Genomic DNA, 227,324 nt, shown 5'->3' on the forward strand with positions numbered 1-227,324 from the left:
CGGCTGGATCTTCGGCTGGAAGAAAAATGGCTGGAAAAACGCCGCCAAGCAGCCGGTAAAAAACGTAGAGCTATGGCAACGCCTCGATGCGGCGAATGCCCGCCATCGCGTCACGTGGAAATGGGTCAAAGGCCATGCAGGCCACCCCCAGAACGAGCGTGCAGATGCGCTTGCCCGTGCAGGCATGGCGCCGTTCAAATCTAAATGAGCTTGATCACATTTCTTGAATACGCGTCCGTAATCGTTTTTGCGATTACCGGTGCACTGGTGGCAAGTCGTGCGCAGCTCGATCTTGTGGGCTTTGCATTCATCGCCTGCCTCACAGCCGTGGGAGGCGGCACGATCCGCGACTTGCTGCTGGACCGCAACCCGATCTTCTGGATCGCAGAGCCGTCCTATCTGGGGGCGGCAGCCACAGCAGCACTCGTTACTTTTTTCACTGCCCACCTGCTTGAGAGCCGCCTGCGCGCTATCATCTGGCTCGACAGCCTCGCACTGGCTGTGGCCGTGGCCGCCGGTGCCGCCGTTGCGATCAGCCTGAATCAAGGTCCAGCAGTCACTATTCTGATGAGTATTGTAACCGGCTGCATGGGTGGTCTGATGCGCGACGTGGTGGTCGGCGATGTGCCCGTCGTTCTAAAACAAGGCGAGCTTTATGTCACCGCCGCGTTTGCCGGTGCCGCGACAACAGTTGCCCTCAATGCCTATGCTCCCGAGATCCCCTACAGCCTGATCATCGGCGCGACCGTTACATGGACGCTCCGTGCGGGCTCCATTCTTTTTGGGTGGAACCTGCCGGTTTACAAGAGCACCCCGCCAAAATCCTGACACCACACATCTAGCGTAGAACTATTTGCGCCAGTGAAAGGGCACAATAATCAGCGCGCCGATGGACGATACGATCGCATTCACTCCCGGTGAGGCGAACCCGAAGCCAAACATCAAGCGCACAAAATAAAATACAAACGCGCCGCCGATACAGATGATGATAGATTGCAAGATTCCGTTATGCGTGAATTCGGTCTTCTCTGCGAGATATCCGACGATCCCTGCGATTACGACGGTACCGATCATGGTTGGAAACATTGCCTGCTATCCTTCACTCAAATCCGTGCCTACAGCAATCTGCATACCGCGCTGAAACACATTAACATCCTGCGCGCCTTTTCCTGCCTTTTGCAAGACGGTGAGCGCCACAGCGCCATCCCCGCAAGCAACATGAAGTGAGGTGTCCAGCACCAAGCCCGCAGCGCCCTCACCCTCAACCAAACGAGAGCCGAGTACCTTTACCCGCGTGCCGTTCACTTCAAACCATGCCCCCGGAAATGGAGACATGCCACGGATCATTCTGTCCACCTCGACCGCAGGCCGCGACCAGTCGATTCTGGCCTCCGCCTTATCGATCTTTGCGGCATAGATGACACCCTCCTCCGGCTGGACCTGTGGTACCAGCTCAGCCAACTGCGCCAAAGCTTCAACGATCAGCTTTGCTCCCATGCCTGCAAGCCTGTCATGCAACTGCGCCGTCGTCTCCTCCGGCCCAATGTCCAACGAACCGCGCAGCAACACAGGACCCGTATCGAGCCCCGCCTCCATTTGCATAATGCATACACCGGTTTGCGGGTCCCCCGCCATAATCGCACGGTGGATCGGCGCAGCACCGCGCCAGCGTGGCAGCAGGCTGGCGTGAATGTTCAGGCAGCCGTGTACGGGGGCGTCAAGAACACCCTGAGGCAGGATCAATCCATAGGCAACCACCACCGCAACCTCCGCACCCAGCGCCTCGAATTCCGCCAGGGCCTCAGTGGATTTCAACGATACGGGCGTGCGAACCTCTAGCTTCAACTCCTTTGCACGTGCATCCACGGGAGAGGGGCGTTCCTTTTTGCCCCGTCCCGCAGGGCGCGGCGGTTGCGAATAGACGGCAGCGATCTCGTGACCCGCATCCACCAGTGCATCCAGTACCTCTACTGAGAAGGCCGGCGTACCCATAAAGACAATGCGCATCCGGTTATCCGTTCAGCTTGCGCGCGCGGCGGATCAGCATGTCACGGCGGGTTTTACTGAGGCGGTCAAAGTACATTTTACCCGCAAGATGGTCGATCTGATGCTGCACGGATGTTGCGTCAAGCCCTACGAAATCACGCTCCACTAACGTACCCGTCTCGTCCATGTACCGCACCTTGACGCCACGGGGGCGCGAAATTTTGGCCGATACGCCTGACAGGCACGGCGATGCTTCCTCGTGCACATTCATGATGGCCGAGGCGTCAATCACCTCCGGATTGGCCAGCCTGATCCGCTTGTTGCGGGCCTCGGATGTATCGACTACGGCCAGCTTGAGCATCACGCCAATCTGTGGCGCCCCCAGTCCCACACCGGGCATGGCGTCCATGGTGGCGATCATATCGTCCCAGATGGCGCGCACGTCATCCGTAATCTCTGTCACCTCTTCGGTCGAACTGCGCAGCCGCTTGTCAGGCCAGGTCAGAATTTTTCGCACAGTCATGCCGCATACTCCGCTTCCAATATGGCCCGCGTGTCCGCGCCCAGATGATCGAATGTCACGATCCCGTCGAGATGATCGATTTCGTGTTGCACACAGGCGGCGTCGAATCCTGCAAAACTCTGGACAAAACGCCCGCCATTCAAACCGGTCCAGACCATCTGCACCTGTGCAGGGCGTGAAATGTCTGCGCTTACTCCCGGAATACTCAAACAGCCTTCGGAGTGACTCGCCCGTTCCTCGCCCACTTCCATCAACATCGGGTTGATACAAACCAACGGGTCAGACTTCCCCTCTTTCCAACCCGTATCCATCACGAAGATCCGCAACATTGCCCCCACCTGAGGGCCCGCCAGACCTCGCCCAGGAGCGGCATACATTGTCTCAAGCATATCCGCTGCCAGCTGCGCAATCTCTGGTGTGATTTCATCGACGGGTACACATGTCTCGGTCAGGCGAATATCCGGCCACAGCACAATAGGCAGTATACTCATCCGCGTGCAAACTCGCGCTTGAATTTAACCATTTTGCGGGTCAGCATCTGTCGGCGCAGCGGCTTGAGATAATCGATAAACAGCTTGCCCTCTAGATGGTCGATCTCGTGTTGCACACAGGTTGCCCACAGACCACGCATCCCTTCGCGCTGCTCTTTGCCATTACGGTCAATCCACGTCACCTCAACCTCTGCCGGACGTGTCACATCTGCAAACTGCTCAGGCAGGCTCAAACACCCTTCTTCATAGGTGCTTAGCTCCTCGGACGCGGCCACAATCTGCGGATTGAACATAACAAGCGGGCGCGGCGTCTCTCCCTGCTCCTTTACGCAATCCAACACGACAAGACGGCTCAACACACCGACCTGCGGTGCTGCAAGCCCCACACCGGGAGCATCATACATTGTCGCCAGCATATCGTCGGCAAGGCTGCGCAGATCATCATTAAGATCATCAACAGCCGCACAGGTTTTCTTGAGGCGCGGATCGGGGTGATAAATAATAGGGCGTTTCATGCCAAACCATGTAGGGCATGCCCCCATCTGCCGCAAGCAGGGCTTGCACATAAGTCTGGCTTGGCTAGGGTTTGGCGCAAATCCAAAGGAGATACCCCATGAGTTTTGATACCACGATCGAACGCCGCGGCACACATTGCGTAAAATGGGACGGCATGGAGAGCATCTATGGCGTGCCCGCAGAGACCGGCATTTCCATGTGGGTGGCAGATATGGATTTTGCAACAGCTCCCGTGGTAAATCAGGCGGTCAAAGCAATGGCAGATCATGGGGTCTACGGCTACTTCGGAGATGAAAGCGAATACCGCGCCGCCATCCAGTGGTGGATGAAAGAACGCCACGACTGGGAAATTGATCCAGCCCATATTTTCACCACCCACGGTTTGGTGAACGGCACTGCCATGTGCGTCGATGCCTTCACTGCACCGGGCGATGGGGTAATCCTGTTCACCCCTGTCTATCACGCCTTTGCCCGCGTGATAAAAGCGGCGGGGCGGACTGTGGTGGAATGTCAAATGGTTCAGGAGAACGGCCGCTACCGTATGGATTTCGACAAATACGATACGCAAATGACCGGCAGCGAAAAAATGATCATGCTTTGCTCTCCGCATAATCCCGGCGGCACCGTCTGGAGCCGTGCCGAGCTTGAGCAGGTCGCAGCCTTCGCAAAGCGTCATGATCTGGTGCTCGTCTCCGACGAGATTCACCACGATCTGGTGATGCCTGACCACAAACACACGGTCATGGCAAACATCGACGGCATCGCGGACCGCCTTGTGATGATGACCGCCACCACAAAGACGTTCAACATCGCAGGCAGCCACTCAGGGAATGTGATCATTGCCGATCCTGTTCTGCGCGAGAAATTTGCCGGGCGCATGGCCGCCTTTGGTCTATCCCCCAACAGCTTTGGCCTTTTCATGGCCACGGCCGCCTATTCCCCCGAAGGTGCCGCATGGGTAGACGGGTTGAACGCCTATCTTGACGGCAACCGCCGCCTGTTTGACGAAGCGGTCAATAAGATTCCTGGCCTGAAATCCATGCCGCTGGAGGCGACATATCTGGCCTGGGTGGATTTTGCGGATACCGGAATGACCCGCGAGGAGTTCACAAAACGCGTAGAGCAGGGCGCAGGGATCGCTGCCAATCACGGCCCTACCTTCGGTACAGGCGGCGACAGCTTTCTGCGCTTCAATATCGCAACGCCGCGCGCGCGCGTAATCGAAGCCTGCGACCGCCTTGCCGAAGCCTTCAAAGACTTGCAGTAGCGCGATTGCCAATGAGCATCGTTAGAACACTGAACTGATCACGAAAGGGCGCTCCACCATGGCGCCCTTTTCATTCCCCTAAAGCTTAGCAATCAGCGCTATAGACCTGTGCGATCATGCGCTACAAACTCCGGCACGGCCGTGTAGTCCAACACCAAACCGCGCTTTATGGTAAATATGATTTCGCCATTCTCTTCGATCGCAGCCATAATCAAACACTGGTGCAGATGCTCTGCCCCGTCATACAGATCGACAACTCCGCTCAGGACCGGAACATCCCCTGCCACCACGGCAAATCCAGTGGCCCAGCGCCGGAGCACCGGATAGTATACGCCGCCCGTTGCAACACACAGGTGCGAGGCCCGTGAAGGCCGGCTTTTCCACGCCCGTGTCAAATCGGGGTCGAATCCTTTGGGCAGAAATACTTCCATTTTCAGTCTCCTGATGCCTAGCCTAAACGTCTCGCATAATGTTTCGTGAAGCAATACATTTTTGTAACTTTATTTCGCAATGTGCGGTGATGCACCCAGCCTGTGCAGGTACCGCAATCGCAATCTGCCACAGGATCATTACAAACGTATTACGCTACCCAAAGGAGACGGACGTGGGATTGTTGATTGAAGGCCAGTGGCACGACAACTGGTATGATACCAAAGACAGCGGCGGCGCGTTCAAACGCCAGGAGGCCGGATTTCGCAACTGGATCACAGCAGATGGCCGTGCCGGCCCCACGGGCTCCGCAGGTTTCATGGCCGAGGCGGGCCGCTATCATCTGTATGTTAGCCTTGCCTGTCCTTGGGCCCACCGCGCACTTATCTTCCGCACACTCAAAAACCTGCAAAACCTCATCGATTTCTCTGTTGTACACCCCGATATGATGGGCGAAGGCTGGACCTTTGACACCCGTTTTGACGGTGCAACGGGTGACCGCCAGTTCGGCCTAACCTATGCGCGTGATCTCTACACACGCGCGGTGCCCGACTTTACCGGCCGCGTGACTGTGCCAATTCTATGGGACAGCGCTCAAAACACTATTGTCTCGAATGAATCTTCCGAAATCATCCGGATGTTAGGCAACGCCTTTGACGGCATAACCGGTAACACTGACGACTACTGGCCCGAAGCCTTGCGCCCCCAGATCGACACGCTGAACGCCCGCATCTACGACACACTCAATAACGGAGTTTATAAATCCGGCTTTGCCACCACTCAGGAGGCCTATGATGCCGCCGTACATCCGCTGTTTGATACACTCGACTGGCTGGAAGAAATCCTAAGCACGAATCGCTACCTCGCGGGCGACCGGATCACCGAGGCCGACTGGCGCCTGTTTACTACGCTGGTGCGGTTCGATCCGGTCTACCACCAGCATTTCAAATGTAACCGCAAGCGGATCGTCGATTATCCGAACCTATGGGACTACACCCGCGAGCTGTACCAGTGGGAAGGCGTGGCAGAAACGGTCGATTTCGAACATATCGTTCGTCACTACCATTACAGCCATGAAACGATAAACCCCAACCGGATCATTCCAATCAATCCGCTGATCGATTGGATCGCGCCGCACAATCGCGGCTAGCCTGCGGCACACTCTGCGCCGTAATGCGCCACCATAGCTGCAAGATCCTCGGGTGGCGTGCTGCTTTGCACAAATGCACGGGCATTTGCCGAATGGGCAAAAATCGAACCGTCCGAGAAAAAGCTGGTGTTAGTCACAAATATCACCCGCGCATTGGGCTGTCGATAATTTGCATAATCCGAAATCGCGAGGGCACTACCCTCTTCGATCACAAGGTCCAGAATAATGATGTCGATGTCATTCTGCGACAGATAGTCAATCGCTGCCTCCTGGCCCGCAACACTGGTCACATGCATCCCTTGTCGAACCAGATGGCTCTGCCACACACTGGCAAGCTCAGGCACGCTTTCTACGATCAGAACAGACGTTTTCCGGGGCAGCACGTCAGTCATATAAAGCCCTCCAAGGCCATCAGCAAAAACAGAATAATAATTAATCACACCACAGCGGTAACTCTCGCCAGCGAAACATAACCCCCTCTTGCTTGTTACATCAAACTCCGCTTTGTCCAACGGAGAAAACAGGCTGGTTTCAGCCACTCACCGAATGTCGAGGACGTAAATTGGGCGAAACACCACGCGATCACGGGGGCGGCATTGACGCCGCAGCAAGTGTTTTCGGCGGCAACCGGAGCCAATGGATTGATTTATCGACAGGAATAAACCCTGTGCCGTATCCATTGGGTCAGATCGACGCCGAGGCCTGGACCGCCCTGCCCGATCATGCTGCCCAAGCAAACCTGACCGCTGCGGCGCGCAAATTCTGGCAGATACCCGAGGGTGCGTCGATCATCGCGACACCGGGCGCGTCGGCCCCTATCGCGATAATTCCCCGCCTGCGCCCCGCCGGACAGGTCAATATCGCCACGCCCACCTACAACGAACATGCCGCTGCCTTCGCCGCCGCAGGCTGGGGCGTGGTCACAGATCCACTGGGAGCGGAAGCACAGGTGGTTGTGCATCCCAACAATCCCGATGGTCGTGTCTTTGGCCCCTCCGACCTCACATCACCCCTCCGCATCATCGACGAAAGCTTCTGCGACGTGATGCCAGAGGCCTCCCTAATCTCTCAATCAACCAATACCGGCACGTTGATTCTCAAAAGCTTTGGGAAGTTCTGGGGGCTGGCGGGTCTGCGTCTGGGCTTTGTCATCGGTGATCCCGCTCTGGTTGCGGACCTCTCAACCATGCTTGGACCGTGGCCGGTTGCGGGCCCGGCACTGCAGATCGGTGCCCGCGCCTTGAATGATCCCGCATGGGCAGATCATACGCGCAAGCGTCTGGCAGAAGATGCCGTCCGGCTGGACGCCGTGCTGTCGTCTGCAGGCGCAACACCCATTGGCGGCACAACCCTGTTCCGCCTTTTCGATGTCGACAGCGCTGCCGCATGGCAGGACCGCCTCGCCAGCAACCACATCTGGAGCCGCGTTTTCCCCTACAATCCGCGCTGGCTCCGCCTTGGCCTGCCTGCTCCCGACCAGTGGTCGCGCCTTGAGGCAGCCCTGTCATGAGTACCGCCCTGATCCTCGCCATCGCACTTCTTCTCGATGCAGCTTTAGGAGAGCCGAAGTGGCTCTGGGACCGAATACCCCATCCTGCTGTCGTGATGGGCCGCGCCGTGGGCTTGCTTGATCGCACCCTCAATACCGGACGGCTTGGCATCCCCGCAGGTCTGTTGACCCTCGCTGTCTTGATGTTTGGAGCTTATGTGATTGGCACCGCCCTCGCCTTTTTGGGGGGCGTTGCACAGGTGATTATCGTCGCCATCCTGCTTGCCCAGCGCTCGCTTGTACAGCATGTAGCCGCAGTGGCTGACGGTCTGCGCGTATCTCTCGGCGATGGTCGCAGCGCTGTCGCTATGATTGTCAGCCGTGATACCGCCGCAATGGACCAATCCGCCATCGCCCGCTCCGCCATCGAAAGTGCGGCCGAGAACCTGTCGGACGGTGTGATCGCCCCGGCCTTCTGGTTTCTTGTGGGTGGCCTGCCCGCGATGATGGTCTACAAAGTTGTCAACACGGCAGACAGCATGATCGCCTACAGAACACCTAAATACGAGAAGTTCGGCAAAGCGGCCGCCTATATGGATGATGCAATGAATCTCATCCCCGCCCGCCTGACCTGTCTGCTCATCGCTATTCCCGCTGGTGTTATAGGGCAGTGGCGTGCGATTGGCCGCGATGCGCGCTTGCACCGCTCGCCTAATGCGGGCTGGCCAGAGGCGGCGATGGCGCGGGCCATTGGTGTGGCCCTGGCAGGCCCCCGCGCATATGATGGCGCTATGCAGGAGTTTCCATGGGTCGGTGCTGCAGGCGCGCGCACCATTGGCTCCGACGAAATTGACGCTGCCTTGGGGCGCCTTTGGCAGGCGTGGGGTATCATGCTGGGGCTGACTACACTGCTCACATTATTCGGATAACGACAGAAGCTATATGTTTTAATGATGTACTCACCATTACTCGCCGCGTTTTTGGCTATTGCCCCCGTTTCCGCCCTCGCCGCGACCTGCGGAGGCACTTTCGACAGTTTCAAGTCAGCGCTCGTCGCAGAGGCTCCCAAAAGCGGCATCAGCACCATTACCGCTGCAAACTTCCTCGCTGACGTGCGTCAGGATCCCGCCGTGTTACGCGCCGATCGCGCCCAAGGGGTATTCCAGCGTCCTTTCATCGACTTCTCCCGCCGCCTGATTTCGAACGATCGCCTCAACCGCGGCCTGAACAACGGCCAGAAATACCGTGCCATCTTTGACCGCATTGAATTGTCATACGGGGTGGACCGTGGCGTCCTTTTGGCATTTTGGGCATTCGAGACTGATTTCGGCTCGATACAGGGTGACTTCAACACCGCCGATGCGCTCGTAACCCTTGCGCATGATTGCCGCCGCCCCGATCTCTTCCGCCCGCAAATCTTTGCTGCGATGAAGCTATTTGCCCGCGGCGATCTGGACCCCGCCACCACCACTGGCGCATGGGCAGGTGAAATCGGAATGGTGCAAATGTTGCCACGTGACATTATCGAAAACGGTACCGACGGGGATGGTGATGGCCGCGTCACACTTAAAACCTCTGTAGCCGACGCGCTGGTATCCGGAGGCGCAATGCTCAAGTCTCTGGGCTGGCGCAGGGATGAACCATGGATCGACGAGGTCACCGTTCCAGATGATTTCGACTGGTCCCAGACCGGCCTCGAGATCACAAAACCCGGCTCAGAATGGGCACAACTTGGCATTCAGGCCCGCGATGGCAGGTTGGAAAACCTTCCCGCATCATTGATCCTGCCCCAAGGGCGAAAGGGTCCTGCCTTTCTCGCCTATCCTAACTTCAACGTCTATTTTGAATGGAACCAGAGTTTTACCTATGTACTGACAGCTGCCTATTTTGCCACCCGCCTTCAGGGCGCACAGGTCTATGACGCCGGGGCACCCGAACAGGGGCTCGGCCCCGATCAAATGAAACGCCTGCAACAGGCTCTGCAAAAGCGTGGATATGATGTGGGCCAGATTGATGGCATACTGGGTGCCAATACCCGAAAAGCCGTACAAAAGGAGCAGATCCGCTTGGAAATACCTGCAGACGCGTGGCCGACGCCAGCTCTCCTCACAAAACTGGAAGGAACCTCAAGATGAGCCTGAAAATCACCGCCGCCCAAATGGTCGAGCGCGCCCGCGCCCGTATCGAAGAAATCGAGACCGCCGACGCCATCGCAATGGTAAACGATCCAGGCGTGCAAATTGTCGATCTGCGCGACCCGCGCGAGCGCGAGCGCACAGGCTTCATTCCCGGCAGCTTCCATTGCCCGCGCGGGATGCTGGAGTTTTGGGTTGACCCCGACAGCCCTTATTTCAAAGAGGTCTTTGCCCAAGACAAAAAGTTCGTATTCCACTGCGCCTCAGGCTGGCGTTCCGCCATCTCCGTCGCAACGCTCCAAGATATGGGTTTTGATGCCGCCCACATCAAAGAAGGCTTTAGCGCATGGGAAAAAGAGGGTGGACCGATAGAGCGCAAAGACCGCTAGCCCAATGTCAGCGCACCAAAGAACAGCGGGCACCCGTTCCAAAATCCAGCTAAACTTCGCACGTCGTGTGATGTGCTGATCTCGGCGAAGCCGCTAGAAGTCATATATCCACGCGTGAGGCTGCCATCAACAGGGTCGCCGATATTATCGATCCTGACCGCATACCGCCTGCTCTACAGCAGCGCCTAACCACCATTCAGTAGCACTGCCAATAGAGACGACACAGGCTTCAGGCGACCATCTGGCTCGCTTTTTTGAGGTCTACCGAAACAAGCTGGCTCACCCCCTGCTCCGCCATGGTCACGCCAAACAGACGGTCCATCCGCGCCATTGTCACGGCATGATGCGTGATGATTAAAAATCGTGTGTCCGTCTGGCGGCACATCTCATCCAGCAGGTCACAAAACCTTGTCACGTTGGCATCGTCCAGCGGCGCGTCGACCTCGTCCAACACACAAATCGGCGCTGGATTGGCCAGAAAAACCGCAAAGATCAGCGCCATTGCCGTCAACGTCTGCTCGCCCCCGCTCAACAGGCTCAGGGTTGACAGTTTCTTACCCGGCGGTTGGCACATAATCTCAAGGCCCGCCTCCAGCGGGTCATCGCTTTCTACCATCACAAGGCTTGCCTCGCCGCCGCCGAACAAATGCGAAAACAGCAAACCGAAGTTTGAGTTCACCTGCTCGAACGCAGTCAGCAAACGCTCGCGGCCTTCTTTGTTCAGGCCTGCAATGCCTGCGCGGAGCGTCTTGATCGCCTCTTCCAGATCGGCCTTTTCCGCCGCCAGCATATCATGCTCGACCTGCACATCCCTCGCATCTTCCTCAGCACGTAAGTTAACCGCGCCAAGTGCCTCGCGCTGTCGCTTTAGGCGGTTCACATCAGCCTCCAGCACATCAGCGCCCGGCATTTCATCCACGTTCACATCCAACTGGACCAGCAGTTGTGCGGGTGTCACTTGCTGATCCTCGGCAATTCGTTCCGCCGCTGCGGCCACCGTTTCACGGGCCGCATCGCTACGTGCCTCGGATCTCGCTCGCGCCTCGCGCGCCTCGGATGCGGCGCGCTCTGCTTCGCGCTCAGACAGCGTCGCCTCCCGCAGGTTAGCCTCCGCCGTGACAAGCTTATCTACCGCATCTGCACACCGCGCTTCAGACTTTGTAATTTCGCGGTTCAAATCGTCGCGCTTGGCTGCGATCTCGGCTGGCGCGGCACCCGCGGCCTTCAGCTCAGTCTCGGATGCATGCTTGCGCTCAACCAACTCCGCACTGCGGGCTTCGGCCGTCTCAAGCCGGTGGCGCCATCCGCTTAGCTCTTTGGTGACTTCCTGTGTCCGCTTCAGTCGGGCATCCCCCTCACGGCGCAGTTCATCATGGCCGGACCGTAGTGCAATCATAGTGATCCGCGCGGCTTCCACTGCCATACGGATATCCTCCACACCGGCGCGCGCCTCGTCCAGATCCCCCAAATCCGCTAATGCCTGCTCAGCCTCAAGCACGCGCGCACGCGCACTCATCGCCTCTTCCTCATGCCGCGTGACGGCCAATCCTAAACTCTCCAACCGACCCGCTGCTAGATTGCGGTCCGCCTCGACCCGGCTAAGCGCACGGCCCGCGTCCGCCACCATCCGGTCTGCATCACGTCGCGCTTCGCGTGCTTGTTTGTCCGCATCCGTCTGCGCTGCCAATTGCGCAGTCAGGCTCTCATGGGCCGCCCTCGCGCCCTCGGCCCGCTGGCTTGCCTGTTCTAACGCCTGTTTAAGAACTTCCAAACGGTTGAGCTGTTGCAACCGCAGCGCCGCAGCCGATGGTGCATCCTCCGCCCAGGCACGGTAGCCGTCCCAGCGCCACAAATCCCCCTCAAGCGAGACAAGACGCTGACCCGGCAGCAATGCTTCCTGCAATCGGGGCCCTTCATCGGCATCGACAAGACCGATCTGACCCATACGGCGGTCGAGGACATCAGGACAGGACACATGATTGGTCAAAGGCGTCACACCCGATGGCAACGCTTGGGCCTGCGCATACGCCGCCAGCGTTGACCATCCTGACGGCCCGTCCGCATCGACCTCGGGTGCGCGCAAATCATCAGCCAGCGCAGCTCCCAACGCTTTTTCGAACCCGTGCTCTACCTGCAAGCGGTCCAAAATCTGGCCGCCTTCCGCCGTATCACGCTGTACCAGTTTAGCCAGCGCGGTCGTCTCCGCGCGCAGCGCGTTCATCTCGCCTTCGGCCTCCGACCGCTCGGCCCGCGCATCCGCCTCACGCGCCAGCGTCGCCGCCCGCGCCTCTTCAGCACTGATCAGAGCCACCTCTGCCTGTTGTGCCGCAGTCTGCGCATCAGCCTCCGCAGTTGTTGCTCCTTCAAACTCGCTCGCGGCGCGTGCCAACACCGCCTGGCTCGCCGCGACGGCCTCGCGCGCGCGGACTGCCTCTGCTTCTGAGCGTTGCTGGATTTTACGATTATCCTCCAACAGCCGCTCGGCAGAGCCGTAGCGTGCCGCAAGCCGTGCTACGTCCTCTGTCTGCTGCCCAAGCTCTCCTTCTCGGGCTTGCAGCACTGCTGCGGCTTCACGGGCGGTCCCCGCAGCTGCCTCCAACGCAGCCCCGTGCCCCTCGCCTGCACGAGCCAACTCGCGCGCCTCCCACTCAAGCCGTCCGATGGTGTCGACCGCATCGCGATTAAGACCACCTTCGCGCTCAATATCTTTTGCAAGCTGCGCAATACGTCCTTGCAAGGTTTCAATGAGGGCTGTCGCGCGCGATTCTTGTTCGCTGAGCGTATCACGCTGCACCACAAGCCGCTGCACCACGGCCGCCGCAATCGCATCTTCCTCCCGAAGGCTCGGAAGCGCTTGTTCAGCGTCCTGACGCGCCTTCGAAGATGTCCGCACCAGAGCTTCAGCCTGCGCGGCTGCCATAACCCGCTGGCGCAATTCATCTTCGGCGCGCGCCCGCCCATCATCCGCCTCACGCCAGCGTCGGTAAAGCAACGTGCCTTCGGTCCGCCGTAACTCATTTCCGATCTCGCGGTACCGCGCTGCCTGTCGTGCCTGTCGCGCCAGTTGCGCCAGTTGTGCCGCCAATTGATCAATGACATCATCAACCCGTGCCAGATTTGCCTCGGCACCATTAAGCTTCAGCTCGGCCTCATGCCGCCGCGCATAAAGCCCTGAAATCCCTGCCGCCTCCTCCAATATGCGCCGCCGGTTCTTGGGTTTAGCGTTAATCAGCTCGCTGATCTGTCCTTGCCGCACCAAAGCGGGCGAATGCGCACCTGTAGAGGCATCCGCGAATAGCATTTGAACATCCCGCGCACGCACGTCCTTACCGGCCGCCTTGTAAGCACTGCCCACATCTCGCGTGATCCGCCGCACAATATCAAGGTTGTCGCTATCATTGAAACCCGCAGGTGCCAGGCGCTCGCTGTTGTCGATCTGTAAGGAAACTTCGGCAAAGTTGCGCGCCGGCCGCGTGGCCGCACCTGCAAAAATTACATCTTCCATTCCGCCGCCACGCATCGCAGTCGGGCGGTTTTCCCCCATCACCCAGCGCAGAGCCTCCAGCAGATTGGATTTTCCACAGCCGTTAGGCCCCACAACACCCGTCAAACCATCCGCGATGATCAGGTCCGTAGGATCAACAAAGCTTTTGAAGCCCGTCAGCCTGAGTTTAGAGAAGCGCATATACCGCCTGCATCGGTGATTCCGGGTCGTGCCGCACTGTGACGACTTTGGTTGCCGCCCGTCAACCGCCTGCCACAAACACCGGCATTAAGAATGCTAGTTACCCACAGGATATCCGGCCTAAAGTGCTGCCGCGCATTCAATCTCCACCGACACACCGCCAAGTTGCTGCAATTCTGTCCCGCGCAGCGGGACACAGTCAAACGCGACCGGAACAACGACCGGGACACGATGCCCCCCTGCCCCGCATCTCAGGATGCCGGTTGCTTGCGCCTGATCCCCGCGAACCTCGCGAACCTCACAGCCGCTCACCAATTCCATTGCGCGTCCCGCCCGCTCCCGGATTGGTCCGAAGCGCGGAGCATATTCCGAATTTGTGCGGATCGCCTCTGCCAGTTCACCGCGAACCCGGACATCAAAGGTAGAGCCATCTACAGTCACTGTCTTGGCCGGTAAACCGCGAAAATGTGGGCCCGCCGTATTGCATGCCGCCAGTAGCGATAAGAGAATTAAAGGATATTTCATAGTACAATAGTGTCGCGGCTATCCTTAACATTTCGTAAATTTGGCGGCGCTTGCCCAATCCTTTTTTGGGCCATATGGTCTGGCCATTCAAAGGATATTTCATGCCATTTCGTCCTGTTACTCCAGAAAAGCTCTCTTCCGCAGTTGTGCGGCAGGTTGAAGAGCTCATCCTGCGCGGCATTTTACAGCCGGGAAAACGCCTTCCCTCGGAACGGGAGCTGGCCGAGCGCCTCGGCGTTTCCCGCCCCTCCTTGCGTGATGCCCTTTCCCAACTGCAAAGCGCAGGCCTTCTGTCGTCTAAACCTGGCGCGGGCGTTTTCGTTGCGGATGTTCTCGGCTCCGCATTTTCGCCAGCATTAATTGCTTTATTTGCTCGCCATGAAGAGGCAACAATGGATTACCTGTCGTTTCGGCGGGATATGGAAGGGCTGGCCGCAGAGCGTGCCGCCCGCTTGGGCTCCGACACTGATCTTGCGGTGGTCAGCGCCATTTTTGCCAAGATGGAAGCGGCGCATACCAGCCGCAGCGCCGAAGATGAGGCCGTTCTGGATGCCCAGTTTCACATGAGTATTATCGAGGCGAGCCATAATGTTGTAATGCTGCACATGATGCGTTCGATGTACGATCTTCTGCGCGGTGGCGTATTCTACAACCGTCAGGTTATGTTCAAACAGCAAACCAAACGTGCGGTCCTGCTTGACCAGCACCGCGCCATTCATGACGCTCTCATACTCCGCGATGCTTCTGCTGCCCGTGCTGCAGTAGATTCTCACCTCGCATATGTTGAACGCGCCCTACTGGACCATCGACGGGCCGAAAGGCACGAGGATGTCGCACGACAGCGACTGGATCACGAGATGAAGGGATAAACCCGTATCATAGGCAGTTAGGGCTTTAAAATCGTTGTTTGAAAAAGGGTGATATCCTCAAAGAAGCCCCACCAATTCTGAAAGTTACACTGAAGTGGCCTTCCGATATATGGTGTAAAATCGGGGCCCCTTGCCTTAGGAACAGTTCATAAAAAAAGCCCCGATCATAAGATCAGGGCTTATTCTTATTCTTCCGAGACGCCGCTCAGTGCAATTTTGCGTCTACCTGCGAAATACCGTCATCGATCAGTTTGTTGGCATCTGCCGCCGTCATCTGCTTGCCAATGATGTCACGAGACGCAGCAATTGCGATCATAACGGCCTGATCACGGACTTCCTTGATTGCAGCCGCTTGGGCAGAGTCAATCTGCTCTTCGGCAGCCGCAAGACGGCGTTCGACTGAACGGGCCAGATCTAAGCGCGCCTGCTCGCCGGCGGCAGCAGCTTCCTGCTTTGCCGCGGCAACAATTCGGTCTGCCTGTTCCTGCACTTCTTTTTGCTTGCGCTCATAGGATGCGAGCAACGTCTGTGCGTCTTCTCGCAGCTTGCGAGCCTCTTCGATCTCGTTCTTGATTCCGTCTGCGCGGCCGTCCAACATACCGGCCATAAGGCTCGGCACTTTGAAATAAATAAGGACCGCGATGAACAACAAAAATGCGAGCAGCACAACAAAGTCTGTATTGCCTAGCGAAAAGAACGCACCTTCTGCAGCGAAGGCAGGTGTAGCGCCCATAGCTATGAGTACGGATGTGAGTGTTAAACGCATGACGTTATCCTTTCATCCGTGCGGTTACTGCTGCGGTCACGGTCTTGGCATCTGCCGTACCGCCCATAGCTGCAACAATTTCTTTGACCGTATCTTTGGCAACCGCTTTTACGTTTTCCAAAGCTCCGGCACGAATTTCCGAAATCGCGACCTCGGATTCAGCTGTCTTTGCGGCAATCTGTTTGTCAGCCTTCGTAATGGCTTGATCCAGATCGTCCTGCATTTCGGCCTTCGCCTGAGCAATAATGCGTTGTGCCTCGGCACGAGCATCAACTAACGCCTGGTCGTATGCCGCTTCGGCATCTGCCGCTTTCGCTTGCAGATCCTCGGCAGCTGCGATGTCATTTGTAATTGTGCCCTGACGCTCGGCCAGAACAGCAGCAATACGTGGCAGGGCCACACGCGACAGGATCATGTAGATCGCGACCAACGCGAGCAAGAGCCAGAAGATCTGGTTGCCCCATGTCGAAGGATCGAGTTGCGGCATACCCGCATTACCAGCGCCAGAATGCGTCGCAACGCCAACTGCATCGGCAAGGCCGTCTCCGTGAGTGGTTTCAGTTGCCATTCCGGCCTCCTGTCAGAATATCGTTATCATGGGACGGACGGAAAACCGTACCGCCCCATGCGTAGTCGTTCTGCGATGGATGCTTAGACAGCGAACATCAACAGCAGTGCAACGAGGAACGAGAAAATGCCCAGAGCTTCGGCGAACGCGATACCGATGAACAGCGTTGCTGTCTGCGATGCAGCAGCGGAGGGGTTGCGCAATGCGCCGCCCAAGAAGCTGCTGGCAACATTACCAACACCAATTGCCGCGATGCCGGTGCCGAGTGCCGCAATACCTGCGCCGATGTGTGCGAGTTGACCTTCCATGAGAAATCTCCTGTAAATTGGAAGTGGATAGAGAGGCGGATTGCCCCGCCGATTGTTCAGTGGTGAGGGTGCAGCGCATCTTTCAGATACACGCATGTCAGGATCGTAAAGACGTAGGCCTGAATAAAGGACACAAGGACCTCGAGGCCGTACATTGCAGTGATGCCAAGAATGGCAACAGGCGAAACCAGTGTCAGCGCGGCGAAGCCGGCGAACACCTTAATCACCGCGTGGCCCGCCATCATGCTGCCCGCAAGACGGACAGAGTGGCTGACTGGGCGCACAAAGTAGGAAATTAGCTCGATGATAGCCAACGCAGGGCGTAGCGCGAGTGGCGCAGAAGAAACCCAGAACATCCCCAGAAACGATGCGCCGTTCTTTACGAACCCCAAGATGGTCACACCCAGAAACACGCTCAGCGCCAGCGGGATAGTCACAGCGAAATGTGAGGTTGGCGTAAAGGCTGTGGGGATCAGGCCAAGGAAGTTAGAAAATACAATAAACATGAACAGAGTCATGACATAGGGAAAGTATTTCACGCCCTCTTTGCCACAAATGTCTTCGACCATCTTATAGATAAAACCATAAGCCAGTTCGGCCACCGACTGCATCCTGCCCGGAATGACCGAACGTTTGGATGTGCCAACAACCAACAGCAGAAACACCGCAGCAACCGAGAGGCTGGTCCAGAGCGCCGCGTTGGTGAAGGTAAACCACTGCACCGGACCATCTCCACCCAAAGGTGATACGATGAACTGGTCCATCGGGTGAAAGACCAGACCGCTTTCTTCTGCGCCGTTAGCTTCTGTTGCCATCTGTCGGCCCCTTAACTCTTTTCGTCCGTAACGGACTGTTTTGCCCTGCCCCGATTGGGGACGTATTCAACACCAGCCTCATCGGCCAGCCGTTTGTCCTGCATTTCCTGCGCGGATCGAAGCATCGTTTTCACTCCGGCCGCGAGACCCAACATAACAAACAGCACCATAAATATGGGCAGCGTTCCAAAGAACAAATCCAGCCCGTACCCGATGCCAAAACCGATCCCAAGACCGGCAACCAGCTCAATCACCATTCGCCACGCCATCTGCGCTTGTGAATAATGCTCGTCCATCCGTGCTTCAGGCTCTTGCAACCCTTTTGCCGCTGCAATCCTCGCCTTGATCGCAGCCATTTCCGCTTTTCGATCTTGGTCGTTCACATGCAGGCTCCCGCTTGGATGTCTTGGCGGATTGGTACTGCGGGCAGCAGTCCGAGTCAACGACAACAGAATATTACATAAGGTATTGTATTACATATATTTTTCTATCGGCGAGCTCTAATGTCACAGGTAAATTTGCGGCATTGCGGCGGAATCCGAGAGCATTTGTTATTCAACCAATTAGTTGATCTTTTGCTTGTGCCGCCTTCCCCGCGCCTGCGAGGCGCGCTATGAACGGCCATGGCTCAAACCCTCGATACAACGTTTGCTGCACTGGCCGATCCTACCCGCCGCACCATTCTCGCAATGTTGTTGGAGGATGATATGGCCGTAACCGATGTGGCAGAGCCGTTTGATATGTCGTTGGCAGCAATCTCAAAACATCTTGTCGTTCTAACTGCTGCAGGCCTTATAACCCAAGAGAAACGCGGACGTGTAAAATGGTGCAAGCTCGAGCCGGACGCGCTGCGTGCCGCATCGGTCTGGATGCAGGGCTTTGGGCAGTTCGAGCCGGTCAACCTCGACGCGTTCGAGCGGTTTCTAGAATCCGAGTTTGGCCAGCACCACCCGCCCGAGTGATTGCCCCCCCCCTAACAGCAAAAAGGGAGCCAGCGGCCCCCTTTTCGTAACATGAAAATAGTTACGTCTTAAAAATTTATAGCTGTATTGTCTTACAAAACGAACTGAACGATCGCCAAAACAATTACAACAAGTCCGACCAAATAGATGATGCCACGCATTTTATATTCCTTAGTTCTTATGATGACGCTAATGCGCCTTTGTGATTAAGCAGACAGGAAACACGAACCAAAACGGAGTTGAGCGTTAAGGAACACTGTGCAGCTTGCCTTCTTTGATGACACAACGTCGCACCGCCCTCTGGGGTTCCCTCAAGCTAAAATTATTATTGCGCTTTGACTTGTACCGGCGGTCCATCCTCGTCCCTCAGCAGGAGCAGAAGCGCCAACACTGTCAGGACAACCCCCGCAACGATGCCAATTGGGGGAAGGCCGTTGCCTAGACCCACCTCCCAGCAGATAACCCATACCGGCACCAGATATGTATAGGCCATCACCTTTGCGGAGGGCAGGCGCATGGTCGCAAATTGCACCAGAACGAAGGTAATGGAGCTGGCACAAATCGCTACGTATAATATGGTTAACCAAACAAGCGGACGTAAATTCAACCAATTTGTCGCGACAATGTCCCGCGCGCCCAGCACCATCAGCAAAATTGCCCCCGCCACTAACGTACCAAAGGCGAATACAAGCGCACTTTCTCCACGGTTCAGGACGCGCACCAGCGGTGTGTATATCGCGTGAGCTATGCAGCCGAAGAAAAATATCACCTCGCCGCGCCCCACGTCGAAAGCCAGCACAGCAGCCAGATCAGCGCGAAAAATGACCCACAGCGCGCCCAGTCCCCCGAAGCACAGCGCCATCGCAATGCGCGGCGTCATCCGCTGGCGCAGCAAAAACCAGCCAAAGATCCCTGCCATTGCAGGCACAAGCGTAAAAACCGCCGCCGAGCTTACCGGCGCCGAAGTCTTGAGCCCCTCGAACATCAGCACAAAATAGATAATGAACAAGCCGCCCAGCACCAGATATCGCCACGGTGCAGCCAAAGCGCTACGCGGAATCCCGGTCGTTACCATCGCAACAATCCCCAGAACAATCGCTGCAATAACAAAACGCACAGCATTAAGCGCCAGCGGCGTAATATCGTTCGCGACCATACCCCCAAGCGAAAAGGAGCCTGCCACGAGGGCAGAGAATAATAACATCGCCAGATGCCCCTGCGCCTGCGGCGTCATTGCTCCGTCACGTGTCAACGTCCCTGATCCGTGATTTCAAAAATCGCACAAGCGCCTGCACTTTTGGTGTACGGTGCAAGTCGACATGCGTCACCAGCCACACCTGCGAAGCCCACTCCGGCCGCGGGGGGGCCATTTCTACCAGATCTTCGCGCTGCGCCGCGTCAGATGGCGTGAGAAACCCGATCCCTGCCCCGGCATAGACAGCCAATTTCAATGCGTTCGGGTCATTGCTGCGGAACACGACATTTTCGCGCGGAACATTATCAGCCAGCCACCTATAATAGGGCGCACCACTATCAACATCCTCATGCGCCACAAAACGGTGGTTATCAAAATCCCCTGTAAGTCCGGGAGTGCCGTGCGCCGCAACATACGACTGAGCTGCATAAAGCCCGATCTGCTGATCCATCAATGGCTGCACTACGTTATCAGGCTGATCCGGCGCACGCCCTGCCCGAATGGCAACATGTGCTTCTCCATATTCAAGCCGAAACAAGCGCTCGCCCGTAAGATAGCGCACGATCACTGCCGGATAAGCCTCCTGAAACGCCACCAGCACCGGCGCCATACGCGGCACCAGCTCGACCAGCGACGTCACGACCAGATCTCCCGATACCCCTGTGCCGCCCCCTTTTATCCTGCTGACCAGCTGGCTGAACTGGTCCTCGGTTGCCTGCGCCACGCGCAGCAGGTCCTCGCCGGCTTCGGTCGGTGTGTATCCCCGTGCGTGGCGCTGGAACAGCTTGATGCCCAGCCGCGCCTCCAGTGCATCAATGTGGCGGATTACGGTCGCATGATGCACACCCAGCTTTTCTGCCGCCCCGCTCACCGTTCCGATGCGCGCCACCTGAAAAGCGGTTTTGATCTCGTCCCAATTGTCCATCGCCCGCCCTGTGCATATACGAACCTTTAACGCCCAACCTTCCTGTCTGTGTTCGAAAATACAAGAGGCAACAGCCTCTTCTACTGTATGGTTGACTCAAGCGCGCCACACACGTAAAGCAGCTGCAATCTCCGGAAGCGAAGCCTTCCGGTCCTGACTGTTGTTCAGGATCGCCTCCAGTCAGCGTATTACGCCCACTGGAGTATTTGTGCATTTTAGCGGGCGTTCCGATATAAGGACCAACCGCAACCGAAAGAAAGGGCTTCCGTCCATGTTCGAGAACCTCAGCGAACGCCTGTCAGGCGTCTTTGACCGCCTCACCAAACAGGGCGCGCTGTCTGACGAGGACGTAAAAACCGCCCTGCGCGAAGTTCGCGTAGCACTGCTGGAGGCGGATGTATCGCTGCCGGTGGCGCGCGATTTCGTAAATGCAGTGCAAGAAAAAGCCACTGGTCAGGCCGTCACCAAATCCATTACCCCGGGCCAGCAAGTCGTAAAGATCGTGCATGACGCGCTTATCGACGTCCTGAAGGGCGAGGGTGAGCCGGGCGCGCTCAAGATCGACAATGCGCCAGCCCCCATCCTGATGGTTGGCCTGCAAGGCTCGGGCAAGACCACCACCACCGCCAAATTGGCAAAACGCCTTAAGGATCGGGACGGCAAGCGCGTTTTGATGGCATCACTTGACGTTAACCGCCCCGCCGCGATGGAGCAACTGGCGATTCTTGGCATGCAGATCGGCGTTGATACCCTGCCAATCGTCAAAGGCGAAACGCCCGTCCAGATCGCCAAGCGCACCAAGACCCAAGCGTCACTTGGTGGTTATGACGTCTACATGCTCGACACTGCCGGTCGTCTGAGTATTGACGAAGAGCTGATGGCACAGGTCGAGCAGGTCCGAGATATCGTCTCACCCCGCGAAACCCTACTGGTCGTCGATGGCCTCACCGGTCAAGACGCCGTGCAGACCGCCGAGAACTTCAATACGCGCATTGGAATTTCCGGCGTGGTCCTAACCCGCATGGACGGTGACGGCCGCGGCGGTGCCGCCCTGTCGATGCGCGCCGTAACAGGCAAGCCTATTAAATTTGTCGGCCTTGGCGAGAAGATGGACGCCCTGGAAACCTTTGAGCCAGAGCGCGTTGCAGGCCGCATCCTTGGCATGGGTGACATCGTCGCCCTTGTTGAAAAGGCACAGGAGACCATCGAAGCCGAACAAGCCGAGCGGATGATGAAGCGCATGGCTAAGGGGATGTTCAACATGAACGACCTCAAAATGCAGCTCGAACAGATGCTCAAGATGGGTGGCATGCAAGGCATGATGGGCATGATGCCAGGCATGGGCAAAATGGCCAAACAGATCAGCGATGCAGGTCTGGACGACAAGATCCTCAAGCAGCAGATCGCACTAATCAATTCCATGACCAAGAAAGAGCGCGCCAACCCCGCGCTTCTTCAGGCGAGCCGGAAAAAGCGGATCGCCAAGGGCGCAGGTATGGAGGTCTCTGACGTGAACAAGCTGATGAAAATGCAGCGCCAGATGTCAGACATGATGAAGAAAATGGGCAAAGGCAAAGGCGGCATGATGAAAGCTGCGATGAAGCAGATGATGGGTGGCAAGGGCGGGATGGACCCCGCCGCAATGGCGCAAGGCATGGACCCGAAAGCATTGGAAGCTGCAGCCAAGCAGATGGGCGGCAAACTACCCGGCATGGGTGGCATGGGCCTGCCTTCAGGCCTTTCCGGTTTCGGAAAAAAGAAATGATCAGCTGCACTGTCCGATATGAAATCGACCCTGACAAACTGGCAGAGTTCGAGATTTACGCGAAGGCCTGGCTTACGCTGGTGCGAAAGCTTGGCGGTACCCATCACGGCTACCACATGCCGCATGAAGGGCCCAATGACATCGCCTATTGCCACTTTTCCTTTGCATCCCTCGCAGAATACGAAGACTACCGGACCCGAATGTGGGACGACCCTGAATGCCTGCGGGCATACGAGCACGCGAAACGCACAAAATGCATCCGCCGGTTCGACCGCTCCTTTACCAAACCCCTGTTCGAGGGTGCTACAGTGGATGAGTTGGGCCTATGATCATGCTACTGAATACCCGGCACGACTGTCTTTGCGGGATCTGCGCTTTTAGGAGGTTCATATGACCGATCCTGTCACACTCGCTGCGCAGGTTCTAAAAGAGCACCGTGCAAGCATTGACCGTCTCGATGCAATCCTCGTCTATACATTGGGCGAGAGGTTTAAGCATACGCAGGCTGTGGGGAAACTCAAAGCCAGCCACGACCTTCCCCCCTCAGATCCCGCGCGTGAAAAGGCGCAGATCGAGCGGCTCGAAGATTTGGCGAAACAGGCCGATCTGGATCCTGAATTCGCCAAGAAGTTTCTCAACTTCATCATCGCTGAAGTCATTCAGCATCACAAATATCACGCAGATAAAACCTAAGGAAAACAATACTATGTCAATGAAAATTCGCCTCGCCCGCGGTGGTTCCAAGAAACGCCCGTTCTACCGTATCGTTGCAGCTGACAGCCGCATGCCACGTGATGGCCGCTATATCGAAAAGCTGGGCACATATGCACCCCTGCTGGCCAAAGACAGCGAAGATCGCGTTGTTATGAACGTCGAGCGCATCGAGCACTGGCTGGGTCAGGGCGCACAGCCAACCGAGCGAGTTCAGCGTATGCTGGAAGCCGCAGGTGTTCGCCCCAAGACAGAGCGCAACAACCCGACAAAAGGCACCCCCGGCAAGAAGGCAACCGCCCGCGTCGAGGAAAAGGCCGCCAAGGCAGCAGCCGCAGCAGAAGCCGCGAACGCACCAGCCGAGGAAACGCCCGCAGAAGAGACAGCTGCAGAGTAAATTAGGGAAATCCGGCATGGACACGTTTTCGGATGAGTTCCGTGCCGGGCTGACCGACCTGATGCGCTGGCGCCGCGATGTGCGGCAGTTTCGCACCGATCCGGTGGACGAGGCACTTGTTCAGGAGTGCCTCGCCACCCTCTCTCTCGCACCCTCTGTAGGTCTTTCCGAGCCGTGGCGCGTAATCCGTGTCCGCTCCGACGTTGCGCGCGCTTCAGCGCTTAAAAACTTCCAGACCGCTAATGCGAAGGCCCTCGAAGGCTATGACGGCGACAAAGCCTCGCTTTATGCTTCGCTAAAATTATCTGGCATGCGTGAAGCTCCTGTACATATTGCTATTTTTTGCGATGACGGAACTGCAAAAGGCTCCGGCCTCGGCGCTTCTTCCATGCCGGAAATGCGCCGCTACTCGGTTGTGGGCGCTGTCACGCTGATGTGGTTGCACGCCCGCACTTTGGGCCTCGGCATCGGCTGGGTCTCTGTGCTAGACCCCGATCTGCTGTGCCGTGATCTTGATACACCACCCGACTGGTCCCTTGTTGCTTACCTTTGCCTTGGCTGGCCACGCGATGTATCCTTGACACCAGAGCTTGAAACAAAAGGCTGGGAGGCCCGCGCCGCCGCCCTGCACATCGAGGACCGCTGATGTTTGGACTACTTAAATTTGTCGCCACCCTGTGCATTGGGGCGGTGCTCGGCTTTCACCTTAACGGGATGTTGATGCGGGCCGAATGCAGTGCAGGAGAAGGCCAGTGGACCGGCACAATTTGCGTCAATTCGGAGTTACTCCAATGAGCGATACCCATATCTGCGTCGGCACGATTTCCGGCTCCTACGGCGTTACAGGCGAGTTGCGGATCAAGAGCTTTTGCGCCGTACCGGAAGATATTGAAAGCTATAGCCCGCTTACCGACGAGCGTGGCGATCGCGAATTCATGCTGGCCATTTTGCGCCCGATCAAGAATGGCTTTGCGGCACGTCTGCCCGAAATTTCGACCAAAGAGGACGCGGACGCTCTACGCGGCACTAAACTCTATGCCCGCCGTGAACAGCTCCCTTCGCTGCCCGACGACGAGTATTATCACGCGGATCTGATCGGGCTGGAAGTGTATGACACGGGCGGCGCACTACTGGGCCGCGTCAAGACCGTTCAGAACCACGGCGCGGACGATTTGCTGGAACTTCAATTAACGGGCACTTCGACCACCACATTCCTTCCCTTTACAAAGTCCGCTGTGCCCACGGTTGATATGGCGACCCGCCGCATGGTTGCGGACCCACCCGAGGGGATTTTGCCCACGCCAAAGCCGGAGACAGCAACCGGACCCCAGGACTAAGGATGCGGCGTATTATATTTCACGCCGGATTTCACAAAACAGGAACGACCAGCCTGCAACAAACCCTGCGCACCAATCGTCAAGCGTTGCGCCCCGAGATCCGGTTGGTCCTGCGCCCTGGGATGAAGGCCCTGTGCGAATGCGCGCGCGCCTACAGCCGGTCGCGCGAGGACTATGATCTGGGGTTGGTTAAATACGAGGCCGCGATACTGGCCGAGGCGCTCGAGGACGAGCAGGCAACGACAATAGTCATCAGTTCTGAGGATCTCAGCGGTCACATGCCAGGGGGCCACGGCCTACATGGCTACGGCGCGGCACCCCACCTGATGCGGGCCTTGTCCGTGGGTTTCAAGGCGGCCAATCCGGACACCGAGTTGACGTTTTTCTTTACCACGCGCAGCGCAGAACCTTGGCTGCGCAGCTGTTATGCACAACATCTGCGCACGGCCCGTATGATTTGGGACGAGGCGGATTACCTCAAGCGGCTAAAGACATCAGCCGAACATGCCAAAATCATTGATCTGATCCGCCGCGAAGTGCCCGAACATGCCGTTCGGGAGGCCGCTTTAGAGGATCATGCCAGCCGCCCGCTTGGCGTAATCGAGGCGCTGCTGGATCATCTGGAGATTACAGCCGAGCGGCGCGCAGGCTTTGCACCTGCCGTCGCGCGCAACGCCGCATTGCCCGCTCATCTGTCGGCCGAGTTGCTGCGCCTTAACCGCTCCGATCTGGAGAACGTCGCCCTGCGCAAAGCCAAGCGAAAGCTGATCGAAGAGGCCACCTGATGCCGCGCAAAATCGTCATTCACGCAGGATTTCATAAAACAGGCACATCCACAGTTCAGGCGTTTCTGCGTGCCAATCGAAAGGCTCTTTTGCCCGTACTGGCCGTGCGCCTTAAAGGGCAAATGCAGGAGCTGATGAGTGCCACACGCGGGTACTCGACCTACGGCACGGATGACGCCCTCGACAAGGTCACGCGTCGTTTCGATGCCTTGCTGGCCGATCTGCCGGGCATGCCACGCCGCGCCCTGCTGCTGAGCGCCGAAGAACTCTCGGGCCATATGCCTGGGCGCGGCGATCTCGCACAATATAACGCGGCACCTGTTCTGGCCTACCAGTATTGGGAGCGGGCTCAGGCGGCATTTCCAAACACGCCGGTAGCTTTTTGCTTTGCCATCCGCGACCCTGATGCGTGGCAACATTCTGCTTGGGCCGAACATGTGAAATCGTCCGGGATGACACTCGATTTTGCACAATATGCGGCGCGCTATACCGTCGCACCTGATCTGGCGGCGATTGTAAGTGAGGTACGCCGCCGCGTGCCAGCCCCGGTCCACAGCTACGCCCTGGAGGACTGCGCAGACCTGCCACTGGGTCCCGCTGACCCGCTGCTTGATCTGTGCGATATTCCGCCGGAGCTGCGCATTAAACTTCTGCCGCAACCGGCCCAGAACATACGTCCCGATGAGAACGTCCTTGCGGCCTTGTTGAACATCAACCGGACGCATAAGGACAAAGGCGCACGCAACGCCGCAAAAGCCGCGCTTTTGGCAAAAGGATCTGACACATGACCCAGCCCAACCGCTCCCACGGGAAACAGCGCGTGATGCAGGCGCTCAAACCACGCGAGCTGATGCAGGACACGCCAGATTATATCGACGTATGGCAGGCCCATATCCTTACCCTGTTCCCGGAGGCATTTCCCGGTGTGTTGGGAGCCAGTCTAACGGGACGAGCGCTGAAAGAAGGCCAATGGCAACTCAAGACGCATGATTTGCGCGAATACGGCCTGACCAAACACCGCAATGTCGATGATACCCCGGCGGGGGGCGGCGCGGGGATGGTCCTGCGCGCAGATGTGGTTGGCCCAGCGATCGAGGCAGTTCAGGAACGTGCACGGGGCCGCTGGCCTATCCTGTACATGTCCCCGCGCGGGCGGCGTTTTGATCAGGCGATGGCGCGTGATCTGGCCACTTGCGCCGGAGTAACGATGCTGTGCGGCAGGTTCGAGGGCGTCGACGAGCGGGTGATCGAACACTACGGCATCACCGAGGTTTCGCTAGGTGATTTTGTAATGACTGGAGGCGAGTTGGCTGCACAGTCCATGATCGACGCCACAGTGCGCCTTTTGCCTGGCGTGCTCGGCAATGCTCAAAGCACCGTGGAGGAAAGCCATTCCGCAGGTCTGCTGGAGCACCCACAATATACCAAACCAGCCGAGTGGAATGGCCGTGAAATCCCTCCCGTTCTGATTTCGGGCAACCACGCGGAAATTGAAAAATGGCGCCGCGAGATGTCTCACAGGCTAACACAGGAGCGGCGGCCAGACCTTTGGGCAGCACACATCGCCTCCAAAAGTGAGTAGCTGGTCCGACCTCGAAGCCGAGCTGTCGTTATGGACCGCAAGTGGCTTGACCCCGCGCCTGTGGTGGCGCGATGATGATGCGCAGGGTGTGACACCAGATCTGGAACAGCTAATACACCTGTCCGACAGCTACGAAGTGCCTGTGCATCTGTCCGTAATCCCTGACGGACTGACCCCCGCGCTGGCCCCGCGATTGCGCGATGCGGACCATACCTATGTTTTGCAACATGGCCTGTCACACATTAATCACGAGCCAAGGGGAACCCCTGCCTCCGAAGTGGGTGACACCCGTGCGCTGCCTTTGCAGGAAGCTGACATCAGGCGTGGTTGGGACATACTTGAGGCCGCGAATATGCCACGGCTTTTGCGAGGATTCGTCCCCCCATGGAACAGGATCGGCGATGCGACACGGCGCCAGTTGCCCGATTGGGGCTACCGTTTTCTTTCCGCCTATGAAGGGCGCGGCGATGATGCGCAGATCGCAGGTTTGACCCAAATCGATGCTCACCTCGATCCCATCCGCTGGAAATACGACCGCGTATTTAGGGGGGAGGACAAGATGCTGGCGATGCTGCTAGAGCATCTACGCGAGCGGCGTTCCGGTGATCCGCTGCGGCCCATCGGCTATGTCACGCACCACTTACAAACCCATGAAGCGATCTGGGATTTCACCGATACACTGTTTGCGCGCACACGCGGGATGTGGTTCACGATGCCACAAATGCAAAAGGAAGCCTGAGATATGGTCGAGGTCACATTTGCAACGCCCGCGCAACGCGACGAGGTTGAGGCGTTCATGCACGCCGCCTTTCCCCGTGCAAAATGGGGCGCAGAGGGCTGGACCCGCCTGCTGGCCAACCGCTGGGGCGGGCCGCAGGGCGAATTTGCCGTAACCGCGAGGGACGGCGATAAATTGGTTGGCGTCATGGGCATGAACGACAGCCTGCGCCACACCCCCCGCGGACCGCAGCGATATCGCAACCTGACCTCGTGGTATGTGCTCAAATCCCATCGCGGGATGGGGCTGGGCGAGACACTGATGCACACCGCGATGGGTGACCCAGCGGTGACCTCGACAAACCTTACGAGCGCCAAGGCTGCACTGCCCCTGGTGGACCGCATAGGATTCAGGGTGCTGGACGCACAGCGCTTTGTCTGGCGACACAGCGGTTTGGATGCCCTGCCACACACATTCGATCCCTTGAAGGACGCAAACCTACGTTCAGTTGATGCACAAGTATTGAAGGATCATACGGGACTCGGGCTTGGGTACGTTACTGTCGAGACACCGGATGGCCTCTGCACACTCGTCCTGTCAGTTAAACAGAAGGTTGATGAGTATATCACTCATGAGGTTGTTTATGTGGGCCAGCCAGACCTTCTGGCCCGCCACGGCGATGCGATTGCCAATACCGTTCTACCGCAGACAGGCGCGGTGTTCAGCGTTGACAGCCGCCTTGCCACAGGCGCCCGTCCGGGCACGGTGGAAACCATCGAAGTCCCCCGCTTTTACAAAGGCAACCGAATGCTGCCGGCCGAGATCGACCACATGTACTCCGAGATCGTTTTGATGGGAATGAAGCTGTACTGAGTGCTTGATCGCAGTGCCAATCACGCCTATAGCACCCAAGTCTGGACCGCAAAGCGATTCCGGACTGCTGTTCTATCCCAGCAACGACCAAGCAAAGACGATGCTACCTCCGGTGGGCTGTGCGCAGACCCGACAGAACAGACCGAAGCTCTGGGATCACTGTAAAAACTTCGTGGCATACCACGAGCATCATAGGAGCATCAGATGAACCTGATCGCACAAATCGAGGCGGAACACATCGCCGAACTCGCCAAGGAGATCCCTGATTTCCGCGCTGGTGATACAATCCGCGTAGGCTTTCGCGTAACCGAAGGCACACGTACCCGCGTACAGAACTATGAAGGTGTTTGCATTTCCCGCAAGCACGGCAAAGGCATCGCCGGCGCATTCACAGTCCGCAAAATCTCATTCGGCGAAGGTGTTGAGCGCGTATTCCCGCTGCACTCCACCAACATCGACAGCATCACCGTGGTTCGCCGTGGTCGCGTGCGTCGCGCCAAGCTGTATTACCTGCGCACACGTCGCGGTAAGTCCGCACGGATCATCGAAAACAGCCACTATAAAGCACCGAAGGGGTAAGCGAGATGAAAGCAGATACACATCCCGAGTATCACATGATCAACGTCAAAATGACCGACGGTACGATCCTGGAAATGAAATCGACATGGGGCAAAGAGGGCGATCAGCTGTCCCTTGATATCGACCCAACCGTTCACCCTGCTTGGACAGGCAGCTCCGGCCGCTTGCTCGACACCGGTGGTCGCGTGTCCAAGTTCAAGAACAAATACGCTGGTCTTGGCTTCTAAGCCATTTCACCGCGGACAGATTGAAAGGCGCATCCCTGCAAGGTGGTGCGCCTTTTGCGTTGAATGGCCGCACATCTCGGGTCAAGCTTGCAGAAAGGGGGTCACACAGAATGATCGCTTATGTAACCGTCGGTGCCGATAACATCGCGAAAGCGAAGCAATTTTATACTGCGTTCCTCCCCGCTCTTGGCTACATGCTTAAAGAGACTTCCGAGGGCTTGAGCTTTGCCCTGCCTATTGAATCGGGCCAGTTGCCTGTGCTGCCGGATTTCCATGTCAAACCAACTTTTGACGGGCGCGCTGCATCAGCCGGAAACGGTGCCATGACCGCATTCGAGGCGGGCAGTCAAAACCAGGTTCGGGTGCTACACGCCGCAGCCCTTGCAGCAGGTGGTTCTGACGAAGGTCGACCCGGATTTCGCCCCTCATATGGATCACACTTTTATGTGGGTTATCTGCGCGACCCGCAGGGCAACAAGATCGCATTATTCTCCAGCAATACGGACGAGCCGGGGCGCGACGGATAACGCATGCCCTACCCCAACAACTTCGCCAAAAGCGGATGCGGAAAATTGCGTGGGGCGGTGATGGCATAAAATGTCTCGGTCAGCTCGAGATCAAAGGGGGCAGTAACAAGCTTGCCTGTTGCGATCTCATCCGCCAGAACAACGTCGGGAGCCAGTGCCACGCCTGCATCTTCGCGCGCAAGAAGGCGCACCATCGCCATATCATCCGCTTCCGCTACGATATTCGGTGTAACGCCAAGGCGGGCAAGAAGGCCGTCGAACAGTGTCCGGATTGCCCCTGTTGGCAGGATCAATGGCTCATGCGTCACAAGCTCTGTGAGGGTCTTGTGCTGCAACCGATGCGCCGCAGCGTGTAGTCCAACACTTTGTGCCGCGATGCGGTGCGTAGTGAAACTTGCTGCTTGCGCGCTTGGCGGTGGTTCGGTCGTCAGAACAACATCAAGGCCCAGCGTGCGCAGAGTGTCGAGCAGTTCCACCCCGCCAGAGCGCAGGATTACCTCGCACCCGCCCCGCGCGAGAACAGGTCGTAGAAACTGCATCTGGAAGTTCCGCGACAGCGTAGAGAGCGCGCCAATGCGGAACGGCGGAAGGTTGGTCGACGTCTGCGCCAGCGTCGCCTCAAGTTCGGCTCCGGTGGCAAAAATGCGGTCGGCGTGGTCCAGCGTGATGCGCCCCACCTCCGTCAAGACCAACTGCCGCCCGACACGGTCAAACAGGTCTTGGCCCAGCCGGGCCTCCAGCGCCTTGATCTGTGTGGACAGCGCCGACTGAGAAAGGTTGAGGCGCTGCGCCGCCCGCGTGAGGTTCCCCTCATGAGCGACCGCCTGAAAATATCGCAGATGATGATAGTTAAGCACATAAGACTCCGTTCGTTCATTTTTATAGAACGTTTACGCCCAAAAGATATATTTTTATTCCTCGATACGCCTCGGCATATCGACCGTGCAGAAACACAAAATAGGGGCTTAACATGGAAATTCTTTTTGACACGGTGGCAGCACTCATTAGCCAGCTACAAAAACCTACGCTGGCTTTCCTTTTGGGGGGCATGTTGCTGGCAGCCCTCGGCAGCAAACTTGAGGTACCACAGCCAGTCTATAAATTTGTCGTAATGCTTTTGCTGCTGAAAGTCGGTCTGGGTGCGGGTATTTCAATCCGTGAGGCCGATCTGGTGGCATTAGCCGTTCCCGCCCTGTTTGCGACCCTTTCAGGCATCGTGATTGTTTTACTCGGAAGCAATACACTTGCGCGGTGGAAGGGTGTCTCGAAGGTGGACGGCTACGCCACAGCGGGGCTCTTCGGTGCAGTCTCGGCCTCGACCCTTGCCGCAGCGATGGCCATGCTCGACACGGCTGGCATCGCCTATGAGGGCTTCATCGGCGCGCTCTATCCCTTTATGGACATCGCGGCACTCGTGACGGCAATCGTTTTAGCAAAAATGTCAGCAGCGCGCATGGAAGGGACGATAGTAACGAACAACGGCGTGGCGACGATGACAATGGACGGCCTTGCGTCCGGCCTGCCCAAACTTGCCCGGCCCAGCGACAAAGCACCCGCCCCCCATGGACTGGTAGGCACGATCCTTACGGACACAGTTCAAAGCGCGGCCATTTCGGCACTACTGCTTGGAATTGCGATTGGCGTACTCGGCCGGCCCGAAAGCGTATACGACAGCTTTTACGAGCCGCTATTCAGGGGTCTGCTGTCAATTCTAATGCTGGTGATGGGGATGGAGGCATGGGCGCGCCTATCAGAACTGCGGAAGGTCGCGCACGCCTACGTTCTTTACGGCCTGACTGCACCGCTGGCTCACGGTTTGATTGGTTTTGGTCTGGGGATGGTGGCACATCAGATTACAGGTTTTTCTGCAGGCGGGGTTGTACTGCTGGCGGTGATGGCAGCCTCCAGCTCTGACATCTCGGGCCCGCCCACCCTTCGCGGTGCATTGCCGGAGGCAAACGCATCTGCCTATGTCGGAACCTCGACCGGCCTTGGGACACCTGTCGCGATCTTCACAATCCCCCTATGGATCTGGTTGGCCGATATATTCATTGGCGTGTGAGTGATCTCTGCGCCCCATTGCATGCGCTGTGGGGCGTTCAACGCTTTCCAAAGAGCAAAACCCTAAATATAGTCGCAAGAGCAATTTCCTGCGCATTTGCAGGCATCGTAAAAAGGGCTCCCAGCATGGCGCACATCATTGTCGTTGGTAACGAAAAAGGCGGCGCAGGCAAATCGACGGTCTCCATGCATGTCGCAACCGCACTTGCACGGATGGGCCACAAGGTGAGTGCGCTTGACCTCGACTTGCGGCAGCGCACGTTCGGGCGCTACTGTGAAAACCGACAGTCCTTTTTGAAGGACTCCGGCCTCGACCTTCCAAGCCCCCATTGCCATGATCTCCCCGAGGTTGATGCAGACGATCTGAAGCCCGGCGAAAACGTATACGACCAAAGACTGTCCGCCGCTGTGGCCGAACTTGAGCCAAGCAACGACTTTATTCTCATCGACTGTCCAGGATCACATACCCGCCTCAGTCAAGTGGCCCATTCGCTTGCCGATACGCTGATCACGCCTCTTAATGACAGTTTTATCGATTTTGATTTGCTGGCCCATACCGACGCCAGCGGTGACAAGATAACCGGCCCCTCCGTTTATTCCGAAATGGTTTGGAACGCGCGGCAGCTCCGCTCAAAGGCAGGCCTGCCCGCGATTGACTGGATCGTGGTGCGCAACCGGATGGGCGCCCAGCGGATGGTCAACAAAGACAAAATGGAGCGCGCTATCCAAAATTTGAGCAAGCGCATCGGTTTTCGGGTGGCACCCGGCTTTAACGAGCGGGTGATTTTTCGCGAGCTTTTTCCGCGTGGCCTGACCCTGCTGGACCTGAAGGATATAGGGATCAAACAGCTTAATATCTCGAATATAGCGGCCCGTCAGGAACTGCGTGATCTGGTAAAATCGCTCAAACTCCCCGGTGTGGATGCTGATTTTTAAGTTATCGTTACGTCAATCAAGGCAAGCAAGAGACCTCTGGCCAGATGCGCGTGTTGCGCCCTGCCAAGATCAGCGTGAGTTCGATGCTGACCAAGATCACCGCAATTTTGCCTGTGCAGAATTACCAACCGATCATGCCCTGCTGCCTCACAGATAGCATTCCCGCTGTAAAAAACCGCACAATGTGAGAGAGCGATTGTGCCACAGGTCAGACGACCCTCGGGGCCCACATCGCCGGTTCAGGGGATTCCTTCAGGAATACAGGGCCGTATCCTATTCCCCCGTTAGGGTTGACGCACGGGTCATATACAATGATCATCCCTCTATCGTGCCAGCCCCGCATCTCTTCGCGGGCGTGTTGGCACCAAAAGCGGGGGAAACCTGCGATCACCAAGCCCGCCAGACCGGGTCATATGCGGCACTGCAATAAACGCTGAAGCCGCTGGTAAAATAGAGAGGAAGAATATGACATTCACCACACGCACTGGCAAACCGCTCCCACAGACCATCCTAGACCATGCCGAATACGCAAAAGCCGATCCCGTAAACCGCCGCGAATTTTTTGCGATGGCGACTGCATTCGGGGCAACTACTGCCACCGCATATGCCATGATCGGAATGCCTGCGCCCGCGATGGCTGATGCGCACAGCGAAAAGAAAGCCGGCGGTACCGTCAGAATGCAGATGGAAGTCCGCGCCCTGAAAGATCCGCGCACGTATGATTGGTCCCAGATCGCCAACTTCTCTCGTGGCTGGCTAGAATATCTCGCCATCTGGGAGAATGACGGCTCATTCACCCCCGCCTTGCTGGAAAGCTGGGAAATCAGTGATGATGCAACCGTGTACACATTGAACGTCCGCAAGGGTGTTAAATGGAACAACGGCGATGATTTCACCGCCGAGGACGTCGTGCGCAACATCGAAGGCTGGTGTGATAAGTCCGTCGAGGGGAACTCGATGGCGGGCCGCTTTGCGACCCTGATTGACGCCGATACCGAGAAGCTTGCCGATGGCATCGTTGAAGTTGTCGACAGCCACACCATCAAGTTGAACCTGCCCGCAGCAGACATCACGCTGATCGCAGGCATGGCCGACTATCCGGCGGCGATTGTGCACAGCACGTTCAATGCCGACGAAATGGTTGAAAACCCCATCGGTACTGGTGCTTACCTTCCCGAATCCCTCGAAGTGGGCGTCAAAGGTGTATTGGTGAAAAACCCCGACCACACGTGGTGGGGCACCGAAGTCTACGGCGGGCCCTACATCGACCGTTTGGAATATATTGATTATGGTACCGACCCTTCTGCGTGGATCGCGGCCGCAGAAGCCGAAGAGGTAGATGCATTCTACTCCATGGAAGGTGATTTCATCGATATTCTGTCCAGCCTTGATGGCTGGAACGAGCATTCGATTGCGACCGCTTCCACGATCGTCATTCGCCCCAACCAGCTGGCAGAGATTGATGGAAAGCGTCCCTATGAAGACGTCCGTGTGCGCAAAGCACTCTCTATGGCTGTAGATAACTCAATCCTGCTCGAGCTTGGCTATGCCGGTAAGGGTGTGACCGCAGAGAACCATCACGTTGGTCCGATGCACCCCGATTATGCAGAATTGCCGCCGCGCGCTGCAGATCCCGCCGGAGCCAAGGCGCTGATGGAAGAAGCAGGAATGATCGATTTCGAACATGAGCTGTTTTCAATCGACGATGCATGGCGCAAAGACACGACTGACGCTGTCGCAGCCCAGTTGCGCGATGCAGGTATCAAGGTGAAGCGGACGATTCTTCCCGGCTCGACGTTCTGGAACGACTGGACGAAGTATTCCTTCTCTTCCACCAACTGGAACCCGCGTCCTCTCGGCGTGCAAATCTGGGCTCTCGCATATCGCTCGAACGAGGCATGGAACGAGTTTGGCTGGTCCAACGCAGAATTTGACGCGATCCTGACCCAAGCATTGGCAACCCCGGACGTCGAAAAGCGCCGGGAACTGATGGCGAAGGGCCAGAAAATGATTCAGGATGAAGGCGTGACAATCCAACCATACTGGCGCTCGCTCTATAACCATACCAAGGACGGCCTGACGGGTGCAGAGCATCACATCAGCTATGAATACCATCCTGCACGGATGGCATGGAGCTGACTTTAAATTCTAACAATAATTAAGAAGGGGCCGCATTGCTACGCGGCCCTTTTTCTTGAGACAAAAACTCGATTGATATGAAAGTACCCTACCTGATGCTTAGCGCACGCCGGAAGCTAGTGTGTCAGAAACTTCATCTGCGTGATAAGTGAAACCAGATCACGGACCGATTTCTGCGCGGATGTCCGAGTGGTATCGAGCTGTGCATGAGCCCGTTCATAAAGTGGGGTACGCATGTCGACCAGTGATTTAATCTTCGCAACTGCCTGCTGCTCATCATCTCCGGCCAGCTGCATCGCGCCTTGCGGCCGCACACGCGCCACATGCTCTGCTGGTGAGGTCTGGAGCCAGATCGTATAGCATCGCGACAGAAGCCGCGCAAATGGCGCCTCTTGCTCGACCAGACCGCCAGATACAGACAAAATGAACGGCCCTGTTCTCTTGATCACCCGCTCCAGCGCTTCTGCCTCCAGACGGCGGAATCCTTCGGGACCATAAAGCGACAACACCTCTGCGAGCGGTATACCAGTGTCGTCCTCGACCATGCTGCTTAGCTCGATGAAGGGCAGGTCAAAAGCTTTGGCCACGTTTCGACCAAGAGTCGTTTTGCCCGCACCGCGTAATCCCATCAGACAAATACGCCCTGCCCGCAGGCTCGCTGATTTATCCACCTGCAGCAAATCCTTGATCGCAGCCCGAATATCGTCCGGCGCTTTTTCAAAGAGTTGGGCGATGCGCTGGGCCTCCGGATCGACGCAAATATTACGCGCAATTAGCACCTCCATCGGCATGCCGAGGGCGCGGGCAACCCTTTCAAGAAGGGCGATCGATATATTCCCCTCCCCCGCCTCAAGCTGCGCCAGATAACGCGGAGAAACCCCCGATAGTTCTGAAACAACACGTCGCGGCATACCCTTTTGTTTGCGGACCTCGCGCACGCGCCGCGCAACACGGCTGATCAGTGCGTGACGGGGATCATCGGTATTTTGTGGCACTTCGGAATTACTCATAATCCCGAATATAGTGCAGAAAATCCGTTCACCAAAATAATTTTGCACCGCAAAAAAATATGTTGCCTACGCTCAATCATCCACATGAAAAGCAGTATTTTCGTTATGATGGGAGGTATAAGTGGTGGCGTTACCTGGACTTGAACCAGGGACCTATCGATTATGAGTCGATCGCTCTAACCAACTGAGCTATAACGCCGTGCGGGTGAACTATGATAGCCACCCGCCAGCGTCAAGCCAGAAACAACATACAGGGCGCGAGTTACACCCACTTCGCTAGGGGCGGCAGGCTCATCAGCACTGCATTGGCATCGTGGCCGGTCTCAAGACCGAATTTTGTACCACGGTCATAGACCAGATTGTACTCGGCATACAGGCCGCGGTGGATCAGTTGCACGTCCTTATCAGCCTCTGACCAGACTTGGGATTTACGCTTTTCCACCAAAGGAACATAAGCTGGCAGGAAAGCACGACCAATGTCCTGTGTCAGGGCAAAGTCAGCCTCCCAATCACCGGTGTTGCGATCATCCATAAATATGCCGCCGACACCCCGCGCACGGTTGCGGTGCGGAATATAGAAATATTCGTCCGCCCATTCTTTGAGTTTTGGATAAATCTCGGTGCCATGTGAATCGAGGTGTGACTGTTGCGTCGCGTGGAAATGCGCCGTGTCATCGGGATATTCAATGCAAGGGTTAAGGTCGGAGCCCCCGCCGAACCACCACGCACCGGGGGTCCAGAACATCCGTGTGTTCATATGAACAGCCGGCGCATGTGGGTTTTGCATATGTGCCACAAGAGAGATCCCAGAGGCCCAGAAGCGTGGATCATGTGCCATACCAGGGACACCCCGCGCCGCCATCGCTTTTTGTGCGCGCTCCCCCAAAGTACCATAAACGGTCGAAATGTTTACACCAACCTTTTCGAACAACCGGCCACCACGCATAACACTCATCAACCCGCCACCCGCATCAGAGCCATCATCGGAGGTGCGGGTTGTCTCGCTCACATCGAAACGGCCTGCGGCCATTTCAGCCATTGGGCCTTCGGCATGGGTGTCTTCAAGATGTTCAAAAGATGAAACAATATCATCGCGCAACGTGCGGAACCACGCCGCAGCGCGGCCTTTTTCGATCTCGAATGGTGCAGTCATAGCATGGCTTTCTGTCAGAATTATCTGACACTCTTACAGCATATTTATTTCAAGCTGAACAGAGCAACATCATGCAGACTAATGCGCAGGCACACTCACTGCATCCAGCAGAGAGCGGCCACCATCAATGACCATGACCTCGCCCGTCATAAAGCTGGAGCTGTCTGCGGCAAGAAATTGAACAGCCTGCACCAGCTCGCTGGGTGAAGCGATCCGACCCAGAGGCGTATGGCTACGAATATCATCGCGCCACTCGCGGTTTTCGGCAACAGATGCCTTCAGGGATGCAGACATCACCGACCCGAAAGCAACTGCATTAACACGGATACGGTGCGGCGCAAGCGACAGTGCCATTGAGCGCGTCATCTGGTCCAGTGCGGCGGAGGCGATGGAGTAGCCCATCAAATCAGGATGCGAGTGATGCGCCGCCGTTGAGCTGAGATTGATAATAGAGCCAACCTGACCCTCTGACTGATTCTCACCCTGTTTCATCATACGCTTTGCTACCTGCTGGGTCAGGCGCAGGGCGGTCATAAGGTTTTGTTCCAGTAGCATATCGACAGAGTTATCTTCGACATCAAGCGCATTGGTCGGCATCACCTGCCGCGATGCATTCACCAGAATGTCCACCTGCTCAAAAGCGTCTATTGTGGCCGACACCAGATTGGCGATCGTCAGGCGCTGGCGTAGATCGCCGGCGAAAAAGCGTATATTGCCCTCGTCGCGTGTCTCGCCCAGTTCTTCTTTCAGCTTCTTCTCGTCCATATCCGCGCACATTACGTTGGCGCCTTTGTCGGCAAAGTCACGGGCAATCGCGAGGCCTATACCATTGGCAGCCCCCGTTACGATCGCCGTTTTGCCGGAGATGGAAAATGACATACTGTGTCCTTAAAATCTGTTAGCGCCGTTTGCGCAGCGGGCGTGACGCATGAAAAAGCTTGAACCGCGCGTCGCTTCCAATTTCATCAACCTGAATGAAGCGCGTTTTCAGCTCTGCCTCATAGGGCAGATGCCGGTTTGCCACCATCCACAGGTGCCCTTGCGGCGTTAACAAGCGCGCCGCCGCTGCAACAAATGCCTGCCCAATCTGTGGCTCCGCGGCGCGACCCACGTGGAAGGGCGGGTTCATAACGATGGTGTCAATCTTGTGCGCGGGCGCCCATGTCGTCCCATCGACCCAGTGAAACTGGGCCCTCGGGTCGGTTACATTGCGGCGCGCGCACTCAAGCGCGGTATGGTTCGCCTCAACCAAATGAACCGCCTCGACACCTTGGCGCTGCAAGACATGCGCGGATAGAAAACCCCAGCCCGCACCCAGATCACAGACGTGTTTACCCATCTTTTCAGGCAGTGCATCGGCAAGCAGGGCAGAAGCCAGATCCACACCGTCAGCAGAAAAGACACCCGGTGCAGTCCAGAAACCACCCTCGGTCAGCTCCGGTCCGGCAGCCCAATCCGCAAAATTGTCCGCAGCCGCGGATTCAATCCAGAACAGCTTTCCATGCGCTTTTGTTACAGGGCCGTGGACGGTCACACGCGCCTTCATTGCCTTGAGAATGCCCTCGACGCCGTCCGTCTTTTGACCGTCGATCACCACGACACCCTCGCTCAGCGCGCAAGCCTGTGCGATCATCGCGCGCGCTTCAACCTTGGCACGGGGTAGGCACACGATTGCCGCCGCGTACCGTTTTCCGGCTGAAACTGAAGACTTGTAGTCCCGCGCGCTCCACGCGGCATAGGCAGGATAGAAATCTTGGATGATCTCGGCACGGTCTTTGGGTATGCCCTCCAGATCAACATCCATGGAGGGGGCAAAAACGGCAATGTCACCATCGGCAGGCCATTCCAGACCGCCACCGTTCAGTGCCAGCGGCAGTCGCGAATCGAGCATCAGTTATTCTTCTTTTTCCATTGTGCATTGCAGCGGATGCTGGTGGCGGCGCGCAAAATCCATGACTTGCGCCACTTTCGTCTCCGCGATCTCGTGACTGAACACACCGACCACGGCCAGCCCCTTCTTGTGGACCGTCAGCATTATTTCGAAGGCCTGCGCATGATTGAGGCCAAAAAACCGTTCCAAAACATGCACTACGAATTCCATGGGCGTGAAGTCATCGTTCAGCAGCATCACCTTATACATCGGTGGCCGCTTGGTCTTTGGCTTCACTTTGGTCAGCAGTTCGGTGTCGTCGCCATCGTCACTGTCAGCCATTGTTATCGGATCTAGGTGCATTGCTGCTCCTGCGGTAGGGAAAGTTTCATCTGGGTTGTGTCCGCTCTATATAACGCGATGTACTCCTTAGAAAAGAGGTATGCAGGAATATGTCCAACACGCTCACGACGATTGGTTTCGATGCCGACGACACACTCTGGCACAACGAGCGGTTCTTTACGCTGACGCAGGACCATTTCGCCGCTTTGCTTGTCGATCATACAGACCGCGAGACGCTGATGGCGCGCCTGCTGGCGGCCGAGCGGCGCAACCTGCCGCATTACGGCTTTGGCATCAAAGGCTTCACCCTGTCGATGATCGAAACCGCAATCGAGGTGACCGACGGCCGCCTTCCCGCCTCTGTCATAACCGAATTGCTTGATGTAGGCCGCGATATGCTCAGCCATACCGTTGAACTATTACCCCATGCCGCCGATACTATCGAGCATTTGCGCCACTCCTATAATCTGGTCATGATTACAAAGGGTGATCTGCTGGATCAGGAACGCAAACTGGCCCAGTCGGGTCTACGGGATTTGTTTGACGGCATAGAAATTGTTTCAGCCAAAACGCCCGACACCTATACCCGCATATTCGAAATCCATGGCACCGGTGCCGATCAGGGCATGATGGTCGGCAATGCAATGGCATCAGACGTGGTCCCGATGATTGCGGCGGGGGGATGGGGCGTGCATGTGCCCCATGGCATCACATGGGCGATTGAACATGCGCCAACCCCGACCCAAGATAGGTTTCGTAAAATTATAGATCTGGCGGCTCTGCCCCCGCTCATCTGTGCCATAACTGAAGGAGAAAACCATGCCCCAAGCTGACCTGAGCTATTCTGCGAAGATCGCGCTGGACCCTGCGAAAATTTTACGGACAGTCGAGGAGGTAGTCAGCGCGCATGACGCAAAAGCGGGCGCGTGCAAAGGGCGTGCCCATCCGCTCGAGATTACCCACCATGATCACGTCCTGCTCCGCCTGCGGATGTTAAACAAACCTCATCGCGATGATGCCTTTATGACTGCCCTTGTGGCGGCGCTTCAGACAGCGCTGCGTGACATGGTTCCGGCGCCCAGCATTCTGGGTATCGAGATCGGATTTCTGGAACAGCACTATGCCTCCCTCACCATACCGTGAATCACCCGCTTGAATTGAGGCAAAGCGCGTCTAAAATCTGCCACATTCTTGACACATTGCAGGGTGTTGTGGTTGGGGCGCTAACAGCACCGATATGTGGCATGCTGCACTGCAGAAAATCGTTCGTAATGCGAGAATAAGAGGGTTATCATAGGCATTTTTCCGTGCTAGTTTTGCCTTAATTAATAATAAGGCCACCCGAAAAATCGGGGGCCAGAGGCAAATTAGGCAGGTTATCATGAAGGCAAGGCGCACGCAGCCGGCCCGTTTTGGGCTATTCATACTAGCGGCTATTTGGTTGCTGGTTCTCGTCCCGATGAGCGCGAAAGCAGCGCCATATGCGGCTTATGTGATCGACGCACGCAGCGGGGAGGTCCTGCATTCCAGTAATGCGGAAACACGCCTGCATCCTGCGTCGCTGACCAAAATGATGACGCTCTACATCGCATTTCAGGCGATCGAGAGAGGTGAATTATCGCTCGATACGCAGGTGAAAATATCCAACAACGCGGCGTCCGAGGAGCCGAGCAAGTTGGGCCTCAAGTCAGGCCAGACCATCGCGCTACGCTATCTGATCCGTGCGGCGGCGGTGAAATCTGCAAACGATGCTGCCACCGCAATCGGCGAAGCGATCTCCGGCTCCGAAGCGAATTTTGCGCGCAGAATGAACCGCACTGCCACCCAACTGGGCATGACGCGAACCTCCTTCAAGAACGCGCATGGCCTGACCGAAGAAGGCCATCTGTCGACAGCACGGGACATGACCGTTCTGGGGCGTCACCTGCTTTACGATTATCCGCAATATTACAACCTTTTCTCCCGGATCACCGCTGATGCGGGGATCCGGCAGGTGAGCCACACAAACCGGCGTTTTCTGAATGAATACAAGGGGGCGGACGGCATTAAAACCGGATACACCCGCGCCGCAGGGTTCAACCTGACCGCCTCAGCCGAGCGCGGAAACGAACGCATTATTGTGACCGTGTTCGGGGGGCAATCAACGGCTTCGCGCAACGCGAAAGTGGCGGAACTGATGGACCTCGGCTTCAAGCGCGCACCGTCCAGCGTCAAGACGAACAAGCCGAATGCGCCTGCCTACATTGCACAGGCAGACGTGGAGGAGCCGAGCCAAGGCGCATCGGCAACAGGTGGAAAAGGTAAAACAATCCGACTGATCCGCGCGGTCTCCAGCTCCTCGCGGCCTAAATTACGGCCCGGTCAGGATGCACCTGTATTAGTGGCTGCCGCAGGGACCCTGGACCCGATCAGCGATGTTTTGACCTCCGCGATCGAGGCGGCAGTGGCTCAGGCGATTGAGCCTACAGGAGCCACCCAGGTTGCGGCCCTCGCACAGGAAACGCCTTCCGCTGCGCAAGTTGTTCCCGGTGTCTCTGAGGGTGAGATCGTCCTCGCATCCGCGGACACCTCCGCCCGTCCGGCACTACGTCCGACTGGTCTGGTCGTCATCGGAGCCAAGCCAGCCCCCCCCGAGCAAACCGCAGAACAAGAGGTCGTTACCCGCGTATCAACCTCCGGCGGCCGTCACTGGGGCGTGAATGTGGGACGTTACCCAAGCCATTATGCAGCGGAGAAAATCCTCATCAAAACTGCACTCGCAGAGATGGCCACGCTTGATGGCACCCTTCGAAAGGTTGTGAGAAAGCCGCAGGGCTTTGATGCGAATTTCCTCGGAATGTCTCGCGAAACAGCCGATCTGGCTTGTCGCAGACTGAAAGCGCGTAATGTCAGCTGCTTCATGATCGGACCAAGCTGAACTTCCCAGCCCGCTCACAACTCATAAACTGTCCACCCTGCGCAATGTGCGCAGGCAGTTCGCAACGATATGCGGGACCTGATTGTTTGACGGACTACCGGACGCAATCGCCCGATCACCCGCTCAGGTTGCCGCCTGTAGCAGGGCACGCGTGTATTCCGTCTGAGGATTGTCATACAGCGCATTTACATCGCCATATTCTACCACATCGCCACGCTTCATAACCATCACGCGATGTGACATGGCGCGGACGACTTTCAAATCGTGGCTGATAAACAGGTAGGCCAGCCCGTATTTGACCTGCAGCTCGCGCAGCAGATCCACAATCTGAACCTGCACAGTCATATCAAGCGCACTGGTCGGTTCGTCCAGAACCAGCAGGCGCGGACGCAGGACCATGGCGCGGGCGATGGCAATACGCTGGCGCTGGCCGCCGGAGAACTCATGCGGGTAACGGTCCATCGTCGCGGGGTCGAGACCCACTTCGATCATGACATCATGTACCAGTTCACGCTTGTCACGGTCAGGGTCAACCTTGTGGATACTCAACCCTTCCGCGATGATCTGCATGCAGGTCATACGCGGACTAAGGCTGCCGAACGGGTCCTGAAATACGATCTGCATGTCTTTGCGGAGATAGCGCAGCTCCTTTGTCGACCATTTACGCACGTCATTGCCCATGAACGTAATCGCGCCTTCCGATGCGATAAGGCGCATAATGGCCAGCGCCAGCGTTGTCTTCCCCGAGCCGCTTTCGCCGACAATGCCGATCGTCTCCCCTGCCCGCACGCTCAGCGATGCATCATTGACCGCCCTTACGTGGCCAACGGTGCGGCGCAGCAGTCCCTGCTGAATCGGAAACCAGATTTTGAGGTTCTCGGTCCGAACAATCACTTCCGCATCTTCAGGCACAGGTGCAGGTGCACCGGTAGGTTCGGCAGCGAGCAACTTTTGTGTATAGGGGTGCTGCGGATTGTCAAAAATATCTTTTGTTGGGCCCTGCTCCACAATTTCGCCATGTTGCATCACACAGACACGGTCGGCGATGCGGCGCACCACCGTGAGGTCGTGGGTGATGAACAGCAGGCCCATGCCCTCGCTATCCTTAAGCTCTTTCAGCAAATCCAGAATTTGCGCCTGTATGGTGACATCCAGAGCGGTCGTAGGCTCGTCCGCGATCAGCACATCTGGCTTGTTCGCCAGCGCCATTGCGATCATTACGCGCTGGCGTTGCCCACCCGACAACTGGTGCGGATAAGAACCGAGGCGGCTCTCCGCATCGTGGATGCCCACCCTCAGAAGCAATTCGAGAATCCGTGATTTAAGTGCGGCACCCGTCAGCCCCTGATGCAACGTCAGGCTTTCAGCCAGTTGCTTATCAATTGTGTGAAGCGGGTTGAGCGACGTCATCGGCTCCTGAAAAATAAAGCTGATGTCGTTGCCCCGCACCTTACGCAAAAGGGCGTCACTGGCACCGATCATCTGCTGCCCGTCATAGGTCACGGAACCCTCGACATGGGCGGTGTCACCCAACAGGCTCACGGTGCTGAGCGCTGACACAGACTTGCCAGAGCCGCTCTCTCCCACAAGGGCCACAGTTTCGCCGCGCTCGACGTGAAAGGAAATTCCTTTGACCGCCGCTGTCAGCTTGCCATCCTGCCAGAAGGATACGCGCAGGTCTTTTACGTCCAGAAGAGGAGACATCAGTTGAACGTCTTTCTGGGATCAAACGCGTCGCGGATGCCCTCAAATATAAACACCAACAGCGACAGCATGATCGCAAAGGTAAAAAAGGCGGTAAAGGCAAGCCATGGCGCTTGGAGGTTTTGCTTTGCTTGCAACGTAAGCTCGCCCAGCGAAGGCGCCGAAGACGGTAGGCCGAAGCCCAGAAAATCCAGCACCGCCAGCGATGAAATTGTCCCCGTAATCAGGAACGGCAACATTGTAAGCGTCGCCACCATAGCATTCGGCAGCATGTGGCGGACCATGATCGTAACGTTGCCCACACCTAGCGCCCGCGCGGCGCGCACGTATTCAAGATTGCGCGCCCGCAGAAATTCCGCGCGCACTACCCCAACCAGCGATGTCCAACTGAAAAGCACGAGCAGAAACACCAACAGCCAGAAACTTCGTCCCAAAATGGCGAACATGATTATGATCACATAGAGTGATGGCGTAGAGGTCCAGACCTCAATAATACGTTGGAATATCAGATCCAGCCATCCGCCAAAGAAGCCCTGCACTGCGCCAGCGGCGATGCCGATGAGCGTGCTGAGCCCCGTCACCACAAGAGTGAATACGATACTCAGGCGAAACCCGTGAATAACCCGAGCGAGTACATCACGCTTGGTTCCGTCGGTGCCCAGCAGGTTCTCGCCATTGGGTGGCAACGGCGCAGCACCCGGACGGTCCACAGCTGTATCAAAGCTGTATGGGATCGGCGGCCAGATCGACCAACCCTGCTGGAACCCCTCGGTTGTGGTGTCAAAGGCTCCTGCATCAATCTGCTGAACTATCCCCTCAGGGTCGTCAAAGCACTCCTCAAGGCCACCACTTGCAATCAAACAGCGCACCTCAGGATCACGGTAGGCTGCCTCGGTTTGAAAATCCCCGCCAAATTCCGTCTCGGCGTAAAAGTTGAAGATCGGCATATAAATCTCGCCGCGGTAGTTCACGATGATCGGTTTGTCATTCGCCAGAAACTCGGCAAACAGGGACAAGGTGAAAACCACTGCAAAAATCCACATGGACCAGTAGGCGCGCCGGTTGCGCGTAAAATTACGCCACCGGCGCTGGTTGAGCGGAGAGAGCGCCATCAGCCTTCCCTCTTCTCGAAATCAATGCGTGGATCAACCAACACGTACATAAGGTCGGATATGATACCGACCACCAGTCCGATCAGGCCAAAAATGAATAGCGTCCCGAAGACGATAGGGTAATCCCGCGCCACTGCAGCCTCAAAGCCCAAGCGGCCTAATCCATCGAGGGAAAATATCGTCTCGATAATGAGAGACGATCCGAAGAACACTCCGATGAAAACCGCCGGAAAACCGGCAATCACAATCAACATGGCATTGCGGAAAACATGACCGTAAAGCACCTTACTTTCTGACAGACCTTTGGCACGTGCGGTCATCACGTAATGCTTCTTGATCTCGTCAAGAAAGCTGTTTTTGGTAAGCAAAGTCAGCGTGGCAAAGGCCGAAATTGTCGAAGCCAACACTGGCAATGTAATGTGCCAGACGTAATCCTTCACCTTACCCCACGCGCTAAGCTGATCAAAATTATCAGAAGTCAGCCCACGCAAGGGGAAGAGCTCATAGCAGGTGGGATTGAAATTCGCACCCCCCGGCCATGCCTCCGCCAGCCCTGGAACCCGGAAGCAGTTGGCAGGCACGAACAGCACCAGCAGCAGAATCGCAAAAAGAAATCCAGGAATTGCATAGGCCGCAATAATCGCGCCAGAGGTCCATGTATCAAATTTTGATCCGTCACGAACCGCTTTTTTGATCCCTAGCGGAATCGATATAAGATAGGCAATCAGCGTCGACCAAAGCCCCAGCGTGATCGACACAGGCAGTTTTTCCTTGATCAGGTCGATGACCGAGATCGAACGAAAATAACTCTCCCCGAAATCGAACATCATATAGTTGCCGATCATCCGGAAAAACCGTTCGACTGGCGGCTTGTCAAAGCCGAATTCGCGCTCGAGCTCGGCAATGAATTCCGGCGGTAACCCCCGCGAGCCTACGTAGTTATCAGACCCACCCAGATCGACAGTACCCGCATCAGAGCCGGAGCTGGCAAACCCGCCAAACACATCACCACCGCCCTGAATGCGCGCAATCGCCTGCTCGACAGGACCGCCAGGCACGAACTGCACTAATGCGAAGTTGACCAGCATAATGCCGAATAATGTAACCGGGATCAGCAAAAGCCGTCTGAGGATATAGGCGCCCATGAATTACCTCAACGCGCCAGCACTGCGCAGTTTTTCCGCTTTCTCCGCGTCGTACCACCAGAAATCAAGATAGCCCAGTGCATAGGCAGGTTGATCTGCCGGATGTCCGTATTGATCGTAATAGGCCGTCCAGTGAACGCCGTTGTACCACGCAGGGATCATAATAAACTCATAGCGCAAAGCACGGTCCAGCGCGGTCATCGCGGCCTGTTCCTGTTCCCGCGTTTGTGCGGCCAAAGAGGCGTCAATGATGGCATCGACCATCGGACTTGCCAGTGCAGCAGGATTGAACAACCCCTCAGTCGCTGCCTCTGATCCATACCGCTGTGCTAGGCCTGTACCTGTGCCAAGGAAAGCGGCGTACTGATCATAAATCAGATCATAATCCATTTCCCGCTTCCGGGAGGTATACTGGGAACTGTCTACCTTTTCGAGCACCGCTTCGATGCCGAAATCCTGAAGATTGGAAATGAAATTTTCCACGACAGCCGACAAGGTGGCAGAGCCGGAGGAATCCAGCAAGAACGACAGGCGGAGAGGTTCATCCGCTTTATTACGCCGCTTTCCGTCAGTTCCCACAGCCCAGCCTGCCTCATCGAGGAGCTTGAAAGCGGCCCGCGCGTTGCGGCGATCCAGCAGACGATCAGCGGCAGAGATGTGCGGCATGCGCACGCCTTCGGTCAACACAGCTGGCGGCACCACATCACCAAGACTTTGCAGGAGTTCAAACTCGGCGCCGGTGGGAGCGTCCATCGCCATCAGGGGCGTACCCTGCGTAAAGGACGCCCGCTGTTTGAACAGGCCATATTGCAACGACTCGTTGGTCCATTCAAAGTTAAATGCGAGCGCGACAGCCTCCCGCACCCGTTTGTCCTGCAACACTTCCCGGCCAAGGTTGAACACGATGCCAGTTGGTGTAGGCGGCGAGCCGTCCGGAATTTCTTCTTTTACTACGAAGCCATCAGCGACCTTGGGAAAGTTGTATGCAGTTGCCCACTGCTTGGAGTTTCCTTCGTTACGGAAGGTATACTCGCCTGATTTAAATGCCTCGAACGCAGAGTTTTCGTCACCGAAATATTCGACACGGATGCGGTCGAAGTTGTTACGCCCTACGTTAAACGGCAGATCGTTACCCCAGTAGTCAGGGTTCCGCTGGTATACGATGCGGCGGTTCACATCCACAGTCTCGACCATGTACGCGCCCGAACCGGGTGAAATGTTCAACCGGCTTTCATCCAGCCGCGCACCTGATTCCTCGTACCACTTCTTCGACCAAGCAGGCACGCCGCCTACCTGCTCGATCAGGCTGCGACGCGAGATACCTTCGGTGAAGTAAAATTTGATCGTATGATCGTCGATCACCTCGACCTTGGGGATTTGCCGGCGCACATAATCAGCGTAGGATTTAAGTCCTTGCTCCAACAAAAGATTATGCGAAAATTCGATATCATAAGCAGTCACCGGATCGCCGTTGGAAAATTTGGCCTCGGGGCGCATGTGGAAGACCACCCAATCCTTGCTCTCGGGGTATTCAAGGCTCTCGCACAGCAGGCAGTAATATTCGGAATAAACATCAGCAGGCGCAGATTCGCCGCCGACACCCTCTCCGAGCAGGCTCTCGTACATGACTGTGCTCAACGCGCCGCCACGCCCCTTGCGGGAATAAGGGTTCATCGAATCAAACGTCCCCAACGTCGAAATGGAAATCTCCCCGCCCTTGGGCGCGTCAGGGTTCACGTAGCTAAAATGCGGATAATCCGCAGGATAGGTCAGATTGCCGTAAAACGAATAACCATGACTGGAGACCATAGTACTCTCGGTCTGTGTGCTCTCGCTTTGCGCACCTACCGCACCTCCCCAGACAGCAGTCCAAGCTGACACAGCCAATGCCGCCAACAATTTCGATGCCGGTCTTCGGCGATTCAGGACATTGGCGGTGAACGTCATGGGCAAGCTCCATCAAAAGAAATCAGGGGTCTATTCTGGTATGTAGGCTAATGGCCGTGAGCGCCAAGTTACAAGTTGCAAGTCTGTGATGTGACGAAAATCTGTTCTGAAATAACAAAAAGGTCGCCCGTAGGCGACCTTTTACAAATCGGGTCGTCAGATCGCAGATTAGTCGTCGAGACTGTCGAGATACGCAATCACGTCTACACGTTCCTGCGAAGAGTTCAGGCCGGCGAAACCCATCGACGTACCTGGCGCCCATGAACTTGGCTTTTCCAGGAAGGCATATAGGTTTTCCGGTGTCCAGACGTCAGCGGACTGCTCTAGTGCGCCGGAATACTGGAACCCTTCTGCCGCATCAATGTCGCGTCCAACAACGCCGTAAAGGTATGGACCGGTTGCATTGGCACCCTGCTCTACCTTGTGGCACGCTGTACACTTGCGGAATACTTTTGAGCCGTCATCCACAGAGGCGGACGCCAACAGCTCCTCAAACGGAACTTCTTCTACCGGTTCGGCAGGCTCGTCGCCCGCGACCTCGATCACATAGGACGCTTCACCGTGAAGGGAGGCGTGATACATTTCATCACCGGCCCATTTGCCAAGCAAAAGCACCAGCCATGCGCCCAGTACACCTGCGGCGATTTTTGTGAATGTCGTTGAATCCATGGGTCCGTCCATCACTTTGAATTGTTCATTTCTTTGGGGGGCTATCTATTGCTTTCCCTCCCCGCAAGCAAGGTGTAGTTACCGCGACCAATCGACCAGATAGCGATGTTTTGACAAAGGAACCGTGGGATGACCGCACAACAGCAGCCGCGCATCGCTTTTCAGGGGGCATTGGGGGCCTACAGCCATGAGGCCTGCCTGCAAGCCCGCCCCGACGGCATACCCGTGCCTTGCACCACATTTGAGGGTGTTCTGCGCGCGGTGCGCGAGGGGCGCGCCGACCTCGCGATGCTTCCGGTCGAGAATACAACATATGGCCGCGTGGCCGACATTCACCGCCTGCTCCCCGAGAGCGGGATGCATATCATCGAAGAAGCATTCGTACGTGTGCGCATTGCTCTGATGGGAAGACCCGGCGTCCCGCTGGATCAGATAAAACACGTGCGCGCCCATCTGGTGCTGCTGCCGCAGGCGCGCAGCTATCTCGAGGCACGCGGGATCACGTCCGAACCAGCCGCAGACAGTGCCGGTGCCGCCGAAGATCTCGCCGCGGGAGGCCCTACACATGAGGGGGTTCTGGCCAGCGCTGTCGCTGCCGAAATTCATGGCCTCGATGTGCTGGCCGACGGCATTGAGGACATGGCGCACAACACCACCCGCTTTCTGCTGATGGCGCCCGACATTGACCTATCGCGGCGCGGCGCCCGGATGATGACGACATTTGTCTTCGAGGTCCGCAACATCCCTGCTGCCCTATACAAGGCGATGGGAGGATTTGCGACCAACAGCATCAACATGACAAAGCTGGAAAGCTACATGGTAGGCGGATCGTTTACCGCGACGCGGTTTTACGCTGATATCGAGGGCCATCCCGATGACGCGCCAGTAAAACGCGCTCTTGAGGAGCTTGGGTATTTCACCAACATGCTGGACATTCTGGGCGTTTATCCCGCCCATCCAGGTCGCTGGGCCATCGAGGCATAACTCCCCATGCCTTCACCCACGCTGGTGACGCTCTTCCAGCGACTTGACGAACTCAGCCGTGCGCAGCTTGAATTTCTTGGTCAGTGATGTTTTCGCCAGCTTAAGCGATTGAACCAGCAACCGCGCGGAAAGGTTCAGCGGTTTGATGTCGAGCGACATCATGATCCTCGTACGGTTCTTGGACAGGGCAACCAGTTCGGTCGAGATCATCGTCACCAGACCCGTTGAACGGCATTCGAAAACCATCTCGTTGGGTTTGTCGAACGTGATCAACTCGATATCGACCTGCCGACGCTTGCCGCGCAGGTTGAATGCACCGCGCCAGCCCATGCCAACTCCGGGTTGGGATTTCGTGTCCGTGCGCTGGACATCTGCCCCGCGCCGCATCGCAGACCTCTCGAACGTCTCGAAATCGCATAACATTTCAAACACATCAGCAATCGGCGCTTCGATATCTTCCTTTGTCGAGAATTTCATTATTACCCCGTTGCTGTTTTTTTCTTGATTGCTGAAATGATGTTAAACTGAGCCCCACAAGGGTCAACTCCCTGTCTGACCAAAATGGTAACAAAAAGGATCAAACACTAGTCCAGCGTATCACTAAGCCAACGATCAATGAGAAAATGCGCTATTGCTCCCTTACGTGCGGGCATAATTTCGGGGTGGTGCCCTTGAGTTATGGTCATCATCTCTTCACGGGTGATCCAGCGCGCATCCTCGATCTCGACCGGATCGATTGTAATATCTTTGCTGGTCGCATGCCCCCAACAGCCAAACATCAATGACGCGGGGAAAGGCCATGGCTGGCTCGCCAGATATCCGACTTCACCCACGCGCACGCCCGCTTCTTCGAAAACCTCACGCCGCACCGCCGCCTCAAGGGTCTCGCCCGGCTCGACAAATCCTGCCAGCAGAGAGTACATCCCCTGCGGCCAACCAGGGGAGCGCCCGACCAGAACCGAGTTTCCGTGTGTGATGAGCATGATCACAACAGGATCCGTGCGGGGGAAATGCGAAGCGCCACATGAAACACATTTCCGCTGCCAGCCGCCATTGGTAGGCTCTGACGCTGCACCGCATTTTGCACAAAACCGGTGCGTATCATGCCAGCTAAATACAGCCTTACCTGCCGCCGCCAACTCCGCGTCACGCGGGCCAAACCATGTCATTACACGCCGCAACTCGGCAAAGACCATCCACTCGGGGAGACCGGGATGCCGCTGTTCGGTAGGATCCATAAAGCCGCCAAGGCTGCTCTCGTCCAGATCGGACGGCGTCCAAGCCGACAAATCCACGGCAAAAACCGGCACGCCATCTTCACGGCCTAACAAAACAGGCGCAACATCCGCATCGGCCAGCACGGCATGATCCAAAGCAAGCCTTATCAGGCCCGCGGGCCGCTCCGCCGAAATCAGCGGCTTGCCCCGCCAGAACACAATCGCCCGCGCAGCAGGATCAGCCGCAGCATCGCGCAACCCTTGCGGATCGGCGCGCAGCTCTCCTGCACGGTCAAGGCCCGAGCCACCAAACGTCACATGCTCTGCATTCTTCATCTTATGATCCTCTTCCCCGCACAGCCTGCAAGTGCTTGTGCAACACACGCTAGTCCCGCAAAATCGACAAAGGGTAAAGCATAATTCCGTTTACCAGCTCAACCTCTAATGGTAATTCGAGATATGAGCGCCGTGGTCGATCCAAACATACAAAACCCACCGCAGACCTGTGCGCAGATCAGGCTATTGGCGACGACGGATTTGCACGGTCATTTGCTCGCCTATGACTACATCAAGGACCAGCCGACACAAGGCGGGGGATTGGCGGGTTTATCTAGTCTGATCTCGGATGCACGATCCGAGGCAACAGCAGCAGGAATTCCTGTCGTCCTCGTCGACAATGGCGATACGTTTCAGGGCACCCCGCTGGCCAGCTATCTGGGAACGCAGGATGTCAGCGCAGATCACCCGATCGTAGCCGCACTCAACTTTCTTGCCTATAACGCGCTTGGCCTTGGAAATCACGATCTCGACCATGGATTACCCTACCTCAGGGCCGTGGCGGGCGCGCTTGACATGCCCATCATAAATTCCAACCTGCGCAATCTTGATATTTCCCCGTTGGAAAGCAGTCTGCTGCTACCCATCGACCTCGGCAGCGACGCCCCAGCCTCGCTCACCCTTGGAATTCTTTCGGTACTTCCCGTGCAAAGCGGGCCGTGGCAACGCCATCATTTGGGACCACAAACCACTCTCGAAGTTCCTGAAACCGCCATCCGGACGGCAGCAGCTGCGGTGCGCGCGGCAGGGGCCGATTTGGTTATTGTACTGGGCCACATGGGCGTAGGGCGGTCGGACGGCAGCAACAGTGATCTAATGGCGTCCCACGCGCTCGCCCGCACCGGCCAGATCGACGCTATGATCCTCGGCCATACGCACCGCCGGTTACCGTCAAACGATTATGCCATCCGCGATGGTGTCGATATCCGCATCAGCACAGTTGGCGATATTCCGACCCTGATGGCCGGACATGCAGGATCCGATCTGGGGGTGATGGATCTATCACTCGCCTATGATGCTGTAACAGGCTGGCGCGTCTGTGGGCACAAATGCACCTTGCGCCCCAACGGCCCAGACGTTCCATCCTGCCCCAACGTCACCGCCTTTGCCCAATCGGCGCATAGCACCGTGCGCCGCCATCTGTCCCAACAAGTTGCTAAAACGTCTATCGACATTCATAGCTATTTTTCCCTTGTCAGCCCCTCACCCACTCAACACATCATCGCACGCGCGCAGCAACTTCAGGTGAGTACCGCCTTGAAGGATACCGCTTTTGCACATCTCCCCGTACTCAGCAGTGCAGCCGCCCATGGCGCTGGCGGTCGCGACGGACCTGAAAATTATATTCACATTCCACGAGGCCCCGTTTTGCAGCGCCATATTGCCGGCCTCGACCCCTTCACCAACCAGACTGTGGGTGTGTTAATCACCGGCACCGATGTGCGCAATTGGCTCGAACACTCCGCGCTCCTTTTTGCACAGCAACACGCCGATACAACGCCGCACATGCTCATCAACGATGACGTTCCCGCATTTCATTTCGATACCATCTTCGGGCTCACTTACCGCATCAACCTGTCAGCCCCTGCGCAGCAGCGGATCTCACACCTCGAATATAACGGCAGGTCTGTAATCCCTGATGAGGAATTCATCCTTGCCACCAGCCAGTTTCGCGCGACAGGCGGCGGGGGTTATACCGCGACACCGCGCGCACGGATTGTCTGCCGTGTCGCGACCTCTCTTGATCAAAGCATTATCCAGATACTCAATACGCCGGACACAATACTATCCGAATACATTCCTTCGCTTTCTGCTGACTGCTGGCGATTCGCACCTTTGGGCGGAAGAGAGGCGACCATTCTGACGCACCCAGACGCACTGGGGTCTATTCAAGACATCGCCCACCTCAAACCAAAACGACTTGGCGACACTGCAGAGGGGTTTATCCTGCTTTCAATAACGCTCTAGCCTTGCAGACAGCTGCTTCTTTGCCTATATTAACTGTCGAGAGGTTGGTGCGGGCAGGTGCCTCGCCAACCTGGTCAGAGCCGGAAGGCAGCAGCCACAACGAGTCCCACTTGGGTCGTTATCAATCTCTCACCTAGTCACCTAATGACTAGCCGCATGTGCTCCCCCTCACACGTATTTGCGCCACTACGATTACGTTGAGGGCATTATGCTGGGAAGAATTAGAAACTGTATTTGCGAAGGGCCGGGGACTTAGGCTCCTACAGCCGTGTCGCCGCAAACGTATCGCACTCCCCTACCTGACCACCATCGAACCCTATACCGAACCAACGTGCGCGCTGATCGGATGTGCCGTGGGTAAATGTGTGAGGCTGTGGAACTCGACCTGCCTGCTTTTGAAGATGGTCGTCACCGATTTTACGCGCAGCATTCAGCGCTTCTTGCAGATCACCGCGCTCCATCAATCCCTGAACATTGCGTGCCCAAACCCCCGACAAACAGTCCGCCATAAGCTCCAGCCGCACAGTAAGTGCATTTGCCTCAACCTCGGTGCCCCGCTGCCGTGCCGCGTTAACCTTGGGCAATATCCCCAGCTCGTTCTGAACATGATGTGCGACTTCATGCGCAATCACATAGGCCGCCGCAAAATCACCGCCTGCACCCATTTGCTGATCCAGTGCACGGAAAAAATCCGTATCAAGATATGCCTTACTGTCTGCAGGGCAGTAAAAAGGACCGGTTGCACCACTGGCGCCGCCGCACGGACTTTGTGTTACACCGCTGAAGATCACCAATTTTGGTGGCACGTACTCACGCCCCAGTTGGTCGCGGAAAACCTGCGTCCAGACAGCTTCGGTGGTCGTGAGAACCTGCTCACTAAAGACAACGGATGGGTCATCACTGCGCACAGCGTTGCCGCTCTCTTGTTGCACACTCCCACCTTGCAACAATGGTGATACATCTATTCCGGTGAAGTACCCGATCGCCAAAACCGCCAGAACACCCGCCACGCCAAGGCTGCTTTTCCCGCCGACACTCCGCTGCCCGCTGCTCCGCCGCTCAACGTTGCTACTGCGCTTGATTCCCTTGAGCCGCATGGCATCCACATCCTTTATTTTTCTTTAACTCTTGTCAGCTTAACACCATTGCGCCAATTAAGCTCAATGTCACATAATAACGATCTTGCCGAAGACCGCACAAACTGGGCCGAAGACAGAACAATTCTGGCGAACGAACGTACCTTTGCAGGCTGGATGCGCACAGGCATGGCATCGCTTGCCGTAGCGATTGGCCTGAAGGCCGTATTTGGCGAGTTTGACCCAACATGGGCCGCGAAATCCGTTGCTACTATATTCGTTATCGCTGCTATCTACATTTTCTGGGCCGCCCATGATACCGCCACCAAAACACTCGAGCGGCTGGAGGACCATCATGCCAACGCCCAGTCTAATGCCCGCATGAAGGTCCTGGCGCTTGTCTTTAGTGGGGCATCATTTGCAGTCGGAGTAATCCTGTGGATGCTATGACAGCGGTTTACGATGGCCAACCGAGAGCCTAGTTTAGGCAAACCCGAATCCGGAATGGACACTTGATGACAGACACTGCCGCCTACCGCGTGCTTGCCCGGAAATACCGTCCGGAAACCTTCGCCGATCTGGTCGGACAGGAGGCGATGGTCCGCACGTTAAAAAACGCGTTTCAGGCGGACCGCATCGCGCAGGCGTTCATCATGACAGGTATTCGCGGGACTGGCAAAACTACAACCGCGCGCATCATTGCAAAAGGCATGAACTGCATCGGGACCGATGGGACAGGCAAACCCACAACCGAACCTTGCGGCGCGTGCGAGCATTGCACTGCAATCATGGAAGGCCGTCATGTCGACGTGATGGAAATGGATGCTGCCTCTAACACGGGCGTTGCAAACATCCGTGAAATCATCGATTCGGTTCACTATCGCGCGGCTTCTGCCCGTTACAAAGTCTATATTATCGACGAAGTGCACATGCTCTCGACCGGAGCGTTCAACGCGCTGCTTAAAACGCTTGAAGAGCCGCCGGAGCACGTCAAATTTATCTTCGCCACGACAGAAATACGCAAAGTTCCCGTTACCGTCCTGTCGCGCTGCCAGCGCTTTGATCTTCGCAGGATTGAGCCCGAAGTAATGATTACCTTGTTGCAAAAGATTGCTGGCGCAGAAGGTGCAGAAATTGCGGATGACGCACTTGCCCTGATCACACGCGCAGCCGAGGGGTCCGCCCGCGATGCAACCTCCCTTCTGGATCAGGCGATCAGCCATGGCGCGGGCGAGACAACAGCCCTTCAGGTGCGTGCCATGCTGGGTCTTGCCGACCGTGCCCGCGTGCTGGACCTGCTGGAAATGATCTTGCGCGGTGATGCAGCAGGTGCGCTGACCGAGATTGGCGCGCAATATGCCGAAGGGGCTGATCCTATGGCCGTCCTGCGCGATCTGGCCGAAATCACCCACTGGATAAGCGTGGTGAAAATTACGCCCGACGCTGCAGAAGATCCGACGATATCGCCCGAAGAGCGTGACCGTGGCCGGCAGATGGCCGATGCCCTTCCTATCCGCGTGCTGACCCGTCTTTGGCAAATGTTACTCAAGGCGCTTGAGGAAGTTGCCAGCGCGCCTAATGCTATGATGGCAGCGGAAATGGCCATCATCCGTCTGACGCATGTGGCCGATCTCCCCTCACCGGAAGAGTTGGTGCGCAGCTTGCAAAACAACCCCGCACCCACCGGCAGCAATCCGCGCCCCACAGCTGCGGCACCACAAGGCGGAGGGACCCAAGCAATTAGCCACAGTCAGACCAGAATGGTTGGCCAACCCAACATCGCTGGCCAAAACACCGCGCTGGCCCGCGCGCCTGACGGTGCTCTTGCGCATTACCCCACATTCGAACATGTTCTCGAACTCATCCGCCACAATCGGGACGTCAAACTGTTGGTCGAGGTCGAAACCTCTTTGCAACTCGCAGCATATCGCCCAGGCAGGATCGAATTTGTCCCCACCGATAACGCCCCCGGCGATCTTGCACAGCGTTTGGGCAACAAACTGCAGCTCTGGACCGGCAGCCGTTGGGCAGTCACATTGGTAAATTCCGGCGGCGCCCCGACGATCGCCTCGCTGCGCGACGCAAAAGATAACGCATTGCGCGCTGATGCGGCGGCCCATCCGATGATGCTGGCAGTGCTTGCGCAGTTTCCGCAGGCAAAAATTACCGCAATCCGTACGCCTCAGGACATCGCCGCAGCCGCCGTGACCGAAGCACTTCCTGAGGTTGAGGATGAATGGGACCCCTTCGAGGATAGCTAGCGCCACCTTGAACCAATACGCGACAAGCAACATATAAAGACCAACCGGAAAACAGGAGAACACGATGTTCAAAGGATTAGGCGGGCTCGGCGATATGGCCGGGATGATGAAAAAAGCTCAGGAAATGCAGGGCAAAATGGCCGAGATGCAGGAAGAAATGCACAATATCATGGTCACCGGCGAATCTGGTGCGGGCCTTGTAAAAGCAGTCTGTACTGCCAAAGGCGAGCTAAAGAGCCTCGACATTGATCCGTCGATCTTCAATGGCGATGACAAGGAAGTCGTCGAGGATCTTATCCTTGCCGCGATCAAGGACGCACAGGGCAAAGCGTCCGAACGTGCTGCCGAGGAGATGGGCAAGCTGACCGAGGGTATGGGCCTTCCCGCTGGTATGAAGCTGCCGTTCTGATCGGGCCGTTCTGTCTTTCCAATTAATTTCAATCCAACAGATACCGCGAGTGTAATTATATGAGTTCCACCCGCGACATCGACGCGCTAATTGAGTTGATGGCAAAACTCCCCGGCTTGGGGCCGCGCTCTGCGCGCCGAGCCGTGCTGCACCTTATTCGCAAGCGCGCGCTGCTGCTCTCGCCGCTTGCGGATGTAATGCAAACCGTCGCTGCGACAGCACGCGAATGCCTGAATTGCGGCAATGTCGGCACAGCCGATATTTGCGATATCTGTGACAATAACAAACGCGCCAACGGTGAGTTATGTGTGGTCGAGGATGTAGCAGACCTTTGGGCGATGGAACGTTCGGGTGTGTTCAAAGGGCGATATCACGTTCTTGGAGGCACTTTATCGGCCCTCGACGCCATTGGTCCGCAGGAGTTGCGCATTCCCCGCCTCATAGACCGCGTGCAAAGCGAGGAAATTTCGGAGGTTATCCTAGCGCTCAATGCCACAATAGACGGACAGACCACCGCCCATTACATCGCGGATCAGCTTGAAGGTAGGGTGCGCCTGACGTCATTGGCACAGGGTGTCCCTATCGGTGGTGAGTTGGACTATCTCGATGATGGTACAATCTCTGCGGCGATGCGCGCACGCAAGGATATCTAGTACGGCTCAGTCTTCCCAATCGGTCCCGATAGGCTCGCGGATACGCTCTTTCTCATCCGCAATCATGTCCTTGGCTTCCATTGTCTCCTCGATATCCTCGGCGGGAAGGGTATCTTCCCCCGCCGGAATACCAGTGAATGCCAATGCGAACAGCATCGGAAAGTGGTCCGAGCCGATTTTCTCCAAACGCTCCACCTTGACCAAGCGGAACTTCGGATCATGAAACAAATGGTCCAGTGGCCAGCGTGCCCACCAGTGAAACGCGTTGAAAGTGTTGTAAAAGCCGCGCCCCACCCGTGGGTCAAGCAGCCCTGACATCCTTTGAAACCGCCGCGTTGTTGTTGACCAGGCGACATCGTTGAGGTCACCAGAAACGATTGCAGGCAAAGGATCATCCGCTGCCTCAAGCCCGATATGCGCAATCTCACTATCACGCCCTACCGTATCGTGGGTCAGGACAGGCGGCTCAGGATGCACAACATAAAGGCGTATCCGCGCACCATTGCGCAATTGAACAGCGGTGCGTATCGACGGCACTCCCTCGGTCACAACTTCGCGCACCTGCGGCTCAGACAATGCAAGCTTCGACATCACACTGATGCCGTATCCCGTATCCTTTGGCACGTTGATCCGATGTCTGTATAAGCCTGACAGCGCGCCCTCCAGCGCCGAAATCCAGTTATCATCAACCTCGATCGCCAAAACGACATCTGGCTGATGCTGCTGAATTAGTCCGATCAATGCACCAAAATCCCGATTAGACTTTTTCACATTCGCAGCCAGCACGCTGATCTGTACACGCTCATCCGCTCGCAGGGCTTCGTCTGCATCAACAGACTGGCGCCACCACAGCGAAGTAAACTTTACAACGTAGAGCATCTGTACCAGCGCGATCGCCAGCAAGAGCGGCGCAAGCCAGTAGTACGAGGTTAAGGGGGCTGCAATAGCAGCGGCAACCGCCCCGACCCAAAACATCTGAAGTCTGAAAAAATCAGGCCCGCGCGTAAACCCGTAGGGGAGTTTGCTTAACGGCAACGCAGTGGCGATCAACAGGATCGCTGCAATGCCGATCAATATTCCATCAATATAGCCAGTCATTTAATCGGTCCTGCACCAAAAAAGGCGCCCGCGACCGGACGCCTCATTGATTCTAACGCGACGCAGTAACGGTAGGTTCCCTGAACTGTGACACATACGACATTATTTTGTATCGTCGTCTTCGTCTTCGTCATCGCTGTCAGGGATGTTGAAAAAGCTCTCTGCGTCCGCAAAGTCGCTGTCTTTTTTCTCGTCCTCTTCGTCATCGTCCGCGCCGCCCGCCAGGGTAAAGGTCTCCAAACCCTCAATGGCAGTTGGCATCTTGGCGTCCGCATCCATGCCGAGGCTCTGCTCGGTGCTCACCAGTTTGCGGCGCTCGTCGTCAGTCATCACACCGCCTTCGGCGGCCTTTTTGGCCGCAGCCTTCTGCACCATAGCGTCCAGTTCGGACTGCTTGCACAGGCCCAGCGCCACAGGGTCGATCGGCTGAATGTTGGAGATGTTCCAATGTGTCCGCTCACGGATCGCCTGGATTGTGGGCTTGGTCGTGCCGACCAGCTTGCTCACCTGTGCATCCGACAACTCGGGATGAAACTTCACGAGCCATAAAATCGAGGCGGGCCGATCTTGGCGCTTTGACAGCGGTGTATACCGCGGGCCACGGCGCTTTTCTTCGCCAGCAGCAGCAGCATTGAACTTTAGCTCCAACTTGTGCATCGGGCTGTTTTGCGCTTTGTCGATCTCTTCCTGCGTCAACTGGTTGTTGGTGATGGGGTCAAACCCTTTTACGCCAGCTGCCACATCACCGTCCGCAATGCCCTGCACTTCCAACTCGTGCATACCCACAAAATCCGCGATCTGCTTGAAGCCGATCGTTGTATTATCCACCAGCCAAACTGCGGTGGCTTTTGCCATAATCGGTTTACCCATGTGTCTCTCCTTTAAACGCACCTTCCCCGTCGCCTGAATTAGGCTGTCCCGGAGGCCGGAACCGTTTCCAATGTGGGGGAACTTGTGGCTTATATAGCCAAGGATTGCCCATAAGGAAAGACCCCAGATGCGCCGCGCTTTACTGACCCTCGTTCTCGCCCTGACCGCCCTGACCGCCCGAGCCGAAGGCGAGCGTGCGGGCGATTTTGACTATTACGTGATGGCACTGAGTTGGTCAGCAAACTGGTGCGCCCTCGAGGGGGATGCCCGCAACTCACCGCAATGCGATGCACAGGAAGATCACGGCTGGATTCTCCATGGCCTATGGCCCCAGTTCCACCGTGGGTTCCCCTCGTATTGCCAGACCGCCAAGCGCCCGCCGTCGCGGGGTATGACAACCGATATGGCAGATATTATGGGCACCGGTGGCCTCGCATGGCACCAGTGGAAAAAGCATGGCACTTGCACAGATCTAAATGCCCAAGACTACTACGCCCTGTCGCGGCGCGCTTATGCAACGATCAACCGCCCAGTCATTTTCCGCAAGCTGGACCGCATGGTAAAACTTCCCGCGTCTGTGGTTGAGGAAGCTTTCCTGAAGGAAAACCCTGCCCTCACTCGTGACGCAATTACAATAACTTGCCGTCAAGGCTACATTCAGGAAGCCCGTATCTGCCTGTCGCGCGACCTCACGCCCGTACCCTGCGGCAGTGATGTAATCAAAGATTGCACGCTAAAGGACGCAATCTTCACTCCGTTACGCTGATCACATTATCCGTTTTTCAACAACGCCCGGATCTTGAAATAGGAAACCGGACGCAGTGTGCTGCGTCCGGCCCAAAACAAAAATCGAATCTGGTGTGACTATGCCAATTCGGCTTAGCCAGCGACCTTCAGTACGATCTTCCCGATATGTTGGCTTGCTTCCATATGCGCATGAGCACTGGATGCATCTTCAAACTCGAACTCGCTATCCATCACCGGAGAAATCCGGCCCGACGCCAACAGTGGCCAAACGGCCTCTCGCAACTCGGTTGCGATGCGGGCCTTCGCCAAATCCGACTGCGGCCGCAGGGTACTGCCCGTGAACGTCAAACGCTTTGCCATCAAAGGCGCAAAGTTGATCTCCGCCTTTGCACCACCCAGAAATGCAATCTGCACAAGACGCCCCTCCATATCAAGCGCATCAATATTGCGCGCGATGTATTCGCCTCCTACCATATCAAGGATGACATCAGCGCCGCCTTCGGCCTTCATCACTGCGACAAAATCCTCCTCGCGGTAATTGATCGCCCTTTCGGCTCCCAACTCGACGCAGGCTGCACATTTCTCGGCGTTGCCCGCCGTTACAAAAACCCGCGCGCCGAACGCGTTGGCCAGCTGGACCGCTGTCGTGCCGATACCGGATGATCCACCGTGGATCAAAATACGTTCTCCTGCCTTCAACCCGCCGCGCATAAACACGTTGGACCAGACAGTGAAAAACGTCTCGGGCAAGCACGCCGCTTCCTTAAGGCCCATACCCTTTGGCACCGGCAAGCAATGTGCCGCAGGCGTGGCCACATATTCGGCATATCCGCCACCGGGCAGCAGCGCACATACCTCGTCCCCAAGGGAGATGCCGGACACACCGGCGCCGATCGCTACAACCTCTCCCGAAGCTTCCAGACCGGGCAAATCACTTGCGGTGGGCGGTGGCGCATAAGCACCTGCACGTTGCAACGCATCGGGACGGTTCACACCGGCATAGGCAACCTTGATCACCACCTGGCCCTGAGCAGGGGTCGGCACAGGCCGCTGGGTGACCTGCAAAACTTCTGGCCCACCGGGCTTTGTAATCTCGACGGCACGCATCATCTGGGTCATTGCTCGCTCCTACAGTAGTTGAATTTCGAGGCCAACATAAGTGAACGCTAGGGGGAGTACAGCCCCATAAGCATGCCATATGGCCAGCACTCCGACGTTTTGCTAGTTTGCGAATTAACGCGTCAAAAGGACTCTTCGATGCCCCCGCCTTCCTTTATCCGGCATCCTGATGCCCGCGCCTTCGCGCAAGCTGGCGTCACCGTCGCACAAAAGAGCGAGCCGCGCGGTCTGATCCCTGCTCATCCAGTTCAAACATCTGTTGCAATGCTGATGGGGGCACTGGAGGGGGGATTCCCGTTTTGTGTCAGCGACAACCCGGTACCTGATTTGCCAGCATTGCCGCATGCTCATTTTGCAACTCTCACGGGCGGCACCTCTGGCCCGCCCAAAGTGATCCTGCGCAGCCAGCATTCGTGGATCAGGAGTTTTCACACCAACGCCGACCTGTTCCGCTACAGCGCGCGCGATGGGATCGCGGTGCTCGGCGCGCTCGGTCACTCCCTCGCGCTTTATGGGGTTCTTGAAGGGCTCCACCTCGGACTGACGGTCCACACACTTTCGGACCTATCTCCCTATGGGCAATGCGGGCGCATGGCCGAGGCAGAATGCACTATACTCTATGCTACTCCCGCCCAACTCCGGCTGTTGCCCCTCCATATGCCGTTGACGGGTATCCGACTGATCCTGTGCGGCGGCGGCGCGCTCACATGTGCAACCCGCGCCCACATCGCTGCCCTATGCCCGAATGCCGCGCTGCACGTATTTTATGGCGCCGCAGAGACCAGTTTTATCACTCTTGGCGGACCAAATACGCCGGAGGGCTCCGTAGGCCGCGCCTATCCGGAGGTCGAGCTAATGGTGCGGACCCCCGATGCAACAGGAACCGGTACAATCTGGATTCGCAGCCCCTATTTGTTCGAACGCTACCTCTCTGGTAGCAGCCCGCACACCTGCCGCGATGGCGACTGGCTCACCGTGGGTGAGTTGGGCCACCTTGATGAACAGGGAAATCTGTTTTTGCAGGGGCGCGCCGGTCGCGTCTTTACGGTCGCGGATCAAACCATCTACCCCGAAGCGCTGGAAGAACAGTTTTGTGCGCTTGATGGCATCCGGCAATGCGCCGTATTGGCCCGCCCAGATCCCCTAAGGGGCCGACATATGGTGGTCATAATCGAAGGTCCCGAAAATTTGCACACCGGCGAGGCATTGCTGACGCATTGTAGAGCGAACGCTCTCACCGTGCCGCGCGCTGTTCTGTTTCTGGATCAATTCCCGCTTTTGCCCTCAGGGAAACCCGACCTCTGTCAGATCGCGACAGCGACCGGATGTATCCTGTGACCGCGCACATAATTGCAGCATGCCGGAGTGCGGTCGTGCCTCGCGGAGGCGCGTTTGCGCCATTGTCGATTCATGCCCTCGGCGCGCCTGTTTTAAAGGCAGCCCTCGCCCAAACTAGGCTGGACGGCGCCCAAGTCGACGAGGTGATCGTCTCAAACTCTCTGGGCGGTGGTGGCAATCCTGCCCGCCTAATTGCCCTTGCTGCCGGTCTCCCCCAGCGTGTCGCGGGTCTGAGTATTGACCGGCAATGCGCTGGCGGTCTTGATGCACTCCTGCTTGCGAAAGCGTTGATAGAAAGCGGTGCCGCCGATGTCATTATAGCAGGCGGTGTTGAAAGCTACTCCAGACGTCCTCAGCGCCTGCACACGTTTGCGGACGGTCGCCCACCCCAAGTCTACGACCAGCCCCCTTTTGCTCCTTGGCCTGCGCAGGATCCTGATATGGCGGCGGCTGCCGATGCACTCTCGACTGCCTATGGTATTTCCCGGGAAGATCAGGACCATTGGGCAATCCAAAGCCACGCAAAAGCCATCACATGGCGCCCTTCACCAGACGAAATCGTCCAGTTGGAGGGCCATAACTTCGATCCCTTCACCCGCAAGATGCTCCCCGCCCTTGCGGCCCGGGCCAAGGTTATAACTGGCAGCATTACCACTGCCAACATGGCCGTTGCCGCAGACGGTGCAGCATTTTGTGTTGTTGTATCAGCACGCGTTTTGAAGCAGATCGGCAGTGAGGGCATCGCCCTTCTTGGCGGCGCCACAAAAGGCGACAGGCCTGATTTGCCTGGTATTGCCCCGCTCGCCGCAATCAAGGCTACGTTTGCAACAACCGGATTGAGACCATGCGACATCACCCATGCCGAGATAATGGAAGCATTTGCGGTTCAGGCAATCGCCTGTGTACAGGGTGCGGATATTGATCCGGCGCGGGTCAACATGGGCGGGGGGGCATTGGCCCGCGGCCATCCCATCGGCGCCTCCGGCACGATCAACGCCGTTCGCCTTTACCATCAGCTGCGCTGCAATGGCGGCACCGGCCTTGCCGCCATTGCAGCAGCAGGCGGTATTGCCACCGCTCTGATGCTAGCTACGTGAAAGTACACTGTTAGGCCGCGCCTTGAACAGCGCCGCAGTGATCAGCCCGGTCAGCACCGCCTTGATCAAATCGCCCGGAATAAAGGCGGTGACCAGCAAGGCGGCCTCGACCACAGGCTTGCCCAGTACAATAGATAGGCCGCCGATCCCGAAGACATAAAGCGCGGCCACGCCCCCAACAACCGCAGCGATACCCGCACCCCAGCCTACAGGCAGACCGCGCAACCGCTCCATCATCAAGCCTGTCACAAATGCCGCGACAGGGAAGCCGATTAGAAAGCCCGCAGTAGGGGCCGTGAACAAGCCCAATCCACCGCGGCCACCCGCGAGCAACGGCAGGCCTAATGCAACCAGTCCGACAAACAGCAGCGCCGCCAGAAAACCACGTTTTGCGCCCAGAACGGTGCCGCACAGCATCACTCCGAGGCTTTGAGCCGTGATAGGCACACCGAAGGCCAGCGTCAGTTGCGGGATCAGACCCAATGCCGCGATCAACGCGGTAAACAAGGCTATCTGCGTAACGTTCCGTTCCATTTTTATCCGTTCCTATCTTCTTCAAATCCACCGCGTGCACGCAATGCTTCGGCAACGTGATCCGCGTCATCCAGTGCCAGCACCATGAACGGGACGATTACCCGCCAACCTGCCCGGCGGTAAGACCGCGCGCGCCATGCCTGCGCCAAAGCACCACCCTTTTGTGCCAGAACGGGGGTAAAGCGGATCACCATGGCCGCCGCAAGCTCTATTGCACGCAAATTAACGCCAAGCCGCTCAAACGGCTGCAAGAGCCGGTGTACCACGCCCATCATATCCGCCAGCGTGGTGGTCATTGTCACCAGATTGGCAAGGGCCACAGCCGTCAGCATCCGAAGCGTAATCAGCGCGCCTTCGCGTGGGATTCCAGCTATCAAATGCCACGCAACGAGCAGCACAACAAACGGCCAAAGTGGCCATACCCGCCGCAGACCATGGCGAAAAAATACTGCTCCAGGCAGGGCATAAAGAACCAGAACCCCAGACGCGGCCGCGGCCAACACCCAAAGTGACTGTGCCGCAAAAAGCGCGACAGACCCGCCGCATAGCGCCAACAGTTTTGCCCCCGCAGGCCAGTTATGGGCACGGGTCCTAACCGGTGAGGTCAGTGAGATCATCCCGTTCTCCCAACTCGATCATTGCCGTTTCAAATGCCTGTGCCACCTGTGCCGCCGGACCCTGCATCGCGATTGCGCCACCCTCAATCCAGAGGGCGTGATCATAAAGCGCAATCACGCGTGGATCATGCGTAATATGCACCAGCGTGCAATTCGCATGTGCCAGAACACGGCTCAGATGCATCGCTGTAGGGATGTCGAGCCCTGCGAAAGGCTCATCAAGAATAATCACCTTGGGGTTCATCGCAAGGACCGCCATAAGACAGACCAGTTGCCGCTGCCCTTGTGAAAGCTGGTGGATCGCCGCTTCTAGCCATGCTAATTTCCCGAACCGCGCGAGGGTCTGGGCAACGTGGTTTCTCACTTCTGATTTGATCATCCCCATCTGGGCAAGTCCGAATGAGATCTCCTCTCCCACGGTGGGGAAAATAATCTGGTGATCAGGGTTCTGGAATAGTATGCCAACCGCGCCCAACGCGCCGCGCCTGTCACGGACTACATCAATTCCGGCGATTCTCACCCGTCCGCCCGTTGGTTTTTGAAGTCCTGCCAAAACCCGCGCCAGCGTTGTCTTACCCGATCCGTTGCGCCCCAGTATTCCCAGCCGACGAGCATCGGTGGCGAGACTGATACCGCGCAAAATATCGCGCCCGTCTACGGACAGATCCACAGCGTCCAATTCAATCAAAAATGCGGGAGAGGGTCCGATGTTCAAAACCTTGCTAAGAGATGTCGTCCGGCACCTACCAGCACACCGCAGCAGCGAAAAGTAAGAAACGTTGTCATCGCGCGCTGACGCGACCATTGAGGCCTCGGCATCCGGCCCCATCAGTCAAATGCGCCTTATTCATGCGCGTCACTTCGCGGCTCAGGTAACCTATGTTACAGTCAGTTGCTGACTGTTTTTCGAGTTCAGGATCGTGTCCACCGTCCCGGCATACCGGATTGCGGCATCCGTTGCGGCGCTTTGACGTGACCAAGGAGCCAGTTCGGCCCAGCCATAAGCTTGCTCAACACAGGGTTACTATTCACCTGCGCCTTCAGCTTTTCAATCTGCATCACATTTTCGATGCGGCGATCCAGAAACGACCATGTATCTGCGTGATCCGCACTGGTATCGCCCAACCAATACAGCACAGTCGCGGAATAAACCCCGCTCAAAGTTGCCCGCTTTGTGTACCAGTTCACATCCTCGGATGTATCGCCAAGCGCGGTCCAGATCGCATCAGCCGTGCCCCATATCAACTTGGCCGCGTCACCCGCATAGATCGGCAGAGCGAACAAGGTCGTGCCGCGTCGCACAATCTCCTTGTCCTCCACTGCTTCAAGGCGGAAACGCACCGCTGCCGCCACACGTGCACTGTATTTCAACGTGCTCAGATCAGCCTCTGCCATCTTTGCCAGCATCGCCTTATCACCCTTTTGATGGTACAAGACCGCAAGATCCACCGCACCCCTTGGGCACAGGCTCTGTGCAACTGTCCGGTCCACGCCCGAATCCGCGATTGCCGCGTCAAATGTGGCCTGCGACCATCCATCAAAGGGCACATGCATTTGGGCCGCCTGCAAAAGATGGTCTTTGGGCGTTAAACGTGTCGTAGGCATTGCGGCACTCCTGCTGGGGTTCAATACACTGGACAATATAGCACGCGTTTGCTAAAGCACCACTTCCTGCAAATCCTTGCAACTTCAAACTAGAAAGGTGGTGAAAACCACATGCAGGTAAGTGTTCGCGATAATAACGTCGATCAAGCGCTGCGCGCCCTGAAGAAAAAACTTCAGCGCGAGGGTGTGTTTCGTGAAATGAAGCTCAAGCAACATTTCGAGAAACCTTCCGAGAAAAAAGCACGCGAGAAAGCCGAAGCGATCCGCCGTTCCAGGAAACTGGCACGGAAAAAGCTCCAGCGCGAAGGTATGATGTAATCCATCCTTTGTTGCTTAGCGTAAGAATAAATCACCCCGTAGCCCCCTGTGGCTGCGGGGTTTTTTTATCAGATCTTCTTCCAGATCTAGAGTGCGCTGCTTCGAATTTCACTTAAAGTCGAGACTTGCACGAGAGAACGGCTCGGGAACCTAGCGATCAACATCGACTGACTTTCATACAGGAAGGGCTGTTGTTTTGCATACTGTTCGGAGCGCAAAGCTCGATTGCATCTGCCCAACACCTGGCAAGCGCGCCAGATACTGGCGGTGGATGCGCGCAAAATCATCCGTGTCCTCCGCCACCACCTTGAGCAGATAATCCGCAGACCCCGCCATCAGATGACATTCAAGCACATCCGGTATCCGTGCCACAGCTTTCTCGAAGGCATCCAGAATCTCATCCGCTTGCCCCTGCAATGTGATCTCGACAAACACTGTTGTCGGAACCCCCATTTTGCGCGCGTCGAGCAGTGCCACATATTCGCGGATGTAACCTTCGGATTCCAGCCGCTGAACCCGCCGATGGCAGGCCGACGGTGACAGATTCACCTGCTCGGACAACTCCGCATTCGACATTCGCCCACGCCGCTGCAAGGCAGCGAGCAGCTTTCGATCAATACTATCGAGCATATACGCAATACCTTTGCGCCAAAATTGCATTTAGCCACAGATTCTTCGAAATACGCTATCATCAGCGCCCTGCATTAACCACCCGTTTGCAGATGAACAGGCGTATCTGTTTTTCAAACACCCTGAGGAGGAAACATTTCATGAAAATTGGCTGCCCAAAAGAGATCAAACCCCAAGAGTTTCGCGTCGGGATGACACCGAATGCCGCCTACGAAGCGGTTCAGGCTGGCCATAGTGTAATCATCGAGACAAACGCAGGTACCGGCGCCGGTTTCGAGGATACAGATTACATCGCCGCTGGTGCCGAAATCATCGCCACGGCCGCTGAAATTTTTGCCGCCGCCGATATGATCGTCAAAGTAAAAGAGCCCCAAGCTGTGGAGCGCAAGATGCTGCGCGAAGGGCAAGTCCTCTTTACCTATCTCCATCTTGCGCCCGATCCGGAACAGACAAAAGACCTCATCGCCTCCGGTGCAACATGTATCGCTTATGAAACAGTAACCGACCGCAACGGTGGTCTTCCCCTTCTGGCCCCGATGTCAGAAGTCGCGGGCAAGCTTGCTCCGCAGGTTGGCGCTTGGACGCTGCAAAAAGCGAATGGCGGCCGCGGCGTCCTGATGGGCGGTGTACCGGGTGTTACACCGGCAAAAGTTGTCGTCATTGGTGGTGGTGTGGTAGGCACACATGCTGCACGCGTTGCTGCGGGCATGGGCGCAGATGTAACCGTGCTCGACCGCTCTTTGGTGCGTATGCGCTACCTCGATGATGCCTTCGCTGGCGTGTTCAAAACCAGTTTTGCCTCCGCCGGCAATACGATTGAACTCGCCCGTCAGGCGGACCTGATCATCGGGGCCGTCCTGATCCCCGGCGCGGCGGCGCCCCAGTTGATCACACGCGCGCAACTATCAGAGCTGAAGCCCGGCACCGCGCTCGTTGACGTGGCGATCGATCAGGGCGGATGTTTCGAAACATCAAAGGCGACAACCCATCAGGACCCGATTTATGAGGTGGACGGCATCATGCATTATTGCGTAGCCAATATGCCCGGCGCTGTCGCCCGCACCTCAACCATCGCATTGGGCAATGCCACGATGCCCTTTATGATGGCGCTGGCGAACAAAGGGTGGAAACAAGCCTGCGCCGACGATGCGCATCTGTTAGCAGGTCTTAACGTGCATGCAGGCCAGATCACTTATGCCGCCGTGGGCGAAGCATTGGGAATGGACTACATCACTGCAGAGCAGGCTATCACCTGAATTAACAAAGGGGGGCTGCATTTCTGCGCCCCCCTCTTCGTTGCCAGATCTCCGGCGTATAGTTACTTCTTCAGCTCAAGCAGGATTTGCGCCAGCAGCTCTTCCTGTGTCGGACCAGCAGGGGCCGCAGGCGCCGCTTCTGGCTCAGGGCCTTTGGCCTTGTTCACAGCCTTCACAAGCATGAATACCACGAATGCAATGATCAAGAAATTGATGATTGCCATGATAAAGTTGCCGTACATGAATTCTGCTTCGCCGAAGGAAACCGACAGCTCGCTGAAATCGATGCCGCCAATAAACAAGCCGATCAACGGGTTGATCATATCTGCAACCAATGAGGCCACAATCGCGGTGAATGCCGCACCGATAATGATACCAACAGCAAGGTCCATGACGTTGCCCTTGGCGATAAAATCTTTGAATTCTCTAATCATTTCTTTGTCCCTAGTAATGTTTTCGGCCGCAGGCTTATCCGCCCTTTACACCGTCGAAAATCACCTAGCACAGGGTAGATTTAGAAACATCTTGTTTCTAAGGGGAAAACGTCCGACTTTTTGGCCGTCGGTAAAGTCACACAGTTCAGATTTGAACCAAAAGAGACAAATCTCTTATCTATGCAAAGACTCAGATATTAAAAACTATGCGCCTTTCGCTGGTCTGGTTGCAGGACAAATCTAATTGCCACCAACCACTTTCTCTTTTGTCGAAGTGTCCGCCAGCTTACGGTAATTTTCCAGTTAGCACATAGCGCAGCACATCGACGACCTGCGCAGGCTCTGATGCCACTGCCAGCGCTGCCGCATCGACTTCTTTGAGTGCATGCCCATGATCCGGCCCGTGCAAAATAACCAATGACTTCCCCAGCGCTGCCGCATAGCCGGCATCGAACGCGGCATTCCATTGCTTGTACTGGTCGCCAAACCGCACAACCACAACGTCGGCGTCGGCAATACCCTTGCGCGTCCTGATCGCGTTGATCTGTGCGCCCTTGCGGTCATGCCAAACTTTGTCATCCTCCGCGCCTAAAATCTCGGCACCGCAATCGTCGCTTGCGGCATGGTCGGTCACCGGTCCAGAGAATATTACGTCCAGACCTGCGGCACCTGCCACGATCTGCTCGCGCCAGTCGGTATGTATCTCGCCCGACAAATACACTTTCAACATCATAAATTCCTCCTGAACAGCCGATACAATCCGCTTCTTCATATATCAAAACAAATTAGGATCCTGCACTCTTGGCAGGTGCAGGATCCGCACTCAGCGGCGCAGCACGCCACCTGTCGCCTTTGTAACCGCACCCACAACGGCTGCACCAACAGCTTCGATATCGGCATCCTTCAGGGTCTGCTCGCGCGGCTGCAATCTTATGGTCAACGCGAGGGATTTCTTCCCCTCACCCAGGCTGCCACCGATGAATTCATCAAACACCCGCGCATCCGTGATGAGCGTCTTATCCGCCCCCATCGCCGCATTCACCAGCGCCAGCGCCTCGACATTCGTATCCACAACAAAAGCAAAATCACGTTCGACCGCTTGCAGATCGCTCACCTTAAGGGCAGGCCGTGTCGCGCCTGTTTTGCGTGGCAGTGGCACTTCGGCGGGCCAAAGCGTGAATGCCATCGCAGGCCCCTTCACATCCATCGCGGCAAGCACCTTGGGGTGTACTTCCCCGAACACGGCCAGCATCTTTTTTGGGCCCAGACAGATCCGGCCATGACGCCCCGGATGCCACCATGTATCACCATCACGCATGATCTGTACCTTCGCGGGCGCGCCGATCGCCGCCAATATGGCCTCGACATCCGCTTTTACGTCAAACACATCGACATCCCGCGCAGCGCCCAGCACATCTTTCGCGCCTGTGCGCCCGACCAGAAGACCGCTCACTTCCATGTGCTGCTCGCCGGGCTCGCCACCGCTAAACGCAGGTCCGACCTCGAACAATGCCATATCGGCAAAACCACGCGCCTGATTGCGCGCAGCGGCCTGCAGCAAACCTGGCAAGAGCGCAGGGCGCATATGGCTCATGTCGTTGCTGATCGGATTCTCCAGACGCGTCGCATCTGTGCCGCCACCAAACAGCGCAGCAGACGGCTGGTCAATAAAGCTGTAGGTCACACACTCGTTATACCCCAGCGCCGCAGCAGTGCGCCGCGCGGCGACTTCGCGCCGTTGGGAGGCGGACATCACGGGGCGCGGCACGCCCGAGGTCAGACGTGGCAACGGACGACCCTCCAGCTTGGTCAGCGACGCGATCCGCGCCACCTCCTCCACCAGATCGGCCTCGCCCTGCACATCGGGGCGCCAGCTCGGTACATGGGCCATATCCCCCTCGAGGCGGAAACCAAGGGCTGTTAGCGTCTGCCGCTGCGTAGCCTCCGGTATCTCCATCCCCACCAAGGATATCACCCGCTTGGCGTTGAGCTTATAGGCGCGTGAAGTATCGGGCACTTTACCTGCACTCACAACTTCCGACGCTTCACCGCCGGCGTGCTCCATAATCATCCGCGTGGCATGCTCCAATCCGTCAGGCGTCCACGCAGGGTCAATCCCCCGCTCGAAACGGTAACGCGCATCGGAATTGATTTTGAGCGCGCGGCCTGTGTACGCCGTGCGCACTGTGTCAAAATATGCGGCTTCAACGAAAACATTCACGGTCTCTTCGGTCACGCCAGTGGCCAGACCGCCCATTACGCCGCCAATGCTCTGCACACCGCTTTCGTCGGAAATCAGCGTCATGCCATCGCTGAATGAATACTCTTTATCATCCAGCCCCATCATTGTCTCGCCACCCCGCGCACGGTGAACACGCAAAGCACCACCCACGATCTTGTCCGCATCAAACACATGCAGCGGGCGGTTGCGGTCATAGGTGTAGAAATTCGTCACATCCACGAGAAAGCTAATCGGCCGAAGGCCAATAGCGCGCAATTTGTCCTGCAGCCACACAGGACTTGGCCCGTTCTTGACCCCCCGAATGACGCGGCCAAAGAACACCGGACACTGGTCCAGCGTGTCATCATCAATGCTTATGCTGACCGGACAGGCAAACGCGCCCTCGACCATACTGACGTCCCGCGCCTTTAGCTTACCCAAACCACGCGCCGCCAGATCCCGCGCAATCCCCCGCACGCCAAGGGCATCGGGACGGTTCGGCGTAATCGCAATCTCGATCACCGGATCAACCTTGCTGGGGTCATTCTCGGCCAGCCAATCGGTGAAGCTGTCACCGACATTGCCCGAAGGCAGCTCGATAATCCCGTCATGCTCCTCGGACAGCTCCAGCTCCCGCTCGGAGGCCATCATGCCAAAGCTTTCGATCCCGCGGATTTTGCCCACACCAATCGTCGTATCAATCCCCGGCACATACACACCCGGCTTGGCGATCACGACGGTGATGCCTTCGCGCGCGTTGGGGGCACCACAGATGATCTGCTGCAGCCCCTCGTCCGTCTCAACCTGACACACACGCAGGCGGTCCGCATCGGGATGCTTCTCGGCGGATTTCACAAAGCCCAAGGTAAACGCGCGCAGCTTTGCGCCACGGTCCTCAACGCCCTCCACTTCCAGACCCAGATCGGTCAGGGCATAGGTGATCTCATCGACCGAAGCCGTGGTGTCGAGGTGCTCTTTGAGCCAAGAGAGAGTGAATTTCATGGTGAGCCTACCGGTTCTGTTTTCTTTTGCTGGTTTAAAAAATTGGCGACCATTGGTCTTACATGCTGAAGGTACGAATAACTTAGCGCAAAGATTGGAATACACCGCTTTTGAGGATGTTTATCAGTCGCTACCTCTACGAATGCAGCCATGAGGTTCTCATCTTGGTTAAACAGTTTGCGCCCATCTGGCGCTCGGGCATTTCCAGTCTGAATTGTATTGCAGTGTCGAACAGTATTTAAACATCTGCGAAAATCTGTTTCCCAAACTAACGAAGGCTCATGTTTAAAGTGCAATGTACCACCCTGCGAAATGTCTAACTGACCATCCTTGATCCCCAATAAATCGCACAGCCGGTAAGCATGAAAACAGAAATTAAACAAATCCTCATTAAAGTCATCGCGGGCTTGCTGGATCCAACCTTCAGCAAAAACGGAAGAGCTAAAAGCGAAGAGTCTGTGGGCGTAACGTTGAGCTGCGCGATGGTGAATAAGTACCACCGCACGTTCGCTAGTTTCTTCACTCACCTACTCAACCCACCATGCAGATTCGGCTGATCCAGGCTCGCGAACCCATAATGCCGCAGCCAACGCAAATCTGAATCAAAGAACGCCCGCAAATCGGGAATCCCGTATTTCAGCATCGCGATCCGGTCGATCCCCATGCCAAAGGCAAAGCCCTGATAGACGTCAGGATCAATCCCGCCCGCCGCCAGCACTTTGGGGTGGACCATGCCAGAGCCGAGGACTTCCATCCATCCGTCGCCCTCACCGATGCGCAGCTGTCCGTCTACCCATGAGCATTGGATATCCACCTCTGCCGAAGGCTCGGTGAAGGGGAAGTGCGACGCACGGAAGCGGGTCTTGATGCCGTCGATCTCGAAGAACGCGGCAAAGAATTCCTCCAGCGTCCATTTCAGGTTCGCCATGGAGATGTCTTTATCAATTGCCAAGCCCTCGACCTGATGGAACATCGGCGTGTGGGTCTGGTCATAGTCGGCACGGTACACGCCACCGGGGCAGATGATGCGCAGCGGCGCGCCTTCGGCCTCCATCGTGCGGATCTGCACGGGGCTGGTATGCGTGCGCAGCACATGCGGCGGGCGGTCGTCGCCTTCTGCACGCGCCATATAGAACGTGTCCATCTCTGCGCGTGCAGGGTGGTGGCCCGGAATGTTGAGCGCGTCGAAGTTGTACCAATCGGTATCAATGCGCGGCCCCTCGGCCACGGAAAACCCCATCTCGGCAAAAATCGCTGTCAACTCTTCGGTCACTTGGGACACAGGGTGCAACGTCCCAGCTGGGCGCACACGCGACGGCAGCGTCACGTCGAGCCATTCACTGCGCAAACGCTCATCCAGCGCGGCATCGCCCAGCGCCATCTTTTTGGCTGCGAGGGCGGAGTTAATCTCGTCCTTGAGCGCGTTGAGCGCGGGGCCAATTGCCTGACGCTCCTCCGCAGTCATTTTGCCCAGTTCGCGCATTTTGAGCGCGACCTCGCCCTTTTTGCCGACAGCGCCCAGCCGGATGTCTTCCAGCGCGGCCTCGTCAGCGGCATTTGCAATCTGGGTAAGGTATTTTTGCTTGAGATCGTCCATAGTGCCTGCGTCCTTGGATATGTCCGAACCTGCTACCAGAACGCCGCGCAAACGCAACCCATTGGCCTTGTACACAGTGGCCCGTCACCCTTTTTGGCGCGATATTCCTGAAGCTGAAGGAAGCCGCAAAGCATACATCGTTAGCAGCTTTTGCGGCGGAAGCACCTGCGCGATACCGGATGCGCCGCCTGACGGGCTCGACGCTATAATCGCGGGCAAGATAGCGCAGCAGTATATTACCTGCGAAAACGAAGAACGCCGCCCCGATACCGGAGCGGCGTTCATAATTTTTCAGTGTAACCGGCGCTTACGCGGCAAGTGACGCCTGTGCCTGCTTTACAATCGCAGCAAACGATTCAGGCTCGTTCACGGCCAGATCGGCCAGAACTTTGCGGTCCACTTCGATACCGGCCAAATTCAGACCGTTGATGAAGCGTGAATACGTCAAATCTGCATCATGCGCGCGCACGGCAGCGTTGATCCGCTGGATCCAAAGCGCGCGGAAATTCCGCTTGCGGACCTTGCGGTCACGGGTTGCGTATTGGTTGGCCTTATCAACAGCCTGACTCGCGACCTTGAAGGTACTCTTGCGACGACCGTAATAGCCTTTTGCCGCTTTGATGATCTTGCGGTGACGGGCGTGGGTAACTGTACCACCTTTTGTACGTGACATTCCGGCTCTCCTTAACGGTCGTAGGGCATAAAGCCCTTGATGATCTTGGCATCGGCAGGACAAAGTGCTGTCGTGCCGCGCGCGTTACGCAGGAACTTGTTGCTCCGCTTGATCATGCCGTGCTGTTTGCCAGCCTGGCTACCGATGACCTTACCGGTCGCCGAGATCTTGAAGCGCTTTTTAGCGCTCGATTTCGTCTTCATCTTGGGCATTTCTGTCTCCTGTAGTTAACAGTTAAAGCGCTGCTCGGCATGCCACTTGAGCCGGCAACGCAGGGATGAAACTGGGCTATAGGATGTGCAGCGATTTAACGCAAGTGCCGATAATGCCCGCGTGCAGTTCGCTTAGGGAACAAAACGCGCGATGACACTCACAAACACATCCGGCAGCTGCTCAAGCCGATAGCCGCCCGGCTTGCCCTGAATGGCAAACAGGATAAGCCCTCCGGCGATCAGAACAGTAATCGCAGAGGCACGCGGTGCACGCCTGTCGGAGAGCGCAGACAAAATAGACGGAATAGACAGCACCGCAATCACGAGACCGATAACCAATGCCAGATCTGAATCCACGAATACTCTCCTACATTAACGTTCCCGCGAACCTACTCTGGATCAGACGCGAAAATCAAACGCTCATCGCAGGGCGCCACGCGCAGAATATTCGTACTGCCGGGCACGTTAAACGGCACGCCCGCTGTAACAACTACGAAATCATCTGCTGTAGCAAAACCTTCTTCACGTGCTGCCCGAACCGCGCTTACCACCGCCTTTTTAAAGCGATCAAGCTCTTCTGTAAGGACACAATTTACCCCCCAGCTGAGCGCGAGCCGTCGGGCCGTGCGCGGCAGCGGGGTCAAGGCAATGATCGGGACGCGTGGCCGCTCACGCGCGGTGAGCAAAGCAGTGGTGCCTGAATGCGTGAAGCAACAGATCGCTTTTACATCCGTCGTCTCGGCAATTTCGCGGGCCGCAGACACCATCGCATCGGCAATGCCTGAGCGCGAAGCGGTTCGGCTTGCCTCGATAATCTGGCGGTAGGTCGGATCACGCTCCACCTCAACGGCGACATTATCCATCGTGGTAACTGCCTCAACGGGGTAGCTGCCTGCTGCTGATTCTGCCGACAGCATGATCGCATCCGCGCCTTCGTAAATCGCCGTTGCCACATCGGATACTTCAGCGCGCGTGGGCATCGGACTCTCGATCATACTTTCCAGCATCTGGGTCGCGACAATCACAGGTTTACCTACAGCGCGACAGCGGCGTACTAGGCGCTTTTGTATCGGCGGCACGGCCGAAACCGGCAACTCAACGCCCAGATCACCCCGCGCCACCATAATTCCGTCACTCACCGCCAGAATATCATCGAACCGCTCCACCGCTGAAGGCTTCTCGATCTTGGACAACAGTGCGGCACGCCCCCGCGCCAATATCCGCGCCTCCTGCACATCTTCGGGCCGCTGCACAAAGCTCAATGCGAGCCAGTCAACGCCAAGCTCGCAGACAAACTCCAGATCGGCGCGATCCTTCTCGCTCAGCGCTGCAAGCGGCAGCACGACATCAGGTACATTCACTCCCTTGCGGTTGGAGATGATTCCACCGGTAACGACCTCGCAGTCCGCAAAATCAGTACCACAGCGCAAAACTTTCAGCCGGATCTTACCGTCATTTACCAGCAGGGATGAACCAGGTTCGAGTGCGGCGAAAATTTCGGGGTGCGGCAGGCAGACACGGCTTGAATCGCCCTCGGCAGGATCGAGATCAAGGCGGAATTCCGCGCCCACAATCAACTCCTCGCTGTCACCCGCGAAAACACCCACGCGCAGCTTGGGTCCCTGCAAATCAGCCAAAATACCTATGGTCGATCCGGTCTCTTCCTCCACCGCACGAATCATGGCGTGCTTGGCGCGGATCTCGTCATGACTGCCGTGGCTCATATTGAGGCGAAACACATCCGCACCCGTCTGGTGCAAAAGTTTTATCATCTCGTGGGTGTCGGATGCTGGCCCAAGGGTCGCGACGATTTTTACGTTGCGTTGGCGTCTCATTCAGGTCGCTCCTAATTTGCCGGTGCTTTCATGCATCAACGGTCGTATCGCAGTTTCCCCTACGACATACCTTGTGCCCTGCCTGACTTGAACCCGAAAACTGTTACAATGCGGTGACACCGCCCACAAGGAAAGGTAGCTTGCCGGAAATTCCACTATCAAACCTACAGGAGCCATTATGCCAGAGCACACCCAGCAGGAAATTGAGTTACAAGCCGCCGCCTTTCGCCGCTTGCAGCAACATCTGATGCAAGATCGCAAAGATGTCCAAAACATCGACATGATGAACCTCGCGGGGTTTTGCCGGAATTGCCTGTCACGGTGGTATCAGGAGGCCGCTGCCGAACGTGGCATCGAGATTGGCAAAATGGAAGCTCGGGAGTTGTTTTACGGGATGAGTATGGAGGAGTGGAAGGCCACCTATCAAACCGATGCCAGCAGCGCGAAGAAGGCAGATTTCGAAACCGCATTTGCCGAGAATGTTACCAAAGAGTGAACGCTGCTGCCCTACAGCAGCCGAGCATTGCTCGATCCGCCCCTATTGCCTTGCGCCAAGCGTCAATGGGGGCGGCAAAGGAAGATTGAGGCCGAAACCGCCCTTAATCTAGCCTTGTTTTCTAAATCCGGCCTGTCCGAGCTGAAGTTTTGCCGAGCATCAGCCCCGCGAGATCCCGAATATCCGGATCAAATTCTTGATCTCGGAACGCGCAAATGCCGCATTAACTGAAATGCAATATTACCAATGTGAGAGGGGAGAAAGCAGGCGGTCTGGCGCGTTACCCGATCAATGTGCGCACTGGGATAGAGGTTTGGGACGATGTTCAGCGACCAAGTGCGCTGACAACGCTTCATGTATCATCGGCTCGTTGAAAGGGCGGGCCAGCGTGCCCCATCCCGCTGCAAGCGCATCGCTTGCCCCGCTTGAATCTGTTGTCAGGATGATACGTGCCCCGCACCTCACGAGAGCAGACATAATACCGCAGGCCAAGACTTCCTCAAAAGAAATTTCCAAGAAAGCAGCTGTTACAGCATCCTCATCGGCCAGCACCGGAGCGATCTGGTCAACATCGGTGACATCAATAACGCGGCAAGGCCCCATCGCCCTCAGCGCGGCGACGATGTCCTCTGAAATAAAACTATCACTCTCCTGCACAAGGAAAACTGGGATCAACGGATCGCTTGATCCGGTTGAAGGTGCTCTGGCCCCATTCGGGGAAATTGGAGTATTCATGCATTCTACATGGAACATAACTCCGCTCCGCGCATTAAACTACGACATAGGATGGAAAAAAATTATATGGCCACCAAATGCGAGAACTGCCCCCTGAGACCGCTTGCCATTTTCAACCCTATGACAGACCGCGAAGTAGGTTTCATGCAAAAATTCAAGGCAGGGGAGCTTGAGGTAGAGGCCGGAACCCCGCTCATGATGGAAGGCTCTAACAGTCCGCAGCTCTACACAGTTCTCGAAGGTATGGGGCTCCGGTACAAGACACTTGAATCCGGTGAACGGACGGTAATAAACTTTGTTTTTCCGGGCGATTTTATCGGGCTTCAGGCCGGTGTCATGAAAGAGATGCAGCATTCCGTCGAGGCGACAACCGCAATGAAGCTTTGTGTTTTTGACCGTAAAATGCTCTGGACTATGTTCAACGAACAGCCCGAACGTTCCTTTGACCTTACGTGGATCGCAGCAGTCGAAGAGCATATTCTGGGCGAAAGCCTGTCGATCATCGGGCAACTGGACGGCGCATCGCGTATTGCACGCGCTTTCGTACGCATAAACGACCGTGCCTCAGCGCTTGGTATGGTAAAAGGAACAGAGACCCCCCTTCCCTACAGGCAGCAGGATCTCGCGGATTCGCTTGGGCTTTCTTTAGTCCATACAAACAAGACGCTTAAAACCCTGCGTGAAAACAACATCGCAACGTGGCGCGACGGGGTTCTCAACATTCTGAATTACGGAGCATTATGCAATGTTGCCCAGCTCGACACCGACCGCGATCCAATGACGCGCCCGTTGATTTAGCAATGAGGCGGGACGGACGATCCGGTCGCCGCCCCGAAATTCGTCAGACAGCGACCTTGCGCATTTCGTCGATATAAATTTCACGTAGCCGCAGGGCCACTTTGCCCGGAACTCCCTCACCAAGGGAAACGCCATCTATCTCGATAACCGGCATCACAAAAGCACTTGCAGAGGTGGTGAAGGCCTCATCCGCGTTTTGTGCTTCCTCAATGGTGAACGACCGCTCCTCGACCTCCATCTGCGCTTCGGCTGCCATGCGCAGGACCGCCTTGCGAGTGATCCCATGCAGGATCTCGGTGCCCAACTGGCGCGTGATGATCTTGTTACCCTTCACGATGTAGGCGTTGTTGGAGGTGCCCTCGGTCACCATCCCGTCCTGCACCATCCACGCATCGTCACATCCGACTTTCTTGGCCATCATTTTGCCCATCGAAGGATAGAGTAACTGCACGGTTTTAATATCCCGCCGCCCCCATCGGATATCCTCGATCGAGATCACTTTTGCACCGCGCTTCGCCGCCGGACTGTCCGCCAGACCAGGTTTGTTCTGGGTGAACATGACAATCGTGGGCTTTGTCGTTTCAGGGTCGGGAAAGACAAAGTCGCGATCACCATCCGAGCCGCGGGTAATCTGGAGATAAATCATCCCCTCGTCGATCTCGTTGATCCGCACTAACTCGCGGTGGACCTCCAGCAGATCTTCCTTGGTGATCGGGTTGAACATATCCAGTTCGCTCAACGAGCGTGCAAGCCGTACCGCATGACCCTCAAAATCGATCAGCTTGCCACCCAGCACAGATGTCACCTCGTAAACCCCGTCAGCCATCAAGAAGCCGCGATCAAAGATCGACACAGTGGCCTCATTCTCGGGCACATACTGCCCGTTCACATAAACTGTCCGCATATCCTTACCCCCACAATGCCGCGCGTGCAGGGTGTACCCCCGCCGCATCAAATTTTAATGGCTCGTCGCGGTCTTCTGCCAACAAAAGCGGACCGTCAAGATCGACATAAGGCATACCCTGCGCCACCAAGACTGCCGGCGCCATGGCCAGCGACGACCCAACCATACACCCCACCATTACATCGTAGCCCTCCGCCAGCGCCGCCGCGCGCAGCGCTAAGGCTTCGGTTAATCCACCTGTTTTATCAAGCTTGATGTTCACCACGTCATATTTGCCCTTCAGGTTCGGCAAGCTGGCGCGGTCATGACAAGATTCGTCAGCACAGACAGGCACCGGCCGCGCCATGCCCCTCAGCGCCTCATCATCACCGGCGGGCAACGGCTGTTCCACCAGCGCCACACCCAGCCGGACCAAATGCGGCGCAAGGTCGGCGTATACTTCTGCCGACCAGCCCTCGTTTGCATCGACGATAATCGTACTTTCGGGCGCACCCGCACGCACTGCCTCCAGACGAGGCATATCGTCCGGCGTGCCCAACTTGATCTTCAGCAACGGGCGGAACGCATGTGCCGCTGCCTGCACCCGCATCGCATCGGGCGTATCGAGCGAGAGCGTATAGGCGGTAATTTCGGGCTTCAAAGGGGCCAGCCCCGCCAACTCCCACACAGCGCGGCCGCTTTGCTTGGCCTCAAGATCCCACAGGGCGCAATCAACTGCATTGCGCGCAGCACCCGCAGGCAACAGATCGTAAAGCGCCGCGCGCGTTATTCGCCCTGACAATCCCTTGATTTGCGCCGTCACCGACTCAAGCGTCTCGCCGTAGCGGGCATAAGGCACACACTCGCCCATGCCAGTTGCGCCTCCGTCTTCTATCCGCACCGTCAACACTTTCGCTTCGGTCCGTGACCCCCGCGAAATTGTAAAAACCTGCGCCAGTCGGAAAACATCCGCCGTCACTTCAATCCGCATGTAACCTCCTCGAAAAAGCAATGCACGACCGTACGCCCGATACACTTTTTCTTCTTTTTCCCGGTAAACTCAAATCCAGCACCTGCAACAGGGGCGCCGGATCAAAGTTTTTCCAACGCCTCCGCGAGCCGTTCCGCCCCGTAGCGGAACGGGTCGACAGTCGGCAATCCCATCTCTACCTCGACACTTGCCAGATAGGTCTTCGCTTCGTCCTCGGACATATGTTGCGTATTTACAGCAATGCCAACCACCTCACAGGCGGAATTGGCCACCCGCGCCAGCGACAAAGACACGTCACGGATCGCCTCAATTGTGGGCACCTTGTAATCGGGCAGTCCACGCATGTGCTTGCGTGTCGGCTCATGGCAGATGATTAGCGCGTCTGGCTGCCCTCCATGGATCAACGCCAGCGTCACACCGGAATAACTAATGTGGTGCAAACTGCCCTGCCCCTCGATCACATCCCAATGATCGGGGTCATTATCGGGCGTCAGATACTCAACCGAGCCTGCCATGAAATCTGCAACAACAGCATCCAGCGGCACGCCGTTGCCTGTGATGAGTATTCCCGTCTGCCCTGTGGCCCGAAAAGTGCTCTTCATCCCGCGCGCCCGCATCGCGCTATCGAGGGCAAGTGCGGTATACATCTTGCCCACCGAACAATCCGTACCAACCGCCAGCACCCGCTTGCCAGTACGCTTCACACCGCTCGCTATCGGATACTCCACCGACGGAATGCGCACATCGTGCAGGATACGTCCTTTTTCGGCCGCCACTTCGACCAGATCTTCCTCTTCACTCAGAAGATTATGCAGACCGGAGGCAAGGTCGTACCCCATTCCCATCGCCTCAATCAGGACGGATTTCCACGCCTGAGAGATATATCCGCCGCGGTTGGCGACCCCGATCACCAGCGTCTTGGCTCCAGCTGCTTTTGCATGGGCAAGTGTCATATCCCGCAGACCGACATCCGCCTTACACCCTTCCATTCGCAACTGGCCGACGGCATTCTCCGGGCGCCAGTCCTTGATCCCCTGCGCTACTTTTGCGGACAACTGGTCCGGTGCATCGCCGAGAAATAGCAGGTAAGGTGTTTGGATCATAGTCGATTCTCCGAAAATATGGGCGTTAGGGCCAGATTGCTGCAAAGCGCCCGCAATTCAATCGCAATAGTGGGGCAAACCCGCAACTGGGCGCACGATCTTAGCGCATCTGGACCTATACGCGCATAATTTTTGCACTGCCGCAATTGCTGCAAGTGCAAAAAGTCCCTTGCGGCATAGCGCGCAATTTTATAACCCCTCAAGGCAATGATACGACATTTTATGTCTCAAAAGGATTACACCCCATGAGCTTTCGCGTTCAACCTACTCCTGTCGCCCGCCCGAACCGCTGCCAGCTTTTCGGCCCCGGCTCGAACACAAAACTCTTCGCCAAAATGGCGGCCTCCGCTGCCGATGTGATCAACCTCGACCTCGAAGATAGCGTGGCGCCTTCGGACAAAGATATGGCCCGCGCCAATGTCATCGAGGCGATCAATACCGTCGACTGGGGCACCAAAACTATATCCGTACGCATTAACAGCCTCGATACCCCATACTGGTACCGCGATGTCGTTGATCTGCTTGAGCAGGCTTCCGAGCGTCTGGACATGATCATGATTCCCAAAGTGGGATGCGCTGCAGACGTCTATGCCGTAGATGCGCTCGTGAGTGCGATTGAGGCTGCAAAGGGTCGCAAAAAACGTATCGCTCTTGAGGTAATCATTGAAAGCGCCGCAGGCATTGCCCACGTCGAGGAAATAGCTGCGTCCTCCCCCCGCCTTGAGGCGATGAGCCTTGGCGCGGCGGATTTTGCGGCCTCTATGGGCATGCAAACAACCGGGATTGGCGGCACTCAGGAAAATTACTACATGCTGCACGATGGAGCAAAGCACTGGTCTGACCCGTGGCACTGGGCGCAGACAGCAATTGTCGCCGCTTGCCGTACCCACGGCGTCCTGCCTGTGGATGGTCCCTTCGGTGACTTCTCCGATGATGAAGGCTGTCGCGCGCAGGCCCGGCGCTCCGCCACGCTCGGCATGGTCGGAAAATGGGCGATCCATCCAAAACAGATCGCCATCTCGAACGAAGTATTCACTCCCTCCGAAGAAGCCGTCACTGAGGCCCGCGAGATCCTTGCCGCGATGGAGGAGGCCAAGGCAAACGGTGAAGGAGCCACAGTTTACAAAGGGCGTCTCGTTGACATCGCTTCAATCAAACAAGCCGAAGTCATCGTGCGCCAGTCCGAGATGATCGCAGGCTAAGAGAAACTTATTCATAAACGAAACGGCCTGTCATCGACGGGCCGTTTTCATTTTACCCACGTGATATTGCCACAAGTCAGACTGCCACAAAAAAGTGGCGTCAGCTCAAACCATACGCATGTGGCACACTGCGCATCTCATTCTCGTATGAAATCTGGACCTTGGCCATATAAAGCGAAATCGCCAACATCGTCCCCAACAGGCCAACGAGTACGAAATTAACAAAAGCCATATTCAGACACCTTTACAACACATTCCTGTCACATTCAGAGCAGCCACTTTTCAACTGTGCAAGAAATTCAGTGTAAACAAACTGTTTCCCCCCCGAGAAGCAGTCAATCAAGAGTCCCATCCCGTCATTATCCGAATGTTCCAACGTATTTGGTCAAAATTTACCAATATCATCCGGCGGCATTTTGGCGCAAAGAGGCGTCATGACACCCGATGCCCTCCTCGCTCTCGTTCTGTTTGCACTGGTAAGCTCCTCCACTCCGGGGCCGAACAACCTCATGTTGATGGCCTCGGGTGCTAACTTTGGCTTTGCCCGCACAATCCCGCACATGCTGGGAATTTCTATCGGCTTTATGGTAATGCTTTTCGCCGTAGGCGCAGGCCTGATCCAGATTTTCGATCGCTTTCCGGTCATCTATACCCTGCTGAAAATAGCCAGCGTGGTATATATGCTATGGCTCGCGTGGAAAATTGCACATGCGGCACCTGTCACCAAAAAGGCTAACGCAGGCGCTCCTATGACGTTTTTTCAGGCAGCGGCGTTCCAATGGGTTAATCCAAAAGCATGGGCAATGGCACTCACCGCGATCACCGTCTACTTAGGCGAAGCCAACACGCTATGGCTTGCGGTTGGCGCGCTGGTATTCGCCGTGACCAACCTGCCATCGGTTTCTCTTTGGACTGTTGCGGGCCAGCAGCTACAGCGCGTGCTGACCAATCCGCACCGCCTGCGCATCTATAACTGGAGCATGGCCGCCCTGCTGGTTCTCTCCCTCTACCCGGTGCTAGGGATTTGAGTGCCGTTGCATCATTTCGCGATCACAGCCATATAAGGCTCACCACCAGTGCGGAGCGCATCAAATGACCCAGTATATGGATTTCGAAAAACCCCTCGCCGAGATCGAGGGAAAAGCGGAAGAGCTGCGCGCAATGGCGCGGCGCGATCCGGGAACAGACATGACCGCTGAGGCAAAGGCGCTTGATGCAAAAGCGGCCAAGATGCTGGACGATCTTTATAAAAACCTCACGCCGTGGCGGAAGTGTCAGGTGGCACGCCACCCCGACCGCCCCCATTGCAAAGACTACATCGAGGCGCTTTTTACGGAATACACCCCTCTGGCCGGTGACCGCAACTTTGCCGACGACCACGCCGTGATGGGCGGTCTTGCGCGCTTCCACGATAAGCCGGTGATGGTAATTGGCCATGAAAAAGGCAACGATACGAAATCGCGTATCGAACGGAACTTTGGCATGGCCCGCCCCGAGGGCTATCGCAAGGCCGTGCGCCTGATGGAAATGGCCCACCGCTTTGGCCTTCCCGTCATCACACTCGTCGATACGCCCGGCGCCTATCCAGGCAAAGGCGCCGAAGAACGCGGCCAATCCGAGGCGATCGCCCGCGCCACACAGAAATGCCTTGAAATCGGTGTCCCGCTAGTGAGCGTGATCATCGGTGAAGGTGGATCGGGCGGCGCTGTCGCGTTCGCCACAGCCAACCGCGTCGCAATGCTCGAACACTCTGTGTACTCCGTCATCTCCCCCGAAGGCTGTGCTTCGATCCTGTGGAAAGATGCCGAGAAAATGCGCGAGGCAGCCGAGGCCCTGCGCCTCACAGCCCAAGACCTCAAGCAGCTCGGCGTGAATGACCGCATCATCCCCGAGCCGAAAGGCGGCGCGCACCGCGACCCTCAAAAGGCCATCGCGGCTGTCTCCGAAGCTATTTCCGAAATGCTGAAATCGCTTGAGGGCAAAAGCCCAAAGGCTCTGATCAAAGACCGCCGCGAGAAATATCTAGACATGGGTGATCGCGGGTTGGCCGCCTGATTACCCTTTTTCCCATCGCGACAAACCTCCCGGGCGCGCTCACGATTGTGACGCGTCCGCAGATGCTACATGACGATATCAAAACTACCAGATCCGCAGGCGTAACCACTCTTATCTCCCTTCTAGAACCCGACGAGGCCAAAAGATGCGGTCTCGAAAAAGAAGCCGAGATCTGCAACAGCTTTGACATTACTTTCCAGAACTATCCAATTCGCGACATGCATCTTCCCGAGCCAGCAGCCTTCGCCGCATTCGCTGAACAGATCGCCATCCGCATCCGTGCCGGCGAAAATGTTGCCTTGCATTGCTACGCCAGCATCGGCCGCTCCGGCATGCTTACCTGTGCAATTCTCGGCCACTTTGGATATATCGGCGCTACAGCAATCGCGCATACCAGCAAGATGCGCGGCCAGCAGATACCTGACACACCCCAACAAGTTGAGTTCATCACACAAATCATGGAAAAACCTTGCCTCTGATGTGACTCAACTTTCTGCAGTTTTCCGGTAAGCTCAAGTTTCGCAGGTGTAGAATGCGGTGCGTTCAACTCGCCAGCATCCGCAACCCCTGCGTCACATCCGAACGCACCGCAAGGCGAAGTCCGGGCTCGTCCCCCGCCCGCAAGGCCGCAATAATCAGCTTGTGGAAGTGCGGCGGATCAGTGCGCCGTAGGCGGCCATAAAGCGCGCGCATTGTCGGTCCCATCTGAAGCCAGACAGTCTCTGCCATTGCCAGCATCGCTGGCGCTTGGGCGCGGAGGTAAAGTGTGCGATGAAATTCCAGATTGGTACGGATATAGCCGACGGCATCACGCTGCACGACCGCCTCGGCCACTTTCGCATTTATGTTCTGCAACCGTTCAATAAGCGCAAGATGCGCACGTGGCAGGGCCCGGCTGGCCAGCTCCACCTCAATCAGCGCACGCAGTGCCGCCAACTCCTCGATTCGCTCGTTGCTCAGCAGGGGTGTAGAAATCCGCCCCGAGTTCGACATGCTCAAAGCTCCTTCAGCCACCAGCCTCCGGACGGATTCCCGTGCAGGTGTCATGGACACGCCGTATTCCTTGCCGAGCCCCCGCAGCGTCAGGGCGTGCCCAGGCGGAATATCTCCGTGCATGATCCGCGACCGCAAGTGGCGGTACACACGGTCATGGGCTAGCGGGGCAGGGTCTACTGGACGGGGGATCAAACTCATATCCGATTTGTGATCACAACGCTGGACAGCGTCAAGAGATCTCTTAAGACACAAAGAGAATTGCCCTTGGCGCGGCCCCCGTAACAGAAGATATTCAGTTTCAAAACAATGCGCTAAAAAGGAAATGAAATGAACCCGTGGATCCTTCTAATCATCGCTGGTCTGCTGGAGGTCGTTTGGGCAAGTGCGCTGAAAGCATCAAACGGCTTTACGATTCTCGGCCCCAGTTTGCTGACAGGCATTGCTGCATTCGTCAGCTTCGGGCTGCTAGGCCTCGCGATGAAGGAATTGCCCCTCGGCACTGCTTACGGTGTCTGGGTCGGCATTGGCGCAATCGGAGCGGCAATCGCGGGGATTGTCATGTTTGGAGACGCAGCAACACCCTTGCGCTTTGCAGGAATCGCCCTCGTCACCGCAGGCATAATCGCGCTAAAACTGGCCTAAAATTTATAGCGGTGCAGGGTGCTGCCATGAAGTCGCAGCCATCCACGCGCAGCGGCGTAATCGCCGTAGATTCGCGTGACTTCATCCCAAAATGCCTGCGAGTGATTCATTTGCGCCAGATGCGCGACCTCGTGCGCCGCCACGTAATCCAGCACTTCTGGCGGCGCCATCACCAGCCGCCATGAATACATCAACCCACCGTCCGAGGTACATGACCCCCAGCGTGAGCGGGTATCGCGCAATGAGAGCCGAGCATAGGACCGACCCAGAATTGCTGCGTAGTCATCGCTCGCACCGGCCAGCCGGTCGCGGGCAATCTCACGCAGATGCGCACCCAACCGCGCACCTACACGCTCCGCCGGGCCGGGCACAAAAATGCCCTCCGGCGTTATCTGGACCCTCCGCCCTTTGCCCGCGCTTATACGGTACATCTTGCCGCTCAAGGGCAACTCCGATCCAAGACCTACAAGCACATCATCCCCTCGTGCCTCAAGATGCTTGCGAATCCATTCCTCCTTGCTGCGGGCAAAATCCAGCGCTTCGCGTTCCGCCAGCCTTTTAGGCATGGTCAGCGTTACCCGCCCGTCCAGCTGGCTGATGCGCAGCGATATGCGCTTTGCCTGCGCAGAGCGCCGCAAGATCAGGGGAATGGGCGGATCACCGGGCAGATGCGGGTCAGACATGCAAGTTACTCAAGAGGGGGCAGAAGGGGGTCAGACGGCTTTGGGCTGGACAGCCTCCCCTGCTTATGGCAATTGCCCATGAAACTAAAGTCACATCATCCGTCACTGGACCAGTATCAAAGGGGAAATCCATGCCCAACGAAGAATGGGGAACCAAGCGCCTGTGCCCCACCACGGGCAAGCGTTTCTACGACCTGAACAAGAATCCGATTATTAGCCCCTATACGGGCGAAGTCGTCGAAGTCGACCAGTCCAAATCGCGCATGATTGCCGCCGACGCGGAAGACGCGGCGACAGCAAAAGCAAAAGCATCCGAGGTCACCACAGACGATGATGATCTGGTAGATGACGAAGACGTTGATGTGGATCTGGACGATGATCTGCTGGACGACGATGAGGATGACGATGATACTGTACCGCTTGATGAAATCGCGGACGTAGCGTCGAACGACGACGACTAAACATTGTGGCGGCGGGATTTGCGTTTTTCGCTTGATCCCGCCGCCGCTTGTGCCTAGTACACGGCGCATCGGCCCACGCTGGGCCACACCAGACACCCCTATAAGGGTGGACCAGACCACGCTTGCGTGACTGGGGCATTAGCTCAGCTGGGAGAGCGCCTGCATGGCATGCAGGAGGTCAGCGGTTCGATCCCGCTATGCTCCACCAAGCGTCTTACAAAGTAAGAGCGCCGGTTCGTTAGGTTATCCTCCACCAAAGTTTCCCTATTACTATTGAGGATACTTCGCTCTGCGGGCTTTATATAACCCGTCTACAAGAATCGCCCTGAAGTCATTCACGTTCGTGCCCGTTGGTCCTGTAACAAACAGTCCGCCCACCGCGTCGAACGCCCCCCATGCATCATGCCGCCTCAGGGCATCTGCCGGATCGACACCTGCCGCTCGCATAGCTGCCGCTGTACCCCCGCTTGCAAATGCCCCCGCGTTTTCTTCTGAGCCGTCGATCCCGTCAGTATCTGCGGCAAGCGCGGTAATCCCTGCAATCCCGTCAATCTCTTGGGCAAAACCCAAGAGGAACGCCGTATTCCGGCCACCCCGCCCTCCCTTATGGCGCAGGGTCACTGTCGTCTCGCCCCCTGACAGAATAACCACGGGTGCCGTAAACGGACGGCCATGTGCAGCAACCTCGCGGGCGATCGCCGCGTGCATTTGGCCGATCACCTCTGCCTCCCCCTCGATTGCATCCGACAGAATCACTGCAGGAATACCTGCAGCCTGTGCCCGTGCTGCCGCAGCCTCCAGCGACAGGCGGGCCGAGGCGATAACCCGGACCTCGTTTCGCGCAAACAACGGATCATCGGGCCGTGGCGCAGCCGACAATGCGGCCAAAACAGCTTCAGGTATGACAATCTCCCGTGCCGCAATCATCGCCTGCGCTTCCGCCAGCGACACGCTGTCTGGCACTGTGGGGCCCGATGCAACTTGTGCGGGATCATCGCCAGGAACGTCTGACACGACCAGACTAATCACTCTTGCAGGATACGCAGCCGCCGCGAGCCTGCCCCCCTTGATTCCGCTGGCATGTTTACGGATCGCATTCATCACACCGATAGGTACGCCGCTGGCCAGCAATGCCTCACTCAGTGCCTGCTCGTCCGCCAGCGTCAGCCCCGTAGGCGGACACGGCAATAGCGCCGATCCCCCGCCACACACCAACGCCACCACCAGATCATCAGGCCCCAGACCCGCCACTGCATCGAATAGCGCGGCAGTTGCCACCATACCTTTTGCATCGGGCACAGGATGCGCCGCCTCCATCACACGGATATGTTTCGTTGGGCAGGCATAGCCATAGCGCGTGACCACAACACCTTCCAACGGCCCGTCCCACAAATCCTCAAAAGCTGCCGCAAGCTGCGCCGCCCCCTTGCCTGCACCGACAACTACCAGCCGCCCCTTGGGGCGCTTTGGCATGTGCGGGCGCAACGCCTCACAAGCATCCGCCGCACTGACCGCAGCCTCGAACAGCCCTGTCAAAAACGCTTTCTTGTCTAGATCAATCATACGCCAAACTCCGCACGCAGAGCGGCCTTTTGTACCTTGCCCATCGTATTGCGCGGAAGCGCCTCCACGATCCGGTATTCGCGCGGCTGCTTGAACCGCGCCAGCGCAGTGCCCACCGCCGTCTTCACCACCTCGAGATCAATCCGTTCACCAGCGCGCGCCACCAGCACGGCCAACGGCACTTCGCCCAGATCGCTGTGCGGCACACCGATCACCGCGCTCTCCAGCACGCCGTTCTGCGCATCCAGCAACTCCTCCAGCTCCTTGGGATAAATATTGTATCCACCAGAAATAATCAGATCCTTACCGCGTCCCACAATTGTGACATAGCCATCGGCGTCCTGAACACCCAGATCCCCTGTGATAAACCAGCCATCTGGGCGCATCTCCTCTTCGGTTTTCTGTGGCATGTTCCAGTATCCCAGAAATACGTTCGGTCCCCGCACCTCCACCACACCCGTCTCGCCGCGTGGCAACTCGTTTCCGTGCGCATCCGCGATCCTCAGGGCCACATCCGGCAGGGGCAGACCCACCGTCCCTGCCCTCCGCTCTCCCTGATAAGGGTTAGAGGTATTCATATTCGTCTCGGTCATGCCGTAACGCTCGAGGATTTTATGCCCTGTCCGCGCCTCGAACGTCAGATGCGTATCGGCCAGAAGCGGCGCGGAGCCGGAGATGAACAGTCGCATGTTTGCAGTCAGATCACCGTCAAGCCGCGCATCGTCAAGCAGTCGGGTATAGAATGTTGGCACCCCCATCATCGCAGTCGCACGCGGCATCCACTCGATCAGCTGCTCTACGTCCAGCTTGGGCAAAAATACCATTGCCCCACCTGACACGAGCATGACGTTCGTCGCGACAAACAGACCGTGCGTGTGGAAAATCGGCAGCGCATGCAGAAGTACATCTTCACGTGTAAACTCCCATAACTCTGCAAGCGTCACCGCATTCGAGATCAGGTTTTTCTGCGTTAGCATCGCCCCTTTGGAGCGTCCTGTGGTTCCGGAGGTATAAAGAAAAGCTGCCAGATTTTCCTCGTGGCGCTCTACCGTATCGAACGACCGCGGCTGTGCGTCCGCCGCTTTGCTCAGACTGCCACCACGATTATCCAGTGTTGCAAAGGCCGCGCCGGATGCTTGCGCCACAACGCGCAATTCAACATCCCGCGCCGGATCTCCCACTAACAGCGCCGCGCCACTGTCTTTCACAAAATAGCTGAGCTCAGCCGCTGTATAGGCCGTATTGAGCGGCAAAAACACCGCTCCCATTTGCGCACAAGCCGCATAAAGAGCCAGCATATCCGGGCATTTCGCGACCTGCACCGCGACACGGTCGCCTGCATGCACCCCCAATCCCCGCAATGCATGCGCAAGCTGCGCAGCACGTGCCAGAAACGCGCCATGCGTAATCACCTCACCGTCAGGCAGATATAAAAAAGGCGTTTCCTTGGCCGCATGTGGCGCAAACAGAGTATCGAAAAGGGGGTTCTTCATGGGGATGCCTTTATGTTGAACACCCTACCTTAGCCCAGCACTTCGGTCGTGCAAATTGGTGAAAAATCTAGACATCAGTGAAAGTCACGCGATTTGGGGATCACACGCACGTCACGCGGATGCTGCCGGCCGCCCGACACCTGCGAGGGCAGCGGGTTCGTCGGATGATCCCCGCGCACAGTGATAGCAGGCACCCGTTCGTTCGCCAGTGTATCAAGGCGCGCAGTGCGGTCCTCCAACCGCTCCGCCACTACATGGATAACGCGTCCGTCCGTCTGCATGCGCCCATGTACCACCAGCAGGCGCGCGGTCATAATCAATGCGCGGTAATGCTCGAACAGCTTGGGCCATATCACAAGGTTTGCAACCCCGTCCTCATCCTCGATTGTGATGAAACACACGCCCTTGGCACTGCCGGGTTTTTGCCGCACCAGCACCAGCCCCGCCAATGACACCCGTGCACCATGCCCCATATGAATGAGGTTATGCGTGCTGCTAAACCCTTGCTTACGGAGCGAGCTCCGAAAAAACCCCATGGGGTGCGCCTTGAGCGATAACCGCAGCGTCTGGTAATCTGCCACCACATGCTCCGCCTGCGCCATGGCGGGTAAAACCGTCTCCGGCTCCGCCCCCTCTCCGGCCGCCTGCGCATGATCAAAAAGCGCCAGACGCGGTGCATCGCGCAGCCCCTGCGCCTGCCAAAGCGCAGCGCGACGGTCGATCCCGCAGGAGCGAAACGCATCTGCCGCCGCCAGTTTGCCGATGATCCCACGGTCCAGCTTTGCCCGCGTTTTTACATCTCCCACGTCAACAAACGGCTCGTTGCGCGCGCCCATCACGCGCAGTGCCGCATCCATCCGCATGCCGTCAACCTGCCGCAACCCCAGTCGCAGCGCAAAGCCAGCAGCACTTGGCTCCAGCGTGCAATCCCAGTCGGAATAATTCACGTCTACCGCCCGCACCTCTACTCCGTGCTCGCGGGCGTCGCGCACAATTTGTGCAGGCGCGTAGAACCCCATTGGCTGCGAATTGAGCAGCCCGCAGGCGAAGGCTGCCGGATAATGGCATTTCATCCAGCTCGATACATAGACAAGTTTGGCAAAGCTCGCAGCGTGACTTTCGGGAAATCCATAATCGCCGAACCCTTTGATCTGGTTGAAACACCGCTGCGCAAACTCTTGGTCGTAGCCGCGCTCGGTCATCCGGCTCACCATCTTTTGCTGGAGCAGTTCGATGGTGCCACGCGACCGGAAAGTGGCCATCGCCTTGCGCAGCTCATTGGCTTCCTTTGGCGTAAAGCGTGCCGCATCAATGGCAATCTTCATCGCCTGCTCCTGAAAAATCGGCACGCCCAAAGTGCGCCCGACGATCTTCATCAACTCGTCCTGCGGATACTCGGGTCCAGGCGCGGGATAGCTGACCCCCTCTAGCCCCTGCCGCCTGCGCAAATAGGGATGCACCATATCGCCCTGAATCGGACCCGGGCGTACAATCGCTACCTCAATCACCAGATCGTAAAACTTGCGCGGCCGCAGCTTGGGCAGCATCGCCATTTGTGCGCGACTTTCCACCTGAAACACACCCAGAGAATCCCCCGCGCACAGCATGTCATAGGTATCCTCATCGTCCGATGGTACAGACGCCAGATCATGCGAGATCCCATAGTGGGCGCGCATAAGATCAAACACACGCGCGATGCACGTCAGCATTCCCAGCGCCAGAATATCCACTTTGAAGATGCCCAGTGCATCAATGTCATCTTTGTCCCATTCGATAAAACTGCGCTCGGGCATTGCGCCATTTCCAATAGGTACCATCTCGGTCAAAGGTCGCTCGGTCAGGATAAATCCGCCCACATGCTGGCTTAGGTGTCGGGGCATTCCGGTCATTTGCCGCGCAATCGCGATAACGCGGCGCAGGTAGGGATCGCTCAGATCCATCCCCGCGTCACGCACACGCTCGTCTGCCATCTGCCCCTCGAAACTCCCCCAGACAGTGCTTGCCAGCTTCGAGGTCACGTCTTCACTGAGCCCCATCGCCTTGCCGACTTCGCGAATGGCAGAGCGCGGACGATAGTGGATTACTGTTGCACACAGCCCCGCCCGTTCCCGCCCGTATTTCGCATACATATACTGGATCACTTCTTCACGTCGCTCGTGCTCGAAATCCACGTCGATATCGGGTGGCTCGTCGCGCTCCTCGCTCAGGAAACGCTCGAACAGCACATCATGCTCCTCAGGGTCCACCGCTGTAATCTCCAAGCAGAAACACACCACCGAATTGGCGGCAGATCCGCGCCCCTGACACAGAATCGGAGGGCAGGCCTCCTCACGCGCGAACCGTACGATGTCGTTGATGGTCAGGAAATACCGCGCAATCTTTTTGGATCGGATGAGGTCGAACTCCTTTTCGATGATCCCCCGCACCCTCTCGGTCACACCGCTCGGATAGCGCCGCGCTGCGCCCTCCCACGTCAGCCGCTCCAGCTCCTCCATCGCTGTGCGCCCCTGCGGCACAATCTCGTGCGGGTACTCATATTTGAGGTCATCAAGTGAAAATTCACATCCGTCTGCCACTTCCCGCGTGGCACGGATTGCATGAGGCCAAGCGGCAAACAGACGGCACATCTCGGCAGGTGGCTTCAAATATCGCTCGGCATTCGCTTCCAGCAAGAACCCCGCGGTATCAATGGTCTTACCATGTCTGATGCAGGTCATCACATCCTGCAAAGGCCGGCGTGCCGGACTGTGATAAAGCACGTCGTTCGTCGCCAGAATGCCCAAGCCATGGGCCCGCGCAATCCTGTCCAGCCTGTTGATCCGCCCCACATCATCGCCACGGTAGAGATATGCCGCGCCCACATGACGCAACGTCGGCAGCGCGTTGCACAACCGCCCAAGCCCTGCCTCGAACACTTCCAGCTGTGCAGGGGGCATCACGACCAACTGTACGCCCTTGCTGTGCGTTGCCACCATTTCCAGAGTCAGATGCGTCACGCCTTTGGCCTGCCACGCCCCTTCCATATCCGCCATCTTCCCCCGCGACAGCAGAGTCGACAACCGCGCATAGGCCTCGCGGTCGCGTGGATAGGCCAGCATCTCCGTCCCGCACAAAAGCACCAAGCGTGCCCCAATCAGCGGCCGCACCTTGGCCGTGCGCGCCTCCATATGCATCCGGACAACACCCGCCAGTGTATTGTGGTCCGCCACGCCAATACTGTGATAGCCCAAAAGATTTGACGTCACTGCCAGATCGACAGCATCAGATGCTGCGCGCAAAAATGAAAAACATGTCGAAAGGCCCAGCTCAACAAAGGGGCCAGGATCATTGGGATGAAACGGGTCGTCGTCCTCGATCGACCGTCGTTTATGTCCTTCTTTCTGTGGCATAGGTGGCAGCCTTTACCTTTTCATCTTCACGGGTGGGTGGGCGGGATGTCGCGGCACGCGCATTCAGTCACCCGAACACCCCCTGCACAAACCAGCGCGGATCCCCTCCCCGCGCGTCCCCCACAACGCCCTCTCGAAACAGCCAGAACCGCCGCCCGTCCATAACCTCGACTTTGTAATAATCTCTCAGTCGGGTGCCGCTGCGATCGCGCCACCACTCGGGCGCAATCCGCTCCGGCCCCTCGAACCGCACCATCAGGAACGTGACCCTGCGCCATGAAAACCGCGCTGGTGGCCCCTCCGGCACCGCATAAAGGACCATCACCTCCTCGGGTGGATCAAATAGGCGCAGGGGTCGCTCGCGCGCCACCTCAATCCCTTCCGCAGGCACACCCGCCAGCACCGGCACCCGCGCCTCCACCCGCTCCGGTTTATGGCTTTGCACCCAGGCATCCCATGTCACCCTCGAAGGCCCCAGCTTGGCCGTGAGCCGGTCCAGCAATGCGGCCACATCCGCCCCAGCATCGCGCCCGCCATCCAAACGATCCTGCCGCAACGACAGCGGTTCGACCCGCAGCGCCTCCAGCGTCATCAGATCAAAACCAAAGCCGGGGTCGATCCCGTCCAGCTTTCCAGCCACAAGTCTCACAAAATGCGCCGCATCCCGGCTCGCCTGGGCCGTGGCCACATCGCGGCTCCGCCATTCCCCGTCCACACGGTAAATCGTCACCCGCAGCCGCCGGGCCCCCTGTTCGCCCGTCGCCAACTGCGCCGCCAGATCCTCCGCCAGCCCCTCCAGCCACGGCACAGGGTCAATCACCGGCTCCGCCATCCTCACCCGCGCCAGCCAGCGCGCGCCCTCCGCAGGCGCATCCAGCGGATCGGCACTGCGCCCCATCGCGCGGTCCAGCAGCAGCAACGGATTGATCGCCTCTGCGACCCCAGCAAACCGCCGCATAAGTCCAACACGCGGCACCTCCGCCAGTGACCCGATGCTGCGCAGTCCCAACCGTTCCAACAGGCGCACAGTATCAGGCGGCAGCCGCAGCGCGGCTACGGGCAGCGGGGCCAACACATTGCCCACATCCTGCGTACCGCAAATCACCCCCTGCGTCCCGAAGCGCGCCAGCATTTGGGCAGCCCCGCGCGTCGGTGCCATCGCCAGCCGTGCGCGCAGCCCTTGGATGGCAAACCGCATGTTCATATCGTGTAACATCTGTGCCTCACCGCCAAACAAATGCGCCGCCCCGCGAACGTCCATCAATATCCCGTCATGCTCTGCCACGGTCCACGGGCACCACCGTCGCGCCCAAATTGCCAGACGCTTGAGCATTGCCTGATCACCTTGAACATCTGCTTGCTCCACATGCAGATCAGGATGGATCGCCTGCACATCGACCACACGCGCACCACAGATGATCCCACGCGCCACGCCAGCCCCACTTACGGCATGCACCACCGGACCATGTGCGCCGGTTGTAACCAGAACCACCGGGACCGCCTCATCCGGCAGCGTGCGCTGCGCGGCTGTGATCCTCCTCCAGCGGTCCATCGCCAGATCGGGAAAGAAAACGGAGACCACTCTCCCGCCCGTCATCGCTGACCGACCAGATCCCCGGTGCACGCCCGCGTGCCCGGAACAGCTCCGCCTCCCATACCGGCGCACCGGGGGCTGCTGTGTTGTAGGGGTGCACTTCCGAGGGCAGCGAACTTATCCGCCATCGTTCGCGTGCCGCCGACAATCCCTCGACAGCGCCCGACCGGATCAGCCACACCGGCAAACCTGTCGCCTCCGCCCGCATTGCCAACCGCTTGGTCGCGGTAAAATCCAGCACCGGCGGTGCGCCATGTACCTCGCCCACCACGGCGGCTAGCCCCGCGCAACTCGCCCCTTCCTCCATCGCCCAGAGCACATCGCGCGCATGCCCCACTTCGACCCGCAGCAGCCGCACACCTTTGAGCGCGGGCCCGTACACCCGCCCGTTCTCCAATCGTGACGCACGGTCCTGTACCCAGAGTACCGGCAGGCGCGAACGTGGCAAACATGCCAACACAAACGCCGTCACCGCCGCATCGAAAGGTCGCGCCGACAGTGCATCTTTGAGCACCGCCTGCGACACATCCATCGCAGACCCCTGCGCCCTTTCGCGCAGCATATCCAGCCGCACAACCGGCCCAAAAGAAGAATCGCTCATCCGTCATCCCTCCATTTTGTTCTTCTTTTGTTCTATATGGAAGCTGCCATTTTGACACCCCCAATTTATTCGTCTGCACATCCCGCCCTGCGCCTCGCGCAATGCTGCATGCGCAAACGCCCCATGTACAAACGCCCCTCAACCCATTAGGGGCAGGAAAACTTATTCTTTATCCGCTCAGGAACACCCCTTGATTCAAACGATCGCAGACGCACTGGCCGCTCAAGGCTATGATACAATGACACCCGTTCAGGACGCCGTAATCGCCCCTGAACTCGATGGCGCCGACCTTCTGGTTTCCGCCCAGACCGGCTCGGGCAAGACCGTAGCCTTCGGTATGGCAATCGCCCCGACATTGCTGGGTGACCAGCTGACATTCGGCCGCGCAGGCGCGCCGCTGGCTCTTGTAATTGCCCCCACGCGTGAGTTGGCGATGCAAGTTAGTCGTGAGCTCACATGGCTTTACAGTAAAGCAGGCGCAATTGTCGCGACATGTGTCGGTGGCATGGACACCCGCACCGAGCGCCGCACACTTGACCGCGGCGCGCACATCGTTGTGGCCACACCGGGCCGCCTGTGTGACCACATCAAACGCAATAACATCGACCTCACCGACATTCGCGCCGTCGTGCTGGACGAGGCGGACGAGATGCTTGATCTGGGCTTCCGCGAAGACCTCGAATTTATCTTGGGCGAATCCCCCGCGACACGCCGCACATTAATGTTCTCGGCCACCGTACCCGCCGCGATTGCCAAACTGGCAAAATCCTACCAGCGTGATGCCCAGCGCGTTTCAGTCGTTTCTGATGGTAAACAGCACTCGGACATCGAATACCGCGCCCTGACAGTAAACCCGCGTGATACAGAAAATGCGATCCTCAACATCTTGCGGTTCTATGAAGCCAAAAACGCGATCGTATTCTGCAATACCCGCGCCGCAGTGGCCCGCCTGACGGCGCGCCTGACAAACCGCAACTTCTCTGTTGTGGCACTGTCCGGCGAGTTGTCCCAGCAAGAGCGTACCAACGCCCTGCAATCCCTGCGCGATGGCCGTGCCCGCGTTTGTGTGGCGACCGACGTTGCTGCACGCGGCATCGACCTTCCGAACCTCGAGCTGGTTATCCACGCCGATCTGCCGACCAACGCCGACACGCTGCTGCACCGCTCTGGCCGCACAGGCCGCGCGGGGCGCAAAGGCGTCTCTGCCTTGATCGTACCGCCAAAAATGCGCTCAAAAGCGACCCGCCTGATGGGCTGGGCCAAACTTGACGCCGAATGGGCCCTGCCCCCCTCCGCCGCCGAAGTGAACGCCGCCGATCAGGAGCGCCTGCTGGGTGACGATGCATGGACTACTCCCGCCCCAGAAGACGCGGTTGAGTTCGTGGCAGAGTTGGTAGAGCGTTATACGCCCACCCAACTTGCCACCGCGTTTGTTAACTTGCACCGCTCGCGCGGCTCCGCGCCGGAAGAATTGTCGAACCCCGGCGATGGAAAAGAAAATGCACCACGTGCAGAATTCGGAAAATCTGTCTGGTTTACCGTATCCACCGGCCGCAATGACGGGGCAGAACCGCGCACGATCCTGCCGATGCTTTGCCGCGTGGGCGACATGACCCGCGACGACATCGGCGCCATCCGCGTCCAGCCGCGCCATTCCTACGTCGAAGTGGCAGAAGGCGCTGTTCCAAAGCTGGTGAATGCCCTTGGCCCCGATATGAAGGCCGAAGACGGCGTGACCCTGACCCGTCTCGACGGTGTGCCTGATTTTGGCCCCAAGCCTGCAGGTCGTGGCGATCGGCCCGATCGTGGCCCCAAGCCGGACCGCCCCGATCGCGGGCCAAAGCCTACGTATGACAAAGGCCCCAAGCCTGCACCACGTGCTGACAAACCGGCCTATGACCCAGATGCGCCGAAGCCTGCCTACAAGGCAAAGCCCCAGCGTGACGAGTCAGCAGCCAACGAATACAAACCGCGTACAGACAAACCACGCGGAGCGGCACCGGCCAAATCAAAGCGCGACGCCACTCGCCCGCCAAAGTCTCACAAGACCGAGCGCACACCGATGAAGGCAGGCGACAAGCCAAAGGCGAAACCTGTTTGGAAAGACAAGCCCGCCGGTGAAAAGCCCGCTGCAAAGTCAGGCGCAAAAGCAGTCTGGAAAAAACCATCTAAAGATGACGCACCAGCCCGTGATGCAAAGCCTGCAGGCGGCTATAACCGCGCCGCAGACGCATCAAAACGCTTCACCCCTCCAGGAAAAAGCAAAAAGCCGGGCGGCCCTAAAAAATAAACTAGACAGCAATGAGGCAAAGGGCGACAAAAAATCCAGATCCCTGCGTGCATCGCCAAACAGATAAAAAGGCCGGAGTATTCGCTCCGGCCTTTTGCGTTTTAATACTTCGGCATCTGTTCCGGAATATCTCTAGCTCTCTTATTCCGCTCGCAAAGGTTTAAATTGCTTTCCAGAGCGTTTTTCGACCACAGGTCGGGTCAGCCTTTGCCTTTCCACGGCACCAACACCCGCTCGGCCCCACGCATCAGCATATCAATGCCAAATCCAATAATCCCGATCAGGATAATCCCCAGAATAACGATGTCAGTATTCTGGAACTTGGACGCAACCATGATCATCATGCCCGCCCCTTTTTCCGCGGCTACCAATTCAGCGGCGACGACAGTTCCCCAACACACACCCATCGCCACACGCGCACCGGTGAATATCTCCGGTAGCGAGTTAGGAATGATCACGTGGCGCATGATCTGCCATTTACTAGCCCCAAGCGAATAAGCGGCATGTACTTTGGCGATGTTCACGCCCGACACGCCCGAACGCGCCGCGATGGCCATGATCCAGAGCGCGGCAAGGAACAGCAGGATGATCTTGCCCGTCTCGCCAATACCCGCCCAGATAATCACCAGCGGAATAAGCGCCAACGGCGGCACAGGGCGCATAAACTCGACAATTGGATCAAACCACCCACGGAACCAATTGCTCAGCCCCATGGCATAGCCCAGCGGAATGCCAACGACGGCCCCACAAACGAAGCCCGCGACAACACGGAACAATGACCAGCCCAGATGCCCCAGCAGCGATGTGCCGCGAAATCCCTCGTCGAGCACTTTGAGTGTCCGGTCGAATACTGCTTCGGGCGAAGGCAGATAAAGCGCCTCCATCTGCAACCCGTTTTCGGGCGAAAAATTCGGCGTGCCCTTGTCAGAAATCGTGACCGATCCGCCTTCAATCTCAACTGTACTGCCGGGCCGGACCTTCTGGCCATTGATTGCGACAATTTTCGCCCCGTCAGTCTTTTTCACGTCATCATTGCGGTCGAAACTCACCAGTTGGCTGCGGTACTGCGCCACCGTGATGCTGTCATTTTTGGCAAAACCGTTTCCGACCTCAACTGCGACAGGATCGGGGTTTTCAGCGCGATTATGTACCAGCACCGTAACCGTCGCAGTATCGGTCTGCCCGTTGGCTTCAACCGTGTAATCAAACGATGTCTGCCCCGCGAATGGTCCAGGCGCATGCAAAAATCCGGGCAGCAACGATGACCCGGTGAACATCCCCCAAAGTAAAAACAGCGTCAGGATCGAAATGATACCCGCAGCACGATTGGGCCGCACTGCGCTTTCGTCGCCGAACGTCACCGTCTTCAGTGAGATATAGTCCTTAAGACCCGCGCCCAAACGGGTAAACACAAACATTGCTGCAACAAAAATGCCAACATAGACACCCAATACAATAAGGCCGGTCATGCGTCTGCCTCCGCTGTGCCCATGATTTCTTCTTCCATGTCCCAAATCATATTCAATATCTCTTCGCGCTTGACCGCAAAATCGGGGTGTTTCTTCACCTCTCGCAGGTCCGCTGCCACGCCGAGTTCGGCAAACGGCAGGCGATACTCCTTATGGATACGTCCGGGTCGCGGCGCCATCACGATCAGACGTTCACCCAACAACAGCGCTTCTTCGACAGAGTGGGTGATCAGGATGATCGTTTTGCCAGTCTCTTTCCAAAGTTTGAGCACAAGGCTTTGCATCTTTTCGCGCGTCAACGCATCCAGTGCGCCCAACGGCTCGTCCATCAAAATTACATCAGGATCGTTTGCCAAACAGCGTGCCAGTGCGACACGCTGCTGCATACCGCCCGACAACTCATAGACCGCCTTTTCTTTAAAATCCTGCAATCCAACAACATCCAGCAGGTGATTCACAATCTCTGCCTTGTCGTTTTTTGGCATACCTTTCATCGAGGGACCGAATCCGACATTATCACGCACGGACATCCACTCGAACAAGGCACCTTGTTGGAATACCATCCCACGATCGGCATCGGGTCCAGTGATCTTCTTGCCGTTCAGGGTCATCTCGCCTTGGGTCGGCGCCAAAAATCCTGCAACGATATTGAGCAATGTCGTCTTGCCACAGCCCGAGGGGCCCAGCACACTCAGCAATTCACCAGCCTTGAGATCCAGCGACACGTTCTTGAGCGCTTGCACCGACCCGCCGTTCGGCAAATCGAACCGCATCGATAACTGATCAATCAGTAGTCCGGACATGTCCCTACTTTCTGGCCGAAACCTACGGCCTCTCTAGGACGGGTTGGCCCCGCCTCGTTGTCGGAAAAAGGTCCGGCGCACCACTGGGCGCGCCGGACGATCATAATTCCCGCAGAAATTACATGCCGTTGGCAGATGCCAGTGGGCCAGTGTTCACAGTACCGGAATAATCTTCCAGCGCCGCATCAATCGAGCCTGCCTCGACGAATACATCAGCAACACCCTTCATAAAGGTCGCTGCATTGCCACCCAGCCATGTCTCGGACAGCTGCGCCTCCACAGTCGGGAACTTCATTGTGGAGATCGACGCGCGTGCCGCATCCAAATCCATGCCCGATTCCTTGGCGATCACTTCAAGCATTTCGTCGGAGGGATCTGCTGCCCATGCCGCGTTGGCATCCGCTGTCACCTTCAGGAACTTGGCAACTGTCTCGCCGTTCTCGGCGACGTATCCGGCAGGACCCGAAGTGACGTCAAACACCAGAATGCCCAATGCTTCTTTTTCATCCCCTGTTAGCAGTACGTTGCCAAACTCTTTCATGCGGCCCAAGCCACCGCCGTAGCCACATGCGAAGTCAACTGCGCCCTGTCCCAGTGCCGCTGCACCTTCCGGTGGCGCCATATCCACAACAGACAAACTTCCAACGTCGATGCCGAAATGGTCCATCTGGCGCAGGAAGCCGTAGTGCGCGGCTGTGCCCAGTGGCACGGCCACCTTCTTGCCCGCCAACTCAGAGGCTGAATCCTTATCGATCTCCAGACCCGCAGCGACAACACAGTTATCATTGTCGGAGTAGGAAACCGCTACGTCGAGCACCTGGATGTCCTGCCCACCCGAGGCTGCGACCACGAAGGGTGGCACGCCCTGAGAAACGGACAGCTGAACATCCCCGGATGCCATCGCAGCGGACATGGCAGTACCTGTCTCGAACGAGACCCAGTTGACCTTCATGCCCAGCGCTTCATCATAAGCGCCAGAGGCTTTTGCCGCCAGCATAGGCATCGGCCATTCGAGGAAGTACCCAACGGTAATTTCACCGTGGCCATCTGCGAAGGCCGAGGTGGATGCAATCGACATCACTGCGCCGGCGACAAACGCGCTTACTGTTTTCTTCATCATGATAAAACTCTCCCAGTTTTGTTTTTGCCCGGCTCCTTTGTCAGAACTCGGGATTGTGTATTTCATGCTATACAATTGACGCTGCATCCTGTGTGAAGCAACAGCCAGTTGCAATACTTTGCACCTGTATCGAGACGACGGGACCCAATATCAGCTTTAGTTTTTCCCGTCCCAGCCCAGTGGTCAATGAAGTTTCCAATCATCCTAACAGGCCCAACGGAAATTCGCACAGCCCGCTCAGGTATTGCGCACCTTGCGTGCAATTTGCCTGAACTTGCATCACTCTGGAGCTTGCACTCCAAAACGAAATCACCAGTTACTTCCCCGCCATGAGTCCAGTTTTCCACATCGTGCGTGCTTCCCCCCAGAGAGGAAAGGTCATAGAAAGGTCCGCCCGGCGTGCGGCTCACAGCACCGTATTTCCATTCTTGTCGCACTGCGCTGCAAGAGCTCCGCTGCTGAAAAATGTAGCGCTTTGTAATTTCCACCATGCTACTTTTGGCTGAATTGCGAGGCTTCCGGCCTCGCGTCGCGCTTCAAATCAACCAATAACAGCAGGTTTTCCGCAAGCCTCCAAAACTGGCCCTATTCTTCCGCTTGCACTGGCCCTATTTCCAGAATGTATTTCCCCGTCTAACATGATTACATTCGGGGAACGCACTGCTGATTTCCCATATTTGCGCTCAATCGAAAGGTCGCCACCATGGACGGTACATTCAACGAAAATGATATTTCCCGCATTGTAGAGGCGGACCGCGCACACGTCTGGCACCATCTGAGCCAGCACAAACCCTATGAAACAACTGATCCGCGCATCATCGTGGAAGGCAAAGGCATGCGTGTCTGGGACCAAAAGGGCAAAGAGCATCTGGATGCCGTCTCGGGCGGTGTCTGGACAGTGAACGTTGGCTACGGTCGCGAATCAATCGCCAACGCCGTGCGCGACCAGCTGGTGAAATTGAACTACTTTGCAGGCTCCGCAGGCTCGATACCCGGCGCCATGTTCTCCGAGATGTTGATCGACAAGATGCCCGGCATGAGCCGCGTCTATTATTGCAACTCGGGATCAGAGGCGAACGAGAAGGGCTTTAAAATGGTTCGCCAGATTGCGGTCAAACGCTTTGGCGGGAAGAAGCACAAGATTCTGTTCCGTGACCGCGATTACCACGGCACCACCATCACCTGCCTGTCTGCCACGGGTCAGGACGAACGTGCCGCACAATACGGGCCCTTTACCCCGGGATTTGTCCGCGTCCCCCACTGCCTCGAATATCGCAGCTTCGAGCAGGACGGCGCGCCTATCGAGGGTTACGGTGTCTGGGCCGCCAACCAGATCGAGAAAGTCATTCTTGAGGAGGGCCCTGAAACTGTTGGCGGCCTGTGCCTCGAGCCTGTGACTGCAGGCGGCGGCGTCATCACCCCGCCTGACGGCTATTGGGAGCGTATCCGCGAGATTTGCGATCAGTACGACATTCTGCTTCACATCGACGAGGTGGTTTGCGGTGTTGGCCGCACCGGCACATGGTTCGGCTACCAGCACTACGGGATCAAGCCCGACATGGTGACAATGGCAAAAGGCGTGGCCTCGGGCTATGCCGCCATCGCCTGCCTTGTAACCACAGAGGCCGTGTTCGATATGTTCAAGGATGACGCTACTGATCCCATGAACTATTTCCGCGACATCTCCACCTTTGGTGGCTGCACTGCCGGCCCAGCCGCCGCGATTGAGAACATGAACATCATCGAGCGTGAAGGCCTGCTGCAAAACACTCTCGATATGGGCGCTTATATGACCGACAGGTTACTGGAACTGAAGGATAAATTCTCAGTCATCGGCGATGTCCGCTCCAAGGGTCTGTTCCTGGGAGCGGAGCTGGTCACTGACCGCGCCACCAAAGAACCAGTTACCGAAAAGCTGGTTCAAAGTGTTGTAGGCGACTGTATGCAGCAAGGTGTCATCATCGGCGCCACAAACCGCTCTCTGCCGGGAAAGAACAACACATTGTGCTTCTCGCCCGCGTTGATCGCGAAAAAGGATGATATAAACCAGATCATTGATGCTGTGGACGGTGCACTTGGCCGCGTATTCGCCTAAGCGGTCTACCGCTGATCGTTAAAACAGGGGCCTATCCTTCGGGATGGGCCTTTTTTATGTTGCCCGACAGCACCCGGCTACAACCGGCCTGTGAATTACCCTCCCCCCGAAGGGAACTTTTCTACTTCCCACGCGTTAATTCGCAAAAAAGGACTGAAATAATGAAAAAATTTGCTCTCGTATTCCCGCTCATCGCAGCACTCGGCGCATGTGCAACGCCTGAAGGTAATCTTGCCGCGACAACGCTCGCTGGTGCAGCTCTGGGTGCCACTGTGTCTGGCAGCGACGATAAGTTCAAAGGCGCGATCATCGGCGGCGGTGCTGGCCTCGCGACTGGTGCCGTACTGAACTCTCAGGGCGGCGGCTGTACGTACCAGCGCCCTGACGGCTCCACCTACAAGGCTGTTTGCCCGTAACATAATGTACCACCTATAGAGAAAGGCCCCGCCACTAGACGGGGCCTTTTTTAGTCTCTCATCAGATAGATTAAACAGCTTTGTGTTTCATGCTACCAGTTGGTCCAAACTAAAGCCTGTCACACCTTCAAGCCTGATTGTGGCCTCAACATGCGGGTTGCCCAAGCCCTCCGCTTCAGCCGTATAGGTCGCCACAACATCCGTGTAGCTACCGTCAGGGGCTTCACGCAGGCCGACAAAGCGCAAATCGTTACCACTCCAGTCCTGCACGACCAGCACATCCTCAGCAGGATCGAAATCCGTAATCCGCAAGAACTCTCCCTGTTGATCCTCGAAGATATTCGACACCGCAAACTCATATCTGTCTGCGCCCGCACCGCCCGTCAGAACCACAGTATCTTCGGAACTCCTGAAATCTACGCGCGCGATATACTGGAAGGTATCATCCCCTTCATCGCCCCCTGCAACAGCTCCAGCATCCAAACCGAAAAAGTCATTGCCCGAGCCCCCGAACCCGCGCGCGCCATCGCCCACAGTCAGCGTATCGTTCCCCGACCCGCCGAACCCGTTTACATCCATGCCCGACAGCGTGAGGATATCATTGCCTGCACCACCATACAAATTGACGGTCAGGTCCTCGGGCGCTTCGTCCTGCTCGAAAAATAGCTCGTTATAACCAAAACCGCCTGCATTGGTCGAACCAGATAAGCTATCACTCCCCGCACCGCCAAAAGCTGTGCCGCCAGCGCCGACAAACAATGTATCGTCACCTGCCCCGCCAAGTACGGTATTCCCGTTGGCAGGTCCGTAAAGTGAATCGTTGCCGTCACCACCTTCAAGCACGCTCCCCTGAATATTGGAGATAAGTACGTCAGTGCCATCCAACCCGTTAACCCGTACAGGGGCTGCATCCTCTGCACCCTCGGCAAGGACAAAGTCCCGTCCATCAGTACCAGTGTAATCATCATCGGTGCGCACAAGTTCAACGCCGATTGAGTAAATGCCCGCCTCTTCGAATGGCGACAGCGTCTCGTCGGCTTCCGACAAGACAAAGAATTCGCCGCCGTCCCCTATGAAAAACGGCACTCTGATTATGTCGATCGGATCGTCCGAAGTGATCGACGGCGGCTCTACCCGCGTGTCTTGCGTACTACCCTCCTGTCCTAACGTTCCCAAATCAAATGACACCAGTTCCGTCAGACCAAGGGAGCTTATCATATCCTCGATGCTATCGTAGGGAAGCTGCACACCAGTAGGATCGATCGGAATTTCGGCCCCCGCAGGCACGAGATAAATCCCCAAACTAAACACCTGATCGAAATTCTCGCCGTTCGAGCGCTGCTCGAATTTAAGCGCGGTCAAGCTGCCGAGCTCGTCCTCGCCCAACTCAATCGCGATACTGCCATCTGCGTTTTCGGTCACAGTTGCCCCGAGATCACGGTCGTCAACCTCTTCGGTGTCCACCGGATCGACAGGGTCCGTCCCGCTCTCCACCTCAGGATCAATTTCCGGCTCACCGTCCGGTCCTTCGGACGCAGGAACTTCTGCGTCGTCCTGAAATAAGACCGAGCCAAGCAAGACCGCCAACCCAAGCACCAAATATTCCATTTTCCTAATCCCCCATAGGATATCTGAATATCAACAGGATAACCCATTTTCAGCAATGTAAATTTTAGCGAATTCTAATGCATATTCATAAGACGGCGACGTAGAAAAGGTCCGGCACTTTTGCGAGATCACCGGTGAGCTTCTTCTTGCTGACATGCGCCCAAAAACCCGGCTGGCAGCTGTTGAAAATCGCGACGCCAAAATAGCAGAAATGCTATAACTTTTGAAACTAAAAGTCTCATTATTGCCTTGATTAAATGCGGTCGTCTGGTACTATATCTCCAATGCCAGTTTTCATTTCATTTTAGCGTAGGTCCAGTTATGCTCTAAAATAAGTCCAAACGTAGGGGGCAAACATGGCACTGCCGGTAGAGACGTTTTTTCTTCAGCAAGACGCTCAAGGAACGCTGCAATCGCAAATCCAGCAAATGATTGCACAGGGGATTCTATCAGGACGATTCCAGCGCGGGGAGAAACTACCCTCCACACGAAAGCTCGCCTTGCATCTCGGCGTCAGCCGCATAACCGTTACAATCGCATACACCGAGCTTTTGGCGAATGATTATCTGAGTTCCCGAGGGCGCTCGGGCTATTATGTATCCGAGAATGCACCCTCTCCGCCCAACTTTACACCCGGTCCCGACATGCAGGATTCTGTCGACTGGACCCGCGCCATCGGTCAACGCTTCAGCGGCGGTGTGACCCCCAGAAAACCGCAAGACTGGTCGCAATACCGGTATCCGTTTGTTTACGGGCAGGCCGACAAATCGCTCTTTGATCACGCAAACTGGCGGCTGTGTGCACTGCAAGCACTTGGCCAGCGCGATTTCGACTCAATGACCAACGATTACTACGATCAGGACGACCCCCAACTGATCGAATTTATCGCCCGTCACACGCTACCGCGCCGCGGGATAACTGCCGCGCCCGAACAAATCCTGATCACCCTCGGCGCGCAAAACGCACTATGGCTTACAGCTCAGGTTTTACTCACGCAGCGCCGCCGCGCCGCTCTCGAGGATCCTTGTTATCACGCGCTACGCGACATTCTGATACAGTCACGCTGTCATGTTACACCTGTGCGCGTTGATCGAGACGGCCTCCCGCCCGAAGCGATCCCACCGGATACAGATGTCATTTTCACTACACCCAGCCACCAATGTCCGACAAACGCCACGATGCCGATGTCCCGCCGCCGCGCCCTGTTGGAGCGTGCCCGCGAGATTGATGCAATCATCGTCGAGGATGACTACGAGTTTGAAACCTCGTTTCTGCGCGCGCCGTCCCCCGCGCTCAAATCTCTCGATACGGACGGGCGGGTTATTTATGTCGGCAGCTTTTCAAAATCACTTTTTCCGGGCCTGCGCCTCGGATATCTTGTCGGCTCAGAGCCTTTTATCCGTGAGGCACGTGCGCTGCGGGCTTCGGTTTTGCGTCATCCCCCCGGCCATATCCAGCGCACCGCTTCCTACTTTTTGTCACTCGGACACTATGATGCGCTTGTGCGCAGAATGGGGAACGCCCTGCATGAACGCCGCGCCAAGATGGAGGAGGCGATTGCCCAAAACGGTCTTCAGATCGCAGGTCAGGGCGCGCATGGCGGCTCCTCGTTCTGGATGCGCGCGCCCGAAGAGATCGACACCAAAATTCTCGCCAGACAGCTGCGCGCGCGCGGGGTTTTGATAGAGCCGGGGCATTCGTTTTTCGGAGGCGAGGATCAGCCTCAGAACTTCTATCGCCTTGGCTACTCTTCCATTCCCGCAACGCGCATCGCAGACGGCCTGCAAGCTCTTGCATCGGAAATCAGCATTATGTCAAAAGCTGGTTATATTCCAGCGTAGTATCTGGCCCTAACGCTTTGCCCGCGCAAACACTAACTTATGTGTAACAAGATTCGCGCTCACCTAATCCAAAGGATCACCTGCAATGAAGATGACTACAGAAGAAGCTTTCGTAAAAACTTTGCAGATGCATGGCATTGATAATGCTTTCGGCATTATCGGCTCTGCCATGATGCCAATTTCCGACATTTTCCCCGATGCTGGTATCAAGTTTTGGGATTGCGCCCATGAAACGTCCGGCGGCATGATGGCCGACGGATTTACCCGCGCAACCGGAAAGATGTCGATGATGATCGCGCAAAACGGTCCGGGGATTACCAATTTTGTAACGGCTGTGAAAACAGCATACTGGAACCACACACCCGTTCTTCTGGTGACCCCGCAGGCCGCGAACAAGACGATCGGACAGGGCGGGTTTCAGGAAATGGAACAGATGAACCTGTTCGCCGATTGCGTAGCATATCAGGAAGAAGTCCGCGACCCCAGCCGCATCGCCGAGACCCTAAACCGTGTAATCATGCAAGCCAAACGCGCATCGGGTCCTGCGCAGATCAACATCCCACGCGATTTCTGGACCCAAGTAATTGATATCGAACTGCCTATGATTGTCGACTTCGAACTTCCACAGGGCGGCGAAGTTGCAGTGCAGAACGCTGCCGACCTGCTGTCGGGTGCGAAATTCCCTGTTATCCTGAACGGCGCTGGCGCGGTGTTGTCAAAAGGCGGGATCGAAGCATCGCGCATTTTGGCTGAAGCGCTGGATGCACCTGTTTGTGTGGGCTATCAACACAACGATGCCTTCCCCGGAAACCACCCGCTTTTCGCAGGTCCGCTAGGATATAACGGCTCAAAGGCTGGCATGGAGCTAATTGCGAAAGCCGACGTTGTTTTATGCCTTGGCACACGCCTCAACCCGTTTTCGACGCTGCCGGGCTACGGTATTGATTACTGGCCAACATCCGCAAAAATCATTCAGGTCGACATCAATCCAGACCGGATTGGTCTGACCAAAAAGGTTACGGTCGGCATTGTTGGCGACGCACAAAAAGTTGCTACGTCAATTACCGCCAAACTGGCCAGCACTGCAGGCGATGCAGGCCGCGAAGAGCGCAAAGCCCTGATCGCCCAGACTAAATCTGCATGGGCACAAGAGTTGACCTCAATGACAGACGAACAAGATGACCCCGGCACAGATTGGAACGTACGTGCACGCAAAGCCAAGCCTGACTGGATGTCACCAAGAATGGCATGGCGGGCCATTCAGGCCGCACTGCCGGTTGAGGCGATAATTTCGTCGGATATCGGCAACAATTGCGCCATCGGCAACGCATATCCTTCCTTTAACGAAAGCCGCAAATATCTGGCGCCGGGCCTGTTTGGTCCCTGCGGATACGGCCTGCCCTCGATCATCGGCGCGAAAATCGGCAAGCGTGATGTCCCGGTTGTCGGCTTCGCAGGGGATGGCGCGTTCGGGATTTCGGTGAACGAACTGACGGCGATCGGGCGCGGCGACTGGCCTGCGATCACCCAGATCGTTTTCCGCAACTACCAGTGGGGCGCGGAAAAGCGGAACTCGACTCTGTGGTTCGACGATAATTTCGTCGGGACAGAACTCGACGAGGGCGTATCCTACGCCGGTATCGCAACCGCATGTGGCCTCAAGGGCGTGGTCGCCCGCACGATGGACGAGCTGACCGCGGCATTGGATCAGGCCATCAAGGACCAGATGGAGAACGGGATCACCACATTGATCGAAGCGATGATTAACCAAGAGCTGGGCGATCCCTTCCGCCGTGATGCGATGAAGAAGCCGGTGCAGGTTGCGGGCATCAATGCGGCTGACATGCGTCCGCAGGTCGTCTAAGACAGGTGCATAACAATCCATCATATCAAACAGGTAGGCCGGCATGAGCGTTCTGCGCGATCTTCAATCCCGCGCAGCCGCCCGGCCTGCCCATATCGTACTGAGCGAAGGCCACGACCAAAGGGTTGTGGCCGGTGCGCTTGCAGCGCTCGACGCGGGCTTGGGGCCGATCACCCTTGTCGGTCCTTACGCTGAAGTTACCGCACATCTGGTAAAGGCCAATGCCGTGGGCAGGGTTGGGCTTCATATCGAAGATCCCGAAACTTCATCGCGCACTGCAGGCTACGCCGCCCTTTATCTTGATCTGCGCAAGCACAAGGGGGTGAGCGAGGACGTAGCAGCCCTTCAGGCCCACGATCCTCTGGTGTTTGCCGCACTCATGGTGCGCAACGGTGATGCTGAGGGCACCGTCGGAGGGGCTGTTGCAACCACATCAGAAACTGTGCGCGCGGCATTGATGATGATCGGCAAAGCCCCCGATGCAGCCCTTGTTTCATCCTTCTTCCTGATGGCCCTGCCTGCGAACCACCCCTCTGGCCGCACCGCCATGATTTTTGGCGATTGCGGGCTGGTCATCGATCCTGATGCGGCCGAACTGGCGGCGATTGCCGCAGCCTGCGCGACGTCATGTGTGCAGCTACTAGGCGACACACCAAAGGTTGCCCTGCTGAGCTTCTCTACCAAGGGATCCGCACGCCATGAGCGCGTGACCAAGGTGACGGATGCACTGGCAATTTTGCAGGCAGATCATCCCAAGTTGTCCGCCGACGGTGAATTACAGTTTGATGCCGCGTTTGTGCCGGATGTGGGTGCGTCCAAAGCACCGGGATCACCCATAGCCGGTCATGCCAATGTTCTGATCTTCCCCAACCTCGACGCAGGCAACATCGGCTATAAGATCGCGCAGCGTATCGGCGGCTGCAATGCTATCGGTCCCATTCTTCAAGGGCTTGCTAAACCCGCGAATGATTTGTCACGCGGCTGTACTGCTACTGATGTGACCAACATGATCGCCGTTACAACATTGCAGGCCGCGAAATGACCCGTCAGGAGAGACAATGACCCACAAGCAGCCAGTGCTGGACCTTAGCCCGCACGTCTCTGACGAAATCCGCAAAACTACCTGTTACATGTGTGCCTGTCGCTGCGGCATTAACGTCCACATGAAGAAGGACCCGCTCGGCGATCTCAAAGTTGCCTATATCGAGGGTAACCGCGACCATCCGGTTAACAAGGGCGTCCTCTGCGCCAAAGGGTCTGCCGGTATTATGCAGCACAACGCGCCGTCGCGCCTCAAATCCCCGATGAAACGGGTGGGGGAGCGCGGATCAGGCGAGTTCGAGGAAATCAGCTGGGACGAAGCCTATGAAATCGCGGCAAGCTGGCTCAAACCGATCCGCGAAACCGATCCCTCAAAGCTGGCGTTCTTTACGGGTCGTGACCAGTCGCAAAGCTTTACCTCGATGTTTGCGCAGTCTTTCGGCACGCCGAACTATGCAGCCCACGGCGGCTTTTGCTCCGTCAACATGGCTGCCGCAGGCATCTACACAATGGGCGGCGCATTTTGGGAGTTTGGGCAGCCCGACTGGGACCATACAAAGCTGTTCATGCTGTTCGGGGTCGCCGAGGATCATGACAGCAACCCAATCAAGATGGGCATCGGCAAGATCAAGGCACGAGGCGCGCGCATCATCGGCGTTAATCCGATCCGGACAGGATATAACGCTGTTGCCGATGACTGGGTTGGCATCACACCTGGCACCGACGGCTTGTTCATTCTGTCGATGATCCATTGCCTGATGAAGGCAGGACGCATCGACCTCCACTATCTTGCGCAATACACAGACGCAGCCGTCCTGATTAACTGTGATGAAAAATCGCCCGAGTTTGGGTTAAAACTGCGCGATGCGAATGGCAAAGAGCTGGTTATTGATCGCACCACCGGCAAACCTGCACCCTACGATCAAAAGGGCGTCCGCCCCGATCTGGCCGCAACGCACCGTGTCGCTGGCGTCACGCATCGCCCCGTATTCCACCAGATGGCCGAGATGTATCTGGACGATCAATACAGCCCGGAAGCCGTCGCCGAACGGTGCGGTATCTCCGCCAAGCGCATCCGCACATTAGCGGCAGAGCTGGCCCGCGTCGCGTTTGACGAAGCGATTGAGCTGGAGCATGAGTGGACCGATTTCCGTGGCGAGCATCACAAGACAATGACAGGCCGCCCTGTGTCTTTTCATGCGATGCGCGGAATTTCGGCGCATGCAAACGGCTTTCAGACTTGTCGCGCGTTGCATACATTGCAAATCATTCTGGGGACTGTCGAAGTGCCTGGGGGTTTCCGGTTCAAGCCGCCCTACCCCAAGCCCGCAACCGCACATCCCAAACCACATTGCAAGGTTACACCGGGCAAGCCGCTCGATGGTCCGCACCTCGGCTTCGTCCACGGTCCTGATGATCTGGCTCTCAAGGAAGACGGCAGCCCCGCGCGCATTGACAAGGCCTTTACGTGGGAAAACCCGATGTCGGCCCATGGCTTGATGCACATGGTGATCTCGAACGCCTATGCCGGTGATCCCTACAAGATCGACACGCTTTTCATGTATATGGCGAACATGTCGTGGAACTCTTCGATGAACACCACGGGCGTCATGCAGATGCTCACGGACAAAGACGAGAATGGCGAATATGTGATCCCGCGGATTATCTATTCCGATGCCTACAGCTCCGAGATGGTCGCCTTTTCCGACCTGATCCTGCCCGATACCACCTACCTCGAGCGGCATGATTGTATCTCGTTGCTCGACCGACCAATTTGTGAGGCAGACGCGATGGCTGACGCCATCCGCTGGCCGGTGGTTGCCCCTGACCGGAATGTAAAAGGGTTTCAATCCGCGCTTTGTGATCTGGGTGCGAAACTGGGCTTGCCCGCGTTCACAAACGAGGACGGCAGCCAGAAATACGCCGATTACGCCGACTATATTGTCAACCACGAGCGCCGCCCCGGTGTAGGGCCGCTGGCCGGTTGGCGGACCGGTGATAATGGCCTGCAACACGGACGCGGCAGCCCGAACGAGAGCCAGCTCGACAACTACATCGCGAATGGCGGCTTCTTCACCTCCCACATCCCCGACGGGGCAAACTACTATAAACCCTGGAACACCGCCTATCAGGATTGGGCGGTCAAGATGGGTCTTTATGACGCGCCCCAGCCCTATCTCTTTACGCTCTATTCCGAACCGATGCGCAAATTCCAGCTCGCGGCAGAAGGTCATGGCAAACGCCAGCCACCAGATCATCTTCGCGCGCGCATCAAAGAGAAAATGTCGCCGTTGCCGATCTGGTACGAGACAGACCAGCAAGGCAATGAAGGCTATACTATTACCGCGCTAACCCAACGCCCGATGGCGATGTACCACTCATGGGGAAGCCAGAATGCATGGCTGCGCCAGCTTCATGGCCGCAACCCGATGTATATGCCAACCAAATTGATGCGCGGCCACGGTCTGCAAGATGGCGACTGGGCCGAAATCACCTCGCCCCATGGCAGCATTACCGTACCCGTGATGGAAATGGCCGCGCTGAACGAAAACACAATCTGGACATGGAACGCTATCGGTAAACGCAAAGGCGCGTGGGCATTGGACGAGGATGCCTCCGAGGCCACCAAGGGCTTTCTTCTCAATCACCTCATTCATGAACTACTCCCTCCGAAAGGGGACGGCATGCGTTGGGCCAACTCCGACCCAATTACCGGACAGGCAGCATGGTTTGACCTCAAAGTGGCTGTTAAGAAGGTCCCGGCGCCTGCCGATGCCCTCTCGCAACCCGTGGTGCCAGCCCAAAAATCACCCGTTGGAAAAGGCCCGTCAGTGCTGAAGTGGAAGGTTGGCCAATGACCTCTGCCTTGCTTGACCAAAGAAGCTCACGCATCCTCACGATGCCGGAACTCCCGGAAGAAATAGAAACGCAGGAGCGGATCCGATGACCCAACTGCCCCCCCATACCGCCAAAAAGCTCGGCCTTGTTATTGATCTCGACACCTGTGTGGGCTGCCACGCATGTGTGATCTCCTGCAAAGGCTGGAATACAGAGAACTATGGCGCACCCCTATCGGATCAAAATCCATACGGCGCCGACCCATCGGGCACCTTCCTCAACCGTGTTCACAGCTACGAAATCCAGCCGCCTAAACTGGGGGATGGGCCGGCGCCCGATGCACAGCTTGTCCATTTTCCGAAATCCTGCTTGCACTGCGAGGATGCACCATGTGTCACCGTCTGCCCCACCGGTGCCAGCTACAAGCGGGTCGAGGACGGCATCGTTCTGGTGAATGAGAGTGATTGCATCGGCTGTGGTCTATGCGCATGGGCCTGCCCCTATGGCGCTCGCGAGCTGGACCAAGCGGAAGGAGTGATGAAAAAATGTACCCTTTGTGTCGATCGCATCTACAATAAAAACCTCCCCGAGGTTGACCGCGAGCCTGCCTGCGTACGCACCTGCCCGTCAAATGCACGCCACTTTGGTGATTTTGCTGATCCTGACTCAAACGTGAGCAAGCTGGTTGCAGAACGCGGTGGCATGGATCTGATGCCGGAGCAGGGCACAAAGCCGGTGAATAAATATCTGCCGCCCCGCCCCAAGGACCAGCTGGCCCGACAGGACGAGCAGATTGATGTGCTTGCTCCTTTTCTCGCGCCCGTGGCAACAGAAACCAAAGGGTTCCTGAGCTGGCTCGACAAGACTTTGGAGAAACTCTGATGCATCCCGCACCTTCAGTCATCTTCTTCTCGACATTCTCCGGCCTCGGATTCGGCCTACTGGTATTTCTTGGCCTTGGCATGCCGGGCGGCACGGGATGGAGCGCTTTTGCCTTTTTCTCCATCGCCTATATCCTCGCCGTAGGCGGGCTGATTTCTTCTACCTTCCACCTTGGTCGCCCCGAGCGCGCACTAAAAGCATTTACCCAATGGCGCACAAGCTGGCTTTCGCGCGAGGCGTGGTGTGCAGTCTTGGCGCTGGTGCTGATGGCAATTTACGGCGCAGGCCTTGTATTCTTTGGGCAGCGCTGGACCATCCTCGGGCTGTTGGGCGCGGCTGCATCACTGGTGACCGTCTTTACCACCTCCATGATTTACGGCCAGCTCAATACCATCCCCCGCTGGCACAGCCCATACACACCTGCAAATTTCATCTCGTTGTGCATTGCCGGCGGGGCTCTTTTGTCCGGTCAGGCGATATGGGCAATTGCTCTGCTGTGCCTTGCTGCGGGCATACAGATCGCCACGTGGCTGCGCGGCGACACCGCATTGGCCGCCAGCGGCACCAATATGCAAACCGCAACCGGCCTTGGACAGATCGGCAGGGTGCGCGCCTTCGAGCCCCCGCATACAGGCACCAATTACCTGCTACGCGAGTTCGTGCATGTGATCGGCCGCAAGCATTCGAACAAGTTGCGGATTATCGCGATTGTTCTGATGGCAGTGCTGCCTGTGTTCTTTTTGCTGGTTCCGTTCAACCATTTCATGGCACTTTTTGCTGTAGTCTCACATATTGGTGGCGTTCTAACCGCCCGCTGGCTATTTTTTGCGGAGGCTGAACATGTAGTCGGCCTCTATTATGGCAAGCGGTGAGCTCCGGCAAAATAATAATAGAAGCGGCTGTACCTTCTGACACGGCGGCCCTGTCGGCGCTTGCCTATCGTGCAAAGCGAGCAAAAGGGTACGACGATGCAACAATGGTACTGCTTGCGGAGGCGTTGCTACTCACCCCCGCGCGACTGTCGAAACATAAGTTCTGGGTTGCACGCGACGGCGCGGAGATTCTCGGCTGCATCGCCCTAGCCGCCATAGAGAAAACTACGGCGGAAATCAGGGCATTTTACGTGGCGCCTGAGCATCAAGGGCGCGGTGTCGGAACACGCTTGTGGCAGAATATGGTATTCACCGCGCAATGTCAGGGCGTGACACTACTGCACGGGCAGGTTGATGAACCTTCACTCGCGTTTTACCGCCGCCTCGGCTTCCGCAGCGAAAAAACCTTGCCGTCGTGCACAGTGCCGAGCCTGACAATTTACTACATGGTCTGCGATATTTAGCCCTCAGATATCAACGCTCCAGCCGCTTCTCCACGATACGCGCCATTACTGATGCACCAATCGGCAGAATAGCAGGATCAAGGGTGAACGACGGGTTATGCAGCGATACCGTCCCTCCATGGCCGACAACACAATAAGCCCCCGGGACCAGTTTGAGCATATCGGCAAAGTCCTCCGACCCCGTCACAGGCTCCGCCCGCTCGATAATATTCTCGGCACCAACAATTTCTGCGGCAGCCTCCATGTAGGCATCCGATAAATCACTGTCATTGACGAGAACATCGAACACGTTACGCAAATCCAATGTCACCGTCACATCATGCGCAATCGCGAATCCCTCGCAAATCGCCTTCATCCGCGACGCAGCAAGTTCGTAGATCTCGTCTTTGAAATAACGGACCGTGCCCGCGAGAGTCGCCACCTCCGGCACCACGTTATAGGCCGAACCGGCATGTAACTGCGTAACCGACAGCACGCATGATTCCATGGGCGAAATGTTGCGGCTCAGGATTGTCTGGAGTTCGGTTGCGATGCTCGCTGCGATAATCAACGCATCCTTGCTGTGGGCAGGCATTGCTGCGTGGCTACCTTTTCCGGTCACCTTGATGTCAAAAAACGCGGCCCCCGCCATGGCCGTCCCCTTACAGATCCCCACCGTACCGATCTGGCCATTGGGCAAATTATGCATGCCGTAAATCTCGTCGCAGGGGAACTGCTCGAACAGACCGTCTGCAATCATCTGTCGCGCGCCGCCAAGCCCTTCTTCGGCGGGCTGGAACACCACGATCGCCGTACCGTCAAAATCGCGTGTCGCCGCAAGGTGCTTGGCCGCACCAAGCAGCATCGTGGTATGACCGTCATGGCCGCAGGCATGCATCACACCGTCATGGGTCGAGGTGTACTCGATGCCGGAAATCTCGTGAATGGGCAACGCGTCCATATCCGCGCGCAGTCCGATACGGCGATTCCCCTGCCCCTTGCCACGGATAAGGCCGACCACACCAGTCTTTCCCAGCCCCGTGTGTACCTCGTCCACGCCGTACTCGCGCAATTTGTCCGCAACGATCGCGCTTGTCCTCACCTCGGTAAAGCCGATCTCAGGATGGGCATGCAGATCACGGAAAATCGCGGTCAGCTCGTCTGTACTATCGGCGATGAGAGGGAGAATATTCATTGTGCAGGCTCCGGACAGGTATGGGTTTCCCCGACCCTAGGACCAAATTTCTGCAATGGGTAGGGTGGGGATACACCCCACCCCGATATCTTACATAAGGCCTGCGTGCTTGAGGCCTTCGTCAACCAATTTGCGGGTCTCATCACTCAATCCAGCAAGGGGCAGCCGCACCTCTTCTGAGCACAGATCGAGGCGGGACATCGCATATTTCACGCCAACAAGCCCAGGTTCGGTAAAGATTGCTTTGTGCAAGGGCATCAGCTTGTCCTGCAACGCCAGCGCTGCGGCGTAATCACCCGCAGCACACGCTGCTTGCAACTGGGCCGACAGTTTCGGCGCCACATTGGCAGTAACAGAGATGCACCCTACGCCACCTTGGGCGTTGAACCCGTGTGCAGTAGCATCTTCGCCGGACAACTGGATGAAATCGGGGCCACAGGTCATCCGCTGATCGCACACGCGCGCCAGATCACCAGTTGCGTCCTTAACACCGACAATCCGGTCGAGCTTGGCCAACTGGCCCATCGTTTCGGGAGTCATGTCCACGACAGAACGGCCCGGGATATTGTAGATGATGATCGGAAGCGCGCAACAATCATGGACGGCGGTGAAATGCGCAATCAAACCACGCTGCGTTGGTTTGTTGTAGTACGGGGTGACCAGCAAAATGCCGTCTGCGCCCACTTTTTCCGCATGCTGCGCAAGGCGGATACTTTCGAGCGTGTTGTTACTGCCCGCGCCGGCCAGAACCGGTATGCGACCCGCTGCTGCCTTCACAACCTCCTCAACAACCATCTCGTGCTCACGGTGCGTAAGTGTCGGCGATTCGCCGGTAGTACCGACGGGGACAAGGCCGTTCGAGCCTTCGCCCACATGCCATTCAACCAGTTTCTTCAGCGTTTCAATATCCAGCTCGCCGTTGCGAAACGGCGTGACGAGGGCAGGCATAGAACCTGAAAACATGTGCACGCTCCTTTATGTGCTGGAGACCAAAAGGCCGTCCGGTGAAGCCGCCAAATCGGCGACAGGAAGAAGACCGCCCGTCTGCAGTTAGGTGAATTGTACCTGCGCACGGATCGTCTATGATCAAAGGCTGTACTGTGGACGAGATAGGAAATGCAAGCCATGACACGTCATCTAACGGCCCTGTTGCTCCTGTGTGCCATGGCATTACCGGCCAGCGCAGAGCGTCCGCGCCCACTTGGATGGGCGATGGATGCCGTGCGAAACGGTGACTTGGCCGCTGCTGAACGGATCGCTGAGCGTGATGGCGCTGTCGCCCGCGATGTGATCCTCTGGCACCGCCTCCGCGCAGCCGAAGGGACCTACGAGCAGGTGACCGATTTCCTCAACAGACGCCCAGACTGGCCCGCCGAGGACTACCTGCGCCGCCGCTCTGAACCCGTGGTGATCGAACAAGGTGATGAGGCGATCCTTGCGTTTTTCGAGAATGCTGGCCCGCAAACGCCCCAAGGTGTGCTTGCCTATGCTGCCTCGCTGAGTGCAAAAGGGCAGACCGGCGCAGCACAGGCAACGCTGGTCAAAACATGGCTAACCATGCCGATGAACGCGAATTCCCAGCGGGATTTTCTGGCTGCACACGCAACACTTCTAGCACCGCACCACGATAGCCGTCTCGATGCAATGGTTTGGCAGCAGGAGTATGACGCGGCGCGCCAGATGTATGGCCTTGCCAGCACTGCCGCAGAGCAGGCAGCAGAGGCGCGTATAGCGTTCTACCGCCGTCTGGACACCGCAGTGAGCGACTACGAAAACCTACCCACGTCTCTTAAGAACTCCGGCGGTGTGAACCACGCGCGGTTCGAATGGCGCATTCGAAGCGGCCGAGAAGATGATGCAAAAGACCTGCTGCTGGCTTCCTCTAAAAGCATCGAGCTTCTGGGCAATCCTGCCGCGTGGGGTAACCGCCGTAGGGCGCTGGCGCGTGACGAGATGCGCAGCGGTGACCCCAAACGCGCCTATACCATGGCAGCACAGCATGGCCTGACCGAAGGATCGGACTTTGCCGATCTGGAGTGGCTGGCAGGATATATCGCCCTGCGCTTTCTCAAGGACCCGCAACTTGCACTCAAACATTTCAACGGTCACGACAGCGCAGTCGAATCCCCAATAAGTCAGGGACGCGCGGGATATTGGCAGGGCCGTGCCCTGGAGGAAGCGGGTGACAATGAGGGCGCTACAGCGGCCTACCGCAAAGGTGCGAATTTCCAGACTTCCTTCTATGGCCTTCTGGCCGCCGAACGCGCGCGCATCCCCTTCCCCGACAAACTGCGCGGCATTCGCCCGACACAAGACTGGCGCACCAGCCCGCTGGCAAAGGCGCCGCTGTTCGAGGCGGGCCTCCTGCTTCAGGCGTCTGGCGAAATGGATCTGGCGGAGCGCTTCTGGACCCACCTCGCCGACCAGCTGCTGGAACCGGATCTGGAATTGCTGGGTCAGGCAGCACTTGACGTGAACCAGCCACACATCGCGGTAATGGTTGGCAAGCGCGCCGCGCAGCGCGGGCTCGAAGTTGCCAACGCATATTATGCTCTGCACCCTGCAGGTGAAGCCGATCTACCCATGGCCTCCGAAATGACGCTCGCGATTGCACGCCGCGAAAGTGAATTCGACCCCGTTGTGCAATCTGCGGTTGGCGCACGCGGCCTGATGCAGCTGATGCCTGCGACTGCCCTCGAAGTCGCACAGGGGCTCGGGATTGCACCACAGCACACCACCGACCGTCTCACTGCCGATCCCGTTTATAACGCGCGTTTGGGCACCCAATATCTGGCCGAGCTTGCAGGCCGGTTTGACGGCAATGTGGTGATGATGTCCGCGGCCTATAACGCGGGCCCCAGCCGCCCGATCCGTTGGATGGAAGAATACGGCGACCCGCGCAACGGCGATATTTATATTGTCGACTGGGTCGAGATGGTCCCCTTCCGCGAAACGCAAAACTATATCATGCGGGTGACTGAATCGCTGCCAGTATACCGCGCGCGTTTGGGGCTTGAGCCGCTGCCGATCCCCTTCTACGAGGAGCTTATCGGCTCAACCCTGCTGTCTTTCGCGCCAAAAGGTGAATAGGCCGGCGGCTACGATAATCACGCAGCCGATTGCGACATTCGTACTTACTGTTTCGCCAAAAACGGCGATGCCGATGGTAGCGGCGAATACAAGCTGGAGATAGGCAAACGGCTGGACAGCGCTGGCTTCGGCCACCTCGTAACAGCGGATCAACAGCCAGTGGCCCGAAACCCCGGTAAGGCAGAGACACCCCATCCAGATCCAATCGCGCGCGACCATCGGTTCCCAGAACCACACCCCGAGCGATGTCATCGCGATGGCGCCCACTGTCCCTGTCCAGAAAAAGCTGGTGGCAGTGCTGTCGCGGCGTCCGGCATAGCGCGTGAGCAGGCCATAAACCGCAAACATCGCGGCCGCCAACAGCGGAATCAGGGCGCGGATGTCAAATACTTCCCTACCCGGTTGCAGAATAATAAGCACACCGATGAACCCCACCCCAATCGCCGCCCAACGCCGCCAGCCGACATGCTCGCCCAGCACAGGGCCGGACAGGGCGGCGACCAGAAGCGGATAGCAGGTGAACACCGCATGGCTCTCTACCAGTCCCAGAATCGTAAAGGCCGCAACCATCACACAAATCTCCAGACACAGTAGCAGACCGCGCGTGATCTGGATCAGCGGTTGGACGGTTTTCGCTGCCGCACGGATCCCCCCTGCGCGCCGTTTTGCAATCGCGATGACGAAAGCGGCGAAAAACCAGTATCGGATCATCACGATCATCAGCACATTATATTCGCCTGCCAGATGGCGCGAGAGCCCGTCCTGCACCGCAAAAACCAATGTCGTGGCAATCATCAGGCCGATGCCCAGCGGGATGTTATTGCTCTGCGTCATGACCGGATTGCCCGCGTCATATGCCGTTTACGGCCATAGCCAGCCACGCGGGTGACATTAAATCCTGCATCCGCCAATCCACGGCGCACAAAACCGGCGGCTGTATAGGTTGCTGCACTTCCACCCTGCACCGTATGCGCGCCCACCTGCGCCATGAGGTCCGGCGACCACAGCTCGGGGTTTTTAGCGGGGGAAAATCCATCAAGAAACCACGCATCCGCGCGCTCCTCCCAAAGAGGTAGCGTCAGCCGTGCATCACCAATTACAACGCGCAAAACAAAATCAACTCCCTCCATTACGTCAGGAAATTCTGAAGCTTGCGCAAGATCTTCGGGCAATCCGTCAAAAGCACGCAAGGCCGCATGAAGATCACTCATCGCCATGGGGAATGCCTCAAAGCTGGTGAACACCAGCCTGCCGCCACAGCCCGATGCGCGAAACGCCTGCAGTGCCACCAGAAAATTAAGGCCTGTGCCAAAGCCGAGCTCGGCAATATGAAAGCCGTCCCTGAACCGCGCCGGCAGATCATTTCCGCCTAAAAAAACATGGTGCGTTTCATCCATGCCGTTCTCAAGACTAAAGTAGGGGTCATCAAACTGTACTGAAACAGGCACCCGTCCATCACGCCATTCAATCTGTGCCGTCTGGTCCTGCACGATGCACCCCTGTAACTGTCTAATCACGCGCAATCTGCGCGCAAAGCAGGAGCAGGGCAATGACCGATATCACCATCCGCGGCGCAGGAGTTTTTGGTCTCTCGATTGCATGGGCTTGCGTCCAGCGTGGTGCCAGCGTGCAAATCATTGACCCCAACGGCCCAGCTGCGGGCAGCAGTGGTGGCATCGTTGGTGCCCTGGCTCCACATGTGCCTGAAAACTGGAATTATAAAAAGGCATTCCAGCTGGAAAGTTTGTTGATGGCAGAAGCGTTCTGGCGTGGCGTGCGCGAAGCAGGTGGCGTTGAGACGGGGTATGCGCGCACAGGGCGTCTACAACCGGTTGCCGATGCTGCTGCACGAACACTCGCGCTGCAGCGCAGTGGCACCGCCCGCGAGTTATGGCAGGGGCATGCGATATGGGAAGTAGTGACACCACCTCCGTCCGATTGGCAGCCGGAAAGTCAGGAGGGTTGTTTTATACACGACACACTAAGCGCCCATTTACATCCGCGCCGCGCCTGCAACGCGCTTGTCGCGGCTCTTGGTGAATCTGGGGTCTCGATGCAGTCAGAGGGGAAGGACAAGGGCGCTGTCGTATGGGCAACAGGTGTTGCAGGATTGGAGGCATTGAGCGCTGAGCATACCCGCAGCATGGGCAACGGGGTGAAAGGTCAGGCCGCGCTGTTGAGATATGATGCTGCGGGCGCGCCGCAGCTTTTTGCCGGTGGGGTCCATATCATCCCCCATCTTGATGGTACCGTCGCCATCGGCTCAACCTCGGAGCGGGAATACGATGACCCCGTCAGCACCGATACACAACTTGAAGACGTGATAGCAGCGGCGCGCAAGGCTGTACCTGTTTTGCGCGATGCGCCTGTGGTTTCCCGATGGGCCGGCGTGCGCCCGCGTGCGCGCTCTCGTGCGCCCATGCTGGGGTCCTATCCCGGACGGACAGACCATTATATTGCAAATGGTGGCTTCAAGATTGGGTTCGGCATGGCGCCCAAACTGGCACAGGTGATGGCCGATTTGGTGTTGGACGGCAACGATCAAATCCCTGATGGGTTTCGCGTCGAGGACAACCTGTGACGCCCCGCCTCACAACACTCGATCATCTTGTTCTTACGGTAGCCGATATTGATGCTTCGATCGCGTTTTATTGCAGCATCCTTGGCATGACCCATGCCCCTTTTGCAGGAGCAGATGGTAGCATGAGGCACGCATTTCACTTTGGCACGATGAAGATAAATCTTCATAAACAAGGTGCGGAATTCGAGCCGAAGGCGCGCCATGTGCAATCAGGTTCCGCCGATCTGTGCTTTTTGACCGATACACCAATAGAGGTCTGGCAGGCTCATCTTTTGAAGGAAAATGTATCTATAGAGACCGGTCCGGTTCCCCGCACTGGAGCCACCGGACCGATTACATCGCTTTACCTACGTGACCCCGACGGAAACCTGATCGAGATCAGCAAGCCGATTTAGGAAGAGATTTCAGCACGCAAGGCTTCCATCAGCTCGGTCAGCTCTTTGACATAAATATCGCCCGTCAGCTGGCCATTGCCGTCGAACGCTTCATGGCTGGCAGCCAAATGAATTTCAGGCCCCTGCAAAATCCGCGGGCGGAACGGTACAAGAAACGCGCGCAAAATCATCTGGGCGCGCTCGCCACCCGCGCGTCCCGCTGCAGCAGACATAACGGCGACCGGCTTACCGCCCCATGGTTTTGTTTCTGACCTGCTGATCCAGTCCAGTGCATTTTTCAGCGCGCCTGACGGTCCTTTGTTATACTCGGGCGATGAGATCAGGATAGCATCCGCATCCGCTAACTGACGCGCCAGCGCATCAACTGCGGCAGGTACGCCATGCGCCTCCTCGTCATCAGCATTGTAGAGCGGCAGATTAATATCCGCTTCTGCGTAGTCTGCGTTACCGAAGAGCCGTGCAGCCTCCGCCAGCAGTAGGGAGTTGTGGCTGCCTTTGCGAAGCGAGCCCGATATGCCGACAAGGTTGATGTTCGCCATGTGAAAATTCCTCGATTTAATTTCTCTTGGAATTACAAATGCGGCATTCTTTCTCAACCTCAAGGGAGCAACCGCGCACAATCAGTGTTCGTGCCTGCGCGCGTCCTTGATCACTCCGCACAAAACAAAAGCCCCGGCGCATATCTGCACCGGGGCTTTATTCATTGTCGCGAGGATGGATCAGCTTGCGTTTGGCAGGATCACGATCTCGACGCGGCGGTTCTGTGCCTTACCCTGAGCGTTCAGGTTGCTCGCCACAGGCTGGCCTTCGCCGCGACCAACGGCCTGAACCCGCGCAGCACCGACACCATTACGCAACAGCACGTTGGCAACAGCATTTGCACGGTTTTCGGAGAGCTGCTGGTTAAACGCGGCTTCGCCGTCGCTGTCGGTGTGACCAATAACCTGAATGGTTGAGTTAGGGTATGCGCGCAGGTTGCCTGCAACGGCACCAAGGTCATCCGTCAGATCGGCACGAACAGCGCTCGAGCCAGTCGCAAACAAAATATCCTGCGGCAGGGTTACGATCAGACGGTCACCGGTATTGGTGATGGTGACGCGGTTATCGCCAAGGCTGGCGCGCAAATCGCGCTCCTGACGGTCAAGGATTGCACCGCCGCCCGCGCCGAGTGCGGCACCAAGTAGCGCGCCCTGAAGTGCGCCTGTGTCGCGGTTGCCGTCCCCTCTGGACAGCGCACCAATAACTGCGCCCGCACCTGCGCCGATCAAGGCGCCGTTTTTGGTGCGCTGGTTCGGGTCCTCGGAAGAGGCAAGGATCGAACCGTTAGGATTGGTACACGCGCCCAAAGCAACAACAGTCGCCATTGCGGCGAAAAGGGGGAATTTCATAAAAGTCATACTATACTGCCTTACTGTTTCGGCTTCGTTCGGGCGAAGCATCATTTCTACAAACTCTTTATAGAGCGGAAAAGTTCACGACTAAATGACAGTTTAGGGGGAATAAGCGACATCCCGCGCAAATTATGACGCGTCTATCCGCGCCGCTTCATAGCCGAGCATTGCGCGTTTCATCGGCAGACCCCAATGATAACCACCCAATGCCCCTGTTTTACGCAGCACGCGGTGGCACGGAATAAGGTATCCTATGGGGTTTCTCCCGACTGCTGTACCCACAGCGCGCACTGCCTTTGGCGTGCCGATCGCAGCGGCTATATCACCGTAGGTTGTGACGTGCCCTTCGGGAAGGCTCAGCAACGCTTCCCAGACCTTGATCTGGAAAGGCGCCCCGATAAGGTAGAGAGGTGCGCGGTCTTGTTCAGGGGCCATCCCGAAAGCAGAGGATACCCAAGGACGCAGGCGCGCCGGATCTTCTGTGAACGTCGCATTGGGCCAGCGCTGCACCATATCGGCCATCGCCGCCTCGGCACCCATTTGCGCCGCCAGCGACAATCCACATACCCCCTTCTCCGTGGCCATGACGACAACCGCACCAAACGGGCTCTCGAACCACCCCCAGAAAATGCTTAGTCCGGCACCACCCGCTGCATATTCGCCAGGGCTCATTGCCTCCCACCGCACAAACAGATCATGCAAGCGGCCAGTTCCTGACAGCCCCGCAGAATGGGCCGCTTCCAATGTGGTCGACCTCTCCCGCAGCAAGGTCTTGGCATGACCCAGCGTTAGATACTGCTGGTAGCGTTTGGGCGAAACACCGGCCCATGCCGAAAAAAGCCTTTGGAAATGCGCCGCACTCATTCCCATTTGCGCTGACAACGCCTCAAGGCTCAGCGGGACATCAGCGCTGTCAATCACAGCGATCGCACGGGCAATCACACCGTAGTGGTAGCGGTCGGCTGTCTCTTCGGGCGGATGGGGCATCTGTGTCATAGCACCACAATATGCGCACCGATGCTTGCACGCGACCCGAAACCTGCGCATATCTGGGCACCATGAGTAAACAGACAAAACAACTCGATTATCACACCATTCGCGCCATTATGGAGCGGTTTCAAGAAGCCGATCCAGAGCCCAAGGGCGAGCTGGAGCATGTGAACGTCTATACGCTTGTGGTAGCTGTAGCTCTCTCGGCGCAATCGACGGACGTGGGCGTAAACAAAGCGACCCGCGCGCTTTTTGCGATTGCGGACACACCACAGAAGATGCTCGACCTCGGCCTTGAAGGCTTGATCGAGCACATCAAAACGATTGGTCTTTTCCGCCAAAAAGCCAAAAATGTTATCAAGCTTAGCCAGATTTTGGTTGATGAATATGGCGGTGTTGTCCCCAACTCCCGCGCTGCGTTGCAGGGTTTGCCGGGTGTGGGGCGAAAAACAGCCAATGTCGTGCTGAACATGTGGTGGCACCAACCCGCACAAGCCGTCGATACCCATATTTTCCGTGTCGGCAACCGGACCGGAATAGCACCCGGAAAATCGGTCGAGGCGGTAGAGCGGGCAGTAGAGGATAATATCCCTGCAGATTTTCAGCTCCATGCGCATCACTGGCTGATCCTGCACGGACGCTATCACTGTAAGGCGCGAAAACCTCAGTGCCGTACCTGCATCATTAAAGACCTTTGCCAATACAAGGATAAAACAGAATGAAGACTTATGATCTCGTCGGTATCGGCAATGCGGTTGTGGACGTCATCACCCATGCGGATGATGCGTTTCTGGACACAATGGAGATCGAGAAAGGCATCATGCAATTGATTGCCCAAGACCGCGCAGAGCAACTTTATGGTGAAATGAAAGACCGGCTGCAAACGCCCGGTGGCGCTGTTGCGAATACAATCGCAGGTGTTGGCGCACTGGGCCTCAAGACAGCATTCATCGGGCGCGTGCGCGATGACGGATTGGGCAGGTTTTATGCGGATGCCATGACGAATAACGACATTGACTTTGTGAACCCTCCGGTGGCCGACGACGATCGCCCGACCTCGCGGAGCATGATTTTCGTGACGCCGGATGGCGAGCGGTCGATGAATACCTATCTCGGCATCTCGACAGGCCTGTCATCTGCGGATGTGCCCGGCGATGTGGCCGGCAATGCGAAGATCATGTTCCTCGAAGGGTATCTCTTTGACGAGGATGCTGGTAAAACAGCCTTCCGCGAAGCAGCACGCGCAGCCAAAGCGGGCGGCGGTATGGCTGGCATCACCATTTCAGATCCATTCTGCGTGGAGCGCCACCGCGCCGATTTCCTGCAAATGATCGAACATGAACTGGATTTTGTCATTGGCAACGAAGCCGAGATAAAGTCCCTGTTCCAGACCGACGACCTTGAGGCCGCGATGCTCAATACTGCCGCCATTTGTCCTGTGATGGTCTGCACACGGGGGGCCGACGGCGTCACCTTGATCCGTGGTGCTGAGCGTGTGGACATTGCTGCTTCTGCCCGCATCATGCCCGTTGACGCAACAGGAGCAGGCGACCAGTTTGCCGCCGGTTTCATCTATGGCATGGCAACAGGTCGTGATCTGGAAACTTGCGGCCGAATGGGAAATCTGTGCGGCTCCGAAGTGATCAGCCACATCGGTCCGCGCCCCCAGAAGGATATGATGGAAGAATTTCGCAAGGCAGGTCTGGTCTGATGCTGGAGAATGGAGAATATGCCGTCGCGGAGGGCAAAGTGGCTGTAATCGTCACGTATCTCGAAATGACCAACCGTGCGCTAACGCGGGATGTTTCCTTGCCCGAGGGTATCACCTTTCGCCGGATCAATCCTGATCCCGACACCTATCGCGATATCTTTACCCGCGTAGGTTCACACGACTGGCTCTGGTATGGGCGTCTGGGTATGGACGATAAAGCCCTGCGCGGAATTATCGACGATCCAGATGTCCACATCTTTACCCTGTCTAAGAACGGCCAGGACGAGGCATTGCTAGAGCTCGATTTCCGCACCGCAGGCTCCTGCGAGTTAGCATATTTCGGCCTCACTGCCAAATTGATCGGTGCCGGTGCGGGGCGATATTTGATGAACCGGGCGATCGAAACCGCCTGGGACGCAGGTATCAGCCGCTTCCATGTGCATACCTGCACCCATGATAGCGCGGCAGCTCTCGGCTTTTATATCCGTTCGGGCTTTGTCCCTTACAAACGAACTGTGGATATCGACGATGATCCGCGGGTGACCGGCATACTGCCCGTTACAGCCGCTCCTTGGATCTCTATTATCTGATGCACTAGCCTGTCTGTTTTATCGGACAGGCCTGCACCACTCCGGTAAGGTCGCTACATCGCGGAGCGTACGAGCGATCCGGCAGCAACAGGAGATGTTTCCTTCCCGCTCAACCGGCATAGATGTCAAAGAAACGTCCGGAACTCCTGCACCACTCGCTCGTAAACCTCGCGTTTGAACGGGACAATGCCTGACAGCATCTCGTCCGCGGGCAGCCAGCACCATGCACTGAACTCAGGCTCTGCTGTCGCAATATTCACCTGATCATCCGTTCCGTTAAACCGCAACAAAAACCATTTCTGCTCCTGTCCGCGGTATTTTCCCTTCCACAGCTTGGGGACTAGATCATGGGGCAGCTCATAGGGCAGCCAGTGCTCGGTTTGCGCCTCGACGCTCACCAGATCACGGGTAATGCCGGTTTCTTCTTCGAGCTCGCGCAGCGCCGCCTCCTGCGGGTCCTCACCCGGGTCAACGCCGCCTTGAGGCATCTGCCATGCATCATAATTCCGGTCCAGACGCTGGCCCACGAAAACCTCGCTTGCCGCGTTGATAACCATCACACCCACACAGGGGCGGTAGGGAAGTTTCTGTATCTCTTCAGGGGTCATAGCAGGTTCCAGCTCTTTGATCTGTTTGCAGGTTAAACTACATCATCTATTAAAGAGGTGACAGCAGGCAGCGCCTTACGCCGCGTTTTTAGTGACATCGCACGATACGGTCGCCATGCTAAGTTCGAACTTATGCCTCCCAAAGGGTCTTACCTATGTCCAACTACCCCCACATGCTCAGCCCTCTCGATCTGGGTTTCACAACCTTGAAAAACCGTGTCCTCATGGGCTCGATGCACACGGGGCTGGAAGAAACGAAGGACTGGAACCGCGTTGCGGAATTTTATGCCGCACGTGCACGTGGCGGTGTGGGCCTGATGGTGACGGGTGGTATCGGACCCAACATGGAAGGCTCTGTTCTGCCGGGTGCAGCGATGATGACCACCGACGAGGACGTAGAGAACCACAAGATTGTCACTGACCGCGTACATGCGGCAGACGGCAAGATCGCGATGCAGATCCTGCACGCTGGCCGCTATGCATATGGCCCCAAATGCGTGGCTCCATCTGCCATAAAATCCCCTATCTCCCCTTTCCCTCCGACCGAGTTGGACGAGGCGGGCATCGAAAAACAGATCGCGGACATTGCTGCCTGTGCTGGCCTTGCACAGCAAGCAGGATATGACGGCGTCGAAGTGATGGGCTCCGAGGGATATTTTCTCAACCAGTTTCTGGTGACCCACACAAACAAGAGGACAGATCGCTGGGGCGGCTCCTACGAGAACCGCATGCGCCTGCCCGTTGAGGTAGTCCGCCGCGTGCGCGAAACAGTAGGGCCTGATTTTATTATCATCTACCGGCTGTCTATGATTGATCTGGTGCCCAACGGCTCGACCTATGAAGAGGTTGCCCAACTCGCCGTCGAGATCGAAAAGGCGGGTGCAACGATCATTAATACCGGCATCGGCTGGCACGAGGCGCGCATCCCCACCATCGCCACCTCCGTGCCGCGCGCAGCCTTTGCTTGGGTCACGAAAAAGCTGATGGGGAAAGTGAGCATTCCACTCATAACCTCCAACCGCATCAACACACCCGAAGTTGCCGAAGAAGTCCTGTCAACGGGATGTGCAGATATGGTCTCGATGGCCCGCCCTATGCTGGCCGACGCGGAGTTCGTAAACAAGGCAGCGGCAGGAAAATCTGCACATATCGCGCCCTGCATCGGCTGCAATCAGGCCTGTCTTGATCATACATTTGGCGGCAAAATTTCCAGCTGCCTTGTTAATCCACGCGCGTGCTACGAAACAGAATTGGTACTTGAAGCTGTATCTACCGCTAAGAAAATTGCCATCGTCGGCGCTGGTCCCGCGGGCCTGTCCACCGCATTAGCTGCCGCAGAACGGGGACATGCCGTCACCGTATTCGACCGCGCCAGCGAAATTGGAGGTCAGCTCAACCTCGCCAAGCAAGTAGCCGGCAAGGAAGAGTTCTGGGGATTTGTCGATTGGTACCGCACAATGGTGGCACACTACGGTATTTCCGTGCACCTTAATACCGAAGTTTCCGCCAACGATCTAGACGGGTTTGACGAGGTGATTATCGCTACGGGTGTCACCCCGCGCGATCCGCAAATCGAAGGCCAGAACCGCGACAACGTCTTTAGCTATATCGACGTCTTGAACGGCACCGCAAAGGTCGGGCAGCATGTTGCCGTGATTGGCGCAGGCGGAATCGGATTTGATGTATCCGAGCATCTCGTACATGACGGCGACAGTACTACGCTAAACCTGCCCGAATGGATGCGGGAATGGGGGGTCGCCGATACCTCAGAGCACCGCTCCGGCCTTGCACCGGAAGGACCACAACCGCACAAGCCTGCCCGTGCTGTCACAATGATGCAGCGCAAACCGTCCAAACCGGGCAAGGGCCTTGGTAAAACGACAGGTTGGATCCACCGCGCCTCGCTGACGATGAAAAACGTTCAAATGATCGCTGGTGTGAATTATGAACGGATTGACGATGATGGTGTCCACATCTCCTTTGGTGAAGGGCGCGAGAGGCCGCAGGTAATCCCCGCAGATACTGTCGTTTTATGCGCGGGCCAGCTCTCGGACCGCTCGCTTGCGGATGCGCTGGAGGCAAGAGGCCGCAGTTGCCATGTGATCGGCGGGGCAGATGTCGCCTCGGAGCTGGACGCAAAACGCGCCATCGATCAGGGTACAAGGCTTGCCGCCACGCTTTAGAGCCAAGCTCTGGAAGTTGATCAAAGCAAAATGGCGCGACTGTTAGCCTGATCCAAGGTCGCGCCCGTCTGGAACCATCAACGGGGGCTCCCTGCCCCTTGCACCCGATCCAAACGGTGTAAACAGTGTTGCGTGTATCCACAAAAGGACCACTCCATGCCGATTTGTGTATTTGACGTGAACGAGGACGGCACGACAACAGTGCCTGACACGCGTGACCTGACCGGCACGGCCCGCTACCGCTGGTGGCATTTTGATTTGTCTGATCCACAGCTCCCGAGCTGGTGTGAAAACTATTTACCTGACATTCCTGCAGGCGCCCTGCTACAACCCGAAACGCGGCCGCGGTGTGATGTTTACGAGGACGGGTTGATCCTCAATCTGCGTGGCATAAACCTGAATGTCGGCCAACCAGCCGAGGAAATGGTCTCGATCCGGATGTGGGTCACTGACAATGTCATCGTGACAGTACGCCTGCGCCGCGTTTTTGCGATCGACGAAATCCGGCAAAACGCAGTATCACAAATGGCTCCGCCCACACCTTCGGGGTTTGTGACCGCACTTGTTTCACGCCTCACAGCGCGGGTGCAGGAGGAAGTGAAGTCCATCTCGAAGCTGACTGAATTCTTCGAAGCTGATTTGGAAGATGAAAGCACGCCCATCCCCAAGGAACTGACACAATCGCGCCGCCGCGTGATCCGCCTGCGCCGCTACCTCGATCCACAGCGCGCTGCTCTTAACGCTCTCGCCACATCACCTAAAATCCCCGATACGGACCATCCGGCCCTGCGCGAGCTGGCAAACCGGACTACCATGGCGGTAGAGGAACTGGACGCCTTGCGAGACCGCCTGAGTGCTGTGCAGGATGACCACGATCTGGATGTGGCACGCAGACAGGCGCACAATAGTTTTCTGCTCTCGGTCGGCGCGGGTATTTTTCTTCCCATCAGCTTTCTTACGGGGGTCTTCGGCGTAAATGTGGGCGGGATGCCCGGCATCGACAGCCCTTGGGCATTTACCATCCTTTGTCTGGTCATGGCGGCCCTTGCACTTTTGTTGCTGGTGGTAATCCGACGCAAGAAATGGCTCTGAGTAGCCGCCGAAACACACTGTTCCCCTGTTTCCTGCCTTGCAACGGTTGTGCAATTACCTTGCTACTGTCCCACCCCTGCCCAGATTGCGCCCCATTCCGCCCCCATAGCTGATCCTCGAACAAAGAATGGAAGGGGACGGCAATGGACCGCCTTACGGAAATGGAAGCATTCGCCACAGTGGTGGATCAGGGTGGCTTTACCGACGCCGCCAAGAAGATGGGGATTTCGAAATCCGCTGTCTCAAAGCACGTATCCTCCCTTGAGGCCCGCCTTGGTGCGCGTCTTTTAAACCGGACAACACGCCGTGTGTCGCCAACAGAAATCGGCCTTGCCTATTACGACCGGGCGCGGCGGGTCCTGAATGATGCGGGTGAAGCAGATGCTCTAGTGACATCGATGCAATCAGCCCCTTCGGGTTTGCTGCGCATTTCGGTCGCTACAGATTTCGGGGTCAACCACCTCTCTCCGGTCCTCTCCGAATTTTTGGGCGATTTCCCCGACATCACAGTCAACATGGTCCTCAACAACCGTTACGTCGAGCTTATCTCTGAAGGGTTCGACATGGCCGTACGCATCGGAGAGCTGGAGGACAGCACCCTGAGAGCCCGCAAACTGACAGAGACCACCAAACGCATGATCGCCTCGCCGTCCTATTTCGAGAAATACGGCCGGCCTGATAAAATCGATGATCTTAATGATCATAAGTTATTGCATTACTCCAACCAGTCCAGTGGCAATGTCTGGAAACTGACCGCCCCGTCGGGTGAAAAACGTCAGGTTCGCACGGCTGGCTGGTTGTCGGTCAACGATGGTCAATCCCTTCTAAACGCGGCCATCTCCGGTCTCGGGATCGCTTATCTGCCCAGCTATCTTTACTCCGATGCTATGGAAAAAGGTCTGATCGAGGATGCTATTCCCGATTTGCCTGTCGAGACGCAGGGCATTTATGCGGTTTACCCGCCAGGCAGGTTTACTCAGCCCAAGGTTCGCGCCTTTATCGATTTTCTGGTCCACTCGTTTGCCGAAAAAGGCCCCAGCGAGTGGTAAGCTAGACCTACCAACACCTTCTCCCCTCGGTGCACTGTGCCCCGGTATCGCTCAAAGGCGGTATCGGGGTCTTTTTTAATTGGACAGCATCACCGCTTCGACACGCCTGTTTGCCTCGCGTCCCTGCGCCGTCAGGTTGGTGGCAAGCGGCGCGATATATCCAGCCCCCTGCACTTCTAGACGCGCAGCGGCCACACCGTGACGCTCGATCAAGTATCTGCGCACTGCATCTGCACGGCTCACCGACAAGGCGGCGTTAACGTCCTGACTACCGACATTGTCAGTATGCCCAACCAAAGCGACGCGCATATCCTGCTGCGCAGTCATCTGCGCCGCTAATTCCTCAAGCACATCAAAAGGACCCCGACCCAAATCGGATGTTCCACTCTCGAATTCGAGCCCGCCTAGGACAACACGACCGTTCTGGACCAATTGTTGAGACAAGCTCGCGGCCACTTCAGTCTGCGCAGGCATCGCAACATTACCCGCCGCCACGACCGCACCAGTAGCGGTTCCCGCCTGAATGATCTGGATAAACGATGCACCACTGGACGCACTGGCAAGGATCGTCACTGCCTCCTGCACCGCACCGCCAGGGCCGCGCAACGCAGACAACACATGGAAATTGCGGATATTCACGTACATGTTCGGTGCTGGTAGTACCTCCGCGGCAAAGCGGAAATCATAGCCGCCACAAACTTGCGCATCACAATCCAGCACTATGCGGTATCCCGCCTCGACAAGCTGGTCGCGTAGTGGTGCGGCCAGTTGCAGCGGCGTAAGGCCCGCCACGTCAATGCGCCACGCGCTGCGCGCTACAGTTCCCTCGATCACTTGAGTGGGTAGGACATCATCCGCAAACGGGCCAACCGGCACAAGGAACCTGTCTTGTGCCGTGTCGCGGGTGATCATCTGGCGCGCGCCCGTGGGCAGTTGTAATTCAACCGCCTGCACGGTCCCTGCGATGCTGATCAGCAGCGCACCCAACCATGCTCTCATCGTGCTTGCGAGTGATATGCTTTGTTCGGGCGCATGTCGGACGCACTGGCGACGCGGTTGGTCATATTAAAGAATGCTGCCACGCTCGCGATATCCCAGATATCACGGTCAGAAAAACCGGCAGCGCGCAGGGCTTCGCGGTCATCCTCCTCGATGATTTCAGGTGCTTCCGTCAGCTTGACGGCGAAATCCAGCATCATGCGGGTCTTCATATCCAGATCGGCAACGCGGTAGTTCATCACCATCTGCTCGCCCAAAATCGGATCACCCGATAGTTCTCGCACTGCCGCGCCATGGGCAGTCAGGCAATAGAAACATTTGTTCACCGCTGACACGACCACCGCGATCATCTCGCGCTCAAGCTTGCTTAGGCTACTGTCGCCGAGCATCAGATCGTTATAGAGCGCTGTGAATGTGTTTAGCTTTTCAATATCGAATGCATAGGCCTGCAGTACATTCGGGATCATGCCCAATTTTTCGGTGCAGATGTCGAAATACTTCTGGGTTGCCGGCGGCAATGGATTAACCATCGGCAGATCAAGGGCGGTAGGTGCGTCATCAGCCATGTTCAGGCTCCTTCAGTCAGGGGATTGGCGGTAATGATATGTGCCGACAGCGGTAAAGCCCAGCTTGGTATAAAGTGCAGTGGCGGATTTGTTCTCGGTCACGCATAAAACAGCGATATGGCTGGCACCATGTTTAGCGCCCCAGAACGCGGCAGCACGCATAATCCATTGCGCTACGCCTTGCTTCCGCTGGTGCGGCAAGACCTCGACAGCATGCACCATCGTCACGCCACCATGCACTCCGGCAAAGGCGACACCTCCCGGCTTTTCGTTCCAGCGGGCCAAAATACCAGTTTTAAGTTTTGCACGGCCCATTACTTCCAGCCGCTGAGCGCCGACACCGCCTGCCGCCCAAATCTCTTTCATGATCGCCAGCGGCTCCCAAATGGTAAAGCAAGTGACACGCGGGATCGGAATATCTGTGAGCAAGTCAATGGGCGCTACAAGCATCTGGACCTCGTCGACGCGTGCATATCCGCGCAGGTCAAGCATCGCATCAAGCGCATCATCACCTGTTCGGATCATGAAAAGCGGGCGCTGACCCATGGCCCGCATGGCAACCTCGGCCTGTTCTATGTCATTCTCCGACACCGCGCCCAGCGCCGTTGCGGCTGACACGCGCTTGCCCCCCTCCGCGCCATCGCGCAAGGTCAATGGCCCTTCATTCCAAGCGCGCGCAGGCGGCCACGTGGCTTCGCAAACCTCGATCAGTTTCTCAGTATCGGGCGTCATGCAAACGCTTCCGAAAGCTTTGTCATCGCTTCGTCCAACAGCGCGACGTCCTGCCCGCGCACGACAATATTTGCGCCGTATTTGCCATCCCGTTGGAACGGATAGCTGCCCATCGACAATCCGGGGTAAGCTTCTGCCAGCGCGCCCAGCGGTCCGGCAATGTCACCCTCGCCGCGATGCACGGTAAGCGTTTTACTGATCAACGGTGATCCTCCCGTAAGCGTGGGCAGTACACTTGCCACCATCGCTTTAAAAACACTCGGCACACCTGCCATCACATGCACGTTTTCAATAATAAATCCCGGTGCTGCGGAAACCGGATTTTCGATCAGCTTTGCATCTGCAGGAATACGCGCCATGCGCAGGCGCGCCTCGTTCAAATCTGTGCCGGCCTTTTCATAATGCGCCTGAAGAATTGCACGCGCATCACTCCGCACATCTATGCTTTGAGAAAAGGCGGCAGCCATGCAATCAGCCGTAATATCGTCATGGGTAGGACCGATGCCGCCTGACGTAAACACAGTATCGTAAGCCGCCGCAAGCGCTCTGACGGCGGAAATGATCGCATCGCGCTGATCCGATACGATGCGCACTTCGGCCAGTGTGATCCCGACCTCGGTCAACTCCCCCGCGAGGTAGTGCATATTTGCATCCCGCGTCCGTCCCGAAAGGATCTCGTCTCCGATGACCAGCATCGCTGCGGTTGGATTCTTCATCTGCCTCTCCTTGAGCCTGTGTCGCTTACCGTATAGCCCCATGGTATGCGCTTTCAATCCGATCTTGTCCCTGCCCGCCTCATCCGACGCTATAAACGCTTCCTTGCCGACTGCACGCTGGAGGACGGAAGCGAGATTGTCGCCCATTGCGCCAACCCCGGTTCGATGATGGGGCTGGCAGACAGCGGCACCAAAGTTTGGCTTGAGCCCAACGATGATCCTAAGAAAAAGCTGAAATACGGTCTCAGACTGGTCGATCACGAGAACGGGCATATGACGGGAGTCGATACATCGCTGGCCAACCGCATAGTGCGCGCCGCGCTAGAAGCCCGCGAGATTGACACACTGGCCGCATACACGACTGTGCGCGCGGAGGTGAAATACGGCGATAACTCCCGCGTCGACTTCCTGTTGACGGAAGAAGGCCTGCCAGATGTCTATGTCGAGGTGAAATCGGTTACGCTGTGCCGCAGCGCCAATTTGGCCGAATTCCCCGATTCTGTGACAGCCCGCGGGGCTAAGCATATGCACGATCTCGCGAATGTGGCGCGCATGGGCCATCGTGCAGTCCTGTTATATCTGGTACAGCGTACCGACTGCACCCATGTGGATATAGCTGCCGACATTGACCCCACGTACGCTGCCGCCCATGCAGATGCTACAAAAGCAGGCGTTGAAACCATTTGCATCGGCACAGATATCAATCCGCAGGGAATAAGCATTTCTGCCCCTCTGGCCCTTGGGCGTCCCGCACGCTAAACAGGCGAAAACCAACGCCCTATAACTGACGGAGAGACTGGTGACAGACATCCATAAAGGTCGCACAACAAAAGACGGCATTCGCATCCACGAAGTCGCGGATTTTGCAGGTATGCGTGCGGCGGGCGCTCTCGCAGCCACAATTCTGGATGAAATTGCGGAGCATGTGACAGTAGGTCAGACTACAGCCGAGCTTGACCGGATTATCGAGGAAAAAATTATCGCGGCAGGAGCGAAATCCGCCACCATCGGTTACAAAGGATATCAGCATGCCAGCTGTATCTCGGTAAATCATGTGGTCTGCCACGGCATTCCAGGCGATAAAAAGCTGAAAGATGGCGATATTCTGAACATTGACGTAACCGTCATCGTTGATGGCTGGTTCGGCGATACCTCCCGAATGTATGTGGCCGGAAAACTGGCGCGCAAACCAGAGCGTTTGATCGAAATTACCCATGAAGCACTGATGAAGGGCATCGAAATCGTTAAACCGGGCAATACGTTCGGCGACATCGGCCATGCCATCCAGAGCTTTGTCGAAGGACACCGGATGTCTGTTGTGACGGATTTTTGCGGGCATGGTTTGGGTCGCGTCTTCCACGCGCCGCCAAATGTTTTGCACTACGGCAAAGCAGGTACCAAATCTGTGCTGGAGCCAGGGATGTTCTTCACCATCGAACCGATGGTGAACCTTGGTCGCGCCGAAACAAAAACACTGGCCGATGACTGGACTGCGGTAACACGCGATAAATCACTGTCTGCGCAATTCGAGCATTCGATTGGCGTGACCGAAGACGGGTGCGAGATTTTCACCCTCTCCCCTGCAGGCAAATTCCACCCGACATACTGACCGCGATACATCTGGCTGCCTAAGGCTGCGCGAGTTCAGCTGCTTTAGTCTACGCTTAAAAGCGTCACATGGGTGCTGCCGTATTTGCGGCGATCGGTTCTTGTGAACCCCCGAGGGGCCTCCATAGCCGCGTTCTCTTCCCAGACAACCAGCGCGCCTTTTACCAGCCATCCCCCTGCACGCGCCGCGAGAAGGGCCTGCTGACCCATCCCCTTTCCATAGGGCGGATCAAGAAAAACCAGATCGAAAGGCGCCGCAATCCATGCACCCAATTGTGTGGCGTCATTGCGCATCAATGTCGCATTGCCGCCTGCCCTGACTTTTTCAATATTTTGGGCAATCAGCTTTTGACCGACACGGCCGCTCTCGACCAATATTGCCTTGCTCGCACCGCGTGACAGCGCCTCAAGCGCCAGCGCGCCTGTGCCCGCAAACAGGTCCAAAACCCGCGCACCGCGGATCACATCAAGATGCGTCAGCATCGAGAACAGGCTTTCGCGCACGCGGTCCGAGGTCGGCCGCAGATGTGCCTCCGTATCTCCCTCACCTACTTCGGCCAAAACCGTGCCACGATATGTGCCCGCAATAATCCTCATGCGGTCAGCAGCGCTTTCATATCAGTTTGCGGGTCTGCAACTATTTCAGGTGCCGGCGACTTGCCAGCCTCAATGAGGCGCTTGCCAATCATATAGCCACGGGGATCATTTGCGGCATCCACAGCAAGCAACATCGCCCCGCGATAATACCAGAACGACACCGGCCCTGGCACCGCACCGCGTGTCACGACACGGTCATAACCAGTGTTCAGGCCTGCAATTTGCAATTTCACGTCGTACTGGTCCGACCAAAACCACGGCTTTGCGTAATACTCTTTTTCGGCGCCCATAATATTTTCGGCCACAACTTCCGCTTGCTCGATCGCATTCGGAACACTCTCCAGCCGGATCCGCGCGCCATTATGGGGAAACGAGGTGCAATCCCCTGCTGCCCAAACATGCGGAGCGCTGGTACGGCCATAACTGTCAACTGCAATGCCATTCTCAACAGTGATACCTGCGGCCTCTGCCAGTGCGGTCGACGGTGCGATACCCACACCGACAATAACAAAATCAACCTCGAGCGTGACCCCGTCAGTCAAAACTGCGCCACTTACTACGCCGTCTCCTGTCAAACGCTCGAGCCCCACACCTTCGCGCAACATCACGCCATGACTTTGATGCAAATAGCGAAAAAAATTCGACGTCTCCGGACTGGCCACACGCTGCAAGATGCGCGGCGCCATCTCGACAAGGGTCACTTCAAGACCCAGTTTTGCCGCAACTGAAGCTGCCTCAAGCCCGATATAGCCGCCGCCGACGATCAGCACTCGAGCACCCGCTACAAAGCGCGGCGCCATGGCATCCACGTCCAACAAACCGCGCACCACATGCACACCCTCAAGCGCACCCCCAATGGCGGCAGGCAGGCGGTGGGGGACTGACCCTGTTGCGAGCACCAGATCATCATAAGCAATGACTGTGCCATCGACCGTGATCTGTCGGGTTGTCGTGTCAATCGCCTCAACTGTGGCCCCAAGGCGCAAATCAATATTCTGCTCGGCATAAAATGCCTCCGGTCGCAGATAAAGGCGCTCCAACGCCATATCTCCCATCAGATATGCCTTGGACAAAGGCGGGCGCTGGTAAGGGGGATGGGCCTCGGCACCAATCAGTGTAATTTTTCCGTCAAACCCGTCATTGCGCAATTTCACCACACAAGACGAGCCCGCCTGCCCTGCTCCGATCACGATGATATGGCGCATGGTAATTCTCCCTGATGCACTGGCCCCTGCTGTGGGATGACCCTATATCTTGCTTCAGGCTAAACACAATCACATGAAAGGTGACCCCATGCCAATTTCCCAAGGCGATACGCTCCCCGAAGCAACACTGGTAAAGATGGGCACCGAAGGCCCTGCGCCGGTCAAGATGAGCGATCTGACAAAAGGCCGCAAGGTCGTCCTGTTCGCGGTACCGGGTGCATTCACGCCGACCTGCCATTCCGCGCATGTCCCCAGCTTCGTTCGCACCAAGGGCGAGTTTGATGCCAAGGGCGTGGACGAAATTATCTGCGTTTCATGCAACGACCCTTTTGTGATGCAGGCGTGGGGCGAGGCGACAGGCGCCACAGCCGCAGGCATTACCATGCTGGGTGACGCCTCCTCGGAGTTCACAAAGGCGATCGGCATGGATTTTGATGCAGCACCCGCCGGTCTGGTGGCACGGTCCAAGCGCTACGCGATGTTGGTCGAAGATGGAAAGGTAACCCTGTTGCAGGCAGAAGAAAGCCCCGGCGTCTGCGAAGTCTCAGGTGGCGAAAGCCTCCTCGCCAATATGTAATATAATTAAAGAGGGCCGCGATTATACCGACGCACTCTCACTTATAGGACACGATTGGCCCCCGGATTTTTATTTGGGGGCCTTGTTTGTATGATCCAGAAAAAAAATTTACGATTTATCAATCGCTGAATTCGCCAATTTAGCATTCTAACCTTCTTTATTTTGGCATAATTTTTCGAGATTATATAAACTGGAGAAAAAAGAGTTTCGTTGACGGCAGCATGACGGCTAATGCTGGGGAAACGTTCACAAATCGGCAGCATGAACGATATATTCAATATTTATTCGCGCATTACATCGATAGCGGCAGTGTAGGGGCAAGCGTACCTTTGTGAGGCCTTACCAGATATCGATGGCCTAGACGGCTTTCTGAGCACATAATGTTGCGCGAGTTCAGCGCGAAAATTTCCGCGTTACACAGCAAACCCACACGCCCCTGCGATCCGGCGACTTACGGCCCAAAGCCGCCGTTAGACCGCCACACCCGATGCTGCGGTGCAGCCAGTTATTGCGGCCATTCGTGCTACGTGCAGCATCTTGGCGGGCAAACCGTCGGCCTGCGGACAAGGGCAACTTGGCCGAAAAATAGACTGCGAGATAATATTAGATATTTGGGGCTAACTTGATGCTTGTTTCATCAACCATGTAATTCAGATGATCGAAGGTTAAGCAATGGCTGGGCATTTTTGTCCGCTGCTGCGACCGTGTTTTGGCCGCAGGAGCTTAGTATTATGCTGATCAAGTTTCTTCAGTAAGCGCACTCAGACACGCTTCTGCCAGCTCTCGGTCCGGATTTTCAGCACCCAGTGGCGTTGCCCACCCAGCATCTTCAATAACGCTGCGACGCTTATAGCTTCTGGCCTCATCAAGTTCGGCCATTATAGCGATTAACCTTGGATCGTCTTGTGAGTTCTGGATGCAATAAGGCGTGAGTGCCATAGCAACCGCAGCGACTGAGACTTCCTCAGACATATCTGAAGCTGACCCACTTGTTACCCATCCACCCCAATTAAAGCCGATGATTGAAATGGCAATTGCACCTGCAACAGCGCCCATGAGTGCTGGTTTCGTTCCTTCTGGAATCTGCATTATATTGACCGATCTGTTTGAGAAAAAGAAATCGTCTTTGCGCAGGCCATACATGTGTCATACGCAATTCTTAGTGAGCCCGTTTCATAGTTATGTTAGAGCTTCAAAGCACGGGCATCAGAATATTTAAGGGCCTGAAAATGTTTATTTTTTAGGTAAAATTCTCTAACCTTCCAGATCACCACGGATACTCTGGTGATCATCCCCCTGTTTCCCGAGAATACTGCCCAGCGAACTTTTCATTTTGCTTGCCGCACCCTTGGCTGCCTGCTCAGCTGTCAATGCTGTGTGTGTCACGACTGTAGGTTTCTGGCCCTTAAGCCGCGCTTCCAGCATGCAGTGTTTTTCCGTCTCGCCCTTAGTGCCGCCAACGGGATTACTGAGATGAACTTCAATACTGCTGATATGGTCTTCGAGGTTCGTCAACTCGTTTTGAACCAAGTCCCTGATGGCATTTGCGAGACCTTCACTGCCATCCATACTGTTGTCAGTACTGATTTTTATGCGCACACCTGTTCTCCTCAAAACATCTCTGCAACAGCGAGATGTGGACTGATACTTCGTTGAGGTTATCCCCCTGAATGTAGATGCGCCCTGATCTGGATCAGGGTGCAAAATCAGCCGGGAAGCAAATCAACGCGACAAAGCAGTCTTCGAAGGTGCATGGACCATGCAGAGCTATCAACCGCCCAAGCGAGCACTTTCCGCATCGCCGGATTGTTCCACAGGAACCAGCGCACGGACCAGTTTTCGCATGTCCAGAACGCCAATCGACTTTCCGTCCTTCATCACAAGGTAGCTACGAGATGTATCGCCTTCTGACAGCGCAATCACAGATTCCAGTGTATCATCGTGATCTATCTCGCCCGCCCGTTCACCTGCCGAGTCTGCTGTCTTGGTCATGACAGACCGGACCCGAAGCACTCGTGCGCGGTTGATGTCGCTGACGAAGTCTTCGATATAGGGGGCAGCGGGGTTTAGCAGGATATGCTGCGGTTCACCCTGTTGGATAACAGAGCCGTCCTTGAGGATCACCAGATGGTCCGCCAGTTTCAGCGCCTCGTCCAGATCGTGGGTGATGAACACGATGGTCTTTTGCAATTCTGCCTGTAACTCGATCAGGAGACCCTGCATGTCTGTCCGGATCAGCGGATCGAGGGCTGAGAAGGCTTCGTCCATCAGCATGATATCCGAGTTGCTGGTCAACGCCCGTGCGATCCCTACGCGCTGCTGCATGCCGCCTGACATCTGATGCGGATATTGCTCCCCTTGACCTTGCAAGCCGACGCGGTCCAGCCATTTGCGGGCCTCGTCCGCGTACTGCCGTTCGTTCTGTCCCGCAACAGACGGGGCAAGCCCTGCATTCTGCAACACTGTGCGGTGCGGCAATAGGGCGAACTTTTGGAACACCATCGACATCATGTGTTTGCGCAGCTCTCGGAGCTGGGATTCACTGTAGTCGAGAATGTTCTCGTCATTGACCCACACCTCGCCCGCCGTAGGTTCGATCAGACGGTTCAGGTGCCGGATCAGCGTCGATTTACCCGACCCTGACAACCCCATGATCACTGTGGTTTTCCCCGCAGGCACATCGACATTGATATCGTTCAGGCCAAGCACATGATCATGCAGTTCCAGCAGGTCCGACTTGCTCAACCCATCTTTGACATGTTGCAAGGCGGGTAAGGGATCGTCGCCAAAGATCTTGTAAAGACTGCGGATCGAGATCTTGATTTCTGTATCGGTCATATCCGTTATCCTTTATCGCGACTTGCTGACATTAATGCGGGCAAGTGCCGCCTTGGTCACGCGATCCAGAATGATCGCGAGAAGGACGATACCCAAGCCTGAAAGCAGGCCGACGCCAAGCTCCAGCGACCGAATTCCGCGGAGAACCAGCACTCCCAGACCAGGGGCCGACACAAGCGAGGCGATCACAACCATTGCGAGGCTCATCATGATGGTTTGGTTCACGCCGGCCATGATGTTTGGCAGCGCAAGCGGGATCTGCACGTTGAACAGCTTTTGCCGCTTAGTCATGCCAAAGGCGTCTGCCGCTTCGATCACGTCCGGGTCGACCAGACGAATGCCCAGATCCGTTAGGCGAACCACTGGCACAATCGCGTAAAGAATGATCGCAATCCCGTATAGCTTTGGCTCGGTTACCGAGAACAGGAAGATCAACGGGATTAGATAGACGAAGGGCGGGAGTGTCTGGAGCATGTCAAGAATGGGGATCATAATGCGCTGCACCCGGTCGCTCCGAGACATTGCAATACCAATGGGCACGCCCAGCAAAACACAGGTTACCGCGCAGACAAAGATGATCGCAAGCGTCTGCATCGTATAGCTGTAGTAATCGACAAAGCCCAAAAAGCCGAAGCAGATCACGACGAGTCCAACAAGTTTCATCTGCCGACTAACGGCCCAGGCAATCAGCATTAGCAAAGGAATCATGATGAACCATGGCACCGCCTGCATCACCCAAAGTGCTTCGTTCAGCGCCCAACTCAGCGGCTGTGTCAGCGGATCGACAACCACTTTCAGACTGTCTTTAATGGCCAGAAACCCTTGCTCCAGCCCGCTTGTCAATTCGCGCGATTGCGGAAAGGCGGTGCAGGCTTCGTGCAGGGCATCCATTGACGGAAACGGAGTTTCCCACGCTGATACCTCAAAATCGCTACCGGATGTTTGAGCAAGCAGTTGCGACATGGACGTCAAGCCGCCGCCGTCATCTCCGCTGCTACCGCACCAATTGCGCAGGCCAAGCCCATCGAATACGAAATCATACGTCGCCATTCATCCCTCACACGGGCTTAAATCGCGGCCCTTTTCCTATTGATATGCGTCATCACCGAAAGGGCCGGATCATCTGATCCCGGCCCCGTCAGTTGGTATGCCTTGAGAAGCTGGCAATGATGTGCAGCCCTCACCCGACAGACAAAGGGCCGCACCAAAAGCGCCGCCCTGATTTTCCTATTGCAGCAGAGGTGCCAGCTTTGCAGTGGCCGCATCGTTAATCCAGTTGCTCCACTCATCAGGATTATTCTTCAGGAAATAGACAGCCGCTTCCTCGTTCGAAGCGTTGTTATCTTGCTTCCAGGCCAAAAGCTGGCTCATCGTGTCCGTCTTGAAGGTCACGTTGCCCATCAGCGCGGCAACGTCAGGATGCGATGCCATGAAATCCTTGGTTACAATCGTCAGCACGGGGGCCGCCGGAAAGGATGATGCTTTGGGATTAGGCGCATCGGCATTCTGCATAGATTCAAATGCCTCTGCGTCGTAGCCGCCCAGATCAACACTTGTCATGTCGAACATACCAAGTGGCGTTGTTGGGCCCCAATAGTAACCGAACCAAGGCTCTTCGCTTTGGTAGGCCGCTGCCATGGATGTCGCCAGCGTTTCGCCAGAACCGTGATTGAAGACCTCGATGCCACTGTCTTCAAGATTGAACGCGCGGATCAGGTTGTCATTCACAATGCGGCAGCCCCAGCCATCTGGGCAGTTGTTGAACATGCCACCGACAAGCTCGGGGTTTGCCATCACGCCTTCGATTGTCGCAAGTTCCGGATGCGCTTCGACCAGATAGGTCGGAAGCCACCAGCCTTCGACACCGCCTGGCTCAAGCACGCTGCCAAGCTCTTCGATTTTGCCGTCCGCTTTCAGCTTTTCATACGCATCACCGGCCGAGTTTTTCCAAAGCTCGGTCACGATGTCTGGCTCGTTGTTCTCGGACAGCGACGTCATCGCAGGTGTGGTGTCGGACGGGACAATTGTCACGTCGCAGCCATAGCCCTGTTCCATTAAAAACTTGGAGACAGCTGTAACGATCGCGGCCGAGTCCCAGTTCATCTGGGTGATTGTGACGTCGCCGCATTGTTCTTGTGCCAAGGCAGTAGTGGGGGCCGCAAGTGCTGCGAATGCAGCGCCATAGATAAGGCGTTTCATAGGGCGTATCTCCTTATTTTTCTTATTATGCTGGGTTTCAGCCAAACTTGTGGCGCACCCGCACAAAGCCCATCAACATCGCAATCGCATTCTGGCAGTCGAACTGCTCATTCTATTCTACAGAAACAGAAGAATGTCGATTTGCGACGGACAATGTCGCTTTCAAGCCAACGGGTACCCTATTGCAGTTGGGATGCAACCGCATAATTGTTAGCGGTCCTCAACATCCAAGGCGACTTTGGTCTATAGGGCGACATTCGCTGCGACCAACACTGATGTCAGCAGAGCGGCTCGCTGTAGGCTGATCTTGTTGAGATTCAAGGAATTAATGGTGCATTTATTGCCAGACGGCATGCATCTGACGGCTTCATGCTAGCCCAGCCTACATATTCAGTAGCGTCTAAGGAAAACACAAATCCGCTTCAGTGCTTCTCGAACTTTCATGTTCCGGCCAATCACCAGATGGTTAGCCGGGATGCAGCCCACGTGGCAGGGGCACCCAGTCTAAATTAACTTATCCGGTTGTGGTTAGGTCACATAGATGAAAGCCGTTCAGGAAAAGGGAGATTTATAATGAACGGCAAACTCAGACGCGCGACAGAGATTGACCGAGTTTCAGAGCTTCTGGGACTGCCCGAAGAGATTAATGATTCAGCTTCTCTGAACACCGAAATTGCAAAAGGTCTTCCGGTAGAATCCGTGGAGAAAGTTCTGAAGGTATTGGGGTCCAAACCTGCTCTAAACATTATTTCAGACAGAGCGTATCGCCGGGCAAAAAGCGAAAAGCGCCCGATAAGCGTCGCAAATAGTCAGGTACTTTTTGATTTCGCTCGCGCATATGTGGTTGCAGACAGAGTTCACCATGGCAACGGTGCGTTGGTGATGCGGTTCTTTGAGAAACCGTGCCAAGACTTTGGAGGCGCTGCACCAATGGCTTTAGCAATTTCAAGTCCTGCCGGTGCTGATGCCGTGATCGATTTGCTTAATCGGTAAGCCAATTTGAGTAATTTTGACGAGGCTATTTTGGCAAACTTTCCGAATGGCAGCTTCCCGCCCTTCAAGTAGCACACACCTCATTGAGGCGGATATCAACTATGATTGATACAATGAATAATATCAAGAAGTGCGGGTTGTATGACGCACCATTTACAAAAGTGTCGCCAGTCCTACTTGCTCTTCCTCCTGCACGCTTGGAAAAGCTAACACGTTCTCGCAACGAGTTATGAACGTTGATGCAGGTTGAATCGTGGCCTGTATCACCCGGCGAAAAATCCCGGCGTTCAATCTTTCGTCTGCTATATGCCCCTGAATGCACAGTTTTTTATATGCTGTGCGATATCGCGGAGACAGGATAGGAAAACCCACCGTTTGGTTGGTTTCACCTGAGGCCTAATTGTGCTCCGGAGCGAAAGACTGGGAAAAGCTTTGGACGCAAAGTTCGATATTGGGAAGGGTATTGCTCTACCCAATCGATCTGTTGTGACTGCAGGGGTCAGGTTCTTCGCGGTCCATATTTCAAGTACTTCCCAAATCTCCAAATCTGGATGCATGGTTCGAAATGATCGAAATGCCTTGTCAAAAGCCGCCAATCGGCTCTGGCGTGCCGGCTTTGTAGCGTTGTTATCAAAGTGGATAACATGCCATTCAAATTTGTCCGCTTCGATCATATCTCGAAAAACATGTGGAACAGTTCGGGCCATTGCACCCTCTTGCTCGCCCACCAAAGTTATCTTTCCCGGAGGAACAAGTTCCAAAAGCGCCGCAAGTTGAGCCACTTTCGCGGAATTTGAAATAGTAATTTGCAAGTAGAGCGATTTCGTCCGCCCTTTCGTAAGCATCGTGAATAGCCCACTCAATCTCGTCAGTTTGGGATGAAGGGTCTCGCGAAGTCGCATCTACAATTTTCTCGGCAAACAGCCGGAGCTGCGACTCAGCTGATGCAAAAAGTGCAGCTTCGTCATATCGTACGCTGGGGCGCTGAAAGTGCATCAATGGCGCCGTAAATTCAGCGTTTCCCTTCAGCGTGTAGTGCTTCCGCAGCGGTGGCGGGTTACCGCTTCGAGATAGGTAATGCTTGGATATAAACGTAACGGGATCAACAGTGGGATCAATATCTACGTCAATCCGAAATACGGAGCCGGATTGAATATCTGCGCTAACCGCGCAGTTAAGGGCTGTTATTCTTCGATCTCGGGATGGTTCCCAGTTAACACCGAGAACAATATCATCGTGAGCAATTCGGGTGTGTCTCGACTTTTGGGATCTGGTATTTTTTGCGCGCCATTGCGTAAGTTGCGCTTTCTCATAGGCCAATAAGGTTTTTTCAAACCAAAAAATCCTAGAATATATCGTCCTCACATTGGCCTTACGACCTCCGGACGAAGGTAACCGCTTCAGGCCGTTGATACTGGCGTCATTAACCAGATGTTTGAGAATGTTAATGGTTTAGAGAGACCGTGAATGTCGCGCCTTGCTTTCCCTTGCAGGGTTTGTGCAGCAGGCGAATACCTGTAACCTTTTGCTTACTGTTGCCTGTTGGCTTTTTGCCGTTAGCGCCATTAAGGGAAAACTCATCTGGATTTGAGAGATAGTTAGTCCCACAGCTTCCGCAGCTTAGCCCTGTCAGCAGGCCATTTTGAGACAAAACCCTTTGCAGCTCATCATCAAATTGTTCATTAGATAAGACTGGCAGCTGGATGCCGCATTCCGAGTTTCCTCACACATTGAAGTTCACCACCTGTCCTGGGGCTGGGAATATTTGCGCTAACGACAGTTTTTAAATACTCTTGCCCAACACCTTCCTTTCCGAAGTTTTGACAAGAGCGCTCACGACGTAGAAACCATATTGGCTTGTTGACGCATTTACGAAAGCCCAATCCGCAAGAAATCTAAAAGGGCTCATGCGCGGCTTTCAGCGCCCAGACAATACCCCCTGATCACATGAAGCCATGCGACAATTACAGCTCAAAATCAAAAGGTTGCCGAAAATTAATTCGGCAACCTTTGTTGGCAGTGTCCTACAGTTGAAAATGCTTCACGATGATACGCGGCCCTTTTTTTGATTCTGCACCAGTGACTGCAAGCTTAATTTAGCCTGCTTTTGCCTGAACCATCGTTCTGGTCGGGAAGGGAATATCGATCCCGCCGGCATCCATCGCCTCTTTGACATTACGGGTGACATCTGCGCGATAGGCAAAATAGACAGATGCATCGCACCAGACCCGCACAAGAAAATCAACAGAACTGTCGCCTAGATTAGTCACCTGAATGAACGGCGCAGGATCTGCGTGCGAACGCTCATCCGCCATGATCGTGTCGCGGATGATCTCCTCGGCCTGTTTGAGGTTCACGCCATAGCCCACACCAAACGTCCACTCTGCACGGCGCGTCGTGTTGGTCGAATAATTGGTGATAATATTGCCCCACACTTTTGCGTTGGGCACGATTACCTGAACATTGCTCAAATCAGCCATTTCGGTAAAATTGAGGCTGATCGCCTTTACCGTGCCCATTTTGTCAGCCACTTCGACGAAATCGCCAATTTTTATGGGGCGAAACAGGATCAGCATTACCCCAGCCGCCACGTTGGACAGGGTCCCCTGTAGCGCAAGGCCGATCGCCAGGCCCGCCGCACCAATAATCGCCACCACAGATGTAGTCTGGACGCCGAAAGTATTTAGCACGAAAAGGATCGTGAACCCCATGATCACATAGCGTGCAATCGAGGCCAGAAATTCGAACAGCATATCATCAAGATGCCTGTTCTTTTTGCTTAACTTGACGATACGGCCCTGTACCCAGACGGATACTGTCCACCCGATAAACAGGATCGCCAACGCCCCCAGAACCGAGCCTGCCGTAGACGCCAAAAACTCCAGAGTTAACAAATCAGCAAGGGTTTTTCCCTGCCAAAGCTCAGCACTCATTATATTTTTCAACGTTTCCATTTTATCAAAGTCCGTCCATCTTGCGCGCCAACTTGGCATCCAAGGTACTCAGCCCGTCAACATCATGCGTTGTCAGTGTGACTGTCACCTTGTTGTACACATTGGACCATTCGGGGTGATGCCCCCACTTCTCCGCCCAGATAGCCGCAGAAGCCATCCAGCCAAAAGCATGGGCAAAGTCGTCAAATTTAAATGTTTTTACGATTGCATCCCGCCCGTCCACCATTTCCCAGCCATTTTGCAACAGCGGGTCAAGCAACGGGCCACGTGTCTCAGCGCTTAATTTCTCGGTCATTCCTGTTCCTCGATTTCAGTCTTCTTGAAAGGGCCATATTCGGTCAGCACCTCGATTTCTTCATCCACGGCGGCCCGCTCTGCTTCCAGATAATCACCCACCGCGCGGGCGAAACCCGCATCGCGCATCCAGTGGAGCGACCACGTCGGCGTGGGCAGATACCCTCGCGCCAGCTTATGCTCGCCCTGCGCGCCAGCTTCGACCGTCCCTAACCCCATGGTGATGGCAATGTCGATGGCACGGTAATAGCACAGTTCGAAATGCAGGCATGAGTGGTGCTCGGTACAGCCCCAATAACGGCCAAACAGAGCATCCGCTCCGATAAAGTTTAGCGCGCCGGCAATCCAGCGGCCGTTTCGCTGTGCCAAAACCAGCGCCATATCATCACGTAAGACCTCTTGCGCGATATCAAAGAATGCGCGGGTCAAATAAGGTGTGCCCCATTTTCGCATACCCGTATCCTGATAAAACACCCAGAAAGCGTCCCAGTGCTCGGGCGTAATCTCGTCGCCCGTAAATGTATGGATTGTCCCCCCGAACCCTTGCGCCGTAGCGCGTTCCTTGCGCATATTCTTACGCTTGCGGGAACTTAGATCGTCAAGGAACCCGTCGAAATCTGCGTAGCCGTCGTTGCGCCAATGGAATTGCTGGCTCTTGCGCGGCATCAGACCCAGCTTCTCGGCCCTCTGCGCCTCATCGCCGGTACAGAATGTCACGTTAAGCGAGCTCAAATTATTGTTTTGCGTCAGCTGCACCGCACCCTGAACCAGTGCATCAAAGCCGGCCTCCTCAAAGCCTGTCCGCGTTAAAAACCGCCGCCCCGTCGCAGGGGTATGCGGCACCGCGACCTGTAACTTTGGATAGTAGTGCCCCCCTGCACGCTCGTACGCACTCGCCCATGCGTGGTCGAAGATATACTCGCCTTGGCTGTGGGATTTGGCATAAAGCGGGGCAACACCGATGATCTGTCCCTCGATACTTGCCGTCAGGTATTGGGGCTGCCAACCTGTGCCCGGCCCCACGCTGCCGCTGTCTTCGAGCGCTTTGAGAAAACGGTGCGTGGTGAAGGGATCATTCGGCCGCGCTCCGCCAACAGCCTCGGGGCAAGCGCAGGCATCCCAGTCTGCTGCGTCAATATCCGACAGCGACCCTATGATCCTGATTTCGACCTCTTGCGCGCTCATTGCGGTATCCTTGTTGGCAACCTGACTGGGGCTAAAGGTGGCACGCCGCGGCAGATGTTCAAGCGCCGGATACGGCGGCATAGCCCTCAAAAGTAATCGTATCCACTACACGGCGGGCTTTGGCCTCTTGCGCGGCGCTGCGCACTGTCCAGCAATTGATCACAGCTCCTGCATTTTTCAGCTCGGACACGCGGTCACTGTGAAGGTCGTCAACTTCGTGGCTGATAAAGGATGCGCCCACACGGGTATAGTCGGGGATGCCCCGCAGCACCGCGCAGGTCGCAGCAGAGAGTGGCCACTGATCAGGCCTGTAGGCAGAGGTTGTCAGGCCACGTGGCACATCCGGAGAAAGTGCCTGCATCATTGCAACTGCATGGGGATTGAATGACATCACAGCAACGTCCCCCTTGTAGCCATGCAATGCCGTCGCGGTCGCCCGCTCCAACAGGCCTACTTTCGGGCCCATCGCGCCATCCTGATCCTTAAGCTCTATCAATAGCGGGACCTGCCCTGCGACGATCTCCAGCACTTCTTGCAGGTCCGGTATCCCCTCGTTTCCGCCGCGCAACGCGGTAGATTTGAGAGTATCTGCACTGAACAGCTGCACCGCGCCCTGCATCTCGGTCAACCGCTCGAGATGATAGTCATGGAAAACCATCGCCGCGCCGTCAGCACTCAGCTGGACATCGATTTCGATACCATAGCCACCCGCAATCGCCGCGCGGATCGCTGCACGGGAGTTTTCGGGGCGGCCTTTCGCCACATCATGCAGCGCACGGTGGGCGAAAGGCGTGAGCGCAAAGCTGCGCGGCAGGACGGGAGTGGTCATGATATTTCGAAGATGCCTTCGATTTCTACCGCAACGCCAAGGGGCAGCGCCCCTGCGGAAACGGCCGAGCGCGCATGGCGTCCCGCATCACCCAACACTTCGACCAGAAAGTCGGAACAGCCGTTGATCACTTTCGGCTGGTCGGTAAAGTCTTTTGTAGAGTTCACAAACCCTGTCAGTTTGACCACGCGCACAAGTCGGTCAATGTCGCCGCCACAGGCCGCTTTAACTTGCGCAAGCAACTGCAAAGCGCAGGTTTGTGCCGCAGCAGCGCCGTCTTCAACGCTCATGTTATCGCCCAGCACACCCAGGATCAGGCCGTCGTCGTTGCGCGAAATCTGGCCAGAAACATAGACGGTGTTGCCGACCTGCACAAAGGGCACATAATTCGCCGCAGGGGCAGAGGCGTCAGGCAGGGTGATGCCGTGGTCAGTCAGGCGTTTAGCAATGCTCATCTTGGATTGTCCTTTGGTAAATATGTTCGGGATGACGCTAGCGTTGTTGACACAGACGCGAAAGACCCCGTCTCAGCTTTCACGCCATGACTTTACAAAATAATCAGTAACGGGCTTCAGTAGATAGGTCAGCGGAGAGCGGTCGCCGGTTTTGATAAAAGCATCCACCGGCATTCCCGGTAACAGCTGTGTCCCTTCGGGCAAGCGCTCCATCTCACCGGGCGAGAGGGTAATTTCGGCACGAAAAAAACTGGCGCCAGTCGTGTCGTCAATAATGGAATCAGCTGAAATCAGGATAACCCGGCCTTTGAGTTCGGGCGTTGTCCGTTGATCAAGGGAGGAAAGACGCAGGTTCACCTCCTGCCCTACAGAAATTTCATCTACATTGGTGGGCCGTACTTGCGCCACGATAACCAGTGGACGGTCCTGCGGCACCAGAAACATGAGCGGCTCCGCAGCTCGAATGACAGAACGCGGGGTCGTCACTTTTAGCTCGTAGATTATGCCAGAGACCGGTGCTCGGATATCCAGCCTGTCAATTGTCGCCAGCAGGGCGCGCCGTTGCTCTATCAATGACAACTCGCGGAAACGGATTTCACGCATCTGGGTAATTGCCTCTTCCCGCCCCGATGTCCCCAGCTTGAGGCCAATAATCTCGATTTCTGTAATGCGCCCCTCCGCCTGTGCCCGCGCTGCAACGAGACGCCCGATTTCACCCGCCAGTCGCGCTTTCTCCCGCTGGAGGCTGAGAACTGTCGCCGCCTGCGCCAGCCCTTGATCCAACAGTTGTTGCTGGCTGCCCAGCTGCTTCTCGATCAATTCCAGCTGCGTAGCGAGGGACATTTCCTGCGCTGTGATACCGTTGATCTGATCCTCGATCTGGTTGGTCTGCTTTTCCAGTTGTTCGATCTCGCGGGCAACACTATCGCGACGGGCTTCAAACAGATTTATCTGCCCTTCCATCAACTCTTTTGCATCAGCGTCGAGGCGCCCCACCTTAACCAGATCATCGGGAAAGCTTATGATCTCGTCGCCGTCACGCTGGGCTTGAAGACGCCCGCGGCGGGCCATCAATTCATAAAGCTGCCCCTCAATCAACGTCAGTTCTGAGCGGGCTTGCTGGGCATCAAGTTGCAGCAATAAGTCACCGGCATTAACCAGATCTCCCTCATTCACAAGGATTTCGGCAATTGTGCCGCCGCTGTCATGCTGCACGACCTGCCTGTTGCGCTCTACTTCGATCCGGCCGGAGGCCACGATTGCGCCGGCGATATTGGAGGTGACCGACCATGTGCCGAAGCCGCCGAACAAAACAGCAATACCGATAAAACCGATCAAGACAGGCTGCCATGCGCTCCATTTGTCAGATTTTTTCACGTCACGCCTCCTGTGCCCTTAGGCGCTTGCTGAATGTCTTTGTGGTTCTTGACCATCCCTTTAAGAACCTCGTCCTTGGGACCAAAGGCCACGCGCATTCCGCCGTCCAGCATCAACAGCATGTCACATTCCTGAATGGCAGCGGGACGGTGCGCCATAATCAGAACCGACCGTCCGGTTTCTTTCATCCCTCGGATTGCGCGGTTGAGCGCATCCGACCCGATATTATCGAGATTCGAGTTCGGTTCATCGAGCACCAGAATTACAGGATCGTCGTAAAGGGCGCGGGCAAGACCAATCCGCTGCATCTGCCCGCCTGACAAACGGACCTGTCCAGCTTGGATCATGGTGTCATACCCTGCAGGAAGCTCGAGGATCATCTCATGAGCGGCAGCCATCTTTGCAGCGGCCACAACCTTCGCATCGTCGGGCACATCCGCAAGGCGCGCAATATTCTGCGCAATCGTGCCATCAAACAACGAAACCCGCTGCGGCAAGTAGCCGATATGACGGCCCAATGTCTCGGACCCATAATGCTCGAGCGCAGCACCGTCGAGGCGGATCGAACCGCCCGCGGGACGCCACACTCCGGTCAAAGTACGCGCCAGCGACGATTTTCCTGCACCGGACGGGCCGATCACCCCAAGGGCCTGCCCCGGTGCAACCTTGAAAGAAATAGATTTTAGGGCTGCCTGCTTTTCGCCCGGCGGCACAACAGTGAGGTTTTTTGCCTCCAGTCCGGCCCGCGGCTTTGGCAATTCGGTGCGCGACACCTTCGGCTGCACGACGCCCAAAAGCTCTGCCAAATTCCTCCAGCCGGTCATGCCGCGCTGGACGACCGGCCACTGGTTCAACGCCATTTCAACGGGTGCCAAGGCACGGCCCAACAGGATAGACCCCGCAATCATCGCCCCAGGCGTAAGCTCGTTTTGCAAAACCAGATAGGCGCCCATACCTAACATCGCAGATTGCAAGAACAGGCGGATGGTTTTCGTCATCGAGGTAAAGGTGCCCCCGACATCTGTTGCACGCACTTGCCCGTCGAGCGCCTCGCTGCGGGCTTTTTGCCAACGGGTAAATGCAGCATCCCGCATACCCATCGCTTGGACCATCTCTGCCTCGGTCCGGATCTGGTCGGCCATACTGCCAGCTTGCTGGCCCGCAATGGCGGCGCGGGCCTGCGCCCCGCGCGACAAATACTGGTTCGCAATCGCAATCACGACCAGCACCGCACCTCCGATTAGCGCCAAATAACCCAGATATGCATGGAACACGAAAATGCCTGCAAAGAAGATTGGCGTCCACGGCAGATCGAATGCCGCCATCAAAACCGGTGATGTAATTGTACGCTGCACTGCTTCGAGATCGGCAAGACTGGCGTTGGTTTTGGTGTCAGGGGCCACGGCAGATTTGCGAATTACCGCGTCAAACACACGGCGGTCCAGATCATCCTGAAACCGCGCCCCTACCCGCGCCATGATGCGGCCCCGCGTGTAATCGAGGATGCCCATAACGCCGTACAAAAACACAACCAACAGCGACAGGGCGACCAGCGTTTCTTGGCTGCCCGAGCCGAGTACTCGGTCATATACCTGCAACATATAAAGCGGACCGGTAAGCATCAGCAGGTTTGCGAACGCGGAGAATAGGCCGACTGTCCAATAGAGCGAGCGGCTGCGCTTGCGCACCTGTCTCAGCTCGTTCAGACCGCGCTTTACGATATCGCTCTGCATTCAATCCCTTCCTGTGGCCTTGTCCGGCCCTCTGTTCCCGCGCCTGAATTGCGCAGGCTGGTAATTCGGGCACACTAATACAGTGCCCCGTATCACTTTATCGCTTATTGGATAATACCGCCCTAGCGATCTCCGCTGTTGCGGTTAGAAGAGCCGCCTCCGCCAATCCCGCCAAAGATATCCTGCAAAACCTGATCAATAATATTCCCAGGGCGCTGGGGCGCTGGGGCCTGCGAAACCGGTGCCTGTTCAACAGGCATTACCTCGTTTACGTCACCATTGAAAATAACTTGTGCAGGTGCTGGCAGGACCATTGGCAAGGGCTTGACCGGAACGCCCTCGTGTACTCGGCTCATCACTTCACGCCATATCTCGGTGGGCAGGCCGCCGCCTGTGACCCCTTTTAGTGGAGTGTTGTCGTCATAACCCATCCAAACACCAGCAACGTAGTCAGCGGAGAAGCCGATAAACCACGCGTCTTTGGCCGCTGATGTGGTACCTGTTTTCCCAGCAAGCTGGCGCCCGCCGAATTGTGCGCGCTGGCCCGTCCCTTCCGAGACGACCTTTTCCATCATATAGATCAGCTGACCTGCGGCGGTTTCCTGAATGACCCGCTCCCCTATGCCACCGCCGGTCCCCATCAACGCTTCTGAATCGCCTTGCAGGCGCAGATCTATCAGGCCGTATGGCGTAACCGATGATCCGCCATTCAGAATGCCGGCGAACGCGCCTGTCATCTCGATCAATGTGCTTTCGGAGGCGCCAAGCGCCAGCGCCGGACCAGCAGCAAGGTCATTCTTGATCCCGAACTGCGATGCAACGATGCTTACAGTCTCGCGGCCAACTGATTCAGATATTTTCACTGCTGGAATATTCAGCGATTGGGCCAAGGCATTTGTCATCGTGGTCTGGCCGCTAAAGCTGTTCGTGTAGTTTTTGGGACACCACTGGCCCGATCCGGGGATGTTTAGGCAATAAGGGCTGTCGTCCACCAGATCGTTCGGCGAGTACCCCAGATCAAGCGCGGCGGCATAGACGAACGGCTTGAAAGCTGATCCAGTCTGCCGCAACGCCTGTGTGGCTCGGTTAAACGCTCCCGACACCTTGGTTTTACGCCCGCCCACCATCGCACGCACAGCACCGTCCGCACTCATCACCACAATCGCGGCCTGCGCTTTGGATCCTTCGCGCACCTTGTTGTCAAAGACCCATTGCAATCCCTCGACTGCGGCGCGCTGCATCCTCTGGTCCAGCGTTGTGCGGATAATGACATCTTCGGTAGTGTTTCGGGTAAAAAACTCCGGCCCTGTGGACATGACCCAATCCGCGAAATATCCGCCCGCACGCGCCTCTGCGGCATCGGACAGGGTCGCGGGGTTGGCCATGGCATTCGCTACCTCTTGATCTGTCAGATAGCCCTGTTCGTTCATCAGACGCAGCACAGTTGCCGCACGGTTGCGCGACCTCTCGAGGTTAGATGTCGGCGACAGCGTGCTGGGAGCGGTCAACAAACCAGCGATTGTCGCAGCTTCGGCAGGATCTACTTCCGATGCCGACTTACCAAAAAAGCGCTGCGCAGCAGCCTCTGCACCATAAGCACCGCCCCCCATATAGGCACGGTTGAGGTAAATCGACAGGATATCATCCTTGGAATACTTGGCTTCCATTGCCAGCGCATAAACCGCTTCTTTTGCTTTGCGCTTGATTGAGCCACGGCGGCACTCTGCCTCGTATTGCGCCTCTGTCATGCCTGCAGTCGGGTCGAAAGGCTCTCCCAGACAGAGAAGCTTCGCGGTCTGCTGCGTGATGGTTGAGCCGCCGTGGCCGGATAAAGGTCCACGCCCTTCGCTGAGGTTGATGCGCACAGCCGAAGCGATACCACGAGGACTAAGGCCGAAATGCTTGTAAAACCGCCTGTCCTCGGTCGCGATGACGGCATTTTTGAGGTAGGGCGAGACGCTATTTGCACGAATTGGGCCGCCAAACTGGTCACCGCGCCATGCGAATACTTCGCCGTTCTGGTCCAACATCGTGACCGATCCGTTCGCCCGACCGTCCAGCAAATCATCAAGCGGCGGAAGCGTGGTGTAGAAATAACCAACAATCAGCGCAAGCACGGCAATACCGACGAGCGCAGAGCGCGAAGCGATGACCCAGATCAAACGAAAGAAGAACCGCACAATTGCGTTCAAAAACCCGAGAATGCCGCCACGACGCTTGGGGGCATATTTACGGCGGGTCTTTGCTTTGGGTTTCGAAGTCGGCTTGGCCGCTGCCGGTTTCGCCATTTTACGATACCGGTTTTCGGCCACCAAAGGGCCTTTACGCTTGGATGAATCACTCATTAATGGGGCCTGCTCGCCTGCTGTTTTGTTGCACCATAACCCTCTTACACAAGTTTGTTTAGCGTTTGATCAACTGCAATCTCTCATATTTTTGCACATTTTTTAATCATATTAATATAATTGCCTAAAATTGTGGCATTAAGAGCCTTCTATGTACCCCTTAGGGCACCTCAACTCTTCCCTTCAACCGCCTCAATCCCGTTTCTTTTGGTCACAACATGCAGAAAACCTGCAAATTAGGAGGGGACATACGGTGAAACTCATCATTGCCACAATCAAACCATTCAAGCTCGAAGAGGTCCGCGAAGCGCTGACCGAAGCAGGCGTACGCGGTCTTATGGTTACAGAAATTAAAGGCTTCGGCGCACAGTCGGGCCACACAGAAATTTACCGCGGCGCCGAATACGTTGTGAACTTTGTACCCAAAGTGAAGCTCGAGCTTGTGGTTGCAGATGTTGACGCTGACCGCATGGTCGAGGTTATCAGCAAGACCGCCAAGACCGGCAAAATCGGTGACGGCAAGATTTTCGTTCTCGACGTCGAGCAAGCGGTGCGTGTGCGTACCGGCGAAACCGGCGATGACGCCATCTAAACCAAGGATGATAATGATGAACAAGAAATACCTCATTCCAGTCACCGTTGCCGCAGCCGCGCTGCCGACGTTTGTACTGGCCCAAGATACGGCTGCTGCCGGAGCGGTGCCTGTGACCGCTGAAATGATCTGGATCATGAACTCCTTGCTGTTCCTGATCGGCGGCTTTTTGGTGTTCTGGATGGCTGCGGGTTTTGCAATGCTCGAAGGCGGTCTCGTCCGCTCCAAGAACGTTACCATGCAGATGACCAAAAATATTGCTCTCTTTTCTCTCGCGTCAATCGCCTATTGGGCGTTCGGATATAACTTGATGTATCCACTCGGCACATGGTCGGTCGAGGGCGTACTCTCGGGCGTGTTCGGTGTCGGCGTACTAGAGGCAGTAGGCATTGATCTGGCTGGTGCGGATGATGGCGAGTATGCCTCCACCGGTTCCGACTTCTTCTTCCAGTTGATGTTCTGCGCAGCTACCGCGTCGATTGTTTCGGGCGCATTGGCCGAGCGGATCAAACTATGGCCCTTCCTCGTGTTCGTGGTCATCCTGACGGGCATCATCTATCCGCTTCAGGCATCCTGGAAATGGGGCGGTGGCTTCCTTGACGAAATGGGCTTCCTCGATTTTGCAGGCTCCACTGTTGTGCACTCTGTAGGCGGCTGGGCTGCTCTGGCAGGCGCACTGATCCTCGGACCCCGTATCGGCAAGTACAAAGATGGTCGTGTGAACCCTATGCCTGGTTCGAACCTTGCACTTGCGACACTGGGAACGTTCATCCTGTGGATGGGTTGGTTCGGCTTTAACGGCGGCTCGCAGCTCGCCATGGGCTCTGTCGGTGATATCGCAGATGTTTCGCGCATTTTTGCAAACACAAACGCAGCTGCAGCTGGTGGTGCGGTCGTCGCACTGATCGCGACACAACTTCTCTACAAAAAGCCTGACCTGACCATGATCCTTAATGGTGCGCTGGCAGGACTTGTATCCATCACAGCAGAGCCGCTGACGCCAACTCTCGGCATGGCGACGCTGATCGGTGGCGTGGGTGGCCTCATCGTGGTCTTCGCGGTGCCCTTCCTCGACAAGCTCAAGATCGATGATGTGGTCGGCGCGATCCCTGTGCACCTGTTTGGCGGCATCTGGGGCACTATTGCGGTTGTCTTCACCAATGGTGATGCAAGCCTCGGTACTCAGCTCTATTCGATCCTTGTGATCGGTGTATTTGCCTTCGTCACCTCAGGTGTCGTCTGGTTTATCCTCAAAGCAACTGTGGGCATCCGCGTCAGCGAAGAGGCCGAAATCAAAGGTCTGGATATGGCGGAAATGGGTATGGAAGCCTACCCTGATTTCACACGCGGCTAATAATGCCTTTGGCCCTCCGCATTAGGAGGGCCTTTCTTGCTAGAAATAAGGAGGGCCTCGCATCGGTATGATGCGAGGCCCTCTTTAAATCACCGGTTATAGAGGCAGCTAGATACCAGCGCCAATGATCGCCTTTGCGAGGATCGGCACAGTTTGGGCATTCAGCCCTGCAATGTTCATACGGCTGTCTCCAACCATATAAATACCGTGCTCGAGGCGTAGTTTCTCTACCATGTCGGGCGTAGTCCCCAGCCGCGAAAACATACCCCGATGCTGTGCCAGAAAGCCGAAGCGGTCAGAGCCGGACAGGTCCTGAAGCTCCTGCGCCAGTTGCTTGCGCAAACCCAGCATCGACAGGCGCACGTCCTCCAGCTCCGCCTGCCAGTCCGCGCGCAACGCGTCATCGGTCAGGATCATCGTCACCAACCGCGCACCGTGATCGGGCGGGAAGCTGAAATTCTGGCGGTTCAGGTAGGCGAGCGTGCCCTGATTGAGCGCCCGCGCCCCTCCATCCACACTGGTGACCATCAGCAGGCCTGTCCGCTCGCGGTAGATGCCAAAGTTTTTGGAGCAGCTTGCCGCAATGATGCACTCCGGCACCGCCGCAGCAACTTTGCGGGTGGCCGCCGCGTCCTGCTCGAGGCCTTCGCCAAAGCCCTGATAGGCAATATCAATCATTGGTGTGGCACCTGTTGAGAGCAGGACCTCGATCACCGCATCCCATTCAGCGCTGTTCAGGTTTGCGCCTGTGGGATTGTGGCAGCAACCATGCAGCAAAACTACATCACCCTTTTTCGCAGTCTTGAGGTCGGCAATCAGCCCGTCAAAATCAACGCCGCGGGTTTCCTCATCGAAGTAGCGATAAGGCACCATCTCGATTCCAAGATATGCCAGCATCGACAAATGGTTCGGCCATGTCGGATCAGAAACAAATACTCGGGCCGCGGGACGGGCCATCTGGATCAGTTCGAATGCTTGCCGGACCGCACCGGTCCCCCCCGGGGTAGCAGCAGCAGCGACATTTTCTCGCGGTACAGCATCACCCAAAACCAGATCAGCCATCGCATCTCCAAAGGCTGGATCACCAGCGAGACCGGTATAAACCTTGCTGTCCTGTGTCTCCCATAGCTTGTGCTCAGCTGATTTTACGGCACGCATTACCGGCGTGAGGCCGGTAGCATCCTTGTACACGCCCACTCCCAGATCAACTTTATCAGCGCGCGGGTCGTCACGGTACATCTGGATCAATGCCAGAATTTTATCCGCTGGCTGTTGCTTGAGGGTCTCGAACATTATGCGTCTCCGGTCGCTATCGGCACTGTCGGGAACATCCCCCACTCGGCCCATGATCCATCATAAAGGGCCCACTCGTGATGCCCCATCCGCTCCAGCGCAAGCGCGAGAACGGAAGCCGTAATTCCTGACCCGCAGGAGGTGATTACGGGTTTGTCCAGATCAACACCAGCCGCCTCGAATACTGTGCGCATCTCCTCGACACTCTTCATGGTCTGATCGGCATTCAGAACCGATGCGAAGGGCACATTTCTCGATTTAGGAATATGACCCGCCCGCAGTCCCTCACGGGGCTCTGGTGCTTCACCGCGGAACCGTGCAGCGGCGCGTGCATCTACAATCTGCGGCATCCCCAACTTGGAGGCATGCGCGACCTGCGTCACATCCCGCACCAGATGGTTCTGGAACCGTACAGTCATATGCCTGTCCCGCGGAATCGGTGACATATCCTCGGTCGGGCGCCCTTCTGCCAGCCATTTGGGCAAACCGCCGTCCAACACAGCAACATTCTCCTGACCCATCAGCTTGAACAGCCACCACACACGTGGCGCGGACAGAATGCCAGCTCCGTCATAGACAACTATCTGATGACCGTCGCCCACACCCAGCGCCCGCATCCGTGACATAAATTTCTCTATGGGCGGCGCCATATGAGGCAAATCCGAACGCGCATCCGAAACCTCGTCGATATCGAAGAAGCGCGCACCCGGAATGTGCCCTTCGCTATATTCGCGCTTTGGATCGCGCCCGTCAGCCGGCAAATACCACGACGCATCCAAAATTCTAAGATCAGGGTCTTTGAGATGCTTGGCCAACCAATCGGTAGACACAAGTGTTTTGGGATCATCAATCATGGCAGCTCCTTTTACGGTATCCCTACTGCCTACTCCGGCAGAAAAATCCTGACAAGACCGCTGCGCCTCACTCTATCCGTTATCTTTGAGGAGGCGCGATTTTTGGCGGGACCAGTCGCGCTTTGCAGCATCTTCACGCTTGTCATGCAGCTTTTTACCCTTGGCGATACCGATCTTGATCTTCGCCATGCCACGGTGATTGAAATACATCACAAGCGGGACCAGCGTCATGCCTTTGCGCTGGGTCTCGTTCCACATGTTCGCCAACTGTTTACCCGACACCAGCAACTTGCGACGGCGCCGCTCTTCGTGGCCGAAGGTTTTTGCCTGCTTGTAGGGCGCAATATAACTGTTCACGAGCCACAGTTCGCCATCTTCGACAGCCGCATAGCTCTCGGCAATGTTGGAGCCGCCCATTCGGAGGCTTTTCACTTCGGAACCCTCAAGCATGATCCCGCATTCGACATCGTCCTCGATGGCGTAATCAAACCGCGCACGGCGATTTTCTGCGATGACCTTGTAGTTGGGGTCCGATTTGGTGGATGATTTTACCTGAGCCATAGTGTGCGATGTAGGGCTCTATCGCCCTACGTGCAAGGGATCGCCTTAGCGCAGCCCGTTTACAGCCAGATATTTTGCAAGATCCACAATGATCTGCCCCCGCGCACGTGCAATTGCTGCGGGCCCACCTTTTGGATCATAGGCAACTGCCAAATCAAAAGCACCCGAGCGTTCGCGCCCTTGGAAAACGCCGACGAAATACTGCCCCGTCGCACGAAACACCCCGTCCGTTCCCGCGATCAAATCGGAAAAGCGCACATCAAGTGTGGCAGACGGGCTTTCCTCAAAGGGCCACGGCTCGGACGCGACGCGCTTACCACTCAAGCGCGCTAGATGGCGGCTCAGTTCGAGGCCGACAGCGCGCTCGGGCGCATCGGCCCAAAGAACCTTGGACGTGATCAGCGTGCCATCAGGCGCCTGCTGAGCAATCTCATCCGCAGAGGCATAAGTGGGCAATGAAACATCTCTTACCTCGACCGAGGTGAACGCAATCGGCACCGTCTCGGTGATAGCGGGGGACTGCACCACGATGCTGTCGGGGGCACCGCAAGCGGCAAGAATGGCCAACGCGCCAGCGGCGGCAACAGATTTCAACATATTCATATTATCTTCCCAGCAGCAGTGAGTTAGGATTTCGTTCGATGGTGCGCGCCAGCTTCTCCAGCGCGCCCGCAGCTTGTGCAATATCGCGTAGGGCGGCCTGTGCAGAACGGCTCAGCTCCTCACCCTGATCAAAGCCGTCGATGGTACGGCCTGCCTGCGCAAAAAGACCGTTCAGCTTTGTTATCATGCCAGGCAAGTCACGCGCAGACACCGCAATGCTGTCTGCCGCCGTACGCGTCGAGGCAAGTGTCTGGTTCACGTTTTGCACCGCGCCGCCTTCCCGTAATTCACGCAAGGTCGCGTTCAGCTGGTCTAGCGCGCCAGCCAATGCGGCTGGCAGCTGGGCCGTCTCGGGGCTACTCACCAGTTCCTCGGCAGAGGACGTAAGAGACGTTAGCTCCTCGATGAGAACATCGAACTCGAGGCTGGCGGCTTTTGCGGCGACCTCCTGTATATCTTCAACGAGCTCGGGCACACCTACAACCGATGAGGTTACTGCATCAGCAGCCTCCGAGGCAGCAGTCAGGGTGGTCCCCAGCACCTCTGCAATCCGCTGGCGCTCAAGCTCGGCCACGAGGCCTTCGACGCGGACCAATGTAGAATTAAGCGCAACCGGGATATTTTTGACATCATCGGAGGTTACGATGCTCGACAGATCACTGAGCAGAGTACTCACATCTCCGGGTACTTTTTGAAGATCGCCGTTCGACATCAGCATTTCGGCAGAGTTCATGACATTGATCGCACTGTTGAGCAACTCCTCGATGGGGAGATTGTTGATACGGGTAAACACGCCCTCAACTGTCGCCGCCGCGTCAGATGTCTCACTTTTTGTAGTTGGCATAACGGCAAGATCTGCACCGTTCTGCGTTAGACGTGCGGTTGGTGCACCCTCCACTTCAATAAGCTCAATTTTGAGTCCACCCGTGAGCAGGCTCGCGGAAGCCAGACGAGCGCGCAGACCATTCGAAACACGGTCCTGTAACAACGCCAATGCAGATGCTGGAGACACTTCTCCTGGCAGACCAAGGCGAGACGGCTGCACTGAAACGATAACGTTGAGCCGAACGCGGCTGTCCCCAAACTGGTTGAAATCAACGATCCCGGAGAGGCTGTCGACCGAACCGATGCGGAAGCCACTCAGCTCGACAGGCGCACCGACCGCAAGGCCGGAAACGTTTTCGTCAAAGATGATACTGAATTGCAGAGGGTCGACTTCGGATTTTGTGAACAGACTGTTCCGCGCCGATTCCTTACCGTCAAAAATCTCATAGACCTGACCGTCCTGCGCAGGCGCGCCGCCCGAAACAAACGTATCAAAAGTGATACCACCTCCGATCAGTGTCGCAAGCGAAGAGAAGTCAAGTTCCGCACCGGTCGGTCCGAACGAAAAGCTGAAGCCCGACGTATCCCAGAAGCGTGTTGTTGAACTTATCAGGTTGCGGTGCTCTTCATAAATAATGCCTTCAGAAACAGCAAATGCGCCACTGCGACCGATTTGAGCGCGCCCCATCTGACCCACCTGAATGCCGCGGAACATGATCGGTGCGTTATCTGTAAGGGTTCCTGTCGCCGTCGTGCGAAAGGTGATTTGCAGACCACTATCGCCCGGTTTGATCAGCGGGGGAACATCCGACCCTCGGAATGTGGTCGCGACAGGACCGATTTCTGTATCCCATGAACCCTCGATGTAGACACCACTCAAGACCGTGCTGAGGCCTGTAATCCCCTGCGCTGTGACCTCCGGCTCGACAATCCAGAAGACCGAACTGCTATCGACGTACTCGGCCACATCCTTTTCGAGGCGTATATGTACCTCTACCATGCTGAGCCCCTCGCTGAAGCCTACCTGCTCTACCTGACCTACCTCGATGTCGCGGTACTTCAGCTTGGTCTCGCCAGCCATGATGCCAGATCCGTCTGTAAAGTTGACAATAATGACAGGGCCCCGCGCATTATACGACTGCCACGCGACACCGAATGCCACCAAAAGGGCAAGGATCGGGATAATCCAGATGAAGGACGCGCCGGATAGACCGCGTTTGGCGGCTGTCCTGATCTCGACTTTGGGGGGGGTATCAACCATGATCGGGTGCCTCGCTGTCGTCGGCTTGTGCATCCCAGATCATGCGTGGATCAAACGACTGCGCGGACAACATTGTAAATATTACTGAAAGGGCAAAAAAGAACGCTGCAGGCCCCGGTGTTATAGATGCCAGCCCCTGAAGCTGCACGAGGGCAGAAAGGATAGCAACCACGAAAATATCGATCATGGACCAGCGGCCTATGTATTCGACCACCTCGTACATGAGCAAGCTATGATGCGATGTGAACCCGCCCTTTTTCTTCACGCTCACCGCGAGAAAAGCGATGGCCCAGAATTTACCCAGCGGAATGACAACGGAGGCGATAAGGATGATCGCGGCAATCCCGAAAGAGCCATAATGCGCCAAATCAACAGCGCCGCCGATGATCGTACTTTCGTCCACCTGAAAAAGCTGTTGTGTGCGGAGCATCGGATAAACATTGGCAGGGATATAACACATCATGCCCATCAACCAAAGCGCCCAAACACGCTGCAGACTACCCGCATCGCGCGAAGAAAGCGCTGCACCACAGCGCCCGCAAACTTCTGTTTCCAGAGGCCAGGCACGGGTACATCGTGTACACGCCACCAAACCGGCAGCGCGTGCGGTTACCGTTTTTTGGGGTGTTCCAGAGAGTTCCATACCGACCACTTACACATATAACTGTCTTGAAAGATGACGAGCACCACAAGAACACCGAACATCCAAAAGGCAGGACCAAACGTTACAGTCGCAAGGCCCGCCACCTTCACCAACGCCACAGCGCACCCCAGCGCGAAAATCTCTGCCATCGACCACGGTTTGAGCGCCTCGGACAAACGGAATGCGCGTATCGCATAGCGTGCAGCCGGACGGTCCAGAACCACGGGTACCAACACATAAATCGTCAGCATCATCCGAAGAAGTGGCACAAATATAATTAGCGCTGCAGTCAACAAGGCAAGCACAAGCATCGGCCCCTCGGTGAATGACAGCGCTGCATCAAGGATCGACACCGCATTGCTGCGCCCCGCTGCCGAAATCGCGAGAAAAGGAAACAGGCTGGCCGCGATGATCAGCACAACGACAGCGACTGATATCGCGATGATCTGCATCCCCGCCTTATACCGCGGTGCTATCAGGACATGATGACAGCGCGTGCAAATTGCCCGCTCACCTGCCTTGGGGCGGTCCAACTGGTAGGTTGCATCGCACACGGGGCATATAATCAACTCCTCAAGCGGAGCATCGGAAAGTCGGGTAGCTGTGGCCATGGCGCACTGTATAGCGGCAGTAAGGTAGAACATACATACCTATTTTCGCACGTAGTATTACAGGATATGTCAGTGTTTTATGGCGATTGCGTCGCGTTCAGCGGCGTCATACCCCAGCATCTCGAGGACTGTGTCTGTGTCTGCGCCAATGGCTGTAGGGGCGTTTGGCATGGGTACTGCGCTCCTGCTGAATCTTGGGGCAGGAGCGGCCTGATAGATACCGTTTGGCGCAATGAAGGTCTGCCGGGCCTTCATATGCGGATGAAGATGCGCCTCGGAGAATGTCAGGACAGGCGCCACACAAGCATCAGTTCCTTCAAATATCTCCGACCACTCGTCACGCGTTTTACGCGAAAAAACAGCCTGATAATCAATCCGCCGCTTGCCCCAGACCGACGCGTCGTTCTGGTCGCCCTGATGCCCGGACGGCAACCCGGCCTTTTCGAGCAATAACGCATGAAATTGCGGCTCGAGGGCGCCGACAGACAGATACCCGCCACATGCACATATATAACAGCGATAAAACGGTGCGCCTCCATCAAGCCAATTCGCCCCGCGCCTCTCTTGCCATGTGCCTTGCGCCAGCATGCCATGGATCAGACCCATCAAAGCAGGAACACCGTCCACCATCGCGGCATCAACAACCTGTCCCTTACCCGAAATCCCGCGCTCGATCACGGCGCTCAGGATACCAAGCAATAGAAACATCGTACCGCCGCCATAATCCGCCACCAGATTTAGCGGGGGCACAGGAGCGCGGTCGGCATCACCCATTGCGTGCAACGCCCCCGTAATCGCGAGATAGTTGAGGTCGTGACCAGCAGTCTGCGCCAGCGGTCCATCCTGCCCCCATCCCGTCATGCGTGCAAAAATCAGCCTTTCGGGACAGTCATCCGGCCCAAGTCCCAAGCGTTCCATGACGCCCGGGCGGAACCCTTCGATCAGTACATCGCTGGCAGCAATCAGGCGCTGCGCCGCTTCCACCCCCTGCACTGACTTGAGGTCCAGTACGATCGAGCGTTTGCCACGACGGTTTACGTCTGTTGGATCAGCAGGCTCCGCCTTGCGGTCGACGGTGATCACATCCGCCCCCAGATCCGCCAGCAACTGCCCCGCAAGAGGTGCCGGACCAAGCCCCGAAAACTCTACCACTTTCAATGAAGACAGCGGGCCCATGATCATTCAACTCCCGGCAGATAGACTTCGCGTGCGCCTTCTTCGAATTCCTTGAGCGACAGAGGCCAGACCACACCGGGCCAGCGTAACTCCATCTCCATTTTGCGGGGTCGGTAGACCGCTGTGTAAAGGGTTCCGAAACCGTGCCGGAACGCCGTGGAGTAAAGCGGCGGGCGCAGAAAGAGATTAATAAATTTCTCTTCCGGATCATGGTGGAGACGCAGGCGCTGTTGCAAAAACCGCTCCCGCTCGACTGTGGCGGTAAATCGGGCATGACTGATCCACTCCACGTTTTCCTGATGGTTTGTTGCAACGGCACGCTGGGTGATCACGGCAGGCCGGTCCGGTGCCATCATAACTGTGAGGTAATTGCGCTTTCGGTCAAGAACAGTGACGTTATAGCTCATGTGCGTAGGAACACGTGCCAGCACCTCTGCAGCCGCCTCCGCCGTTTCACAAATTTGCAGGACATAGCGCAGAATGAGCGGCACGCCGAACCCCTCGCCCACCACGCGCCGGCCGCCGAACGTGAGCGAGATCGACAGCCCCTTGTCGTTCACACCGTCTACTAGACCCCAAAGACCGTCAGAAGTGCCCATTACGGAGCGCCCCATCCACGCCGTGCGCAAGACCAGGCTGTCAAATGCGCGCGGGTTATAGTCATAGTTGCGGACAAGAACTGGTTGCTTACCGGCCCATACAGCCTGCGAGCAACTCGCCAGATAAGCGGGCGGCGTATAGAAGCTTAAAAAGCGCGCCGCGTGATCGCCACCGCCCGCCAGCTCACACAGCTCTTCATACAGCGGGACCATCTCTGGCATATGGGTCCGCAGCGCACGAAGGCCTTCGGCATAGGTCGGGCGGGCGGTCTCACCTTCTTTGAGCCACCATGCCCGATAGTCGGACCAATATTCACGGAAAAGCCCGGACCACTTGGGGCCGGGCGCATCCTCGGAAATTGCACGCCAGTACATAGCGGCCTTTCTAAATCTTTGGGAGAACCCAGGTCGAGCGATGCAGCACAGATTATCTGACGCGCAAATCGCGGCGAGGGAGAATTGTGAGCTAACACGCCCCCGCCACGCAGTTTCTTGAGTGTCTTAAAGAATCTTGAACGCCGGATCCGACAGGATCGGATTAGCCTCTGCTGTCGGCAGCGGCGTACCCTCAACGGCACTCTTGATCCCGTGAATCCACTTTTTCGCCCGTTCGTTAAGCTGGAAGCTTTTGGTCATCGAGCGCCCCCGCGTCACAAGGATACCAATGTCCGCACCCTCATAGCGGTAGTCACCGGGCCGCATGATCCGCAAGAAGAACGCTTCGTTCTCGCTCTCTACGGCGCGGCGGTGATAATCGAAGCGGTCGAACACAACCGAGCCGTCCTCTTTCATCTTGTAGATGCCAGTCTCGGGGCTACTCGTGCAGGTGTCGACTTCGTCTTTGGTAAACTTGATCACCATCTGCGACCAGCTGTCGATGTTGTCAGGCTCGGCCCAACGGGCATTCAACTCGTCCACATTGAGAGAGAATTTCTTTTTGGAAAACTCCAACAGATGGAACAGGAACAAAGGGGCATCCGCGTGTGCAAACGCGGCGTGATTGGTCATTGACGATGCACCTGTGATGCGTGGGTTCAGCTCACCCAGCCAAAGTTCGCCAGTCTTTTTATCGATCAAAAAGTCGAGTTCGAAATACCCGCGGTACCCTTCCTTGCGGAGCTGCTCCCCGAATTTGAACGTGAGGTCGCGCGCCTGCTGGCGTTGCTTTGGCGGGAAGGCGGTGGATAGGATCTCGTTTCCGCACCAGCCCCCACGGTAGGGAGTAAGCTCGTTAAAGCCGACCAGCTCTGTCATCAGCGGCCCTACAATCGTGCCCTCTTTAGTGGCGCAAGCTTCAATCGCCGCACCACGGCAGCTGATCCGTTTCATGATCTTGATCTCGCCCTCGCCGATGATCTCGGACTGGTGGCGTCGGAAGTCAGCCTCGTTCTTGATAAAGAAAGTGGTGTGCCCACTGTCACCAAACGCAGATTGCAGCACCAGATCGTGCCCGATGCCCGCCTTTTCGCAGGTCTCGCGAAGGTTCTCGTAAGACGTGACCTCTGCCAGCGTGTTAGGCACGGACGGCACGCCCGCTTTGTTGCCGATGCGCACGGTCGCAATCTTGTTGTCCATCGAATTACGCAGCTTTGCCTTGGGGAACCAGACATCCGCGCCCAGCTCTTTGGACAAACGCTCGGTTTCCTCGTCGAACATCAGGAACACGAACTTTGGCTTGCCGCCACGCTTTTTGATAAAGTCGATGACTTCCTTGTGCTGCAGCAGATAATTGTTGATGTCCTCGATGGACTGGAACTCGGCGTGCGGTTGCTCTGAAGGGCAGAACACGTTGGGATGCTTGCCGCCATAACAATCGATATAGCAGATATATTTGAAATTCTTGACCCATTCATCAAGGCCCAGCAGGTTAAAGTTGGTCGCAGAAATGAAGTAGATCGGGTCTTCATTGCGGTGGAAGAACCGACGGATTTCAGAGATATTTCTAAGAATGGTAGCCATGGTGGTGCTCCTTATCTTGAGTAATTAAGCCGAAGCTTTTTTCGATAATTTTACGGGAGTCGGCGTCGCGTTGTCCAACGCTTCAGCGGTGAAAACCCTCAGGCCCAGATCGGGCCTGTAGCCATGAATTTCGCTCACATCGAGCGCACGCATAAAACTAAGGATTTCCTGACTAACGACCTGTCCGGGGACGAGGATCGGAAAGCCGGGGGGATATGGGATGATAAACCCTGCCGAGACAATCGTCTCGCCACGGAGCATCGCTTCTTTCAACGATCCATCAAGTTCGAGATAATCGCAGTTCTTTTCATCATAAGCGAGGAAGAACGCCTTGCGAATATCACCTTCACGGCTGTTTCCGCTCTCCAGAAACGCCTTATGGAAGCGGCTGAAGTCAGGCAGTGGCGGATAGTCCTCGAGCAGATTTTTCACACGGCGGTCAAATCCTATCTTCTCCATGCCAGAGGCATCATCGTTCAACTCGTCGAGCGATTTTGCAATCTCTACCAGAACTTCAATCAAATATGCCACGCTAGAGCGCGTGGTACCGATGTTGGTCATGAAAAGAACGGTATTGCGCGATGTCTTGTTGATCTGGATACCGTATTTATCCATCAGGATTTTGTTCTTGAACGTATCACCGTCCCAGCCCGTCCCCCCGACCAACAGGGTCACGCGCGAAGCATCAAGCACGAACTCATCGCGCTCCCAGCAATCCCACAGATCGGTCCAGCCTTGCTCGGCGTCATAATAGCTGGTGACGCCGCTCTCCCTGTGCTCCTCCGGGATCATATCGCCCGCTGTCAGAACCTGAAAATACTTCTTAAGTAGCGGATGGTCAGACAGAGCGCGGCGCATCGACATCGCGGCCTCGATCTGACGCTGCACGAACTCGAAGCCCTCAAGCTCGACCTGACGGCGCCCCACATCCAGACTTGCGATGATCTGGTAGTTTGGCGAGGTCGAGGTATGCGTCATATACGCTTCGTGGAAGCTCTGCTCCACCTCACCCTTAAAGTCCTGATCGTTTACGTGGATCATCGAGCCCTGGCGCAAGCTTGTGAGCGTTTTATGCGTGGATTGGGTTGAATAGGCCCGCACCCGCGCAGTGGGCGGCGGGATCAGACGTGTCTTCATCAGTGTCTCGTGGTCTGCATCTTTCAGCTCTACCTGCTGGGCTTCATAAGCCTCGCGGTGCGCTTCTGTCTTGAACTTGACCCGCAACACATTCGCAGCATTCATTGCTGTGCGCTGGCGATAGGTCGGATTGAAGCGGGCAAAAGCGAACCACGCTTCGTCCCACAGGAAAATGAGGTCGGGCTTGATCGCCAGACATTCCTGCATCACCCGCTCTACATTATACACAAGACCGTCGAACGTGCAGTTTGTCAGCAACAGCATCCGCACGCGGTCAAGTTTGCCCTGCGCTTTCAACTCCAGCAGCCGCTCCTTCATTTCCGACAATGGCACAGCGCCATACATCGAATATTTGTTGAGGGGATAGCTATCGAGATAGCTGACCTGAGCGCCTGACAGGACCATACCGTAGTGATGCGATTTGTGGCAGTCTCGGTCCACCAGTACGATATCACCGGGTTTAATCAGCGCTTGCACGACGATCTTGTTGCAGGTCGAAGTGCCGTTGGTCGCAAAAAATGTCTGCTTTGAGCCAAACGCACGCGAAGCAAGCTCCTGTGCCTCCTTTATAGGGCCTTGGGGTTCAAGCAAACTGTCCAGCCCGCCGGATGTCGCAGAGGTTTCCGCGAGGAAAATATTGGGGCCGTAGAACGCGCCCATGTCCTGAATCCAGTGCGAGCGGGTAATAGATTTCCCACGGCTGATCGGCATGGCATGAAATACGCCTGTCGGCTGTTTGGAATATTCGACCAGTGCCGTAAAAAACGGCGACTTATTGCGCGCCTGAACCCCCCGCAGGATGTTCAGGTGCAGTTCCATAAAGTCTTCGGAGTTGTAGAACACGCGGCGACAGATCCCCAGATCGAGGCCCGCGATATCTTCGACAGAGCGTTCCGTGACCAGATATGCATCCAGCTCGGGGCGAACCCGCGCAATCATCCGGCACAACTCGGGCCCATAATTTTCGGGCGGAATAGCGTCAATCTCGTTCCGGCCACCTGCACGCGCCAGATAACGTGTCAGAATCTCCTCGGCATTCTCAGAATGCAGCACCAGACCGGGCCGCACAACGATGGCCTGAATATTGTGGTTAAACAGTACTGCAATGAGCGCATCCTCGATGGAGGGCACAACAACAGCCTCATAGATGAATTGATCCTCGGGGCGGCGCATGCCGGTGACATTCGCCTTGAGCCATCGTTCCTGATGCTCGTTGACGCTGTCTACAACCAGCACTTCGAAGTAAGGCTTGGACAGGGCGCGCATTTCGGGGCTGTGGTGTGCGTCGTCGTCCTGCTCTTCCTGATCGACGCTATCGCGTTCGAGCGGGATATGGCGACGGCGGTAAGCTCCTGTCGTCAAGGCACGAGTGATCCGGTTCACGGCGAAACTTACATCGTCAAGCTTACCCTGATCGAAATGGCGCCGGATCAATGCAAAGGCGTGTTTTCCTGGAAAGGCCCAGTAAGCCTCCATGACGTCGAGCGTCTCAAACAATTCTGCCACACTGGCGCGCAACTGGGCGGCTTCACCCGCACTTGGGTTACGGGTCAGGGCGCTGGTCGCTTCGCGCAATGCGCTCCATCGGTCAGAGCGCAATTGGATCGCAGATGAATAGTCTCTCATCGAATGCATCGGTCGTTCTCCGCAAAAAGTTACGCAGCTTGGACCATGCGATGAGATGCGGGCGGGGAATGTTCCCTGCCCGCCCTAACGCACGGCCTAGCCGCTGGATGTGTCAGTATCCGTGGTTCCGGTCAGAATACCGGCCTTCACGGGTGGAATCGGCGCTGCAACAGGCGCCGCAGCAAGGGTAGCGCTCTCTACCGGTGCAGCGGTACCGGCAGAGGGGTTTGGCAATGGCTCTTCGGGGAAAGCCGGCGGTACTTTAAACGCATACCCCGGCAAGCTGTCTTGGCCCGCAGCATCAGGCGTGTAAGGAACACGCATTGCTGGTGCCATCATATCGAGGCCAGCTTTCGTCCCTTTGTGCGGGATGGCAAGCGGACCAAGTGTTTTGAGATACTCGTCGGTGCCGCTGGCGCGGTCATAAACCGAGAAATCAGTCGAGCGGTCGCGGAAAGACTTGAGTACTTGGCCAAGCCCCTTCATGCCGGTCTCACGCTGGCGGCGAACCATATCGAGGTCGATCTCTATCGGGAACATGTCTTCCTGACCGGCGGACTGGTGCAAGACCTGTGACGTGGGATCAATCACGCAAGATTTGCCAACACCGCCCGCTCCCAAACCGTTCACGTCAATGACATAGCACTGGAACTGAACAGCCGTTGCGCGTGCAATCGCAAGCTCCGCGTCGCGGTCTGTCGTTCCTGTAAGGACGGGATGCAAAAGCACCTCGACGCCTTGTGATGTCAACTGGCGCGTAGTTTCGGGGAACCACATGTCATAGCAAATCGACAAACCAAAGCGGCCAACATCCGGCACATCGAAGATACAGAAATCTGTACCTGCAGCGACGCCGGCCTCATAGGGCCGGAACGGGAACATTTTTGCATAGCGGCGAATAATCTCGCCCTGCGGATTAATAACAACGGATGTATTGTAAATCCGGCCATCTTCGGGGTCGGTGATGAACATCGAGCCGGGGATGAGCCAGACACCGTGTTTTACCGCTGCAGCCTGAAATTTCTCGAGCGCCTCGTTTTCGGGCGGCAAGGAGTATTGATCAAGCGGGCCGTAAGCGGCCAACTCGGAGAACAATACCATCTGCGTCCAAGGGAAACGCGTCATCAGGATGTCCAGCCGCTGGATCATTCCATCAACGTTCGGGACGAGGGCGTTGACGTACATTTGTACGCCGGCAATTGCAAAGGGGGTCATATCTGCTTACTCCGAGAACCACGGCTCTGGCCGTTTGGAACTGCTCTTACGCCCTTTGGATAGGGAGTGAAACAGCCCATGCGCACCAGTGCCGTAGCGGCGTTGCATGGCAGATATGTTTCCACAGCGCAGGTAATTTACGCTGCCGCCACTTTGTCGAGGCCGCTTCCGTTGCGCCGACGTTGTAGTACCACAACCCCCGCAAGCAGCAAAAGCGCGGGCAGGAACATCAGGTATTTGCTTGGCTGTGGCTCCGGTTTGAGGACGCGCACCACCTCTTGATCCCAATCAAGGCCAGCCGATTGTCCTGCAGAATTATAGGCAACATCGTCGATAATAACCTTATCGCCATCCATGCGCAGCGTGACACCGGCAGCAGACAAACGCTCGGTCCCGTCTGCACCTTCGCCCAGCGGGAGCAAAGCTACGAACTCGAGCGGATCACCAAGGTCGTTAACCCCTGCCACCCTTAGACGGAGTGTCTCGCCGATAGGCGTTGCATCCGCCGCCTGCGTCAACTCGGAGGCCGCCATTTCGGTGTAGGGCGGCGATATCATGTCCATCCAGAATCCCGGACGAAAGAGCGTAAAGGCAATGAGCAACAGTGCAATCGTCTCATAGATACGATTTTTCGCAAGGAACCAACCCTGCGTTGCCGCCGCAAACAGTAGCATCGCAATCGTTGCGACAATGAAGACGAATATGCCCTGCGCCCACGTCACATCGATCAGCAACAACTCTGTGTTGAAGATAAACAGGAATGGGAGAGCAGCTGTGCGCAGGCTGTAAAAGAACGCGACTACACCGGTTTTGATCGGATCGCCGCCCGAAACAGCCGCCGCCGCAAACGAGGCGAGGCCGACCGGCGGCGTCACATCCGCCATAATGCCAAAGTAAAACACGAAAAGGTGCACAGCTATCAGCGGCACGATGAGCCCGTTTTGCTGGCCGAGCGTTACGATTACCGGTGCAAGAAGGGCGGAGACGACGATATAGTTCGCCGTGGTCGGCAGACCCATCCCGAGGATGAGGGATAAAACGGCAGTCAGCACTAATATTGCGAGAATATGTCCTCCGGACAGAACTTCGACCACATCGGCCAGCGCTGCACCAACACCTGTTTGGCTGACCGAGCCCACGATGATACCCGCAGTTGCGGTCGCAATACCGATGCCGATCATATTACGCGCACCCGTAACCAAGCCATCAACGAGGTCAAGCAAGCCATCTTTGATGTCAGAGGCAAAATTGCTATGGCCACGGAAAATCGCCATAAGCGGCCGCTGGGTCAGAAGAATGAAAACCATATAGCACGTCGCCCAGAACGCCGAGAGGCCGGGGGACAGACGGTCAACCATCAAAGCCCAAACAAGTACAACGACAGGCAAGATAAAATGTAGACCCGAGCGAACCGTCGGACCAGGCAACGGCAACTTTGTTACCGGCGCGTTCGGATCATCAAGCTCGAGCGGGGCCTCCTTGGACGCGACATAAAGAAGACCTACGTAAACAGCCGTCAGAAATACAAAAATAATGTATCCTGCAGTTTCAGGGAAAGCAGGGCGGATCCATCCCATCAGATAGTAAACCGCGAAGCTAAGCCCACAGATCACTGCAATCGTGAAAGCGATTGACATAAGCCACGCCAGCAGTGGTTTTGGTGGTGTCGGACGCGGCAAGCCCACCATACCGGCCTTGAGCGCTTCGAGGTGTACGATATAAACCAGCGCGATGTAGGAAATCACAGCAGGCAGAAACGCATGCTTAACCACATCAAAATATGGAATGCCCACATATTCGACCATCAAGAAGGCAGCAGCACCCATAACAGGCGGCATGATCTGCCCGTTTACGGAAGAGGCCACTTCAACAGCGCCCGCTTTCTCGGAGCTGAAACCCACCTTTTTCATCAAAGGGATCGTAAATGTACCAGTGGTCACAACGTTTGCGATCGAGGAGCCTGAAATCAGACCCGTCATCGCGGATGAGACGACAGCCGCCTTTGCGGGTCCGCCCTTCATATGACCCATTAGGCTGAATGCGACTTGAATAAAATAGTTGCCCGCACCCGCACGGTCCAGCAGCGAACCGAACAGCACAAAAAGAAATACAAACGAAGTAGAAACGCCCAATGCGATACCGAAAACACCCTCGGTCGTGATCCACTGGTGGTTCACGATCTCTGACAGGCTGTTACCTTTATGGGCAATGATGCTTGGCATATTCGGGCCAAGGACGGTGTACATCAGGAAGACGGACGCGACGATCATCAGTGCTGGCCCAAGGGCGCGGCGCGTCGCCTCAAGCAGGATCATGATGCCGATAACGGCAACCACGTAATCCTGCATGATTGGCGCACCGACACGGTCCGCGATGTCACGGTAGAAGAAGAAAAGGTATAGGGCGGTCAGCGCGCCCACGATGGCAAGCGCCCATTCCCAAACCGGCACGCGGTCTTTGGGGGAGCCAAGGATCACCGTTGCCGCAATGGCGATTGCAGGAATCGGCACCCACCACACGGCGACACTATCCTTTGCAGCCACCATAAACAGCCCGGCAAGCGCAAGTGGTACAACGACGCCAAGGATCATCTGGAATTTCGTGCGCGCGGCGGGAAATGCCATAATTCCGAGGAAAACCGCAAATCCAAGGTGGATAGACCGCGCAAGCGTATCGTTAAACAGACCGAAAGGGGATGCGATATAAAGCTGGAACAAGGACCATGCGAGGGCGGTAAGCATTAAGAGGATGCCGACTGGACCGCCGACAGACCGCCCGCCAGTATCCGAGGAAGCAACAAGAGCATCAAGTTCGCTTTGATCCAGCCCGCCACGTCCGGCAGCTTCGGCTTCTACAGCAGCAGCTTGTTGTTGGTCAGTCATGGCAATGGTCCCTATTGCATGCCGCACCTTTCCGGTGCGTGCCGGTCACGACGCATTGTGCGCCGAGCCACTGGAGCGGCGGATTATGCCTCCGCCGCTCCATGTGTCAGATCACGAGCAGATTATTCAATCCAGCCACGCTCTTTGTAGTACTTCGCAGCGCCGTCATGCAGAGGCGCGGACAGACCTTGCGAGATCATGTCCTCTTCCTTGAGGTTTGCAAACGCGGGGTGCAGCCCTTTGAAGCGATCAAAGTTGTCAAAGACCGCTTTTACGGTTTGGTAAATTGTTTCCTCATCAACATCAGAAGACGAAACAAAAGTGGCCTTCACGCCAAAAGTGTTCACATCCAAATCTGTGCCTTTGTACATCCCACCGGGAACGGTAGCTGCGGCATAGAAAGGATTGTTGTCAATCAGACCCTGAATTTCGGGACCTGTTACAGAAATCAGCTCTGCGTCGATGGTCGAAACCGCCTCCTGAATGGAGCCATTGGGATGACCAACAGTATAGATAATCGCATCAACCTTGTTGTCGCCCAATGCAGCGGCCTGCTCGGCCGGCTTCAATTCGGACGCGAGTGCGAAGTCATCCAGCGTCCAGCCTTTGGCCGCCATCACAACTTCCATTGTGGCACGCTGACCGGAACCTGGGTTGCCGATGTTGACGCGCTTGCCCTTGAGATCATCGAACGTCTTGATGCCGCTGTCTTTGCGCGCAATCACGTTGAACGGTTCGCCATGCACGGAGAATACAGCACGCAGCTTGTCGAACTTGTCGCCCTCGAAGGTCGAGGTGCCGTTGTAGGCGTGGTGCTGCCAGTCCGACTGGGCAACTCCCATGTCCATGTCGCCAGCCTTGATCGCGTTAATGTTTGCGATAGAGCCACCGGTGGACGGTGCCGTGCACTTCAGTCCGTGGTCGGCCGAGCCGCGGTTCACGAGGCGGCAGATCGACTGACCCACCACAAAGTAAACACCGGTCTGGCCACCGGTACCGATGGTGATGAACTTTTCTTGTGCAAATGACGCAGTACCTGCCAGCATGGCGCCCGCAAAGGCCCCTGCGACGGTCATTGTCTTGAACATTTTCATAGTAAACTCTCCCGTTATTGTCACAAGCACAGCGCACAACGCTGCTCTCAACTATATGGAAGGAGAATGCTGAGGACATACGCGGAAGCGCACATATCGTCGTTCTTCCTAGCCTCCCGTTTCGATTTTTATGCCATGTTAGCGGCAATCGTACGAAATCTGAATTAAACGTAGGCAGCTTTTTAAAGATGAGCAAGCAATTGATACGAGGGAGATCAACATATATTCATCACGTTGTTTAATATATGTTATTTGCTTGAAATTTACCCGATTTTTTGCGGTTCATCAGATATTTCGAGCGATAACACCTGCGTCAGTCACGGGTGATACCCTTGCCAACACGGGTGTTAATGAGGTCTACACACCTGCACGTTAGCAAATGCGCAACTAGCCGGAGCGTCGCATGCCGAAATTATCCAACCTCACCCGCTACAGCACATTTGCGGCAGTCGTTGCTCTTGCTTTGCTCAGCATGATTGCGCTTTTGATCTGGTCGGTATGGTTCATACTCCCCTTCATGGCATTCTCCGCGCTTTCACTATTGGGCCTGCACGATGTCCGGCAAAACTCCCATTCAGTGCTGCGCAATTACCCTGTACTGGGGCATATTCGCTTCCTCCTTGAAAGCATCCGCCCTGAAATCCGTCAGTATCTGCTTGAAGACGATCATGACGAGGAACCCTTTAGCCGTGATGCCCGCTCGCTCGTTTATCAGCGGGCGAAAGGGCAGGAAGATGCACGCCCATTTGGCACGAAAAAACGGGTCTACGAAGGCGGCTACAGTTGGGTCACACACTCTGTTCAGCCCAAACATATCGAAAATACAGATTTTCGCATTGATATCGGTGGCAAGGATTGCACAAAGCCGTACAGCGCCTCCATTTACAATATTTCAGCAATGAGCTTTGGATCGTTGTCTGGGCCAGCCATCAAGGCCCTCAATCTAGGGGCGAAACTGGGTGGTTTTGCGCATGATACCGGCGAGGGCTCGGTCAGCCGCTATCACAAGGAAGGCGGCGGTGATTTGATTTATCAGGTTGCGTCCGGCTATTTCGGTGCGCGGTCCGAAGACGGTAGTTTCGACCCCGAAAAATACGCTGCAACAGCAACCCTTCCCCAAGTCAAAATGATCGAACTAAAGTTATCACAAGGTGCAAAGCCGGGTCACGGTGGGATGTTGCCAGCAGGTAAAATTACTGCTGAAATCGCTGAGGCGCGCGGCATTCCTATGGGTCAGGACTGCGTCTCGCCCGCTGCGCATTCTGCTTTTTCCACCCCCATCGAAATGTGCGAATTCATTGGGCAGCTGCGGCACTTGGCAGGAGGCAAGCCTGTGGGCTTCAAATTGTGCATAGGGCACCAGCGTGAGTTCATGTGCATGGTGAAGGCGATGCTGAAGACAGGCATTTTCCCTGATTTCATAGTAGTCGACGGTGCAGAAGGCGGCACGGGTGCCGCGCCGCTGGAATTTGCGAACCATGTTGGAATGCCAATGGTCGAAGGCCTGACGTTTGTGCACAATACATTACGCGGCGCTGGCATCCGCGACGAAATCAAACTTGGCGCGGCGGGCAAGATCGTTTCAGCATTTGATATCGCGCGGGCGCTCGCTTTGGGAGCGGACTGGTGCAACTCTGCCCGCGGCTTTATGTTTGCAATCGGGTGTATTCAGGCTCAGGCATGCCACACAAACCATTGCCCTGTCGGCGTTGCGACACAGGATCCCCTGCGCGCCCGTGCATTGGATCCTGTCCACAAATCTCAGCGGGTGGCACGCTTTCACCACAACACATTGAAGGCGCTGGGTGAGATGACAGGTGCTGCCGGCCTGTCTGATCCGAGCGGCTTTTTGCCCCATCACCTCATGCAGCGGCAATCGGACCGCTCCATGGTTCAAGGGAATAAGGCGTTCCCCTATCTGCCAAACGGCTTTTTGATTGATGATAACGCCGCAGACCACGGCGGTTATAAAGACCGCTGGTCGCGGGCTAGCGCGGATTCGTTCAATCCAACCGAGTATGTCTAGCGCAATCCAGCGCTGCGAACTCACGCTCCAATCCGGTAGGTGCGACGCTGACGATACGACCTTTGCGGACGCAGCGCACGACAAGAGTGCCGGCTTGCGGCATCTGTGCATCGCGCTCAGCACCCGTGATTGAGGTACCATGGATCATGTAGGTTTGCGACGCCACCGGCTCTGACACGTATCCCTGCCACACTGTCAGATCTGTCGGCGAACCAAACACGCCGCGCGATAGCAGCCGGACATGTAAGCTCTCCGCTTCCGGCGCGCCGCTGAGAATCCAAACATCGCTTCCGAAACCATCTTTGGGAGGGTCTGCCGCCTTAACTACGGTGCCGCCCAAAGTCTTAGAAGTTGCGTCAACGACGCCTGTGAGTTGGCCATAGCCGCCACTCTCGACGCGCCGGAGATTAGTGGTGATCACTTTCACGTCGCTCCACAACCCGCTCACGGCGATCCATTGACCAGCTTCAACTTCCATTTCATTGGGCACCTGAACAAAGCTGCCCATGACGACCGCACCATTGACGTCAGCCGATCTTATCGGGCCGACCACGGCAAATATCTCGGAAATGCGCTGTGCGACCAACCGTCCGTTCGTGACAGCCACAACAACGGCCAGCGTATCCCCCTTCGCGACGGCCAACCCTGTCCCAAGTAAGCTTATCAAAGGCAATTCATCAGGCACGTCAATTTCGCGCCCCGCCACTACAAGTGGCACAACGCTTTCGACGGAACCGAAAATGCCGAGACGTGCCAAATCATCCGCAAAAGTAGAAGTCGCGGTAATCGCAAGCAACAGTGTAAGCCAAAGGCGCATCGGAATACTCCCTGCCTGTGGATATCGCCAGAAAGCTTCAGCCCACAACGACAAAACGCGCAAAGAACAATCTCTGCGCGTTTCATTCTTTAGCATCAAAATGGAAGCTGCTTAACTAGCATCCTCTGCAATAGCAGCAGAAAGTGCAGCCTCGAAAATTGCCAAACCTTCGTCAACGATTTCTTCGGAAGCTGTCAATGGTACCATCACCCTTACCGCGTTACCGTGCATCCCACAGCTCAGCAGGAGCAGGCCACGCTCAAGCGCATGTGCAATGACGCGCTTCGTCAACGCAGCGTCCGCTGTGGCACTTGTAAAATCTGTCACAAACTCCACAGCCACCATCGCTCCGAGTCCGCGAATATCCCACATGCGGAACGGGGCCGCGCGGGCACCAATCTCGGCAAAACGTGCCTTGAGCTTGTCACCCATTGCAATGGATTTTGCCAGCAGGCCCTCGTCCTCAATCGCGGTGATTGCAGCCAATGCTGCAGCACAGGCGACGGGATTACCACCATAGGTACCACCCAGACCGCCAGGGATCATTGCATCCATTACGTCGGCGCGGCCAATCACACCGGCGAGAGGGTAACCGCCAGCCATTGATTTCGCTACAGTGATCAGGTCAGGCACAACTCCGGAATGTTCGATTGCAAACCATTTGCCGGTCCGGCCAAATCCCGCCTGCACTTCGTCCGCGATCAGCATGATGCCGTGCTGGTCACAAATTTCGCGCAGTGCAATCATCATCTCGAACGGTACGGGAGTATAGCCGCCTTCGCCCAGAACAGGCTCGATGATGATACATGCAATCCGCTCGGGCTGCGCATCGGTCAGGAAAAGATTTTTCAATCCTGTCAGCGCATCCTCAACGGTGATGCCGTCACGCACGTTCGGGAACGGTGCGCGGAAAATATCAGAAGGGAAAGGGCCCACATCTTTTTTATATGGGCTGATTTTGCCGGTCATGCCGAGCGTCAGCAGCGTGCGGCCGTGGTATCCACCGGTAAAAGCAATCACACCGGGACGGCCTGTTGCAGCACGGGCAATTTTCACGGCATTTTCGACAGCTTCTGCACCTGTGGTTACCAAAAGCGTCTTTTTCGGTTCATCACCAGGTGCAAGTTCATTCAGCTTTTCCGCCAGCTCGATATAAGGGGCATAGGGGACGACCTGAAACGACGTATGTGTAAACTGGTCTTCTTGCGCCTTTGCCGCAGCAATCACGCCAGGGTGCCGGTGACCTGTGTTCAACACACCGATACCCCCGACAAAATCGATATAGCGCTTTCCATCAACATCCCAAAGCTCCGCATTCTCGGCGTAGGAGGCATAGACAGACGTTGCGGAGGCAACCCCGCGCGGAACGGCCGCTTCGCGGCGTGCAACGAGGTCGGCGTTTGTATAAACAACCGGCGCTGCAGGCTCGACAATCGAGATTTGCGGCAACTTTTTTGCGGATTTGCGGGATACGCCTTTTGCAGTGCTGGCCATTACATGTTCCTCGAATAAGAGATAGGGGTAACGCAGCTTACCCCGCGTTTAAAAAAGCTTTCATCCTGTTTAATTTAATTGTCAATCTGGATAATCGAGACACTTGTTTTTTTCAGGTTTGAGTGGTCAATTCGGCAAAACGTCGCTGGTTTACCCCGAAGGCTTTTCCAGAAAACCACACACAGGAAACATTCGCTTTGGATATCGGACAACGACTCAAACAGATTCGGACTGAGCGCGGCCTGTCACAGCGTGAACTGGCAACACGCGCCGGCCTCACAAACGGAACGATCTCACTGATAGAAACGGACAAAACATCGCCATCGGTCGCCTCTCTAAAAAGCCTGCTGGATGCTATTCCGATCTCGATGGCCGAATTTTTCGGCTCGATCGAGGAACAGGATGCTGCGAAGATATTTTACCGTGCAAACGACTTCAGACACGTCTCACCAGAGGGCCCGGGACAAGTATCACTGCGGCAACTGGGCAATGCACGTGAGCACACGCTTCAGGTCCTGCATGAAACTTACCCTCCCGGCGCGGACACAGGGCCTGAATTTTTGAGCCATGAAGGGGAAGAAGCCGGAATTATCACGCGGGGGCAAATCGAATTAACGGTCGGCGATGCTGTTGAGGTACTCAACCTCGGAGATGGCTACCTCTTTGACAGTCGCCTTCCCCACAGGTTTCGCAACATTGCCGCCGATCCTTGCGAGATCGTAAGTGCACTAACACCACCGGTTTTTTAACGCACACAGATAGCAAAGAAAAAGGCCCCACCAAATCGGGGGGCCTTTTTCAAATTGGATCTGCAGCTTAAATCCCTAATCGCGTGCGTTGCGACCGCGGCGGTCAGTACGTTCACGATGCTCATAATTCCTATCGTAACCGTCTCCGTCCGTACCGCGCTTGCCAGTCATTGTGAGTACAATAATGGCAACCATCATAAGGATCATGAGGCCGCCGAATAACATCTCGATCGTCATCGTCGTCTCCTTTTCCTAGGCGTTCATGAAGACAACGAACCCGACTTAGATAGGTTCCGTCATTTTTTAAAAACTCTCCACGCCCTGCAGACAGGGTAATTTTGCAACAACACGGCAGTTCCCACTTCAGTAGTCGTAGGTTGCCTTGTCCATTTGGGGAACAGGGAAATCGAGGGTCAAAATATAGTCACCACCTTCATCGACAATCTCCAGCGCCCCGTTCAACTGACGGGAGAAGGCCTGGATCAGGCGCGAGCCGAGACCTGTGCCTTCTTCATGTGCGTTTCCGCCGGCTGTGTTCATAATCCGCAAAACTGCGCGTTCTTCTCCAACATGCTTGAGGCTAATGTGAATCTTAGCTTTGCTGCCTCGACCGCTTGCCACGTATTTCAGGGCGTTGGTTACCGCTTCAGAAGTTAATAATGAAAGCGGCGCGGCATCATCCGCACCGATCAATATGCTGTCATAGTCTTCCGTTACTTTGATCCCTGAATTGCGCTCCATCCCGATGTCCAGGCTCCGCGCAACAATTTCGCGCAGCAGCATACCCGCGTCTACGCGCGTCATCTCGTTATCCTGATAGAGGCTCTGATGCACAGTCGCGAGGCTAAGGATACGGTCCTGCAGCCGTTGCAAAACCCGCTTGTTCGCTTCGGTCGGGGCCTGTCGGATCTGCATATTCATGATCGACGAGATAAGCTGTAGGTTATTTTTGACGCGGTGGTGCACCTCCTTAAGCAGCATGTTTTTTTCGCGCAGGCTATCTTCGAGCCGCGCTTCATCCTGCAAAATAGATTGAGCCATGCCCAAAAACGATTGCTCCATCGCGACAATCTCGTTCGGGACGCCGTCATTGAAGGGCTTCCGCGGCAATGTCCGGTTCAACGCAAAATGCCGCATCTGACGTCCAAGCTTGCGTATATGTGCGATGGCGAGACGGTTGAGCGCCCAGAACGCAACAACCAAGCTGGCGATCCACATCACGATAGGCAAGAATGACGAAAGGCGGCTGGAAAAATCCGTCTCCAGAAGGGCTGTATCCTTTGGCCAGACGCTCATGGCGAACACAGCGCCCTCAACCAGCGGTATAACGGCGTAAACCCGCTCTAAACCGTCTGCATTACGGGATGTAAATACTTGCCGCGTTGGCCCGGTGAGCTGTTCGAGCGGGTAGCTCGCTGGCAGTTCGGTTTGCGCACGGTCCCGGTCCAGTTCGGAAGAAATTATCAATCCATCCGTGTTGAATGTAACCAACGAAAGTGGTGCGCGTATGGGATCCTCAAGCTCTACGGCCTCCAATGTCTCTCTCGCCATAGAGATGAAGAAAAAGCCGATCGTCTCGTCTTCTTCAAAAACGGGTACCGTTACAATGACAGCTTCGGCATGGGATACGCGTCCGCTCGCGCTGCCTGTAACGGTCCGCTGGGTGAGCGTCTTGGGATTTTTAACAATCGGTGAGTCCCTCAAGTCATACGCTTGGTAGGTGGACGAGCACTGCATCATGCCACTCGTATCGACGAACCCGACCACGAGGTATTTACTCACCTCGTCCTTATAACTTTTTAGAAAGTCCGAGCAACGCGCCGGGTTATTCCGGACTAGCTTTACAACCGAGGTCAAAGCGCGGCTTGCACCTAACGCCTCTTGCAACAAAGACCGCTCTGTTGCGGCAGCCTGCTCGGTCACAGCAATCAGAGACAGCTCCGCCGTGCGCTGGCTTTGCTCGGCGATCTGTTGGTTCTGCACAAAGGCGATTATACCAATAGGCAGCAACGCCAGCGACAAAAACAGTATGACCCGAAAGGCAAGACTGCCAAAGAGGCTGTTACGTAAAAAGCCGGATGTCATGGGTTAGAAACTTGCTACTTTCGACGCCGAGAGGACGGACATCGTTGCATCGTCTGTCATCTCCATCGCCTCATCCTCGTTCAGTCCCATCAGCTCCGCCAGTTGGGTGCGCGCACGATTGACACGGCTTTTGATCGTTCCTACCGCAACGCCGCACATGTCCGCCGCCTCTTCATACGAGAAACCGGAAGCGCCCACGAGCAACAGAGCCTCTCGCTGCTCGACTTTCAGCTTGCCCAACGCAACGCGAAAATCGTTCATCTGAAGATGTCCGTCGTGAGCCGGTTTTTCTGCAAGGCTCTCTGTGAAAATGCCGTCGACATCGGCCACTTCGCGCTTTGCTTTGCGACGCGACGAATAGTAGGTATTGCGCAAAATAGTGAACAACCACGCGCGCATGTTCGTGCCCACCTGGAATTTTTCGATGTTCGTCCACGCCTTCACAAGCGTGTCTTGCACCATATCGTCCGCAACAGAGCCGTTGCGGGTCAGCGAAATGGCAAACGCACGCATTGCGGGCAGATGCTCTACCAACTCATCGCGCGGGTCAGACGCGCTCATCGCGTGCTGTCCTGTTCACTGTCTTGTTGCTTCAACTGTTCGAGAAGTGATTTAAATCGATCCGGCACACCCTCATCCATAGCCTCTTCATAGACGCGGCGGAGATTTTCCTCGATAATCCCTTCGCGTGATTTTTTATCTTGATGACGTGTCATGCACCCTCGACCACAAAATTTTCCAAAAAACATGTCCCTTACCGGAACCTAACACCACCATGCGCGTTTGGTTCCGAGAATATAAAGAAAAAAGGATCAACTCGGATGAGTGATGCAGCCACAACCCAAAGCATGAGCGACCAGCTCGGAACTGTACTTCCGTATTTGCGCCGATATGCGCGGGCTCTGACCGGAAGCCAGAATAGTGGTGATGCCTTTGCGGCAGCCTCTCTCGAGGCTATCCTCGCAGATCGCTCGGTGCTGGATGGCACGGACGTCAAGACCGGCCTCTTTCGCGTGCTCTACGGAATTTGGGCAAGTGCGGGCGCCCCTGTCGAAGAGGGCGAATCCGGTGCGCGCGCCAAGGCGCAGAAGCATTTGGCGAAATTGACCAACAACAGCCGCGAGGCTCTTTTGCTCTATACCATAGAAGGATTTTCTTACGGTAATATCGGCACCATCATTGGCGTAGACGCCAGTGAGGCAGAAACGCTTGTCGACATTGCACGGCGCGAGATGGCCGATAGTGCGGCAGGGTCTGTGATGATCATCGAGGACGAGGCGATTATCGCCATGGATATCGAGACAATCGTTGCTGACATGGGGCACCGCGTTACCGGAATTGCACGCACACGCGACGAGGCTGTCAAACTTGGCCGCGCTGACCCGCCGGACCTGATCCTTGCGGATATTCAGTTGGCAGACAACTCTTCGGGTATTGATGCGGTAAACGATCTGCTGACTGAATTGGGTCAGCGCCCTGTGATCTTTATCACCGCATTCCCCGAACGCCTTCTGACCGGAGATAAGCCCGAACCTGCGTTCCTGATCTCAAAGCCCTATACCGAAGATCAGGTAATCTCGGCAGTCAGTCAGGCAATGTTCTTCTCCTCCACCGAGACATTACACAGCTGATAAGCGCCAATTTGAACTGCCTCAGCGCCCTGCCGGAAATGGTGGGGCGTTTTGCTTGGAACAATGCAGCACTTCAGGAGTTTGTCCTGTGAAAACACAAACAGCTTCAGGAGACAGATCATGAGCAAGATTACTGCAGACCTTAAAAGCATCGCATCAAAAGACGTAACAGTTGACGACCTCGCAGCACAGATCGGCACGCTGAAAAACGACTTGGCCACGCTGACCCAGAAATTGTCAGAATTTGGCGTGTCGAAAGCCGAGAGCGCATCGCATGCGGCACAAGCGAAAGCGTCAGAACTGAAATCAGCAGGTCAAGAGAAAGCGCTCGAAGCCCAACTGCACGCCGAGGATTTCGTTCGCAACCAGCCAGCAGCATCCTTGGGCATTGCAGCAGGTCTTGGCTTTCTTATCGGTATGATCACGGCGCGCCGCTAACATGCTAGCCGCATTTATTGACAGTGCCCGCCGCGAGGCGAAGCACACAGCCGGCACCGCAGCGATAAGCTTCGGTGCCGGCATATTGCTGTGCATCGGTCTTGCATTCTGGACAGCGGCAGGCTGGATGCTTTTGCTGACTGTAACATCGCCGATTAACGCCGCCATGATAATGGGGGCTATTTTTACTGGTGCAGCGCTCATTGGTTTTGCCGTCGTTTCAGTGCGCGGAAGCAACCATAAGAAAAGACCAGCTCACGCAGCGCCAAAGCCACCCACATTGGACGGTTTGATTGCTGCATTCATATCGGGCCTAACTGCCGGAGCCCGTACGCGCTCTCGCTGATCAACCTCGGCGCGCCCGGCGCTACGGTAACGGGCTCGCCGGTGTTTCATCGACCTGTTGCTCCGGTGGAGCGGCAATTGTTTCATCAAAAGGTGATGCGCCGTCCGGCGTTTCAATACCATAGACATGCTTCTCAATTTGAGCATTCACTACGGCACCCAGCAGAATTAGAAAGCTGCTAATCCAAAGCCATACAAGCATCGCAATTACCGCCCCGATGGAGCCATACACTTGATTGTAGTTGCCGAAATTTGCGACGTAATAGGAAAATAATACGGACACCGCCGCCCAACTGAGAACCGCGACAATCGCGCCTGTTTTGATCGATCTTCGCGACTGGGGTCCACGGTTCGGGCCATAGCGGTAGAGAACGCTCACACCGGCCAGCAAAACAACGATTGCGATGGCCCAGCGCACAGCTTCCGCCAAGATACCGGCAATAATTCCGAGCGGAAAAAATGCCAGTACAACGGGAGCAATGACAACCGTGATCAGCGCGACAATCCCCACCCCTACCAGCGCAAGCGTTAGCAAGAGCGCCCGAATATAATGAGAGGCAGTGGCACGGTTTTTCTCGCCATGCACAGCATTCAGGCCGGTCATCATCGCCGCTACACCTGCACGCGCAGACCACAGCGCCGCCCCGATTGAGATCGCACCTGCCATACCCAGCGTATCAGGACTGCTCGTTACCAAGCTCAGGATCTGCGCATAGAAAATCTCGTACACATCGTCAGGCAAAAGCCCCTGCATCTGCTCTAACTGCCCCACTACAACCACAGGATCCGAGACAAGACTGAGTATCGCGATCAGGGCCGCGATCGCAGGAAAGAGGGACAGCATACCGAAAAAACCGACGCCCGCCGATACCAGCGCAAGATTCGTCTCCGCAATCTGAAAAAACCCGCCCTTGAGAGCTGCCCAAAAGGTGGCAAGAGCACTCTTTGGGGTGTCAACTATACCATCATCACTCATACCGCTCCCCGATCACGATTCCGCTTTGGCCTCAACGTCATCGCGCACCTGACCATAGGCCAGCAACGTAAAGATCACTGTACCTCCGATCACGTTACCGGAAAGGACAGGTATAAAAAACCCGAACACCGCGTCAGAACCTCCTAAATCGCCGCGCAGTACGAGGACAGCCATTTCAACAGAACCGGCGACGATGTGGGTAAAATCCCCCGCCGCAATAAGCCACGTAAATGTCAGGATCAGGAAAAAAGCAGCCTGCGACGCTTGTGGCAGCATCCATACAATCAGGGCGACAATCACACCGGCAGGGATCGCCCGCCAGAAACCCTGCGCAGCGGACATGCCGGTTGCGTGCTCGGACAACGACACGATGGCAGGCATTACTTCAGACGAAACCGCAGGCGTAAAGACAAACAGCGCAGCTGCTGCAAAGGCACCGATCACATTGGCGCCCAATACGATAGACCACAGCCGTAACATGCACCAAAGCGCATCCAATGTGCGCAGGTGCATCGTGGGCAGTACGGTTGTAATGGTGTTTTCAGTAAACAGTTGCATCCGGCCCATAATGACGGCCAGAAAGCCAAGCGAATAGCCAAGATTTTCGATCAGAAACCGATGCGGACTGTCAGGCAAATATGTACGTAAAACGGCCTCGCCCAGAACGGACAGGCTGATTAATATGCCTGCGGCAATTCCTGACAAGAAAAGCGATCGCTTGGTGCGCTCCAGCTCTTCTTCGCCATCGCGCCGGATTACTTCGTAAATCATGCGTGGCGACAGCGCTGCCGCCTCTTCCACGGACTGCTCTTCTGTTTCTTTTTTGGTTTGCTCTTGGCGTGTGGCGCGTGCTGTCATTGCGATACGGTACCCTTGTTAGCTGGTGTAACGGCTGAATTCAGGTCTTGCACAACGAACCAGTTCGTCAATGATGGGCGAGACATGTTCAAAATGTATTAGATTACGCACACGTTCGCAAATATTCGTTCAAATTTAAGGTTGTACAATGATCACCCCCCTTTCGCTGGCAATTGCAGCAAAACGCGACGAGCTGATCAGCCTGACGCAGGACCTCATACGCATTCCCACGCTTAATCCCCCCGGTCAGGATTATCTTGCGATTTGTGAATACCTTGATCGCAGGCTTGCCGCGCACGGATTCGAGACACAGCTCATCCGCGCGCACGGCACTCCGGGAGATAGTGCAAAATACCCGCGCTGGAATATCATCGCGCGGCGCGTCGGTGCCCACAGCGGTGAGTGCGTGCACTTTAATAGTCACACCGATGTGGTTGAAGAAGGCAAAGGCTGGACCTTTGATCCATTCGGCGCTGAGCTGAAGGACGGTAAAATCTACGGACGGGGTGCATGCGATATGAAAGGGGGCCTCGCGGCCTCTATTATCGCGGCCGAAACCTTCATAGAGATCCATCCTGACTTCTCGGGAGCGATCGAAATCTCGGGGACAGCGGACGAGGAATCAGGTGGATATGGCGGCGTTGCCTATCTTGCAGAGCAGGGATATTTCAGCCCCGCACGCGTCCAGCATGTCATCATCCCCGAGCCACTGAACAAGGATCGCATTTGTCTTGGGCACCGTGGTGGATGGTGGGCCGAAATCGAGACAAAAGGCGAAATCGCCCATGGCTCCATGCCGTTTTTGGGGGATTGCGCAGTCCGGCACATGGGCGCGGTTCTGAACGAGTTTGAAAACAAACTCTTTCCCGCAATGGCCCTGCGCACCACCGACATGCCAGTGGTACCCCAAGGGGCCCGCAGCTCGACGATGAACATAAACTCTATTCACGGCGGTGCAAAAGAGCAGGACGCCGATTTCGACGGGCTGCCATCGCATTGCGTACCCGACAGCTGCCGCATCACCATCGACCGCAGATTTCTGGCCGAGGAACCTCTGGATGACGTGCGCAACGAGGTCACGGCCCTGCTGGAAGGTCTGCGCGTTACCCGCCCCGATTTTGACTACCAGCTAACCGAGATAAATTCGGTACTACCCTCGATGACCGACCGTGAGGCACCTGTGGTTCGCACCGTAGCTCAGGCGATCCGTGATGTGATGGGCAAAGACCCAGAATATGTCGCATCGCCCGGCACTTATGATCAAAAACACATCGACCGGATCGGCAAGCTGAAAAATTGTATCGCCTACGGCCCCGGCGTGCTGGAGCTGGCGCATAAACCCGATGAATGGATCGGTGTGGACGACATGATCGACAGCGCTTGTGTCATGGGTGCCGCATTGGAAACGCTTCTACTTTCAAAGAACTGATTTCGGGAAAAGTTACGCCAATTCTTCCGATATTGCTTCAGTCGAAGGCAGTTGCCGAAGCAAGGCTTAGCCCATCTACTATCGCCGTAAGGGCGTGCCCGTGATGTACCTGTGCTTGTGGAAACACCGCGCCCAGTGCGTCCCGCGTTACCCGCATCAGGCTGGACCCGCCAACAAACACCAAATGGGTGACCGCGTCAGGCGGGATCTGCGCCTGCTCCATCGTCACCAACGCAGCTGCTGCCATTTCGTCGGCCATCGGCCTCAGCAATCCCTCGACCATCCCGTCTCCCAGGACGACCGACAACTTACGTTCTACTACGCCCAGATCAATTGCGCCGCGACCCGCACCGTTCGCCGCAATCTTGCCAGCCTCTACGGCAAAGGCAATATCATGCCCCAACTCATCGCCAAGAACCGACACCAGACGCCCGAGTTTTTCTGGCTCGACTGCGTATTGCGCCAGATCCTTTGCAAGACGGCGGCTGTCGGGCGCATAAAGAAACGGGATTTTTTGCCATGTAGCGAGGTCATTAAATATCGTCGTAGGCGCAGTATGGGTCTCCCCCCCGAATGCATGGCGGATCTCACTGCCCCGTCCCAAAAGGGGCATCACCGTCTCCAAACTCACCATGCGATCGAAATCGGTCCCGCCCAGTCGGACGCCATGACTGGCAAGAATATCGATGCCCTCGGCCTCGTTACGAAACAGGGTAAAATCGGAGGTACCGCCGCCGATATCAACGATTAGCCCCAGATCCCCCGGATCAAGAACTGCACGGTTTGCCAGCGCAGCCGCCTCCGGCTCGAACATAAATGCAACATCGTCAAACCCCGCACGCAAATAAGCCTCGCGCAAATCCGCCTCTGCTTGGGTGTTTCGCGCATCATCACCGTGAAACCGTACCGGACGGCCCGACAAAGCACGATCAAATTTCTCGCCGGTTTGCGCCTCTGCCGCCGTCTTCACCCGCGCCAAGAACCGCGAGACGACATCGATGAAATCGAGCTTTTCTCCGAGCAAATTACGCTTTTCACGCATCAAAGGTGCGCCCAGAAGACTTTTGAGGGCACGCATGTAGCGCCCCTCCTCACCGGCCAGCAGCGCATTACCTGCAGCAGACCCGATTAACATTTTCTTTCGGTCAAAATCAAAAAAGACAGCGGTCGGCAGCGTAATTTCATCCGCTTCCAGCTGGATAAGTTGGGGCGCACCTTCACGAGCAATACCCGCCGCCGAATTCGACGTTCCAAAATCCACACCCAGAACTGCCATATCCGATCCCTCGCCCATTGCGGAGCGCAGCCCTACCCCAGCGCCAAAGTTCACGCAAGGTTTGTCCTAGCCAACTTATCAATCGTCGCCTAACCTTTGCTTGAAACACAACGAGGGAGTCTCTCATGTTCAAACTGTCCCCATTCCTGCTCGGCGTGGGTGCTGCCGCTCTTTTGGCAGGCACCGCAATGGCGAAAGACGATCTTATCGTCGCGATCCAGCTTGAGCCACCACACCTCGATCCGACCAGTGCCGCTGCAGGTGCAATCGATTCCGTGCTCTACGCAAACGTTTTTGAGGGTTTGACACGGTTTGACAGCGCGGGCGCTGTGATCCCCGGCCTCGCCAAAAGCTGGGAAATTTCCGATGACGGCCTGACGTATACTTTTACCCTCAACGGAGGCGTGACCTTTCATGATGGCACTACCATGGACGCCGAAGATGTGAAATTCTCGCTCGACCGAATAGGCGCCGACGACAGCGCAAATGCCCAAAAAGCACTTTATGCCTCTATCTCGGAGGTCAATGTGATCGACCCGGCCACCGTCGAGGTCAAGCTGTCGGAACCGAACGGCATGATGCTTTTCAACCTCGCGTGGGGTGACGCGGTGATCGTGGCTCCCGAAAGCATAGAGAACATCAAACAGACGCCCATCGGCACCGGAGCCTTCAAATTTGACAGCTGGACCCAAGGCGACAAAATCGAAATATCGCGTTATGATGAATACTGGGGCACGCCTGCAGTTTTAACAAAGGCGACGTTCAAATTCATCTCTGATCCCACGGCGGCTCTCGGTGCGATGATGGCCGAAGATATTGATGTTTTCGCCGGGTTCCCCGCACCCGAGAACCTTCCCCAATTCGAGGCAGATCCGCGGTTTCAGGTCCTTGTTGGCTCAACCGAGGGAGAGACAATCCTCTCCACCAACAATAAGGTCGCACCTTTTGACAACGTTAAGGTACGTGAGGCGCTTGCCCACGCCATTGATCGTCAGGCCATTATCGACGGCGCGATGTTCGGGTACGGCACCCCCATCGGCACACATTTTGCCCCTCATAACCCGGCTTATGTCGACCTCACCGGCATGAGCGCCTATGATCCGGAGAAGGCCCGTGCGCTGCTTGCCGAGGCCGGCTTTGCCGACGGTTTCGAGACGACCTTGTTCCTGCCCCCACCGTCCTATGCGCGGCGCGGCGGCGAAATCATCGCGGCACAGTTGGCCGAGGTTGGGATCAAGGCCGAGATTACCAATGTCGAATGGGCGCAATGGCTCGAATCCGTATTCAACGGCAAAAACTTTGGCCTCACTATCGTGAGCCATACCGAGCCCATGGACATCGCGATTTATGCAAATCCCGATTATTATTTCCAATACGACAATCCTGCTTTTCAAGATCTGATGGCTACCCTGAACACGACCACTGATCCCGACACGCGGACGACAATGCTGGGTGATGCACAAAAAATCATTTCTGAGGATTATGTGAACGGATATCTTTTTCAGCTCGCTGCCCTCTCGGTTGCGAAGGCGGGAGTTCATGGCCTCTGGGCGAACCAGCCAACGCAGGCGACTGACCTCACAGCAGTAAGCTGGGCTGAATAGGCCACCGGTTGCGCACCCTAAACTATGTAGAGGCCCCCTCGACAGGGGCCTTTACGCGTTGCAGGCAAAGCGGAAACGCGATTTTCCGGATCAGATGAAATAAAATTATTGATTGCGACATTCGTCTACGCGGCGTCTATAAATCTGATCACATACGTCGCTTTTGCATGGGACAAGCGGCTTGCAATTACCCGCGCCCGACGCATCCCCGAGGCGCGGCTGCTGTTCTGGGCGGCGGCCGGCGGGTGGCCAGCCGCGAAATTGGCACAGCACAGACTACGACACAAATCTACCAAACAACCCTTCGGGTGGGAGCTGAACAATATCGGTATTGTTCAGGCGTTGATCGCCGCAACCCTGATGTCAGTAATTGCCGCATTGGCATTCACCAACCCCGATTTCAGTACGGTCGCCGCGCCATCATCGGCCGGGCCGCCAGATGTGACACCCGCTGGACCACTGCCTCACATATCTCTTCGTCCTCCTGCGGGGCGTCCTGCAATGTATTGAACCAGTGCTCGGGCGGATTTCGTCCACGCCTGTTGCCATTGAATGTCAGCCCCCGCAGCACCTCTTCGGCAACGTCGGGCAGCATGCCCCCCACATCATATCCGTTCAATATGCCCCATATTCCCGTCCACATCCGCCCCACGGTCCACGGGTTGTACCCACCCCCGCCCAACACCAGCAAACGGGGCACACCCAGCCCCATCAGCCCACGCAGCACATCCCAATGGGCGTTATTGCTCATCCCCAGATGCGCTAGCGGATCGTCTACTACACCGTCCGCACCACACAAAAATACAATCGCCTCCGGCTCGAACTCTGCTATCTTGGTTAGGATCAGTGCTTCACGCACATGCGCCATGTCAGTATCGTTAAAACCGCGTGGCACTGGCAGGTTCACAGCATTCCCCCCCGCATCGTCATCAATTAATCCGGTGCGCGGCCAAAGGCGCTCCTCGTGCACCGAAATCATTAGACAGTCAGGATCGCCCGCAAATCCCGCTGCGACCCCGTCACAATGATGGGCGTCAATATCGACATAGGCGATGCGCCGCACACCGTGGTGGCGCAAAGATAGCATCGCTAGAACCGGATCATTCAGATAGCAAAAGCCGTTTGCCCGTCCGGGCATGCCATGATGTGTGCCGCCCGCAGGATTATAAATCACACCACCCTGCGACAAAAGCTCACCCGCAAGTATGGAACCGCCAGCTGCCGTGGCCGGGCGGCGGAAAATTTCCCCGAAAACAGGATTAGTGACTGTCCCTATACCAAAGCGCGTTAAATCATCGCCCTCGATCTCTTGCGCCGCCTCAACCCTTTGCAGGGCTGCAATATATGCGGGGTCGTGCCAAACCTGCAGCGCCTTTGGCTTGGCACGAGGTGATGTAATAAATTGTCCGCGTGGCAACCAGTTAAGCGCACGCGCCAGGTCAATTACGGTAGACACCCGCGGCACGCGCAAAGGGTGATGCTCTCCATAACTGGAGCCGCGAAAGATTTCGTGTCCGATGAAAATTGGTTTATCCACATCGGAGAACTTAGCCGGAGCAGCCGAAAAGAACAGCAACCCGACAGGAAATTTTCCGCAAATAAAAAAGGGGCCGCGCGCGGCGACCCCTCTCAAATTTACACTTTGGTAGACGCAGGTTAGCGTGTGCCGCCACCGCCGATAGCAGCTTCCGTGACCATTGCATCGACGTTACGCTCACATGTCAGGTTCAGAAGCGCGATGTCTTCTTCGTACTGGCTCATGTCATCACCGGCGGGGACGGTCGTCGTTGCCGTTGCCTCGCCATTGTTGTCTGCGACCGTTGTTTCGCTTCCGGTCGTCGACTCTTCCGCAGTTTCGCCCTCAAGCGGTGCAGTTTCTGTGGCGACGCCATTGTTGTCCGCTACGGTACCCGGCGTAGAGCCGCGGAGTTCATTGACTGCCATCATCGCGACTTTATCACGATCCTCGGCAGAGAGAGCGTTGTACTCGCCGCAAGTCATTGTGCTCACATCAAGGTGCGCCGCGGCAAATGCCGGCATGGCGGTCGAGAGGGCGATGGCTGCGATGGCTGTGGATTTCAAAAGACGTGTCATAATGTATTCTCCATTTCCGGACGCTTCGTTTTGCGTCGTTTCGTTGAAGATACAATGCAAACAGGTCCTGTTTCGTTCCGGATTATTGGCAAAAGAACGTTTGGAACTTATGCGCCGCTTGATAGTTTCAGGCGATCTCAAATCATGCTGGACCCCTGCCGGAACTGCGCCTACGCTGGCGAAGATGTTGCGTTACACCCTCAAACGATTGCTCTCTCTCGGGATCAGCCTTGCCATTGCATCGCTGGTGATTTTTGCCGTAATCGAAGTGGCCCCGGGAGATCCGGCATCGTTTATGCTCGGGATGAACGCACAGCCTGAAACGCTGGCAGCACTGCGCGCCGAACTGGGCCTCGATACCCCAAGGCCCGAGCGTTACGTCAACTGGGTTGCCGGCATGCTTACAGGGGACTTCGGGACTTCCTATACCTACCGCACACCGGTGTCCGATATGGTTGCCCAACGCCTTTGGGTGTCACTGCCGCTAGCGGTCTTTGCGCTAGCCCTTTCGACGCTGATCGCGTTTCCCGCCGGCGTCTACGCAGCGGCGCGGCGGGGGCGGGGGGGCGATGTAGGCGTGATGGGCGCGACCCAGCTGGGCGTGGCGGTGCCAAACTTTTGGTTCGCGATGATGCTCGTTCTGCTATTTTCGATTAATTTACGCTGGTTCCCGGCGGGTGGGTTTGCCGGCTGGGACAAAGGTATTTTGACTGGTCTACACTCCCTCACCCTACCGGCAATCGCGCTGGCACTGCCACAGGCCGCGATCCTTGCGCGGGTCATGCGCTCGTCGCTTCTTGATGTGTTGGGTGAGGATTTCATGCGCACCGCCCGTGCAAAAGGGTTGTCGGAGTGGCAAGCACTACGCCGCCATGGCCTGCGGAATGCGATGATCCCCGTTCTGACAATAATCGGACTACAATTCTCGTTTCTTCTCGCAGGTGGAATCATCATTGAACAGGTTTTCTATCTGCCCGGACTTGGCCGGCTGATATTCCAGTCAATCTCTGCCCGCGATCTAATCGTGGTAGAGAGTGTCACCATGTTGCTCGTATTCGCCGTGATATTTGTGAATTTTTGTGTGGATCTGGCGTATGCTGCGGTTGATCCCCGCCTAAGGTCGCGGACATGAACCGCAATCTTGTCGTGGGCACCCTTCTGTCAGCGGTCTTCATCCTCGCTGCAATCACTTCATTCTTCTGGACGCCGTTCGATCATGCAGCGCTGAGCATCCCCACGCGCCTGCAATCGCCAAATAGCACCCACTTGTTAGGGACGGACCACTTTGGCCGCGACATTTTGAGTCTGGTCATGGTAGGCGCACGCACGTCGATTGCGGTAGCACTGGTTGCCGTAGGCATCGGTATGGCGCTTGGCATCCCTCTCGGGCTCTGGGCTGCGGCACGTCGGGGCAGCCTGATCGACGAGGTAATCATGCGCGGCAACGATCTGGTATTTGCCTTCCCCAGTCTTGTCATCGCGATCCTCATCACTGCTGTCTTTGGTGCAGGCGCTATCAATGCGATCATTGCTATCGGTATCTTTAACATCCCCGTCTTTGCACGCATCACACGCGGCGCCGCCCTAAGCCTGTGGGAGCGTGAATTTATCCTTGCCGCACGCGTGTCCGGAAAGTCCGGCCTGCGCATTTCGATTGAGCATATTCTGCCAAACATCACCAACCTGCTGATTGTACAGACAACTATCCAGTTCAGCCTTGGAATTCTGGCCGAAGCGGCGCTCAGCTATGTCGGACTTGGCGCACAGCCACCTACACCCTCATGGGGCCGCATGCTGGCCGATGCGCAAACCATGGTCAGCCTCGCACCGCACATGGCGCTTATACCCGGTTTTGCCATCATTCTCACCGTGCTGGGGCTCAATCTTATGGGCGATGGTTTGCGCGATATTCTCGACCCCCGGCTACGCAGGCACCGCGTATGACACTGCTGTCGCTGCAAGATCTTGATCTGTCGATCCATAGTTTCGGCATCCTTAAAGGGGTGACTTTCGACATCGCGGAAGGCGAGATTGTCGCCGTAACCGGCGAAAGCGGCTCCGGAAAATCAATGACAGCACTTGCCGCGATGCAGCTTTTACCTCTGGGAGCGTACACAAAAGGCAGGATCATGTTGGGTGAAACCGACCTGACCCGCCTGAGCGAACGCGACCTGTGCAAAATACGCGGCAACGATATCGGAATGGTGTTCCAAGAGCCCATGACGGCCCTGAACCCGGTCAAAACCATCGGGGAGCAAGTCGCCGAGACGATCCTCATTCACAAGAGCACCTCAAAGGCCGAGGCCATGGCTGATGCTGCGCGGACCCTGACCCGTGTGGGCCTGCCCCAAGACCGCTTTCCCCTGTCGCGCTTTCCGCACGAGTTGTCGGGCGGCCAACGCCAGCGGGTGGTCATCGCGATGGCCATCGCCCTGCGGCCCCGTCTGCTGATCGCGGACGAACCGACAACCGCGCTCGATGTGACCACCCAAGCGCAAATTCTGGATCTGCTGAAAACTCTTGTCCGTGAGGACGGTATGGGGCTGATGATGATCACTCACGACCTTGCCGTTGTGGCAGATATGGCCGACCGCATCATCGTCATGCGAAACGGCGAGATCGTCGAACAGGGCGCGACGCAGTCCTTGCTCGCCAATATGCGGCATCCTTACACGCGCATGCTTTTCGCCGCATCGTCGCATCAGGTACGCTTGCCCCCCTCACCAGCCGACCGGCCACTGCTGCAGGTCACAAACGTCAGCCGTGACTACCGGACCCCGCGCAAAACCCTATTTGGCAAACCTGGCAAGTTCCGGGCCGTCAAAAACGTGAGCTTTTCTCTCGGCCATGGGGAGCGGTTGGGGTTGGTTGGCGAAAGTGGTTGTGGCAAATCGACTCTCACCCGCGCCCTTCTTGGGCTTGAGCAGGTGCAAGAGGGTACGATTATGCTGGGCGGAGAGCCCGTATATGCAGGCAACAAGCCTAATCTTGCGGTGCGCCGCCGCATGCAGGTGGTCTTTCAGGATCCCTATGGCAGCTTCAATCCTCGCCACCGTGTTGCCCGACAGATCACGGAGCCTTATTATCTGTTAGACACTCCCCCCACCGGCGCTGCACGGCAGAAGGCTGTTGACGAAGCACTGATCGCGGTCGGTCTCACCCCAGCAGACGCGCATAAGTACATCCACGAATTTTCAGGTGGACAACGACAACGTATCGCGATTGCCCGCGCTCTCATCATACGCCCTGACCTGATCGTATTCGACGAAGCGGTCAGCGCGCTGGATGTCTCGGTCCGCGCACAGATCCTCGATCTGCTGGTGGAGCTTTGTAATGCCTATTCGCTCAGCTATCTGTTTATCTCCCATGACCTAAGCGTTGTCCGCACCATAACCGATCGCGTCCTGGTAATGAAAAGCGGCGAGATCGTCGAGCAGGGGGCGACCGAGCAGGTCTTTTCCAATCCGCAGCATCCCTACACGAAATCCCTCATCGACGCGGCCCCTGTGCTGCCCGAGATTAAAGGCGTTCATCCATGAAACCCGGCCCCACCAATAGCATGAGCGATGTAGGCGGCCTGCGCGTCGGTAATGCCCAAGATACCTCCCTCAAATCCGGTACAACAGTGGTAGTGGGAGATGCGCCGTTCGTGACCTCTGTGGCCGTCATGGGCGGCGCACCCGGCACGCGCGAGACGGACCTTTTAGCACCTGATAAATCCGTGGCGGCAGTGGATGCTCTGGTGCTTTCGGGCGGTTCTGCATACGGCCTTGATGCCTGCTCGGGCGTAATGGACGGATTGCGCAGCGATGGTCGCGGCTTTCGCGTTGGTCCAGCCCAAATTCCGCTCGTGCCGGGTGCGATCCTTTTTGATCTGCTAAATGGAGGCGATAAAGGCTGGAGTGACAATCCCTACCGCGCATTGGGTCTTATGGCCTACAAAAACGCGACAGAAGCATTCGAGATTGGCAGTGTCGGCGCAGGCACAGGCGCGTTGACAGCGATGTTAAAGGGCGGCCTTGGCACTGCATCACTGGTTTTACCGGACGGCAGCACGGTCGCAGCCCTTGTCGCGGCCAATCCGGTCGGCGCAGTAACCACACCCGGGGATCGCCATTTCTACGCAGCCCCTTTCGAGATGGCCGGCGAATTTGGCGGGCTCGGCCCCGATCCGGCAAGCGGTTTGGGCCTCAGCCGCGAAAGCCGGAAAATGGCCGCTTTATCGCCGCGCACAAACACCACCATAGCAATCGTCGCTACCAACGCGGCCCTGACAAAAGCTGAATGTCACCGTATTGCGACCGCAGCACATGACGGCATCGCACGCGCGTGTGTCCCTGCCCACACGCCGAACGACGGTGATCTAGTATTTGCGCTTACTACCGGCGCATTGCCCGCGGCAGATGTATTGTTGACCGGTCATGCGGCAGCCTTGTGCCTGTCACGGGCCATCGCCCGCGCTGTTTATGCCGCCACCCCGGCCGACACTGACATCATGCCATGCTGGAGGACTGCCAATGCCGATGTTTGAGCGCAAATCAATCACGCTGCACTATGAGTTGTCCGGCAAAGGCCCGCCACTTCTGCTCATCGCGGGCATGATGAGTGACAGTGCCAGTTGGGCACCAATCGTGCCTTTACTCGAACCGCATTTCACCCTCATTCGACCCGATAACCGCACGACAGGCCGCACTGTGCCATGGAATGCACCAGCATCGGTTGATCTTTTTGCCGAAGATTGCGCGGCGCTTCTGGAGCATCTTGATGCGGAGCCTGCGCATGTTCTGGGTCACTCTCTGGGCGGGATGATCGGGATGCGCTTGGCATGTGCCTATCCTGCGCGTGTAAGAACCCTTACCCTCGCAGCCGCCGCTCCCTTGCGGCTTGAGCGGAACGTGGCGCTGTTCAAAACCCTTCTGGCAATCCGCCAAAGCGATGCTGCACCCGATGTCTGGCTGAATGCCCTGTTTCCGTGGCTGTTTTCGCCAGCACTTTATGACTTGGACGGTGCTGTAGCGCAGGCCGCGATGATCTCCCTTTCGTATCCCCACGCACAAACCAGTGCCGCCATGGCGCACCAGATTGCAGCGCTTGATGGCTATGCCCCTGATGCTGTCGCGGACCTGCCCTGCCCTGCGCAAGCATTACTCGCGGCGGATGATCTTTTATTGCCGGCGGCGCTCGCTCAGGCGACCTTGGGGGATATGCCCGTTCACATCACTGCGAATGCGGGCCACTCTATTCATTGGGACGCACCCGATGCCGTCGCAAACAACCTGCGTCAATTCATTGCCCTGCAAGAGGAGAAAGCGACGTGAAAACCGACCTCTACGGCCTGCCAGTGACTTGCCAAAATCCGAGCACATGCACCGCAATCAATGACTTCATCCACGGCTTCTTAAGCTACCAGCCCAAAGCCACGAATATCCTCGGCGCTGCCGATGCCGATCCTGATTGCGCTCTTGCCAATGCCTACGCCGCATTGCTGTGGATGTTCCTCGAAGCACCTCTCGCGCCGGAAAAAGCGGCCCCCTATATCGCCCGCGCCAATGCCGCACGTGGTGGCATTACCGCGCGTGAGGGGGACATTATTGATGCTGCCACCGCATGGACAAAAGGGGATGTGCCAAGGCTGCTGGAGATTTGTGACCATATAACCACCGAGCATCCCCGCGACATGGCGATCCTGAAACTTGCACAATATCACCTATTCAACCAAGGCGATGCCACAGGAATGCTCCGAATGGCGCTCAAAGCGCTGCCAGAGGCTGCGGATATCGCATATTCGCACGGTATGATCGCATTCGGTTACGAGCAGTGCCACCTTATCAGTCGCGCCGAGCAAGCCGCACGACACGCCATGGCCCTGCAACACGACGAGGCGTGGGCCCATCATGCCATCGCCCACGTTATGCTCACCGAAGGGCGCGTGGCCGAAGGTGCCGCATTTATGGAAAGTGTGGCAAGCACGTGGGATGGCCTCAACAGCTTTATGCGCAGCCACAACTGGTGGCATCTTGCATTGTTCTACATCAGTCTGGGGCGGCATGATGACGTGCGCCGTGCTTATGACACGCATGTATGGGGTTTAGCCAAGGATTACAGTCAGGATCAGGTGGGTGCGGCCTCTCTGCTGGCTCGGATGGAGTTTGCGGGTGTCGAAGTCGGAGACCGGTGGGCGGACGTGGCCGGACACATCGCAGCGCGAGGCGGCGATACTGTTAATCCGTTCCTGTCATTGCAGTACCTGTACGCCCTAGCCCGCACTGGAAGACCCGAGGCTTCTACGATGATGCAGGCCATTACACGGCGCTCCAACGATAGCACCGCGCACGACCATATTGCATGGCGCGATGTTGCACTGCCCGCAGCCAAAGGGATCATGGCCCACGCGTGTGCGGACTGGAGTACAGCAATTACTCAAATGGCCCGCGCCCTGCCGCGAATGGCCGAATGCGGTGGCAGCCATGCCCAGCGCGACCTGTTCGAGCAAATCCATCTCGATGCGCTTGTCAAAGACGGTCGCGCATCCTCCGCGCAGCAGGTGTTGGAGATGCGCCGGACGTATGATCCGGATGGTGTGCCGCTGAACCTGTTATTGGGGGATGTCTATGAGAAGACCGGCCTGCCTGCACTCGCCGAAGAGGCCCGTGGTCGCGCAAAATCCACACTGTCATCATTGCACAACTGATTTCATTGCAGCATGCCTCATCGCTCGCTACGCTCAAGCAAATGTTAAGTTAGATAGGCCAGATTCATGAACAAAGAATGGTATTATGCACTCGAAGGCACCTCCCATGGGCCTGTCAGCCAAGCAGATTTCGAGCAGCTCGTAGCGGCGGGTACCGTGCGCAGCGATACACTCGTCTGGCAGGAAGGTATGGAAGACTGGCTTCCTTATGCCCGGGCGGGTAGCGTCGGAGCGGCCCCCTTACCGCCACGGGCACCGATGGGCGAAGGCCAGGATCCTGCCCGCAGTGACGCCAACACATTTGTTGGCGCGCTTAAGGACGGATTTGCCCGCTATGTGGATTTCAAAACCCGCTCTACGCGCTCTCAATATTGGTGGTTCACACTATGGTCGGTTATCTTCAGCATCGCGACAGCAATCATTGATACAACCATCGGCATGGGTGACACGGGCCCAACAGGTCTACTGGCATCTTTGGCGATGTTTCTGCCTTCTATAGCAGTAGCAATCAGGCGGCTTCACGACATCGGGCGCACAGGTTGGTGGATACTGCTTATCGTGATCCCACTCATCGGCTGGATCGTTCTGATCGTATTTTACTGTACCAAGACCGAAGAGCAGCCCAATCAGTGGGGGCCGGTGCCGCAACGCTAAAGCTTCTGTCAGGCGCCCCCGACCCGGAGGCGCCTGCACCGCAATTAGGCGCGCGGGCCGATTGCCACTTCCAATTCCGCAATCCCCTCAACGCCGCCAGTGATCACATCACCCTCAACGATTGCGGCAACACCGGCAGGGGTGCCTGTCATCACGATATCCCCGGGGGCAAGAGTGATACTTTGGCTGAGGGTCGCGATATGATCCGAGACCGACCAGATCAAATCTGCGATATCGGCATCCTGCCGCACAACACCATTCACGGCGAGCCAGATCCGCCCGTTTGTCAGGCTAGGTACATCGGCGATGGGTTTGATTGCAGCAATGGGCGCAGAAAGGTCAAACGCTTTGCCCCAATCCCACGGACGGCGCGTTTCTTTCGCTTCTGCCTGCAAATCGCGGCGGGTCAGATCGATCCCGACCGAAGCTCCCCAAATGTGATCAGGCACATCACGCGCTGCAATGTTCGCGCCACCTTTGCCAATGGCGATCACCAACTCGATCTCGTGGTGCAAATCCTCTGTCAGCGGAGGATATGGAATAGTCAGTGGCGTATCGCAGGCCGCGTCTGACGGTTTGGTGAAAAAGAAAGGCGGTTCGCGGTCAGGATCATTACCCATCTCGCGTGCGTGGGCCTCATAATTGCGGCCAACGCAAAAAATACGCCGCACTGGAAAGCGCTCATCGGTGCCTTGAACGGCAAGGCTGGCTTGGGGCGGGGCGGGAAAAACAAACGCCATATATCGAACCTCTGGGATGCTGGATTGTTAGCCCCGACTAGACCCAAGAGCGGTCAAATTGTCCAGAGCTGCGGACGGCGTTAATCGCCCAGCTTTGCGTGCACCTCATCAAGGTCGATCTCGCCAATCGGCATCTTGTTAGCCGGGTTTTCAAAATCATATTTGAACAGGTTGAAATCACGTTTGTAGATTTCATAAATCAGATGCATCGACAGATCGTCAAAGTAATCCTCGACAGGGTGCGCGCGTTTTGGGCCGTGCCCTTCGCTCTCGTTGAAACGAGGGATCGTCGCAAGGTCGACCGCATGTGGTGTCTGTACCGCGTCGAGCACATCACGCATGCCATCATTAAATGTCTCGGTCCAGACGATTTTATCGTAGTTTCCCCCATTCACGATAAACGTACTGACATGCCCCGCCTGACCCGACCAATGAATATCGGGGTCCATAGGGCGCCGCCAGCGGATGGTGTCGCGGGCAAACAGCAAAAAGCGCCGGAAGCTCGCAATCTGGTCGAACTCCTGTTTCCCGTCATCACCGCCCACGTCAATCCCGTATTTCTGTGTCAAAAGTGGTACTAAATTACCACGGTACCGCTTACCGTTACGTTGGATCCCGCAAATTTTGTCGAAAAACGAACTCAGAATTCTGGTGTAAGGATTACGTACGCAAGTGAAGGCATAGGAACTGTGGGATTGAACATTTCGCGCAATAGGCTCCTGACTGTTCTCCAGTGCCCATTTATGCAAACCGCCCGTCGCGTCATGTATATCACCGTCAAAAAACACGCCATGATCGGAATAATACATAATTTGCCCGATTGTGGAGCATGCACATTTCGGCACCACACGGTACACAACGCTCTCGCTCTCGGTCATCCAGGTTCCGGGAAAACCCATGGTATATCACTCCTGCTCAGAACACTTTGCCGTCTCTTGGGACCGCTTTAAACAACAAAAGCAAATTATTGCTGTTTATTCAATGAGTGTTCACCATTAACTAGGTAAACAATCGAGTATAAAAATGGTTCATTGTTGCTGAATGGCGAAAATTGCCTACATCCTGCTGTGTCATAAAGACCCGGACGCCATTATCAAACAGGCGGATCGGCTTACAGCCGTGGGTGACTATATGTCGATCCATTTTGATGCGAATGCAGACCCAGCCCAGTACAAGGCGATCCGGACGGCCCTTGCCGATAACCCGAACGTAACTTTTGCCGCAAAACGTATTCGTTGCGGTTGGGGGGAATGGTCGCTTGTACAGGCGACATTGCATGCAGTGGAATCCGCCGTTGAGGCATTCCCGCGGGCTACGCATTTTTACATGCTGTCAGGCGATTGCATGGCAATTAAATCCGGTGAGTATACTCACCGCTTTCTTGACAATAACGATGGCGATTTCATCGAAAGCTTTGATTACTTCGAGAGTGACTGGATCAAAACCGGCTGGACCGAAGAGCGCTTGATTTACCGTCATTGGTTCAATGAGCGGACGCAGAAAAAACTGTTTTACTGGATGTTCAATCTCCAAAAGCGGTTCGGTCTCAGTCGTGAAATCCCTGCCGATATTCAGGTTCAAATCGGTAGCCAATGGTGGTGCTTACGCCGCCAGACCATCGAGGCGATCCTTGAGTTCTGCAAAAAGCGTCGTGACGTAATCCGGTTTTTCCGGACGACCTGGATTCCTGACGAGACATTTTTCCAAACGCTGGTCCGTCATATGGTGCCAGAAAAGGAAATACAGCCGCGCACGCTGACTTTTTTGATGTTCACCGACTACGGTATGCCGGTCACGTTTTATAATGACCACTATGACTTGCTGCTCAGCCAGGACTATCTGTTTGCGCGCAAAATCAGTCCGGATGCCCAAGACCTAAAGCGGCGATTGGGTCTTTTGTACTCTGCTCAGGGGGTGAATTTCCAGATCAGCAACGAGGGTCGTAGTCTGTTCAAATTCCTGACAGGGCGCGGGCGGATCGGGCGAAGGTTTTCAACCCGCTTTTGGGAAACCGAGAGCACACTGGGCCGTGAGCGCGAACTACTCATCGTTGTGTGTAAAAAATGGCATGTGGCCAAACGCGTGCTTGAGCGTATTCGCCAAAGTACAAATGTGCCCGCCATTGAATACGTCTTCAACGAAGAAGATGCCCAACTACCGGCCCTTGGTGGTATCGAAAAAACACTGGGTAAGCGAACGCGCCACCGCCGTGCATTGATGCGCATGTTGTTCGATTATTTCGAGACGGACCGGCTGATTGTTTGCATAGATCCTAGCAATCTCGATTTACTTCAGGATTTTGCTTCGGACCGCTCCGTAACGCGCATATTGGAAATTGATTGCACGTTCTCTGAGGACTATCTAATCGGTCACGCTATGCGTGTCGGCCTTGCAGGCGATCAAACGTCCCAAGAAACACTTGACCGATTGCTGCCGACCATCCGCAACGACATGGTTTTTGAAAGCGACGCCATCCGCGACGCCCAGTTCGAAAACCACTGCCGCATTCGTGAAGTAGCTTCACCAGATGACAATGCCGGAGAACTTGCAAAATTTCTGGGAGTGGGCCGTGACAAGGCCTATGAAATCGCCAGTACCGACTATCTTTTTGCTGATTAAGGAGCGCTTTTGTGGCCTATACGTATGATGACCAGAATATTTTCGCCAAAATCCTACGCGGGGAAATCCCAAACACGACCGTGCTCGAGACAGAGCATTCGCTCGCCTTCCGCGATCTTTACCCGCAGGCGCCTGTGCATGTGCTCGTCATCCCCAAGGGTCCCTACGTGAGTTATGACCACTTTGCCGCCCATGCATCAGACGCTGAGATTGTCGACTACACACGCGCCATAGGCGAAGTCTGTAAGCTTGAGGGCATCACCATCGACGCATCAGACGGTTTTCGCATGATCAGCAATGCTGGCGATCACGGGGTTCAGGAAGTGCCCCATTTGCATGTGCATATTCTGGGCGGCAGACGGATCGGACGGATGGTTCAACCGGCAGGCTGACGCATTTTTGCGATCTGCCGGTTGAAGAAGCACCAACGCTTCATTTTTTCTTGCGCCACGAGCCGAACCAGCTCGTAACGGCACCAGATGCTTCTGCCAGATCATCCTCAATCGCCTCAACGGTTGGATCAATGCGCGCTTTGCGGAACCGCCGCCAACGGACCCAGATGCCATAGACCACCGCCGCAATCAGCGTCAGGAGGATGATGTTAAGCCACGGAATGCCCTTTGAGGCGTCAGGCCCATCAACCGCCCGAACAGAAATCGCATTCGGGAAAATCGTCAAAAACTCGTTGCGCCAGCCATAATGCTTGATCGCAACATAGCGGGGGTTCGCCTCGGCTGACTTCAAGTCACCCGCCTCAGCCTGCAGGTTGGATGTGTCGAATTTGAAGTAAGGCGGCCAGCCCCAGCCAGTATCCTCATTGCGGTAGACCATCACGTCCCCGCCCACGCGGCGGGTCTGGATGAAAAATACATCGCGGTTGGCTATTGTCCCATCAGTTCCTACATCCGCCTTTGCCCAGAACAGGCGGTTCTCGCCCGGATCAATTCGCTTTTCATAGGTGTCTGTCACCCGCACGATGTCCACTTGCGGCAAAGTGTAGTGAAAAAAAGCCGCAATAATCAACCAGACGGTGATCCAGAATGTCCAACGGATAAGACCCAGCATGCAAAACTCTCTCAGGCAAAATTTGTAAGGTATACAACCACTGACACAAGGATAACCGGAATAACATAGACCGACAGGATCAATTTTCGGCGCAGCGATTTGTCATAATCCTCCAATCCTTGCTCCAGAAACGCATCCAAACTACCTTCTTGCCCGCCCTCCAACCATTCAGCGCGGAGCTTTCCCTTGCGGACGGCGCGAGAATACAGCGACAGACAAACGTATATTACGCTCAAAACGATGAAGCCGACAAACATCAGGCGGGCAAGTGCGGCCATTTCTTATCTCCCTTTTACTATGCCCAACAGGCCGAGTACTGCAATTCAATCCGGCTTTGGCGGCGGTTTGCGCGCATTGCGGCAACGGCAAAGCCTCCGGAGCGGGCGCTCTTGCGGAATGCGCACCACGAACGCTCTCATTAATAACAAGTTACTCCCGCCCGATGGATTGGGCAACACAGGCCTTGCTACCGTAAGGTTGGGCAACATGACGCATTAAAAAAATGCGCCGTCCGTCGCTGTCATTGTTTGGAAATACGCCGCCTTTTTCAACCCGATTAAATCGCTGCTCGACTGTGATGTATTCGGGCGAAAAGTTTTGACTTCTTCCGTCAAACACTCAATGGCAAAGTCCGGAAAAAAATCTGGCGAGATCAACGAGAGACAGTTTACCTTTCCCACTACTCCTCCGTCTGGCAAGTTACTTAAAAACGTGCGTTAAAAGGAGGCGTGAACAACTTTCTATGGAAAGACGCGCGATGACCCAAGCAATGACACGGATGGAGAAAACTGGCGAACCGGTGATAGGCGCACCGCCAACCGGCGATATCATTGACGGCGCGCCAGAGTTTAGGACATGGAAGCTTGATGATGTCGATGGCCTGCGCTGCGGCCTGTGGCAGTGTACGCCGGGAAAATGGTCGATGACCTATGATGTCTGGGAGTATGTGCGTATCCTTGAAGGCAAAGCGATCATAACGCCCGCCGATGAAGATCCGGTCGAGCTGGAAGCAGGCGACAGCTATATCCTGCGGGTCGGCTTGCGCTGCACATGGGACGTGAAACAGACCATACTGAAGGAGTTTGTGATCCGCGCATGAGGCCCGGCGCAAATCACAGTATCTTACTTGAGACCCAACAGAGCTTTGACCATCGGGCTTTCGGGGTCTGACAATGCATCAATTACGTTGAAATGATTCTTGCCCTCCTCAACGGTACGCCGCGCGCCCCATGAACGCGAAATCTGCTCCGCCTGCTCCAAAAACGCCGGGCGCTCATCCGTGCCGACCCAGATCGTCACATCAAGCCCGTGCGGAGGCTGCATGCTCACAAGGCTTTCCGCTTGGGCCTCTGCTGTATCAATACGCAGTATATCATTCATGCTTGTATCCATCAGCGGCGTAAGATCAGCGACAGGCGAAATCGCGACGATCTGTTTAATCCGCTCCCGAATCTCCGATGGCAGAATCAGCGGGTCCGTCATCCGCCCCACCAGATGTCCTCCTGCTGAGTGACCAACAAGGGCGATCGGCCCGCCGAAGGTCCGGTCCGAAACTTTGGTCACCGCCGCCGCGATCTGGCGGGTAATATCAGTAATGCGAACGTCAGGGCACAGATCGTAACCTGGCATTGCAACAGCCCAACCGCGGGAAATGGCACCCGCTGCCAGATGCGACCAAACGCTTGGGTCAAAGGCTTTCCAGTAACCGCCATGTACAAAGATTACTGTGCCTCGAGCCACGCCCTCGGGCTGAAAAAAATCAAACGTTTGTCGGTCCGACGGGCCATATCGTACACCCAGCTGCGCACGTGCGCCCAGCTCCTCTCGGAAGGCCTTTGCGGCGGCTTCCCAACGGGGGGGATAGGTTTCTGCGCCCTCGATATAGGCTCCGTTGGCATAGGCATCATCCAGCTTCATTGCGCGGATCCTCTCAATGTGAACTGGACAATCATAACCATACTTGGTTTGGGTTCCCAGACGAATTCAAGGAGAGTGTAAAATGACTGCTTCGACAACCGACCTGAAATCAATGCTCAAAGATCCAAGCCTACTCGAAACGCGTGCCTATATCGGGGGCAAATGGGTAGAGGGCGATGACGGGACCTTCGATGTTATGAACCCGTCACGCGGAGACGTTGTGGCAAAAGTGGCGAATTTGAGCCGCGCGCAGGTCGCAGGCGCCATCGCGCAAGCCGAGGCAGCACAAAAAGAATGGGCCAAGTGGACCGGAAAAGAGCGCGCAGCAGTTATGCGCAAATGGTTCGACCTCATGATGGAAAATCAGGATGATCTGGGTGCGATCCTGACCGCCGAGCAGGGTAAACCGTTGGCAGAAGCCAAGGGCGAGATCGCTTATGGCGCATCCTTCATCGAGTTTTTTGGCGAGCAGGCCAAACGCATCTATGGCGAGACTATTCCCGGCCATCAGCGTGACAAGCGGATCACAGTAATCAAGCAGCCCATCGGCGTCGCCGCCTCGATCACACCGTGGAATTTTCCCAATGCGATGATCACCCGCAAGGCCGCGCCCGCGCTGGCCGCTGGTTGTGCATTTGTCGCGCGCCCTGCCGCGGAAACCCCGCTGAGCGCCATCGTGATGGGTGTACTGGCAGATCGTGCAGGCATCCCCGCAGGCGTATTCAACGTCGTTCCGTCCAGCTCTTCCTCCGCCGTGGGCAAGGAATTCTGCGAAAACCCTGCCGTGCGCAAACTGACGTTCACAGGCTCGACCGAGGTCGGCCGTATCTTGATGAAACAAGCCGCTGATCAGGTCATGAAATGTTCGATGGAACTGGGTGGCAACGCACCTTTTATCGTATTTGACGACGCCGATCTGGATGCAGCAGTAGAGGGTGCTATTCTGTGCAAATTCCGCAATAACGGCCAGACCTGCGTATGCGCGAACCGTATTTACGTGCAGGCGGGTGTCTATGACACCTTCGCCGCCAAGCTGAAGGTAGCCGTTGAAAAGTTGAAAGTCGGTGACGGCTTTGCCGAAGGCGTGACCCTCGGACCCTTGATCAATCCGGCAGCGGGCGAAAAGGTCAAAGAGCATATCGATGACGCACTTTCGAAAGGGGCTACCGTCCTGCTCGGCGAGAATGGCGCGATGGACGGTAATTTCCTGCCGCCAACGATCATTACCGGTGTGACGCAGGATATGATGGTCGCACAGGAAGAAACCTTCGGCCCCCTCGCACCGCTGTTTAAATTCGATACCGTGGACGATGTCATCGCCATGGCGAATGATACGATCTTTGGCTTGGCCAGTTATTTCTATGCAAAGGATCTCAGCCGCGTCTACAAAGTGGCAGAAGCACTGGAATACGGCATCGTTGGCGTAAACACTGGCCTCATCTCCACCGAAGTTGCCCCATTTGGCGGCGTGAAGCAGTCGGGTCTGGGTCGCGAGGGTAGCCACCACGGCATCGAGGACTATTTAGAAATGAAGTATATCTGCATGAGCGTCTAAACCGCCCAGATTATGCAGCAAAAAGGCCCGGCGCATTCACCTGCGCCGGGCCTTCCACGTCTTAGTTCATTCTAGGAGAATGGATTAATTTATCGAACTAGCGTCTACTACATCTTTGGCAATGCTGGGGGTCTTTGACGCGATCCGAATCTGACGGGGCTTGAGTGCATCGGGAATCTGACGCTCCAGCGCGATATGCAGCATACCATCGGCATGGGCCGCTCCTGTAACAATCACATGGTCCGCCAAATGAAAGCGCCTCTCGAACGCACGGGTCGCGATACCGCGGTGGAGATATGTCTTTTCTTCGTCCTCATCTGCCTTGCGTGCCGATACGATCAGGGACTTTTCACGCACTTCAACGCTTAGATCGTCTTCGGAAAAACCCGCTACAGCAATGGAAATGCGGTAGGCATCGTCATCCAGCTTTTCGATATTATAAGGGGGATAACTCGGCTGTGCTGTCTCGGCGGTCAGGACACGGTCCATCAGATTGGCGATTTGGTCAAACCCGACTGTCGATCGGTAAAGCGGTGCAAAATCAAAATTACGCATGTGTTCATCCTCATAAGTGAGCGATTATCGTACGAGCCTTCCATCATTGGACAGGCCCAGTTTGGTCTATGTCAGAACCCTAGATAGGCGCCCTGACTGCTCAAATGTGGTGATAAAAAATCAGGTTTCAAGACCCGCCAGGACGGATGAACTTTGCACCACCTGCCGCGCGTGTGCCTGCTCCCATCCGGTTTAGCACCGCAGGAGGGGGTGCTCCTTCCGCAATAAGCTTTGCTTTGAGCGTAGCTACAATCTCGGGCAGAGCCATGCCTGTCGTGCGCTGCACGCCGTCAATCCGCGCTGAGCCGGAAACGATCGACGCGATCTTGATTTGTATCCCGTCGCGGATGAATACGGGCGCACCGGAGGATCCGAATGTCGTGTCGCAGCTCATGACCATCACTCCGTCAAAACTGCGCAATATCGCACAAGTCGATTGCAATGAAGGCACTGCATCGCGCCCTTGCCCGTAGGACACGACCGTAACCTCGCCATGATCAAGGGTCCGCTGCTCTACAACAAACGGGGCGATTATATGGCTCGCCACAGGGGTATGAAGGCGCAACAACACAACGTCATTTGCAATTCGGACCTTGGGATCTCCCGAATTGTAGTCATAGGCATCTGGCAGCGCGATCTGTAAAACTTTTCGCTCCGCCTCAACGCGGCCTTCGCGGTAACCGGCGCGAAACACCAGATCGCCAGGAGCGAGGCGTTGTCCTTCCCGAGTATAGACACAATGTGCCGCACTCAGAACCAGATCAGGCGCAATAAGCGTTGCGGTGCAGTAACTGCCATCGCTCGTATCAAGGCGCCCGACTGCTTTCCACGGTGATGCTTGCTCCACTCGCGTCAATCCCACGAGGGCACTATCAGCCAACGCCGGCACGGCGCAAAGTGTAAGTAATAATATAAGGCTACGGCGAAACAAATTTGGCGCCTCCGCCCAGCCGCTCCCCTGCTCCAATCCGGCGCTCCCCCGGCTTGGCGCCCAAGTAGATAAAGCGGCCTGCAACCAATTCGGCCTGTAATTCGGCCAGAGGTTGGCCCAGCGCTGTTCCGAGAGAAACCTGCTCGCCCCTCACTTCGGCCTTGGCAGAGACCACAGAAACAATCTGGGCTTCCCCGTCTTCAATAACAAATATCGGCGCACCACTTGAACCGAAATCAACCGAACAGGACGTAACCAAAACGCCATCCTGCCGGGCCAATACCGCGCACATTTCCTGAAGAGATGGCGCTTCGGCACGATCGAGCGCGTAACTCACAACACCAACACTATCGCCGGCACGCGGACGAGCCCCTGTGCCGAACGGCTTGATTGAGGTGTTGCGGATCGGTTGGTCAAGCTCCAGCAGCGCCAGATCATTTCGCACCCGTTCCGACGAAAGTTCTTCCTGATAAACATAGGACGGATGAACGACCACCCGTGCAACATCACGGTAAGCGCCGGCACGCCCGTTGCGCCAGCCTGCGAGAAACTCGATATGGCCCTTATCAATCCGCTCACCTGTTTCGCTGTCGTACATACAATGCGCAGCAGTCAGAACGAGCTTGGGCGCGATCAGGGCGCCCGTACAAAAACCTTTTCCGTTAATATCAAGCCGGCCAACTGCTTCCCATGCCTTCGCATCATCACCATTATCAAGGCGTTTCAGATGCGCATCTTGGGCAACTGCACCAGAAGCCAGCAACAATCCCAAAACGGTCAGTGCTACCCATGCTTTCAAGCGAATTACCCCATACATTACCATGAACCTTGCAGTTACAGACGCGGTAAGGCGAAATTAGGGCAATGTCATTATCGCAGACGCGGTATGCCGTCTCTATGCATTTCGCGCCCATCGAGGGCGTGTGGTTTCGGTCCACCCCATGCCCAATCGAGCAGTTCCACAGAATGGACAACAGGCACCGCTGTAGCAGAGCCAATTTGCATCATGCACCCAATGTTCCCCGCCGCGATCACATCCGGATTTTTGGCTTCCAGGGTCTTGACCTTACGCTCTTTCAGCTGCCCTGATATTTCCGGCTGCATCAAATTATATGTCCCCGCAGACCCACAACAGAGATGAGGATCCGCGGGTTCGACGATCGTAAAACCCGCCTTTTTCAACAACGTCTTGGGGTGTGTTTTAATTTTCTGGCCGTGTTGCAGGGAACATGCGGCATGATAAGCGACGACCATCCCCTCTGCAGGGCGGGCCGTTTTTGTGACCTTTGACCATTCTGCTTCAGGGCTCCATACGGCACTTTCTGAATCAGCTGTCAGCTCGATCAACACCTCAGAGATATCGCGCGCAATCGCCGCAACCCGTGCGGCGTCCGGGGCCAGCGGATCATTGCGAAACATGTGACCATAATCCTTAACAGTCGTGCCACAGCCGGACGTGTTGATCACAATGGCGTCAAGCCCGCCCTCGTCCATCTCGCGAGCCCAAGCACGAATGTTTTTCGCAGCGGTCACATGGCTTTCCGCCGTTTTTCCCATGTGATGGGTAAGCGCGCCGCAACATCCCGCGCCTTCTGCAACAACCACTTCAGCACCCAACCGCGTCAGGACGCGGATCGTAGCGTCATTGATATCTGTGTTGAGTGCCTTTTGCGCACAGCCTGTCATAAGAGCCACACGCATCCGCCGCGGAGCGAGCGGCGAAAAGGTTTGCGGATCATCATTCCGGCTGACCGGAGGGATCACCTTTGGCGCCATTTCCAAAATCGCCCTCAGGCGAGCGTCGGGCATGAACCGTGCAAAAGGACGGCCCATTTTGGCCCCCAGAAGCGCCACACGAAATCGCATCGGATAGGGCAATATCCGCGCCAGAACCCATCGCAGGGCGCGGTCCGTAAATGGGCGCTTGTAACGTTGTTCGATATAATCCCGCGCATGATCCACCAGATGCATGTAATGCACACCCGAGGGGCAGGTCGTCATGCAGGCAAGACAACTGAGGCAGCGGTCAATGTGTTTGACCGTTTTTGCGTCTGGCTCCCGCTCGTTTTCGAGCATGTCCTTGATCAAATAAATCCGCCCACGTGGACTGTCCAATTCGTCGCCCAATACCTGATACGTTGGACAAGTAGCCGTGCAAAAACCGCAGTGCACACAGGCGCGCAAGATCTCGTTGGCACGCTTTGTGCCCGGCTCCTTGAGTTGTTCCTCACTAAATGTCGTTTGCATCTTATTCCCTCACCCCGCCAAAAGGCTGGCACTTGCCAATCCAAACCATGGCACTGTTGTTCCCAGCGCACCACAAACGGCGCTCAGGCGCCGCATCCGCCCGCTGTGGTCCATACGCCGTAGTGATTGTGCTCCATAGGCCAGCACACCAATCCAACCGCCCCAAATGAACACAATACCACCTCCGGTGACCAGCAGGTTTCGCCCCCACAAATGCGCAAATCCGTAGCGAAGCGTCAGGCCAGTTGATGCGCAAACCGCCATAAATATCGCCAACCGCCTGAATGCCACAGGTGAAGGCCCACCCTGCATGAGCGCGCGAAATGCTAAAGGCCCGCCAATAAATATAATAAAGAACAGAACCAAAAGGCTCATCCCATCAACCCCGCGTTTAATACACTGCGTGGATCAAACCGGGCCCTCAGACCCGCGGTGATACGCGCCACACCTGCCGCCTCAGGCTCGAACCGCGGCTGACCGGTTCCACGCACCAAAGTCGCATGCCCGTCATACACACCCAATTGCGTACGCAAATCGTATCCTGCAGGTGTCAGCATCCAGATCAAACCGCCTGCCCAATCATAAAGGACGTTACGCGCACCTGATCGGGCTGCAAGCGAAGGGCCGTCGGATGGCTTGCAGGACACACGCCATACATCACCATCAAGGCCGGCAAATCCTGCAACATCCCGCCATGCAGTCCAACGCGCTACATCCTCTTCTACAACGGTTATTTCACCCCCTAGCAGTGCTTTGAGCTGTGTGCATCGGTAGCTAACAGATTGCGCGAACCCCTCAATCCGCAGCGATGTCTCTCCCGCCGCCGGGTCATGAGCCGCAGCCGACACCTCGAAGGGGCTGCCCAGCGCGCGGGCCAACGCGCTCACCGCAGCGACATCGTCCAATCCGTGCAACACCAGCGTCGCTTGTGTCTCAGGACGGGGCAACACCTTGAGCGATACCTCGCTTAGAACGCCCAACGTGCCGTGGGCGCCCGCCATCAGCTTTACCAGATCATAGCCAGTGACATTTTTCATGACACGCCCACCGTTTTTCACGATTTGGCCCATGCCATCAACATACCGCACACCCAGCAGGAAATCCCGTGCAGCGCCAACAGAAATCCGGCGAGGTCCGCTGATGTTTGCGGCTATAATGCCGCCAATTGTTGGTGTGCCACTGGTTGTCATCAAAGCGCGGTGATCCATCGGCTCAAATGCCAAACGCTGGTTTTCGGCTGCCAGTGCCACTTCAACATCTGCAACGGGCGTACCGGCCTGTGCAACAATTGTCATCGCTCCAGGTTCGTAGAGCGTGATCCCCGTCATTCCCGATGTGCCAAGTGGTGCACCGTCAACCCGCACCCCACGGGTGCCCCCGCCTTTCACGGCGAGCGGTTGGTCGGTTTCACGAATAATGCCGGCCAGCTCGGCCTCGGTTGTCGGAAGATACATATTTTTTGGCCTCGGTTATTCCGCTAGTATCAGAAGGATTAACTCCCGATCTGGTTGTTATTCCGCCGCGACCGGGATCTGGCGGCGCGCATCAGATGCATCGAGCGGAAACACCTTTGCCGGGTTGAGCAACCATTGCGGGTCAAAAACGTCTTTTACGGCCATCTGCGCTTCAAGGTCGTTCGCGGCGTACTGCACGTGCATGAGGTCACGCTTTTCAATACCCACCCCATGCTCGCCTGTCAGGCATCCGCCCACCTCGACACACAGCTTGAGAATTTCAGCGCCGAATGCCTCGCACAATTCCAGATCTCCGGGTTTATTTGCGTCGAACAAGATCAGCGGATGCATGTTCCCGTCGCCCGCGTGGAATACGTTACCCACCTTCAGGCCGTACTCCTTGGACATCTCACCGATACGGCGCAAAACATGCGGCAGGCTGGATACAGGAATTGTACCGTCGAGGCACATGTAGTCGTTGATTTGCCCCATCGCTCCAAAGGCTGATTTCCGGCCCAGCCAGATCGCCGCACTTTCCTCCGCAGACTTGCTCTGCCGCAGCTCAACGGGATTATGGCGGCGTGCAATCTCCATGATGAGATCCAGTTGGTGGTCAATTTCGGCGTCCGATCCCTCAACCTCGACAATCAGGAGCGCTTCGCACATCGGATATCCCGCATGGGCAAACGCCTCGGTTGCCTCAATGCAGGGGCGATCCATAAACTCGATTGCCACAGGCAGCACGCCCGCCTTGATAATCGCGGTTACACAGGCACCTGCAACCTCGCTGTCGTCGAAACCCATCAAAACAGGGCGGGCTCCCTCGGGCTTGTGCAGAATCCGCAATGTTGCCTCAGTCACAACGCCCAACTGCCCCTCAGAGCCACAGATCAGCCCCAGCAGGTCAAGACCACCCGCATCCAGATGCGCCCCCCCGATATCTACGATTTCGCCGTCCATCATGACCATCTTAACGCCCATAAGGTTGTTTGTGGTCACGCCATACTTGAGGCAATGCGCCCCACCGGAATTCATCGCGATGTTGCCCGCGATGGCGCAGGCAAGCTGGCTGCTGGGGTCAGGTGCGTAGAAAAACCCGTCTTCTTCCACTGCGCCCGTTACGCTGAGGTTGGTGCGCCCAGTTTGCACACGAATGAAACGGTTATCGTAATCCGTCTCGATCACATCGTTCATCCGCGCCACGCCTAGGATTACGCAATCCGCCGTCGGCAGTGCCCCGCCCGCCAGCGAGGTACCAGAACCACGCGGCACAACTGGAACGCCTTCCTCATGGCAAATCCGCAAAACAGCTGACACTTCCTCCGTAGTGGTTGGCAGCACCACAACCATAGGCGCGCACCGGTAAGCGGTAAGCGCATCACATTCATATGCACGGGTTTCGCGCTCGTCGTGAATTACCGAACCCACAGGCAAGACCCTGCGCAACCGCTCCACAACGCGAGATTTTCTTGCAATGACAGCAGGATTAGGGATTGGCATTTCCATTGTCGGCGCTCCTGATTGCTTGCGATACTCTTATTTGGTAATATTATATTACCAATTTTCGAAAACAGCAAGACTCTTGCTCGTTAATGATAAGCGACTTGCTATTTAGTCTTGGTAAACGAGTAGGAGATAAACCCGAAAAGACGCTTTCAGCACAGGCATGTCGTGCCTTTGACTGGCCTTGGGGCCGGCAACCCCTTAAAGAGAAAATATGATTTCACTCGCCAGTTTTTCTTTTCTGTCTTTTCTCGACGTAGTCGCTATCGGCGTTATCCTGATTCTCTGGGGTGGCATAGGTTGGCGCATCGAGCATCCATCGCTGAAGCGGCCTTCGACCTCGCTGATTATGGCGGGATACAGGCGCCAATGGATGGACCAGATGACCGGACGAGAGGTGCGGATTTTTGATGCCCAGATCATCGGCACATTGCGACAGGCCACATCATTTTTTGCATCGACCTGTGTTATTGCCATCGGTGGTGCGCTCGCGCTGATCGGAAACGCGGAACAAGTTGCCGGTGTCGCTGCCGACCTTACACAAACGCGCGACCCCGCAATTGTGTGGGAGGTGAAACTTCTTGTGATCGTGATGTTCCTGACCAGCGCGTTCCTGAAATTCGTATGGTCCAACAGGTTATTTGGCTACTGCTCTGTTATCGTCGGCGCGACGCCCAACACTCCCGGAGACCCGAAATCATCTGCTTTTGCTAGCAAAGCCGCGCAATTGAACATTACAGCGGCTCGTAGCTTCAATCGAGGGTTGAGAACTTTGTATTTCGGCTTGGCATCAGTAGCCTGGCTTGCAGGTCCGATCCCCTTAATTGCCGCCGCGATAACTACATGTGTTGTAATCTGGCGGAGGGAGTTTGCTTCACAATCGCGCAAGGCCCTCTTGGAAGATGTCATCTGAGCAGCTATCTAACTAGCTTAATATTGGATGGTATCATGATCAAACGATTCTTGCTCGCGCTCACAATGCTGGCCACACCGGCTTTAGCGGACAATGCTGTCGTCCGGAACGTGAAGGTTGTGAAGGTTGGCGGCGCTTATACATTTGATGTCACAATCACTCACACCGATACTGGCTGGGATGATTACGCAGATATGTGGCGTGTCAAAGACACCAGTGGCGCCGTGCTCGGAGAGCGCAACCTTGCCCATCCTCATGTGAATGAACAACCTCTGACCCGTTCGCTTTCAGGCGTACAAATACCAAATGGCGTGACAGAAGTTATTATCGAAGCACATGACACAGTGAACGGTTGGAACCCCGAAGGAAAGACTGTCAAGCTGCCCTAAACCCTGTGATAGGGTCCGCCCGACAGAATAGAGGCAGCGCGGTACAACTGCTCTGCCAGCATGGCACGAACCAGCATATGCGGCCAGACCATCGCGCCAAATGACAGAAGATGATCCGCCTCGTTGCGCAAGTCGGGATCAATTCCATCCGCCCCACCGATAACAAACACAAGATCGCTTCGGCCCGCATCCCGCCAATCGGCGATGCGGTTCGCGAATTCGGGTGACCTCTCGACCACACCACGCTCGTCGAGAGCACATACAACCGCGCCCTGTGGAAGAGCACGGCGCAACAGTGCTGCTTCTGCTGCCATCCCGCCACCCTTACGATCATCGACCTCCAAAACAGAAACCGGCCCGAGGGAAAGCCCACGGCCGGTTCTGTCAAATCGTGCAATGTAGTCGTCGATCAGGGTCTTTTCAGGACCGGCACGGAGCCGCCCGACGGCACAAATGTGTACCTTCACCGGTGCTTACGCCTCGGTCTCAGGCTGCCCCAACCACATCTTTTCGAGTTGGTAAAAGTCGCGGACCTCAGGACGGAAGACATGAACGATAATGTCGCCCGCATCAATAAGCACCCAGTCACCCGATCCTTTGCCCTCGGTGCGCACGGCATGGCCGTATTCATCCTTAAGCCGCTGAGCAAGCTTTTCGGCGATCGCACTAACCTGACGTGTCGAGCGGCCTGAACAGACGACCATGTGATCGCCAATCTCGGACTTTCCACGCAGATCAATCTGCACGACATCCTCGGCCTTGTCATCGTCAAGCGAGGCAAGAACTGTTTCCAACAGCAGGTCGCTGGTGGCTGTTTTCTGACCGGCCATTATGACCGCACCAGATTGCGCAGCAGAGGCTGCGTGAAGTTGCGTAGACAGGACATTGTCCTCCTTTTGTCGCGCCGACAGTCCCCCGGCGCTGGGGTGAGGCCTTTAATTAGCAACCCAATAGCCTGATTTCAATGTCGGGCGCCACCCCGTGCATTACCAACCCTCTTCTGTGACGATTTTATCCGCATCGGCGCCAAGAGCTTTAAGCGCTTCGCGCACGTCATTTACGAAGCCTTCAGGGCCACAAAGGTAGAATGTGCGGTCAAATCGTGTCAGGTGTTTCTTCAAAAATGTTTTATCAACTTTTTCCTCTTCAACATCCGTATCGACGTTTTCTCCATCAGTAACAGTGAAGATTGTCGTCAGCCCATCCATCTTTTCCCATTTTTCCCGCAGAATCACATCTGCTTCTGTTGCGTTGGTAAAAATGAGCGTGCAGTCCATTTTGCCCGACTTAGCGTGCTTTTCCAGAATTGGAATGAAGGGCGTGATCCCCGCCCCCGCAGCGATAAATACGCCCGGACCGTGATCCGATATGGCACCAAACGGGTCTACAATCTCGACGGTGTCGCCTGTTTCGAGCTTGGCAAGCTGCTCTGTCACACCATCATGATCGGGGTAGCTTTTGATCACGAACTCAAGCGTACTTTCATCGGGCAACGATGTGAAAGTAAATGGGCGCGGCTCGTCTCGCCAGCCATCTTTCATCAAAGTAAGCTCTGTGGCTTGTCCAGCCTCAAAATCCAACCCATCCGGCTTGTTAAAAACATAGCGGTGGGTATCCGGGGTCAGCTGCACTTTGCTTTGCAGTGTCAGAACATGTGTCATTGGTATCTCCTTTGAAAGACCAACACACCGCAGAGGCCAAGTGTTCCCTCAGCTGTCGTCGAGTAGTTTTACTTCGCGCTGCGGGAACGGGATGGAAATCTTGTGCTCTTTGAAGGTATCCCAAAGGGCCAGATAAACATTGCCGCGAATATTGGTAAGGCCCCCAGTAGGGTCCTTGATCCAGAACCGCAGGATATAATCAACCGAGCTATCCCCGAATCCTACGATATGGCACACGGGCGCCTTAAAGCTGAGTACTCGCTCAACCGAGGCAGCCGCTTCAATCGCGAGCTTGCGCACGACATGAGGATCGTCCCCGTATGCAGTACCAAAATGGATATCCAGCCGTACAAAATCATTGGAATGGGACCAGTTCACCACCTGGCCAGTGATCAGGTCCTCATTCGGGATCAGGTATTCCTTTCCGTCCCGCGTCACCACTGATGCATAGCGCGCGCCTAGCGTCTGGATCCAGCCGAATGTCTCGCCCAGTGATATGACATCACCTGGCTTGATCGACTTATCGAGTAGAATGATCACGCCTGAAACAAGGTTCGACACCACCTTTTGCAGACCAAAACCAAGGCCCACACCAATCGCTCCAGACAGAACGGCGAGTCCGGTCAGATCGATCCCTACGGCCTTGACGCCCATGTAGAACGCGATGCCATACATCGCTAACTGCACACCCTTGACCGCAAGCACCTGCATGGAAGGACTGATGTCTTCATTGCGCCGAATGGTGCTGGCAGTCGCAGTAGAGGCAACACGCGCCAGCGTCACCAGCAAGCCAATCACAACAATCGCTGTAATCAATGTCAGCACAGACAGGCGGAATTCGCCGACCTGAAGGGCAACACGGTCAAGGAACGTCGCCACGCTGTCTGACAGGTTCAGCAGATAAAGCGTGCCGTAGATCCACAAAGACCACGTCACAATCCGCCGCATCGGGCGGTTGCGAACCAGCCGTGCGGCAAATGCGATCGACAACCAGACCACCCCGAGCTGGGCCGCGAGACCGATCAACACAGACCGGGATGGCCATGTAATGCTTTGCATTACAAAGTAGACAATCCCCACCAACAGGCAAAACCACATCAGCCCGAGGCGCCGCTTGATCTGGACAATCACACGCAGTTGCCATTTTTCCCAACCTTCGCGCGCACGCACCCATTCCTGCAAGATTGCCCCACTTCGGCTGTGGAGCGCCCATGAAATCAAAGCGACAACGAGGATAATAACGACCTGATTTCGCCGCCAGCCGGGTTGGACCACGTCACCGAGAAAGCTGAAGGCATTCGCCCAAAGCAACTGAAGTGTTGTGATAAATTCTGCGAATGGATCAATCGGGTCTTGCATGGCTTTCCCTTAATTCGCACGAATCGTCGCACGAAGTGCCGTAACCTGCAAGCCACGTGCCCCACAAAGGACACTCACCGATCGGGAGGAAAATTGCCGCCCTTGGACACGCTTGCAGGAGGCCAGACAGGCGTGTATCTTAACCTTATGAAATATGTGTTCAACAAAACTGACCGCGCCCGCCTTCCGGACCGCTTTTTCGGTGCTACGCATACTGTGCTGGCACGACTATAGCCCTGCCCTGCGCCAGCGGGAGGATTCCCGCGCCTGACTTACGAAACCATCACATCATCCAAGGGAGAGGACCATATGTCCCCCAAAACGCTCTATGATAAAATCTGGGACGCTCACGTTGCCCATGAAGCTGATGACGGCACTTGCCTGCTTTATATCGACCGCCACCTCGTCCATGAGGTGACGTCACCGCAAGCATTCGAAGGTCTGCGCATGACAGGCCGTACCGTTCGTGCACCCGATAAAACAATCGCAGTGCCGGACCATAACGTGCCCACAACGCTGGATCGCGCCAACGCGGCAACCATGACCGAGGACAGCCGCATTCAGGTCGACGCCCTTGACACCAATGCAAAAGAATTCGGCATTCACTACTATCCTGTCTCCGATGTACGCCAAGGCATCGTGCACATCGTAGGTCCCGAACAGGGCTGGACCCTCCCCGGCATGACAGTTGTCTGCGGCGACAGCCACACCGCCACCCACGGCGCGTTCGGCGCACTGGCCCACGGTATCGGCACATCCGAGGTCGAACACGTGCTGGCCACCCAAACGCTGATCCAGCGCAAGGGCAAGAACATGAAGGTCGAAATCACCGGTAAGTTGCGGCCTGGCGTCACCGCCAAGGACATTACACTGTCGGTGATCGGTGTTACCGGCACCGCAGGCGGCACCGGATATGTGATCGAGTATTGCGGTGAAGCGATTAGAGATTTGTCCATGGAAGGACGTATGACAGTCTGCAACATGGCGATCGAAGGTGGCGCGCGCGCAGGCCTGATTGCTCCGGACGAAAAGACATATGCTTATTGCATGGGCCGCCCACACGCACCGAAAGGTGCGCAATGGGAAGCTGCTATGGAGTGGTGGAAAACCCTCTACTCGGATGATGACGCCCATTGGGACAAGGTTGTGACCCTCAAAGGCGAGGAGATCGCACCTGTCGTCACATGGGGCACTTCCCCAGAGGACGTGCTGCCGATTACCGCCAATATCCCCGCAGCAGCCGACTTCAAGGGCGGTAAAATCGAAGCGGCGCAGCGTTCGCTTGATTATATGGGCCTTACGGCCGGCACACCGCTTACTGACGTCCAGATCGATACGGTATTCATCGGGTCCTGCACTAACGGTCGGATCGAGGATTTGCGCGCAGCGGCCGCAATCTTGAAGGGCAAAAAGATCAAGGAAGGTATGCGGGCCATGGTCGTGCCCGGATCCGGACTTGTCCGTGCGCAAGCCGAGGAAGAAGGCCTCGCCGATATCTTCATCGAGGCAGGCTTCGAATGGCGCCTCGCGGGCTGTTCCATGTGCCTTGCGATGAACCCTGATCAACTCGCCCCCGGCGAGCGTTGTGCAGCAACCTCAAACCGTAACTTTGAGGGCCGTCAAGGTCGCGGCGGACGTACGCACCTGATGTCACCCGCAATGGCAGCAGCGGCAGCCGTGACAGGTAGACTCACAGATGTACGCGAGATGATGTAGCGGACGCTCACCAGTTTTCTCCAGCTCCCCCTCCTTGGTCAAGTCACCAGCGAGGAGGGACTGGAAGGACCGAGGAGCAGCGCCCTTTCTTCCAATTCAGGAAAGCCTTGACCCATGAATAAATTTACCACCCTGAGCGGCATCGCCGCGCCCATGCCCCTGATCAACATCGACACGGATATGATAATTCCGAAACAGTTTCTAAAAACCATCAAACGCTCCGGCCTTGGGGTGAACCTGTTCGACGAAATGCGTTATGATGACGATCGCAACGAGATCCCGACATTTGTATTGAACAAGCCACAGTACCGCGATGCGCAGATCCTTGTCGCCGGTGACAACTTCGGCTGCGGCTCCTCGCGTGAGCATGCGCCATGGGCTATCGCAGATTTCGGCATCACTTGCGTAATCGCCCCTAGCTATGCCGATATTTTTTATAACAACTGCTTCAAAAATGGCATTCTGCCCATCATCCTGCCGCAGGAGCAGGTGGATATTTTGATGAAAGATGCGGAAAAAGGTGCAAATGCCCGTATCGAAATCGATCTCGAAAACCAGAGCATTACCTCGTCCGATGGTGAGGTGTTCACATTTGAGGTTGATGCGTTCAAGAAACACTGCCTTATGAACGGCCTCGACGATATTGGCCTGACGATGGAGAAAGCAGCCTCCATTGATACCTTCGAGACCGCAGCAGCCCAGAGCCGTCCTTGGGTCTGAGCCAGTAGCTTTAGTTAATTTGCTTAAGCGTAATTTAACTAAAGCTATAATTTGAGCAAATTTTCTAGTGGGCGTATCCTATGCATCCACTAGATGTTGCGGTCGCCTTATTTGCGCCGCGCAAATGATGCAACATCGCACCACCCTTTCCCTCAAAACGCCTCATCGCTCCAGTTAACTGACGTAACAGTCTTGAGAACTAAGGCGAAAGGAGGCATGATTGTGACAACAATGAGGCAGGCCTTCCGACCCGAAGGCATCAAGTTGGAACAAGCACGCGACAAACGCGGCTGGCCAGTTTGAAAGGGATAGAACGTTGATAGCACGTATCACCAGCGCTGCGGCGCGTGGACTTTTGGTTGCGACCATGATCATGACCCCTGCGCTCGTCCTGCCGGGCCTCGATGCTGATTCGACGCAAATAATTCTTCTGGTTGGGCTACTGGCCGCAATCCTTACATTTGTTGAGTATACCTCAGTTTTCCCGAGTATTGTTGAATTTCGTGACGCGGCTCCGTTCAACAGACTGCGCTTTACCTCGCTGTTCCTGACAGTGTTTTTGCTGAGCGCGATTGTAAAAGGCATGACTGATCCAACGGTGCTGACGATGGCGCTCACCTCGATCGGTACGATCGTAGGCAATGCGATGGACTTCCCTTACTCTCCCGTTCGCATGGTTGTTCTGATGCTTCCCGTTGACGCAAACTATGAAACGGTAAGCTTTGTGCGAACGGCAGCCGGTTTGTCCTATCTCATTTCGCTGATCGCAATGACGGCATTTGTGTTTCTAGTCCGCATTCTGAACTGGCCTGCACGTGCGGGTGCTTTCAATGTCTGGGTAAATCTCCCTCTGTTCGATCCTACTGCGGGTGGGGATGTACTGGAGCGGCTGCAGCGTGACGCGCGGGTCAACATCGCCCTGGGATTCCTTTTGCCCTTCGCCGTTCCGGCAATGGTCAAACTAGCCTCCGGTCTGATAGACCCTGTAACATTGCAGAATCCGCAAACCCTTATTTGGACAATCGCAGCATGGGCCTTTCTTCCGGCAAGCATCATCATGCGCGGCATCGCCATGGGCAAGATTGCCGATATGATCGAGGAAAAGCGCAAACGCGCCTATGCCGAACAGGCAGCCGCAGGATTGCAGATCGCCTGATACGCACACTTGCTACGGCGCTCATTGTTTTGGCTTTTTCGCCGGCCCTTTTGAAGGCCGATACGTTGCGTATAGCCACTTTCAATGCCGAGCTTATGCGCAAAGGTCCCGGTCTTTTGCTCCGCGACATACAGCGCGGCAAAGATCCCCAACTGGACGCCTTTGTTGCGCTGCTGGTCGATGTTCGTCCCGATGTGATTACGCTACAGGGGATTGACTACGATCTCCGCCAGACCGCCCTTAACGCGCTTGCAAGTATGCTGGCACAAGCAGGCCTCGAATATTCCTACATGTTCTCCAGCGCGCCCAATGCTGGGCAGGCCAGCGGCCTTGACTTGAACGGAAACGGCACTTTGGGGGACGCTGATGATGCACACGGCTATGGCCGCTTTAACGGTATGGGCGGCATGGCTGTCCTGTCGCGCTTTCCCATCGTCTTCGATGCAGTGCAGGACTTCACCCCGATGCTCTGGCGCGATCTGAAAAATCACATCTATCCCTTCTCCGACGGGCAACCTTTCGGCGGTGGTGATGTATTCGCTGCCCATCGCCTTTCGTCACGAAACCATTGGGTCGTACCAATTCAGACGCCCCATGGCGGCACCCTGCGCCTGATGACATTTCACGCGACCCCGCCCGTTTATGACGGCGACGAGGACCGCAATGGTCGCCGAAACCATGACGAGGTTGCTTTCTGGCTCGATTATCTCGCCTTTGACACCAGCGATCTGCCATTTGTCCTTGCAGGGACTGCAAATATCGATCCTGTAAGGAGCAGCGGTCGGCCTACCGCGATCAAAGAGTTGTTGGCCTCTCCCCTCCTGCAAAACCCTTTTGACGACAGCCCCACCGCTGACTTTAAAGATCCTTTTCCTGGCAATTTACGCGTCGACTACCTTTTGCCGTCGACTCACTGGCGCGTGACAGGACAGGGCATCGTGGGCGCACCGGCGGTCAGCCGCCATAGCCTGTTGTGGCTCGACATCACACCTACCGATCCTTGACGGCCATCGCCCTGCGCGCTACGCCGATTTAAGTCAATTTCAGGAGCATTTCGCATGGCAAACCCCACCCTTTTGATCCTCGCCGGTGACGGCATTGGCCCCGAGGTCATGGGCCAGGTCACCCGCATCATCGACTGGTTCGGTGACAAGCGCGGCCTCGCGTTCGATGTCGAGCATGATCTGGTCGGCGGCGCCGCCTATGACAAGCATGGTACCCCTTTGCACGACGATACGATGGCGCGTGCGATGGAAGTGGACGCAGTTCTGCTCGGGGCTGTTGGTGGTCCGAAATACGATGACCTCGATTTTTCGGTCAAGCCCGAGCGCGGCCTGCTGCGCCTGCGCAAAGAGATGGACCTGTTTTCTAATCTGCGGCCCGCCCAATGCTTTGACGCGCTGGCCGATTTCTCCTCGCTCA

At 56.3% G+C, this 227,324-nt stretch carries 232 protein-coding genes, 2 tRNA genes and 1 other RNA gene (2 of these 235 running past the window's edge); 103 read left to right on the forward strand and 132 right to left on the reverse strand.

Going from position 1 to position 227,324, the window contains the following annotated elements; translation table 11 throughout:
- Positions 1-208, forward strand: partial view of a ribonuclease HI gene (gene rnhA, locus C8N30_RS05620; protein WP_025063525.1) — the final stretch only. 248 nt of this gene lie to the left of the window's left edge; only the last 208 of its 456 coding nucleotides appear in the window; its start codon lies off the left edge, out of view; its stop codon occupies positions 206-208.
- Positions 205-828, forward strand: a complete 624-nt coding sequence (locus tag C8N30_RS05625) for a trimeric intracellular cation channel family protein (protein ID WP_025063526.1) — start codon at positions 205-207, stop codon at positions 826-828. Before rnhA ends, C8N30_RS05625 begins: the two co-directional genes overlap by 4 nt.
- Before the next feature lie 21 nt (positions 829-849).
- Here the strand turns inward: C8N30_RS05625 and C8N30_RS05630 are convergent, their stop codons facing one another.
- Genes C8N30_RS05630 through def (C8N30_RS05650) form a run of 5 tightly spaced genes read right to left on the reverse strand, consistent with a single transcriptional unit; the run spans position 850 to position 3,515 of the window.
- The gene (locus C8N30_RS05630; protein WP_025063527.1) at positions 850-1,086 is read right to left on the reverse strand and encodes a hypothetical protein; all 237 of its coding nucleotides are present in this window, start codon (positions 1,084-1,086) and stop codon (positions 850-852) included.
- Between the two features lie 6 nt (positions 1,087-1,092).
- A complete protein-coding gene (fmt, locus tag C8N30_RS05635) occupies positions 1,093-2,007 on the reverse strand; it encodes a methionyl-tRNA formyltransferase (RefSeq protein WP_025063528.1) in 915 nt (304 codons plus the stop codon).
- Between the two features lie 4 nt (positions 2,008-2,011).
- Positions 2,012-2,509 (reverse strand): peptide deformylase, encoded by a 498-nt coding sequence (def, locus tag C8N30_RS05640; protein WP_025063529.1) that lies wholly within the window; start codon positions 2,507-2,509, stop codon positions 2,012-2,014.
- Positions 2,506-3,000, reverse strand: coding sequence for a peptide deformylase (gene def, locus C8N30_RS05645; RefSeq protein ID WP_025063530.1), 495 nt, complete (start codon positions 2,998-3,000; stop codon positions 2,506-2,508). Before def (C8N30_RS05645) ends, def (C8N30_RS05640) begins: the two co-directional genes overlap by 4 nt.
- Entirely contained in the window at positions 2,997-3,515 is a 519-nt protein-coding gene (gene def / locus C8N30_RS05650) for a peptide deformylase (protein ID WP_025063531.1), read from the reverse strand. Before def (C8N30_RS05650) ends, def (C8N30_RS05645) begins: the two co-directional genes overlap by 4 nt.
- 98 nt (positions 3,516-3,613) lie before the next feature.
- Between def (C8N30_RS05650) and C8N30_RS05655 the strand changes: the two genes are divergently transcribed.
- Positions 3,614-4,783 (forward strand): MalY/PatB family protein, encoded by a 1,170-nt coding sequence (locus tag C8N30_RS05655; protein WP_025063532.1) that lies wholly within the window; start codon positions 3,614-3,616, stop codon positions 4,781-4,783.
- 98 nt (positions 4,784-4,881) lie between these two features.
- Here the strand turns inward: C8N30_RS05655 and C8N30_RS05660 are convergent, their stop codons facing one another.
- Positions 4,882-5,214 (reverse strand): hypothetical protein, encoded by a 333-nt coding sequence (locus C8N30_RS05660; RefSeq protein WP_025063533.1) that lies wholly within the window; start codon positions 5,212-5,214, stop codon positions 4,882-4,884.
- 173 nt (positions 5,215-5,387) lie between these two features.
- Here C8N30_RS05660 and C8N30_RS05665 point away from each other — a divergent pair, with 173 nt between their 5' ends.
- Positions 5,388-6,362 carry a glutathione S-transferase family protein gene (locus C8N30_RS05665; protein ID WP_025063534.1) on the forward strand — a complete coding sequence of 325 codons (975 nt, stop codon included), beginning with the start codon at positions 5,388-5,390 and terminating at the stop codon, positions 6,360-6,362.
- Here C8N30_RS05665 and C8N30_RS05670 read toward each other — a convergent pair.
- A complete protein-coding gene (locus C8N30_RS05670; RefSeq protein WP_025063535.1) occupies positions 6,359-6,754 on the reverse strand; it encodes a response regulator in 396 nt (131 codons plus the stop codon). The genes C8N30_RS05665 and C8N30_RS05670 overlap by 4 nt on opposite strands.
- Before the next feature lie 170 nt (positions 6,755-6,924).
- On the opposite strand from C8N30_RS05670, the gene C8N30_RS05675 reads away from it, so the two are divergent.
- The 4 genes from C8N30_RS05675 to C8N30_RS05690 are packed head-to-tail and all read left to right on the forward strand — an operon-like array spanning position 6,925 to position 10,375.
- Entirely contained in the window at positions 6,925-7,872 is a 948-nt protein-coding gene (locus C8N30_RS05675; RefSeq protein WP_025063536.1) for a threonine-phosphate decarboxylase, read from the forward strand.
- Complete coding sequence (gene cbiB / locus C8N30_RS05680) at positions 7,869-8,780, forward strand: adenosylcobinamide-phosphate synthase CbiB (protein WP_025063537.1); 912 nt, start codon at positions 7,869-7,871, stop codon at positions 8,778-8,780. The genes C8N30_RS05675 and cbiB overlap by 4 nt, the downstream gene beginning before the upstream one ends.
- Positions 8,781-8,801: 21 nt before the next feature.
- Positions 8,802-9,986, forward strand: a complete 1,185-nt coding sequence (locus tag C8N30_RS05685; protein WP_120222840.1) for a lytic murein transglycosylase — start codon at positions 8,802-8,804, stop codon at positions 9,984-9,986.
- Positions 9,983-10,375, forward strand: a complete 393-nt coding sequence (locus C8N30_RS05690) for a rhodanese-like domain-containing protein (RefSeq protein ID WP_025063539.1) — start codon at positions 9,983-9,985, stop codon at positions 10,373-10,375. Before C8N30_RS05685 ends, C8N30_RS05690 begins: the two co-directional genes overlap by 4 nt.
- A gap of 229 nt (positions 10,376-10,604) precedes the next feature.
- Here C8N30_RS05690 and smc read toward each other — a convergent pair whose 3' ends face one another.
- Both smc and C8N30_RS19560 read right to left on the reverse strand, forming a co-directional pair.
- On the reverse strand, positions 10,605-14,060 hold the full coding sequence (gene smc / locus C8N30_RS05695) for a chromosome segregation protein SMC (protein ID WP_025063540.1): 3,456 nt from the start codon (positions 14,058-14,060) through the stop codon (positions 10,605-10,607).
- Between the two features lie 120 nt (positions 14,061-14,180).
- The gene (locus C8N30_RS19560) at positions 14,181-14,501 is read right to left on the reverse strand and encodes a hypothetical protein (RefSeq protein WP_232222838.1); all 321 of its coding nucleotides are present in this window, start codon (positions 14,499-14,501) and stop codon (positions 14,181-14,183) included.
- A gap of 185 nt (positions 14,502-14,686) precedes the next feature.
- On the opposite strand from C8N30_RS19560, the gene C8N30_RS05705 reads away from it, so the two are divergent.
- The gene (locus C8N30_RS05705; protein ID WP_025063542.1) at positions 14,687-15,454 is read left to right on the forward strand and encodes a FadR/GntR family transcriptional regulator; all 768 of its coding nucleotides are present in this window, start codon (positions 14,687-14,689) and stop codon (positions 15,452-15,454) included.
- Positions 15,455-15,659: 205 nt separating this feature from the next.
- Here the strand turns inward: C8N30_RS05705 and C8N30_RS05710 are convergent, their stop codons facing one another.
- The 5 genes from C8N30_RS05710 to C8N30_RS05730 all read right to left on the reverse strand — a co-directional run bounded on the left by C8N30_RS05710 (position 15,660) and on the right by C8N30_RS05730 (position 18,267).
- Positions 15,660-16,220 (reverse strand): F0F1 ATP synthase subunit B, encoded by a 561-nt coding sequence (locus tag C8N30_RS05710; RefSeq protein WP_025063543.1) that lies wholly within the window; start codon positions 16,218-16,220, stop codon positions 15,660-15,662.
- 4 nt (positions 16,221-16,224) lie between these two features.
- The gene (locus C8N30_RS05715) at positions 16,225-16,788 is read right to left on the reverse strand and encodes a F0F1 ATP synthase subunit B' (RefSeq protein WP_025063544.1); all 564 of its coding nucleotides are present in this window, start codon (positions 16,786-16,788) and stop codon (positions 16,225-16,227) included.
- A gap of 83 nt (positions 16,789-16,871) precedes the next feature.
- Positions 16,872-17,096: a F0F1 ATP synthase subunit C gene (locus C8N30_RS05720; RefSeq protein ID WP_025063545.1), complete on the reverse strand. Its 225-nt coding sequence runs from the start codon at positions 17,094-17,096 to the stop codon at positions 16,872-16,874.
- 56 nt (positions 17,097-17,152) lie between these two features.
- Positions 17,153-17,911: a F0F1 ATP synthase subunit A gene (locus C8N30_RS05725; protein ID WP_025063546.1), complete on the reverse strand. Its 759-nt coding sequence runs from the start codon at positions 17,909-17,911 to the stop codon at positions 17,153-17,155.
- A gap of 11 nt (positions 17,912-17,922) precedes the next feature.
- The gene (locus tag C8N30_RS05730) at positions 17,923-18,267 is read right to left on the reverse strand and encodes an AtpZ/AtpI family protein (protein WP_051567220.1); all 345 of its coding nucleotides are present in this window, start codon (positions 18,265-18,267) and stop codon (positions 17,923-17,925) included.
- A 267-nt stretch (positions 18,268-18,534) separates the two neighbouring features.
- Here C8N30_RS05730 and C8N30_RS05735 point away from each other — a divergent pair, with 267 nt between their 5' ends.
- Positions 18,535-18,873: an ArsR/SmtB family transcription factor gene (locus C8N30_RS05735; RefSeq protein ID WP_025063548.1), complete on the forward strand. Its 339-nt coding sequence runs from the start codon at positions 18,535-18,537 to the stop codon at positions 18,871-18,873.
- A 325-nt stretch (positions 18,874-19,198) separates the two neighbouring features.
- On the opposite strand, the gene C8N30_RS05740 is transcribed toward C8N30_RS05735, so the two are convergent.
- Both C8N30_RS05740 and C8N30_RS05745 read right to left on the reverse strand, forming a co-directional pair.
- Complete coding sequence (locus C8N30_RS05740) at positions 19,199-20,107, reverse strand: DMT family transporter (RefSeq protein ID WP_025063549.1); 909 nt, start codon at positions 20,105-20,107, stop codon at positions 19,199-19,201.
- A gap of 7 nt (positions 20,108-20,114) precedes the next feature.
- Positions 20,115-20,993, reverse strand: a complete 879-nt coding sequence (locus tag C8N30_RS05745) for a LysR family transcriptional regulator (protein ID WP_025063550.1) — start codon at positions 20,991-20,993, stop codon at positions 20,115-20,117.
- Positions 20,994-21,264: 271 nt separating this feature from the next.
- Here C8N30_RS05745 and ffh point away from each other — a divergent pair, with 271 nt between their 5' ends.
- The 15 genes from ffh (at position 21,265) to C8N30_RS05815 (ending at position 30,494) form a co-directional block, all read left to right on the forward strand.
- Positions 21,265-22,758, forward strand: coding sequence for a signal recognition particle protein (gene ffh, locus C8N30_RS05750; RefSeq protein WP_025063551.1), 1,494 nt, complete (start codon positions 21,265-21,267; stop codon positions 22,756-22,758).
- The gene (locus C8N30_RS05755; RefSeq protein ID WP_025063552.1) at positions 22,755-23,087 is read left to right on the forward strand and encodes an NIPSNAP family protein; all 333 of its coding nucleotides are present in this window, start codon (positions 22,755-22,757) and stop codon (positions 23,085-23,087) included. Before ffh ends, C8N30_RS05755 begins: the two co-directional genes overlap by 4 nt.
- 61 nt (positions 23,088-23,148) lie before the next feature.
- The gene (locus C8N30_RS05760; protein WP_025063553.1) at positions 23,149-23,451 is read left to right on the forward strand and encodes a chorismate mutase; all 303 of its coding nucleotides are present in this window, start codon (positions 23,149-23,151) and stop codon (positions 23,449-23,451) included.
- Positions 23,452-23,464: 13 nt separating this feature from the next.
- The gene (rpsP, locus tag C8N30_RS05765; protein ID WP_025063554.1) at positions 23,465-23,866 is read left to right on the forward strand and encodes a 30S ribosomal protein S16; all 402 of its coding nucleotides are present in this window, start codon (positions 23,465-23,467) and stop codon (positions 23,864-23,866) included.
- A gap of 16 nt (positions 23,867-23,882) precedes the next feature.
- Positions 23,883-24,512 carry a 5,6-dimethylbenzimidazole synthase gene (bluB, locus tag C8N30_RS05770; protein WP_025063555.1) on the forward strand — a complete coding sequence of 210 codons (630 nt, stop codon included), beginning with the start codon at positions 23,883-23,885 and terminating at the stop codon, positions 24,510-24,512.
- On the forward strand, positions 24,512-24,661 hold the full coding sequence (locus C8N30_RS19275) for a hypothetical protein (protein WP_170151160.1): 150 nt from the start codon (positions 24,512-24,514) through the stop codon (positions 24,659-24,661). Before bluB ends, C8N30_RS19275 begins: the two co-directional genes overlap by 1 nt.
- Positions 24,658-25,203: a ribosome maturation factor RimM gene (gene rimM / locus C8N30_RS05775; RefSeq protein ID WP_025063556.1), complete on the forward strand. Its 546-nt coding sequence runs from the start codon at positions 24,658-24,660 to the stop codon at positions 25,201-25,203. Before C8N30_RS19275 ends, rimM begins: the two co-directional genes overlap by 4 nt.
- Before the next feature lie 2 nt (positions 25,204-25,205).
- Positions 25,206-25,988 (forward strand): sulfotransferase family protein, encoded by a 783-nt coding sequence (locus tag C8N30_RS05780; RefSeq protein WP_025063557.1) that lies wholly within the window; start codon positions 25,206-25,208, stop codon positions 25,986-25,988.
- Positions 25,988-26,776 (forward strand): sulfotransferase family protein, encoded by a 789-nt coding sequence (locus C8N30_RS05785; protein WP_025063558.1) that lies wholly within the window; start codon positions 25,988-25,990, stop codon positions 26,774-26,776. The genes C8N30_RS05780 and C8N30_RS05785 overlap by 1 nt, the downstream gene beginning before the upstream one ends.
- Positions 26,773-27,570, forward strand: coding sequence for a tRNA (guanosine(37)-N1)-methyltransferase TrmD (gene trmD / locus C8N30_RS05790; RefSeq protein ID WP_025063559.1), 798 nt, complete (start codon positions 26,773-26,775; stop codon positions 27,568-27,570). Before C8N30_RS05785 ends, trmD begins: the two co-directional genes overlap by 4 nt.
- Positions 27,563-28,309: a polysaccharide deacetylase family protein gene (locus C8N30_RS05795; protein WP_025063560.1), complete on the forward strand. Its 747-nt coding sequence runs from the start codon at positions 27,563-27,565 to the stop codon at positions 28,307-28,309. Before trmD ends, C8N30_RS05795 begins: the two co-directional genes overlap by 8 nt.
- Positions 28,310-28,312: 3 nt before the next feature.
- Positions 28,313-29,161 carry a GNAT family N-acetyltransferase gene (locus tag C8N30_RS05800; protein WP_025063561.1) on the forward strand — a complete coding sequence of 283 codons (849 nt, stop codon included), beginning with the start codon at positions 28,313-28,315 and terminating at the stop codon, positions 29,159-29,161.
- Between the two features lie 204 nt (positions 29,162-29,365).
- Positions 29,366-29,740, forward strand: a complete 375-nt coding sequence (gene rplS / locus C8N30_RS05805) for a 50S ribosomal protein L19 (RefSeq protein ID WP_025063562.1) — start codon at positions 29,366-29,368, stop codon at positions 29,738-29,740.
- Positions 29,741-29,745: 5 nt separating this feature from the next.
- Positions 29,746-29,967, forward strand: coding sequence for a 50S ribosomal protein L31 (gene rpmE / locus C8N30_RS05810; RefSeq protein WP_025063563.1), 222 nt, complete (start codon positions 29,746-29,748; stop codon positions 29,965-29,967).
- Positions 29,968-30,077: 110 nt separating this feature from the next.
- Complete coding sequence (locus C8N30_RS05815; RefSeq protein ID WP_025063564.1) at positions 30,078-30,494, forward strand: VOC family protein; 417 nt, start codon at positions 30,078-30,080, stop codon at positions 30,492-30,494.
- Between the two features lie 8 nt (positions 30,495-30,502).
- Here C8N30_RS05815 and C8N30_RS05820 read toward each other — a convergent pair whose 3' ends face one another.
- A complete protein-coding gene (locus C8N30_RS05820; protein ID WP_025063565.1) occupies positions 30,503-31,351 on the reverse strand; it encodes a LysR family transcriptional regulator in 849 nt (282 codons plus the stop codon).
- A gap of 113 nt (positions 31,352-31,464) precedes the next feature.
- Between C8N30_RS05820 and C8N30_RS05825 the strand changes: the two genes are divergently transcribed.
- The 3 genes from C8N30_RS05825 (at position 31,465) to C8N30_RS05835 (ending at position 35,630) form a co-directional block, all read left to right on the forward strand.
- On the forward strand, positions 31,465-32,556 hold the full coding sequence (locus C8N30_RS05825; RefSeq protein ID WP_025063566.1) for a sodium-dependent bicarbonate transport family permease: 1,092 nt from the start codon (positions 31,465-31,467) through the stop codon (positions 32,554-32,556).
- A gap of 125 nt (positions 32,557-32,681) precedes the next feature.
- Complete coding sequence (locus C8N30_RS05830; RefSeq protein WP_025063567.1) at positions 32,682-33,491, forward strand: division plane positioning ATPase MipZ; 810 nt, start codon at positions 32,682-32,684, stop codon at positions 33,489-33,491.
- 465 nt (positions 33,492-33,956) lie between these two features.
- A complete protein-coding gene (locus tag C8N30_RS05835; RefSeq protein ID WP_025063568.1) occupies positions 33,957-35,630 on the forward strand; it encodes an ABC transporter substrate-binding protein in 1,674 nt (557 codons plus the stop codon).
- A gap of 116 nt (positions 35,631-35,746) precedes the next feature.
- On the opposite strand, the gene C8N30_RS05840 is transcribed toward C8N30_RS05835, so the two are convergent.
- The 6 genes from C8N30_RS05840 to clpS form a co-directional block, all read right to left on the reverse strand.
- Complete coding sequence (locus tag C8N30_RS05840) at positions 35,747-36,640, reverse strand: shikimate kinase (RefSeq protein WP_025063569.1); 894 nt, start codon at positions 36,638-36,640, stop codon at positions 35,747-35,749.
- A gap of 122 nt (positions 36,641-36,762) precedes the next feature.
- Positions 36,763-36,839: transfer RNA gene (locus tag C8N30_RS05845), tRNA-Ile, on the reverse strand.
- Positions 36,840-36,902: 63 nt separating this feature from the next.
- Positions 36,903-37,793 (reverse strand): oxygen-dependent coproporphyrinogen oxidase, encoded by an 891-nt coding sequence (gene hemF, locus C8N30_RS05850; RefSeq protein ID WP_025063570.1) that lies wholly within the window; start codon positions 37,791-37,793, stop codon positions 36,903-36,905.
- A gap of 78 nt (positions 37,794-37,871) precedes the next feature.
- Positions 37,872-38,672: an SDR family NAD(P)-dependent oxidoreductase gene (locus C8N30_RS05855; protein WP_025063571.1), complete on the reverse strand. Its 801-nt coding sequence runs from the start codon at positions 38,670-38,672 to the stop codon at positions 37,872-37,874.
- A gap of 19 nt (positions 38,673-38,691) precedes the next feature.
- Positions 38,692-39,684 (reverse strand): class I SAM-dependent methyltransferase, encoded by a 993-nt coding sequence (locus C8N30_RS05860; protein WP_025063572.1) that lies wholly within the window; start codon positions 39,682-39,684, stop codon positions 38,692-38,694.
- Positions 39,685-39,687: 3 nt separating this feature from the next.
- Positions 39,688-40,026 carry an ATP-dependent Clp protease adapter ClpS gene (gene clpS, locus C8N30_RS05865; RefSeq protein ID WP_025063573.1) on the reverse strand — a complete coding sequence of 113 codons (339 nt, stop codon included), beginning with the start codon at positions 40,024-40,026 and terminating at the stop codon, positions 39,688-39,690.
- Between the two features lie 89 nt (positions 40,027-40,115).
- Here clpS and C8N30_RS05870 point away from each other — a divergent pair, with 89 nt between their 5' ends.
- The 3 genes from C8N30_RS05870 to C8N30_RS05880 all read left to right on the forward strand — a co-directional run bounded on the left by C8N30_RS05870 (position 40,116) and on the right by C8N30_RS05880 (position 42,922).
- Complete coding sequence (locus C8N30_RS05870) at positions 40,116-40,838, forward strand: HAD family hydrolase (protein WP_025063574.1); 723 nt, start codon at positions 40,116-40,118, stop codon at positions 40,836-40,838.
- A complete protein-coding gene (locus C8N30_RS05875) occupies positions 40,825-41,148 on the forward strand; it encodes a hypothetical protein (protein WP_025063575.1) in 324 nt (107 codons plus the stop codon). Before C8N30_RS05870 ends, C8N30_RS05875 begins: the two co-directional genes overlap by 14 nt.
- A gap of 238 nt (positions 41,149-41,386) precedes the next feature.
- Positions 41,387-42,922: a D-alanyl-D-alanine carboxypeptidase family protein gene (locus C8N30_RS05880; protein ID WP_025063576.1), complete on the forward strand. Its 1,536-nt coding sequence runs from the start codon at positions 41,387-41,389 to the stop codon at positions 42,920-42,922.
- Positions 42,923-43,045: 123 nt separating this feature from the next.
- Here the strand turns inward: C8N30_RS05880 and C8N30_RS05885 are convergent, their stop codons facing one another.
- The 5 genes from C8N30_RS05885 to C8N30_RS05905 form a co-directional block, all read right to left on the reverse strand.
- The gene (locus C8N30_RS05885; RefSeq protein ID WP_025063577.1) at positions 43,046-44,626 is read right to left on the reverse strand and encodes an ABC transporter ATP-binding protein; all 1,581 of its coding nucleotides are present in this window, start codon (positions 44,624-44,626) and stop codon (positions 43,046-43,048) included.
- Positions 44,626-45,738: an ABC transporter permease gene (locus tag C8N30_RS05890; RefSeq protein ID WP_025063578.1), complete on the reverse strand. Its 1,113-nt coding sequence runs from the start codon at positions 45,736-45,738 to the stop codon at positions 44,626-44,628. Before C8N30_RS05890 ends, C8N30_RS05885 begins: the two co-directional genes overlap by 1 nt.
- Positions 45,738-46,883 (reverse strand): microcin C ABC transporter permease YejB, encoded by a 1,146-nt coding sequence (locus C8N30_RS05895; protein WP_025063579.1) that lies wholly within the window; start codon positions 46,881-46,883, stop codon positions 45,738-45,740. The genes C8N30_RS05890 and C8N30_RS05895 overlap by 1 nt, the downstream gene beginning before the upstream one ends.
- A 3-nt stretch (positions 46,884-46,886) precedes the next feature.
- The gene (locus C8N30_RS05900) at positions 46,887-48,830 is read right to left on the reverse strand and encodes an extracellular solute-binding protein (RefSeq protein WP_025063580.1); all 1,944 of its coding nucleotides are present in this window, start codon (positions 48,828-48,830) and stop codon (positions 46,887-46,889) included.
- Positions 48,831-48,998: 168 nt separating this feature from the next.
- The gene (locus tag C8N30_RS05905; RefSeq protein WP_025063581.1) at positions 48,999-49,499 is read right to left on the reverse strand and encodes a c-type cytochrome; all 501 of its coding nucleotides are present in this window, start codon (positions 49,497-49,499) and stop codon (positions 48,999-49,001) included.
- A 129-nt stretch (positions 49,500-49,628) separates the two neighbouring features.
- Here C8N30_RS05905 and C8N30_RS05910 point away from each other — a divergent pair, with 129 nt between their 5' ends.
- Positions 49,629-50,483, forward strand: a complete 855-nt coding sequence (locus C8N30_RS05910) for a prephenate dehydratase (RefSeq protein ID WP_025063582.1) — start codon at positions 49,629-49,631, stop codon at positions 50,481-50,483.
- Positions 50,484-50,495: 12 nt separating this feature from the next.
- Here C8N30_RS05910 and C8N30_RS05915 read toward each other — a convergent pair whose 3' ends face one another.
- Both C8N30_RS05915 and nudC read right to left on the reverse strand, forming a co-directional pair.
- Positions 50,496-50,960 (reverse strand): SRPBCC family protein, encoded by a 465-nt coding sequence (locus C8N30_RS05915; protein ID WP_025063583.1) that lies wholly within the window; start codon positions 50,958-50,960, stop codon positions 50,496-50,498.
- Positions 50,961-51,067: 107 nt separating this feature from the next.
- The gene (gene nudC / locus C8N30_RS05920) at positions 51,068-52,036 is read right to left on the reverse strand and encodes an NAD(+) diphosphatase (RefSeq protein WP_025063584.1); all 969 of its coding nucleotides are present in this window, start codon (positions 52,034-52,036) and stop codon (positions 51,068-51,070) included.
- Positions 52,037-52,159: 123 nt separating this feature from the next.
- On the opposite strand from nudC, the gene C8N30_RS05925 reads away from it, so the two are divergent.
- Together C8N30_RS05925 and ffs are read left to right on the forward strand one after the other, a co-directional pair.
- Positions 52,160-54,004, forward strand: a complete 1,845-nt coding sequence (locus C8N30_RS05925; RefSeq protein WP_025063585.1) for a 5'-nucleotidase C-terminal domain-containing protein — start codon at positions 52,160-52,162, stop codon at positions 54,002-54,004.
- Positions 54,005-54,041: 37 nt separating this feature from the next.
- Positions 54,042-54,139, forward strand: an RNA gene (ffs, locus tag C8N30_RS05930) — signal recognition particle sRNA small type.
- Between the two features lie 125 nt (positions 54,140-54,264).
- On the opposite strand, the gene ypfJ is transcribed toward ffs, so the two are convergent.
- Positions 54,265-55,101 carry a KPN_02809 family neutral zinc metallopeptidase gene (gene ypfJ / locus C8N30_RS05935; RefSeq protein ID WP_025063586.1) on the reverse strand — a complete coding sequence of 279 codons (837 nt, stop codon included), beginning with the start codon at positions 55,099-55,101 and terminating at the stop codon, positions 54,265-54,267.
- Positions 55,102-55,167: 66 nt separating this feature from the next.
- On the opposite strand from ypfJ, the gene C8N30_RS05940 reads away from it, so the two are divergent.
- From C8N30_RS05940 to recR, 4 genes are all read left to right on the forward strand, one after another.
- A complete protein-coding gene (locus C8N30_RS05940) occupies positions 55,168-55,530 on the forward strand; it encodes a DUF202 domain-containing protein (RefSeq protein ID WP_025063587.1) in 363 nt (120 codons plus the stop codon).
- A gap of 65 nt (positions 55,531-55,595) precedes the next feature.
- Complete coding sequence (locus C8N30_RS05945; RefSeq protein WP_025063588.1) at positions 55,596-57,341, forward strand: DNA polymerase III subunit gamma/tau; 1,746 nt, start codon at positions 55,596-55,598, stop codon at positions 57,339-57,341.
- Between the two features lie 64 nt (positions 57,342-57,405).
- Positions 57,406-57,750, forward strand: coding sequence for a YbaB/EbfC family nucleoid-associated protein (locus C8N30_RS05950; RefSeq protein ID WP_025063589.1), 345 nt, complete (start codon positions 57,406-57,408; stop codon positions 57,748-57,750).
- 59 nt (positions 57,751-57,809) lie between these two features.
- A complete protein-coding gene (gene recR, locus C8N30_RS05955; protein ID WP_025063590.1) occupies positions 57,810-58,403 on the forward strand; it encodes a recombination mediator RecR in 594 nt (197 codons plus the stop codon).
- A gap of 6 nt (positions 58,404-58,409) precedes the next feature.
- On the opposite strand, the gene C8N30_RS05960 is transcribed toward recR, so the two are convergent.
- Together C8N30_RS05960 and C8N30_RS05965 are read right to left on the reverse strand one after the other, a co-directional pair.
- Positions 58,410-59,501: an endonuclease/exonuclease/phosphatase family protein gene (locus C8N30_RS05960; protein WP_051567225.1), complete on the reverse strand. Its 1,092-nt coding sequence runs from the start codon at positions 59,499-59,501 to the stop codon at positions 58,410-58,412.
- Positions 59,502-59,603: 102 nt separating this feature from the next.
- A complete protein-coding gene (locus C8N30_RS05965; RefSeq protein WP_025063592.1) occupies positions 59,604-60,371 on the reverse strand; it encodes a DUF1013 domain-containing protein in 768 nt (255 codons plus the stop codon).
- A gap of 127 nt (positions 60,372-60,498) precedes the next feature.
- Between C8N30_RS05965 and C8N30_RS05970 the strand changes: the two genes are divergently transcribed.
- Positions 60,499-61,137 (forward strand): ribonuclease T2 family protein, encoded by a 639-nt coding sequence (locus C8N30_RS05970; protein WP_025063593.1) that lies wholly within the window; start codon positions 60,499-60,501, stop codon positions 61,135-61,137.
- A 113-nt stretch (positions 61,138-61,250) separates the two neighbouring features.
- On the opposite strand, the gene C8N30_RS05975 is transcribed toward C8N30_RS05970, so the two are convergent.
- Positions 61,251-62,237: an NAD(P)H-quinone oxidoreductase gene (locus C8N30_RS05975; RefSeq protein WP_025063594.1), complete on the reverse strand. Its 987-nt coding sequence runs from the start codon at positions 62,235-62,237 to the stop codon at positions 61,251-61,253.
- 138 nt (positions 62,238-62,375) lie between these two features.
- Here C8N30_RS05975 and C8N30_RS05980 point away from each other — a divergent pair, with 138 nt between their 5' ends.
- Both C8N30_RS05980 and C8N30_RS05985 read left to right on the forward strand, forming a co-directional pair.
- Complete coding sequence (locus C8N30_RS05980) at positions 62,376-63,575, forward strand: AMP-binding protein (protein WP_025063595.1); 1,200 nt, start codon at positions 62,376-62,378, stop codon at positions 63,573-63,575.
- Complete coding sequence (locus C8N30_RS05985; protein WP_025063596.1) at positions 63,572-64,672, forward strand: thiolase family protein; 1,101 nt, start codon at positions 63,572-63,574, stop codon at positions 64,670-64,672. Before C8N30_RS05980 ends, C8N30_RS05985 begins: the two co-directional genes overlap by 4 nt.
- Here the strand turns inward: C8N30_RS05985 and C8N30_RS05990 are convergent.
- The 4 genes from C8N30_RS05990 to C8N30_RS06005 form a co-directional block, all read right to left on the reverse strand.
- The gene (locus C8N30_RS05990) at positions 64,661-65,206 is read right to left on the reverse strand and encodes a biotin transporter BioY (protein ID WP_025063597.1); all 546 of its coding nucleotides are present in this window, start codon (positions 65,204-65,206) and stop codon (positions 64,661-64,663) included. The two genes, C8N30_RS05985 and C8N30_RS05990, sit on opposite strands and share 12 nt — an antisense overlap.
- A 2-nt stretch (positions 65,207-65,208) precedes the next feature.
- The gene (locus C8N30_RS05995; protein WP_025063598.1) at positions 65,209-65,823 is read right to left on the reverse strand and encodes an energy-coupling factor transporter transmembrane component T family protein; all 615 of its coding nucleotides are present in this window, start codon (positions 65,821-65,823) and stop codon (positions 65,209-65,211) included.
- Positions 65,798-66,652, reverse strand: a complete 855-nt coding sequence (locus C8N30_RS06000; protein WP_025063599.1) for an energy-coupling factor ABC transporter ATP-binding protein — start codon at positions 66,650-66,652, stop codon at positions 65,798-65,800. The genes C8N30_RS05995 and C8N30_RS06000 overlap by 26 nt, the downstream gene beginning before the upstream one ends.
- 83 nt (positions 66,653-66,735) lie before the next feature.
- A complete protein-coding gene (locus C8N30_RS06005) occupies positions 66,736-67,428 on the reverse strand; it encodes a COQ9 family protein (protein ID WP_025063600.1) in 693 nt (230 codons plus the stop codon).
- Positions 67,429-67,539: 111 nt separating this feature from the next.
- On the opposite strand from C8N30_RS06005, the gene rpsU reads away from it, so the two are divergent.
- Positions 67,540-67,746, forward strand: coding sequence for a 30S ribosomal protein S21 (gene rpsU, locus C8N30_RS06010; protein WP_005851231.1), 207 nt, complete (start codon positions 67,540-67,542; stop codon positions 67,744-67,746).
- A 174-nt stretch (positions 67,747-67,920) separates the two neighbouring features.
- Here the strand turns inward: rpsU and C8N30_RS06015 are convergent, their stop codons facing one another.
- Positions 67,921-68,376 carry an Lrp/AsnC family transcriptional regulator gene (locus C8N30_RS06015; RefSeq protein WP_025063601.1) on the reverse strand — a complete coding sequence of 152 codons (456 nt, stop codon included), beginning with the start codon at positions 68,374-68,376 and terminating at the stop codon, positions 67,921-67,923.
- A gap of 140 nt (positions 68,377-68,516) precedes the next feature.
- Here C8N30_RS06015 and ald point away from each other — a divergent pair, with 140 nt between their 5' ends.
- A complete protein-coding gene (gene ald / locus C8N30_RS06020) occupies positions 68,517-69,632 on the forward strand; it encodes an alanine dehydrogenase (RefSeq protein WP_025063602.1) in 1,116 nt (371 codons plus the stop codon).
- Between the two features lie 62 nt (positions 69,633-69,694).
- Here ald and mscL read toward each other — a convergent pair whose 3' ends face one another.
- The 9 genes from mscL to pyk all read right to left on the reverse strand — a co-directional run bounded on the left by mscL (position 69,695) and on the right by pyk (position 77,606).
- A complete protein-coding gene (gene mscL, locus C8N30_RS06025) occupies positions 69,695-70,066 on the reverse strand; it encodes a large conductance mechanosensitive channel protein MscL (RefSeq protein WP_025063603.1) in 372 nt (123 codons plus the stop codon).
- A 286-nt stretch (positions 70,067-70,352) separates the two neighbouring features.
- Positions 70,353-70,799 carry a YtoQ family protein gene (locus tag C8N30_RS06030; protein ID WP_025063604.1) on the reverse strand — a complete coding sequence of 149 codons (447 nt, stop codon included), beginning with the start codon at positions 70,797-70,799 and terminating at the stop codon, positions 70,353-70,355.
- A gap of 90 nt (positions 70,800-70,889) precedes the next feature.
- On the reverse strand, positions 70,890-73,289 hold the full coding sequence (pheT, locus tag C8N30_RS06035) for a phenylalanine--tRNA ligase subunit beta (protein ID WP_025063605.1): 2,400 nt from the start codon (positions 73,287-73,289) through the stop codon (positions 70,890-70,892).
- Positions 73,286-73,816 (reverse strand): hypothetical protein, encoded by a 531-nt coding sequence (locus C8N30_RS19175; RefSeq protein ID WP_147419680.1) that lies wholly within the window; start codon positions 73,814-73,816, stop codon positions 73,286-73,288. The genes pheT and C8N30_RS19175 overlap by 4 nt, the downstream gene beginning before the upstream one ends.
- Positions 73,813-74,886: a phenylalanine--tRNA ligase subunit alpha gene (gene pheS / locus C8N30_RS06040; protein WP_025063606.1), complete on the reverse strand. Its 1,074-nt coding sequence runs from the start codon at positions 74,884-74,886 to the stop codon at positions 73,813-73,815. Before pheS ends, C8N30_RS19175 begins: the two co-directional genes overlap by 4 nt.
- 307 nt (positions 74,887-75,193) lie before the next feature.
- Positions 75,194-75,559: a 50S ribosomal protein L20 gene (gene rplT, locus C8N30_RS06050; protein ID WP_025063608.1), complete on the reverse strand. Its 366-nt coding sequence runs from the start codon at positions 75,557-75,559 to the stop codon at positions 75,194-75,196.
- A gap of 11 nt (positions 75,560-75,570) precedes the next feature.
- The gene (rpmI, locus tag C8N30_RS06055) at positions 75,571-75,771 is read right to left on the reverse strand and encodes a 50S ribosomal protein L35 (RefSeq protein WP_025063609.1); all 201 of its coding nucleotides are present in this window, start codon (positions 75,769-75,771) and stop codon (positions 75,571-75,573) included.
- A 132-nt stretch (positions 75,772-75,903) separates the two neighbouring features.
- The gene (locus C8N30_RS06060) at positions 75,904-76,128 is read right to left on the reverse strand and encodes a hypothetical protein (RefSeq protein WP_025063610.1); all 225 of its coding nucleotides are present in this window, start codon (positions 76,126-76,128) and stop codon (positions 75,904-75,906) included.
- A gap of 32 nt (positions 76,129-76,160) precedes the next feature.
- On the reverse strand, positions 76,161-77,606 hold the full coding sequence (gene pyk, locus C8N30_RS06065; protein ID WP_025063611.1) for a pyruvate kinase: 1,446 nt from the start codon (positions 77,604-77,606) through the stop codon (positions 76,161-76,163).
- A gap of 178 nt (positions 77,607-77,784) precedes the next feature.
- On the opposite strand from pyk, the gene C8N30_RS06070 reads away from it, so the two are divergent.
- Positions 77,785-78,102: a DUF1244 domain-containing protein gene (locus C8N30_RS06070; RefSeq protein WP_025063612.1), complete on the forward strand. Its 318-nt coding sequence runs from the start codon at positions 77,785-77,787 to the stop codon at positions 78,100-78,102.
- A gap of 288 nt (positions 78,103-78,390) precedes the next feature.
- Here C8N30_RS06070 and C8N30_RS06075 read toward each other — a convergent pair whose 3' ends face one another.
- Complete coding sequence (locus tag C8N30_RS06075; protein ID WP_147419681.1) at positions 78,391-78,837, reverse strand: Rossmann-fold NAD(P)-binding domain-containing protein; 447 nt, start codon at positions 78,835-78,837, stop codon at positions 78,391-78,393.
- 66 nt (positions 78,838-78,903) lie between these two features.
- Between C8N30_RS06075 and C8N30_RS06080 the strand changes: the two genes are divergently transcribed.
- Positions 78,904-79,635, forward strand: a complete 732-nt coding sequence (locus tag C8N30_RS06080; protein ID WP_025063614.1) for a Crp/Fnr family transcriptional regulator — start codon at positions 78,904-78,906, stop codon at positions 79,633-79,635.
- 43 nt (positions 79,636-79,678) lie between these two features.
- Here the strand turns inward: C8N30_RS06080 and C8N30_RS06085 are convergent, their stop codons facing one another.
- The 3 genes from C8N30_RS06085 to dgcN form a co-directional block, all read right to left on the reverse strand.
- Positions 79,679-80,539, reverse strand: coding sequence for a D-amino-acid transaminase (locus tag C8N30_RS06085; RefSeq protein ID WP_025063615.1), 861 nt, complete (start codon positions 80,537-80,539; stop codon positions 79,679-79,681).
- Between the two features lie 4 nt (positions 80,540-80,543).
- A complete protein-coding gene (gene dgcA, locus C8N30_RS06090; RefSeq protein ID WP_025063616.1) occupies positions 80,544-81,509 on the reverse strand; it encodes an N-acetyl-D-Glu racemase DgcA in 966 nt (321 codons plus the stop codon).
- Positions 81,510-81,610: 101 nt separating this feature from the next.
- A complete protein-coding gene (dgcN, locus tag C8N30_RS06095) occupies positions 81,611-82,612 on the reverse strand; it encodes an N-acetyltransferase DgcN (RefSeq protein WP_025063617.1) in 1,002 nt (333 codons plus the stop codon).
- Between the two features lie 245 nt (positions 82,613-82,857).
- Here dgcN and C8N30_RS06100 point away from each other — a divergent pair, with 245 nt between their 5' ends.
- On the forward strand, positions 82,858-83,814 hold the full coding sequence (locus tag C8N30_RS06100; protein ID WP_025063618.1) for an L-malyl-CoA/beta-methylmalyl-CoA lyase: 957 nt from the start codon (positions 82,858-82,860) through the stop codon (positions 83,812-83,814).
- A gap of 100 nt (positions 83,815-83,914) precedes the next feature.
- Here C8N30_RS06100 and C8N30_RS19780 read toward each other — a convergent pair whose 3' ends face one another.
- A complete protein-coding gene (locus C8N30_RS19780) occupies positions 83,915-84,046 on the reverse strand; it encodes a hypothetical protein (protein WP_269667568.1) in 132 nt (43 codons plus the stop codon).
- A 202-nt stretch (positions 84,047-84,248) separates the two neighbouring features.
- Between C8N30_RS19780 and C8N30_RS06105 the strand changes: the two genes are divergently transcribed.
- From C8N30_RS06105 to C8N30_RS06115, 3 genes are all read left to right on the forward strand, one after another.
- Positions 84,249-84,842, forward strand: coding sequence for a LysE family translocator (locus C8N30_RS06105; protein ID WP_025063619.1), 594 nt, complete (start codon positions 84,249-84,251; stop codon positions 84,840-84,842).
- 64 nt (positions 84,843-84,906) lie between these two features.
- Positions 84,907-85,869 carry an acetyl-CoA carboxylase carboxyltransferase subunit alpha gene (locus C8N30_RS06110; protein ID WP_025063620.1) on the forward strand — a complete coding sequence of 321 codons (963 nt, stop codon included), beginning with the start codon at positions 84,907-84,909 and terminating at the stop codon, positions 85,867-85,869.
- A 14-nt stretch (positions 85,870-85,883) separates the two neighbouring features.
- A complete protein-coding gene (locus C8N30_RS06115) occupies positions 85,884-86,348 on the forward strand; it encodes a protein-tyrosine phosphatase family protein (RefSeq protein WP_409373589.1) in 465 nt (154 codons plus the stop codon).
- A gap of 64 nt (positions 86,349-86,412) precedes the next feature.
- Here C8N30_RS06115 and C8N30_RS06120 read toward each other — a convergent pair whose 3' ends face one another.
- Positions 86,413-87,063 (reverse strand): GntR family transcriptional regulator, encoded by a 651-nt coding sequence (locus C8N30_RS06120; RefSeq protein WP_025063622.1) that lies wholly within the window; start codon positions 87,061-87,063, stop codon positions 86,413-86,415.
- A 129-nt stretch (positions 87,064-87,192) separates the two neighbouring features.
- Between C8N30_RS06120 and C8N30_RS06125 the strand changes: the two genes are divergently transcribed.
- Positions 87,193-87,507: a DMT family transporter gene (locus tag C8N30_RS06125; RefSeq protein ID WP_025063623.1), complete on the forward strand. Its 315-nt coding sequence runs from the start codon at positions 87,193-87,195 to the stop codon at positions 87,505-87,507.
- Here the strand turns inward: C8N30_RS06125 and C8N30_RS06130 are convergent.
- The gene (locus tag C8N30_RS06130) at positions 87,504-88,190 is read right to left on the reverse strand and encodes a M48 family metallopeptidase (RefSeq protein ID WP_025063624.1); all 687 of its coding nucleotides are present in this window, start codon (positions 88,188-88,190) and stop codon (positions 87,504-87,506) included. The genes C8N30_RS06125 and C8N30_RS06130 overlap by 4 nt on opposite strands.
- A gap of 131 nt (positions 88,191-88,321) precedes the next feature.
- Between C8N30_RS06130 and C8N30_RS06135 the strand changes: the two genes are divergently transcribed.
- Both C8N30_RS06135 and C8N30_RS06140 read left to right on the forward strand, forming a co-directional pair.
- A complete protein-coding gene (locus C8N30_RS06135) occupies positions 88,322-88,651 on the forward strand; it encodes a TIGR02300 family protein (protein WP_025063625.1) in 330 nt (109 codons plus the stop codon).
- A gap of 132 nt (positions 88,652-88,783) precedes the next feature.
- Positions 88,784-88,859 (forward strand) — tRNA-Ala (locus tag C8N30_RS06140).
- A gap of 62 nt (positions 88,860-88,921) precedes the next feature.
- Here the strand turns inward: C8N30_RS06140 and C8N30_RS06145 are convergent.
- The 5 genes from C8N30_RS06145 to C8N30_RS06165 form a co-directional block, all read right to left on the reverse strand.
- Positions 88,922-90,214, reverse strand: a complete 1,293-nt coding sequence (locus tag C8N30_RS06145; protein WP_037968007.1) for a glycerate kinase type-2 family protein — start codon at positions 90,212-90,214, stop codon at positions 88,922-88,924.
- Complete coding sequence (locus C8N30_RS06150) at positions 90,211-91,707, reverse strand: malonate--CoA ligase (RefSeq protein WP_025063627.1); 1,497 nt, start codon at positions 91,705-91,707, stop codon at positions 90,211-90,213. The genes C8N30_RS06145 and C8N30_RS06150 overlap by 4 nt, the downstream gene beginning before the upstream one ends.
- 74 nt (positions 91,708-91,781) lie before the next feature.
- Positions 91,782-95,096 carry an error-prone DNA polymerase gene (locus tag C8N30_RS06155; protein ID WP_025063628.1) on the reverse strand — a complete coding sequence of 1,105 codons (3,315 nt, stop codon included), beginning with the start codon at positions 95,094-95,096 and terminating at the stop codon, positions 91,782-91,784.
- A 67-nt stretch (positions 95,097-95,163) separates the two neighbouring features.
- Positions 95,164-96,678, reverse strand: coding sequence for a Y-family DNA polymerase (locus tag C8N30_RS06160; RefSeq protein ID WP_322787439.1), 1,515 nt, complete (start codon positions 96,676-96,678; stop codon positions 95,164-95,166).
- The gene (locus tag C8N30_RS06165; protein ID WP_025063630.1) at positions 96,599-97,291 is read right to left on the reverse strand and encodes an ImuA family protein; all 693 of its coding nucleotides are present in this window, start codon (positions 97,289-97,291) and stop codon (positions 96,599-96,601) included. Before C8N30_RS06165 ends, C8N30_RS06160 begins: the two co-directional genes overlap by 80 nt.
- 190 nt (positions 97,292-97,481) lie before the next feature.
- Between C8N30_RS06165 and C8N30_RS06170 the strand changes: the two genes are divergently transcribed.
- Entirely contained in the window at positions 97,482-99,581 is a 2,100-nt protein-coding gene (locus C8N30_RS06170) for a DEAD/DEAH box helicase (protein WP_025063631.1), read from the forward strand.
- 200 nt (positions 99,582-99,781) lie between these two features.
- On the opposite strand, the gene C8N30_RS06175 is transcribed toward C8N30_RS06170, so the two are convergent.
- From C8N30_RS06175 to C8N30_RS06185, 3 genes are all read right to left on the reverse strand, one after another.
- Entirely contained in the window at positions 99,782-101,050 is a 1,269-nt protein-coding gene (locus C8N30_RS06175; protein ID WP_025063632.1) for an ABC transporter permease subunit, read from the reverse strand.
- Positions 101,047-101,853 carry a taurine ABC transporter ATP-binding protein gene (locus C8N30_RS06180; protein ID WP_025063633.1) on the reverse strand — a complete coding sequence of 269 codons (807 nt, stop codon included), beginning with the start codon at positions 101,851-101,853 and terminating at the stop codon, positions 101,047-101,049. The genes C8N30_RS06175 and C8N30_RS06180 overlap by 4 nt, the downstream gene beginning before the upstream one ends.
- A gap of 118 nt (positions 101,854-101,971) precedes the next feature.
- On the reverse strand, positions 101,972-102,973 hold the full coding sequence (locus C8N30_RS06185; RefSeq protein ID WP_409373582.1) for a taurine ABC transporter substrate-binding protein: 1,002 nt from the start codon (positions 102,971-102,973) through the stop codon (positions 101,972-101,974).
- Between the two features lie 703 nt (positions 102,974-103,676).
- On the opposite strand from C8N30_RS06185, the gene C8N30_RS06190 reads away from it, so the two are divergent.
- Positions 103,677-105,068 carry an aminotransferase family protein gene (locus C8N30_RS06190; protein WP_025063635.1) on the forward strand — a complete coding sequence of 464 codons (1,392 nt, stop codon included), beginning with the start codon at positions 103,677-103,679 and terminating at the stop codon, positions 105,066-105,068.
- A gap of 161 nt (positions 105,069-105,229) precedes the next feature.
- Positions 105,230-105,484, forward strand: coding sequence for a hypothetical protein (locus tag C8N30_RS06195; RefSeq protein WP_025063636.1), 255 nt, complete (start codon positions 105,230-105,232; stop codon positions 105,482-105,484).
- 87 nt (positions 105,485-105,571) lie between these two features.
- On the opposite strand, the gene C8N30_RS06200 is transcribed toward C8N30_RS06195, so the two are convergent.
- A complete protein-coding gene (locus C8N30_RS06200; protein WP_025063637.1) occupies positions 105,572-107,092 on the reverse strand; it encodes a calcium-binding protein in 1,521 nt (506 codons plus the stop codon).
- A 356-nt stretch (positions 107,093-107,448) separates the two neighbouring features.
- On the opposite strand from C8N30_RS06200, the gene pdxR reads away from it, so the two are divergent.
- From pdxR to C8N30_RS06235, 7 genes are all read left to right on the forward strand, one after another.
- Positions 107,449-108,933, forward strand: coding sequence for a MocR-like pyridoxine biosynthesis transcription factor PdxR (pdxR, locus tag C8N30_RS06205; RefSeq protein ID WP_025063638.1), 1,485 nt, complete (start codon positions 107,449-107,451; stop codon positions 108,931-108,933).
- Between the two features lie 85 nt (positions 108,934-109,018).
- The gene (gene xsc, locus C8N30_RS06210; RefSeq protein ID WP_025063639.1) at positions 109,019-110,797 is read left to right on the forward strand and encodes a sulfoacetaldehyde acetyltransferase; all 1,779 of its coding nucleotides are present in this window, start codon (positions 109,019-109,021) and stop codon (positions 110,795-110,797) included.
- Positions 110,798-110,840: 43 nt separating this feature from the next.
- A complete protein-coding gene (gene pta / locus C8N30_RS06215) occupies positions 110,841-111,839 on the forward strand; it encodes a phosphate acetyltransferase (protein ID WP_025063640.1) in 999 nt (332 codons plus the stop codon).
- A 16-nt stretch (positions 111,840-111,855) separates the two neighbouring features.
- Complete coding sequence (locus tag C8N30_RS06220) at positions 111,856-114,696, forward strand: molybdopterin oxidoreductase family protein (protein ID WP_025063641.1); 2,841 nt, start codon at positions 111,856-111,858, stop codon at positions 114,694-114,696.
- Between the two features lie 85 nt (positions 114,697-114,781).
- The gene (locus tag C8N30_RS06225) at positions 114,782-115,558 is read left to right on the forward strand and encodes a 4Fe-4S dicluster domain-containing protein (protein ID WP_025063642.1); all 777 of its coding nucleotides are present in this window, start codon (positions 114,782-114,784) and stop codon (positions 115,556-115,558) included.
- Entirely contained in the window at positions 115,558-116,430 is an 873-nt protein-coding gene (locus tag C8N30_RS06230) for a dimethyl sulfoxide reductase anchor subunit family protein (protein ID WP_025063643.1), read from the forward strand. The genes C8N30_RS06225 and C8N30_RS06230 overlap by 1 nt, the downstream gene beginning before the upstream one ends.
- Positions 116,427-116,894: a GNAT family N-acetyltransferase gene (locus C8N30_RS06235; RefSeq protein ID WP_025063644.1), complete on the forward strand. Its 468-nt coding sequence runs from the start codon at positions 116,427-116,429 to the stop codon at positions 116,892-116,894. The genes C8N30_RS06230 and C8N30_RS06235 overlap by 4 nt, the downstream gene beginning before the upstream one ends.
- A gap of 10 nt (positions 116,895-116,904) precedes the next feature.
- Here C8N30_RS06235 and C8N30_RS06240 read toward each other — a convergent pair whose 3' ends face one another.
- Complete coding sequence (locus C8N30_RS06240) at positions 116,905-118,068, reverse strand: M20 aminoacylase family protein (protein ID WP_025063645.1); 1,164 nt, start codon at positions 118,066-118,068, stop codon at positions 116,905-116,907.
- A 90-nt stretch (positions 118,069-118,158) separates the two neighbouring features.
- Positions 118,159-119,031: a 4-hydroxy-tetrahydrodipicolinate synthase gene (gene dapA, locus C8N30_RS06245; RefSeq protein WP_025063646.1), complete on the reverse strand. Its 873-nt coding sequence runs from the start codon at positions 119,029-119,031 to the stop codon at positions 118,159-118,161.
- 153 nt (positions 119,032-119,184) lie between these two features.
- On the opposite strand from dapA, the gene C8N30_RS06250 reads away from it, so the two are divergent.
- Positions 119,185-121,158 (forward strand): lytic transglycosylase domain-containing protein, encoded by a 1,974-nt coding sequence (locus C8N30_RS06250; RefSeq protein WP_025063647.1) that lies wholly within the window; start codon positions 119,185-119,187, stop codon positions 121,156-121,158.
- Here the strand turns inward: C8N30_RS06250 and C8N30_RS06255 are convergent.
- On the reverse strand, positions 121,123-121,992 hold the full coding sequence (locus tag C8N30_RS06255) for a DMT family transporter (RefSeq protein WP_025063648.1): 870 nt from the start codon (positions 121,990-121,992) through the stop codon (positions 121,123-121,125). The genes C8N30_RS06250 and C8N30_RS06255 overlap by 36 nt on opposite strands.
- Complete coding sequence (mnmD, locus tag C8N30_RS06260; RefSeq protein ID WP_025063649.1) at positions 121,989-122,648, reverse strand: tRNA (5-methylaminomethyl-2-thiouridine)(34)-methyltransferase MnmD; 660 nt, start codon at positions 122,646-122,648, stop codon at positions 121,989-121,991. The genes C8N30_RS06255 and mnmD overlap by 4 nt, the downstream gene beginning before the upstream one ends.
- A gap of 59 nt (positions 122,649-122,707) precedes the next feature.
- Here mnmD and C8N30_RS06265 point away from each other — a divergent pair, with 59 nt between their 5' ends.
- Both C8N30_RS06265 and C8N30_RS06270 read left to right on the forward strand, forming a co-directional pair.
- A complete protein-coding gene (locus tag C8N30_RS06265) occupies positions 122,708-123,739 on the forward strand; it encodes an NAD(P)/FAD-dependent oxidoreductase (protein WP_025063650.1) in 1,032 nt (343 codons plus the stop codon).
- Entirely contained in the window at positions 123,736-124,134 is a 399-nt protein-coding gene (locus tag C8N30_RS06270; protein WP_025063651.1) for a VOC family protein, read from the forward strand. Before C8N30_RS06265 ends, C8N30_RS06270 begins: the two co-directional genes overlap by 4 nt.
- Here C8N30_RS06270 and C8N30_RS06275 read toward each other — a convergent pair.
- The 3 genes from C8N30_RS06275 to C8N30_RS06285 form a co-directional block, all read right to left on the reverse strand.
- Positions 124,131-124,673, reverse strand: coding sequence for an NADPH-dependent FMN reductase (locus C8N30_RS06275; protein ID WP_025063652.1), 543 nt, complete (start codon positions 124,671-124,673; stop codon positions 124,131-124,133). The two genes, C8N30_RS06270 and C8N30_RS06275, sit on opposite strands and share 4 nt — an antisense overlap.
- A gap of 180 nt (positions 124,674-124,853) precedes the next feature.
- Positions 124,854-125,531: an OmpA family protein gene (locus tag C8N30_RS06280; protein WP_025063653.1), complete on the reverse strand. Its 678-nt coding sequence runs from the start codon at positions 125,529-125,531 to the stop codon at positions 124,854-124,856.
- 123 nt (positions 125,532-125,654) lie between these two features.
- Positions 125,655-126,521, reverse strand: a complete 867-nt coding sequence (locus tag C8N30_RS06285) for a methylated-DNA--[protein]-cysteine S-methyltransferase (protein ID WP_025063654.1) — start codon at positions 126,519-126,521, stop codon at positions 125,655-125,657.
- Positions 126,522-126,583: 62 nt separating this feature from the next.
- Here C8N30_RS06285 and nth point away from each other — a divergent pair, with 62 nt between their 5' ends.
- Genes nth through C8N30_RS06300 form a run of 3 tightly spaced genes read left to right on the forward strand, consistent with a single transcriptional unit; the run spans position 126,584 to position 128,816 of the window.
- Entirely contained in the window at positions 126,584-127,237 is a 654-nt protein-coding gene (nth, locus tag C8N30_RS06290; protein WP_037968535.1) for an endonuclease III, read from the forward strand.
- Positions 127,234-128,226: an adenosine kinase gene (locus C8N30_RS06295; RefSeq protein WP_025063656.1), complete on the forward strand. Its 993-nt coding sequence runs from the start codon at positions 127,234-127,236 to the stop codon at positions 128,224-128,226. The genes nth and C8N30_RS06295 overlap by 4 nt, the downstream gene beginning before the upstream one ends.
- Positions 128,226-128,816, forward strand: coding sequence for a GNAT family N-acetyltransferase (locus tag C8N30_RS06300; protein WP_025063657.1), 591 nt, complete (start codon positions 128,226-128,228; stop codon positions 128,814-128,816). The genes C8N30_RS06295 and C8N30_RS06300 overlap by 1 nt, the downstream gene beginning before the upstream one ends.
- 125 nt (positions 128,817-128,941) lie before the next feature.
- Here C8N30_RS06300 and C8N30_RS06305 read toward each other — a convergent pair whose 3' ends face one another.
- On the reverse strand, positions 128,942-129,424 hold the full coding sequence (locus C8N30_RS06305) for an RNA pyrophosphohydrolase (RefSeq protein ID WP_025063658.1): 483 nt from the start codon (positions 129,422-129,424) through the stop codon (positions 128,942-128,944).
- Positions 129,425-129,579: 155 nt separating this feature from the next.
- On the opposite strand from C8N30_RS06305, the gene C8N30_RS06310 reads away from it, so the two are divergent.
- The 3 genes from C8N30_RS06310 to C8N30_RS06320 all read left to right on the forward strand — a co-directional run bounded on the left by C8N30_RS06310 (position 129,580) and on the right by C8N30_RS06320 (position 133,748).
- A complete protein-coding gene (locus C8N30_RS06310) occupies positions 129,580-131,607 on the forward strand; it encodes an NADPH-dependent 2,4-dienoyl-CoA reductase (protein ID WP_025063659.1) in 2,028 nt (675 codons plus the stop codon).
- A 156-nt stretch (positions 131,608-131,763) separates the two neighbouring features.
- Positions 131,764-132,699, forward strand: coding sequence for a CorA family divalent cation transporter (locus C8N30_RS06315; RefSeq protein WP_025063660.1), 936 nt, complete (start codon positions 131,764-131,766; stop codon positions 132,697-132,699).
- Positions 132,700-132,842: 143 nt separating this feature from the next.
- A complete protein-coding gene (locus C8N30_RS06320; RefSeq protein ID WP_025063661.1) occupies positions 132,843-133,748 on the forward strand; it encodes a LysR family transcriptional regulator in 906 nt (301 codons plus the stop codon).
- A 75-nt stretch (positions 133,749-133,823) separates the two neighbouring features.
- On the opposite strand, the gene C8N30_RS06325 is transcribed toward C8N30_RS06320, so the two are convergent.
- The 4 genes from C8N30_RS06325 to C8N30_RS06340 are packed head-to-tail and all read right to left on the reverse strand — an operon-like array spanning position 133,824 to position 136,761.
- The gene (locus C8N30_RS06325; protein WP_025063662.1) at positions 133,824-134,747 is read right to left on the reverse strand and encodes an OmpA family protein; all 924 of its coding nucleotides are present in this window, start codon (positions 134,745-134,747) and stop codon (positions 133,824-133,826) included.
- Positions 134,744-135,313 carry a peroxidase-related enzyme gene (locus C8N30_RS06330; protein ID WP_025063663.1) on the reverse strand — a complete coding sequence of 190 codons (570 nt, stop codon included), beginning with the start codon at positions 135,311-135,313 and terminating at the stop codon, positions 134,744-134,746. Before C8N30_RS06330 ends, C8N30_RS06325 begins: the two co-directional genes overlap by 4 nt.
- A gap of 12 nt (positions 135,314-135,325) precedes the next feature.
- A complete protein-coding gene (locus tag C8N30_RS06335) occupies positions 135,326-136,045 on the reverse strand; it encodes a GNAT family N-acetyltransferase (protein ID WP_025063664.1) in 720 nt (239 codons plus the stop codon).
- Positions 136,042-136,761, reverse strand: a complete 720-nt coding sequence (locus C8N30_RS06340) for a competence/damage-inducible protein A (RefSeq protein ID WP_025063665.1) — start codon at positions 136,759-136,761, stop codon at positions 136,042-136,044. The genes C8N30_RS06335 and C8N30_RS06340 overlap by 4 nt, the downstream gene beginning before the upstream one ends.
- Positions 136,762-136,806: 45 nt before the next feature.
- Here C8N30_RS06340 and sfsA point away from each other — a divergent pair, with 45 nt between their 5' ends.
- Entirely contained in the window at positions 136,807-137,520 is a 714-nt protein-coding gene (gene sfsA, locus C8N30_RS06345; protein ID WP_025063666.1) for a DNA/RNA nuclease SfsA, read from the forward strand.
- A 40-nt stretch (positions 137,521-137,560) separates the two neighbouring features.
- Positions 137,561-138,370 (forward strand): type I methionyl aminopeptidase, encoded by an 810-nt coding sequence (gene map, locus C8N30_RS06350; protein WP_025063667.1) that lies wholly within the window; start codon positions 137,561-137,563, stop codon positions 138,368-138,370.
- Between the two features lie 44 nt (positions 138,371-138,414).
- On the opposite strand, the gene rsmD is transcribed toward map, so the two are convergent.
- Complete coding sequence (gene rsmD / locus C8N30_RS06355; RefSeq protein WP_025063668.1) at positions 138,415-138,966, reverse strand: 16S rRNA (guanine(966)-N(2))-methyltransferase RsmD; 552 nt, start codon at positions 138,964-138,966, stop codon at positions 138,415-138,417.
- The gene (locus C8N30_RS06360; RefSeq protein ID WP_025063669.1) at positions 138,963-140,171 is read right to left on the reverse strand and encodes an NAD(P)/FAD-dependent oxidoreductase; all 1,209 of its coding nucleotides are present in this window, start codon (positions 140,169-140,171) and stop codon (positions 138,963-138,965) included. The genes rsmD and C8N30_RS06360 overlap by 4 nt, the downstream gene beginning before the upstream one ends.
- Positions 140,172-140,259: 88 nt before the next feature.
- Between C8N30_RS06360 and C8N30_RS06365 the strand changes: the two genes are divergently transcribed.
- Entirely contained in the window at positions 140,260-140,748 is a 489-nt protein-coding gene (locus C8N30_RS06365; protein WP_025063670.1) for a peroxiredoxin, read from the forward strand.
- Positions 140,749-141,486: 738 nt separating this feature from the next.
- On the opposite strand, the gene C8N30_RS06370 is transcribed toward C8N30_RS06365, so the two are convergent.
- The 5 genes from C8N30_RS06370 to C8N30_RS06390 form a co-directional block, all read right to left on the reverse strand.
- On the reverse strand, positions 141,487-141,891 hold the full coding sequence (locus C8N30_RS06370) for a hypothetical protein (protein WP_232222839.1): 405 nt from the start codon (positions 141,889-141,891) through the stop codon (positions 141,487-141,489).
- 111 nt (positions 141,892-142,002) lie between these two features.
- A complete protein-coding gene (locus tag C8N30_RS06375; RefSeq protein WP_025063672.1) occupies positions 142,003-142,347 on the reverse strand; it encodes an HPF/RaiA family ribosome-associated protein in 345 nt (114 codons plus the stop codon).
- 171 nt (positions 142,348-142,518) lie between these two features.
- Entirely contained in the window at positions 142,519-143,586 is a 1,068-nt protein-coding gene (locus C8N30_RS06380; RefSeq protein WP_025063673.1) for a quaternary amine ABC transporter ATP-binding protein, read from the reverse strand.
- A gap of 12 nt (positions 143,587-143,598) precedes the next feature.
- The gene (locus C8N30_RS06385; RefSeq protein ID WP_025063674.1) at positions 143,599-144,636 is read right to left on the reverse strand and encodes an ABC transporter permease; all 1,038 of its coding nucleotides are present in this window, start codon (positions 144,634-144,636) and stop codon (positions 143,599-143,601) included.
- A gap of 177 nt (positions 144,637-144,813) precedes the next feature.
- Positions 144,814-145,785, reverse strand: coding sequence for an ABC transporter substrate-binding protein (locus tag C8N30_RS06390; RefSeq protein WP_025063675.1), 972 nt, complete (start codon positions 145,783-145,785; stop codon positions 144,814-144,816).
- A gap of 573 nt (positions 145,786-146,358) precedes the next feature.
- Between C8N30_RS06390 and C8N30_RS06395 the strand changes: the two genes are divergently transcribed.
- A complete protein-coding gene (locus C8N30_RS06395) occupies positions 146,359-146,778 on the forward strand; it encodes an antitoxin Xre/MbcA/ParS toxin-binding domain-containing protein (RefSeq protein ID WP_025063676.1) in 420 nt (139 codons plus the stop codon).
- A gap of 2,096 nt (positions 146,779-148,874) precedes the next feature.
- Here the strand turns inward: C8N30_RS06395 and C8N30_RS06405 are convergent.
- From C8N30_RS06405 to C8N30_RS06440, 8 genes are all read right to left on the reverse strand, one after another.
- On the reverse strand, positions 148,875-149,732 hold the full coding sequence (locus C8N30_RS06405) for a mechanosensitive ion channel family protein (RefSeq protein ID WP_025063678.1): 858 nt from the start codon (positions 149,730-149,732) through the stop codon (positions 148,875-148,877).
- Positions 149,733-149,736: 4 nt separating this feature from the next.
- On the reverse strand, positions 149,737-150,027 hold the full coding sequence (locus C8N30_RS06410; protein WP_025063679.1) for a 4a-hydroxytetrahydrobiopterin dehydratase: 291 nt from the start codon (positions 150,025-150,027) through the stop codon (positions 149,737-149,739).
- Positions 150,024-151,211 carry a GNAT family N-acetyltransferase gene (locus C8N30_RS06415; RefSeq protein WP_025063680.1) on the reverse strand — a complete coding sequence of 396 codons (1,188 nt, stop codon included), beginning with the start codon at positions 151,209-151,211 and terminating at the stop codon, positions 150,024-150,026. The genes C8N30_RS06410 and C8N30_RS06415 overlap by 4 nt, the downstream gene beginning before the upstream one ends.
- A gap of 58 nt (positions 151,212-151,269) precedes the next feature.
- Entirely contained in the window at positions 151,270-152,040 is a 771-nt protein-coding gene (locus C8N30_RS06420; protein ID WP_025063681.1) for a glycerophosphodiester phosphodiesterase family protein, read from the reverse strand.
- Complete coding sequence (locus C8N30_RS06425; RefSeq protein ID WP_025063682.1) at positions 152,037-152,495, reverse strand: RidA family protein; 459 nt, start codon at positions 152,493-152,495, stop codon at positions 152,037-152,039. Before C8N30_RS06425 ends, C8N30_RS06420 begins: the two co-directional genes overlap by 4 nt.
- A 72-nt stretch (positions 152,496-152,567) precedes the next feature.
- Positions 152,568-153,872: an HlyD family type I secretion periplasmic adaptor subunit gene (locus C8N30_RS06430; protein WP_025063683.1), complete on the reverse strand. Its 1,305-nt coding sequence runs from the start codon at positions 153,870-153,872 to the stop codon at positions 152,568-152,570.
- Positions 153,869-155,605 carry a type I secretion system permease/ATPase gene (locus C8N30_RS06435; RefSeq protein WP_025063684.1) on the reverse strand — a complete coding sequence of 579 codons (1,737 nt, stop codon included), beginning with the start codon at positions 155,603-155,605 and terminating at the stop codon, positions 153,869-153,871. The genes C8N30_RS06430 and C8N30_RS06435 overlap by 4 nt, the downstream gene beginning before the upstream one ends.
- Before the next feature lie 122 nt (positions 155,606-155,727).
- A complete protein-coding gene (locus C8N30_RS06440; protein WP_025063685.1) occupies positions 155,728-157,950 on the reverse strand; it encodes a transglycosylase domain-containing protein in 2,223 nt (740 codons plus the stop codon).
- A gap of 253 nt (positions 157,951-158,203) precedes the next feature.
- Between C8N30_RS06440 and C8N30_RS06445 the strand changes: the two genes are divergently transcribed.
- A complete protein-coding gene (locus C8N30_RS06445) occupies positions 158,204-158,542 on the forward strand; it encodes a P-II family nitrogen regulator (protein ID WP_025063686.1) in 339 nt (112 codons plus the stop codon).
- 16 nt (positions 158,543-158,558) lie between these two features.
- Positions 158,559-159,896 carry an ammonium transporter gene (locus C8N30_RS06450; protein WP_025063687.1) on the forward strand — a complete coding sequence of 446 codons (1,338 nt, stop codon included), beginning with the start codon at positions 158,559-158,561 and terminating at the stop codon, positions 159,894-159,896.
- A 108-nt stretch (positions 159,897-160,004) separates the two neighbouring features.
- Here C8N30_RS06450 and C8N30_RS06455 read toward each other — a convergent pair whose 3' ends face one another.
- The 14 genes from C8N30_RS06455 to C8N30_RS06520 form a co-directional block, all read right to left on the reverse strand.
- Positions 160,005-161,189 carry an amino acid aminotransferase gene (locus C8N30_RS06455; RefSeq protein WP_025063688.1) on the reverse strand — a complete coding sequence of 395 codons (1,185 nt, stop codon included), beginning with the start codon at positions 161,187-161,189 and terminating at the stop codon, positions 160,005-160,007.
- Positions 161,189-162,043: a 3-mercaptopyruvate sulfurtransferase gene (gene sseA / locus C8N30_RS06460; protein WP_025063689.1), complete on the reverse strand. Its 855-nt coding sequence runs from the start codon at positions 162,041-162,043 to the stop codon at positions 161,189-161,191. Before sseA ends, C8N30_RS06455 begins: the two co-directional genes overlap by 1 nt.
- Positions 162,044-162,115: 72 nt before the next feature.
- Positions 162,116-162,604 (reverse strand): SsrA-binding protein SmpB, encoded by a 489-nt coding sequence (gene smpB, locus C8N30_RS06465; protein WP_025063690.1) that lies wholly within the window; start codon positions 162,602-162,604, stop codon positions 162,116-162,118.
- Between the two features lie 45 nt (positions 162,605-162,649).
- Entirely contained in the window at positions 162,650-163,207 is a 558-nt protein-coding gene (locus C8N30_RS06470) for a PqiC family protein (RefSeq protein ID WP_025063691.1), read from the reverse strand.
- Position 163,208: 1 nt separating this feature from the next.
- Complete coding sequence (locus C8N30_RS06475) at positions 163,209-165,293, reverse strand: PqiB family protein (protein WP_025063692.1); 2,085 nt, start codon at positions 165,291-165,293, stop codon at positions 163,209-163,211.
- Entirely contained in the window at positions 165,286-165,936 is a 651-nt protein-coding gene (locus C8N30_RS06480; RefSeq protein ID WP_051567231.1) for a paraquat-inducible protein A, read from the reverse strand. The genes C8N30_RS06475 and C8N30_RS06480 overlap by 8 nt, the downstream gene beginning before the upstream one ends.
- Positions 165,903-166,547 (reverse strand): paraquat-inducible protein A, encoded by a 645-nt coding sequence (locus C8N30_RS06485; protein ID WP_025063694.1) that lies wholly within the window; start codon positions 166,545-166,547, stop codon positions 165,903-165,905. The genes C8N30_RS06480 and C8N30_RS06485 overlap by 34 nt, the downstream gene beginning before the upstream one ends.
- Positions 166,548-166,616: 69 nt before the next feature.
- On the reverse strand, positions 166,617-167,723 hold the full coding sequence (locus tag C8N30_RS06490) for a CaiB/BaiF CoA transferase family protein (RefSeq protein ID WP_409373583.1): 1,107 nt from the start codon (positions 167,721-167,723) through the stop codon (positions 166,617-166,619).
- A gap of 2 nt (positions 167,724-167,725) precedes the next feature.
- Positions 167,726-168,697: a C45 family autoproteolytic acyltransferase/hydolase gene (locus C8N30_RS06495; protein WP_025063696.1), complete on the reverse strand. Its 972-nt coding sequence runs from the start codon at positions 168,695-168,697 to the stop codon at positions 167,726-167,728.
- A 126-nt stretch (positions 168,698-168,823) separates the two neighbouring features.
- Positions 168,824-170,281 (reverse strand): biotin carboxylase, encoded by a 1,458-nt coding sequence (locus C8N30_RS06500; RefSeq protein WP_025063697.1) that lies wholly within the window; start codon positions 170,279-170,281, stop codon positions 168,824-168,826.
- A 24-nt stretch (positions 170,282-170,305) separates the two neighbouring features.
- Positions 170,306-173,053, reverse strand: a complete 2,748-nt coding sequence (locus tag C8N30_RS06505; RefSeq protein ID WP_025063698.1) for an aminotransferase class I/II-fold pyridoxal phosphate-dependent enzyme — start codon at positions 173,051-173,053, stop codon at positions 170,306-170,308.
- Positions 173,054-173,140: 87 nt separating this feature from the next.
- Complete coding sequence (locus C8N30_RS06510) at positions 173,141-174,259, reverse strand: carbon-nitrogen hydrolase family protein (RefSeq protein ID WP_025063699.1); 1,119 nt, start codon at positions 174,257-174,259, stop codon at positions 173,141-173,143.
- Positions 174,260-174,396: 137 nt separating this feature from the next.
- Positions 174,397-177,141 carry a TRAP transporter permease gene (locus C8N30_RS06515; RefSeq protein ID WP_051567234.1) on the reverse strand — a complete coding sequence of 915 codons (2,745 nt, stop codon included), beginning with the start codon at positions 177,139-177,141 and terminating at the stop codon, positions 174,397-174,399.
- A 122-nt stretch (positions 177,142-177,263) separates the two neighbouring features.
- Positions 177,264-178,229 carry a TAXI family TRAP transporter solute-binding subunit gene (locus C8N30_RS06520; protein WP_025063701.1) on the reverse strand — a complete coding sequence of 322 codons (966 nt, stop codon included), beginning with the start codon at positions 178,227-178,229 and terminating at the stop codon, positions 177,264-177,266.
- A gap of 409 nt (positions 178,230-178,638) precedes the next feature.
- Here C8N30_RS06520 and C8N30_RS06525 point away from each other — a divergent pair, with 409 nt between their 5' ends.
- Positions 178,639-180,261, forward strand: a complete 1,623-nt coding sequence (locus C8N30_RS06525) for an FMN-binding glutamate synthase family protein (RefSeq protein WP_025063702.1) — start codon at positions 178,639-178,641, stop codon at positions 180,259-180,261.
- Here the strand turns inward: C8N30_RS06525 and C8N30_RS06530 are convergent.
- The gene (locus C8N30_RS06530) at positions 180,239-181,078 is read right to left on the reverse strand and encodes a hypothetical protein (protein WP_025063703.1); all 840 of its coding nucleotides are present in this window, start codon (positions 181,076-181,078) and stop codon (positions 180,239-180,241) included. The two genes, C8N30_RS06525 and C8N30_RS06530, sit on opposite strands and share 23 nt — an antisense overlap.
- Before the next feature lie 111 nt (positions 181,079-181,189).
- Positions 181,190-182,572 carry a 4-aminobutyrate--2-oxoglutarate transaminase gene (gene gabT / locus C8N30_RS06535; protein WP_025063704.1) on the reverse strand — a complete coding sequence of 461 codons (1,383 nt, stop codon included), beginning with the start codon at positions 182,570-182,572 and terminating at the stop codon, positions 181,190-181,192.
- A gap of 197 nt (positions 182,573-182,769) precedes the next feature.
- Between gabT and C8N30_RS06540 the strand changes: the two genes are divergently transcribed.
- Positions 182,770-183,321 (forward strand): cupin domain-containing protein, encoded by a 552-nt coding sequence (locus C8N30_RS06540; RefSeq protein WP_025063705.1) that lies wholly within the window; start codon positions 182,770-182,772, stop codon positions 183,319-183,321.
- A gap of 75 nt (positions 183,322-183,396) precedes the next feature.
- Here C8N30_RS06540 and C8N30_RS19280 read toward each other — a convergent pair whose 3' ends face one another.
- The 4 genes from C8N30_RS19280 to C8N30_RS06555 all read right to left on the reverse strand — a co-directional run bounded on the left by C8N30_RS19280 (position 183,397) and on the right by C8N30_RS06555 (position 186,122).
- Entirely contained in the window at positions 183,397-183,558 is a 162-nt protein-coding gene (locus tag C8N30_RS19280) for a hypothetical protein (protein ID WP_156949588.1), read from the reverse strand.
- A 126-nt stretch (positions 183,559-183,684) separates the two neighbouring features.
- The gene (locus C8N30_RS06545) at positions 183,685-185,406 is read right to left on the reverse strand and encodes a sensor histidine kinase (protein ID WP_025063706.1); all 1,722 of its coding nucleotides are present in this window, start codon (positions 185,404-185,406) and stop codon (positions 183,685-183,687) included.
- Between the two features lie 3 nt (positions 185,407-185,409).
- Positions 185,410-185,967, reverse strand: a complete 558-nt coding sequence (locus C8N30_RS06550; RefSeq protein ID WP_025063707.1) for an RNA polymerase sigma factor — start codon at positions 185,965-185,967, stop codon at positions 185,410-185,412.
- A complete protein-coding gene (locus tag C8N30_RS06555) occupies positions 185,964-186,122 on the reverse strand; it encodes a NepR family anti-sigma factor (RefSeq protein ID WP_037968542.1) in 159 nt (52 codons plus the stop codon). Before C8N30_RS06555 ends, C8N30_RS06550 begins: the two co-directional genes overlap by 4 nt.
- A gap of 105 nt (positions 186,123-186,227) precedes the next feature.
- Here C8N30_RS06555 and C8N30_RS06560 point away from each other — a divergent pair, with 105 nt between their 5' ends.
- The 3 genes from C8N30_RS06560 to C8N30_RS06570 all read left to right on the forward strand — a co-directional run bounded on the left by C8N30_RS06560 (position 186,228) and on the right by C8N30_RS06570 (position 187,821).
- A complete protein-coding gene (locus tag C8N30_RS06560) occupies positions 186,228-187,037 on the forward strand; it encodes a response regulator (RefSeq protein WP_025063708.1) in 810 nt (269 codons plus the stop codon).
- Positions 187,038-187,157: 120 nt separating this feature from the next.
- Positions 187,158-187,475, forward strand: coding sequence for a DUF883 family protein (locus C8N30_RS06565; RefSeq protein ID WP_025063709.1), 318 nt, complete (start codon positions 187,158-187,160; stop codon positions 187,473-187,475).
- 1 nt (position 187,476) lies between these two features.
- Positions 187,477-187,821 carry a hypothetical protein gene (locus tag C8N30_RS06570; RefSeq protein ID WP_025063710.1) on the forward strand — a complete coding sequence of 115 codons (345 nt, stop codon included), beginning with the start codon at positions 187,477-187,479 and terminating at the stop codon, positions 187,819-187,821.
- A 21-nt stretch (positions 187,822-187,842) separates the two neighbouring features.
- Here the strand turns inward: C8N30_RS06570 and C8N30_RS06575 are convergent, their stop codons facing one another.
- Positions 187,843-188,796 carry a YihY/virulence factor BrkB family protein gene (locus C8N30_RS06575; RefSeq protein ID WP_025063711.1) on the reverse strand — a complete coding sequence of 318 codons (954 nt, stop codon included), beginning with the start codon at positions 188,794-188,796 and terminating at the stop codon, positions 187,843-187,845.
- Between the two features lie 12 nt (positions 188,797-188,808).
- Positions 188,809-189,654, reverse strand: a complete 846-nt coding sequence (locus C8N30_RS06580) for a formate/nitrite transporter family protein (protein WP_025063712.1) — start codon at positions 189,652-189,654, stop codon at positions 188,809-188,811.
- A 148-nt stretch (positions 189,655-189,802) separates the two neighbouring features.
- Between C8N30_RS06580 and C8N30_RS06585 the strand changes: the two genes are divergently transcribed.
- Positions 189,803-191,083, forward strand: a complete 1,281-nt coding sequence (locus C8N30_RS06585; RefSeq protein WP_025063713.1) for an acetylornithine deacetylase/succinyl-diaminopimelate desuccinylase family protein — start codon at positions 189,803-189,805, stop codon at positions 191,081-191,083.
- A gap of 37 nt (positions 191,084-191,120) precedes the next feature.
- Here the strand turns inward: C8N30_RS06585 and C8N30_RS06590 are convergent, their stop codons facing one another.
- Positions 191,121-192,359 (reverse strand): Hsp70 family protein, encoded by a 1,239-nt coding sequence (locus tag C8N30_RS06590; RefSeq protein ID WP_037968546.1) that lies wholly within the window; start codon positions 192,357-192,359, stop codon positions 191,121-191,123.
- A 125-nt stretch (positions 192,360-192,484) separates the two neighbouring features.
- On the opposite strand from C8N30_RS06590, the gene C8N30_RS06595 reads away from it, so the two are divergent.
- Complete coding sequence (locus tag C8N30_RS06595) at positions 192,485-193,963, forward strand: ABC transporter substrate-binding protein (protein WP_025063715.1); 1,479 nt, start codon at positions 192,485-192,487, stop codon at positions 193,961-193,963.
- 108 nt (positions 193,964-194,071) lie between these two features.
- On the forward strand, positions 194,072-194,473 hold the full coding sequence (locus C8N30_RS19925; RefSeq protein WP_170151161.1) for a DUF1294 domain-containing protein: 402 nt from the start codon (positions 194,072-194,074) through the stop codon (positions 194,471-194,473).
- Here the strand turns inward: C8N30_RS19925 and C8N30_RS06605 are convergent.
- Both C8N30_RS06605 and C8N30_RS06610 read right to left on the reverse strand, forming a co-directional pair.
- Positions 194,364-195,500 carry an acetoin utilization protein AcuC gene (locus C8N30_RS06605; protein ID WP_025063716.1) on the reverse strand — a complete coding sequence of 379 codons (1,137 nt, stop codon included), beginning with the start codon at positions 195,498-195,500 and terminating at the stop codon, positions 194,364-194,366. The genes C8N30_RS19925 and C8N30_RS06605 overlap by 110 nt on opposite strands.
- A 119-nt stretch (positions 195,501-195,619) precedes the next feature.
- Positions 195,620-196,057 (reverse strand): HdeA/HdeB family chaperone, encoded by a 438-nt coding sequence (locus C8N30_RS06610; protein WP_025063717.1) that lies wholly within the window; start codon positions 196,055-196,057, stop codon positions 195,620-195,622.
- Positions 196,058-196,241: 184 nt separating this feature from the next.
- Here C8N30_RS06610 and C8N30_RS06615 point away from each other — a divergent pair, with 184 nt between their 5' ends.
- The 7 genes from C8N30_RS06615 (at position 196,242) to C8N30_RS06645 (ending at position 203,402) form a co-directional block, all read left to right on the forward strand.
- A complete protein-coding gene (locus tag C8N30_RS06615; protein ID WP_025063718.1) occupies positions 196,242-197,189 on the forward strand; it encodes an ABC transporter permease in 948 nt (315 codons plus the stop codon).
- On the forward strand, positions 197,186-198,001 hold the full coding sequence (locus C8N30_RS06620) for an ABC transporter permease (protein WP_025063719.1): 816 nt from the start codon (positions 197,186-197,188) through the stop codon (positions 197,999-198,001). Before C8N30_RS06615 ends, C8N30_RS06620 begins: the two co-directional genes overlap by 4 nt.
- Positions 197,998-199,596 (forward strand): ABC transporter ATP-binding protein, encoded by a 1,599-nt coding sequence (locus C8N30_RS06625; RefSeq protein WP_025063720.1) that lies wholly within the window; start codon positions 197,998-198,000, stop codon positions 199,594-199,596. The genes C8N30_RS06620 and C8N30_RS06625 overlap by 4 nt, the downstream gene beginning before the upstream one ends.
- Complete coding sequence (locus C8N30_RS06630; RefSeq protein ID WP_025063721.1) at positions 199,593-200,588, forward strand: P1 family peptidase; 996 nt, start codon at positions 199,593-199,595, stop codon at positions 200,586-200,588. Before C8N30_RS06625 ends, C8N30_RS06630 begins: the two co-directional genes overlap by 4 nt.
- Positions 200,575-201,375 (forward strand): alpha/beta fold hydrolase, encoded by an 801-nt coding sequence (locus tag C8N30_RS06635; RefSeq protein ID WP_025063722.1) that lies wholly within the window; start codon positions 200,575-200,577, stop codon positions 201,373-201,375. Before C8N30_RS06630 ends, C8N30_RS06635 begins: the two co-directional genes overlap by 14 nt.
- A complete protein-coding gene (locus C8N30_RS06640) occupies positions 201,372-202,748 on the forward strand; it encodes a tetratricopeptide repeat protein (RefSeq protein ID WP_025063723.1) in 1,377 nt (458 codons plus the stop codon). The genes C8N30_RS06635 and C8N30_RS06640 overlap by 4 nt, the downstream gene beginning before the upstream one ends.
- A gap of 66 nt (positions 202,749-202,814) precedes the next feature.
- Entirely contained in the window at positions 202,815-203,402 is a 588-nt protein-coding gene (locus C8N30_RS06645) for a DUF805 domain-containing protein (RefSeq protein ID WP_025063724.1), read from the forward strand.
- Between the two features lie 44 nt (positions 203,403-203,446).
- On the opposite strand, the gene C8N30_RS06650 is transcribed toward C8N30_RS06645, so the two are convergent.
- On the reverse strand, positions 203,447-204,142 hold the full coding sequence (locus tag C8N30_RS06650) for a fumarylacetoacetate hydrolase family protein (protein ID WP_025063725.1): 696 nt from the start codon (positions 204,140-204,142) through the stop codon (positions 203,447-203,449).
- 80 nt (positions 204,143-204,222) lie between these two features.
- Positions 204,223-205,041 (reverse strand): sulfotransferase family protein, encoded by an 819-nt coding sequence (locus tag C8N30_RS06655; protein ID WP_025063726.1) that lies wholly within the window; start codon positions 205,039-205,041, stop codon positions 204,223-204,225.
- Between the two features lie 142 nt (positions 205,042-205,183).
- On the opposite strand from C8N30_RS06655, the gene C8N30_RS06660 reads away from it, so the two are divergent.
- Both C8N30_RS06660 and C8N30_RS06665 read left to right on the forward strand, forming a co-directional pair.
- A complete protein-coding gene (locus C8N30_RS06660) occupies positions 205,184-206,761 on the forward strand; it encodes a DUF5928 domain-containing protein (RefSeq protein WP_025063727.1) in 1,578 nt (525 codons plus the stop codon).
- Between the two features lie 11 nt (positions 206,762-206,772).
- On the forward strand, positions 206,773-207,153 hold the full coding sequence (locus tag C8N30_RS06665) for an HIT domain-containing protein (RefSeq protein WP_025063728.1): 381 nt from the start codon (positions 206,773-206,775) through the stop codon (positions 207,151-207,153).
- 40 nt (positions 207,154-207,193) lie between these two features.
- Here the strand turns inward: C8N30_RS06665 and C8N30_RS06670 are convergent, their stop codons facing one another.
- Together C8N30_RS06670 and C8N30_RS06675 are read right to left on the reverse strand one after the other, a co-directional pair.
- Positions 207,194-207,823, reverse strand: coding sequence for a DUF1523 family protein (locus C8N30_RS06670; protein WP_025063729.1), 630 nt, complete (start codon positions 207,821-207,823; stop codon positions 207,194-207,196).
- Between the two features lie 14 nt (positions 207,824-207,837).
- Positions 207,838-208,104 (reverse strand): hypothetical protein, encoded by a 267-nt coding sequence (locus C8N30_RS06675; RefSeq protein WP_025063730.1) that lies wholly within the window; start codon positions 208,102-208,104, stop codon positions 207,838-207,840.
- 479 nt (positions 208,105-208,583) lie between these two features.
- Here C8N30_RS06675 and C8N30_RS06685 point away from each other — a divergent pair, with 479 nt between their 5' ends.
- Complete coding sequence (locus C8N30_RS06685) at positions 208,584-208,925, forward strand: cupin domain-containing protein (RefSeq protein WP_025063732.1); 342 nt, start codon at positions 208,584-208,586, stop codon at positions 208,923-208,925.
- Positions 208,926-208,948: 23 nt separating this feature from the next.
- Here C8N30_RS06685 and C8N30_RS06690 read toward each other — a convergent pair whose 3' ends face one another.
- Positions 208,949-209,743 carry an alpha/beta hydrolase gene (locus C8N30_RS06690; protein WP_025063733.1) on the reverse strand — a complete coding sequence of 265 codons (795 nt, stop codon included), beginning with the start codon at positions 209,741-209,743 and terminating at the stop codon, positions 208,949-208,951.
- Positions 209,744-209,825: 82 nt separating this feature from the next.
- Here C8N30_RS06690 and C8N30_RS06695 point away from each other — a divergent pair, with 82 nt between their 5' ends.
- Positions 209,826-211,298 (forward strand): NAD-dependent succinate-semialdehyde dehydrogenase, encoded by a 1,473-nt coding sequence (locus tag C8N30_RS06695; RefSeq protein ID WP_025063734.1) that lies wholly within the window; start codon positions 209,826-209,828, stop codon positions 211,296-211,298.
- An 84-nt stretch (positions 211,299-211,382) separates the two neighbouring features.
- Here the strand turns inward: C8N30_RS06695 and C8N30_RS06700 are convergent, their stop codons facing one another.
- The 7 genes from C8N30_RS06700 to C8N30_RS06730 all read right to left on the reverse strand — a co-directional run bounded on the left by C8N30_RS06700 (position 211,383) and on the right by C8N30_RS06730 (position 217,991).
- On the reverse strand, positions 211,383-211,853 hold the full coding sequence (locus tag C8N30_RS06700; protein ID WP_025063735.1) for an Hsp20 family protein: 471 nt from the start codon (positions 211,851-211,853) through the stop codon (positions 211,383-211,385).
- Positions 211,854-211,980: 127 nt separating this feature from the next.
- Entirely contained in the window at positions 211,981-212,700 is a 720-nt protein-coding gene (locus C8N30_RS06705; protein WP_025063736.1) for a trypsin-like serine peptidase, read from the reverse strand.
- 70 nt (positions 212,701-212,770) lie between these two features.
- Positions 212,771-213,601, reverse strand: coding sequence for a trypsin-like serine peptidase (locus C8N30_RS06710; protein ID WP_051567236.1), 831 nt, complete (start codon positions 213,599-213,601; stop codon positions 212,771-212,773).
- 53 nt (positions 213,602-213,654) lie between these two features.
- Positions 213,655-215,031, reverse strand: coding sequence for a glycolate oxidase subunit GlcF (gene glcF / locus C8N30_RS06715; RefSeq protein ID WP_025063738.1), 1,377 nt, complete (start codon positions 215,029-215,031; stop codon positions 213,655-213,657).
- Positions 215,032-215,040: 9 nt separating this feature from the next.
- Positions 215,041-215,406: a hypothetical protein gene (locus tag C8N30_RS06720; RefSeq protein ID WP_025063739.1), complete on the reverse strand. Its 366-nt coding sequence runs from the start codon at positions 215,404-215,406 to the stop codon at positions 215,041-215,043.
- On the reverse strand, positions 215,403-216,485 hold the full coding sequence (locus C8N30_RS06725; RefSeq protein WP_025063740.1) for an FAD-binding protein: 1,083 nt from the start codon (positions 216,483-216,485) through the stop codon (positions 215,403-215,405). Before C8N30_RS06725 ends, C8N30_RS06720 begins: the two co-directional genes overlap by 4 nt.
- Positions 216,486-216,542: 57 nt before the next feature.
- Complete coding sequence (locus C8N30_RS06730; RefSeq protein ID WP_025063741.1) at positions 216,543-217,991, reverse strand: FAD-linked oxidase C-terminal domain-containing protein; 1,449 nt, start codon at positions 217,989-217,991, stop codon at positions 216,543-216,545.
- 211 nt (positions 217,992-218,202) lie between these two features.
- Here C8N30_RS06730 and C8N30_RS06735 point away from each other — a divergent pair, with 211 nt between their 5' ends.
- A complete protein-coding gene (locus C8N30_RS06735) occupies positions 218,203-218,901 on the forward strand; it encodes a DUF599 domain-containing protein (RefSeq protein ID WP_025063742.1) in 699 nt (232 codons plus the stop codon).
- A gap of 35 nt (positions 218,902-218,936) precedes the next feature.
- A complete protein-coding gene (locus tag C8N30_RS06740) occupies positions 218,937-219,290 on the forward strand; it encodes a hypothetical protein (protein ID WP_025063743.1) in 354 nt (117 codons plus the stop codon).
- Here the strand turns inward: C8N30_RS06740 and rlmH are convergent.
- From rlmH to C8N30_RS06760, 4 genes are all read right to left on the reverse strand, one after another.
- On the reverse strand, positions 219,287-219,757 hold the full coding sequence (gene rlmH / locus C8N30_RS06745) for a 23S rRNA (pseudouridine(1915)-N(3))-methyltransferase RlmH (protein WP_025063744.1): 471 nt from the start codon (positions 219,755-219,757) through the stop codon (positions 219,287-219,289). The two genes, C8N30_RS06740 and rlmH, sit on opposite strands and share 4 nt — an antisense overlap.
- A gap of 6 nt (positions 219,758-219,763) precedes the next feature.
- Positions 219,764-220,123, reverse strand: a complete 360-nt coding sequence (rsfS, locus tag C8N30_RS06750) for a ribosome silencing factor (RefSeq protein WP_084273621.1) — start codon at positions 220,121-220,123, stop codon at positions 219,764-219,766.
- Positions 220,124-220,276: 153 nt separating this feature from the next.
- Positions 220,277-220,951, reverse strand: a complete 675-nt coding sequence (locus C8N30_RS06755; protein ID WP_025063746.1) for an FAD-binding oxidoreductase — start codon at positions 220,949-220,951, stop codon at positions 220,277-220,279.
- Between the two features lie 48 nt (positions 220,952-220,999).
- Positions 221,000-222,310: a mechanosensitive ion channel family protein gene (locus tag C8N30_RS06760; RefSeq protein WP_025063747.1), complete on the reverse strand. Its 1,311-nt coding sequence runs from the start codon at positions 222,308-222,310 to the stop codon at positions 221,000-221,002.
- Between the two features lie 309 nt (positions 222,311-222,619).
- On the opposite strand from C8N30_RS06760, the gene leuC reads away from it, so the two are divergent.
- The 5 genes from leuC to leuB all read left to right on the forward strand — a co-directional run.
- A complete protein-coding gene (leuC, locus tag C8N30_RS06770) occupies positions 222,620-224,026 on the forward strand; it encodes a 3-isopropylmalate dehydratase large subunit (RefSeq protein WP_025063748.1) in 1,407 nt (468 codons plus the stop codon).
- 114 nt (positions 224,027-224,140) lie between these two features.
- Positions 224,141-224,746, forward strand: coding sequence for a 3-isopropylmalate dehydratase small subunit (gene leuD, locus C8N30_RS06775; protein ID WP_025063749.1), 606 nt, complete (start codon positions 224,141-224,143; stop codon positions 224,744-224,746).
- Positions 224,747-225,062: 316 nt separating this feature from the next.
- Positions 225,063-225,902 carry a membrane protein gene (locus C8N30_RS06780; protein ID WP_025063750.1) on the forward strand — a complete coding sequence of 280 codons (840 nt, stop codon included), beginning with the start codon at positions 225,063-225,065 and terminating at the stop codon, positions 225,900-225,902.
- Positions 225,903-225,967: 65 nt separating this feature from the next.
- Complete coding sequence (locus C8N30_RS06785; RefSeq protein WP_232222840.1) at positions 225,968-226,906, forward strand: endonuclease/exonuclease/phosphatase family protein; 939 nt, start codon at positions 225,968-225,970, stop codon at positions 226,904-226,906.
- A 54-nt stretch (positions 226,907-226,960) separates the two neighbouring features.
- A protein-coding gene (gene leuB, locus C8N30_RS06790) for a 3-isopropylmalate dehydrogenase (protein ID WP_025063752.1) crosses the window boundary here: on the forward strand, positions 226,961-227,324 show its start. 743 nt of this gene lie beyond the right edge of the window; 364 of the gene's 1,107 nt are visible here — the first part of the coding sequence; its start codon is at positions 226,961-226,963; the stop codon falls past the right edge of the window.

Source organism: Sulfitobacter guttiformis (assembly GCF_003610455.1).
In the GTDB taxonomy this organism is placed as follows: Bacteria; Pseudomonadota; Alphaproteobacteria; order Rhodobacterales; family Rhodobacteraceae; genus Sulfitobacter; species Sulfitobacter guttiformis.

Bases quoted from the DNA above. Each gene is read 5' to 3' on its own strand.
- ypfJ (WP_025063586.1), bottom strand. From the start codon at position 55,101: ATGCGGCTCAAGGGAATCAAGCGCAGTAGCAACGTTGAGCGGCGGAGC.
- C8N30_RS05685 (WP_120222840.1), top strand. From the start codon at position 8,802: ATGATGTACTCACCATTACTCGCCGCGTTTTTGGCTATTGCCCCCGTT.
- sfsA (WP_025063666.1), top strand. From the start codon at position 136,807: ATGCGCTTTCAATCCGATCTTGTCCCTGCCCGCCTCATCCGACGCTAT.
- C8N30_RS06420 (WP_025063681.1), bottom strand. From the start codon at position 152,040: ATGACCACTCCCGTCCTGCCGCGCAGCTTTGCGCTCACGCCTTTCGCC.
- C8N30_RS05855 (WP_025063571.1), bottom strand. From the start codon at position 38,672: ATGTCATTTTCCATCTCCGGCAAAACGGCGATCGTAACGGGGGCTGCC.
- C8N30_RS06150 (WP_025063627.1), bottom strand. From the start codon at position 91,707: ATGAAGAACCCCCTTTTCGATACTCTGTTTGCGCCACATGCGGCCAAG.
- C8N30_RS05980 (WP_025063595.1), top strand. From the start codon at position 62,376: ATGCCCCCGCCTTCCTTTATCCGGCATCCTGATGCCCGCGCCTTCGCG.
- C8N30_RS05690 (WP_025063539.1), top strand. From the start codon at position 9,983: ATGAGCCTGAAAATCACCGCCGCCCAAATGGTCGAGCGCGCCCGCGCC.
- C8N30_RS06625 (WP_025063720.1), top strand. From the start codon at position 197,998: ATGACACTGCTGTCGCTGCAAGATCTTGATCTGTCGATCCATAGTTTC.
- C8N30_RS06030 (WP_025063604.1), bottom strand. From the start codon at position 70,799: ATGATGTTGAAAGTGTATTTGTCGGGCGAGATACATACCGACTGGCGC.
- C8N30_RS05785 (WP_025063558.1), top strand. From the start codon at position 25,988: ATGCCGCGCAAAATCGTCATTCACGCAGGATTTCATAAAACAGGCACA.
- C8N30_RS05960 (WP_051567225.1), bottom strand. From the start codon at position 59,501: ATGACTGGCTATATTGATGGAATATTGATCGGCATTGCAGCGATCCTG.
- C8N30_RS06125 (WP_025063623.1), top strand. From the start codon at position 87,193: ATGAACCCGTGGATCCTTCTAATCATCGCTGGTCTGCTGGAGGTCGTT.
- sseA (WP_025063689.1), bottom strand. From the start codon at position 162,043: ATGATTGATGATCCCAAAACACTTGTGTCTACCGATTGGTTGGCCAAG.
- C8N30_RS06385 (WP_025063674.1), bottom strand. From the start codon at position 144,636: ATGGCGACGTATGATTTCGTATTCGATGGGCTTGGCCTGCGCAATTGG.
- C8N30_RS05905 (WP_025063581.1), bottom strand. From the start codon at position 49,499: ATGGATTCAACGACATTCACAAAAATCGCCGCAGGTGTACTGGGCGCA.
- ald (WP_025063602.1), top strand. From the start codon at position 68,517: ATGAAAATTGGCTGCCCAAAAGAGATCAAACCCCAAGAGTTTCGCGTC.
- nudC (WP_025063584.1), bottom strand. From the start codon at position 52,036: ATGAAGAATGCAGAGCATGTGACGTTTGGTGGCTCGGGCCTTGACCGT.
- C8N30_RS06145 (WP_037968007.1), bottom strand. From the start codon at position 90,214: ATGATTGATCTAGACAAGAAAGCGTTTTTGACAGGGCTGTTCGAGGCT.
- rplS (WP_025063562.1), top strand. From the start codon at position 29,366: ATGAACCTGATCGCACAAATCGAGGCGGAACACATCGCCGAACTCGCC.
- C8N30_RS06610 (WP_025063717.1), bottom strand. From the start codon at position 196,057: ATGACACGTCTTTTGAAATCCACAGCCATCGCAGCCATCGCCCTCTCG.
- C8N30_RS05660 (WP_025063533.1), bottom strand. From the start codon at position 5,214: ATGGAAGTATTTCTGCCCAAAGGATTCGACCCCGATTTGACACGGGCG.
- C8N30_RS06650 (WP_025063725.1), bottom strand. From the start codon at position 204,142: ATGGCGTTTGTTTTTCCCGCCCCGCCCCAAGCCAGCCTTGCCGTTCAA.
- C8N30_RS19780 (WP_269667568.1), bottom strand. From the start codon at position 84,046: ATGGCTTTTGTTAATTTCGTACTCGTTGGCCTGTTGGGGACGATGTTG.
- C8N30_RS05670 (WP_025063535.1), bottom strand. From the start codon at position 6,754: ATGACTGACGTGCTGCCCCGGAAAACGTCTGTTCTGATCGTAGAAAGC.
- def (WP_025063531.1), bottom strand. From the start codon at position 3,515: ATGAAACGCCCTATTATTTATCACCCCGATCCGCGCCTCAAGAAAACC.
- C8N30_RS06700 (WP_025063735.1), bottom strand. From the start codon at position 211,853: ATGCGTAATTTTGATTTTGCACCGCTTTACCGATCGACAGTCGGGTTT.
- C8N30_RS05885 (WP_025063577.1), bottom strand. From the start codon at position 44,626: ATGTCTCCTCTTCTGGACGTAAAAGACCTGCGCGTATCCTTCTGGCAG.
- C8N30_RS06580 (WP_025063712.1), bottom strand. From the start codon at position 189,654: ATGACAGCACGCGCCACACGCCAAGAGCAAACCAAAAAAGAAACAGAA.
- C8N30_RS06365 (WP_025063670.1), top strand. From the start codon at position 140,260: ATGCCAATTTCCCAAGGCGATACGCTCCCCGAAGCAACACTGGTAAAG.
- C8N30_RS06265 (WP_025063650.1), top strand. From the start codon at position 122,708: ATGACCGATATCACCATCCGCGGCGCAGGAGTTTTTGGTCTCTCGATT.
- C8N30_RS06415 (WP_025063680.1), bottom strand. From the start codon at position 151,211: ATGAGCGCGCAAGAGGTCGAAATCAGGATCATAGGGTCGCTGTCGGAT.
- C8N30_RS06490 (WP_409373583.1), bottom strand. From the start codon at position 167,723: ATGGGCCCGCTGTCTTCATTGAAAGTGGTAGAGTTTTCGGGGCTTGGT.
- C8N30_RS05880 (WP_025063576.1), top strand. From the start codon at position 41,387: ATGAAGGCAAGGCGCACGCAGCCGGCCCGTTTTGGGCTATTCATACTA.
- C8N30_RS06360 (WP_025063669.1), bottom strand. From the start codon at position 140,171: ATGCGCCATATCATCGTGATCGGAGCAGGGCAGGCGGGCTCGTCTTGT.
- C8N30_RS05875 (WP_025063575.1), top strand. From the start codon at position 40,825: ATGCCCCAAGCTGACCTGAGCTATTCTGCGAAGATCGCGCTGGACCCT.
- C8N30_RS05890 (WP_025063578.1), bottom strand. From the start codon at position 45,738: ATGGCGCTCTCTCCGCTCAACCAGCGCCGGTGGCGTAATTTTACGCGC.
- C8N30_RS06410 (WP_025063679.1), bottom strand. From the start codon at position 150,027: ATGACCGAGAAATTAAGCGCTGAGACACGTGGCCCGTTGCTTGACCCG.
- C8N30_RS06695 (WP_025063734.1), top strand. From the start codon at position 209,826: ATGACTGCTTCGACAACCGACCTGAAATCAATGCTCAAAGATCCAAGC.
- C8N30_RS05995 (WP_025063598.1), bottom strand. From the start codon at position 65,823: ATGATCTCACTGACCTCACCGGTTAGGACCCGTGCCCATAACTGGCCT.
- C8N30_RS05780 (WP_025063557.1), top strand. From the start codon at position 25,206: ATGCGGCGTATTATATTTCACGCCGGATTTCACAAAACAGGAACGACC.
- C8N30_RS05950 (WP_025063589.1), top strand. From the start codon at position 57,406: ATGTTCAAAGGATTAGGCGGGCTCGGCGATATGGCCGGGATGATGAAA.
- trmD (WP_025063559.1), top strand. From the start codon at position 26,773: ATGACCCAGCCCAACCGCTCCCACGGGAAACAGCGCGTGATGCAGGCG.
- C8N30_RS06185 (WP_409373582.1), bottom strand. From the start codon at position 102,973: ATGATGAAGAAAACAGTAAGCGCGTTTGTCGCCGGCGCAGTGATGTCG.
- C8N30_RS05740 (WP_025063549.1), bottom strand. From the start codon at position 20,107: ATGACGCCGCAGGCGCAGGGGCATCTGGCGATGTTATTATTCTCTGCC.
- nth (WP_037968535.1), top strand. From the start codon at position 126,584: ATGAGTAAACAGACAAAACAACTCGATTATCACACCATTCGCGCCATT.
- def (WP_025063530.1), bottom strand. From the start codon at position 3,000: ATGAGTATACTGCCTATTGTGCTGTGGCCGGATATTCGCCTGACCGAG.
- C8N30_RS06440 (WP_025063685.1), bottom strand. From the start codon at position 157,950: ATGAGTGATTCATCCAAGCGTAAAGGCCCTTTGGTGGCCGAAAACCGG.
- pheT (WP_025063605.1), bottom strand. From the start codon at position 73,289: ATGAAATTCACTCTCTCTTGGCTCAAAGAGCACCTCGACACCACGGCT.
- C8N30_RS06280 (WP_025063653.1), bottom strand. From the start codon at position 125,531: ATGACTTTTATGAAATTCCCCCTTTTCGCCGCAATGGCGACTGTTGTT.
- mscL (WP_025063603.1), bottom strand. From the start codon at position 70,066: ATGATTAGAGAATTCAAAGATTTTATCGCCAAGGGCAACGTCATGGAC.
- C8N30_RS06710 (WP_051567236.1), bottom strand. From the start codon at position 213,601: ATGTATGGGGTAATTCGCTTGAAAGCATGGGTAGCACTGACCGTTTTG.
- C8N30_RS06500 (WP_025063697.1), bottom strand. From the start codon at position 170,281: ATGGCTACCATTCTTAGAAATATCTCTGAAATCCGTCGGTTCTTCCAC.
- leuD (WP_025063749.1), top strand. From the start codon at position 224,141: ATGAATAAATTTACCACCCTGAGCGGCATCGCCGCGCCCATGCCCCTG.
- C8N30_RS06425 (WP_025063682.1), bottom strand. From the start codon at position 152,495: ATGAGCATTGCTAAACGCCTGACTGACCACGGCATCACCCTGCCTGAC.
- C8N30_RS06250 (WP_025063647.1), top strand. From the start codon at position 119,185: ATGCAAGCCATGACACGTCATCTAACGGCCCTGTTGCTCCTGTGTGCC.
- C8N30_RS06675 (WP_025063730.1), bottom strand. From the start codon at position 208,104: ATGGCCGCACTTGCCCGCCTGATGTTTGTCGGCTTCATCGTTTTGAGC.
- C8N30_RS06555 (WP_037968542.1), bottom strand. From the start codon at position 186,122: ATGACACGTCATCAAGATAAAAAATCACGCGAAGGGATTATCGAGGAA.
- rimM (WP_025063556.1), top strand. From the start codon at position 24,658: ATGAGCGATACCCATATCTGCGTCGGCACGATTTCCGGCTCCTACGGC.
- C8N30_RS06550 (WP_025063707.1), bottom strand. From the start codon at position 185,967: ATGAGCGCGTCTGACCCGCGCGATGAGTTGGTAGAGCATCTGCCCGCA.
- C8N30_RS05835 (WP_025063568.1), top strand. From the start codon at position 33,957: ATGACATTCACCACACGCACTGGCAAACCGCTCCCACAGACCATCCTA.
- pta (WP_025063640.1), top strand. From the start codon at position 110,841: ATGAGCGTTCTGCGCGATCTTCAATCCCGCGCAGCCGCCCGGCCTGCC.
- C8N30_RS06105 (WP_025063619.1), top strand. From the start codon at position 84,249: ATGACACCCGATGCCCTCCTCGCTCTCGTTCTGTTTGCACTGGTAAGC.
- rpsP (WP_025063554.1), top strand. From the start codon at position 23,465: ATGTCAATGAAAATTCGCCTCGCCCGCGGTGGTTCCAAGAAACGCCCG.
- C8N30_RS05840 (WP_025063569.1), bottom strand. From the start codon at position 36,640: ATGAGTAATTCCGAAGTGCCACAAAATACCGATGATCCCCGTCACGCA.
- C8N30_RS06285 (WP_025063654.1), bottom strand. From the start codon at position 126,521: ATGACACAGATGCCCCATCCGCCCGAAGAGACAGCCGACCGCTACCAC.
- pheS (WP_025063606.1), bottom strand. From the start codon at position 74,886: ATGGACGATCTCAAGCAAAAATACCTTACCCAGATTGCAAATGCCGCT.
- C8N30_RS06510 (WP_025063699.1), bottom strand. From the start codon at position 174,259: ATGACCCCCTTTGCAATTGCCGGCGTACAAATGTACGTCAACGCCCTC.
- C8N30_RS05625 (WP_025063526.1), top strand. From the start codon at position 205: ATGAGCTTGATCACATTTCTTGAATACGCGTCCGTAATCGTTTTTGCG.
- C8N30_RS19275 (WP_170151160.1), top strand. From the start codon at position 24,512: ATGTTTGGACTACTTAAATTTGTCGCCACCCTGTGCATTGGGGCGGTG.
- C8N30_RS05755 (WP_025063552.1), top strand. From the start codon at position 22,755: ATGATCAGCTGCACTGTCCGATATGAAATCGACCCTGACAAACTGGCA.
- C8N30_RS06525 (WP_025063702.1), top strand. From the start codon at position 178,639: ATGCCGAAATTATCCAACCTCACCCGCTACAGCACATTTGCGGCAGTC.
- recR (WP_025063590.1), top strand. From the start codon at position 57,810: ATGAGTTCCACCCGCGACATCGACGCGCTAATTGAGTTGATGGCAAAA.
- C8N30_RS19280 (WP_156949588.1), bottom strand. From the start codon at position 183,558: ATGACGATCGAGATGTTATTCGGCGGCCTCATGATCCTTATGATGGTT.
- C8N30_RS06155 (WP_025063628.1), bottom strand. From the start codon at position 95,096: ATGCCACAGAAAGAAGGACATAAACGACGGTCGATCGAGGACGACGAC.
- C8N30_RS06655 (WP_025063726.1), bottom strand. From the start codon at position 205,041: ATGGGTTTTCCCGGAACCTGGATGACCGAGAGCGAGAGCGTTGTGTAC.
- C8N30_RS06255 (WP_025063648.1), bottom strand. From the start codon at position 121,992: ATGACGCAGAGCAATAACATCCCGCTGGGCATCGGCCTGATGATTGCC.
- C8N30_RS06635 (WP_025063722.1), top strand. From the start codon at position 200,575: ATGCCGATGTTTGAGCGCAAATCAATCACGCTGCACTATGAGTTGTCC.
- C8N30_RS06515 (WP_051567234.1), bottom strand. From the start codon at position 177,141: ATGACTGACCAACAACAAGCTGCTGCTGTAGAAGCCGAAGCTGCCGGA.
- xsc (WP_025063639.1), top strand. From the start codon at position 109,019: ATGAAGATGACTACAGAAGAAGCTTTCGTAAAAACTTTGCAGATGCAT.
- C8N30_RS06395 (WP_025063676.1), top strand. From the start codon at position 146,359: ATGAACGGCAAACTCAGACGCGCGACAGAGATTGACCGAGTTTCAGAG.
- C8N30_RS06660 (WP_025063727.1), top strand. From the start codon at position 205,184: ATGGCGAAAATTGCCTACATCCTGCTGTGTCATAAAGACCCGGACGCC.
- C8N30_RS05970 (WP_025063593.1), top strand. From the start codon at position 60,499: ATGCGCCGCGCTTTACTGACCCTCGTTCTCGCCCTGACCGCCCTGACC.
- C8N30_RS06070 (WP_025063612.1), top strand. From the start codon at position 77,785: ATGCCAGAGCACACCCAGCAGGAAATTGAGTTACAAGCCGCCGCCTTT.
- C8N30_RS05730 (WP_051567220.1), bottom strand. From the start codon at position 18,267: ATGGCTGCGATCAAGGCGAGGATTGCAGCGGCAAAAGGGTTGCAAGAG.
- C8N30_RS06110 (WP_025063620.1), top strand. From the start codon at position 84,907: ATGACCCAGTATATGGATTTCGAAAAACCCCTCGCCGAGATCGAGGGA.
- C8N30_RS05655 (WP_025063532.1), top strand. From the start codon at position 3,614: ATGAGTTTTGATACCACGATCGAACGCCGCGGCACACATTGCGTAAAA.
- C8N30_RS06190 (WP_025063635.1), top strand. From the start codon at position 103,677: ATGGACGGTACATTCAACGAAAATGATATTTCCCGCATTGTAGAGGCG.
- rsmD (WP_025063668.1), bottom strand. From the start codon at position 138,966: ATGAGGATTATTGCGGGCACATATCGTGGCACGGTTTTGGCCGAAGTA.
- pdxR (WP_025063638.1), top strand. From the start codon at position 107,449: ATGGCACTGCCGGTAGAGACGTTTTTTCTTCAGCAAGACGCTCAAGGA.
- C8N30_RS06225 (WP_025063642.1), top strand. From the start codon at position 114,782: ATGACCCAACTGCCCCCCCATACCGCCAAAAAGCTCGGCCTTGTTATT.
- C8N30_RS05895 (WP_025063579.1), bottom strand. From the start codon at position 46,883: ATGGGCGCCTATATCCTCAGACGGCTTTTGCTGATCCCGGTTACATTA.
- C8N30_RS06370 (WP_232222839.1), bottom strand. From the start codon at position 141,891: ATGTATGGCCTGCGCAAAGACGATTTCTTTTTCTCAAACAGATCGGTC.
- C8N30_RS06720 (WP_025063739.1), bottom strand. From the start codon at position 215,406: ATGAGCCTTTTGGTTCTGTTCTTTATTATATTTATTGGCGGGCCTTTA.
- C8N30_RS06685 (WP_025063732.1), top strand. From the start codon at position 208,584: ATGACCCAAGCAATGACACGGATGGAGAAAACTGGCGAACCGGTGATA.
- C8N30_RS06730 (WP_025063741.1), bottom strand. From the start codon at position 217,991: ATGGAAATGCCAATCCCTAATCCTGCTGTCATTGCAAGAAAATCTCGC.
- C8N30_RS05940 (WP_025063587.1), top strand. From the start codon at position 55,168: ATGTCACATAATAACGATCTTGCCGAAGACCGCACAAACTGGGCCGAA.
- C8N30_RS06630 (WP_025063721.1), top strand. From the start codon at position 199,593: ATGAAACCCGGCCCCACCAATAGCATGAGCGATGTAGGCGGCCTGCGC.
- pyk (WP_025063611.1), bottom strand. From the start codon at position 77,606: ATGAGACGCCAACGCAACGTAAAAATCGTCGCGACCCTTGGGCCAGCA.
- C8N30_RS06075 (WP_147419681.1), bottom strand. From the start codon at position 78,837: ATGAATACTCCAATTTCCCCGAATGGGGCCAGAGCACCTTCAACCGGA.
- C8N30_RS06100 (WP_025063618.1), top strand. From the start codon at position 82,858: ATGAGCTTTCGCGTTCAACCTACTCCTGTCGCCCGCCCGAACCGCTGC.
- rpmI (WP_025063609.1), bottom strand. From the start codon at position 75,771: ATGCCCAAGATGAAGACGAAATCGAGCGCTAAAAAGCGCTTCAAGATC.
- glcF (WP_025063738.1), bottom strand. From the start codon at position 215,031: ATGCAAACGACATTTAGTGAGGAACAACTCAAGGAGCCGGGCACAAAG.
- C8N30_RS06735 (WP_025063742.1), top strand. From the start codon at position 218,203: ATGATTTCACTCGCCAGTTTTTCTTTTCTGTCTTTTCTCGACGTAGTC.
- C8N30_RS05870 (WP_025063574.1), top strand. From the start codon at position 40,116: ATGTCCAACACGCTCACGACGATTGGTTTCGATGCCGACGACACACTC.
- C8N30_RS06505 (WP_025063698.1), bottom strand. From the start codon at position 173,053: ATGCATTCGATGAGAGACTATTCATCTGCGATCCAATTGCGCTCTGAC.
- C8N30_RS06690 (WP_025063733.1), bottom strand. From the start codon at position 209,743: ATGAAGCTGGATGATGCCTATGCCAACGGAGCCTATATCGAGGGCGCA.
- C8N30_RS06470 (WP_025063691.1), bottom strand. From the start codon at position 163,207: ATGAATATGTTGAAATCTGTTGCCGCCGCTGGCGCGTTGGCCATTCTT.
- C8N30_RS05860 (WP_025063572.1), bottom strand. From the start codon at position 39,684: ATGCTCGATTCGCGACTGCCGCTGGCACTGAACGGTGGCGGTCTGGAA.
- C8N30_RS06230 (WP_025063643.1), top strand. From the start codon at position 115,558: ATGCATCCCGCACCTTCAGTCATCTTCTTCTCGACATTCTCCGGCCTC.
- C8N30_RS06175 (WP_025063632.1), bottom strand. From the start codon at position 101,050: ATGACCGGCCTTATTGTATTGGGTGTCTATGTTGGCATTTTTGTTGCA.
- C8N30_RS05705 (WP_025063542.1), top strand. From the start codon at position 14,687: ATGCCATTTCGTCCTGTTACTCCAGAAAAGCTCTCTTCCGCAGTTGTG.
- C8N30_RS05975 (WP_025063594.1), bottom strand. From the start codon at position 62,237: ATGACCCAGATGATGCGTGCCGTCGAGATTACAAAGCCCGGTGGGCCA.
- C8N30_RS06590 (WP_037968546.1), bottom strand. From the start codon at position 192,359: ATGGCAGTTCTGGGTGTGGATTTTGGAACGTCGAATTCGGCGGCGGGT.
- C8N30_RS06135 (WP_025063625.1), top strand. From the start codon at position 88,322: ATGCCCAACGAAGAATGGGGAACCAAGCGCCTGTGCCCCACCACGGGC.
- C8N30_RS06485 (WP_025063694.1), bottom strand. From the start codon at position 166,547: ATGGCCACAGCTACCCGACTTTCCGATGCTCCGCTTGAGGAGTTGATT.
- C8N30_RS06570 (WP_025063710.1), top strand. From the start codon at position 187,477: ATGCTAGCCGCATTTATTGACAGTGCCCGCCGCGAGGCGAAGCACACA.
- smpB (WP_025063690.1), bottom strand. From the start codon at position 162,604: ATGGCTCAGGTAAAATCATCCACCAAATCGGACCCCAACTACAAGGTC.
- C8N30_RS06565 (WP_025063709.1), top strand. From the start codon at position 187,158: ATGAGCAAGATTACTGCAGACCTTAAAAGCATCGCATCAAAAGACGTA.
- C8N30_RS06335 (WP_025063664.1), bottom strand. From the start codon at position 136,045: ATGACGCCCGATACTGAGAAACTGATCGAGGTTTGCGAAGCCACGTGG.
- C8N30_RS06015 (WP_025063601.1), bottom strand. From the start codon at position 68,376: ATGCTCGATAGTATTGATCGAAAGCTGCTCGCTGCCTTGCAGCGGCGT.
- C8N30_RS06320 (WP_025063661.1), top strand. From the start codon at position 132,843: ATGGACCGCCTTACGGAAATGGAAGCATTCGCCACAGTGGTGGATCAG.
- C8N30_RS06725 (WP_025063740.1), bottom strand. From the start codon at position 216,485: ATGTATCTTCCGACAACCGAGGCCGAGCTGGCCGGCATTATTCGTGAA.
- C8N30_RS05760 (WP_025063553.1), top strand. From the start codon at position 23,149: ATGACCGATCCTGTCACACTCGCTGCGCAGGTTCTAAAAGAGCACCGT.
- C8N30_RS05710 (WP_025063543.1), bottom strand. From the start codon at position 16,220: ATGCGTTTAACACTCACATCCGTACTCATAGCTATGGGCGCTACACCT.
- C8N30_RS06220 (WP_025063641.1), top strand. From the start codon at position 111,856: ATGACCCACAAGCAGCCAGTGCTGGACCTTAGCCCGCACGTCTCTGAC.
- C8N30_RS06005 (WP_025063600.1), bottom strand. From the start codon at position 67,428: ATGCCTACGACACGTTTAACGCCCAAAGACCATCTTTTGCAGGCGGCC.
- rpmE (WP_025063563.1), top strand. From the start codon at position 29,746: ATGAAAGCAGATACACATCCCGAGTATCACATGATCAACGTCAAAATG.
- C8N30_RS06740 (WP_025063743.1), top strand. From the start codon at position 218,937: ATGATCAAACGATTCTTGCTCGCGCTCACAATGCTGGCCACACCGGCT.
- C8N30_RS06390 (WP_025063675.1), bottom strand. From the start codon at position 145,785: ATGAAACGCCTTATCTATGGCGCTGCATTCGCAGCACTTGCGGCCCCC.
- C8N30_RS06340 (WP_025063665.1), bottom strand. From the start codon at position 136,761: ATGAAGAATCCAACCGCAGCGATGCTGGTCATCGGAGACGAGATCCTT.
- C8N30_RS05965 (WP_025063592.1), bottom strand. From the start codon at position 60,371: ATGGGTAAACCGATTATGGCAAAAGCCACCGCAGTTTGGCTGGTGGAT.
- C8N30_RS06645 (WP_025063724.1), top strand. From the start codon at position 202,815: ATGAACAAAGAATGGTATTATGCACTCGAAGGCACCTCCCATGGGCCT.
- C8N30_RS06615 (WP_025063718.1), top strand. From the start codon at position 196,242: ATGTTGCGTTACACCCTCAAACGATTGCTCTCTCTCGGGATCAGCCTT.
- C8N30_RS05715 (WP_025063544.1), bottom strand. From the start codon at position 16,788: ATGGCAACTGAAACCACTCACGGAGACGGCCTTGCCGATGCAGTTGGC.
- C8N30_RS06585 (WP_025063713.1), top strand. From the start codon at position 189,803: ATGATCACCCCCCTTTCGCTGGCAATTGCAGCAAAACGCGACGAGCTG.
- C8N30_RS06330 (WP_025063663.1), bottom strand. From the start codon at position 135,313: ATGGCTGATGACGCACCTACCGCCCTTGATCTGCCGATGGTTAATCCA.
- C8N30_RS06080 (WP_025063614.1), top strand. From the start codon at position 78,904: ATGGCCACCAAATGCGAGAACTGCCCCCTGAGACCGCTTGCCATTTTC.
- rplT (WP_025063608.1), bottom strand. From the start codon at position 75,559: ATGTCACGTACAAAAGGTGGTACAGTTACCCACGCCCGTCACCGCAAG.
- C8N30_RS05925 (WP_025063585.1), top strand. From the start codon at position 52,160: ATGAGCGCCGTGGTCGATCCAAACATACAAAACCCACCGCAGACCTGT.
- C8N30_RS06495 (WP_025063696.1), bottom strand. From the start codon at position 168,697: ATGTACTGGCGTGCAATTTCCGAGGATGCGCCCGGCCCCAAGTGGTCC.
- C8N30_RS05990 (WP_025063597.1), bottom strand. From the start codon at position 65,206: ATGGAACGGAACGTTACGCAGATAGCCTTGTTTACCGCGTTGATCGCG.
- C8N30_RS06450 (WP_025063687.1), top strand. From the start codon at position 158,559: ATGAACAAGAAATACCTCATTCCAGTCACCGTTGCCGCAGCCGCGCTG.
- C8N30_RS06545 (WP_025063706.1), bottom strand. From the start codon at position 185,406: ATGACATCCGGCTTTTTACGTAACAGCCTCTTTGGCAGTCTTGCCTTT.
- smc (WP_025063540.1), bottom strand. From the start codon at position 14,060: ATGCGCTTCTCTAAACTCAGGCTGACGGGCTTCAAAAGCTTTGTTGAT.
- C8N30_RS05630 (WP_025063527.1), bottom strand. From the start codon at position 1,086: ATGTTTCCAACCATGATCGGTACCGTCGTAATCGCAGGGATCGTCGGA.
- rpsU (WP_005851231.1), top strand. From the start codon at position 67,540: ATGCAGGTAAGTGTTCGCGATAATAACGTCGATCAAGCGCTGCGCGCC.
- C8N30_RS06295 (WP_025063656.1), top strand. From the start codon at position 127,234: ATGAAGACTTATGATCTCGTCGGTATCGGCAATGCGGTTGTGGACGTC.
- C8N30_RS05735 (WP_025063548.1), top strand. From the start codon at position 18,535: ATGGCTCAAACCCTCGATACAACGTTTGCTGCACTGGCCGATCCTACC.
- C8N30_RS06300 (WP_025063657.1), top strand. From the start codon at position 128,226: ATGCTGGAGAATGGAGAATATGCCGTCGCGGAGGGCAAAGTGGCTGTA.
- C8N30_RS06180 (WP_025063633.1), bottom strand. From the start codon at position 101,853: ATGTCCGGACTACTGATTGATCAGTTATCGATGCGGTTCGATTTGCCG.
- C8N30_RS05800 (WP_025063561.1), top strand. From the start codon at position 28,313: ATGGTCGAGGTCACATTTGCAACGCCCGCGCAACGCGACGAGGTTGAG.
- C8N30_RS06325 (WP_025063662.1), bottom strand. From the start codon at position 134,747: ATGAGAGCATGGTTGGGTGCGCTGCTGATCAGCATCGCAGGGACCGTG.
- C8N30_RS06305 (WP_025063658.1), bottom strand. From the start codon at position 129,424: ATGACCCCTGAAGAGATACAGAAACTTCCCTACCGCCCCTGTGTGGGT.
- C8N30_RS05830 (WP_025063567.1), top strand. From the start codon at position 32,682: ATGGCGCACATCATTGTCGTTGGTAACGAAAAAGGCGGCGCAGGCAAA.
- C8N30_RS06435 (WP_025063684.1), bottom strand. From the start codon at position 155,605: ATGCAGAGCGATATCGTAAAGCGCGGTCTGAACGAGCTGAGACAGGTG.
- C8N30_RS06275 (WP_025063652.1), bottom strand. From the start codon at position 124,673: ATGGCGAACATCAACCTTGTCGGCATATCGGGCTCGCTTCGCAAAGGC.
- C8N30_RS05720 (WP_025063545.1), bottom strand. From the start codon at position 17,096: ATGGAAGGTCAACTCGCACACATCGGCGCAGGTATTGCGGCACTCGGC.
- hemF (WP_025063570.1), bottom strand. From the start codon at position 37,793: ATGACTGCACCATTCGAGATCGAAAAAGGCCGCGCTGCGGCGTGGTTC.
- C8N30_RS06620 (WP_025063719.1), top strand. From the start codon at position 197,186: ATGAACCGCAATCTTGTCGTGGGCACCCTTCTGTCAGCGGTCTTCATC.
- C8N30_RS06120 (WP_025063622.1), bottom strand. From the start codon at position 87,063: ATGAGTTTGATCCCCCGTCCAGTAGACCCTGCCCCGCTAGCCCATGAC.
- C8N30_RS06520 (WP_025063701.1), bottom strand. From the start codon at position 178,229: ATGTTCAAGACAATGACCGTCGCAGGGGCCTTTGCGGGCGCCATGCTG.
- C8N30_RS05915 (WP_025063583.1), bottom strand. From the start codon at position 50,960: ATGAAATTCTCGACAAAGGAAGATATCGAAGCGCCGATTGCTGATGTG.
- C8N30_RS06595 (WP_025063715.1), top strand. From the start codon at position 192,485: ATGTTCAAACTGTCCCCATTCCTGCTCGGCGTGGGTGCTGCCGCTCTT.
- C8N30_RS06760 (WP_025063747.1), bottom strand. From the start codon at position 222,310: ATGCAAGACCCGATTGATCCATTCGCAGAATTTATCACAACACTTCAG.
- dgcA (WP_025063616.1), bottom strand. From the start codon at position 81,509: ATGCGGATTGAAGTGACGGCGGATGTTTTCCGACTGGCGCAGGTTTTT.
- C8N30_RS06000 (WP_025063599.1), bottom strand. From the start codon at position 66,652: ATGGGGCCGGATGCCGAGGCCTCAATGGTCGCGTCAGCGCGCGATGAC.
- bluB (WP_025063555.1), top strand. From the start codon at position 23,883: ATGGACACGTTTTCGGATGAGTTCCGTGCCGGGCTGACCGACCTGATG.
- C8N30_RS06575 (WP_025063711.1), bottom strand. From the start codon at position 188,796: ATGAGTGATGATGGTATAGTTGACACCCCAAAGAGTGCTCTTGCCACC.
- C8N30_RS06530 (WP_025063703.1), bottom strand. From the start codon at position 181,078: ATGCGCCTTTGGCTTACACTGTTGCTTGCGATTACCGCGACTTCTACT.
- C8N30_RS06315 (WP_025063660.1), top strand. From the start codon at position 131,764: ATGCCGATTTGTGTATTTGACGTGAACGAGGACGGCACGACAACAGTG.
- dapA (WP_025063646.1), bottom strand. From the start codon at position 119,031: ATGTTTTCAGGTTCTATGCCTGCCCTCGTCACGCCGTTTCGCAACGGC.
- ffh (WP_025063551.1), top strand. From the start codon at position 21,265: ATGTTCGAGAACCTCAGCGAACGCCTGTCAGGCGTCTTTGACCGCCTC.
- C8N30_RS06195 (WP_025063636.1), top strand. From the start codon at position 105,230: ATGAAAAAATTTGCTCTCGTATTCCCGCTCATCGCAGCACTCGGCGCA.
- C8N30_RS06560 (WP_025063708.1), top strand. From the start codon at position 186,228: ATGAGTGATGCAGCCACAACCCAAAGCATGAGCGACCAGCTCGGAACT.
- C8N30_RS05725 (WP_025063546.1), bottom strand. From the start codon at position 17,911: ATGGCAACAGAAGCTAACGGCGCAGAAGAAAGCGGTCTGGTCTTTCAC.
- gabT (WP_025063704.1), bottom strand. From the start codon at position 182,572: ATGGCCAGCACTGCAAAAGGCGTATCCCGCAAATCCGCAAAAAAGTTG.
- C8N30_RS06755 (WP_025063746.1), bottom strand. From the start codon at position 220,951: ATGACACATGTTCTGACACTGCAAAGCAAAGTGCAGCTGACCCCGGAT.
- dgcN (WP_025063617.1), bottom strand. From the start codon at position 82,612: ATGATCCAAACACCTTACCTGCTATTTCTCGGCGATGCACCGGACCAG.
- C8N30_RS05910 (WP_025063582.1), top strand. From the start codon at position 49,629: ATGACCGCACAACAGCAGCCGCGCATCGCTTTTCAGGGGGCATTGGGG.
- C8N30_RS05945 (WP_025063588.1), top strand. From the start codon at position 55,596: ATGACAGACACTGCCGCCTACCGCGTGCTTGCCCGGAAATACCGTCCG.
- C8N30_RS06405 (WP_025063678.1), bottom strand. From the start codon at position 149,732: ATGGAAACGTTGAAAAATATAATGAGTGCTGAGCTTTGGCAGGGAAAA.
- def (WP_025063529.1), bottom strand. From the start codon at position 2,509: ATGACTGTGCGAAAAATTCTGACCTGGCCTGACAAGCGGCTGCGCAGT.
- C8N30_RS06130 (WP_025063624.1), bottom strand. From the start codon at position 88,190: ATGTCTGACCCGCATCTGCCCGGTGATCCGCCCATTCCCCTGATCTTG.
- C8N30_RS06240 (WP_025063645.1), bottom strand. From the start codon at position 118,068: ATGAATATTCTCCCTCTCATCGCCGATAGTACAGACGAGCTGACCGCG.
- clpS (WP_025063573.1), bottom strand. From the start codon at position 40,026: ATGCACCTAGATCCGATAACAATGGCTGACAGTGACGATGGCGACGAC.
- C8N30_RS05815 (WP_025063564.1), top strand. From the start codon at position 30,078: ATGATCGCTTATGTAACCGTCGGTGCCGATAACATCGCGAAAGCGAAG.
- C8N30_RS06200 (WP_025063637.1), bottom strand. From the start codon at position 107,092: ATGGAATATTTGGTGCTTGGGTTGGCGGTCTTGCTTGGCTCGGTCTTA.
- leuC (WP_025063748.1), top strand. From the start codon at position 222,620: ATGTCCCCCAAAACGCTCTATGATAAAATCTGGGACGCTCACGTTGCC.
- C8N30_RS06310 (WP_025063659.1), top strand. From the start codon at position 129,580: ATGTCCAACTACCCCCACATGCTCAGCCCTCTCGATCTGGGTTTCACA.
- cbiB (WP_025063537.1), top strand. From the start codon at position 7,869: ATGAGTACCGCCCTGATCCTCGCCATCGCACTTCTTCTCGATGCAGCT.
- C8N30_RS05745 (WP_025063550.1), bottom strand. From the start codon at position 20,993: ATGGACAATTGGGACGAGATCAAAACCGCTTTTCAGGTGGCGCGCATC.
- C8N30_RS06165 (WP_025063630.1), bottom strand. From the start codon at position 97,291: ATGAGCGATTCTTCTTTTGGGCCGGTTGTGCGGCTGGATATGCTGCGC.
- C8N30_RS05900 (WP_025063580.1), bottom strand. From the start codon at position 48,830: ATGACGTTCACCGCCAATGTCCTGAATCGCCGAAGACCGGCATCGAAA.
- C8N30_RS06085 (WP_025063615.1), bottom strand. From the start codon at position 80,539: ATGCGGACAGTTTATGTGAACGGGCAGTATGTGCCCGAGAATGAGGCC.
- C8N30_RS05825 (WP_025063566.1), top strand. From the start codon at position 31,465: ATGGAAATTCTTTTTGACACGGTGGCAGCACTCATTAGCCAGCTACAA.
- fmt (WP_025063528.1), bottom strand. From the start codon at position 2,007: ATGCGCATTGTCTTTATGGGTACGCCGGCCTTCTCAGTAGAGGTACTG.
- C8N30_RS06455 (WP_025063688.1), bottom strand. From the start codon at position 161,189: ATGTTCGAGACCCTCAAGCAACAGCCAGCGGATAAAATTCTGGCATTG.
- C8N30_RS06480 (WP_051567231.1), bottom strand. From the start codon at position 165,936: ATGGAACTCTCTGGAACACCCCAAAAAACGGTAACCGCACGCGCTGCC.
- C8N30_RS06475 (WP_025063692.1), bottom strand. From the start codon at position 165,293: ATGGTTGATACCCCCCCCAAAGTCGAGATCAGGACAGCCGCCAAACGC.
- C8N30_RS06380 (WP_025063673.1), bottom strand. From the start codon at position 143,586: ATGACCGATACAGAAATCAAGATCTCGATCCGCAGTCTTTACAAGATC.